The 230,686-nt window shown below is 65.2% G+C and carries 190 protein-coding genes, 3 tRNA genes and 3 pseudogenes (1 of these 196 only partly in view); 122 read left to right on the plus strand and 74 right to left on the minus strand.

Annotated elements, in window-relative coordinates; translation table 11 throughout:
• Together CHB86_RS03225 and CHB86_RS03230 are read right to left on the minus strand one after the other, a co-directional pair.
• Positions 1–356, minus strand: the 5' portion of a protein-coding gene (locus CHB86_RS03225) for a TRAP transporter small permease (protein WP_089231206.1). 184 nt of this gene lie to the left of the window's left edge; 356 of the gene's 540 nt are visible here — the first part of the coding sequence; the start codon lies at positions 354–356; the stop codon falls past the left edge of the window.
• A gap of 65 nt (positions 357–421) precedes the next feature.
• Positions 422–1,414, minus strand: coding sequence for a TRAP transporter substrate-binding protein (locus CHB86_RS03230; protein ID WP_089231208.1), 993 nt, complete (start codon positions 1,412–1,414; stop codon positions 422–424).
• Positions 1,415–1,838: 424 nt separating this feature from the next.
• Here CHB86_RS03230 and CHB86_RS03235 point away from each other — a divergent pair, with 424 nt between their 5' ends.
• The 14 genes from CHB86_RS03235 to CHB86_RS03300 all read left to right on the plus strand — a co-directional run bounded on the left by CHB86_RS03235 (position 1,839) and on the right by CHB86_RS03300 (position 17,565).
• A complete protein-coding gene (locus CHB86_RS03235) occupies positions 1,839–2,558 on the plus strand; it encodes a FadR/GntR family transcriptional regulator (RefSeq protein ID WP_089231210.1) in 720 nt (239 codons plus the stop codon).
• 311 nt (positions 2,559–2,869) lie between these two features.
• The gene (locus CHB86_RS03240) at positions 2,870–3,652 is read left to right on the plus strand and encodes a GntR family transcriptional regulator (protein WP_089231211.1); all 783 of its coding nucleotides are present in this window, start codon (positions 2,870–2,872) and stop codon (positions 3,650–3,652) included.
• 32 nt (positions 3,653–3,684) lie between these two features.
• Positions 3,685–4,779, plus strand: a complete 1,095-nt coding sequence (locus CHB86_RS03245; protein ID WP_089231213.1) for an ABC transporter ATP-binding protein — start codon at positions 3,685–3,687, stop codon at positions 4,777–4,779.
• Between the two features lie 13 nt (positions 4,780–4,792).
• Positions 4,793–5,794 (plus strand): ABC transporter permease, encoded by a 1,002-nt coding sequence (locus tag CHB86_RS03250; RefSeq protein ID WP_089231215.1) that lies wholly within the window; start codon positions 4,793–4,795, stop codon positions 5,792–5,794.
• 10 nt (positions 5,795–5,804) lie between these two features.
• A complete protein-coding gene (locus CHB86_RS03255) occupies positions 5,805–6,686 on the plus strand; it encodes a carbohydrate ABC transporter permease (protein ID WP_089231217.1) in 882 nt (293 codons plus the stop codon).
• Between the two features lie 32 nt (positions 6,687–6,718).
• Entirely contained in the window at positions 6,719–8,275 is a 1,557-nt protein-coding gene (locus tag CHB86_RS03260) for an extracellular solute-binding protein (protein ID WP_089231218.1), read from the plus strand.
• Between the two features lie 130 nt (positions 8,276–8,405).
• Positions 8,406–10,739 carry a DUF4962 domain-containing protein gene (locus CHB86_RS03265; RefSeq protein ID WP_089231219.1) on the plus strand — a complete coding sequence of 778 codons (2,334 nt, stop codon included), beginning with the start codon at positions 8,406–8,408 and terminating at the stop codon, positions 10,737–10,739.
• A 65-nt stretch (positions 10,740–10,804) separates the two neighbouring features.
• The gene (locus CHB86_RS03270) at positions 10,805–11,140 is read left to right on the plus strand and encodes a cupin domain-containing protein (RefSeq protein WP_089231221.1); all 336 of its coding nucleotides are present in this window, start codon (positions 10,805–10,807) and stop codon (positions 11,138–11,140) included.
• A 611-nt stretch (positions 11,141–11,751) separates the two neighbouring features.
• Positions 11,752–12,417 carry an ABC transporter permease gene (locus CHB86_RS03275; RefSeq protein ID WP_089231223.1) on the plus strand — a complete coding sequence of 222 codons (666 nt, stop codon included), beginning with the start codon at positions 11,752–11,754 and terminating at the stop codon, positions 12,415–12,417.
• 18 nt (positions 12,418–12,435) lie between these two features.
• A complete protein-coding gene (locus tag CHB86_RS03280; RefSeq protein ID WP_089231224.1) occupies positions 12,436–13,590 on the plus strand; it encodes an ABC transporter ATP-binding protein in 1,155 nt (384 codons plus the stop codon).
• Complete coding sequence (locus CHB86_RS03285) at positions 13,587–14,333, plus strand: ABC transporter permease (protein WP_089231226.1); 747 nt, start codon at positions 13,587–13,589, stop codon at positions 14,331–14,333. Before CHB86_RS03280 ends, CHB86_RS03285 begins: the two co-directional genes overlap by 4 nt.
• 44 nt (positions 14,334–14,377) lie before the next feature.
• Positions 14,378–15,262: a glycine betaine ABC transporter substrate-binding protein gene (locus tag CHB86_RS03290; RefSeq protein ID WP_089231228.1), complete on the plus strand. Its 885-nt coding sequence runs from the start codon at positions 14,378–14,380 to the stop codon at positions 15,260–15,262.
• 94 nt (positions 15,263–15,356) lie between these two features.
• On the plus strand, positions 15,357–16,205 hold the full coding sequence (locus CHB86_RS03295) for a nitrilase-related carbon-nitrogen hydrolase (RefSeq protein ID WP_089231230.1): 849 nt from the start codon (positions 15,357–15,359) through the stop codon (positions 16,203–16,205).
• A gap of 4 nt (positions 16,206–16,209) precedes the next feature.
• On the plus strand, positions 16,210–17,565 hold the full coding sequence (locus CHB86_RS03300; RefSeq protein WP_089231232.1) for an MmgE/PrpD family protein: 1,356 nt from the start codon (positions 16,210–16,212) through the stop codon (positions 17,563–17,565).
• A gap of 34 nt (positions 17,566–17,599) precedes the next feature.
• Here the strand turns inward: CHB86_RS03300 and CHB86_RS03305 are convergent, their stop codons facing one another.
• Positions 17,600–18,946 (minus strand): NAD(P)/FAD-dependent oxidoreductase, encoded by a 1,347-nt coding sequence (locus CHB86_RS03305; RefSeq protein ID WP_089231233.1) that lies wholly within the window; start codon positions 18,944–18,946, stop codon positions 17,600–17,602.
• A 299-nt stretch (positions 18,947–19,245) separates the two neighbouring features.
• Between CHB86_RS03305 and CHB86_RS03310 the strand changes: the two genes are divergently transcribed.
• The 3 genes from CHB86_RS03310 to CHB86_RS03320 all read left to right on the plus strand — a co-directional run bounded on the left by CHB86_RS03310 (position 19,246) and on the right by CHB86_RS03320 (position 22,726).
• Positions 19,246–20,493, plus strand: coding sequence for an aromatic ring-hydroxylating oxygenase subunit alpha (locus CHB86_RS03310; RefSeq protein WP_089231234.1), 1,248 nt, complete (start codon positions 19,246–19,248; stop codon positions 20,491–20,493).
• A 3-nt stretch (positions 20,494–20,496) separates the two neighbouring features.
• The gene (locus CHB86_RS03315; RefSeq protein WP_089231236.1) at positions 20,497–21,585 is read left to right on the plus strand and encodes an FAD-binding oxidoreductase; all 1,089 of its coding nucleotides are present in this window, start codon (positions 20,497–20,499) and stop codon (positions 21,583–21,585) included.
• Positions 21,586–21,709: 124 nt separating this feature from the next.
• A complete protein-coding gene (locus tag CHB86_RS03320) occupies positions 21,710–22,726 on the plus strand; it encodes a GlxA family transcriptional regulator (protein WP_089231238.1) in 1,017 nt (338 codons plus the stop codon).
• 15 nt (positions 22,727–22,741) lie between these two features.
• On the opposite strand, the gene CHB86_RS03325 is transcribed toward CHB86_RS03320, so the two are convergent.
• Entirely contained in the window at positions 22,742–23,683 is a 942-nt protein-coding gene (locus tag CHB86_RS03325; RefSeq protein WP_089231240.1) for a GlxA family transcriptional regulator, read from the minus strand.
• A gap of 94 nt (positions 23,684–23,777) precedes the next feature.
• On the opposite strand from CHB86_RS03325, the gene CHB86_RS03330 reads away from it, so the two are divergent.
• The 7 genes from CHB86_RS03330 to CHB86_RS03360 all read left to right on the plus strand — a co-directional run bounded on the left by CHB86_RS03330 (position 23,778) and on the right by CHB86_RS03360 (position 32,311).
• A complete protein-coding gene (locus CHB86_RS03330) occupies positions 23,778–25,028 on the plus strand; it encodes a sarcosine oxidase subunit beta family protein (RefSeq protein WP_089231242.1) in 1,251 nt (416 codons plus the stop codon).
• 9 nt (positions 25,029–25,037) lie between these two features.
• Positions 25,038–25,316 (plus strand): sarcosine oxidase subunit delta, encoded by a 279-nt coding sequence (locus tag CHB86_RS03335; RefSeq protein WP_089231244.1) that lies wholly within the window; start codon positions 25,038–25,040, stop codon positions 25,314–25,316.
• Positions 25,313–28,258, plus strand: coding sequence for a sarcosine oxidase subunit alpha family protein (locus CHB86_RS03340; RefSeq protein ID WP_089231246.1), 2,946 nt, complete (start codon positions 25,313–25,315; stop codon positions 28,256–28,258). Before CHB86_RS03335 ends, CHB86_RS03340 begins: the two co-directional genes overlap by 4 nt.
• Positions 28,251–28,814, plus strand: a complete 564-nt coding sequence (locus CHB86_RS03345) for a sarcosine oxidase subunit gamma (RefSeq protein WP_089231248.1) — start codon at positions 28,251–28,253, stop codon at positions 28,812–28,814. The genes CHB86_RS03340 and CHB86_RS03345 overlap by 8 nt, the downstream gene beginning before the upstream one ends.
• Positions 28,811–29,701 (plus strand): bifunctional methylenetetrahydrofolate dehydrogenase/methenyltetrahydrofolate cyclohydrolase FolD, encoded by an 891-nt coding sequence (gene folD / locus CHB86_RS03350; RefSeq protein WP_089231249.1) that lies wholly within the window; start codon positions 28,811–28,813, stop codon positions 29,699–29,701. The genes CHB86_RS03345 and folD overlap by 4 nt, the downstream gene beginning before the upstream one ends.
• 75 nt (positions 29,702–29,776) lie before the next feature.
• Positions 29,777–30,664: a formyltetrahydrofolate deformylase gene (purU, locus tag CHB86_RS03355; protein ID WP_089231251.1), complete on the plus strand. Its 888-nt coding sequence runs from the start codon at positions 29,777–29,779 to the stop codon at positions 30,662–30,664.
• Positions 30,665–31,045: 381 nt separating this feature from the next.
• A complete protein-coding gene (locus CHB86_RS03360; RefSeq protein ID WP_089231252.1) occupies positions 31,046–32,311 on the plus strand; it encodes a DEAD/DEAH box helicase in 1,266 nt (421 codons plus the stop codon).
• A gap of 69 nt (positions 32,312–32,380) precedes the next feature.
• Here the strand turns inward: CHB86_RS03360 and CHB86_RS03365 are convergent, their stop codons facing one another.
• The 9 genes from CHB86_RS03365 to CHB86_RS03405 all read right to left on the minus strand — a co-directional run bounded on the left by CHB86_RS03365 (position 32,381) and on the right by CHB86_RS03405 (position 42,299).
• On the minus strand, positions 32,381–32,629 hold the full coding sequence (locus CHB86_RS03365) for an acyl carrier protein (RefSeq protein ID WP_089231254.1): 249 nt from the start codon (positions 32,627–32,629) through the stop codon (positions 32,381–32,383).
• Positions 32,626–33,798 carry a dihydrolipoamide acetyltransferase family protein gene (locus CHB86_RS03370; RefSeq protein ID WP_089231255.1) on the minus strand — a complete coding sequence of 391 codons (1,173 nt, stop codon included), beginning with the start codon at positions 33,796–33,798 and terminating at the stop codon, positions 32,626–32,628. Before CHB86_RS03370 ends, CHB86_RS03365 begins: the two co-directional genes overlap by 4 nt.
• Positions 33,799–33,801: 3 nt before the next feature.
• Complete coding sequence (gene pdhA / locus CHB86_RS03375; protein ID WP_089231257.1) at positions 33,802–35,799, minus strand: pyruvate dehydrogenase (acetyl-transferring) E1 component subunit alpha; 1,998 nt, start codon at positions 35,797–35,799, stop codon at positions 33,802–33,804.
• On the minus strand, positions 35,796–37,538 hold the full coding sequence (gene acsA, locus CHB86_RS03380) for an acetate--CoA ligase (RefSeq protein ID WP_089231259.1): 1,743 nt from the start codon (positions 37,536–37,538) through the stop codon (positions 35,796–35,798). Before acsA ends, pdhA begins: the two co-directional genes overlap by 4 nt.
• A 108-nt stretch (positions 37,539–37,646) precedes the next feature.
• The gene (locus CHB86_RS03385; RefSeq protein WP_089231261.1) at positions 37,647–38,687 is read right to left on the minus strand and encodes an L-idonate 5-dehydrogenase; all 1,041 of its coding nucleotides are present in this window, start codon (positions 38,685–38,687) and stop codon (positions 37,647–37,649) included.
• 9 nt (positions 38,688–38,696) lie between these two features.
• On the minus strand, positions 38,697–39,974 hold the full coding sequence (locus tag CHB86_RS03390; protein WP_089231262.1) for a TRAP transporter large permease: 1,278 nt from the start codon (positions 39,972–39,974) through the stop codon (positions 38,697–38,699).
• A 4-nt stretch (positions 39,975–39,978) separates the two neighbouring features.
• Positions 39,979–40,485, minus strand: coding sequence for a TRAP transporter small permease (locus CHB86_RS03395; protein ID WP_176442750.1), 507 nt, complete (start codon positions 40,483–40,485; stop codon positions 39,979–39,981).
• 73 nt (positions 40,486–40,558) lie between these two features.
• A complete protein-coding gene (locus CHB86_RS03400; protein WP_089231264.1) occupies positions 40,559–41,536 on the minus strand; it encodes a TRAP transporter substrate-binding protein in 978 nt (325 codons plus the stop codon).
• Positions 41,537–41,573: 37 nt separating this feature from the next.
• Positions 41,574–42,299 (minus strand): GntR family transcriptional regulator, encoded by a 726-nt coding sequence (locus CHB86_RS03405; RefSeq protein ID WP_245837714.1) that lies wholly within the window; start codon positions 42,297–42,299, stop codon positions 41,574–41,576.
• 86 nt (positions 42,300–42,385) lie between these two features.
• On the opposite strand from CHB86_RS03405, the gene uxuA reads away from it, so the two are divergent.
• Both uxuA and CHB86_RS03415 read left to right on the plus strand, forming a co-directional pair.
• Positions 42,386–43,591, plus strand: a complete 1,206-nt coding sequence (gene uxuA, locus CHB86_RS03410; protein WP_089231265.1) for a mannonate dehydratase — start codon at positions 42,386–42,388, stop codon at positions 43,589–43,591.
• Between the two features lie 56 nt (positions 43,592–43,647).
• Positions 43,648–44,799 (plus strand): alpha-hydroxy acid oxidase, encoded by a 1,152-nt coding sequence (locus tag CHB86_RS03415; protein WP_089231267.1) that lies wholly within the window; start codon positions 43,648–43,650, stop codon positions 44,797–44,799.
• Between the two features lie 7 nt (positions 44,800–44,806).
• Here CHB86_RS03415 and htpX read toward each other — a convergent pair whose 3' ends face one another.
• Positions 44,807–45,718 (minus strand): zinc metalloprotease HtpX, encoded by a 912-nt coding sequence (htpX, locus tag CHB86_RS03420; RefSeq protein WP_089231269.1) that lies wholly within the window; start codon positions 45,716–45,718, stop codon positions 44,807–44,809.
• 180 nt (positions 45,719–45,898) lie between these two features.
• Between htpX and deoC the strand changes: the two genes are divergently transcribed.
• Together deoC and dusA are read left to right on the plus strand one after the other, a co-directional pair.
• A complete protein-coding gene (deoC, locus tag CHB86_RS03425; RefSeq protein ID WP_089231271.1) occupies positions 45,899–46,573 on the plus strand; it encodes a deoxyribose-phosphate aldolase in 675 nt (224 codons plus the stop codon).
• Positions 46,574–46,682: 109 nt separating this feature from the next.
• The gene (gene dusA / locus CHB86_RS03430; RefSeq protein WP_089231272.1) at positions 46,683–47,726 is read left to right on the plus strand and encodes a tRNA dihydrouridine(20/20a) synthase DusA; all 1,044 of its coding nucleotides are present in this window, start codon (positions 46,683–46,685) and stop codon (positions 47,724–47,726) included.
• A gap of 7 nt (positions 47,727–47,733) precedes the next feature.
• Here dusA and CHB86_RS03435 read toward each other — a convergent pair whose 3' ends face one another.
• From CHB86_RS03435 to ccmI, 3 genes are read right to left on the minus strand one after another with little or no spacing between them, the layout of a single operon-like run.
• Entirely contained in the window at positions 47,734–47,973 is a 240-nt protein-coding gene (locus CHB86_RS03435) for a DUF1289 domain-containing protein (RefSeq protein ID WP_089231273.1), read from the minus strand.
• A complete protein-coding gene (ruvX, locus tag CHB86_RS03440; protein ID WP_089231275.1) occupies positions 47,970–48,446 on the minus strand; it encodes a Holliday junction resolvase RuvX in 477 nt (158 codons plus the stop codon). The genes CHB86_RS03435 and ruvX overlap by 4 nt, the downstream gene beginning before the upstream one ends.
• Positions 48,447–48,451: 5 nt before the next feature.
• On the minus strand, positions 48,452–49,963 hold the full coding sequence (gene ccmI / locus CHB86_RS03445) for a c-type cytochrome biogenesis protein CcmI (protein ID WP_176442751.1): 1,512 nt from the start codon (positions 49,961–49,963) through the stop codon (positions 48,452–48,454).
• 259 nt (positions 49,964–50,222) lie between these two features.
• Between ccmI and CHB86_RS03450 the strand changes: the two genes are divergently transcribed.
• The 13 genes from CHB86_RS03450 to rarD all read left to right on the plus strand — a co-directional run bounded on the left by CHB86_RS03450 (position 50,223) and on the right by rarD (position 63,609).
• A complete protein-coding gene (locus CHB86_RS03450) occupies positions 50,223–51,470 on the plus strand; it encodes a sarcosine oxidase subunit beta family protein (protein WP_089231276.1) in 1,248 nt (415 codons plus the stop codon).
• A complete protein-coding gene (locus CHB86_RS03455; protein WP_089231278.1) occupies positions 51,470–51,799 on the plus strand; it encodes a TfoX/Sxy family protein in 330 nt (109 codons plus the stop codon). The genes CHB86_RS03450 and CHB86_RS03455 overlap by 1 nt, the downstream gene beginning before the upstream one ends.
• Before the next feature lie 4 nt (positions 51,800–51,803).
• Positions 51,804–52,127: a sarcosine oxidase subunit delta gene (locus tag CHB86_RS03460; RefSeq protein ID WP_089231280.1), complete on the plus strand. Its 324-nt coding sequence runs from the start codon at positions 51,804–51,806 to the stop codon at positions 52,125–52,127.
• Entirely contained in the window at positions 52,124–55,120 is a 2,997-nt protein-coding gene (locus CHB86_RS03465) for a sarcosine oxidase subunit alpha family protein (protein WP_089231616.1), read from the plus strand. The genes CHB86_RS03460 and CHB86_RS03465 overlap by 4 nt, the downstream gene beginning before the upstream one ends.
• On the plus strand, positions 55,113–55,679 hold the full coding sequence (locus CHB86_RS03470; RefSeq protein WP_089231282.1) for a sarcosine oxidase subunit gamma: 567 nt from the start codon (positions 55,113–55,115) through the stop codon (positions 55,677–55,679). The genes CHB86_RS03465 and CHB86_RS03470 overlap by 8 nt, the downstream gene beginning before the upstream one ends.
• 167 nt (positions 55,680–55,846) lie before the next feature.
• Positions 55,847–56,959, plus strand: a complete 1,113-nt coding sequence (locus tag CHB86_RS03475; RefSeq protein WP_141134812.1) for a tetratricopeptide repeat protein — start codon at positions 55,847–55,849, stop codon at positions 56,957–56,959.
• A 144-nt stretch (positions 56,960–57,103) separates the two neighbouring features.
• A complete protein-coding gene (locus tag CHB86_RS03480; RefSeq protein WP_089231286.1) occupies positions 57,104–58,465 on the plus strand; it encodes a GSCFA domain-containing protein in 1,362 nt (453 codons plus the stop codon).
• Between the two features lie 28 nt (positions 58,466–58,493).
• A complete protein-coding gene (locus tag CHB86_RS03485; RefSeq protein WP_176442752.1) occupies positions 58,494–60,239 on the plus strand; it encodes a hypothetical protein in 1,746 nt (581 codons plus the stop codon).
• Positions 60,211–60,984, plus strand: coding sequence for a class I SAM-dependent methyltransferase (locus tag CHB86_RS03490; protein WP_089231289.1), 774 nt, complete (start codon positions 60,211–60,213; stop codon positions 60,982–60,984). The genes CHB86_RS03485 and CHB86_RS03490 overlap by 29 nt, the downstream gene beginning before the upstream one ends.
• A gap of 153 nt (positions 60,985–61,137) precedes the next feature.
• Entirely contained in the window at positions 61,138–61,737 is a 600-nt protein-coding gene (locus CHB86_RS03495; protein WP_089231291.1) for a superoxide dismutase, read from the plus strand.
• A gap of 237 nt (positions 61,738–61,974) precedes the next feature.
• Positions 61,975–62,172: a hypothetical protein gene (locus CHB86_RS03500; RefSeq protein ID WP_089231617.1), complete on the plus strand. Its 198-nt coding sequence runs from the start codon at positions 61,975–61,977 to the stop codon at positions 62,170–62,172.
• Positions 62,172–62,627 carry a host attachment family protein gene (locus CHB86_RS03505; protein WP_089231292.1) on the plus strand — a complete coding sequence of 152 codons (456 nt, stop codon included), beginning with the start codon at positions 62,172–62,174 and terminating at the stop codon, positions 62,625–62,627. Before CHB86_RS03500 ends, CHB86_RS03505 begins: the two co-directional genes overlap by 1 nt.
• 73 nt (positions 62,628–62,700) lie before the next feature.
• Positions 62,701–63,609: an EamA family transporter RarD gene (gene rarD / locus CHB86_RS03510; protein ID WP_089231294.1), complete on the plus strand. Its 909-nt coding sequence runs from the start codon at positions 62,701–62,703 to the stop codon at positions 63,607–63,609.
• On the opposite strand, the gene CHB86_RS03515 is transcribed toward rarD, so the two are convergent.
• Positions 63,540–64,106 (minus strand): LOG family protein, encoded by a 567-nt coding sequence (locus tag CHB86_RS03515; RefSeq protein ID WP_089231296.1) that lies wholly within the window; start codon positions 64,104–64,106, stop codon positions 63,540–63,542. The genes rarD and CHB86_RS03515 overlap by 70 nt on opposite strands.
• Before the next feature lie 109 nt (positions 64,107–64,215).
• Between CHB86_RS03515 and CHB86_RS03520 the strand changes: the two genes are divergently transcribed.
• The gene (locus tag CHB86_RS03520; RefSeq protein WP_089231297.1) at positions 64,216–65,604 is read left to right on the plus strand and encodes a LysM peptidoglycan-binding domain-containing protein; all 1,389 of its coding nucleotides are present in this window, start codon (positions 64,216–64,218) and stop codon (positions 65,602–65,604) included.
• 3 nt (positions 65,605–65,607) lie between these two features.
• Here the strand turns inward: CHB86_RS03520 and CHB86_RS03525 are convergent, their stop codons facing one another.
• The 5 genes from CHB86_RS03525 to CHB86_RS03545 all read right to left on the minus strand — a co-directional run bounded on the left by CHB86_RS03525 (position 65,608) and on the right by CHB86_RS03545 (position 70,317).
• Positions 65,608–66,339: a DNA repair protein gene (locus CHB86_RS03525; RefSeq protein WP_245837715.1), complete on the minus strand. Its 732-nt coding sequence runs from the start codon at positions 66,337–66,339 to the stop codon at positions 65,608–65,610.
• Between the two features lie 311 nt (positions 66,340–66,650).
• Complete coding sequence (locus tag CHB86_RS03530; protein ID WP_089231299.1) at positions 66,651–67,397, minus strand: ABC transporter ATP-binding protein; 747 nt, start codon at positions 67,395–67,397, stop codon at positions 66,651–66,653.
• Positions 67,394–68,185 carry an MlaE family ABC transporter permease gene (locus tag CHB86_RS03535; RefSeq protein ID WP_089231301.1) on the minus strand — a complete coding sequence of 264 codons (792 nt, stop codon included), beginning with the start codon at positions 68,183–68,185 and terminating at the stop codon, positions 67,394–67,396. Before CHB86_RS03535 ends, CHB86_RS03530 begins: the two co-directional genes overlap by 4 nt.
• Complete coding sequence (gene alr / locus CHB86_RS03540) at positions 68,182–69,234, minus strand: alanine racemase (protein WP_089231303.1); 1,053 nt, start codon at positions 69,232–69,234, stop codon at positions 68,182–68,184. The genes CHB86_RS03535 and alr overlap by 4 nt, the downstream gene beginning before the upstream one ends.
• Positions 69,235–69,312: 78 nt before the next feature.
• Entirely contained in the window at positions 69,313–70,317 is a 1,005-nt protein-coding gene (locus CHB86_RS03545; protein ID WP_176442753.1) for a S1C family serine protease, read from the minus strand.
• Between the two features lie 424 nt (positions 70,318–70,741).
• Here CHB86_RS03545 and CHB86_RS03550 point away from each other — a divergent pair, with 424 nt between their 5' ends.
• Positions 70,742–71,197 (plus strand): GFA family protein, encoded by a 456-nt coding sequence (locus CHB86_RS03550; RefSeq protein WP_089231307.1) that lies wholly within the window; start codon positions 70,742–70,744, stop codon positions 71,195–71,197.
• Positions 71,198–71,209: 12 nt separating this feature from the next.
• Here CHB86_RS03550 and CHB86_RS03555 read toward each other — a convergent pair whose 3' ends face one another.
• From CHB86_RS03555 to pyrC, 4 genes are all read right to left on the minus strand, one after another.
• The gene (locus CHB86_RS03555; RefSeq protein WP_089231309.1) at positions 71,210–72,727 is read right to left on the minus strand and encodes a replicative DNA helicase; all 1,518 of its coding nucleotides are present in this window, start codon (positions 72,725–72,727) and stop codon (positions 71,210–71,212) included.
• A 262-nt stretch (positions 72,728–72,989) separates the two neighbouring features.
• Positions 72,990–73,664: an orotate phosphoribosyltransferase gene (locus CHB86_RS03560; protein WP_089231311.1), complete on the minus strand. Its 675-nt coding sequence runs from the start codon at positions 73,662–73,664 to the stop codon at positions 72,990–72,992.
• Between the two features lie 171 nt (positions 73,665–73,835).
• The gene (locus CHB86_RS03565) at positions 73,836–75,254 is read right to left on the minus strand and encodes a calcium-binding protein (protein WP_141134813.1); all 1,419 of its coding nucleotides are present in this window, start codon (positions 75,252–75,254) and stop codon (positions 73,836–73,838) included.
• 129 nt (positions 75,255–75,383) lie between these two features.
• Positions 75,384–76,427 (minus strand): dihydroorotase, encoded by a 1,044-nt coding sequence (gene pyrC / locus CHB86_RS03570; RefSeq protein ID WP_089231620.1) that lies wholly within the window; start codon positions 76,425–76,427, stop codon positions 75,384–75,386.
• A 187-nt stretch (positions 76,428–76,614) separates the two neighbouring features.
• On the opposite strand from pyrC, the gene CHB86_RS03575 reads away from it, so the two are divergent.
• The 13 genes from CHB86_RS03575 (at position 76,615) to ureG (ending at position 84,987) form a co-directional block, all read left to right on the plus strand.
• Positions 76,615–77,445: an urease accessory protein UreD gene (locus CHB86_RS03575; protein ID WP_089231315.1), complete on the plus strand. Its 831-nt coding sequence runs from the start codon at positions 76,615–76,617 to the stop codon at positions 77,443–77,445.
• Positions 77,446–77,453: 8 nt separating this feature from the next.
• On the plus strand, positions 77,454–77,756 hold the full coding sequence (locus CHB86_RS03580; RefSeq protein WP_089231317.1) for an urease subunit gamma: 303 nt from the start codon (positions 77,454–77,456) through the stop codon (positions 77,754–77,756).
• Between the two features lie 4 nt (positions 77,757–77,760).
• On the plus strand, positions 77,761–78,243 hold the full coding sequence (locus CHB86_RS03585; protein ID WP_089231319.1) for a hypothetical protein: 483 nt from the start codon (positions 77,761–77,763) through the stop codon (positions 78,241–78,243).
• Positions 78,240–78,545, plus strand: a complete 306-nt coding sequence (locus CHB86_RS03590) for an urease subunit beta (RefSeq protein ID WP_089231321.1) — start codon at positions 78,240–78,242, stop codon at positions 78,543–78,545. Before CHB86_RS03585 ends, CHB86_RS03590 begins: the two co-directional genes overlap by 4 nt.
• A gap of 64 nt (positions 78,546–78,609) precedes the next feature.
• Positions 78,610–79,431 carry a hypothetical protein gene (locus CHB86_RS03595; RefSeq protein WP_089231323.1) on the plus strand — a complete coding sequence of 274 codons (822 nt, stop codon included), beginning with the start codon at positions 78,610–78,612 and terminating at the stop codon, positions 79,429–79,431.
• A gap of 283 nt (positions 79,432–79,714) precedes the next feature.
• The gene (locus CHB86_RS03600) at positions 79,715–79,972 is read left to right on the plus strand and encodes a hypothetical protein (protein ID WP_089231325.1); all 258 of its coding nucleotides are present in this window, start codon (positions 79,715–79,717) and stop codon (positions 79,970–79,972) included.
• A gap of 21 nt (positions 79,973–79,993) precedes the next feature.
• The gene (gene ureC / locus CHB86_RS03605; RefSeq protein WP_089231327.1) at positions 79,994–81,703 is read left to right on the plus strand and encodes an urease subunit alpha; all 1,710 of its coding nucleotides are present in this window, start codon (positions 79,994–79,996) and stop codon (positions 81,701–81,703) included.
• Between the two features lie 145 nt (positions 81,704–81,848).
• Positions 81,849–82,070 (plus strand): YjiS-like domain-containing protein, encoded by a 222-nt coding sequence (locus tag CHB86_RS03610; protein WP_089231328.1) that lies wholly within the window; start codon positions 81,849–81,851, stop codon positions 82,068–82,070.
• A 141-nt stretch (positions 82,071–82,211) separates the two neighbouring features.
• Positions 82,212–82,433 (plus strand): hypothetical protein, encoded by a 222-nt coding sequence (locus CHB86_RS03615; RefSeq protein WP_089231330.1) that lies wholly within the window; start codon positions 82,212–82,214, stop codon positions 82,431–82,433.
• A gap of 44 nt (positions 82,434–82,477) precedes the next feature.
• Complete coding sequence (locus tag CHB86_RS03620) at positions 82,478–83,110, plus strand: hypothetical protein (protein WP_089231331.1); 633 nt, start codon at positions 82,478–82,480, stop codon at positions 83,108–83,110.
• A gap of 75 nt (positions 83,111–83,185) precedes the next feature.
• On the plus strand, positions 83,186–83,686 hold the full coding sequence (gene ureE / locus CHB86_RS03625; RefSeq protein WP_089231622.1) for an urease accessory protein UreE: 501 nt from the start codon (positions 83,186–83,188) through the stop codon (positions 83,684–83,686).
• The gene (locus CHB86_RS03630; RefSeq protein ID WP_089231333.1) at positions 83,679–84,317 is read left to right on the plus strand and encodes an urease accessory protein UreF; all 639 of its coding nucleotides are present in this window, start codon (positions 83,679–83,681) and stop codon (positions 84,315–84,317) included. The genes ureE and CHB86_RS03630 overlap by 8 nt, the downstream gene beginning before the upstream one ends.
• Before the next feature lie 58 nt (positions 84,318–84,375).
• Positions 84,376–84,987, plus strand: a complete 612-nt coding sequence (gene ureG / locus CHB86_RS03635; RefSeq protein ID WP_089231334.1) for an urease accessory protein UreG — start codon at positions 84,376–84,378, stop codon at positions 84,985–84,987.
• Positions 84,988–85,008: 21 nt separating this feature from the next.
• Here the strand turns inward: ureG and CHB86_RS03640 are convergent, their stop codons facing one another.
• Both CHB86_RS03640 and CHB86_RS03645 read right to left on the minus strand, forming a co-directional pair.
• Positions 85,009–85,917, minus strand: coding sequence for a phosphoadenosine phosphosulfate reductase (locus tag CHB86_RS03640; protein ID WP_141134814.1), 909 nt, complete (start codon positions 85,915–85,917; stop codon positions 85,009–85,011).
• Between the two features lie 94 nt (positions 85,918–86,011).
• Positions 86,012–86,596 carry a hypothetical protein gene (locus CHB86_RS03645; protein WP_089231338.1) on the minus strand — a complete coding sequence of 195 codons (585 nt, stop codon included), beginning with the start codon at positions 86,594–86,596 and terminating at the stop codon, positions 86,012–86,014.
• Positions 86,597–87,458: 862 nt separating this feature from the next.
• Between CHB86_RS03645 and rocF the strand changes: the two genes are divergently transcribed.
• A complete protein-coding gene (gene rocF, locus CHB86_RS03650; RefSeq protein WP_089231340.1) occupies positions 87,459–88,388 on the plus strand; it encodes an arginase in 930 nt (309 codons plus the stop codon).
• 76 nt (positions 88,389–88,464) lie between these two features.
• On the plus strand, positions 88,465–89,682 hold the full coding sequence (locus tag CHB86_RS03655) for an MFS transporter (protein WP_089231341.1): 1,218 nt from the start codon (positions 88,465–88,467) through the stop codon (positions 89,680–89,682).
• Between the two features lie 81 nt (positions 89,683–89,763).
• Here the strand turns inward: CHB86_RS03655 and infC are convergent, their stop codons facing one another.
• A complete protein-coding gene (infC, locus tag CHB86_RS03660; RefSeq protein ID WP_089231343.1) occupies positions 89,764–90,309 on the minus strand; it encodes a translation initiation factor IF-3 in 546 nt (181 codons plus the stop codon).
• 244 nt (positions 90,310–90,553) lie between these two features.
• On the opposite strand from infC, the gene CHB86_RS24515 reads away from it, so the two are divergent.
• Positions 90,554–91,078, plus strand: coding sequence for a hypothetical protein (locus CHB86_RS24515; protein WP_089231344.1), 525 nt, complete (start codon positions 90,554–90,556; stop codon positions 91,076–91,078).
• Positions 91,079–91,147: 69 nt separating this feature from the next.
• On the opposite strand, the gene CHB86_RS03670 is transcribed toward CHB86_RS24515, so the two are convergent.
• The 6 genes from CHB86_RS03670 to cysG form a co-directional block, all read right to left on the minus strand.
• On the minus strand, positions 91,148–91,999 hold the full coding sequence (locus CHB86_RS03670) for a ferredoxin--NADP reductase (RefSeq protein WP_089231624.1): 852 nt from the start codon (positions 91,997–91,999) through the stop codon (positions 91,148–91,150).
• A 71-nt stretch (positions 92,000–92,070) separates the two neighbouring features.
• Positions 92,071–92,484: a DUF934 domain-containing protein gene (locus CHB86_RS03675; RefSeq protein ID WP_089231346.1), complete on the minus strand. Its 414-nt coding sequence runs from the start codon at positions 92,482–92,484 to the stop codon at positions 92,071–92,073.
• Positions 92,485–92,500: 16 nt separating this feature from the next.
• Positions 92,501–93,238 carry a phosphoadenylyl-sulfate reductase gene (locus CHB86_RS03680; RefSeq protein ID WP_089231348.1) on the minus strand — a complete coding sequence of 246 codons (738 nt, stop codon included), beginning with the start codon at positions 93,236–93,238 and terminating at the stop codon, positions 92,501–92,503.
• Positions 93,228–94,892, minus strand: a complete 1,665-nt coding sequence (locus tag CHB86_RS03685) for a nitrite/sulfite reductase (protein WP_089231350.1) — start codon at positions 94,890–94,892, stop codon at positions 93,228–93,230. The genes CHB86_RS03680 and CHB86_RS03685 overlap by 11 nt, the downstream gene beginning before the upstream one ends.
• Before the next feature lie 75 nt (positions 94,893–94,967).
• Complete coding sequence (locus CHB86_RS03690; RefSeq protein ID WP_089231351.1) at positions 94,968–95,276, minus strand: DUF2849 domain-containing protein; 309 nt, start codon at positions 95,274–95,276, stop codon at positions 94,968–94,970.
• Positions 95,276–96,676: a siroheme synthase CysG gene (gene cysG / locus CHB86_RS03695; protein WP_089231353.1), complete on the minus strand. Its 1,401-nt coding sequence runs from the start codon at positions 96,674–96,676 to the stop codon at positions 95,276–95,278. Before cysG ends, CHB86_RS03690 begins: the two co-directional genes overlap by 1 nt.
• A gap of 143 nt (positions 96,677–96,819) precedes the next feature.
• Between cysG and CHB86_RS03700 the strand changes: the two genes are divergently transcribed.
• On the plus strand, positions 96,820–97,287 hold the full coding sequence (locus CHB86_RS03700) for an Lrp/AsnC family transcriptional regulator (protein ID WP_089231355.1): 468 nt from the start codon (positions 96,820–96,822) through the stop codon (positions 97,285–97,287).
• 82 nt (positions 97,288–97,369) lie between these two features.
• Here CHB86_RS03700 and CHB86_RS03705 read toward each other — a convergent pair whose 3' ends face one another.
• Complete coding sequence (locus CHB86_RS03705) at positions 97,370–98,551, minus strand: cytochrome P450 (RefSeq protein WP_089231626.1); 1,182 nt, start codon at positions 98,549–98,551, stop codon at positions 97,370–97,372.
• 125 nt (positions 98,552–98,676) lie between these two features.
• Here CHB86_RS03705 and CHB86_RS03710 point away from each other — a divergent pair, with 125 nt between their 5' ends.
• From CHB86_RS03710 to CHB86_RS03730, 5 genes are all read left to right on the plus strand, one after another.
• Positions 98,677–100,452: a sensor histidine kinase gene (locus CHB86_RS03710; protein ID WP_245837716.1), complete on the plus strand. Its 1,776-nt coding sequence runs from the start codon at positions 98,677–98,679 to the stop codon at positions 100,450–100,452.
• On the plus strand, positions 100,449–101,678 hold the full coding sequence (locus CHB86_RS03715; protein ID WP_089231359.1) for a sigma-54-dependent transcriptional regulator: 1,230 nt from the start codon (positions 100,449–100,451) through the stop codon (positions 101,676–101,678). The genes CHB86_RS03710 and CHB86_RS03715 overlap by 4 nt, the downstream gene beginning before the upstream one ends.
• Positions 101,679–102,000: 322 nt before the next feature.
• Positions 102,001–103,002: a TRAP transporter substrate-binding protein gene (locus CHB86_RS03720; RefSeq protein ID WP_089231360.1), complete on the plus strand. Its 1,002-nt coding sequence runs from the start codon at positions 102,001–102,003 to the stop codon at positions 103,000–103,002.
• A gap of 77 nt (positions 103,003–103,079) precedes the next feature.
• The gene (locus CHB86_RS03725) at positions 103,080–103,781 is read left to right on the plus strand and encodes a TRAP transporter small permease (RefSeq protein ID WP_089231362.1); all 702 of its coding nucleotides are present in this window, start codon (positions 103,080–103,082) and stop codon (positions 103,779–103,781) included.
• Between the two features lie 6 nt (positions 103,782–103,787).
• Positions 103,788–105,182: a TRAP transporter large permease gene (locus CHB86_RS03730; RefSeq protein WP_089231364.1), complete on the plus strand. Its 1,395-nt coding sequence runs from the start codon at positions 103,788–103,790 to the stop codon at positions 105,180–105,182.
• 94 nt (positions 105,183–105,276) lie between these two features.
• Here the strand turns inward: CHB86_RS03730 and CHB86_RS25185 are convergent, their stop codons facing one another.
• Positions 105,277–107,229, minus strand: coding sequence for a calcium-binding protein (locus tag CHB86_RS25185; protein WP_281251207.1), 1,953 nt, complete (start codon positions 107,227–107,229; stop codon positions 105,277–105,279).
• A gap of 203 nt (positions 107,230–107,432) precedes the next feature.
• Here CHB86_RS25185 and CHB86_RS03740 point away from each other — a divergent pair, with 203 nt between their 5' ends.
• Positions 107,433–108,464 (plus strand): Fe(3+) ABC transporter substrate-binding protein, encoded by a 1,032-nt coding sequence (locus CHB86_RS03740; RefSeq protein WP_089231365.1) that lies wholly within the window; start codon positions 107,433–107,435, stop codon positions 108,462–108,464.
• Positions 108,465–108,538: 74 nt separating this feature from the next.
• Here CHB86_RS03740 and CHB86_RS03745 read toward each other — a convergent pair whose 3' ends face one another.
• From CHB86_RS03745 to CHB86_RS03765, 5 genes are all read right to left on the minus strand, one after another.
• Entirely contained in the window at positions 108,539–110,227 is a 1,689-nt protein-coding gene (locus CHB86_RS03745; protein ID WP_089231367.1) for an ABC transporter permease, read from the minus strand.
• Positions 110,228–110,240: 13 nt separating this feature from the next.
• A complete protein-coding gene (tpiA, locus tag CHB86_RS03750) occupies positions 110,241–110,990 on the minus strand; it encodes a triose-phosphate isomerase (RefSeq protein WP_089231369.1) in 750 nt (249 codons plus the stop codon).
• Between the two features lie 104 nt (positions 110,991–111,094).
• Positions 111,095–111,943 (minus strand): LysR family transcriptional regulator, encoded by an 849-nt coding sequence (locus tag CHB86_RS03755; RefSeq protein ID WP_089231371.1) that lies wholly within the window; start codon positions 111,941–111,943, stop codon positions 111,095–111,097.
• A 285-nt stretch (positions 111,944–112,228) separates the two neighbouring features.
• Positions 112,229–112,600 carry a HesB/IscA family protein gene (locus CHB86_RS03760; RefSeq protein WP_089231373.1) on the minus strand — a complete coding sequence of 124 codons (372 nt, stop codon included), beginning with the start codon at positions 112,598–112,600 and terminating at the stop codon, positions 112,229–112,231.
• An 84-nt stretch (positions 112,601–112,684) separates the two neighbouring features.
• On the minus strand, positions 112,685–113,047 hold the full coding sequence (locus CHB86_RS03765) for an SUF system Fe-S cluster assembly protein (protein ID WP_089231375.1): 363 nt from the start codon (positions 113,045–113,047) through the stop codon (positions 112,685–112,687).
• A 191-nt stretch (positions 113,048–113,238) separates the two neighbouring features.
• On the opposite strand from CHB86_RS03765, the gene CHB86_RS03770 reads away from it, so the two are divergent.
• From CHB86_RS03770 to arsH, 6 genes are all read left to right on the plus strand, one after another.
• Entirely contained in the window at positions 113,239–114,816 is a 1,578-nt protein-coding gene (locus CHB86_RS03770) for a putative bifunctional diguanylate cyclase/phosphodiesterase (RefSeq protein ID WP_089231376.1), read from the plus strand.
• A 220-nt stretch (positions 114,817–115,036) separates the two neighbouring features.
• Positions 115,037–116,167 carry a tRNA guanosine(34) transglycosylase Tgt gene (tgt, locus tag CHB86_RS03775; protein ID WP_089231378.1) on the plus strand — a complete coding sequence of 377 codons (1,131 nt, stop codon included), beginning with the start codon at positions 115,037–115,039 and terminating at the stop codon, positions 116,165–116,167.
• Positions 116,168–116,585: 418 nt separating this feature from the next.
• Complete coding sequence (lon, locus tag CHB86_RS03780; RefSeq protein ID WP_089231379.1) at positions 116,586–119,003, plus strand: endopeptidase La; 2,418 nt, start codon at positions 116,586–116,588, stop codon at positions 119,001–119,003.
• 137 nt (positions 119,004–119,140) lie between these two features.
• Positions 119,141–119,473 (plus strand): HU family DNA-binding protein, encoded by a 333-nt coding sequence (locus CHB86_RS03785; RefSeq protein WP_089231381.1) that lies wholly within the window; start codon positions 119,141–119,143, stop codon positions 119,471–119,473.
• Between the two features lie 52 nt (positions 119,474–119,525).
• Positions 119,526–119,600: transfer RNA gene (locus tag CHB86_RS03790), tRNA-Val, on the plus strand.
• Positions 119,601–119,980: 380 nt separating this feature from the next.
• Positions 119,981–120,715 (plus strand): arsenical resistance protein ArsH, encoded by a 735-nt coding sequence (arsH, locus tag CHB86_RS03795; protein ID WP_089231383.1) that lies wholly within the window; start codon positions 119,981–119,983, stop codon positions 120,713–120,715.
• Positions 120,716–120,755: 40 nt separating this feature from the next.
• On the opposite strand, the gene CHB86_RS03800 is transcribed toward arsH, so the two are convergent.
• The 5 genes from CHB86_RS03800 to CHB86_RS03820 all read right to left on the minus strand — a co-directional run bounded on the left by CHB86_RS03800 (position 120,756) and on the right by CHB86_RS03820 (position 124,844).
• The gene (locus CHB86_RS03800; RefSeq protein WP_089231384.1) at positions 120,756–121,292 is read right to left on the minus strand and encodes a ricin-type beta-trefoil lectin domain protein; all 537 of its coding nucleotides are present in this window, start codon (positions 121,290–121,292) and stop codon (positions 120,756–120,758) included.
• A gap of 32 nt (positions 121,293–121,324) precedes the next feature.
• Positions 121,325–121,861, minus strand: coding sequence for a hypothetical protein (locus CHB86_RS03805; RefSeq protein ID WP_089231386.1), 537 nt, complete (start codon positions 121,859–121,861; stop codon positions 121,325–121,327).
• Between the two features lie 78 nt (positions 121,862–121,939).
• The gene (locus tag CHB86_RS03810; protein ID WP_176442754.1) at positions 121,940–123,175 is read right to left on the minus strand and encodes an Lcl C-terminal domain-containing protein; all 1,236 of its coding nucleotides are present in this window, start codon (positions 123,173–123,175) and stop codon (positions 121,940–121,942) included.
• A gap of 297 nt (positions 123,176–123,472) precedes the next feature.
• Positions 123,473–123,892 (minus strand): arsenate reductase family protein, encoded by a 420-nt coding sequence (locus tag CHB86_RS03815; protein ID WP_089231389.1) that lies wholly within the window; start codon positions 123,890–123,892, stop codon positions 123,473–123,475.
• A 211-nt stretch (positions 123,893–124,103) separates the two neighbouring features.
• On the minus strand, positions 124,104–124,844 hold the full coding sequence (locus CHB86_RS03820; RefSeq protein WP_089231391.1) for an SDR family oxidoreductase: 741 nt from the start codon (positions 124,842–124,844) through the stop codon (positions 124,104–124,106).
• A 113-nt stretch (positions 124,845–124,957) separates the two neighbouring features.
• Between CHB86_RS03820 and CHB86_RS03825 the strand changes: the two genes are divergently transcribed.
• A complete protein-coding gene (locus CHB86_RS03825) occupies positions 124,958–125,848 on the plus strand; it encodes a LysR family transcriptional regulator (protein ID WP_089231392.1) in 891 nt (296 codons plus the stop codon).
• A 563-nt stretch (positions 125,849–126,411) separates the two neighbouring features.
• Positions 126,412–129,012: a protein translocase subunit SecD gene (secD, locus tag CHB86_RS03835; protein ID WP_089231396.1), complete on the plus strand. Its 2,601-nt coding sequence runs from the start codon at positions 126,412–126,414 to the stop codon at positions 129,010–129,012.
• Positions 129,013–129,336: 324 nt separating this feature from the next.
• Here the strand turns inward: secD and CHB86_RS25340 are convergent, their stop codons facing one another.
• Entirely contained in the window at positions 129,337–129,657 is a 321-nt protein-coding gene (locus CHB86_RS25340; protein ID WP_176442755.1) for an integrase core domain-containing protein, read from the minus strand.
• A gap of 95 nt (positions 129,658–129,752) precedes the next feature.
• Between CHB86_RS25340 and CHB86_RS03845 the strand changes: the two genes are divergently transcribed.
• Positions 129,753–131,009, plus strand: a complete 1,257-nt coding sequence (locus CHB86_RS03845) for an IS110 family RNA-guided transposase (RefSeq protein ID WP_089231399.1) — start codon at positions 129,753–129,755, stop codon at positions 131,007–131,009.
• A gap of 206 nt (positions 131,010–131,215) precedes the next feature.
• Here CHB86_RS03845 and CHB86_RS03850 read toward each other — a convergent pair whose 3' ends face one another.
• Both CHB86_RS03850 and CHB86_RS25190 read right to left on the minus strand, forming a co-directional pair.
• A complete protein-coding gene (locus CHB86_RS03850; RefSeq protein ID WP_089231401.1) occupies positions 131,216–131,722 on the minus strand; it encodes an IS3 family transposase in 507 nt (168 codons plus the stop codon).
• Positions 131,723–131,796: 74 nt separating this feature from the next.
• A complete protein-coding gene (locus tag CHB86_RS25190) occupies positions 131,797–131,931 on the minus strand; it encodes a hypothetical protein (RefSeq protein ID WP_281251208.1) in 135 nt (44 codons plus the stop codon).
• An 89-nt stretch (positions 131,932–132,020) separates the two neighbouring features.
• Here CHB86_RS25190 and CHB86_RS03855 point away from each other — a divergent pair, with 89 nt between their 5' ends.
• Positions 132,021–133,037, plus strand: a complete 1,017-nt coding sequence (locus CHB86_RS03855; protein ID WP_089231402.1) for an IS110 family RNA-guided transposase — start codon at positions 132,021–132,023, stop codon at positions 133,035–133,037.
• A 183-nt stretch (positions 133,038–133,220) separates the two neighbouring features.
• Here CHB86_RS03855 and CHB86_RS03860 read toward each other — a convergent pair whose 3' ends face one another.
• Entirely contained in the window at positions 133,221–133,403 is a 183-nt protein-coding gene (locus CHB86_RS03860; RefSeq protein WP_089231404.1) for a transposase, read from the minus strand.
• A 53-nt stretch (positions 133,404–133,456) separates the two neighbouring features.
• Here CHB86_RS03860 and CHB86_RS03865 point away from each other — a divergent pair.
• Positions 133,457–135,208, plus strand: a pseudogene (locus CHB86_RS03865) (phage tail protein); the annotation flags it as partial.
• A 12-nt stretch (positions 135,209–135,220) separates the two neighbouring features.
• On the plus strand, positions 135,221–136,339 hold the full coding sequence (locus CHB86_RS03870; RefSeq protein ID WP_089231407.1) for a DUF2793 domain-containing protein: 1,119 nt from the start codon (positions 135,221–135,223) through the stop codon (positions 136,337–136,339).
• Between the two features lie 126 nt (positions 136,340–136,465).
• Here the strand turns inward: CHB86_RS03870 and CHB86_RS03875 are convergent, their stop codons facing one another.
• The gene (locus CHB86_RS03875; RefSeq protein ID WP_089231409.1) at positions 136,466–137,404 is read right to left on the minus strand and encodes an AraC family transcriptional regulator; all 939 of its coding nucleotides are present in this window, start codon (positions 137,402–137,404) and stop codon (positions 136,466–136,468) included.
• Between the two features lie 219 nt (positions 137,405–137,623).
• Between CHB86_RS03875 and CHB86_RS25010 the strand changes: the two genes are divergently transcribed.
• From CHB86_RS25010 to CHB86_RS03930, 11 genes are all read left to right on the plus strand, one after another.
• Positions 137,624–138,439, plus strand: a complete 816-nt coding sequence (locus CHB86_RS25010; RefSeq protein WP_245837718.1) for a transporter — start codon at positions 137,624–137,626, stop codon at positions 138,437–138,439.
• Between the two features lie 56 nt (positions 138,440–138,495).
• Complete coding sequence (locus tag CHB86_RS03885) at positions 138,496–140,043, plus strand: amidohydrolase family protein (protein ID WP_089231413.1); 1,548 nt, start codon at positions 138,496–138,498, stop codon at positions 140,041–140,043.
• 127 nt (positions 140,044–140,170) lie between these two features.
• Positions 140,171–141,751, plus strand: a complete 1,581-nt coding sequence (locus tag CHB86_RS03890; protein ID WP_217898254.1) for an amidohydrolase family protein — start codon at positions 140,171–140,173, stop codon at positions 141,749–141,751.
• Between the two features lie 22 nt (positions 141,752–141,773).
• Positions 141,774–142,544 carry a DUF3299 domain-containing protein gene (locus tag CHB86_RS03895; RefSeq protein WP_089231417.1) on the plus strand — a complete coding sequence of 257 codons (771 nt, stop codon included), beginning with the start codon at positions 141,774–141,776 and terminating at the stop codon, positions 142,542–142,544.
• A complete protein-coding gene (locus CHB86_RS03900) occupies positions 142,541–143,887 on the plus strand; it encodes a metal-dependent hydrolase family protein (protein ID WP_089231419.1) in 1,347 nt (448 codons plus the stop codon). Before CHB86_RS03895 ends, CHB86_RS03900 begins: the two co-directional genes overlap by 4 nt.
• A 138-nt stretch (positions 143,888–144,025) precedes the next feature.
• On the plus strand, positions 144,026–144,784 hold the full coding sequence (locus tag CHB86_RS03905; RefSeq protein WP_089231420.1) for a porin family protein: 759 nt from the start codon (positions 144,026–144,028) through the stop codon (positions 144,782–144,784).
• Positions 144,785–144,938: 154 nt separating this feature from the next.
• Positions 144,939–146,087: a BamA/TamA family outer membrane protein gene (locus CHB86_RS03910; protein WP_176442756.1), complete on the plus strand. Its 1,149-nt coding sequence runs from the start codon at positions 144,939–144,941 to the stop codon at positions 146,085–146,087.
• Between the two features lie 38 nt (positions 146,088–146,125).
• Complete coding sequence (locus CHB86_RS03915; protein WP_089231629.1) at positions 146,126–146,830, plus strand: ATP-binding cassette domain-containing protein; 705 nt, start codon at positions 146,126–146,128, stop codon at positions 146,828–146,830.
• Entirely contained in the window at positions 146,824–148,125 is a 1,302-nt protein-coding gene (locus CHB86_RS03920) for an ABC transporter permease (protein ID WP_089231423.1), read from the plus strand. The genes CHB86_RS03915 and CHB86_RS03920 overlap by 7 nt, the downstream gene beginning before the upstream one ends.
• Positions 148,126–148,143: 18 nt before the next feature.
• On the plus strand, positions 148,144–148,797 hold the full coding sequence (locus tag CHB86_RS03925; protein ID WP_176442757.1) for a DUF3299 domain-containing protein: 654 nt from the start codon (positions 148,144–148,146) through the stop codon (positions 148,795–148,797).
• 192 nt (positions 148,798–148,989) lie between these two features.
• On the plus strand, positions 148,990–150,744 hold the full coding sequence (locus tag CHB86_RS03930; RefSeq protein WP_176442758.1) for a mechanosensitive ion channel family protein: 1,755 nt from the start codon (positions 148,990–148,992) through the stop codon (positions 150,742–150,744).
• Positions 150,745–150,812: 68 nt separating this feature from the next.
• Here the strand turns inward: CHB86_RS03930 and CHB86_RS03935 are convergent.
• A pseudogene (locus CHB86_RS03935) lies at positions 150,813–151,163 on the minus strand (transposase); the annotation flags it as partial.
• A 39-nt stretch (positions 151,164–151,202) separates the two neighbouring features.
• Here CHB86_RS03935 and CHB86_RS03940 point away from each other — a divergent pair.
• On the plus strand, positions 151,203–152,189 hold the full coding sequence (locus CHB86_RS03940; protein WP_089231429.1) for a bile acid:sodium symporter family protein: 987 nt from the start codon (positions 151,203–151,205) through the stop codon (positions 152,187–152,189).
• Positions 152,190–152,615: 426 nt separating this feature from the next.
• Here CHB86_RS03940 and CHB86_RS24525 read toward each other — a convergent pair.
• Positions 152,616–152,733: transfer RNA gene (locus CHB86_RS24525), tRNA-Met, on the minus strand.
• A gap of 445 nt (positions 152,734–153,178) precedes the next feature.
• On the opposite strand from CHB86_RS24525, the gene CHB86_RS03950 reads away from it, so the two are divergent.
• The 3 genes from CHB86_RS03950 (at position 153,179) to CHB86_RS03960 (ending at position 154,896) form a co-directional block, all read left to right on the plus strand.
• Positions 153,179–153,460, plus strand: a complete 282-nt coding sequence (locus CHB86_RS03950) for a hypothetical protein (RefSeq protein WP_089231433.1) — start codon at positions 153,179–153,181, stop codon at positions 153,458–153,460.
• The gene (locus tag CHB86_RS03955) at positions 153,457–153,642 is read left to right on the plus strand and encodes a hypothetical protein (RefSeq protein ID WP_089231435.1); all 186 of its coding nucleotides are present in this window, start codon (positions 153,457–153,459) and stop codon (positions 153,640–153,642) included. The genes CHB86_RS03950 and CHB86_RS03955 overlap by 4 nt, the downstream gene beginning before the upstream one ends.
• A 165-nt stretch (positions 153,643–153,807) precedes the next feature.
• On the plus strand, positions 153,808–154,896 hold the full coding sequence (locus CHB86_RS03960) for a tyrosine-type recombinase/integrase (protein ID WP_089231437.1): 1,089 nt from the start codon (positions 153,808–153,810) through the stop codon (positions 154,894–154,896).
• Positions 154,897–154,972: 76 nt separating this feature from the next.
• Here CHB86_RS03960 and CHB86_RS03965 read toward each other — a convergent pair.
• The 4 genes from CHB86_RS03965 to CHB86_RS03985 form a co-directional block, all read right to left on the minus strand.
• Positions 154,973–155,048 (minus strand) — tRNA-Val (locus CHB86_RS03965).
• A 461-nt stretch (positions 155,049–155,509) separates the two neighbouring features.
• Positions 155,510–156,235 carry a helix-turn-helix transcriptional regulator gene (locus CHB86_RS03970; RefSeq protein ID WP_089231439.1) on the minus strand — a complete coding sequence of 242 codons (726 nt, stop codon included), beginning with the start codon at positions 156,233–156,235 and terminating at the stop codon, positions 155,510–155,512.
• Positions 156,236–156,246: 11 nt separating this feature from the next.
• A complete protein-coding gene (locus CHB86_RS03975) occupies positions 156,247–156,906 on the minus strand; it encodes a histidine phosphatase family protein (protein WP_176442759.1) in 660 nt (219 codons plus the stop codon).
• A gap of 1,099 nt (positions 156,907–158,005) precedes the next feature.
• Positions 158,006–158,323: a hypothetical protein gene (locus tag CHB86_RS03985; RefSeq protein ID WP_089231445.1), complete on the minus strand. Its 318-nt coding sequence runs from the start codon at positions 158,321–158,323 to the stop codon at positions 158,006–158,008.
• A gap of 97 nt (positions 158,324–158,420) precedes the next feature.
• On the opposite strand from CHB86_RS03985, the gene CHB86_RS03990 reads away from it, so the two are divergent.
• Both CHB86_RS03990 and CHB86_RS03995 read left to right on the plus strand, forming a co-directional pair.
• A complete protein-coding gene (locus CHB86_RS03990; RefSeq protein WP_089231447.1) occupies positions 158,421–169,832 on the plus strand; it encodes an Ig-like domain-containing protein in 11,412 nt (3,803 codons plus the stop codon).
• A gap of 43 nt (positions 169,833–169,875) precedes the next feature.
• Positions 169,876–173,790 carry an Ig-like domain-containing protein gene (locus tag CHB86_RS03995; protein ID WP_089231449.1) on the plus strand — a complete coding sequence of 1,305 codons (3,915 nt, stop codon included), beginning with the start codon at positions 169,876–169,878 and terminating at the stop codon, positions 173,788–173,790.
• A gap of 227 nt (positions 173,791–174,017) precedes the next feature.
• On the opposite strand, the gene CHB86_RS24855 is transcribed toward CHB86_RS03995, so the two are convergent.
• The 4 genes from CHB86_RS24855 to gabT all read right to left on the minus strand — a co-directional run bounded on the left by CHB86_RS24855 (position 174,018) and on the right by gabT (position 183,269).
• The gene (locus CHB86_RS24855) at positions 174,018–178,652 is read right to left on the minus strand and encodes a 5'-nucleotidase C-terminal domain-containing protein (protein WP_217898255.1); all 4,635 of its coding nucleotides are present in this window, start codon (positions 178,650–178,652) and stop codon (positions 174,018–174,020) included.
• A gap of 254 nt (positions 178,653–178,906) precedes the next feature.
• Positions 178,907–180,385: an NAD-dependent succinate-semialdehyde dehydrogenase gene (locus tag CHB86_RS04005; protein WP_089231451.1), complete on the minus strand. Its 1,479-nt coding sequence runs from the start codon at positions 180,383–180,385 to the stop codon at positions 178,907–178,909.
• A 45-nt stretch (positions 180,386–180,430) separates the two neighbouring features.
• On the minus strand, positions 180,431–181,759 hold the full coding sequence (locus CHB86_RS04010) for an aspartate aminotransferase family protein (protein WP_089231453.1): 1,329 nt from the start codon (positions 181,757–181,759) through the stop codon (positions 180,431–180,433).
• A gap of 118 nt (positions 181,760–181,877) precedes the next feature.
• A complete protein-coding gene (gene gabT / locus CHB86_RS04015; protein ID WP_089231455.1) occupies positions 181,878–183,269 on the minus strand; it encodes a 4-aminobutyrate--2-oxoglutarate transaminase in 1,392 nt (463 codons plus the stop codon).
• Between the two features lie 228 nt (positions 183,270–183,497).
• Between gabT and CHB86_RS04020 the strand changes: the two genes are divergently transcribed.
• From CHB86_RS04020 to CHB86_RS04055, 8 genes are all read left to right on the plus strand, one after another.
• On the plus strand, positions 183,498–184,067 hold the full coding sequence (locus CHB86_RS04020; protein WP_089231456.1) for a cupin domain-containing protein: 570 nt from the start codon (positions 183,498–183,500) through the stop codon (positions 184,065–184,067).
• Between the two features lie 162 nt (positions 184,068–184,229).
• On the plus strand, positions 184,230–185,192 hold the full coding sequence (locus CHB86_RS04025) for a TAXI family TRAP transporter solute-binding subunit (RefSeq protein WP_089231458.1): 963 nt from the start codon (positions 184,230–184,232) through the stop codon (positions 185,190–185,192).
• A gap of 128 nt (positions 185,193–185,320) precedes the next feature.
• Positions 185,321–188,080: a TRAP transporter permease gene (locus tag CHB86_RS04030; protein ID WP_089231459.1), complete on the plus strand. Its 2,760-nt coding sequence runs from the start codon at positions 185,321–185,323 to the stop codon at positions 188,078–188,080.
• Between the two features lie 14 nt (positions 188,081–188,094).
• Positions 188,095–188,520, plus strand: coding sequence for a universal stress protein (locus CHB86_RS04035; protein WP_089231461.1), 426 nt, complete (start codon positions 188,095–188,097; stop codon positions 188,518–188,520).
• Between the two features lie 88 nt (positions 188,521–188,608).
• Positions 188,609–189,577 (plus strand): carbon-nitrogen hydrolase family protein, encoded by a 969-nt coding sequence (locus CHB86_RS04040; RefSeq protein ID WP_089231463.1) that lies wholly within the window; start codon positions 188,609–188,611, stop codon positions 189,575–189,577.
• A 51-nt stretch (positions 189,578–189,628) separates the two neighbouring features.
• Positions 189,629–192,391 carry an aminotransferase class I/II-fold pyridoxal phosphate-dependent enzyme gene (locus CHB86_RS04045; RefSeq protein ID WP_089231465.1) on the plus strand — a complete coding sequence of 921 codons (2,763 nt, stop codon included), beginning with the start codon at positions 189,629–189,631 and terminating at the stop codon, positions 192,389–192,391.
• Positions 192,392–192,396: 5 nt separating this feature from the next.
• Positions 192,397–193,848, plus strand: a complete 1,452-nt coding sequence (locus CHB86_RS04050) for a biotin carboxylase (RefSeq protein WP_089231467.1) — start codon at positions 192,397–192,399, stop codon at positions 193,846–193,848.
• 103 nt (positions 193,849–193,951) lie between these two features.
• A complete protein-coding gene (locus CHB86_RS04055) occupies positions 193,952–194,938 on the plus strand; it encodes a C45 family autoproteolytic acyltransferase/hydrolase (RefSeq protein ID WP_089231469.1) in 987 nt (328 codons plus the stop codon).
• A gap of 41 nt (positions 194,939–194,979) precedes the next feature.
• On the opposite strand, the gene CHB86_RS04060 is transcribed toward CHB86_RS04055, so the two are convergent.
• From CHB86_RS04060 to CHB86_RS24120, 7 genes are all read right to left on the minus strand, one after another.
• The gene (locus tag CHB86_RS04060; RefSeq protein WP_217898256.1) at positions 194,980–195,924 is read right to left on the minus strand and encodes an ABC transporter permease; all 945 of its coding nucleotides are present in this window, start codon (positions 195,922–195,924) and stop codon (positions 194,980–194,982) included.
• Complete coding sequence (locus CHB86_RS04065; RefSeq protein ID WP_089231471.1) at positions 195,921–197,024, minus strand: ABC transporter permease; 1,104 nt, start codon at positions 197,022–197,024, stop codon at positions 195,921–195,923. Before CHB86_RS04065 ends, CHB86_RS04060 begins: the two co-directional genes overlap by 4 nt.
• Entirely contained in the window at positions 197,021–198,574 is a 1,554-nt protein-coding gene (locus CHB86_RS04070) for an ABC transporter ATP-binding protein (RefSeq protein ID WP_089231473.1), read from the minus strand. Before CHB86_RS04070 ends, CHB86_RS04065 begins: the two co-directional genes overlap by 4 nt.
• Positions 198,575–198,581: 7 nt before the next feature.
• Entirely contained in the window at positions 198,582–199,574 is a 993-nt protein-coding gene (locus CHB86_RS04075) for a BMP family protein (RefSeq protein ID WP_089231475.1), read from the minus strand.
• A gap of 40 nt (positions 199,575–199,614) precedes the next feature.
• Positions 199,615–201,504 carry an adenine deaminase gene (locus CHB86_RS04080; RefSeq protein WP_245837720.1) on the minus strand — a complete coding sequence of 630 codons (1,890 nt, stop codon included), beginning with the start codon at positions 201,502–201,504 and terminating at the stop codon, positions 199,615–199,617.
• A 1-nt stretch (position 201,505) separates the two neighbouring features.
• On the minus strand, positions 201,506–202,333 hold the full coding sequence (locus CHB86_RS04085) for a creatininase family protein (protein WP_245837721.1): 828 nt from the start codon (positions 202,331–202,333) through the stop codon (positions 201,506–201,508).
• Positions 202,334–202,473: 140 nt separating this feature from the next.
• Entirely contained in the window at positions 202,474–202,983 is a 510-nt protein-coding gene (locus CHB86_RS24120) for a hypothetical protein (RefSeq protein WP_141134819.1), read from the minus strand.
• A gap of 31 nt (positions 202,984–203,014) precedes the next feature.
• Here CHB86_RS24120 and CHB86_RS04090 point away from each other — a divergent pair, with 31 nt between their 5' ends.
• From CHB86_RS04090 to CHB86_RS04130, 10 genes are all read left to right on the plus strand, one after another.
• Positions 203,015–203,632, plus strand: coding sequence for a LysR family transcriptional regulator (locus CHB86_RS04090; protein WP_217898257.1), 618 nt, complete (start codon positions 203,015–203,017; stop codon positions 203,630–203,632).
• Entirely contained in the window at positions 203,626–203,913 is a 288-nt protein-coding gene (locus tag CHB86_RS25195; protein WP_217898258.1) for a LysR substrate-binding domain-containing protein, read from the plus strand. Before CHB86_RS04090 ends, CHB86_RS25195 begins: the two co-directional genes overlap by 7 nt.
• 104 nt (positions 203,914–204,017) lie before the next feature.
• Positions 204,018–205,163: a cyanuric acid amidohydrolase gene (atzD, locus tag CHB86_RS04095; RefSeq protein WP_089231481.1), complete on the plus strand. Its 1,146-nt coding sequence runs from the start codon at positions 204,018–204,020 to the stop codon at positions 205,161–205,163.
• Positions 205,160–206,371 (plus strand): Rossmann-fold NAD(P)-binding domain-containing protein, encoded by a 1,212-nt coding sequence (locus CHB86_RS04100; protein ID WP_089231483.1) that lies wholly within the window; start codon positions 205,160–205,162, stop codon positions 206,369–206,371. The genes atzD (CHB86_RS04095) and CHB86_RS04100 overlap by 4 nt, the downstream gene beginning before the upstream one ends.
• Positions 206,372–206,438: 67 nt before the next feature.
• Positions 206,439–207,425, plus strand: coding sequence for an ABC transporter substrate-binding protein (locus CHB86_RS04105; protein WP_217898259.1), 987 nt, complete (start codon positions 206,439–206,441; stop codon positions 207,423–207,425).
• Positions 207,426–207,442: 17 nt separating this feature from the next.
• The gene (locus CHB86_RS04110) at positions 207,443–208,309 is read left to right on the plus strand and encodes an ABC transporter ATP-binding protein (protein ID WP_089231636.1); all 867 of its coding nucleotides are present in this window, start codon (positions 207,443–207,445) and stop codon (positions 208,307–208,309) included.
• The gene (locus CHB86_RS04115) at positions 208,306–209,085 is read left to right on the plus strand and encodes an ABC transporter permease (protein ID WP_089231485.1); all 780 of its coding nucleotides are present in this window, start codon (positions 208,306–208,308) and stop codon (positions 209,083–209,085) included. Before CHB86_RS04110 ends, CHB86_RS04115 begins: the two co-directional genes overlap by 4 nt.
• 3 nt (positions 209,086–209,088) lie before the next feature.
• Positions 209,089–210,153: a cyanuric acid amidohydrolase gene (atzD, locus tag CHB86_RS04120; protein ID WP_245837722.1), complete on the plus strand. Its 1,065-nt coding sequence runs from the start codon at positions 209,089–209,091 to the stop codon at positions 210,151–210,153.
• Positions 210,154–210,156: 3 nt separating this feature from the next.
• A complete protein-coding gene (locus CHB86_RS04125; protein ID WP_089231487.1) occupies positions 210,157–211,485 on the plus strand; it encodes an amidase in 1,329 nt (442 codons plus the stop codon).
• Between the two features lie 30 nt (positions 211,486–211,515).
• Positions 211,516–212,523: a bile acid:sodium symporter family protein gene (locus CHB86_RS04130; protein WP_089231489.1), complete on the plus strand. Its 1,008-nt coding sequence runs from the start codon at positions 211,516–211,518 to the stop codon at positions 212,521–212,523.
• 504 nt (positions 212,524–213,027) lie between these two features.
• On the opposite strand, the gene CHB86_RS04135 is transcribed toward CHB86_RS04130, so the two are convergent.
• The 4 genes from CHB86_RS04135 to CHB86_RS04150 all read right to left on the minus strand — a co-directional run bounded on the left by CHB86_RS04135 (position 213,028) and on the right by CHB86_RS04150 (position 218,735).
• Positions 213,028–213,543, minus strand: a complete 516-nt coding sequence (locus tag CHB86_RS04135) for a hypothetical protein (protein WP_089231491.1) — start codon at positions 213,541–213,543, stop codon at positions 213,028–213,030.
• Positions 213,544–213,932: 389 nt separating this feature from the next.
• The gene (locus CHB86_RS04140) at positions 213,933–215,333 is read right to left on the minus strand and encodes a PepSY-associated TM helix domain-containing protein (RefSeq protein ID WP_089231493.1); all 1,401 of its coding nucleotides are present in this window, start codon (positions 215,331–215,333) and stop codon (positions 213,933–213,935) included.
• A gap of 38 nt (positions 215,334–215,371) precedes the next feature.
• A complete protein-coding gene (locus tag CHB86_RS04145; RefSeq protein ID WP_176442760.1) occupies positions 215,372–215,665 on the minus strand; it encodes a hypothetical protein in 294 nt (97 codons plus the stop codon).
• Between the two features lie 721 nt (positions 215,666–216,386).
• Positions 216,387–218,735, minus strand: coding sequence for an acetamidase/formamidase family protein (locus CHB86_RS04150; RefSeq protein WP_217898260.1), 2,349 nt, complete (start codon positions 218,733–218,735; stop codon positions 216,387–216,389).
• Here CHB86_RS04150 and CHB86_RS24865 point away from each other — a divergent pair.
• From CHB86_RS24865 to CHB86_RS04190, 9 genes and pseudogenes are all read left to right on the plus strand, one after another.
• Positions 218,721–219,092, plus strand: a complete 372-nt coding sequence (locus CHB86_RS24865; protein WP_141134820.1) for a hypothetical protein — start codon at positions 218,721–218,723, stop codon at positions 219,090–219,092. The two genes, CHB86_RS04150 and CHB86_RS24865, sit on opposite strands and share 15 nt — an antisense overlap.
• Positions 219,071–220,522 (plus strand): acetamidase/formamidase family protein, encoded by a 1,452-nt coding sequence (locus CHB86_RS04155; protein WP_089231497.1) that lies wholly within the window; start codon positions 219,071–219,073, stop codon positions 220,520–220,522. Before CHB86_RS24865 ends, CHB86_RS04155 begins: the two co-directional genes overlap by 22 nt.
• A gap of 164 nt (positions 220,523–220,686) precedes the next feature.
• Complete coding sequence (locus tag CHB86_RS04160; RefSeq protein WP_176442761.1) at positions 220,687–221,754, plus strand: LacI family DNA-binding transcriptional regulator; 1,068 nt, start codon at positions 220,687–220,689, stop codon at positions 221,752–221,754.
• A 158-nt stretch (positions 221,755–221,912) separates the two neighbouring features.
• Positions 221,913–223,040, plus strand: a pseudogene (locus CHB86_RS24875) (ABC transporter substrate-binding protein).
• Positions 223,041–223,050: 10 nt separating this feature from the next.
• Positions 223,051–223,956, plus strand: a complete 906-nt coding sequence (locus CHB86_RS04170; protein WP_089231501.1) for a carbohydrate ABC transporter permease — start codon at positions 223,051–223,053, stop codon at positions 223,954–223,956.
• Positions 223,953–224,795 carry a carbohydrate ABC transporter permease gene (locus CHB86_RS04175; RefSeq protein ID WP_089231502.1) on the plus strand — a complete coding sequence of 281 codons (843 nt, stop codon included), beginning with the start codon at positions 223,953–223,955 and terminating at the stop codon, positions 224,793–224,795. Before CHB86_RS04170 ends, CHB86_RS04175 begins: the two co-directional genes overlap by 4 nt.
• Positions 224,796–224,801: 6 nt before the next feature.
• Entirely contained in the window at positions 224,802–226,418 is a 1,617-nt protein-coding gene (locus tag CHB86_RS04180; RefSeq protein ID WP_089231503.1) for an FAD-dependent oxidoreductase, read from the plus strand.
• Between the two features lie 24 nt (positions 226,419–226,442).
• Positions 226,443–227,480, plus strand: a complete 1,038-nt coding sequence (locus tag CHB86_RS04185) for an ABC transporter ATP-binding protein (RefSeq protein ID WP_089231505.1) — start codon at positions 226,443–226,445, stop codon at positions 227,478–227,480.
• Between the two features lie 427 nt (positions 227,481–227,907).
• A complete protein-coding gene (locus CHB86_RS04190; protein WP_089231507.1) occupies positions 227,908–230,463 on the plus strand; it encodes a calcium-binding protein in 2,556 nt (851 codons plus the stop codon).
• The last annotated feature ends 223 nt before the right edge of the window (positions 230,464–230,686 follow it).

Below are 230,686 nucleotides of genomic sequence, written 5' to 3' on the forward strand. Positions count from 1 at the left end.
AGCACGATACCGCCGTAGAACATGACCGCGCCGAAACTGGCGAGGATGACGTCGATGACGAAACGCAGGATCCCGGCGACACGCGGGCCGAAAGCGTCGCGGAAGAGCGTCACGCCCAGATGGAACTGTTCATGAATGCCGACCGCGGCGCCGATGAAGGCGATGTAGGCAACCAGCAGGAGGCCGAGCTGTTCCACCCATGTCGGGGTGACGTTCATCACATATCGCCCCCAGACCAGCCATCCGAATGTGGAGACCAGGGTAAACAGAGCGACGGCACATAGGATGAGGCAGAGTTTGGAGAGGAGGTCGAGCCACTCCTCCACTCTGTGTACGAAGGAAAGGCTGTCTGACATGCCCCTTGCTTTCTTTGTTGGCTGGCGCCCCGGACCCTCCGGGACGCCGCGTTTTCAAGTTGATATTACTCGAAGTTCTGGAAAAGCTCGACGATTTCCGTCATCTCGGGGTTCGCCGCGAGGAACTTCTCGTAGACCGGAGCCATGGCTTCCTGGAACGGTCCCTTGTCCTCGATCATGTTCACCTGAACGCCGGCCGCTTTCACGGTTTCCAGCGATGCGGTCTCGCGCTCTTTCCAGAGTTCGCGCTGCAGCATGGTGGAGTTCTTGCCGGCGGTCTTGACGATCTCCTGCTGTTCCGGGGTCAGAGTGTCCCAGGTCTTCTTGGAGATGGCGAGCACTTCCGGAATGATCAGGTGCTCCGAGAAGGAGAAATACGGAGCAACTTCGTGGTGTGCCGTCGACTCGTAGGAGGGCGGGTTGTTCTCCGCGCCGTCCACGACGTTGGTCTTGATCGACTGGTACACTTCCGCGAAGGCCATCGGCGTGGCGTTGCCACCCAGAGCTGCGATCATGTCAACGAACAGGTCGTTGTTCATGACGCGGACCTTCATGCCTTCCATGTCGGCGGGCGTGTTGATCGGGCCCTTCGAGTTGTAGAAGGAGCGCGCGCCGGCGTCATAGTAGCCAAGTGCGATGAGGCCTTTCTTCTCAAGACCGGCAGACAGGGCTTCGCCCGGCGCGCCGTCCATGGCGCGGTGCATCTGGTCGATGCTCTTGAAGATGAAGGGCAGCGACACGACGTTGGCCTCGGGAACGGCCTGACCCATCGGGCCGAGGCTGAATTCACCGAAGTCGATGATGCCGAGCCGGGTCTGCTCGATGGCGTCCGGCTGCGAGCCGAGCACGCCCTGGTGAAACACCTTGCCCTTGATCTCGCCGTTGGTCTTCTCGGTGACTTCGGCCATGAAGGCTTCCATCCCGTGCGACACCGGGTAGTCCTCGACGTGGATATTCCAGCCGCGCCAGTCTTTTGCCTCTGCGGCAGGCGCTGCGACCACGACCGCGAACGCCAGTGCGCTCGCCAGGGCAGTCGCCCCAAAACCCTTGATTCCCATAAGTTCCTCCCTTGGGTTAACCGGATTGATGTTGGGCACATTACGCATATGACAAACTTTTACAACGTGGAAAGGTGCGACACATTGATATACCAGTTTAGACAGGTTTCAGCGGCGTTGCACCCGCACGGCGCTTGTCCAAGACAACTTGGAAGTATTAATTGAATCAATGGTTAAGGCGGAAATTTGCCTTTTTTGGATCGTGACGAGGAAGGCTTGAGGGGGCCGGTGGGTTCCGGCAGCCGCTCTTGAGCGGCCGGGCTTGCGCACCAGAAATTCGTGTCAACGGCGTTTTACAAATCTGAATTTGAAGACTACATCGGATGCAGTAGGGCGGCATCGGACGGGGTGTCTGCCCCACGGGACGTGCTGCCGTGTCGAGGGGGAATCACGGCGGCCGGCCGACTCGTGAAGGGGGAGAAGAATGAGCGAAGCGCCTGAAAATGGCTCGCCGCGTCCGGCGCGCACAGGGACCTTGTCGGATCATGTCTATGAGAAGATCGTCGCCGCGATCGCCGACGGAACCTATCCACTCGGCAGCAAGCTGCCCACCGAATACGCGATGTGCGACGAGTTCGGCGTGTCCCGCCCCGTGCTTCGTCAGGCCCTGCGCCAGCTGCGCGAGGACGACGTCATCCATTCCCGGCAGGGCTCCGGATCCTACGTCAAGCGGCGTCCGGACCATGCGATACTGACATTCGCGCCGGTCGGCTCGATCGCCGACATCCAGCGGACATTCGAATTCCGGGCCGCTATAGAGGGCGAGGCCGCCTATCTCGCGGCGGAGCGGCGGACGGCGAAGGATCTGGAGGAGATCCGCGATGCCGTGGCCGAGCTCGACCGCTGCATCCGGGAGAACGAGCTGGGCGTTGACGCGGACGAGGTCCTGCACTCCGCGATCTGCCAGGCCTCCGACAACCAGTACTTCGTCGCCGCGCGGCAATCGATGCGGGAGAACATCCTTGCCGGTATGAACCTCACCCGGAATCTGTCGCTCACCAAGACCCGCCAGCGGCTCGACCTCGTTCAGGCCGAGCATTACGCGATCCTCGACGCCATAGAGCGCCAGGACCGGGAGGGCGCCCGAAAGGCGATGCGGGCGCATGTCGAGAACGCCCGGCGGCGGGTCTTCGAGGGCGACTGAGTCGCGGGATCCGGTGTCGGCGCGGACGAAAATGCACGCCAGACATGCAAGTCGAATTGGTAAAATTGGTGCGACACTTCGTGCCAAGAATGCCAGATGCCGAAATTTCGATCATCGCTGCGGCAATGGCTATCATTCTGAAAAACATCCGGTAATCTGATTGTGATCGCGAGTGATGGGCACTTTCAAGGTGCCTGGAGCGACACTCTGGCATGTCAGATTTGTAAAATTTGTCTGGACATGTCCCCTGTCTGAGATGCTAGATCCTTCCAACGCCGCCACCAAACCAGGGGTGACGTTGGGAGGGAAGCATGGCGAAAATCGCAGTAGATCGGCTGAGAACGGTTTCTGAACTGCTTCTCGACATGCGTCTCTCTCCTGAGAAAAGCAAGGTTTCTCAGATATTTGATGCCATTCGGGCGCTCATTGTCGAGATCAAGCTGCTTCCAGGGCAGCAGATTTCGGAGCTTGAGGTGGCGGACGCTCTGGAGACCAGCAAGACGCCGGTGCGCGAGGCTCTGATACGTTTGGAAGATGCGGGACTTGTCAGAATTGTTCCAAAGAGCGGGACCTACGTGACACCGATCCGAATCGACCGCTACGTCGAGGCCTGCTTCATCCGGGTGAATTTGGAGATCGGCGCTGTGCGCAGGGCTGCCAGGAAATCCCACACCTCGGACGCCGATTTCTGTCGGGAGCTCGACGAGGGCATCGCGGAGCAGGAAGAAGTGATCGCACGCGACGATTACCGCCGCTTCTTCGAGCTCGACGAAGCCTTCCACAGGGCGCTCTACCAGCTTGCCGGCGTGCCGGGGGTGTGGTGGACGGTCAAGGGCGTCCAGGCCGACGTCGACCGTGTGCGCCATCTCAAGACCCTGCGGAACATCCGCAAGGGGCCCCAGATCATCGAACAGCACCGCGCCATCCGGGATGCGATCGCCGCCGGGTCTCCGGCCGACGCGGAAACGGCGCTGCTGGCCCATATCGGCGGGCTCGGCACCGAGATCGAGACGCTCTCGCGCCAGCCGGGCCTGCTCGAACATATCGAAATTCTCAACGCTGCTGTGAAGCGGCCTCACCTGCTCCGCGCCTAACGCGAGCAAAGAACTCCAGATCGGGAGGAATAATGTCCGGCGTGTTTCTTGAAGGGATCGTGAAGCGATACGGATCGCTTTCTGTGGTTCATGGGATCGATCTCGAGATCAAGCCTCGGGAATTCGTTGTCCTCGTCGGGCCTTCGGGCTGCGGCAAGTCCACGACACTGCGGATGATCGCGGGTCTGGAAGAAATCTCCGACGGCACGCTGCGCATCGGTGACCGTGTGATGAACAGGGTCGCACCGAAGGACCGCGACGTGGCGATGGTGTTCCAGAACTACGCGCTCTACCCGCACCTGAACGTGGCCGACAACATGGCCTTCGGTCTGCGGATCCGGAAGACGCCGAAGGACGAGATCGCCAAGTCGATCGAGGAAGTCGCCCAGATCCTCGGCCTGACCGAGTATCTCGAGCGCCGTCCCGCCGACCTCTCCGGCGGTCAGCGCCAGCGCGTCGCCATGGGCCGCGCCATCGTCCGCCATCCGGACGTGTTCCTGTTCGACGAGCCGCTCTCCAACCTCGACGCCAAGCTGCGTACCCAGATGCGGGCAGAGATCAAGCGTCTGCACAAGCGTCTGGGCGTCACCTCGATCTACGTGACCCACGACCAGGTCGAAGCCATGACCCTCGCCGACAGGATCGTCGTGATGGCCGATGGCCGGATCGAGCAGATCGGCACGCCGATGGACCTGTTCAACAACCCGGTCAACACCTTCGTTGCCGGCTTCATCGGCTCGCCGCCGATGAACCAGTTCTCCGCCGTCATCGAGGAAGGCCAGGGCGGCCTCGTGGCGCGTGCCAACGGCACCACCATTCCGCTCCCGGCCCTGGAAGAGCTGCGCGGCGCGGCCGGGCGTGACGTCGTCGTGGGCATCCGCCCCGAGCACGTCCACCTCGGCGCCGAGGAAGGGACGAGCGCGATCCCGATCGAACTCGACCTGATCGAGACCCTGGGCTCCGAGGCGCTTCTGCACACCCACGTCGGCAACGAGACCTTCGTCGCCAAGGTCGAGACCCATGGCGAGATCGGCCACCTGCAGGGTGTCAACGCGCTGCACGTCAAGCCGGAGAGGGTGAAGCTCTTCGACCGTGAAACCGGCCGTGCCATCGGCCGGGCAGCCTGAGGCGGGGGGAGACATGGCCAACATTAGCAACTCACCCTCTGACCGGAGCGACGGCGTGATTGCCGGCAGCGCTCCGTCAGTAGGGCCGACACGTCCCTTCGCCAAGCGGCTGGACCGCATCCAGATGCACCTTCGGCGGGAATGGCAGATCTACCTGATGCTCGCCCCGACCATCATCTGGTTCCTGCTCTTCCTGTATCGCCCGATGTACGGGCTGCAGATCGCCTTCAAGGATTATTCGGTGTTCCTCGGCTTCGAGGGCAGCCCCTGGGTCGGGTTCGAGCACTTCCAGACCCTGTTCCAGAGCGACCAGTTCCTGCGCGCCCTGAAGAACACGGTTATCATCTCTTCGCTGACGCTGGTATTCGGCTTCCCGATGCCGATCATCCTGGCGCTGATGTTCAACGAGATCCTGAACGAGACCTTCAAGCGGACGGCCCAGACCATCGTCTACCTGCCGCACTTCATCTCCTCGGTGATCATCGCGGGTATCATCATCACGGCGTTCTCGCCCTCCGCGGGTATCGTGAACACCGTCATCGGATGGTTCGGGGTGGAGCCGATCTACTTCCTGACGAAACCGGAATGGTTCAGGCCGATCTTCATCGGTGCGGGCATCTGGCAGGAGGCGGGCTTCCAGTCGATCGTCTTCCTTGCGGCAATCGCGGGCGTGAACCCCTCGCTCTACGAATCCGCCGTAGTCGATGGTGCCAACCGCTGGCAGATGATGTGGAAGATCACCATCCCCTGCATCATGCCGACGATCATCATCATGCTGATCATCCGCATCGGCAACCTGCTGGAAGTGGGCTTCGAGATGATCATCCTGCTCTACCAGCCGGCCACCTACCAGACCGCGGACGTGATCAACACCTTCATCTACCGTCAGGGCCTCATCGGCGGACAATACGACCTCGCCGCAGCGGCCGGTCTGTTCAACGCCGTGGTCGCCTTCACCCTGGTGATGACCGCGAACACGATCTCCAAACGCGTCTCCAAGACGTCGCTGTGGTGAGGCAAGTCCGATGAAAAACATGAACCTCTATTCGCGCGGCGACAAGATCTTCGTCTTCGCCAACATGGTGCTGATCGCGCTCTTCACGGTCGCCGCGCTGTACCCCTTCATCTACATTGCCGCGCTGTCCTTCAGCTCGGGATTTGCAGCCGCCGCCGGCAAGGTCGTGCTCACGCCGATCGAGCTGACCCTGGCCGCCTACGAGAGGGTGATGTCGGAGCCCGCGTTCTGGAACTCCTACAAGAACACCTTCATCTACACCTTCGGCGGCACGCTGACCTCGCTGCTGATCGTGATCCCGGGGGCCTATGCCCTGTCGCGGCCGCAGCTCTGGGGGCGTCGCTTCTGGAACCTGCTGGTGGCGTTCACGATGTGGTTCCACGCCGGCATGATCCCGTTCTTTCTGAACATGCGGGACCTGGGCCTGCTGGACAGCTACTTCGGCATCATCATCGGTTTCGCGGTCAACGCCTTCAACATCATCCTGCTGCGCAACTTCTTCGAGAGCATCCCGACGTCCTTCGAAGAGGCGGCCCGCATGGACGGTGCCAATGAATGGCAGGTGCTGTGGAAGGTGTTCGTCCCGCTGTCGAAGCCGGCCATCGCCACGATCACGCTGTTCTGCATCGTGGCCCGCTGGAACGGCTTCTTCTGGGCCATGGTGCTGCTGACCGACGAGGGCAAGATCCCGCTCCAGGTCTACCTGCGCCACACGATCGCGGAACTCAGCGACGACGAGGAATTCTCTTCGACCCTGCTGAGCGCACCCTACTCGGTGGAGACGGTCACGGCGGCGATCATCGTCTGTTCGATCATCCCCGTCCTGCTCATCTACCCCTGGGTTCAGAAGTACTTCAACAAGGGCATCCTGCTCGGAGGTGTGAAGGAATGAAGACGTCAATTATCGCATACAGGGAGGTATCCATGCGAATTCTGACACTCACTGCTGCCGTACTGGCGACAACGGCACTGACCGGCGTCACCCCGGCACTGGCCAACGATGATCTCAAGATCGTCGACGAGCCGCTGGAACTGACGGTCCACATCCACCATGTCCGCTCCACGGCCTATGACGAAAACTGGCCGGTGGAGAAGGTGGCCCAGGAGCTCACCAACGTCTATCTCAAGAACGCCACCGTCGGCTCGAACACGACCAACAGCGAAGAGGCCATGAACCTCCTTCTGGCCACCGGCAAGCTGCCCGACATCATCGGCAGCGCCCGGATCAAGGAAGCGGTCGACCAGTACGGTCCGCAGGGCGCCTTCCTGCCGCTCAACGAGCTGATCGAAGAGCACGCGCCGCACATCAAGGCGTTCTTCGACGAGAACCCGGACCTGATGAAGGCCGCCTCCTCCTCGGACGGCAACCTCTACTACATCCCCTACCTGCCGGACGGGAAGTATGGCCGCGGGTACTTCATCCGCTACGACTGGCTCGAAACTCTCGGGCTGGAAGTGCCGAACACCGTCGACGAGCTGTACGAAGTCCTGACCGCGTTCCGGACTCAGGACCCGAACGGCAACGGCGTCCAGGACGAGATCCCCTACTTCGCCCGCCAGTGGGAAGAACTGCCGCGTCTGGTGACACTCTGGGGCGGCCGGTCGTCGGGGTCCGACACCTACCACGACTTCTACGTCGAGGATGGCAAGATCCAGTATCCCTACATGGGAGAGGGCTACAAGGAAGGCATCAAGAACCTCGCCAAGTGGTACGAGGAAGGCCTGATCGACCCGGAAGTCTTCACCCGTGGTTCGTCCTCGCGTGAATACCTGTTGTCCGAGAACCTCGGCGGCATGACGCACGACTGGTTCGCCTCCACCGCCGGCTACAACGACTCGCTCGCCGACAAGATCCCCGGCTTCTCGTTCAAGGCGATGATTCCGCCGGAGAACGTGAATGGCGACCGGATCGCCGAGCACCGCCGGATTCTCGTGAAGCCGGACGGCTGGGCCATCGGCGGCACCAACAAGCACCCGGTCGAGACCATCAAGTATTTCGACTTCTACTTCTCGCCCGAAGGCCGCCGGCTGGTGAACTTCGGTGTCGAGGGTGAGCAATACACGATGGTCGACGGCAAGCCTCAGTTCACGGAAGAATTCCTGACCAATGGCCGCCCCGTGAACTCGCAGCTCTACGAGATCGGTGCGCAGCTTCAGGCGCGCGGCTACTACCAGGACTACGAGTACGAGAAGCAGTGGTCGAACCAGTACGCGCTTGAGGGCATCGAGCTCTACGAGCAGGGCGACTACCTGATCCCCGACTTCCTCGGCGTGGCGATGAACGCCGACGAGCAGCGGGTCTTCGACAAGTACTTCAGCCAGGCCCGGACCTACATGCTCGAGAAGCAGCAGGCCTGGATCCTCGGTGCCGCCGACGTGGAAGAAGAGTGGGATGCCTACATGTCCCAACTCGACCGCATGGGCATGAACGACGTGCTCGAAGTCATGCAGTCCGCCTACGACCGTCAGTACGGCGGCTGACCTGACACCTCCCGGCGCCGTCCGTCCGATCCCCGGACGGGCGGCGTCCCCAAGGCCGGCTCCGCCCGATACTCCGTGTCCCGGGCGGCGCCATTTATCCGTAACACCCGATATTCAAGGACGCCCGTCGATGCCTTCGACCGCCACAAAAGACGCCACCGCCTATCTCGATGAACCCAAGGCCGGTCGGCTGAACATCCAGTATGCGCCGTCCGGAGGCGAGGCGGTTGTCGAGAACCCGCCGCGCTTCATGTGGCTGCCCGTGGTCGAGGAAGGCGCCCGCTACGTCCTGCGCGTGTCGCAGGACCCCGCGTTTCCCAAGAAGGCCACGCAGTATTTCACCGATATTCCGCTGAACTTCCTGACCCCCGACGTCGTGTTCGAGCCGGGCGCCTACCATTGGGGCTATGCCGAGTGGGATGCCGAGTCCAAGGCCCCCTCGACCGTCTGGAGTTCCACCCGCAGTTTCGTGATCCCCGAGGGCCTGCCGCAGGTTCCGCTTCTCAAGCGTGACGGCCGCTACGCCAAGGCCGACATGGCGCACCCGCGCCTCTGGCTCGGGCCCAAGGATCTCGAGGAGTTCAAGAAGGCCGTGGCCAAGGATCCGGACAAGTGCACCTGGTCGACCTTCTACGAAAAGAGCGTCACGCCCTGGATCGACCGGCCGATCACCGAGGAGATCGCGCCCTATCCGAACAACCAGCGGACCCCGCCGGTCTGGCGCCAAGGGTATATCGACTGCCAGGAAGTACTCTACGCGATCCGTCACCTCGCCGTGGCCGGCAAGGTCCTGGACGACCAGGCGCTGCTGGACCGTGCCAAGGAATGGCTCCTGTCCGTTGCCGAATGGGACCCGAAGGGCACCACGTCGCGCTCCTACACCGACGAATGGGCCTACCGCATCGCCGATGCGCTCGCCTGGGGCTATGACTGGCTCCATGACCAGATGACCCAGGAGGAGCGCGACAAGGTCCGCGCCTCGCTGCTGGAGCGCACCCGCGATGTCGCCGAGCACGCGATCAAGCACGCCAACATCCACCTCTTCCCCTATGACAGCCACGCGGTGCGCTCGGTCTACGCGGTGCTGATCCCGTGCTGCATCGCCATGCTGGGCGAGGAGGAAGAGGCCCGGGAATGGCTCGACTACTGCATCGAGTTCCTTTTCACCGTCTACTCGCCCTGGGGCGACACCGATGGCGGCTGGGCCGAGGGGCCGCATTACTGGATGACCGCCATGGCCTACCTGGTGGACGGCGCCAACTACCTGAAGAACTTCAACGGCATCGACCTCTACAAGCGTCCGTTCTTCCAGAAGACCGGGGACTTTCCGCTCTACACCAAGCCGCCCACCACGCGCCGCGGCACTTTCGGCGACGATTCCACCATGGGCGACCTTGTCTGCCTCAAGGTCGGCTACAACCTGCGCCAATACGCGGGCGTGACCGGCAACGGCGCCTACCAGTGGTACTATGACGAGCTGAAGCGGAACGATCCGGGCACCGAGGGCATGTTCTACAACTACGGCTGGTGGGACCTGAACTTCGACGAGATGTGCTACCGCCACGATTACCCGATCGTGCAGGCCGAGCCGCCGGCGGACGATCAGCGCCTGCGCTGGTTCAAGGGCATCGGCTGGGCCGCGATCCAGCACCGGATGGGCAATCCCGACGAGCATATCAGCTTCGTCTTCAAGTCCTCCCCCTGGGGCTCGATCAGCCACAGCCACGGCGACCAGAACGCATTCTGCATGTCGGCCTTCGGCGAAGACCTGATGGTCAACTCGGGCTACTACATCGGTTTCAACACCTCGATGCACCGTCAGTGGCGGCGCCAGACGAAGTCGAAATGCGCCATCCTGATCAATGGCAAGGGCCAGTATGCCGACCGCGACAAGGTCCTGTCGATGCGCGCCACCGGCAAGGTCGAACAGGCCGAGCAGCGCGAGGACCATATCTATATCCGCGGCGATGCGACCGAGGCCTACAAGGTCCTGAGCCCGGAGGTCACGTTGGTCCGGCGCGAGGCCTACTTCGTGCATGACAGCTACTTCGTCATCGTCGACAGCATCGACGCCGAGGAACCGGTCAGCATCGACTGGCTCGCCCATGCCAACGGCCCCTTCGATGTCGGCTCCGACAGCTATCGCTACACCGGCGAGAAGGCGGGGTATTACGGCAAGTTCGTCTTCTCCGAAGGCGGAATGCCGAGCATCAGGCAGGTCGAGGGCTACGACGATGTCGACCCGGCCGAATACGAGGGCAAGCCGATCGGCTCGCGGATCGTCGCGACCTTCCCCAAGGCCAAGCGGCACCGCATCGCCACGCTGCTCGTGCCCTATCCCAAGGCCGCGCCGCGCCGGGTGTTCAACTTCATCGACGACCAGGGGTACGACGCGGACCTCTACTTCACCGATGCCGAGGAACGCAGCTTCAAGGTCGTCGTGCAGAAGCTGATGAAGGCCTGATTTTCGATTGCCGGCGCACTCGCGCGCCGGCAGATCATTCCCCCAATTGACCACGGAGAACACCGATGGACGTTACCAACTTCTGCTACGGCAAGGACCACGAACTCGAAGACCTGGGCGGCGGCATCAAGCGTCGCATGGCGATCTTCGCCGACAACGCGATGGTGGTTGAAGTGCATTTCGAGAAGGGCGCCGTGGCCGCGCTCCACAGCCACCCGCACGAGCAGATCTCCTATGTTCTTTCGGGCGTGTTCGAGTTCGAGATCGGCGACCAGAAGAAGGTCGTCCGGGCGGGCGACAGCACCTACAAGCAGCCCAACATGGTGCACGGCGCGACCTGCCTGGAAGAAGGCGTGCTGCTCGATTTCTTCACGCCGCACCGCGAAGACTTCGTGAAATAACCGCGGGCGCGGCCAGCGCCGCGGCTCCGACCGCCGAAAGACCCGCTCGCGGCAATGAAGCGGGCACCGGCAATCCCCGCAGCGCCCCTCCCTTGAGCGTTTGTGGGACAGTGCAGCAGAGCAGGCCGGGCCGTCCGAGAGGGCGGCCCGTGCCGTTTTTCCCGTGCCGTGTCGAGGCGTGCCAGGCGGACCATGATCTGCCCGAGACCGGGGTAGGGGCGTCCCCGACATGCCTCGCGAACCGTCGCGCCTGCGGCGGGACGGACCGGCGAGAGGGGTGCAGGCCGACCTCGGTCATTTCGAAAATTCAGCAACGGCGTGCCCCTTCCGAACGCGCCTGTCCACGACCACTCTTCCGGGGAATCCGCCGTGGCCTTGCCCTGCGGCCGGCTCACCGATGGGTGGTTGTCATGGCGCGGCAGCTTCTCTAAGAGCGCCAGCCCGCCACCGTGCGACTGCCGGTTCGATCCCCCGCCACGGCGCATGTCGAAAATTCGAAACTATTTGCCGCATGTTCAACACGCGAAACGGAAACGACTGAGCAACCTCCCCCAAAATGAACTGGATGCGGCACGTCGAACCGCACCGCCCGACCGACAAGGAGACGATTCTTGGAAACCCTGGTTTTCATCGGCCAGAATCTGGACGTGATCCTGGAGCGCACGCTTCAGCACCTGTCGATTGTCGGCGTGGCCATCGGCCTGGCGATCCTGACCGGCGTTCCGATCGGCATCCTCATCACGCTCAACCAGCGCGCCGCCGACATCGTCCTCTACATCGCGTCGATCATCGTGACGATCCCGTCGATCGCGCTCTTCGGTCTGATGATCCCCGTGCTGTCCCTGATCGGGCAGGGCGTCGGCTACCTGCCGGCCGTCATCGCCGTGCTGCTCTATTCGCAGCTGCCGATCATCCGGAACACCTACACCGCGATCTCGAACGTCGACCCCGCCCTGCGCGAGGCGGCGCGGGGTCTCGGCATGACCCCGATGCAGCGCCTGCGCCGCGTCGAGATCCCGCTGGCCATTCCCGTCGTGATGGCCGGCGTGCGGATCGCCGTGGTCATGAACATCGGGATCACGGCGATCGCGGCCTACATCGGCGCCGGCGGGCTCGGCGTCTACATCAGCCGCGGCATCTCCCAGTCCGACCCGCGCCAGCTCATCACCGGGGCGCTGATGGTCTCGCTGCTCGCCATCGTCAGCGACTACGCGCTGCTGGCACTCCAGAAACGTCTCACCCCGGCCTCCTCCTCCGGCGCCGGTGCTGGCCACTAACTCGATCCGGGAAGCACGATGATCAAACTCGAAAAACTCTCCAAGGTCTTCGAAACGCCCGGTGGCGGCTCGGTGATCGCTGCCGATCAGGTCTCGATGGAGGTGCCGGAAGGCGAGATCTGCGTCCTGCTGGGCCCGTCCGGCTGCGGCAAGACCACGACCCTCAAGATGATCAACGGCCTCATCCCCAAGACCAGCGGCAGCATCTGGGTCGCGGGTCGCGACACCGACACCGTGGATCCGGTCGAGCTGCGCCGATCCATCGGCTACGTCATCCAGCAGATCGGCCTGTTTCCGAACATGACGATCGAGGACAATATCTGCGTCGTGCCCGACCTGCTCGGCTGGGACCGCAAGAAGGCGCGCCGTCGGGCGGGCGAACTGCTCGAACTGGTGAACCTCGATCCGGCGATCTTTCTCAAGCGCTACCCCAAGGAGCTCTCCGGCGGGCAGCAGCAACGCGTCGGCGTCATCCGGGCCCTCGCGGCCGATCCGCCGGTGCTGCTGATGGACGAGCCCTTCGGCGCCATCGACCCCATCAACCGCGGGGTCATCCAGGACGAGTTCCTCAAGATGCAGAAGGAACTGCGCAAGACCATCGCCTTCGTGAGCCACGACATCGACGAGGCGATCAAGATGGGCGACCGGATCGCCATCTTCAAGGACGGGCACCTCGTCCAGTACGACAGCCCGGACGACCTGCTTGCGCGACCGAGGAACGACTTCATCGCCAGTTTCCTCGGCTCGGACCGTACCCTCAAGCGCCTGAGCCTGCTCAAGGTGTCGGACGTGATGCTCGGCGACCAGGTCCGCGTCACCGCGCAGGACGATGTCGCGAGGGCGCGCGACATGATGCAGGAAGCCGGGCACCGCAACATTGTCATGGTCGGTCCGCGCGGCCGGGCCCGCGGCTTCCTGCACCTCAACGACATCCGCGATGTCACCGGCCGCGTCGAAGAGCATTTCCAGGCCCTGCCGACAACGGTGAACGTCGACGACGATCTGCGCACCGCCGTGTCGCGGATGTTCCGCCACGACACAACCTGGCTGGCCTGCGTCGACGATGACGGCTTCTTCAAGGGGTTCGTCACGCAGCGGGCGATCTCGCACGCGCTCGGGGCCACCTACCGCGATGCGGCGCAGCCCGCCGAAGCCTTTGCGGAGGCACTATGATCCAGGGCGCCGTCATCAAGCAGGACCGCCTGCGCTCCAAGCTCGCGTTTGCCGTCGGCATCATTTTCGGCATCGGGCTCGTGGCGGGGGAGCAGGGCTACGTCGGGGATATCTGGCGGCTCTATTCCGAGGACATCACCTACCTCGTCGTGCAGCACGTCAAGCTGGTCGGGATCTCCTCCGGCCTCGCGATCCTGGTCGGCATCCCCGCCGGAATCCTGCTCAGCCGGGATTGGATGCAGCGCTATTCGGAGGCGATCCTGCAGGTGTTCAACATCGGCACCACGGTGCCGACGCTGGCGATCCTCGCCCTGTCGATCACCCTCCTCGGGATCGGCTTCACGCCGGCCGTGTTCGGCCTATGGGTGGCGACGCTCCTGCCGATCGTGCGCAACGTGTACCAGGGCCTGCGCGAGGTGCCGGCGCATCTCAAGGAAGCGGCCACCGGCATGGGCATGAGGCCGCTGCACATCCTGCGTGCGGTCGAACTGCCCAACGCGCTCTACGTGATGTTTGCCGGAATCCGCACGGCCGTTGCGATCAACGTCGGCACCGCGCCGCTGGCGTTCCTGATCGGCGGCAGCGGCCTGGGCGAGCTGATCTTCACCGGCATCGACCTCAACGACATGCAGATGCTGCTGGCCGGCGCAATCCCGACCGCGCTGCTGGCGATGCTGGCCGACTACCTGCTCGGCCGCGCGCAATACTGGCTGATCCCCCGCGGCGTGAACCCGCTGCGCTGACACAGGCGTTTCTCCTCCCACCCCAAACCCCAATGAGGTCCCTCATGTTCAATTCCCTCCGGAAGACCGCTGGCGCGGTCCTCGTATCGGCTGCCGTCATGGCGGGCGCCGCCCAGGCCGACCAGATCCGCGTCGGCGGCAAGAACTTCACCGAACAGCTCCTGATGACGGAGATCACGGTCCAGTACCTGGCCGCCAAGGGCTACGACACCAAGAAGCTCGAGGGCATGGGGACCGCGGTGGTCCGGTCCGCGATGGAGAACGGGCAGGTGGACATCTACTGGGAATACACCGGCACCTCGCTCATCACCTTCAACAAGATCGAAGAGTCGCTGAGCCCGGAAGAAACCTACGAGACCGTCCGCGATCTCGATGCCAAGGTCGGCATCACCTGGCTGAACCCGTCCGAGGCCAACAGCACCTACGCGATCGCCGTGCGGGCCTCCGACGACAAGGGACTCACCACGGTGTCCGACATGGCCGCGGCCTACAATGGCGGCAACGACCTGAGCTTCGGCGTCAACGCGGAATTCCCCAAGCGGCCGGACGGTCTGCCCGGTCTCCAGGACGCCTACGGCTTCAAGGCCGGCCGCGGCAACCTCGTGCCGATGCAGACCGGCCTGATCTATTCGGCGCTGAAGGAGGAAAAGCTCGACATCGGCCTCGTCTTCGCGCTCGACGGCCGTATCGCCGCCTTCGACTTCAAGGTACTCGAGGATGACCAGGGCTTCTTCCCGAACTACGCCCTGACGCCGAACATCCGCACCGAGGTGCTCGAGGCGAACCCGGAACTGGGCGAGCTCCTGAACGGCCTCTCCGCCATCTACACCGACGAGATCGTGCGTGACCTCTGCGCCCGCGTGGACGTGGACAAGATGACGGTGGAAGATGCGGCAGCGGCCTTCCTTGCTGAGCAGGGCCTCGTCTGACCTTGCGCCCGCCGGCTCCGGGCCGGCAATAACAGACGAGTGACGGCGCCGCCCCCGGCCAATCGGGGGCGGCCCAATTCCTGGAGATCCACAAATGCACCACCGCGACACGCTCCGTTGCGCCTGCGCGCAGATCGAGCACAAGCCGCACGATCCGGACGCGCTCTTCACCGCCCACATCGCGTCGCTCGAAGAAGCGCATGACCGGCAGGTGGATCTCGTGACCTTTCCCGAAACCTCGCTGACCGGCTATCCCCCCGGCGGCGGCGAGGTCCGCAAGATGGCCATATGGGCCGATGACCGCCGCCTTCTGGCCCTCGCCGCCAAGTGCCGCAACACCTACGCCGTCGTCGGCTTCGTGGAACACGGCCGCGGCGGACATTTCTACAATTCCATCGCCTGGCTGCACAAAGGCGAGGTCCTCAAGGTCTATCGCAAGATCAACCTGCCGACCTATGGCCGTCTGGACGAGGGCAAGTACTTCACCGCCGGCAAGCGCACGCAGACAATCGACATCGACCGGCACTGGATCTGCGGCGGCATGATCTGTGCCGACAGCTGGGATCCCGGCCAGCTCTATCTCTCGGCCATGCGCGAGAGCACGGTCCTTGCCCTTCCCATAGCTTCGACGAAGGAGGCCGTCGGCGGCGGTTTCTCGAACGAACAGGGTTGGGACATCGTCGCCCGCTACACGGCCATGATCTATGGTCTGCCGATCCTGCTCTGCAACTGGACCGGCCCGCATCTCGACATGAACTTCTGGGGCGGCTCGTCCGTCTACGGGCCCGACGGCCGCAAGCTCGCATCGGCATCCGGGGCGCCGGAGATGATCTGCGCCGACGTGCGGTTCGCCGACGTGGTTCACGCACGCCAGACCATGCCCACCGTCCGAACCCTCATGCCGCAGCTCCTGCTGCGCGAATTGCCCGGCCTGTTGGAGTAGCCAGATGTCCCCCGACGCAGACCTTCATCGTTTTCTCCTGGATCTGCGGTGGGATGACATACCGCGCCCGGCGCAGGACCGCGGCCGTCTCCTGCTGCTGGACCTGCTCGGCACCGCGATTGCCGGCACCGGCACCGCGTTGCATCAATCCGTGCTGCGCTATGCCCGGCGCAATCTCTCCGGCGGCCGCGCACGGGTGCTGTTCTCCGACGCGACCCTGTCTCCCGAGGGCGCGGCCCTTGTCGGCGGGATGACCATCGACGCGATTGATTCCCACGACGGGCATCGCCTGACCAAGGGGCACGTCGGCTGCGGCCTGCTTCCGGCCCTGCTGGCTGCCCTCGATGACAGCGGGCGCAGGATCGCCGGCACGGAGTTCCTGACGCTGCTTGCCGCCGGCTACGAGATCGGCAGCCGGGCCGGGATCGCGTTGCATGCGACCGTGCCGGACTATCATACGTCCGGCGCCTGGAGCGCCGTGAACTGCGCGGCGATCTCGGGGCACGTCATGGGCCTTGGGCCCGAGGCTTTCGCCCATGCGCTCGGCATCGCCGAATACCACGGCCCGCGCAGCCAGATGATGCGCGTGATCGCGCATCCGACCATGCTCAAGGACGGCTCGGGCTGGGGGGCTATGGCAGGCGTTTCGGCCGCGTATCTGGCGGCGGAAGGGTTCACCGGCGCGCCGGCCGTCACCGTCCTGGCCCCGGAGGTCGCACCGATCTGGAAGAGCCTCGGCCGCGACTGGGAAGTGATGAACCAGTACGTCAAGGGCTTCCCGGTCTGCCGCTGGGCGCAGCCGGCAGTGCAGGCCGCGCTCGACCTCGTGGAATCGCACGCCCCATCGGCAGACGAGATCGACGCGGTCGAGGTCCACAGCTTCGCCGAGGCCATCGCGCTCTGCCGTCGCGTGCCCGAGACCACCGAGGAGGCGCAATATGCCATCGGCTGGCCGTTGGCCGCCGCGCTGGTGCGGCGGCGGATCGGGGTGGCAGAGGTATCGGATGGCGCCTTCGAGGACGCCGCGCTGCGCGAGATGCTCGGGCGGATCCGCTATGTCGAGGATGCCGCCATGAACGCCCGCTTCCCGGCCGAACGGTTCGCCGTGCTGCGCCTGCGTCTCCGCTCCGGGGCGTGGATCGAGACTGGCTGGACCACCGCGAAGGGCGACCCGGAAACGGCCTTCGGCACAGCGGAGATGGTCGACAAGTTCTACCGCCTCGGCGGGGATGTCTGCTCGCGGGACCGGCTCGACCGAATCCACGGCGCGGTCATGGGCCTCGATGGCGGAACAGGATCCTTCGAGACCCTGCTCTCCGAAATGTTCGCGGCGCCCCGTCAGGGACGCCGCGCAGATTGAAGGGGAGGGGGCTTGCCCCCTCCGAGAGCCGGCCTCAGCTCCAGGGGTAGGGGCTGTTGGACACCGGGTGCAGCTTTCCTTCGGCGTAGCGCGAAAACCGGAAAGGCTCCAGCAGCGCGGAGGTCTCGCCGGTGATCTCCTTCGCAACCAGCTCTCCGACGCCGAGCATTTTGTAGCCGTGGTTGGAATCGGCGATGATGTAGCAGTTCTCGCGGAACACATCGAACACCGGGAAGCTGTCGGGCGTGAAGCAGCCGACGCCGCCGGAGGCTTCCTTGTGATACTTCGGCATGGTGCCCGAGAAACGGCCATTGCAATGCGCCAGCGCCGACACCCACATATGGGCGAATTCCGGCGACGAGACGAACTCCGGCGAGGCCGGTCCGTAGGGGTCGATCGCGACCTCGCTGGCGGGCTTGTCGATCGCGTAGGGCATGGCGCCGCCCTGAATGCCGCCGAAGTGCGGGTCGGGCTTGTAGTAGATGCCCCACATCTTGTCGGTGATCAGCGAGCCGTCGACATCGGAATAGAGCGGCGCATCGGTGTCGACATGGATCACCGGCGGCAGATCGCCCGCGTTGGTCCGGAAGCTCTCCGGATCGACGCGCAGCACGCCCTCCTCGAGCTGCCAGAACTTCCACATCGGGATGCCGTCGTGCAGCGTGCCGTCGGCGCCCTTGATCGAGACCGTCTCGGGCAGTTCGGCCATGCTCCAGAAGTCCCGCACCCAGGGGCCGGTGGCGACGACGAGATAATCGCAGGCGATCGGGCCCTTGTCGGTCTCAACGCCAGTGATCGCCGAGGAGGAGCCGTTGGCGCCCTTGAGCCCCTTGACCGTCACGCCGGTCAGGATGCGCACGCCTTCCTCTTCGGCCATCTTGGCGAGCGCGTAGATTGCCTTGGTGTTGTGGGCGTAGCCACCCTTCTTCTCGTGCAGGACAGAGGTGATGTTCTGCGCGCGCCAGTCGGAGAAAAGCTCCTTCATGTAGGCGTCGCAATCGTCGGTGCCCTCGATGAAGACCGACTCGTAGCCGATGCCCTGCTGCTCGCGGTAGATCTGGGCCACGTCCTCGTGCATCGACTCGGGCGAGATCTGCATGTAGCCGACCGGGTTGTAGCTCAGCGCCTTGGCGTTGGCTTCCCAGTGGCTGACCGAATGCGCCATCAGTTCGCGCATTGCGGGCTGGAAGTAGTTGTTGCGGACCACCCCGCAGGCGATGCCGGAGGCGCCCGCCGCGATACCGTCCTTGTCGACGATGACGATGTCTTTGCCGGAGCCTTTGCCTGAGGCCTTGAGCATCCGTGCCAGATGCGTCGCCGTCGACAGGCCGTGAATACCTGCCCCGATGATCAGATAGGGCACGTGGGTGGGAAGGGACATTTGGGGCTCCATTTGCGCGTGGCGGACAGGCCGCCGATCTGACCGGCAGGATGCGTCCAGCGAGTTCGGCGCTTTCGTGCTCTGTCGTCAATCTTTTTAGAAATCTCGCCATGCATGCGAATGCCGGCGAATCCGGCCGAAAGGCGCGGCATTGCCGCCTGGGCAGGCACGCGGTGAATGGACCTGCCAGGCCGATGGGGAAATCTCGCGCAAGATTGGCGCGGTATCGAAAATGCGACAGTGCCGCTTCGACGATAGTCTGTGGGATCGACTCGCGACCTACCTACCGGAGCCCCCGCATGACCAACCTCCCCGCCGTCAACAAGGTGCGCTCGGCCCTGGATGCCTGCCAGGACGGGTATTCCCTGCCGAGCGCATTTTACAACGACGAGGCGCTGTTCCAGGCCGATATCGAGGCCATCTTCTACAACGACTGGCTCTTCGCTGGCCCCGAATGCGAGATCCCGAACCCCGGCGACTACATCACGCTGACCGTGCACGAAGCCCCGATCATCGTCCTGCGCGACAACGAGGGCGAGATCCGCGCGTTTCACAACTCCTGCCGGCACCGCGGATCGCGTCTCTGCGACAAGGCGCGCGGTCACACCGGCCGCCTCGTCTGCCCGTACCACCAGTGGACCTACGAACTCTCGGGCAACCTGGTGTCGACGCGGTACATGGGCGAGAGCTTCGATGCGTCGAAGTTCCCGCTGAAACCCGTCCACGTGACTTCGATCGAAGGGCTGCTTTACATCTGCCTCGCGGACGCCCCGCCGGACATCGAACGCTTCCGTGCCGCCATCTCGCCCTATATCGCGCCGCACGACCCGCGCCGCACCAAGATCGTCCACGAGTCGGTGATCGTCGAGGAGGCGAACTGGAAGCTCGTGATCGAGAACAACCGCGAGTGCTATCACTGCGCGGGCAACCACCCTGAACTGCTGGTCTCGCTGGTGGAAATGGCCCTTCCCGAAGACGCGCGCTTCGGCGACGAGTTCCGCATCATGGAGCAGAAGGCCCGCGAATGGGATGCGCTCGGCCTGCCGCACAGGCCGGTGGACGGCGGCAACGAGTTCCGCTGCATCCGGCTGCCTTTCCGCGAGGGCGCCTATTCCATGACGCTCGACGGCAAGCCCGCCAGCAAGAAGCTGCTCGGCGAGCTGACGGAGGCGGACCTGGGCTCCGTCCGCGCATTCCGCGCGCCGAACAACTGGCATCACTTCCTGTCGGAAATGACCATCCATTTCCGCGTGTTGCCGCTTGGTCCCAACCGGACCGAAGTGCGCACCACCTGGTGCGTGCACGAGGATGCGGTCGAGGGCTGGGATTGCGAGGTCGAGCACCTCAGCCACGTCTGGGTGGAGACCAACGACCAGGACAAGCGACTGGCGGAGGAAAACCAGATCGGCACACGCTCGCCCGGATACCAGCCCGGTCCCTATTCGGAGGTCTCTGAATTCATGATTCTGAACTTCCTCGACTGGTACCGGGGCAAGCTCGAGGCCTGGATCGGCGCGCCGGCCTCCACCCTTGCCGCGGCGGAGTGACCAATGGCACTGGACGCATCGTTTTCGACCCTGCCATTCCCGAAGGCCGGCCTGCCTGCCCACCCGTCGCGCCAGCGCCTTCTTCGGCTCGTGGGGCGCAGGCAGGAGACTCCGGATGTAGTGACCTTCGACTTCGAGGTTCTGGACGATAGGCTGCGCCACCATCCCGGCCAGGCGATCGCGCTGGACCTTCCGATGGCAGGCGGCACGGCGACGCGGACCTTTACCCTGGCCTCGTCGGGGATCGACCCGCGGCGTGTGTCGGTCACGGTCAAGGCGGGCTCGCCCGGCAATGCCACCCGCTGGATGCACGAGACCCTGCATCCTGGCGCCGAGATCACCGCCCGCGGTCCTTTCGGCCGCTTCACCCTGGCTGCACATCCGGGAAAGCCGCTGCTGCTCGTGGGGGGCGGGTCGGGGTTCACGCCGATGATGTCGATGCTGCGCTGGCTCCACGCGCGTCGTGAAACGGCTGATGTCGCCGCGATCCAGGTCGCGCGCCGCGTCGAGGACCTGCTCTTCACCGAGGAACTGGGCCGGATCGCCGCCAACATGCCGAACCTGCGTCTCTTCGACGTCGTGACTGCGCCGGGCGCCGGCGAGGCATGGCGCGGCTATCGGGGTCGGCCGGACCGCGCCATGATCCGCGCCATGTTCCCAGACGTCGGGCGGCGCGTGGCCTTCTGTTGCGGCCCCGAGGGGTTCATGAGCCAGATGCGTCGCGTCCTGGGCGCCGAGGGGTTGGATGCGCGCCAGTTCCACACCGAAAGCTTCGGTACGGCGCCTGTCCGCATCGCCGAAGCCCCGGCCTCCGAAGACGCGGCGTGGGATGGCGTGGCGGTGAAGTATCGCGGCCAGATCCACGACCTGCCGCCCGACCAGCCGCTGAGCACCGCGCTCGCCGCAAGGGGGCAGCGCATTCCGACCGGGTGCGGCGAAGGGCAGTGCGGCACCTGCCGTCTGCGGTTGCTCGAGGGCGAGGTCGAGATGCAGCAGCAGGGCGGCCTCTCGGAACGCGAGGTCGAACAGGGCTACATCCTTGCCTGCTGTTCGCGGCCGAAGGGGCCGGTGACCCTCGCAGATCCCGCTTGATTTCCTGAGCCGCATCCGCCACGAGCCTGTCTTCCCGTGGCGGATACGTCTCCCCATCCTCCGCGCTCACCCACAAGACACGGCGTAACGCCGCGCCTGCAAAGTACGTAGGCTCGACCTGACCATGAACGACGACCAGGGCCAGTCCGAGGCGCAAGCCCCCGCGAACGCGCGCAAGCCGATACTCTTCGAGTTCGTGCTGCTCGACGCGTTCTCGATGCTGTCGGTCATCTCCGCGATCGAACCGCTGCGCGTGGCAAACCGGATCCTCGGCCGCGAGGTCTATGAGTGGCGGCTCGTCTCGGAGGACGGAGATTCCGTGCAGGCCTCGAACGGGATCGTCGCCCAGAGCGAAGGGCTCGTGGGCGAGGGCGGCCGGCCTGACTACACCTTCGTCTGTGCCGGCCTGAGCCTTGTGGCGCGTCACCCGACACGGCTCAGCGCGTTTCTCAACCGGCGTTTCGCGGCAGGTGTGACGCTGGGCGCGATCTCGATGGGCACGATCTTTCTCGCCCGCGCCGGCCTGCTCAGGAACCGGCGTTGCACGATCCACTGGGAGGGCCAGCCCGCCTTCAAGGAGGAATTCCCGGAGATCGACCTGACCCGTGCGATCTACGAGATAGACGGCAGCATCATGACCTGCGCCGGGGGCATGTCGTCCTTCGATCTCGTGATGGAACTGATCGCCCGCGACCACGACCAGCGGGTGCTGCGATCCATCGCCAACCAGCTGCAGCTCGACCGCATTCGGACGGGCGGCATGCTGCAATCCCCGGGCACCGAACACATCCCCGACACCACGCCGAAACAGCTCCGCCAAGCGATCAAGCTGCTTGGGGACAACATGGAACATCCGATGGCGCCTGCCGCCCTGGCCTCGTCCGTGGGGGCGAGCCGCCGGACGCTGGAGCGGCTCTTCATCAAGTACACCGGCATGACGCCGTCGAAATACTGCAAGATGCTGCGGCTCGAACGGTCGCGCGACCTCCTGCTGCACAGCAACATGCCAATCCTCGACGTGGCCGTGGCGACGGGCTTTCGCTCGGGCTCTTACTTCTCGTTCTGCTTCTCGGAATACTACGGCATCTCGCCCTCGTCGCTGCGGCAGGGCGTGGTGCGCGGCAAGGTTCCGGGGTCCTGACCCTACTGGCCGCGGTCAGGCGCCGCGCGTCGTGCGCGGCGTCTCGTCGAAGTGGCGCCGATAGGCGTCGGAAAATGCCGCCTGCGTGGCAAAGCCGGTCATCTGCGCGATCTCGCCAATGCTGATGCGGGATTTGCGCAACAGCCCCCGCGCCGTGTCCAGCCGGATCTCGCGGTAGGTCTGCATCACCGACTTGCCGAACGCCTCGGAAAACTGCCGCTGAAGCTGGCGCCCCGACAGGCCCACCAGCGGCGCGATCTGCTCGAGGTGGAGCGGGTCGGCCACGTGGGATTCCATCAGCTCCAGCGCCTCCACGACGGCGCGCGGCAGAGGACCATACCGCGCCTCGACGCTGGCCTGCTGCGGGGCATCGGCCACGCGGATCTCGGTCTGGATGAACCAGTCACTGATCTGGCGGGCGAAGCTCACCCCGTGCTCGGCGGAGATGATCGAGTGCATCATGTCGAGCGGGGCGGTGCCGCCCGCACAGGTGTAGCGGTCCCTGTCGATGACGTAGAGACGCCGTTCCAGGAAGAAGCGGTCCGAATAGGCGCGGAGTTCCTCGAGGTGGTGCCAATGCACCGTGAACCGGCGCGCTTCCATCAACCCGGCCCGCGCCAGGACCGCGGCGCCCCCCGAAATGCCGCCAAGCGGCACCCCGCGCCGGTCGAGCTGTCGCAACCAGGTGAACAGGGCCGGGTCGTGCACCCGCAGCGGGTCTCCCCCGGCCACCACGAAGACCATGTCGAAGGGCAGTGCCTGCGTCGCGATGGCCTCCGTCTCCATGACCGCCGGCAGCGAAGAGCGTACCGGCCCGCCCCGGACCGAAAGCGGCACGATCTCGTAGAGCGGCTCGTCGGAGAACAGGTTCGCGGCCCGCAGCGGCTCCATCGCGGCAGAGGTGCTCATCATTGCGAAGCCCTCGATCAGGAAGAACCCGATTCTGCGACGCGGCATACGTGACCCTTTTTCGAATGAAAACGTCTCGATTTCGAAAGATATGCCGGAAGGCCACGGGGTAGGACAAGGGGACAAACAACGGAGTCACACGATGGGTTTCTCGGGTTTCCGGGTCATCAAGGAGGCCCTGACAGGGCACAGGGGCTGGGGCGAGCTATGGCGCAACCTCGAGCCGAAACCGGAATACGACATCATCATCGTCGGTGGTGGCGGGCATGGGCTGGCGACGGCCTATTACCTGGCGAGCGTGTTCAAGACGTCGCGGGTCGCGGTGCTCGAAAAGGGGTGGCTCGGCTCGGGCAACATCGGTCGCAACACCACGATCATCCGTTCGAACTACCTGCTGCCGGGCAACCAGCCGTTCTACGAGTTCTCCATGAAACTCTGGGAGAATCTGGAGCAGGAGCTGAACTTCAACGCGATGGTCAGCCAGCGCACGATCATCAACCTGTTCCACAGCGACGGCCAGCGCGATGCCTACCGCCGTCGCGGCAACGCGATGCACCTGACCGGTGCCGGAGGCCGCCTGCTGTCGCAGGAGGAGCTGCGCGGCATCGCCCCGTTCCTCAACTTCGACAACGCCAGGTTCCCGATCAAGGGCGGGCTGATACAGGAACGCGCCGGCACCGCGCGGCACGACGGGGTCGCCTGGGGCTATGCCCGCGGCGCCGACCGTCGCGGCGTGGACCTGATCCAGAACTGCGAGGTAACCGGCTTCCGCATCGAGGCAGGCAAGGTCCTCGGCGTTGAGACCACCCGTGGTTTCATCGGCGCGAAGAAGGTCGGGGTGGCGGTCGCCGGCTCCTCCTCCCGTGTGATGGCCAAGGCGGGCATGCGCCTGCCGATCGAGAGCCACGTGCTACAGGCCTTCGTTTCGGAAGGGCTCAAGCCGACGATCCCGGGCGTCATCACCTTTGGTGCCGGGCATTTCTATGTCAGCCAGTCCGACAAGGGCGGGCTGGTCTTCGGCGGCGATATCGACGGCTACAATTCCTACGCGCAGCGGGGCAACCTGCCGGTGGTAGAGGACGTGATCGAGGGCGGCATGGCGCTTATGCCGATGCTCGGCCGGGCCCGGCTTCTGCGGAGCTGGGGCGGGATCATGGACATGTCGATGGACGGCTCCCCGATCATCGACCGGACCCACATCGACGGCCTCTATTTCAACGGCGGCTGGTGCTACGGCGGCTTCAAGGCGACCCCCGCCTCCGGCTATGCCTTCGCCCATCTCCTCGCGACCGATACGCCCCACGACACCGCGACGGCCTACCGGTTCGACCGTTTCGCCCGCGGCCACGTGGTCGATGAAAAGGGCGTCGGCGCCCAGCCCAACCTGCACTGAGATCCAGACATGCTGATCCCCCATCCCCTTCTGGGCCTGCGCGACGCGCAGGAATTCACCTACCTCGGCGACGCCAGCCTGATGGCCCGGCCGGATCCCGATCAACCGGACGCGGAGGCGGCCTTTGCCGACTACGTCTTTCTGCGTGACAACCCCGCCGGCGTGCACCGGGAGCTGTGGTTCCACGAACAGGGCGACCGCTCCTGGCTGGTAGTGACCCGCAACACGGTGACCCACGAGATCCTCGGCGCCGAACTTGCCACCGACGTGGCGCGGAGGGGCGCATGACCCGCATCCAAGGCGGCCTGATCGACCGCAACCGCCCCCTGAGTTTCCGGTTCGACGGCCGGTCCTACAGCGGCTTCGAAGGCGACACGCTCGCCTCGGCGCTGCTGGCCAACGGTGTCCGTCTGGTCGGGCGCAGCTTCAAGTATCATCGCCCGCGGGGCATCTTTTCCGCCGGTTCCGAGGAGCCCAATGCGCTCGTCGAGTTGCGCGAGGGCGCCCGCCGGGAGCCCAATACCCGCGCCACCGTGGTCGAGCTCTACGACGGCCTCGTCGCCGACAGCCAAAACCGCATCGGCTCGCTCGAGCACGACCTTCTGTCGGTCAACGACCTGTTTGCGCCGTTCTTCGCGGCGGGCTTCTACTACAAGACCTTCATGTGGCCGCGCGCCTTCTGGGAGAAGCTCTACGAACCGGCGATCCGTCGTGCGGCCGGGCTGGGGTCGCTGTCGATGCTGGCGGATCCCGACGCCTACGACCGCGGCTTCCAGCACCCGGACCTTCTGGTGATCGGCGGCGGCGCGGCCGGGCTCATGGCGGCCCTGACCACCGGGCGCGCCGGCGCATCGGTGCTGCTGGCCGACGAGGATTGCCGCCTCGGAGGTCGCCTCCTGGCCGAAGGCGGCGTGATCGACGACACGCCCGCCGCCGACTGGGTGGCCGGTGTCGTGGCGGAGCTCGAAAACCTGCCAAACGTCCGTATCCTGACGCGCACCACTGTGTTCGGTGCCTATGACCATGGCGTTTACGGTGCGGTGGAACGTGTCTCGGACCACCTGCCCGAGCCGGGCCGGAAGGTGCGCCAGACGCTATGGCGGATCAGCGCCCGGCACGCGATCCTGGCCACCGGCGCCACCGAGCGCCATATCCCCTTTGGCGACAATGACCGGCCGGGGATCATGCTGGCCGGGGCGATGCGCGCCTACGTCAACCGCTGGGCCGTGACGCCGCAGGCGCGGGCCGAGGACCCGGTCGCGATCTTCACCAACAACGACGACGGTCACCGCACGGCGCTGGCGCTTGCGGCCAGGGGCGTGCCTCTCGCCGGGGTGATCGACACCCGCTCGGGCGTGTCGAGCCTTGGCGAATACCGGACCTTCGCCGGCGCAACCGTCACCGGCACCAAGGGGCGCAAGGGGCTGTCCGCCATCGAACTGCGCCACGGCGGAACGTCGGAATGGCTGAACTGCGGCGCGCTCGGTGTCTCGGGCGGCTGGAACCCGAACGTCCACCTCGCCTCGCATCACCGTGGGCGTCCTCTCTGGAGTGACGAGAAGCTTGCCTTCGTTCCGGATGACAACGGCCCGCAGGGCCTGCTGGTGGCCGGGGCGGCGCGCGGCGAAGGCTCGACGGCCGAGGCCCTGGCCGACGGCGCCCGCGTGGCCCTGACCGCGCTCGAGGCCCTCGGCATCTCCGGCACCGCCCCCGCAATCCCCGTGGCGAGCGAAGAGCCGTCGGCCATCGAGGCGTTCTGGCACGTTCCCGCGAAGGGCCGCGCCTGGGTCGATTTCCAGAACGACGTGACCGTCAAGGATATCAAGCTCGCCCACCAGGAAAACATGCGGCCGGTGGAACACCTGAAGCGGTGGACGACCCTCGGCATGGCGACAGATCAAGGCAAGACAGCCAACGTCACCGCTCTTGCGGTGATGGCCGAGCTGACCGGCAAGACCATCCCCGAAACCGGAACGACGATCTTCCGTCCGCCCTATACACCCGTTTCCATGGGTGTTCTGGGTGGCGGCGACACCGGGCAGCGGTTCCGCCCCCGCCGCCTGACCCCGACGCACCCCTGGGCCGAGGCGCAGGGAGCCGTGTTCGTCGAGGTCGGGCCGTGGATGCGCGCCCAGTATTTCCCGCGCGCCGGCGAGACACACTGGCGGCAAACCGTCGACCGCGAGGCCCGCGCCGTGCGGGCGAGCGTCGGTGTCTGTGACGTGACCACGCTGGGCAAGATCGACGTACAGGGCCCGGATGCGGGCGAGTTCCTGAACCGGATCTACGCCAACTTGATGGGCACGCTGAAACCCGGCAAGGTCCGCTACGGCCTGATGCTGCGCGAGGACGGCATCGCCTACGACGACGGCACCTGCGCCTGCCTCGCCGAAGGCCATTACGTGGTGACCACCACAACGGCCAACGCGGGCCTCGTCTACCAGCGCATGGAATTCGCGCGGCAATGCCTCTGGCCCGAGCTGGATGTGACGCTGATCTCGACCACCGACGCCTGGGCGCAGATCGCGGTCGCAGGGCCGAAATCACGAGAGCTCCTGTCGCGCATCGTGGACGGGTTCGACATGTCGAACGACGCCTTCCCCTTCATGGGCTGTGCGGAGTTGACGGTCTGCGGCGGCTTGCGTGCGCGGTTGTTCCGGATCTCCTTCTCCGGCGAACTTGCCTACGAGATCGCCGTCCCGGCCCGCTACGGCAACGCGCTGATGGAGCGGTTGATGGACACCGGAAAGGATCTGGACGTCACCGCCTACGGCACCGAGGCGCTTGGCGTGCTGCGGATCGAGAAAGGTCACGCGACGGCCAACGAGATCAACGGCCAGACCACCGCGACCATGCTCGGCATGGACCGGATGGTCTCGCGCAAGAAGGACTCGATCGGCGCGATCATGTCCCGCCGGGAGGGCCTGTCGGGCGATGCCCGCCGCCTGGTCGGCTTCGTGCCCGTCGACGCCGGCGAGCCGGTCGTGGCGGGGTCGCACCTTGTCGCGCCGGGGGATCCGGTCGACATGGCGCATGATCAGGGCTGGATCACCTCCGCCTGCTACTCGCCCCATGTCGGCTCTTCCATCGGCCTCGGCTATCTCGTGAACGGCGACAGCCGGCTCGGCCAGGAATTCATCGCCGCCAACCCGCTCGAGGGCCAGTCCGTCCGCGTCAAAGCGGTCTCGGCCCATTTCGTCGACCCCGAAGGAGAGCGTCTTCGTGACTGACCTGACCCCCATCACCGCCCTCGGCGACAGCGTGCCGCGCGTTCACACTGCCGGTGGCTACACGCTTCGCGAAAACGCGGACCTTGCGCTCGCCTCCCTTGCCGTCGCCCGCGGCGTGGCCGCACCTGCACCCTTCGGCCTTGGCCTTCCGGATGCCGGCGGGCTTGCGGTGGGCGAGGGCGGCAGGAGCGCCTTCTGGACCGCGCCGGACCAGTGGATGATCGCCGCGGAGGGGATGGCCGAAACGGACTTCGCCGCATCGCTGCTTGCAGAGGTTCCGGGCGGGCGCGTCACCGAGCAGACCGACGGATGGACGGCCTTCGAGATCGCCTCCGAGGACGCGGCACAGATCGAGAGCCTGCTGGAACGGCTGGTCAACCTTCCCGCCGCGGCAACGGCGCCCGGGCGCGCGACCCGGACCGGACTGGAGCACATGAGCGTCTTCGTTCTGCGCCGGACCGACAGCCACGTGACGATCATCGGGATGCGCACGTTGGCGGCCAGCCTCTGGCATGCCCTGGAAACCGCGGTGGACCGCCTGGGAGGCACGCAATGAGCGCGACGATCATCGACGGAAAGGCCTTTGCGGCCGATGTGCGCGGGCGCGTGGCCGAGCAGGTGGGGCGCCTGAACGACGCGCATGGCATCACGCCCGGCCTCGCCGTGGTGCTCGTCGGCGAGGACCCTGCCAGCCAGGTCTACGTGCGCAACAAGGGGAAGCAGACGGTCGAGACGGGGATGAACTCCTACGAGCACAAGCTGCCCGCCGAGACCGGCGAGGCGGAGCTGCTGGCCCTGATCGAACGGCTCAATGCCGACCCGGAGGTTCACGGAATCCTCGTGCAGTTGCCCCTGCCGGATCACATGGACAGCGACCTCGTCATCAACGCGATCGACCCGGCAAAGGATGTCGACGGCTTTCACATTTCGAACGTCGGGCTGCTGGCGACGGGGCAGAAGGCCATGGTGCCCTGCACGCCGCTGGGGTGCCTGATGATGTTGCGGGCGCACCACGGAAACCTGTCGGGGCTGAATGCCGTGGTCGTGGGCCGGTCGAACATCGTCGGCAAGCCGATGGCGCAGCTTCTGCTGCGCGACAGCTGTACCGTGACCATCGCCCACAGCCGCACCCGCGATCTCGCCGAAGTCTGCCGGGGTGCGGACATCCTCGTTGCCGCCGTCGGGCGGCCCGAGATGATCCCGGGCGACTGGGTGAAGCCGGGCGCGACCGTGATCGACGTCGGCATCAACCGCATCGAACGCGATGGCAAACGCAAGCTCGTCGGGGACGTGGAGTTCGTTGGTGCGAACCGGATTGCAGGCGCGATCACCCCCGTGCCGGGCGGTGTCGGGCCGATGACCATCGCCTGCCTGCTCGCCAACACGCTGACCGCCTGTTGCAGGGCCAACGGCCTGCCGGAGCCCCAGGGTCTGACCGCCTGAGCCAGCCGCAAGAACAGAACCGGGACCGGCCGGCGCCTCGGGCGCCCCGGTCACGCACATCCAAAGGAGCCCAGAATGTCCACGAAGTATTGCCTCACCGTGACCTGTCCCACCCAACGCGGCATCGTCGCGGCGATCTCGACCTTCCTGTCGGAGCGCGGCTGCAACATCACCGACAGTTCGCAGTTCGACGACATGGAGACCGGCACCTTCTTCATGCGCGTGAGCTTCCTGTCGGAGACCGGCGCGGACGACGAGAAGCTGTCGAAGGAATTCGCCAACGTCGCCAAGCCGTTCGGCATGACCTACGCCGTCCATGACGAGAGCCGGAAGATGAAGGTCGTCATCATGGTCTCGCGCTTCGGCCATTGCCTGAACGACCTTCTGTACCGCTGGCGCATCGGCGCGCTTCCGATCGAGATCGTCGGCGTGATTTCCAACCACATGGATTACCAGAAGGTCGTCGTGAACCACGACATCCCGTTCCACTGCATCAAGGTCACCAAGGCCAACAAGCCCGAGGCCGAAGCCCGGCAGATGGAGATCGTTGAGGAGACGGGCGCGGAGTTGATCGTACTGGCGCGCTACATGCAGGTCCTGTCGGATGCGATGTGCCAGAAGATGTCTGGGCGGATCATCAACATCCACCATTCGTTCCTGCCGTCGTTCAAGGGCGCGAACCCTTACAAGCAGGCGTTCGAGCGCGGCGTGAAGCTGATCGGCGCGACGTCGCATTACGTGACGGCCGATCTCGACGAGGGGCCGATCATCGAGCAGGACATCGTCCGGATCACCCATGCGCAATCGGCTTCGGATTACGTCTCGCTGGGCCGCGACGTGGAAAGCCAGGTGCTGGCGCGGGCGATCCATGCCCATGCCCACCACCGTGTCTTCCTGAACGGCAACAAGACCGTGGTCTTCCCGGCGTCGCCGGGCTCCTATTCCTCCGAGCGGATGGGCTGACGGCCGACATCTCGGTCCACATCTCGCGGCGACGGAACCGGCGCCGCGTCGACCCGCGGCACGGGGTCACCGCGTCCGAGTGCCGTCCATACGGCGCGCGCGGCGATTTCCGCGGCGCGCATCGCCTCTTGACGTGCGCCGCGAAATACTCCATCTGCCGCGTGTCGCTGCGCTGCCGCGTGAGCAAGCCGTGCCCTGTGACAGGGCCCAACAGCGCACCTAGATCCAGTTCCCCATCACGCAGGGTTCCTGACGCAACGGCCAGACGCCGCGGGAAACGCCCGCACGTCCCGAGGCCCTGCGAACCCTCGCGCCGCTGTCTTGCGGCCATTCAATACCGCTGCGCCGGCATCGAAGCCGCGCGGCCATGAAGGATACGACGTGTTCGATTTCGATATGCTCGGCCTCGCGCCGGCACTGAACGATGCGCTCAAGCGCACCGGATTTACCCAACCGACCCCGATCCAGAACCAGGCGATCCCGCTGGCGATGGAAGGGCATGACATTCTCGGCCTCGCCCAGACCGGCACGGGCAAGACCCTCGCCTTCGGCCTGCCGCTGATCGACTACCTGCTCGCCAATCCCGGCAAGCCCGATCCCAAGACGGCCAAGGCCCTGATCCTCGCGCCGACCCGCGAACTGGTGAACCAGATCGCCGAGAGCCTGCGGGCGCTGACGACCGGCACCCGGGTCCATGTCGTCACCGTGGTCGGCGGCCAGTCGATCAATCGCCAGATCGGCCAGCTCGCGCGCGGGACGGATATCCTCGTCGCGACGCCCGGGCGGCTCATCGACCTGATGGACCGCCGGGCCGTCGAGCTCGGCTCGGTCCGCCACCTCGTGCTCGACGAGGCCGACCAGATGCTCGACCTCGGCTTCATCCATGCGCTGCGCAAGATCGCGCCGCGCCTCGGCACGCCGCGCCAGACCATGCTGTTCTCGGCCACGATGCCGAAGCAGATGGAAGAGCTGAGCCGCGCCTACCTGAACGACCCGCGCCGGGTGCAGGTGTCGCGTCCGGGCAAGGCCGCCGACAAGATCACCCAGTCGGTGCATTTCCTCGACAAGGGCGCCAAGCCCGGCAAGCTGCGGGAAATCCTGTCGCGGGACCTGGACGCGCTGACGCTTGTCTTCGCGCGTACCAAGCATGGCGCCGAGAAGCTGATGAAGGGGCTGGTGGCCGATGGCTACAACGCCGCCTCGATCCACGGCAACAAGAGCCAGGGCCAGCGCGACCGCGCGATCAAGGCGTTCCGCGCCGGTGAGATCAAGGTGCTCGTTGCTACCGATGTCGCGGCGCGCGGCATCGACATCCCCGGCGTGGCCTACGTGATCAACTACGACCTGCCCGAGGTGCCGGACAACTACGTCCACCGCATCGGCCGCACCGCGCGCGCCGGACGTGAGGGCGAGGCAATCGCATTCTGCGCCCCGGACGAGGCTGATCTGCTGCGCCAGATCCAGAAGCTGATGAAGATCGAGGTACCGGTCGCCAGCGGCTCCAGCCCGCTGAACGACGGCGCGGAGGGCGGTGGACGCCGCTCCGGCGCGCCGCGCGGCCGCGGCCGTGGCCAGGGCAAGCCCGCCAACAGCCAGAAACCCGCGGCAGCCAAACGCCGCCGTCCGCGCCGCCGCCGGGCAGCCTGACGCAGGTTTGAAATCGAGTGGGAGAGGGGCGCCAGCGGTGCCCCTTTTCATTTTGGCGCGGACCGTGGCCTATGCGGCCAGCTTGCCTACCAGGTAGTCGGCGGCGAGCGCCGGCGTGGCGATCCGGACGTAGTCGGCCTCCGGGATATCGATGCCCAGACGGGCGTGGAGCGCGGCGACGAGGTTCAGCACGTCCATGGAGTCGAGCTCCAGGTCGTCCTGGATGTGATCGTCGTCGCCGATCGCGCCAATCTCCAGGTCGGGGGCGACCTTGGTGAGCTCCTCGAGGAAGGCGGATTTCATCTGTTCCTGGGTCATAGGGCCTCCGGTGCTTGAAGCAATGCATCAACCTCGGCGAGGAACCTGTTGGCCTGCCGTCCATCGCTGACGCGGTGATCTGCCGAGAGCGTGAAGGTCACCACCTGCCGAGGTTCGATTTGTGCTGGCGCGCCATCGCCGCCGGTCACGATCCAGGGACGCAGCCGGGGCGCTCCGATGGCGAGCAGGGCGACCTGCGGCGGGAAGATGATCCCGGTCATCGCCTCGGCCCCCTTCTCGCCGAGGCTCGACACCGTGATCGTGCCGCTGGTCAGCTCCGAGGAGCGCAGGCGCATCGCCCGGGCCCTTGCCACGAGGTCCTTCATCGCGGCCATCAACTCGGGCAGCGGCAGCGTGTCGGCCTCCGGGATCGCCGGGGCGATCAGCCCGCCGCCGCGCAGCGCGACGGCCACCCCGAGATTGACTTGCGGGGCGGGAGCGAAGCCGTCCGCGCCGTAATGCCCGTTCATCTCCCTGACCTTGCCAGCAGCCAGCGCAGCGGCCTTCATGAAAAGCGCGCCGAGCAGGATCCGGTCGGTGGGGGCGGCGGTTGCATTGCGGGCGGAGAGCCAATCCGTCGCCTTCTGCACGTCCACCGTCTGGCTCAGCTGGAAATGCGGGATCTCGCGCTTGGAGCGCTGCATCGCCGCTGCGATGGCCTTGCGCATCTCGGCCATGGCATCGGCGGGCGCAGGCTTCGCTGGGGCCGGTTGCGCAGCGCCTTCGACGTCGCGCAGCGTGATCGCGCCTGCCGGGCCGCTGCCCGCGAGGGCGGACAGGTCGAGCCCGCGTTCGACTGCCAGCTTGCGCGCGGCGGGGGATGCGGCAGGCCCGGCCGACATCGGCGCGGGCGCGGCCGGTATGGGGGCGGCTTCGACAGGGCGCGGAGGCGGTTCTTCTGCCACGGGAGCCTCTGCTGGTGGAGGCGCCTCGCCGTCGGCGAGGATCGTCGCCATCGGGGCGCCGACTGGCAAGGTGGTGCCGAGCTCGGCGTCGAGCGAGCCGACGACGCCCTCCTCGAAGATCTCGACCTCGATGGCGCCCTTCTGGGTCTCCACCACGGCGACGATGTCGCCGCGATGCACCGCGTCTCCCGGCTTCACCAGCCATTCGACCAGCTTGCCGGCTTCCATGTCCGCGCCCAGCGAGGGCATCTGGAAAACACCCATGGCTCAACTCCGTCCCAGCGTGGCTTTCGCCGCCGCAACGATCTGCGGCACCTGCGGGATCGCCGCCTGTTCGAGGTGGGCGGGGTAGGGGATCGGCACCTCGGCCGAGCAGACCCGCCCGACCGGGGCGTCCATTTGCCAGAACGCCTGCTCGTGGATGCGAGCGGCGATCTCGGCCGAGAGCGAACCGCTCTTCCAGCCTTCGTCGACGATCACCGCCCGGCGGGTGCGGCCGACCGAAGCCATGATCGTGGCATCGTCCAGCGGACGCAGAACGCGCAGGTCGATCACCTCGGCGCCGATGCCTTCCTTCGCCAGTTCCTCGGCCGCCTCCAGCGTCTTGTAGAGCGAGCCGCCATAGGTGATCAGCGTCACGTCATCGCCCTGTCGCCTTACGGCGGCCTTCGAGATGTCGACCGGCCCGGCATTGGTGTCGAGCTGACCGGTCCGGTTGTAGAGCATGACGTTCTCGAAGATCAGCACCGGGTCCGGGTCTTCCAGCGCCGTCCAGAGCATGCCGCGGGCGTCCTCCAGTGTCGCCGGCGCCAGAACCTTGAGCCCCGGGATATGTGCGAACCAGCCTTCGAGGCTGTGCGAGTGCTGGGCTGCGAGTTGCTTGCCCGCCCCGGTCGCCATGCGGATCACCACCGGCACGCCGAACTGGCCGCCGGACATGTGCCGGACGGTGGCGGCGGTGTTGAGGATCTGGTCGAGCGCCAGAAGCGAGAAGTTGACCGTCATGACCTCGACGATGGGGCGCATTCCGGCTGCGGCCGCCCCGATGCCTGCGCCGGTAAAGCCGGACTCGCTGAGCGGCGTGTCGCGGATGCGATCCTCACCGAACTCGGCCATCAGCCCCTTGGAGACCGCGTAGCAGCCGCCATAGGCGCCGACGTCCTCGCCCATCAGGAACACCCGGTCGTCGCGCAGGAGCGCGTCGCGGATGCCCTGCTTGACCGCCTCGCGATAGGTTGTCTCCACCGTCTCTCCGGAAGGTGGGGTGGGCTCCGGGTCGGGCAAGGGTTCTGCCATCGTGTGCTTCAACAGGTCGGCTTCCGGCTCCCAGGTCCCGGCCTCGGCAAAGGCCACGGCCTCTGCGATCTCGTCATCGATCTCGCGTTCGATGCGGTCGACATCCTCCTGGTGCAGCAGCCCGTTCTTCAGCAACCAGCTCTGGAACTGGACGATTGGTCCGCGTTTGCGCCAGGTCTCGATCTCCTCCTTCGTGCGATAGAGCTGGGCGTCGAACATCGAATGCGGGCGGAACCGGTAGGTCTTGCACTCGAGGAACACCGGCTTGCCGGTTTCCCGGATGTGCCGGATCGCGGTCCGCGCCGCGGCCTCGACCGCCACCACGTCCATCCCGTCCACCACCCGGCTCTCCATGCCGTAGGCGGCGGCCTTTTCGTGGATGTCGGTATCGGAATCGTAGCGTCCGATCGCGGTGCCCATGGCGTAGCCGTTGTTCTCGCAGACGAAGAGCACCGGCAGCCCCCAGAGCGCGGCGAGGTTCATCGACTCGTGGAACTCGCCTTCCGCTGTCGCGCCGTCGCCGAAGAAGCAGGCGGTCACGTGGGTCTGGCCCCGCATGTGATCGGCCAACGCGATCCCGACCGCCAGCGGCAAGCCGCCGCCGACGATAGCGTTGCCGCCGTAGAAGTTCGTGGCGGCGTCGAAAATGTGCATGGAGCCGCCGCGCCCGCCCGAGGAGCCCTCGGCCTTGCCGTACATCTCGGCCATGACTTCGGTCATCGGCACCCCGCGCGCCAGCGCCTGCCCGTGCTCGCGGTAAGTGGCGACGATCTTGTCGTCCGTGCCCAGCACCGGGATCACCCCGGCGGCAATCGCTTCCTCGCCGTCATAGAGATGGAGGAAGCCGCGGATCTTTTCCTGCTGGTACAGCTCGGCGCATTTGTCCTCGAACTTCCGGATGCGGATCATGCCTGTCAGCAGCGACAGGACGTGCTCGCGCGTGAGATGCGGTTTGTCGATCACGGTCATGTCTCGTCAGTCTCCAGGGTTGAGATATCCCCCTCGGGCAGGCCCAGTTCGCGCGCCTTGAGCAGGCGGCGCATGATCTTGCCCGAACGGGTCTTGGGCAGGGTGTTGCGGAAGACGATCTCGCGCGGGGCGACGGCGGGCCCGAGTTTCTTGCGGGCATGGCCGCGGATCTCCCGCTCCAGTTCCTCGCCCGGGGTGAAGCCGGGGTTGAGGGTGACATAGGCCTTGATGACCTCGCCCGCGGTTTCGTCGGGCACGCCGATGACGCCGGCCTCGGCCACCGCCTCGTGCTCGATCAGCGCGCTCTCCACCTCGAACGGGCCGACCAGGTGGCCGGAGGACTTGATGAGGTCGTCGGCGCGGCCGACGAACCAGTAGTACCCGTCCTTGTCCCGCATCGCGAGATCGCCCGAGAGATACCAGCCATCGACGAAGCATTTGTCGTAACGCGCCTGCTCATGCAGGTAGGTGCGCATCATCGACGGCCAGCCGGGCCGGAGCGCCAGCTCGCCGATCTCGCCGTCGCCCAGCTCCTTCAGGCCGGTCTCCGTGCGCTCGACGATGCCGGCCTCGATGCCGGGCATCGGCTTGCCCATCGAGCCCGGCCGGACTTCCTGGGCGGCGAGGTTGGCGATCATGATGCCGCCGGTCTCGGTCTGCCACCAGTTGTCGTGGAACGGCCTGCCGAAGACCCGGTTGGACCAGACCACGGCTTCGGGGTTCAACGGTTCGCCGACGGAGGCCAGGAACCGCAGGCTCGAGAAGTCATAGGGCTTGGCGGCCGCGTCGCCCGCGCGCATCATCATGCGGATCGCGGTGGGCGCGGAATACCAGACCTCGACCTTCTCCCTCTGGATCGTCGAATACCAGCGGTCGAGGTCGAACTCCGCCTCGTCCACGATCATCGTCACCCGGTTCACCAGCGGCGAGATGATGCCGTAGGAGGTGCCGGTGACCCAGCCGGGATCGGCCGTGCACCAGTAGATCGTGCCGGGGGTCAGCTCCAGCGCGTAACGGCCGGACACGGCGTGGTAGAGCACGGCCTTGTGCACGTGAACCGCGCCCTTGGGCCGCCCTGTCGTGCCGGAGGTGAAGTGGATGAGCGCCGGATCTTCCGGCAGCGTGCGCGCGATCTCGAAATCGGGCGGTTCGGCCGCCATCGCGAGATCGAGGGCGACGCAGCCTTCTGGCGCCTCCTCGCCCACGATCAGTACCAGCTTGAGTGACGGGATCTCGTCGCGCCACTTGGCGATCTTGCGGCGGTAGAGCGTCTCGGTCGTCACCAGCGCCTTGGCCGCGCCGATTTCCATGCGGGTCCGGATCGGTTCCGGCCCGAAGGCCGAGAAAAGCGGCGTGAAGACCAGCCCGGCCTTGAGGGTCCCGAGCGCGGCGACGTAGAGGTCGGGCACCCGCCCCATCAGGGCAAACACGCTGTCGCCCCGCTCCAGCCCGTTCTCCATCAGCACGTTGGCGAAGCGCGCGGTGCGTTCGGCGAGTTCGGCATAGGTGATGTCGTGGTGGTGCTCGCTCTTGCCGAGCCAGCGGATCGCGACCTGGTCGCCGTGACCTTGCGCGACATGCCGGTCCACGGCTTCATGGGCGATGTTGAGATGGCCTCCGGGAAGCCCGTCGAGCATCTGCTCGGCCACTTCCCATGTGAACGTTTTGCGCGCCTCGTCCGGGTTGGGCAGAGACGCACCCCGAGTCCCTCCGGACTCCTTCCGGATTGCCCCAAACATGGTGGATTCCTCCCGGTGGAGATTGTCCCACCGGGCGCGGCATTCCGCCATGATTCACGTCAACGTGGACATGCCGGCGGCCCCGTGCGGCGCCGCCGGTGCGCAGGATCAGGCGAAGGCGAGCTGCACCTTGACCGAGGCGGTGCGGTCGCCGGCGATCTCGAAGGCCGCCAATGCGTCTTCCAGCGGGTAGGTCTGGGTGATGATCGGGCGCACATCCACGGCGCCCCGGTTGATCATCTCGACAGCCTCGGCGAATTCCGGGTGGAACCGGTGCGTCCCCTTCAGGGCGATCTCCTTGGAGACGATGAGGTTGAGCGGCACGGTCGTGTCGCCCGCCACGCCCACCTGCACCAGCGTGCCCAGCGGATGCAGTGTCTCGATGGCGGAGCGGATCGCCGGGGCTGCGGCGGTGCATTCGAAGCAGACGTCGAAATACCCCTTGTCGGCGGTGTAGTCGCCGAGCTGGTCACCGTCGCGGGCGACGTTGATCGTCCGGGTGGCGCCCATGCGGCGCGCGACCTCGAGCGGCACGTCCTGCAGGTCGGTCACCACGATCTCCGAGGCGCCGGCCTCGGCAGCGAGCGCGGTGCAGAGCGCGCCGATCGGGCCGGCGCCGGTGACCAGCACCTTGCGCCCCGCCAGGTCGCCCGCGAGCGAGCGGGCGTGCAGGCAGACCGACAGTGGCTCGGAACAGGCGGCCTCGCCGATGGAGACGCCCTCGGCCACCTTGAAGCACTGCCCGGCCTTGACCGCCACGCGGTCCCGGAACAGGCCGTTCTCATGCGGCATCCGCATTGCGGAGCCGAGGAAGCGCATGTTCAGGCAGTGGTTGGGCAGGCCCTGATCGCAATACTTGCAGTCGCCGCAGGGGTGGCTGGGGCTGATCGCGACGCGGTCGCCGACCGCCAGGCCGGTCACATCGGGGCCGAGCTCGACGATCGTTCCGGCGGCCTCGTGGCCGAGGATGATCGGCTCGCGCACCCGGATCGGGCCGAAGCCGCCATCCTGGTAATAGTGCAGGTCGGAGCCGCAGATTCCGCCGGCGCCGATGGCGACGAGGACGTATCCGGCTTCCGGCGCGGCGAGGGGCAGGGTTTCGACGTGAAGATCCTTCTGGCCGTGAAGACGGCAGACACGGGTTTCCATTTGGGACTCCTAGGGCATCAGGATGGACGGCAGCCAGGTGGCGAGCGGCGACCAGTAGGAAACCGCCAGCAGCACGAGGATGTTCGTCAGCAGGAATGGGGCGATGGCGCGCACCACGGGGGTGAGCTGCAGGTTGGCGATGCCGGCGCAGACGAAGAGGCACACGCCCACCGGCGGTGTCGTCAGGCCGATCATCAGGTTCAGCACCGCAAAGGTGGCGAAGTGGAGGGGCTCGATCCCAACGGCCTGCGCCAGCGACAGCAGCGGCACGAAGAGGATGATCAGCGCCGCGATCGTCTCCATGAACATGCCGACGAAGAGCAGCAGGATGTTGATGATCAGGATCACCAGAATCCGGTTGTCGGTCAGCGAGAGCACCCCGTCGGCGATGGCTTGCGGGATCCGCTCGGACACCAGGATCCAGCCAAAGACGTTGGCGAAGCCCACGAGCGACAGGATCGCGGCCGAAGAGATCGCGCTGTCCACCACGACCTTGGGAACCTCGCGGATCGGCAGCTCGCGGTAGACGAAGGCGCCGACGACAAAGGCATAGGCCGAGGCGACGATGGCGGTTTCGGTCGGGGTGGCGAGGCCGCTCAGCAGGCCGTAGATGATGAGCCCGGTCATCGCGAGCGCCCAGAACGCCGAGGCGAAGGAACGGCCGACCTCGCCGAAGCCTTCCCACTTCTGGCGCGGGAAGTTCTTGCGCACCGAGATGATGTAGCAGGTCACCATCATCGCCAGCCCCATCAGGATGCCGGGAATGGCGCCGGCCATGAACATCTTGCCGACCGAGATGCCTGAGAGCGCGCCGACGATGATCATCGGGACGGAAGGCGGGATGATCGGTCCGACGGTGGAGGAGGCGGCGGTGACGGCGGCGGAGAAATCGGCCGGGTAGCCGGCCTTCTTCATGCCCGGGATCATCACGCCCCCGATGGAGGCTGCGTCGGCCACTGCGGTGCCGGTGATGCCGCCGAAGAGCATGGAGGCGGCGATGTTGGTGAGGCCAAGCCCGCCACGGATCCAGCCGACGATGGCATTGGCGAAGCGGATGATGCGGTTGGTGATGCCGCCGCGGTTCATCAGGTTACCCGCGAGGATGAAGCCCGGGATCGACAGCAGCACGAAGACGTCCATGCCGGCATAGATCTTCTGCGGCATCACCACGAGCGGGATGCCGGCGAGCACGAGATAGATCAGCGAGGACAGCGCCAGCGTCACCGCGACGGGCACGCCGATGATCAGGCCGGTCACGAAGACGGCAAAGAGAACATAGACTTCCATGGGTTCAGTCCTCCTCGCGGGCCTTGAGTGGCAGCCCGTTGCTGCGGCCGGCGAGCATGTTGATCACGCGCAGCGCGGCAAAGAGGAAGAGCATTGCCAGCAGCAGGGTGACGGTAAAATGGATCAGGTCCATGCGGATGCCCATGGCCGGCGATGTCTGCATCTTGCCGATGGAGGTGAACTTCCACGCATGGGGGATGAGAATGAGCGCGACGGCAGCGGTGAGGATCGCGGAGACCAGGCGCAGCACCCATGGCAGCGGCTCGGGCAGGTTCTCGCAGATCACGTCCACGTTGACGAGGTCGCCGCTGCGGAACGAGAGGCCGACGCCGAAGGCGGCAAGGTAGAGCAGGGCGAAGCGGGTCATCTCTTCCGTCCAGACCGGCGAGGCGCCGGTCGTGCGGCCGATCACCTGGACCAGCACGACGACTATGAGAAGGGCGAAGGAAAGGCCGACACCGACCTTGCACAACGCGGAGACGAGGTTGGTCAACCGTTCCAGCGCGTTCATCGAATATTCCTGTGGGGCAGTGGGGAGGGGCCGGGGCGCCCGCAAGCGCCCCGGCCCGGTGCGTGAGTGGAGCTTATTCGTTGAACAGCGCTTCGACGTAGGGCTTCACCTCGTCGCTGACGTTGGCAAGCACGGCGTCCTTGGCCTTGGCGGCGAAGGCGGCGCCGTCGACCTCGACGAAGGTCACACCCTTTTCCTCGAGCCAGGCCTTGTCGGTGGCGAGGCTGTCGAGGAACAGGCCGCGCTCGTATTCCTGCGCGATCGCGGCGGCTTCCATGACGGCGGCCTTGTCGTCGTCAGAGAGCTTGCCCCAGGTCTGTTCGGCGATGGTCAGGTAGATCCAGGAGCGGACGTGCTCGGTCTCGTTCACGTGGCTCTGCACCTCGTTGAAGTTGGCCGAGCGGATCAGCGCCAGCGGGTTCTCCTGGGCGTCGATGGTGCCGTTCTGCAGCGAGGTGAAGACCTCGGAGAAGGCCATCGGCGTGGGCTGGGCGCCGAGCGCCTTCCAGACGTCGACAAAGAGCGGTACGTTCGGCACGCGCATCTTGAGGCCCTGCAGATCGTCCGGATGGGCGATCGGGCGGTTCGAGGTCAGGTCGCGCGGGCCGCGGGCGAAGAAGGCGATCGGACGGATCTGGGCCTTCTCGATGATCTGGGCCTCGATCGCGTCACCGACTTCACCGCCGGCGGTCGCATCCATGTGGTCGAGCGACTTGTAGGCATAGGGAACCGCAAGGAGGGCCGCCATCGGCGCCCAGTTCTGCAGGCTCTCGCCGGTGATCGTCATGTCCACGGTGCCGAGTTGCATGCCGTTGATCAGGTCGATCTCCTTGCCCAGCGATTCGTTGGGATAGACCTCGACCTCGATGCGGCCTTCGGTGAGGCGGGCAAGCTCTTCGCCGAACTTGACCGAGGCAAGGTGCCAGGGGTTTTCCTCGTTGGCCAGGTGGCCGAGCTTGAGCGTCATGTCGGCGGCGAAGGCCGCGCTCGACAGGACGGTCGATGCAAGGCCGGCGACCAGCAGGCTTCCGATGGTGGTCTTGAGAGTCATGGGGATCCTCCTCGTTGATGACTCGTGGATGGTTTTTTCACTCGGGTGGCGGCGCCCTGAAGGCATCGGGGTGCGCGCGAATGATGTCGGGCAGGTCGCTCAGGACCGCCCTGAGATGGATTCGGATCGCCCCCTCCGCGGCGGCGACGTCGCCGGCCTCGATGGCGTTCACGATGGTTTCGTGCTGTTCGATTAACCGGTCGAGCGGGAACACTTCGGCGCTGAGATAGCGCACCCGGTCCATCTGTGATTTCAGGCCGCTGACCAGCTTCCAGATCGAGGCCTTGCCGGCGCCGGCGGCCAGGGTCTCGTGAAAGATCTCGTCGGCGGCGATGAATTCCGCGGGGGCGTTGGCCGCAATCGCCTTCTGCTCCTCGATCTGGTGCCGCAGGCGGAGCACCAGTTCGCGGTCATGGGTCTCCGCCAGAAGCCGCACGATGTCGGCCTCGATGGCTTCCCGGACGAAACGGATGTCCAGCACCGCGTCGCAGTCGATCTTGCGCACGACGGTGCCGCGTTGCGGGCGGATCTCGATCAGCCCTTCCTCGGCGAGCTTGATGAAGGCCTCGCGCACCGGTTGGCGGCTGATCTCGTATTCCCGCGCGATCTCGGCCTCCGAGATCCGGGCGCCGGGCTTCAGATCGTTGCGCACCACGCGCTCCCTGAGAAGCGCGTGCAGCTGCGGGCCGATTGGTGCGGTCATGTCCAGTTGCATGTCGTGGCGTCCCTCGGAGTCGCTCCGGTCGATCTGTGTATCCTCCATACTTCCATACTAGTCAATGATTCCGATGGGTGGTATCAGGTCGTCGGGCAGAGTCGCTGCCGGGAAACCGAAGAGGGTCGGAAGATATGAGACAGACATGGCGGTGGTTCGGGCCGAAGGACCTTGTGTCGATCGACGACGTGCGGCAGGCCGGCGCAGAGGGGATCGTCTCGGCGCTGCATCACCTGCCCACCGGCTCGGTCTGGACCCCGGACGAGATCGAGGCCCGCAAGACGGTGATCGCCACCATGGCCGACGGATCGCCCTCGACGCTGACCTGGGACGTCGTCGAAAGCCTGCCGGTTTCCGAGGACATCAAGAAGCAGACGGGTGACTGGCGCGCGCACATCGAGAATTACCGCACCAGCATGCGCAACCTCGCGGCGGCCGGAATCGAGGTGATCTGCTACAACTTCATGCCGGTGCTGGACTGGACCCGCACGGACCTCGCCTACCGCCTGCCGACCGGCGCGACCTGCATGCGCTTCGACCTTGCCGATTTCGCGGCGTTCGATCTTCACATCCTGAAGCGGAAGGGTGCCGAAGCGGATTTCCCCGATGACGTGCGGGCCGAAGCGGCGGAGCGCTATGGCAAGATGGACGAGGCGCAGAAGGAGGCCCTGGCCCGCAATGTCGTCTTTGGGCTGCCGGGCTCGGCGGAATCGTTCACCCTCGACGACGTGCGCCGGCACCTCGACGAATACAGCGGGATCAGCGAGGACCGCCTCCGTTCCCACCTCTCGGCTTTCCTCGAAGAGGTTGCGCCGCTGGCACAGGAACTCGGACTGCGGCTCTGCTGTCACCCCGACGACCCGCCGTTCCCGCTGCTCGGCCTGCCGCGGATCATGTCGACCGAGGCGGACTACCGCTGGCTGGTGGACGCGGTGGACCTGCCCGCGAACGGCATCACGCTCTGCTCCGGTTCGCTCGGCGCGCGCGCCGACAACGACCTGCCCGGCATGATGGAGCGTTTGGGCGACCGCGTGCATTTCCTGCACCTGCGCAACGTCCGGCGCGAGAGTGAGGGCACGCCCTGCTCCTTCCACGAGGCCGAGCACCTGGGCGGCGGCACCGATATGGTCGCGCTCATCAAGGCCGCGCTGGCAGAGGAAGCAAAGCGCAAGGCCGCGGGCCGCGCCGATTGCTCGATCCCGTTCCGGCCCGACCATGGACAGGACATTCTCGACGACCAGAAGCGGAAGGCTCAGCCGGGCTATCCGGCGATTGGCCGCCTAAAAGGCCTGGCCGAGCTGAGAGGAATCGCCGCCGCAGTGTCTCACGCGGCGGAGTAACGCGTTCTGACTTCGCGCCGGCCTCGTCCGGCGCGAAATTCTTTTGAGGAGGTCCCATGTCGATCGAAACCCGTTACCCCTCCATCCCCTATCTCGCGGCCAGGGCCCGGCGGCGCGCGCCGTTTTTTGCCTGGGAATACCTCGCCAGCGGCACCGGTCACGAGGTGCTGGTGGACAAGAATCGCGCGGCGATGAACGCCGTCGAGATTGTGCCGCGGGTGCTCAAGGGGCGGTTCACGCCGGACCTCTCGACCGAGATATTCGGTCGCCGCTATACCGTGCCGTTCGGCGCGGGGCCGGTCGGGTTGTCGGGGCTTATGTGGCCGAAGACGGAGATCTACCTGGCGGAGACGGCGGCGCGGAAGGGGATGCCCTACGGGCTCAGCACCACCGCCAACGAGGCGCCCGAGGTCATCGGTCCGCTGGCCGACGGAAACGGCTGGTTCCAGCTCTACACCCCGGTCGATCCCGAGATCCGCGCCGACATGCTGAAACGCGCCGCCGATAGCGGCTTCTCGGTTCTGGTCATCACGGTCGACGTGCCCGTAGGCAGCCGGCGGGAGCGCCAGCTCGTGGCCGGCGTCTCGGTGCCGCCCAAGTTCACGCCGCAAAGCATCTTTCGCGCGGCCATGTGCCCGACATGGTCGATCGCCACCCTGCGCCACGGCATGCCGAAATTCCGGACGCTGGAGAAATACTTCACCACAAAGTCCTTCGCCGGGGCTGCGCGGCTGGTGGGGCAGGTCGTCGACGGGCGGCCGGACTGGGAAATGATCCGCCAGATGCGGGAGGTCTGGGACGGCCCATTGGTCATCAAGGGCATCCTGTCGGAAGAAGATGCGCGGATGGCTGTCGAGGTCGGGGCCGACGGGATCGTGGTGTCCAACCACGGCGGGCGGCAGTTCGACGCCGCCCCGGCCGCGATCACAGTGCTGCCGGGCATCGTCGAGGCCGTGGGCGGACGCATCAAGGTGATCTTCGACAGCGGCATCGAGAGCGGGCTCGATATCCTCCGGGCGCTCTGGCTCGGGGCGGATTTCTGCCTGCTGGGCCGGGCTTTCCTGTATGGAACCGCCGCGCTCGGAGCGCGCGGGGGCGACCACGTCTACGAAATCCTGAAGGCGGATCTCGAGACCAACATGGTCCAGTTCGGCGCGGCTTCGGTTCAGGAAATCCGCGCGGCAGTCGCCGAACGCAGGGCGGCCTGACGGCCGATCAGCCCCAGGGACCTGCGTCGTTGCTTCCGGAGGCGGGCCGGCGCGCCCGACTGGGCGCGCGGGATGCGCCGTGGCCCTGGCGCGCCATCTCGTGCAGCGCAGCGACCCGGTTTTCCGTGGCAGGGTGAGTGGCAAAGAGGTTATCACGCCGGTAGGCGTGCAGCGGGTTGATGATGAACATGTGCGCTGTGCCCGGATTGCGCTCCGCCGAGGCGTAGTCGATTCGCGAAGCGCCTGCCTGAATCCGTTCCAGCGCCGAGGCCAGCCACAGCGGATTGCCGCAGATCTCGGCCCCCGCTCGGTCGGCGGCATATTCCCGCGTCCGGGAGATCGCCATCTGCACCAGGCCGGCCGCCATTGGCGCCAGGAACATCATCGCCAACGTGCCGACGATTCCCGGTCCCTCGTCGCGGCGCCCGCCGAAGAACATCGCGAAATTGGCGAGCATGGTGATCGCACCGGCGAAGGTCGCCGTCACGGTCATGATCGCGGTGTCGTGGTTTCGGATATGGGCCAGCTCATGGGCAATGACCCCGGCCAGTTCCTCGCGCGACAGGCTGCGCATCAGCCCGGTTGTCACCGCCACCGCGGCGTTCTCCGGGTTTCGACCGGTGGCGAAGGCGTTGGGCTGCGGCGTGTCGATCAGGTAGATAGCGGGCACCGGCAGGTTGGCGTTCCGGGCAAGCTCTCCCACCATCACCGCAAGGCCGGACCGGTCGATCGGGCTCAACTCCTGCGCATTGTGCATCCGCAGAACCATCTTGTCCGAGTTCCACCAAGTGAAGGCGTTCATCGCCGCCGCTGCCAGCAGGGCAAACACCATGCCCCCGGTTCCGGCCAACAGGTAGCCGACGCCCATGAAAAGGGCGGTCATGGCAGCCATCAGCAGCGCTGTTCGGACATATCCCATCGGCGGCACTCCTGCGATCCGGATGCGGGAAGACGACCTCAGGGATATAGGCAGGCGCCCCGCGCGTTCAATCGGTTCCGGCGCGGGTGGCGCGCCGGAAGGCATTGCCGAGAACCGCCTGGATGTTAGACAGTCGGGCGAACCGATCACGCGCAGCCACGCCCAGCAGGGAGGCAAGACATGACCACGCCCGGAACCCGGCCCGCCCACGCCGATCTCGCGTCCTATATCGATCACACGCTGCTCAAGCCCGATGCGCGGCCGGAGGAGGTGGAGACGCTCTGCTCCGAGGCCGTGGAATTCGGCTTCAAGGCGGTGTGCGTGAACCCGATCTTCGTGCCGCTGGTCACCGCCTGCCTCAAGGGGAGCGCGGTGGATCCCTGCGCCGTCATCTGCTTCCCCTTCGGCGCCGATCCCACGCCGATCAAGGTGGCGGAGGCCGCCTGGGTGGTGGAACACGGTGCGCGCGAGGTCGACATGGTGATCCCGATCGGCCTGCTGAGATCCGGCGAGCACTCCGCGGTGCGCGACGACATCGCCGCCGTCAAGGAAGCCTGCGGCGACGCCCTGCTCAAGGTCATCATCGAGACCGCGCTTCTGACCGATGCCCAGAAGGAAACGGCCTGCCGCCTCTCGAAGGAAGCGGGCGCCGATTTCGTCAAGACCTCCACCGGCTTTGCCGGCGGCGGGGCAACGGTCGAGGACGTGGCGCTGATGCGCCGCGTGGTCGGGCCGGAGATGGGCGTGAAGGCCTCGGGCGGGGTGCGCACCACCGAGGACGCCCGGCGCATGATCGCCGCCGGCGCCACCCGGATCGGCGCGAGCTCCGGCATCGCCATCATCGGCGCGGCCTGAGCGCCGGCGGTTTCCCGCGTCCTCCGGCGCTTGCCGGGCGGAGGCTGGACCTGAGGCGCATTCGCGGGTAACCGATGCGTTTCCGAAGGTGCGGCTTGGCGTGAGGCAGATGGACGGCATCGAAAAGCGAACAGGGCAGGGCGCAGCGCCCGGACCGGCCGTGGCCGAAAGCGCCCGGCTGTCGGTCGCCCCGATGATCGACTGGACGGACCGTCACTGCCGGGCGTTCCACCGGGTCCTGTCGCGCCGCACGCTGCTCTACACCGAGATGATCACCGCGCCCGCACTGGTGCGCGGGCAGGCGCGGCATTTGCTGGATTTTGGCGAGACGGAGCATCCGGTTGCCGTCCAGCTCGGCGGCTCCGACCCGGCGGAACTGGCCGAGGCGACGGTCATGGCAACCGATGCGGGCTATGACGAGATCAACCTCAACGTCGGCTGCCCGTCGGACAGGGTGCAGTCCGGCTGTTTCGGTGCGGTGCTCATGGAGCGCCCGGCGCTCGTGGGAGACTGCGTTGCGGCGATGGGGCAGGCGACCCACCTGCCGGTGACTGTCAAATGCCGCATCGGTGTCGACGACCAGGTGCCGGAGGAGGTACTCCCGGCCTTTCTCGAGACGATCCGCGCGGCTGGCGTGCGCCGTGTGATCATCCATGCCCGCAAGGCCTGGCTGCAGGGGCTGTCACCCAAGGAAAACCGCGAGATCCCGCCGCTCGACTATCCGCTCGTCCATGCGATGAAGCGCGCCTTTCCCGACATGCACATCTCGATCAACGGCGGCATCGCCACGCTCGACGCGGCGCAGGAGCAGCTTGCGGCCGGGATCGACGGGGTGATGATCGGCCGCGCTGCCTACAACCAGCCGGCGCAGATCCTGCTGGAGGCAGACCGGCGCATCTTCGGCGAGGATTCGGAACCGCTCACCGCGCTGGAGGCGGTGGAGCAATTCCGGCCCTATATCGCGCGGCACCTGTCGGAAGGAGGGCGGCTGCATTCCGTTACCCGCCACATGCTCGGCCTGTTCTCGGGCCGCCCGGGGGCGCGCGGCTGGCGTCGGGTGTTGAGCGAGGGCGCCACCAGGCCCGGCGCCGGTCTGGAAGTTCTGGACGACGCGCTCGATCATGTGAGAACGCCCGCCGACACCGCGATCTGAACGGCGATCAGCTCTCCCGAGCGATCCGAGCAGCGCGGCCGCCCCGCCGCTGCGCAAGGCGCGGTGCGCGGTCGGGGAGCGCTGCCATGACGCCCCGTCGCGCCTCGGGGGACATCCGGGACCAGGCCGCGATCTCGTCCATGCTGCGATAGCAGCCGACGCAGAGCCGCTCCTGCGGATGAATCACGCAGACCTTCGTGCAGGGCGATTCGATCTCGTCCCTCTGCCAGGGGGCGTCGTCCTTCATCCTTCGAGCCTCAGGTTCCTCATCCGGTCCAGCGCTCCTTGCAGGATAAACCCGGCGGCCACATGGTCGATCACCTCTGCGCGACGTTTTCGGGACGTATCCGCCTCCAGCAGCGCCCGTTCCGCGGCCACCGTCGACAGCCGTTCGTCCCAGAAGGTCATCGGCAGCGGGGTCAGCTTCTCGAGGTTGCGGGCGAAGGCGCGTGTCGACTGGCAGCGCGGACCCTCGCTGCCGTCCATGTTGCGGGGCAGGCCGAGCACGATGCCGCCGACCTCGCGCGCGTTCAGCAGGGCGAGCAGCTTCTCCGCGTCGATCCCGAACTTCTTGCGCCGGATCGTCTCGGCCGGGGTCGCAGTGGAAAGCAACCGGTCGGAGATCGCCACCCCGATCGTAGCGGTGCCGAGGTCGAGCCCCGCCACCGCCCGGCCGGAGGGCAGGGCCGCGGCGAATTCCGTGATCTCTTCGAATACCAACCGGGTTACTCCGCCACGCCAGCGTCGACCGCCGCCTGGCGGATCAGCTCGAGTTCCTCGGGGCGTTCGGCAAAGACCTGCTGCGCCTCGCCCCAGATCGCCGCGGCGCGGTCGGTGTTGCCCAGAACCCCATGCGCCCGCACGAGTTGCGCCCAGTCCGACGCCGGTCCGCCCTCGGTGGCGAGCCGTTCGCCGAGCTGGTCGACCATGGCTTGAACCATCGCCTGACGGTCCTCGGGCTCCATCTCCGCCGCCGCGTCGATGTCTTCCTGGCTCGGGCCCCGCTCCTCGATCTCCACCCCGGCGTCGAGCGCCGCCTGCCGGATCGGCGCCAGCGCGGCCGGGTCGGCAAAGGCCTGTTGCGCCTCGGTCCAGATCGCGGTCGCCTGCTCGACATTGCCCATGACGCCATGGGCCCGGATCAGCCGCGCCCAGTCGGAGGGCGGGCCGCCCTCCTCGGCAAGGCGGGCGCCGAGTTGGTCGACCATGTTCTGGATGAATGCCTGCCGCTCCTCCGGGCTCATCTCGGCTGCCGCCGCCATGTCCTCGGCAGAGGGACCACCGGCTCCGCCCGGCAACGGGGCCGGAGCGGGCAGGCTGTACTTGATGCCGGCCATCGCCGCCACGCTCTCCAGCCTGGACCGGATCACCGGCACCCAGGGGTCGCTCGGACGGCTTTGCCTCAGAAGCGGCTCCCAGTACTGGAAGGCCTCGTCGGGGCGGCCGGTCTGCAGGTGCATCAGCCCCACGTAGTAGCGCGCGACCGGTTCATGCGGGTCGCGCTGCAGGGCGTTGCCAAGGGCCCAGTCGGCATCCGCCGAGACATTGCCGCCGGCGGCCTGGATCAGGAGCCCGGCATAGGTGAGGTAATCCTGTGCGGTCGCCATGTCGCCCTTCAGGTCCAGCAGTTTCCGCTGGGCGGCATGGGCGGCGGGGATGTTGCCGATATTGGCCTCGCTGCGCGCCAGAAGCGCCCAGCCTTCCACGTCCTCTGGCGTCTCGGAGACGGCATCGCGCAGTTTCTGGATCAGCTCGGCATATTCGTCGCCCACCGCGACGGGGGGCGTTGCCGGCATGGCGGCCTCGAACTCGGCCTGGCTCGGCCGGTTCTGGCGCTGCTCCTCGGCCATCGACAGCCGCTTGCTGAGCGGCAGGTCCTCGTATCCCGGCGCGCCGATCCGGTCGTAGAGATAGAATGTGCCGCCAATGACGACGAGACCGGCCACCGCCGCGGTTGCATAGCTCGCCCCGCGCGGCGCATGCGTCGCCTGCTCCGAGCCCGCACGGTCGGCGTCGAGGATCCTGCGCTTGATTTCGGTACGCAGGCGTTCGGCTTCCTCCTCGGTCACCACGCCGCGGGCGAGATCCTTCTCCACCGAGCGGAGCTGGTCGCGATAGATGCCGATGTCCTTGTCCTGCGGTTCGGCGTCGCCGGGCTCGCTCGGGCGCAGCATCGGCCAGCCGATCAGCAGGGCGGCGATGAGCGCGACGAGCGCGGAGATGATCCAGAATGTCATGCGTCCTCCCAGGGCGCCGATCACGAGATGTGCATTCCCCTCTACCCGGAACCGGAGGCAGGGCAAACCCCTCGGCGGCGGGGAGCGCGCAGGCGTCGCATCACAAGGTCGTTTCCGACCCTCAACATGCCGCAGTCTGGCGGATGGACATCCGCCGCGGCATGGAAAAGGATGGCACGCACCCGACGCCGTCGCGCGGCGACGCGCCGTCCGCCCCGACGGCCCGCCAGCGGCCGGGGCCAGAACGACGAGGACCGCCATGCGCCGATATTCCGCCTTTGCCATCGCCCGCGAAGCGCTGCGTCACCACCAGGGCTGGGAACGCGCCTGGCGCTCGCCCGAGCCCAAGAAGCGCTACAAGGTGATCGTGATCGGCGCCGGCGGCCACGGGCTGGCCACCGCCTATTACCTCGGCAAGAACCACGGCATTCGCGACATCGCGGTGCTGGACAAGGGCTGGCTCGGCGGCGGCAACACCGGGCGCAACACCACGATCATCCGCTCCAACTATCTGCAGGACCCGTCTGCGGCGATCTACGAAAAGGCCCGCAGCCTCTACGAAACCTTCAGTCTCGATCTGAACTACAACGGCATGTTCAGCCCGCGCGGCGTGCTGATGCTGGCGCAGACCCACCACGAGGTGCGCGGCTACCAGCGCACGGCCCATGCCAACGCGCTGCAAGGGGTCGAGACGGAGTTCGTCGGCCCCGAGCGGGTGAAGGAGATCGTGCCGATCATCAACATCGAGGGCCCGCGCTATCCCGTGCTCGGCGGGCTCTGGCAACCACGCGGCGGCACCGCCCGGCATGACGCCATCGCCTGGGGTTATGCCCGAGCCTGTTCCGGCATGGGCATGGACATCATCCAGAAATGCGCGGTCACCGGTGTCCGTTCCGAGGGCGGCAAGGTCACGGGCGTCACCACCACCCGCGGCGATATCGACTGCGAGAAGCTCGCTATCGTGGTTGCCGGCCATTCCGGCCATCTCGCCGATATGGCGGGCTTCCGGCTGCCCATCGAATCCGTGGCGCTCCAGGCGCTGGTCTCCGAGCCGATCAAGCCCTGCATGGATTGCGTGGTCATGGCCAACACCGTGCACGGCTACATGAGCCAGTCCGACAAGGGCGAGATGGTGATTGGTGGCGGCGCCGACGGCCACAACAACTACACCCAGCGGGGCTCGTTCTTGCATGTCGAGGAAACCGTCCGCGCCCTCGTCGAGACCTTCCCGATGATCTCGCGGCTCAAGATGCTGCGCCAGTGGGGCGGCATCGTCGACATGACCGGCGACCGCTCCCCGATCCTGTCCAAGACCCCGCTCGGCAATTGTTTCATCAACTGCGGCTGGGGGACCGGCGGGTTCAAGGCGATCCCCGGTTCCGGCTGGGCGATGGCGGAACTCGTTGCCAAGGGAGAGCCCGGCCCGCTCGCCGCCGAGTTCGGCCTCGACCGCTTCCGCGAAGGCCGCTTCATCGACGAAAGCGTCGCCGCGGGGGTCGCGCACTGATGGCCTTTTCGGAACTCAATGCCGAAACGATGCGCGAAGACCTCGGCTTCCAGCCGGGGCTCTCGGAGAAGCGCATGTTCGGCGGGATCGCGTTCATGCTCTACGGCAACATGGTCTGCGGCGTGATCGGCGACGGCGGGATGTTCCGCGTGGGCAAAGACCGCGAGACCGAGGCCATTGAACTGGGCGCGCAGCCGCTCTCCTTCACCGGGCGCAAGATGGGCGGGATGGTCGAACTCGACCACGGGTCCTTCGAAGACGACGGCCTGCGGCGGTCCCTCGTGGAAATGTCGCTGTTGAACGCTGCCAGCCTGCCGCCGAAAGGATGATGACATGCTGATCCTGACCTGCCCGTACTGCGGCATCCGTTGCGATGAAACCGAGCTTGCTCCGGGCGGCGAGGCGCATCTCAAGCGCTTTGGCCCCGGCTCCACGGACGAGGCATTCGAAGCCTACCTGTTCGAGCGCGAAAACCCGATGGGCGTGCATTTCGAGCGTTGGCGCCATGCCTATGGCTGCGGCAGGTGGTTCCTGGCGGCGCGCGACACGGTCACGCTCGAGGTCTTCGGTACCTACAAGGCACAAATGCCCGAGCCGCCGGAGGAGATCGTCGCCGCGATCCGGGCGCGACGGCCCGAATGGGAGGGCCGGGCATGAGCATGCGTCTGGAGCAGGGCGGCCGGCTGATCGACCGGGACGCGCCACTCGATTTCACCTTCGACACCAACCCGATGCGCGGCCTCCGGGGCGACACGCTGGCCTCGGCGCTGCTCGCGAATGGCCAGATGCTGGTGAACCGGTCTTACAAGTACCACCGGCCCCGCGGCATCCTCGCCAGTGGACCGGAGGAGCCCAATGCGCTCGTCGGGCTGGGGCAGGGCGCTCGGTTCGAACCCGACCAGCGCGCCACGACGACCGAATTGTTCGACGGGCTCTCCGCGATGAGCCAGAATGCCTGGCCCACGCTCGGCTTCGACATGATGGCGGTGAACGGCTGGTTCAGTGGCATGATGCCGGCGGGCTTCTACTACAAGACCTTCACCTGGCCGCAGAGCTTCTGGAAGCACGTCTACGAGCCGGTGATCCGCGAGGCCGCTGCCTCCGGCCTGCCGCCCAAGGAAGCCGACGCCGACCGCTACGAGCATTTCTACGCATTCGTCGATGTGCTGATCGTGGGCGGCGGGATCGCCGGATTGCAGGCGGCGCTCGAGGCGGGCCGCTCCGGCGCGCGCGTGCTCCTGCTCGAACAGACCCCGCACTGGGGCGGTCGGGCGCCGGTGGATGGCGTGGAAATCGGCGGCAAGCCGGCGGATGCCTGGATTGGCGAGACCCTCGCGACGCTGGAGGCAATGGACAACGTCACCCTGCGGAACCGTTGCATGGGCGTCGGCGTGTACGATCACGGCTTCGCACTCGGCTACGAGCGGCTGGCCGATCACACGCCCGGCGACGGGCAGCCGCGCCACCGGCTCTGGAAGATCCGGACCGGGCGCATCGTCACCGCGACGGGGGCAATCGAGCGGCCGCTGAGCTTTGCCGGCAACGATGTGCCGGGCGTCATGCTGGCCTCGGCCGTCCGCGACTATGTCGTGAACTATGGCGTCGCGCCGGGCCGCCGCACCGTGGTCGTGACCAATAACGACGATGCCTATCGCACCGCGCTGGCGCTCATCGATGCCGGGCTCGAGGTGCCTGTCATCATCGATCCGCGCGAACGCAACGACGGCCCGCTCGCCCGCGAATGCATGCGCCGCGGTGTCCAGGTCGAAACCGGCGCGGCGGTGATGAAGGTCAAGGGCAGCAAGCGCGTCGAGGGCGTGATGCTGTGCCGGGCCAACGGCACGGGCGGCGCCGGGGCCGTGCTCGACTGCGACAGCGTCGCCATGTCGGGCGGTTGGTCGCCGGTGGTGCACCTCTGGTCCCATTGCGGCGGCAAGCTGCTCTGGTCGGACGAGCACGCCCATTTCTATCCCGACGATGCCCGCGCTCCCACCGGCGCCGATGGCGCGGCCTTTGTCTCGACCGCTGGTGCGGCCTCGGGCTGCATGGCCTCCGGCGACGTGCTCAGGGACGCCGCCCGCAAGGGGGGCGCCGCTGTCGGCGCAGAGCCGGGTGAGGTTCCGCAGGCCAACGACATCGAGGAAGTGCCGATGCAGCCGGTCTGGGTCATGCCGACCAAGGCGCTGCCGGAACTTCGCTCCAAGATGTTCCTCGACTTCCAGAACGATGTGAAGGTCTCCGACGTGCAACTCGCGGCCCAGGAGGGCTACGAGAGCGTGGAGCTGACCAAGCGCTACACCACGCTCGGCATGGCGAACGACCAGGGAAAACTGAGCAACATCAACGGGCTTGCGATCCTTGCTCAGTCGCTGGGTGAGGAGATCCCGCAGGTCGGCACCACCACGTTCCGGCCGCCCTACCAGCCCATCTCCTTCGGGTCGATCGCGGGCGAGGCGCGCGGCGACATCTTCCAGCCGCTGCGCCGCACGCCGATGCACGATTGGCACGAGGCCAACGGCGCCTACATGGAGCCGGTCGGTCATTGGCGGCGGCCCTACTGCTATCCCAAGGCGGGCGAGAGCCACGCGGATGCCGTCGCGCGCGAGGTAACGGCGACCCGTACCTCGCTGGGGCTTCTGGATGCCTCGACCCTTGGCAAGATCCTCGTGAAGGGGCCGGATGCCGGGCGCTTCCTCGACATGCTCTACACCAACAAGATGTCGACGCTGAAACCGGGGCGCTGCCGCTACGGGCTCATGTGCAACGAGAACGGTTTCCTGATGGACGATGGCGTGGTGGCGCGGATCGACGAGGAGACCTTCCTCTGCCACACGACCTCCGGCGGTGCCGACCATATCCACGGCTGGATGGAGGACTGGCTGCAGTGCGAGTGGTGGGACTGGAAGGTCTATACCGCGAACCTGACGGAGCAATACGGTCAGATCGCCGTCGTCGGACCGAATGCGCGCAAGGTGCTCGAAAAGCTCGGCGGGCTCGATGTCTCGAAGGAGGCGCTGCCGTTCATGGCGTGGTCCGAGGGGGAGCTTGCGGGTATCCCGGTACGGGTGTTCCGGATCTCGTTCTCGGGCGAACTGAGCTACGAGATCGCGGTTCCCGCCGGACAGGCGCGCGCCCTCTGGGACAAGATCCTCGCGGCCGGCGGCAAGTTCGGCGTGACGCCCTACGGCACCGAAGCGCTGCACGTGATGCGAGCCGAGAAGGGCTTCATCATGATCGGCGATGAAACCGATGGCACGGTGATCCCGCAGGATCTCGGTCTCGACTGGGCGATCTCGAAGAAGAAGGACGACTACCTCGGCAAGCGTGCGCAGGAGCGGGCCCACATGGTTCGGCCGGATCGCTGGAAACTGGTGGGGCTGGAAACGCTCGACGGGTCTGTCCTGCCGGACGGGATCTACGCACTGGGCGAGGGCATGAATGCAAACGGGCAGCGGGTCACCATCGGACGGGTCACCTCGACCTACCATTCGCCGACGCTCGGGCGCGGCATCGCAATGGGGCTTGTCGAACACGGGCCGGACCGGATGGGCGAGGTGTTGAAATTCGGCAAGACCGACGGCGGCACGATCGAGGCCCGTATCGTGAGCCCGGTCTTTTACGATCCGGAAGGGGAGAAGCAGGATGTCTGACGCAGCACGTGTGACCGCCGTGGCGTCCGGCGCGCCCGCAGCACAGGTAGATTGTTTGCCGATCCAGGGCATGATCACGCTGCGCGGTCAGCCCACCGAGGTAGCGGAGGCGATCCGGGCCGCCACCGGCTGCGGACTGCCCGAGCAACGCGGGATCGTCTTCGAAGGAGAACGCGGGGTGGCGTGGATGTCGCCGGACGAGTGGCTCCTTCTGATGCCGCAGGAAATGGTTTCGGAATGCCTCGCCACTCTGGCGGGGGAGCTGTCCAGCAGCCATCATCTGGCCGTCGAGGTCTCGGATGCTCGCGCGATGTTTCGCATCTCCGGAACAGGCGCGCGCGAGGCGCTGGCCCGGGTTTGCCCGGTGGACCTGTCTCCCGCGACCTTCGCCGCCGGAGAAATCCGCCGGACCCGGCTGGCCCAGGTGCCGGCGGCCTTCTGGATCGGTGCAGACGGCGCGTTCCGGCTGGTCTGCTTCCGATCGGTCGCGCGCTACGCTCAGGACGTCCTGGAAAACGCCGCGAGTGGTGCGCCTGTCGGGTTCTTCCCCGAGGGCTGAACGCACCGCGTCGCGGCTCCGCGAGATGTGAGGCGACCGGCCAGCCGGTTTCCGTCACTATGGGGACGATACGTCCTCTCTCCCCGCATTGGCCATTAAATTAACGCAATTCGGGGCATATTCAGGGTGAAACTCCTCCCGAACCCGAGGAATCGCGGATGCTGGACATGACGGACGATGAGCAAATGGCTGGGCAACAGGGGCAGGGCACCTGCCTGTTCGAGGCTGCGGGGTTGCGGCTTCTGCACCGGCCGGCGCCGTCGGACCATGCCCTGGTGCTCTTCGAGGACGCGCCCGAGGCCGGGCGACTGCGCCCCGGCTGGCTGACCGGCCCGGGGGGCGAGGCGGTGGATCTCTACCGCGTCGTGCCGCAGCGGGCGGGGCTTTTCCCGGCCGACGAGATGCAGGCCCTCTGCGGAGTGCTTGCCGGCACCAACGCGCGCCCGGCAATTGCCATCGGCGCTGGCCTTGGTGGTCAGGCTGCCCTGCGCCACGGGCAGGCGGCAGGCTGTGCCATCGCGCTGGCCTTTTCGCCGATGGGCGTCGCGCCCGCCGGCCATCCGACTGTGGCTGACATTCCGGAGCAGGATATCGCGCCGCTGGCGATGGTCGCCTTCGATCCCAAGCGCCGGCCGGACGCGCTGCAGGCCGAGGCGCTGCGCCTGCTGGACGGCGTACATGTGCTGCCGCTGCCGCATATGGGCCATCGCACCGAGCGCACCCTGATCGGTGACCATGTCGCCCGAGAGGTATTTGCCGCCGCCCTGCGGGGCGATGCCGGCGAGGTTGCGCGCCTTCTGCGCCACAACCGCTCCCATGACGACGGGTTCCTGTCGAGTCTGTCGCTGGCCTGTTCGGAGCGCGGGCATTACCGCTGGGCCGCCGACATCGCGGAACAGGGCGACCCCGCCCGCCGGCACATGCCGGACCTCGCGATGGCGCGGGCTGAGGCGCAGGCCGGGCTCGGACGGCCGCTGGAGGCTGTCGAGACCCTCGAGGGGCTGGTCGTCTCCGCCCCGAGGAGTCCGCGCTACTGGGGCCTTCTGATCGACCGCTACGAGGCGATGGGCCAGGACGTGGCGGTTGCAGAACTGCTTGAACTTGCGCTCGCCTACACCGAGAATTTCAACTTCTGCGCGCGGCTGATCCGCAAGCTCTCCGGCATGAACGGTCCGGCCCGCGCGCAGGCCAGTGCGCTGGCCGACATGGCGCGGCAGCACTGGCCTGACCGTGGCGGGCAGATCGACCGTCTTGCCAAGGGGCTGGCGGGCATCGCCTGACACGGCTCTCCCGGCCTTCTGCAGGTGCCGGGCGGGGTGCTCCCGGCGCCAACGGGGCCGGCGCGAGGGAGCCACTTACGAGATACCACCGGCCCCGGTAACGAGTAGCGGCATGGCACGCGCCGCGCGGAAAGGCAGACAGAGATGTCGGACAAGTCACTCGAGCGGCGTTCCGCGATGGACGCCTACAAGCTGGCTTCGCAGAACCCCTTGCGCCGCTATCCCTCGCCCGAGAAGGACGGGGACAGGCTCTATCCGCTCGCGACGCCGGTCCTGACGCCGTCCTTCACGATGAGCCGCGAGGATACCGTTTTCACCATCGGCTCCTGTTTCGCGCGCAATGTCGAGGCGGCGCTGATCAATGCCGGCATCAACGTCACCAGCCGCGATTTCGACCTTGGCCCTATTGGCGAGAGCCTCGGTTTCGCGGGCAACTTCTTCAACAAGTACTCGATCCACTCCGTCATCAACGAACTCCGCTGGGCGATGGACCGCGAGAGCTTCCCCGGGGAGGAGATCCTCTATCCGTTGGGGAAAGGCGAGGAGAAGTTCTGCGACCTGCAGCTCGGTGCCGCCAAGCTGGAATTCCCCGTCGACGAGATCCTCGAATTCCGCCACCGATTTCTCGACGTGATGGCCCGCGCGGCGGAAGCCGACGTGGTGATCGTCACTCTGGGCTATGTCGAGGTATGGTACGACACCAAGCTCGGCATCTACCTGAACGTCGCCCCGCCGGCGCAGCTCGCCCGCAGGGACCCCGACAGGTTCGAGTTCCGGGTGCTCAGCTACGAGGAGGTGCTGGAGGGGCTGCGGGAGCTCTACCGGATCCTGAACCGCTACCGCACCAAGCCGCTGCGCATGCTGCTGACGGTCTCGCCGGTGCCGATGCTCTCCACCTTCCGCGACATGGATGTGCTGGTGGCCAACACCTATTCCAAGTCCGTCCAACGGGCCGCCATCGACGTGTTCATCGCCGAGACGGAGGGGGTGGACTACTTCCCGTCCTACGAGTTCGTGGTGCTGAGCGACCCTCGCGTCGCCTGGTCGCGCGGGGATTATCGCCATGTCTCCGCCGATCTCGTGGCGCGGATCATGCAGTCGGTCCTTGCCCGCTACGTTCCGGGCTCGGGGGAAGAGGCGCCGGAGGCGGGTGGCGGGATGACCGCCGAGGCGCTGGAGGCCTCGGTCCGCATGACCATGAAGCTCAAGGAATACGAGAGCGCCCTGGCGATGATGGCCCAGAACGAGGAGATCGTGGCATCAAGCGCCGTGCTTCAGCAATTGCGGGGCGTGGCGCTGAGTTCGCTGGACCGCTTCGAGGAGGCGTTCGACGCCATGGCGGCCTCGCATGCGCTGGCCCCCGGCAATGCCGCGCCGCTCGAGCGCCAGATCGCGTGGTGCCGCAAGCTCGACCGCAAGGAGGTCGCGCGCGAGTTGCTCAAGACCCATGTCGCGGCCTTCCCGGACCGGGCCGATTTCCGCGCGGGCCTGACCTGGCTCGACTGAGCGGGGGCGACATGACAGGATGGACGCCATGACCGCCTACGACCTGAGCACAATCGGCAAGACCGTCAAGCTGGTGGTCTGGGATCTCGACGAGACCTTCTGGTCCGGTACGCTCTCGGAAGGCGGGATCACGCCGCGGCCCGGAAACATCGCGCTGGTCCGGGAGCTGGCGGAGCGCGGCATCGTCTCCTCGATCTGCTCAAAGAACGATTTCGCGCAGGCGAAGGCGCAGCTTGAAGCCCTTGGCGTTTGGGAATATTTCGTCTTTCCGCACATCGACTGGACGCCGAAGGGGCAGGCCATTGCGGGGATGATCGCGGACATGGGCCTGCGCGACGAGAACGTGCTGTTCCTCGACGACAATCCCATGAACCTCGAGGAAGCGAAGTTCTTCAACGAGCGGATCATGTGCGTCGACGGCCGGCTCGATCTCGCGCCGCTGCGGGACCTGCCACAGCTTGCCGGCAAGGACGACCGCGGACTGAGCCGTCTGAAACAGTACAAGGTCGGCGAGGCCAAGCATCGCGAACGCACGCAGACCGCGCTGTCCAACGAGGATTTCCTGCGCCAATCCGATATACGGCTGCGCCATGTCTACGATATCGAGGCGCATTGGGAACGGGTGCTGGAACTGATCAACCGCACCAACCAGCTCAACTTCACCAAGAAGCGGGTCGAGACGCCGGAGGCGGAGGCCGAGCTGCGCGAGATGCTTCGGATGCCCGGCGCCCATGCCGCGCTGATCGAGGTCGCGGACCGGTTCGGCGATTACGGCATGGTGGGCTTCTACCTGATGGTCAAACGCTCTTCCGGCGCACGGCTCGAGCATTTCGCCTTTTCCTGCCGAACGCTCAACATGGGGATCGAGCAATATGTCTATGACCGGCTGGAGCGCCCGGCGCTGACGATCGCCCAGCCCGTCGCCAACGGGCTCGACCGTTTCGAGGCCGTGGACTGGGTGCGCGAGGATGCCGGCGGCGCGGCGGGAGCGGAGGCGCCGGACCGGCGGCTTTGCCTCGTGGGCGGGTGCGACCTGCTGCAGATGTCGTTCTACTGCGGCTCGAACCGGGACGAATTCGTCAACACGGTGCGAAACGGGATGGTCGTGCGCTACGACGACGTGGGCTTCATCTTGAACGACCGCTCCGACCCTTCAATCGAGCGCTTCCGCAGCCGGCTGGAGATGTGGAGCCATGCCGAGATGCTGGCCTTCGACGGGGCCCTGGCGGAGGCCGACGTGGTGATCCTCTCGCTCTACCAATCGGCGGCGGGGCAGAATTTCTTCACCTTCGGCGGCACGGAATTCGGCGGGCGGCACCTTGTGCATGTCCCGGCGCAGGCGATGCGCACGGTGCTCGCCGGTCCCAACGCGGCCTGGTTCGCCAAGAATTTCTACTACCGGCGCTACGGGCTGGAAGAGAAGCTGGCGCTGGTGCGGCAGGCCTGCGAGCGGGTGCTGTCGCAGGTGCGCCCCGGCACGCCCGTCGTGCTGATCGCGGCAAGCGAGGCGGGGGAGCGCTCCGAGCGCTCCCTTCCGGTCCGGCAGGCGTTCAATGCCCTTTGCCGGGAGGTGGCGACGTCGTGGGAGAGCGCGGTGCTCGCCGACCCGGCGGAGATCATGGCGCCCGAGGACGTGGTCGATGCCGACCATTTCACGCGGATCGGCTATTTCAAGCTCGCGCAGTTCATCAACGAGACCGCGGCGGCGTTCTCTGGTTCGGATCAAACGGTAAAGGACGTTCGGGATGCGCAGGATCTTCAACAGGCTGTATGACGAAGACCCCTATCTCGACGCCCCGCTGGCGGATGTCGAGGTCGACATGCAGGGGTGGGGATCCACCCATTTCTTCTTTCGCGGCATCATCGAACACCTAAAACCTTCGCTGATTGTCGAGGTCGGCAGCTGGAAAGGGCGCTCGGCGCTGCACATGGCCGACCTCTGCAAGGCCGCGGGCATCAAGAATCTCGAGATCTGCTGTGTCGACACCTGGCTCGGCACTTCGGGTATCTGGGCGCGCAAGGGGCAGGTGGAGGAAGAGCTCAAGCTGAAGAACGGCTGGCCGATGCTCTACTTCACCTTCATGAAGAACGTGGTCGAGGCCGGCCATCAGGACGTGATAACGCCGCTGCCCTTGCCCTCGGACATGGGCGCGCAGGTGCTGAAGCGTATCCGCGCACGCCCGGACCTGATCTACATCGACGCCGCGCACGATTATGACAACTGCCTGCGGGACCTGCGGAACTATTTCGAGCTGCTGGACGACAACGGCATCCTGCTCGGCGACGATTACGAGACCATCGACGGCGTGACCGAGGCCGCGCAGGAATTTGCCCGCGAGAAGGAACTGATCCTGGTGGGCACGCGCAGCAAGTTCGTGCTGTCGAAGAACGTCGAGCACGTGCATGCCATGCAAGCGCTGCTGGCCGAGATCGATGCGCGCCGCGCGCGGGTGGCCGAGGCCAAGGCGCGTGCCGCAGAGGAAGCATCTGCGGGCGAGGCGGACGGCGAAGAGGCCTGACACCCGCAGGACGCGCCGCACCGGTCCCGGCCGTGCCCGTCGCACTGGCCGAAGCTCGATCCGTTGCCCCATTTCCCGGCAGACGCCTTGACGCGACGCCGGAGGCTGGTCACATACACCGCATAGGAAACGCTGCTAGCGAAGGATAATTCCATGGCTTTCGAACTCCCCGATCTTCCCTACGCCCACGATGCACTCGCCGCGAAGGGCATGAGCCAGGAGACCCTCGAGTATCACCACGACCTGCACCACAAGGCCTATGTCGACAACGGCAACAAGCTGATCGCCGGCACCGAGTGGGAGGGCAAGACCCTCGAAGAGATCATCGTCGGCACCTACGACAAGGGCGCCGTCGCGCAGAACGGAATCTTCAACAACATCTCGCAGCTCTGGAACCACAACCAGTTCTGGGAAATGATGGGCCCCGGCGATACCGGCATGCCCGGTGAGCTGGAAAAGGCCCTCGTCGAGAGCTTCGGCTCGGTCGACGAGTTCAAGTCCCAGTTCTCCGCCGCCGGCGCCGGCCAGTTCGGCTCGGGCTGGGCCTGGCTGGTCAAGGACACCGACGGCTCGCTGAAGGTCACCAAGACCGAGAACGGCGTGAACCCGCTCTGCTTCGGCCAGACCGCGCTGCTGGGCTGCGACGTGTGGGAGCATTCCTACTACATTGACTTCCGCAACAAGCGCCCGGCCTACCTGACCAACTTCCTCGACAACCTGGTCAACTGGGAGAACGTCGCCAGCCGTATGTAATCGGTCGACGCGACGCGGATTTCCGCTGGGCCTGCCGGGAGAGATCCCGGCGGGCCTTTTCTTTTTGAACCGTGCCGTTTCGGTCGCGCCAGCACGTGGCACCCGGCGCGACGCCCCTCCAGAAAGCCCTGCCGCACGGCTGTCGAGGGTGGTATAATCGTTGTGCGGGTGCCTTCGGAGAGGGGAACCTTGCAAGGCACTGTGCGTTCTTTCTTCAAGGAGAAGAAGGAGACCAACATGCCTGAACGCGTCAGATCCAGCGACGGAACCCGGGAAACCGACCAGGTCCTTGGCGACAAGAGCCAGGTCGCCCAGCAGGGGCGCGCCGGTGGCAACCTGCAGCGCAAGATCGGCACCCGTGACGAGCTGAAACGCAGCGAGGAGCGCCCTGGCGGCGCGACCCGCGTCACCAAGGCAGACGAGGAGGAAAGCTGATGAAACGTTTGACAGCAGGGACCTGGGTGCTGGTGGCCGATGGCGAAAAGGCGCTGTTTCTGCGCAATGACCTCGATGCCATCAACCCCGATCTGAATGTCCACCAGGAACGCAAGCAGGAGAACCCATCGGACCGCGAGCAATCGGCCAACCGTCCCGGACGCAAGGCCGACACCGGCCCGGGGCAGCGCTCCGCGATGGACGACACCGACTGGCACGAACTGGCCAAGGAGCGTTTTGCCGATGAACTGGCCGAAATGCTCTACAAGCGCGTCCATGCCGGGGAGATCGAGCGTGTCGTGATCGTCGCGCCGCCCAAGGTGCTCGGCGAGATGCGGCAGAAGATGCATTCGGAGGTGGCAAAGGCGGTGGTCGCGGAGATCCCGAAGACCTTGACCAACCACCCGATCGACCGCATCGAGAGCCTCGTGAAGGCGGAACTGGAAGAGGCGTGATACCGGCGTTTGGCGCTTGACCTTGAAGGCGCGGCGGCGTCAGGTCCCGGAGTATCAACCGAGGGCCTGACGCATGACGGACGCGCACAACGGAATTCTGGCGATGATCGGCGCCTGCGTGATCTGGGGCCTCTCGCCGTTGCTGTTCAAGGCGCTCGGACATGTGGCACCGCTGGAAATCCTGGCGCACCGGACGATCTGGGCCTTCGTGTTTTTCTGTGCGGTTCTGGCGGTTCAAGGCCGGCTTCGGCTCATGCCGCAACTCATCGGGGGCGCGCCGGGCAGGGTCCTGTTTGCGGCGTTGATGATCTCGCTCAACTGGCTGGTCTATATCTGGGCGGTGCAGATCGGCCGGACCATGCAGGCGAGCCTCGGCTATTACATTTTCCCTCTCGTAACCGTCCTGCTCGGCGCCGTGGTGTTCGGCGAACGGCTGGGGCGGGTGCAGTGGCTGTCGGTTGGCCTCGCGGCGTCGGCCGTCTGTGTCCTGAGCTTCGGCTTCGGCGTGGTGCCGCTGGTCTCGCTGGTACTCGCCGTGACCTTCGGGCTCTACGGCACGCTGAAGAAGGGGCTGGACGCCGGCCCGGTCGTATCGGTCACCGCCGAGGTGGCGATGCTTCTGCCGCTTGCCCTGGGCTGGCTGGCCTGGCTCTACCGTGACGCCGGGGGCTTTCCGCATTCGTTGGGGACGGCCGGACTGTTCTTCCTGTCCGGCTCTCTCTTCACGGCGATTCCGCTGATGCTGTTCTCCTACGCCACGCGGCGGGTCCGCCTCGTCACGGTCGGGCTGGTGCAGTACCTCAACCCGACGCTGCAGTTCCTCTGCGCAACGCTGGTCTTCGCCGAGCCCTTCACGGGCTGGCACGCGGCGGCGTTCGGTCTGATCTGGATCGCGCTGGCGCTCTATTCCGGTCAGGCGGTGATGGAGGAGCGGGCGTCGCGCAGGCGTGCCATGAGCGTCGGCACGTCCGGAACCGTCTGAACGAAATCCAGCAGCGTCCGTTCGGCAAAGCCCTGATCGACGACATGCTGCATGAGTGCGTTGAGCGGAGCCCAGTAGCCATTGGTGTCCAGCAGGATCAGCGGTTTGGCATGAAGCCCGAGCTGGGCCCAGGTCAGCGTCTCGAAGAACTCGTCCAGCGAGCCGGCACCGCCGGGCAGAACGACGATGGCGTCGGCGTTCATGAACATGACCTTCTTTCGCTCGTGCATGGTCTCGGTGACGATGAAGGTCGTCAGGTCGCGCTTGCCGACCTCGCGGTCGAACAGGTGGACCGGGATCACCCCGAAGGTCTCGGCGCCGCCCGCCTGGGCGCTGCGGGCAACGCGCCCCATCAGGCCGATATCGCCCGCGCCGTAGACGAGCCGCCAGCCTTCGGCCGCGATTTCGGCACCGAGGCTTTCGGCGACTGCCGCATATTCGGGATCAATTCCGTCCCTGGAGCCGCAATAGACGCAGATTGAGAACGTTTGTGGCATTGCAGCAAGACCTTGGGGCTACATGGTTTTGACCCGTGATAGCTGTCTTGCTATTCTCTCTCAACCCGCTCAAAGGCGGGTGTGGTACAGTATTTCGGGATTTTGTTCGATGGTTGACAAGGGGGCGCCCAAGAAGGCGGACGGCAAGTTTGCCGTTGGGGCCGTCGCAGCAGCGGCGGTGGCCGGTGGGGTTGTGCTGTGGATGATGCAAGCGCCACAGGACGCTGAGACCGGCCCGGGCAATGACACCGCGACCGCCACGATGTCCCAACCGGCGGATCCCTCGGACAGCGACACGACGCAGAACAACACCCAAGCCGCAGCGTCGGAGCCCGATGCGGAGGCGGATGCCGGGCAGGGCGCCGAGACAGCGGCTGTGGACGCACCGTCTGGTGATGCCACTGACGCAGGCGCGCCTGCCGGCGTTCCCGGACCGCGCTTCGATCACGTCCGGGTCGACAAGGACGGCCGCGCGGTGGTCTCCGGCACGGCTCCCGGCGGCTTCGAGGTCTCGGTCGAGGTTGATGGCGCGAACGTCCAGACCCTGAAAACCGATCGCTCCGGGCAATTCGCTGCGCTTCTGAGCCTGCCGATCAGCGATGCGGCGCAGGTCGTGAACCTCGTGGCCCGCAATGCCGAGGGCGTTGAGCTGCGTTCCGAGGACAGCGTGATCCTGGCTCCACGCATGGAGGTCGGGCCCGAGATCGTTGCCGCGCTGGGGAACGGGGCGGCCACGACGAACGAGACCTCGCCTTCCGAAAGTGGCAGCGCGACCGGCGAGACCGAGCTCGCCGCCCTCGATCTGTCGGGCGCGCCCGCGAGTGGCGACGGGGAGGGGGCGTCGAGCCCCGCGGTGACGAGCGTCGACGAGACGGCGCAGGACACGCCCTACAGCGAGGCGATGGCGCCCACCGTGCTGTTGGCCAGCCGGACCGGCGTGGAGCTCCTGCAGCCTGCCAACGCCATTCCGGAGCGTCTGCGCGACCGGGTCGTGATCGACGTCATCAGCTATTCCGACGACGGCAGCGTTTCGCTCGAAGGCCGGGCCGCGGCCAGCGGCGACCGACAGGACGGCGTGCAGGCCTACCTGAACAACCGGCCCGTGCAATCGGCCGATGTGAAGCCTGACGGCCGCTGGCACATGGGACTCGCGCAGGTCACGCCCGGCGTCTACACCCTGCGGATCGATCAGGTCGCTCCCGGCGGCAAGGTCGTCGCGCGGTTCGAGACCCCGTTCAAGCGGGAAGATCCGGCGGAACTCGCCCGGCTCGTGCCGCAGCTTGGCGCGACCGGGGCCGTGGGCGCGTCGGTCATCACGGTGCAGCCTGGCTATACGCTCTGGGGCATCGCGAACGACCGGTATGGCAACGGGCTGGATTACGTGCAGATCTTCGACGCCAACAAGAGCCAGATCCGCGACCCGGACCTGATCTATCCCGGACAGATCTTCGAACTTCCCGACATGGAAGACGCGCCGGCCGAGGCCGCCGCGGACTAGCGCTCAGGGCGTGAGCTTGCCGCCGGACTTGGGCGCGCTGGCCTGATCCAGTTGCACGACGTTGGGCTTGTCGGAGACGATACTCTCCTCCAACGCCATGCGGTCGATCCGCTCGACCGGCTTGCGGAGCCCAAGCACGGGGAGGAGCTCCTCCAGATCCCGTTCGAGCTGCGCCAGTTGCGTCTGGCGCACGGCCTCGTCGACGTTGAGCCTCTGGGTCCAGCGCTTGATCTCGTCCAGCGTGGTGCGGGCAAGGCTGAGCTGCTCCTCGAAGCGCTCGGCCTCCTCCTGGCGTTGGCGCAGGAAGGTGCGCGCCCGTTCGATCCGTTCGCTGGAGTAGATCTCGGCCAGTTCCCGAGAGGTCTCGCTCATCTGGGCCGCGACCTCGAGCACTCCCGGTTCCAGCTTGCGCAGGTCGGGATGGTTGCGCAGGAAGATCAGCCGCTCCCGAACGCTGTCGAATTCCGAGGACAGGGTAAATGCGCCCTCGCGATCCGCGGCATGAACCGCGTGATAGGCGCGGGCGACATCCTCCATGCGGATTCGGAAGTCGCGGTGGCTCGTCTCCAGCCGCTGCATCCGAACGTCCGACGGAAGGAAGAAGCACAGCCCGAGCGCGAGCGCGGTCACGCCGATCTGCACGGCCATGCCAGCCTTGGGCAGGGGCGTGTCGCCGAAAACGGCCGGGAATTCCAGCCAGGGAAGCAGCCCGACGGCCGAAAGGGCGGTGAGCACGGTCAAACCCGCTGCGAGAAGAACGATGAGAGAGAGCGAGAGCGTCCGGCAAAGAGAAGCCATGCGCCCAAGGGCGGTAGAATCGGAATTCGTCACGGTGCAACCCTTTCGGCTACGATTATTAATTTTGTCTCAATCGGACCCGGCGACGGAACCAGCACTGCCCGGCCCGATGGGATCTGGTTCAAGCGTAGCACAGAAAGCGGATGATTCGCGAAATTTCGGGCGATATTCGTGGTTTGGTCCGCGAAGCTCGTGCAAAATTTCCGGAGTGCGGCGAAACTGTCGCCATATCAGGCGGCGTCCCGCGTTCAGCGGACCGCTTCGATGGGGCCCTCGGCACGGCCGTTTATGAACTGTTGGACATAGGGATCGTCACAGCCGTCCATCTCGGCCACCGGGCCAACCCACTGGATGACGCCATCGTGGAGCATCGCCACATCGTCGGCGATGGCGCGGACGCTGCTCATGTCGTGGGTGATGGTGATCGCGGTTGCGCCCATCTCGACGACGATCTCGCGGATCAGGTCGTTGATTACCCCGGCCATGATCGGATCGAGGCCGGTGGTAGGCTCGTCGAAAAAGATGATCTCGGGCTCCGCGGCGATGGCCCGGGCAAGTCCCACGCGCTTCTGCATCCCGCCCGAGAGTTCGGCGGGATAGAGATCCGCGGTCTCCGCCTTCAGGCCGACGCGGCGCAGCTTCTCGATGGCGATCTCGCGGGCCTCGGCCTTGGGGCGCTTTTGCTCGCCGCGCAGGAGGCGGAAGGCGACGTTCTGCCAGACCGTGAGGCTGTCGAACAGCGCCGCCCCCTGGAAGAGCATGCCGAAACGCGCGAGAAAGGCGTCGCGATCGCCTCGGTCGACGGGCTGGCCGTCGATCAGGATGCGTCCGGCGTCGGGTTTGACGAGGCCGAGGATGCACTTGATGGTCACAGACTTGCCGGTGCCCGAGCCGCCGATGATGACCATGGACTCGCCCTTGGGCACGGTCAGCGTCACGCCGCGCAGCACCTTCTTCTCGCCAAAGGCCTTGTGAACGTCCTGAAGCTCGATCATCCGGAAAAGAACACCTCGGTCAGCAGGTAGTTCGAGCCGAGGATCAGCACGGAGCTGGCCACCACGGCCAGTTTCGTGGCCTTGCCCACGCCCTGCGCGCCGCGCCCGGAATTCATCCCGTAGAAGCAGCCCATCAGCGCGACGATGAAGCCGAACACGGCCCCCTTGGCGATGCCGGAGGCCACGTCGGCGGCCTCGAGGAAGTCGATGGTGTTCTTGAGGTAAGCGGCGGAGTTGAAGTCGAGCCGGTTCACGCCGACCAGCCAGCCACCCATGATGCCGATGGAATCGCCGACCGCGACCAGCACCGGCACGGTCAGCGTGGCGGCGAGCACCCGCGGCACGGCGAGGTACTTGATCGGGTTGGTGGAGAGGGTGACCAGCGCATCGATCTGCTCGGTGACCTTCATCGTGCCGATCTCGGCGGCGATGGAGGAGGCCACGCGCGCCGCGACCATCAGCCCGCCCAGCACCGGACCCAGCTCGCGCACCATGCCGATGGCGACGATCGAAGGCACGGCGGCCTCGGCGGAGAAACGGGAGGAACCGTCGTAGATCTGCAGCGCCAGCGCGCCGCCGGTGAAGAGCGCGGTCAGCCCGACCACGGGCAGGGAATACCACCCGATGGTCATGATCGCGTGGCCGAACTCGCGAAGGTAGAAGGGCGGGCGCACGAGGTGGCCGAGCACCTGCAGGGCAAAGATCGCCATGCGTCCGACGCTCGCGAGGCCGGCCAGAACCGGCCGGCCGATGGCGGCAAGGGGACGCCGGAGCAGGGCGGCGCTCACGACAGGCTGCCCCCGATGCTGCTGCGTCTGTAGCGGGCGCCCAGCGAGGTCAGGACCTCGTAGCCGATGGTGCCGGCGGCATCGGCGAGGTCATCGACAGTCTGTTCCGGGCAGAGGATGTCGAGGCTCCCCGGCACGTAGCCGAGGGCTGTGATGTCGACGGTGATCAGGTCCATGGAGACCCGGCCGACCAGCGGGCAGGCCACGCCATCGGCATAGAGAGCGCCGGCGTTGGAGAGGCTGCGCAGCAAGCCGTCGGCATAGCCGCCGGACACGGTGGCGATCAGGCGCTCTTCGGGCGCCGTCCAGGTGGCGTTGTAGCCCACGGCCTCGCCCGGCGTGACCGTCCGGGCCTGGACCACGGGCAGCGCCAGTCGGGCAACCGGACGCGCGTCGGTAAAGGGGCGGCCGCCGTAGAGGCCGATGCCGGGGCGGGTCACGTCGAAATGGTAGTCGGGGCCGAGCAGGATGCCGCCGGTGGCCGAGAGCGAGCGCGGCACGCCGGTCTCGTCGGTCATCTCGCGGAAGACGCGGAGCTGGTCGGCGTTTTGCGGGCTCTCGGGCTCGTCGGCGCTGGCCAGGTGACTCATTATCAGCGCCGGCCCCTGGCCGAGCGCCAGGGGCGCCACGGCGGCCCATTCGGCGGGCTCGAGCCCCAGGCGATTCATGCCGGTGTCGAGCTGGATGCCGAAGGCCGCGCCGGGAAGCGCCTCGAAATGGCGGGTCAGCTGTTCGATCGAATTCAGCATCGGGATCAGGTCCAGATCGCCGATCATGTCCGTGTCCCCGGCCATGTGGCCGGAAAAGACGTGAATGCGGGGCTCGCGGCCGAGCACCTCGCGGACCGCCGCGCCCTCTTCGGCGGTGGCCACGAAGAATCGCCGCACGCCGATGCGTGCAAGCGCCATCGCGACCCGCGCGACACCGAGCCCGTAGCCGTCGGCCTTGACCACGGCACCCGTTTCAGTGCCGGGAGCCGACATTTCGTTCAGGGCCCGCCAGTTGGAGACGAGCGCGTCGAGATCGATCGAGAGTGTTCCAGTCGCCATGGCACCGGTTCTGACATTCCGGCTTGCGAGGTCAAGCGGAAAGGAGAGGGTATCCCGAACCAGCCCTGTCGGAAGCGGTCAGCGGGGGCCCGGCCAGAGGTCGGCCGGGTGGGCGGGGCGCTCGGGCAGCGTGGCCACGGTCTCGTGGATCTCGCCGTCACGCCAGTAGGTGACGCTCACGCTGTCGCCGACCTCGAGCGAGCGGACGATGTCCAGCGCGAGGTCGAGAGACGTCACGGCCTCGCCGTCCACCTCGAGGATGATGTCGCCGCCCAGCACCATCTCCGCGTTGCCCCACAGGACCGGAAAGTAGCCGCCCCTGAGGCCGGCAACATCGGCCGCCGAGCCGGGCTCGACCGTCTCCACGAGGAACCCGGTTTCCGGAGGCGGCGGGGTCCGCGGCATCATGCGGGCAAGCAGCGGAGACATCATCTGCCCGTAGAGCCCGTGCCAGGCGCGCGTGACCTTTCCCGAGTCCATCAGTTCCACAACCAGATCCTTCACCGTGTTCACCGGCAGGGCGTAGCCGATGTTCTCGGCCTGCGGATGGTTGCTCCTCAACGTGATGAGGCCGACGAGGCGGCCGCAGCTGTCGAACAGCCCACCGCCCGAGGAACCGGGGCTGATGGCGGCGTCGGTCTGGATGTACTGGGTTGTCCAGGAGATCGTGTTCAGCGGGATCTTAATGTCCAGCGCCGAGATGATGCCGGAGGACATCGACTGCCTGAGACCGAGCGGGAACGCGATGGCGTGCACCATCTGGCCGACCTTCAGGTCCGGGTAGGAGGCGAGATCGAATTCGTACTCGTATGGCATGAAATCCTCCAGCTCGAGGATTGCCACGTCGAGCGCCGGATCCATGGCGAATACCTCGGCCGAGAGGACGCCAGAACCGTAGTTCACCAGGATCATCTCGCTGCCATGGACAACGTGGTAGTTCGTGATCACGTACAACTCGCCAAGCACGACGCCGGAACCCGTCCCGGCGCGGACGCGTGCCGCCACACGGTGCGGATCGACGCCGAAGCTGACGACCTGGACGATGCTGGTTGAAAGGGTGTCGTAGATCTCCGGCGGCGTCATCGCGCAGTCCGGCTCCGACGCCGCAAGGGGTGGGGCAGGGATCAGGTTCACCAAGGATGCGAGCGCGATCGCGCATGCGAGATCTCTTGAAACGCTGCCAAACATGACGGCCTCCCTTAACTTCCCCTTGGGAATCCTCTCGCGGGTCGCTCGGCCCGTCCATGATCTGGGTCACGCGGGACGCTGTGTCTCGGCGGTGGGAGTCGGTTGGGAAGGTCGCCGCTGAAGTCGGTCGAGGCCGAAAGTCCGGCGGAGAGAAGCCGCGCCCTCGGGCGGCGCTGCCGCCGTCGGGCGCGGCTCCTGGCGCGCGTGGGACTGTAAAGAGAGGATCCTGCGGGGGGCTTGCGGAAATGGCGGGACTTCGGGCTGCGGCACCGGTAAGTGCCGATCAGGTCTTTGCCAAATCTCGCCCAGGGAGGTCACGATGCCCGAAATGACATTGCCGATGCAGGGCCGCTGCCGGTGCGGCTACCTGACAATCGAGATCACGGCGCCGCCGCTGATGACCGCAGCCTGCCATTGCAAGGGGTGCCAGAGGATGAGCGGCAGCGCCTATTCGCTGACCGCGATGATCCCGGCGCAGGGTTTCCGCGTCGTGGCAGGCGAGCCGGTGAGGGGCGGTATCCGGGGGCCGCAACTGGACCACTACTGCTGTCCGGAGTGCATGAGCTGGGTCTTCACCCGGATCACAGGGGGGGACGCCTTCGTCAATGTCCGCCCGACGATGTTCGACGATGCGAACTGGGCCGAGCCATTCATCGAGACCATGACGTCCGAGAGGCTGCCCTGGGCCACGACGACGGCACGGCACAGCTACAAGGCGTTCCCGCCGGAGGCGGAGTTCGCGGACCTGATGGCGGCTTTCGCAGCCAGCCGGTGAGGGCCGTCGGGCTCAATAGCCCGACTCGCCCTCCTGCCAGGGCTGCGCGAGGTCGCTGAAGCGGGTGAATTCGCCCTCGAAGGCGAGCGGCACATCGCCGATCGGGCCGTGACGCTGCTTGCCGATGATGACCTCGGCCTTGCCGTGCAGCGAGGCCATTTCCTCCTGCCAGGCCGCCATGGCTTCGAGGTTGCTGTCGGCGGGCTTCTCGCGTTCCTTGTAGTACTCGCCGCGGTAGACGAACATCACGACGTCCGCGTCCTGCTCGATCGAGCCGGACTCCCGGAGGTCGCTCAGCTGGGGCCGCTTGTCGTCCCGGCTTTCCACCTGGCGAGAGAGCTGGGAGAGCGCCACCACCGGCACCTCCAGTTCCTTGGCGATCGCCTTGAGGCCCTGGGTGATCTCCGAGACCTCGTTCACCCGGCTGTCCTTGGCCGTGGCCGGGCGCACAAGCTGAAGGTAGTCGACGAAGAGCGCGTCGAGCCCGTGGGTCCGCTTGAGCCGTCGGGCGCGGGCGGCCAGCTGGCTGATCGGCAGGGCCGGGGTGTCGTCAATGAAGAGCGGGCAGGCCTCCAGCTCCTTGGCGGCATCGACGAAGCGGCGGAATTCCTCTTCGGTCATGTCGCCGCGCCGGATCTTGTGGCTGGGAATGCGCGAGGCTTCGGAGAGGATCCGCGAGGCCAGCTGTTCGGCGGACATCTCCAGCGAATAGAAACCGACGACGCCGCCGTTCACCGTGCCTTCCGAGCCATCCGGCCGCGCGCCGCGGCGATAGGCCTTGGCGATGTTGAAGGCGATGTTACAGGCCAGCGAGGTCTTGCCCATCGAGGGGCGGCCGGCGAGGATCAGCAAGTCCGAGGGGTGCAGGCCGCCGAGCTTCTTGTCGAGGTCGCGCAGCCCGGTGGAAATACCGGCCAGCCCGCCCTCGCGCTGATAGGCGGCGTGGGCGACCTCGATGGCATCGGTGATCGCGCGCAGAAAGCTCTGGAAGCCGGTCTCCGACTTGCCCTGTTCGCCCAGCTTGTAGAGCGCCTGTTCGGCCTCGACGATCTGCTCCTTGGGTTCGGAGGCGATATCGACATTGCCCGCCTTGGACGTGATGTCCTTGCCGAGGGCGATCAGCTCGCGCCGGATCGCGAGGTCGTAGATGATCTGCGCGTAATCCCGCGCGGCAAAACTGGAGATCGCGCCGCCGGCGAGCTTGGCAAGATAGGAGGGACCGCCCAGCTCCTTCAGGCCAGGGTGATCCTCGAGAAAGGCTTTCAGCGTGACCGGGGTGGCCTGCATGTTCTTGGCGATCCGGGCGCTCGCGACCTCGTAGATCCGCGCGTGGACCGGGTCGAAGAAATGCTTCTCGGAGATGACGGACGCGACCCTGTCGTAAATATCGTTGTTCGTCAGGATCGCGCCCAGCAGCTGCTGCTCGGCCTCGATATTGTGGGGAAGCGTGTCTTCCACCGCTGCACTGCCCGTCTCTGCCCGTGCTGCCAATTCCGCCGGGTCTGCCCTCACGCCCGTCAATTCGTTCATTGCTCTGCCCGCTGTTTGTTGTCCGCCCTCATACCGACAGGCCTGCTCCACGGTCAAAATGTATATCTCTGTGGAGAACCTGTGAGCGACAATTCCCTACCGCATCTTGAGTTCGGCCGGCCTCATCCGTCAAGATTCTGTAGTGCTGATCGGCAAGGCTGCGCCGGGCTGCGTCACAGAGGCCCGTCGCCGGCATACCGTTGTGCTCTGTTTTGCCCCGACAGAGCCCCGCTGCGGCTGGTCTCGAAGCGAATCGCCGGGATCAGCGCCGGGCGGCCTGCCAGGCGCGGGGATCGGCCAGAAAGGCCTCGACCTCGGTCAGCGTGGCGGCGTCAAAAGCCTCGCGCCGACGCGCCTCCGCCAGCACGTCGTGCCAGGTGCAGAGGTGGTGCAGCGCAACGCCGTGGTCGCCGAGGGTCTTCGTGGTGTCGGGAAAGATTCCGTAATAGAAGATCACCGCGGTATGGGCGCAGGAGGCGCCGGTTTCCCGGATCGCGTCCACGAAGCTCAGCTTCGAGCCGCCGTCGGTGGTGAGATCTTCGACCAGCAACACGCGGTCCGTCTCGCCCATGACGCCCTCGATGCGGGCGTTGCGGCCATAGCCCTTGGGCTTCTTGCGCACATAGGTCATAGGCAGGCCCATCCGCTCGGCCACCAGCGCGGCAAAGGGGATGCCCGCCGTCTCGCCGCCGGCAATGTTCGTGAAGGCCTCGAAACCCGCGTCGCGCATGACCTTGGCGGTCAGGAAATCCATCAGCGTGGAGCGGATGCGCGGGTAGGAGATCAGCTTGCGGCAGTCGATGTAGGTGGGCGAGGGCAGGCCCGAGGCGAGGGTGAACGGCTCGCGCGCGTTGAAATGCACCGCCCCGATCTCCAGAAGCATCCCGGCGGAGATGCGGGCCATGGTCGCGTCGTCGGGGTGCGTGGTGGGGATCATCGGTGCCGTCCTCTTCTTCTGTCCGAGAAATGTCCCCGCCGGAGGCACGAAGACTTATGTCCCGCCGGAGATTTCATGCCTCCGGCGGGGGTACTTGAGCCAAGAAGAAATGGCTAGGGCTTTCGTCCGCAACCGCCCATGCCGGTCTGTCGAGGGCCCGGCATGGGGCGATCAGAACAGGAAGTCTGCCGCGTCCAGGTCGGCGAACTTGACGTCAAGCAGGGTCAGCACGTCGCCGTTGCCGGCGTCGATCACCACGTCGCCGCTGTCGCGGGACATGTGGTTCTGCTTGAGGTCGCGAAAGCCCTTGATCGAGGAGACGTCGGAGAGGTCGATCACTTCCGCATCGTCGTTGGCGTCGAAGTCGCGGACCACGTCCTTGTCGAAACCGTCGGCGAAGACGAACTTGTCGCTTGCGTTGCCGCCGGTGAGCTTGTCGTTGCCCTGGCCGCCGACGATCGTGTCGCGTCCACCGGCACCCAGGATCGTGTCGGCGCCGTTCTCGCCTTCGAGTGTATCGTTGCCGCCGTTGCCAAGGAGCCGGTCCTTGCCGTCGCCGCCCAGGACATGGTCCTTGCCCCCGGCGCCGCGGATCGTGTCGTTGCCGCCGTTTCCGCGGAAGGTGTTGTCGCCGTTGTTGCCGATGAGTGTGTCGCCGGACTCGCTGCCGTAGGCGTTCTCGATGCTCACCAGCGTGTCGGTGTCACCGAAGCCGTCGGTCGCGGTGCCCTTCGCGAGGTTCACGGACACGCCGGCGGTGCCGCCGTAGTTGGCATCCTTTTCGTAGCGCGCGACGTCCATGCCGCCGCCGCCCTTGATCAGGTCGTCGCCCTCTAGGCCGCGGAAGGCGTTGTCATTGCCGTCGCCGATCATCGTGTCGTCGAACATCGAGCCGCGGACCATTTCGAAGTTCAGCACCTTGTCGGTGTTGCCCCAGCCATCGGTCGCGGTCTGCTTGGCGAGGTTGACGCTGATCGCGGCCGGATCGAACGTGTAGTGGAGCTGGTCGTAATCCGCGCCTCCGTTGAACGTGTCGTTGCCCTTCGAGCTGTAGATCTCGTCCTCGCCGGCGCCGCCCTTGAGCGTGTCCTTGCGGCTCGTGCCGTAGAGCTCGTCGACTTCGCTGATATCGACATCGGCGAACTCGCTGAGGAGGATCCGCTGGTTGGGGGCGAAATCGCCGGTGGCCTTGCTGAAACCGTCGATGCTGTCTCCGAAGGAGTCGAACTGTTTCAGGGTGGAGAAATCAGGCAGGTCGGCGCCGCCGAGCACGATGAAGTAATCGGTGTTCGTGTCGTTGTCGCCCTCGATCGAGATGTTCAGGATCGTGGTCTTCTTGCCGTTCCAGCTGATGGTTCCGATGTAATCGTCCCCGACCAAGCCGGCGATGTTCTGGCCATTCGCGGTCACCGAATAGAGATTGTCGCTGATCGAGACCTTGGGAAGGTCGTCCTTCGACGTCTCCTTGACGGAATAGCTGATGTAGGAATTGTCCGGCCCGACGATCTGGAATTCGACGTTCGGGGTGAAGGAAGTGGCGTTGTCGCCGTCGTAAGTGGCGGAAAAGCCGGTCAACGTGTAGGTTGTCATGCTGCGCGTTACCTTGTCTGTCTGAAGGTGATCGTGAACCAATTGAGCGAGTGTGTGCGGATAGGCGGATTTTGCGGCAGAATTGCGGAAATTCGCCGCCCATCAAGGCTCTAGCTTCTTTACTTAACGTCAGCTGCGCTCAACGTGCCACGCGATCGGCCTGCCGGGATCGAAGACAACGACCGGGCCTTCACCGGTCTCCAGCGGCGCGGGGATGTCGAGCGCGTTTCCCTTGCGCAGGGTGATCCGGGTCTCGTTGGCGGGAAGGCCATAGAAGGCGGGGCCGTTGAGCGATGCGAACGCCTCGAGCCGGTCGAGCGCGCCAGCATCGTCGAACACCTGCGCTAGGCAGGGCATCGTCACCGACGCGGAAAACACGCCGGCGCAGCCGCAGGCGCATTCCTTGTTGGCCTGCGTGTGCGGGGCGGAGTCGGTGCCCAGGAAGACGCGATCGAAGCCGGAGGTGGCCAGTTCCACGAGCGCCTCGCGGTGGCTCTCGCGCTTGGCGACCGGCAGGCAGTAATAGTGCGGCTTGATCCCGCCCACGAGGATGTGGTTGCGGTTGATCATCAGGTGGTGGGTGGTGATCGTGGCGCCCAGCGTGCTGTCGCCGGCCTTCATATAGGCGCAGGCATCGGCGGTGGTGATGTGCTCCATGATCACTTTCAGGCCGGGGGTGCGGCGGCGGATTGGGTCGAGCACCTCGTCGATGAACACGGCCTCGCGGTCGAAGATGTCGATCTCGGGGCGGGTGACCTCGCCATGCACGCAGAGCGGCACGCCGGCCTCGGCCATCGCCTCGAACACATGCTGGACCTTGTCCATGTCGCGCACGCCGGAGGCGGAGTTGGTCGTCGCCCCGGCGGGGTAGAGCTTCACGGCCGTAATCAGCCCCGAAGCGTGGGCGGCCACGACGTCGGCCGGGTCCGTCGCCTCGGTGAGGTAGAGCGTCATCAGCGGCGTGAAATCCGCGCCCTCCGGCAGCGCCGCGAGAATGCGTTCGCGATAGGCGCGCGCATCGTCCGAGGTGATGACCGGCGGCACCAGGTTCGGCATGATGATCGCGCGGGCGAAGTCGCGGGCGGTTTCGGGCAGGACAGCCTTGAGCATTGCGCCATCGCGCAGGTGCAGGTGCCAGTCATCGGGGCGGCGGAGCGTGAGGGTCTGGGTCATGTCGAATGCGGCATAGCGCAGCCGCCCTCGCGGCGCCAGTGCGAGCGATGCCCACCACCGCGCCAGCAGGTTGCCTAGAGGATAGGCAATGAGCGGAAATATGTGCATCTGCATGCTTCGCACCCTTTATGCCGCGTTGCAGCATGGGTGCCGCTGCGGTAGGGTCCGGCAACGAAACGGAGTACCGATGTTCGATATCGCACCTGGCCGGACAGACCTTCAGCGCGCCCGCGGACGCGCGGCTGTCGCGTTCGGCTGCCGCGCGGGCCGGACCCGGTTGAGCGGGCTGCACCAGTCGGGCTGCGCCAAGGCGATGCTCCCAAAGGTGCCGGGCGCGCCGGAGGCGGTGTTCCTGAACACGGCAGGCGGGCTGACCGGCGGAGATCGGCTGGAATACGTCGTCGATCTCGCTGAGGGCGCAGAGGTCCGTGCGACGACACAGACCGCGGAGCGCGCCTATGCCTCGGCGGGCGGTGTGGCGCAGGTGCGTTGCCGGCTCGCGGCGGGGCAGGGAAGCGTGCTCGACTGGCTGCCGCAGGAAACGATCCTGTTCGATAAATGCGCACTGGAACGCGAGACGGTCGTGGAACTGGAAGGCGACGCGCGCCTGTTGCTGTGCGAGACACTTGTCTTCGGCCGGGCCGCTATGGGCGAGGCGGTGCACCAGTTGCATCTGAGCGACCGCCGGGAGATCCGCCGCGACGGTCGGCCCGTACTGATCGATGCGGTACGGATGGACGCGGCGGCGATGGCGCGCAGCGGCGGCGCGGCGATGCTGGGAGAGGCGCGGGCCGTCTCGATGGTTGCGCTGGTGGAACCGGGTGCCGAAGATGCGCTCGGGCCGATCCGCAGCCTGATGCAAGGCGCGGGGCCTGAGCTCGTGGCAGAAGCCTCGGCCTGGGACGGGCGCTGCGTGATCCGCCTGATGGCGCGCGACCTGTGGCCATTGCGCCGCATGCTTGTGCAGCTGTTGACACATATCCGGGGCACGGTGCCACCGCGCGTCTGGCAGAACTGAGGAATACGATGAACCTGACCCCAAGAGAGAAGGACAAGCTGCTGGTGAGCCTTGCCGCCATGGTGGCGCGCAACCGGCTGGAGCGCGGCGTGAAGCTGAACCATCCCGAGGCGATTGCGCTGATCACCGATTTCGTCGTCGAGGGCGCGCGCGACGGCAAACCGGTCTCGGAACTCATGGAGACCGGCGCCGGCGTGGTGAGGGCCGACCAATGCATGGACGGGATCGCCGAGATGATCCACGAGGTGCAGGTGGAGGCGACGTTCCCAGATGGCACCAAGCTGGTGACCGTGCACCACCCGATCCGCTAGGCCGATGGTCGCAAGCTTCGTCCTCTCGCTGCTGGCCGGGTTCCTGACCTCCCGGGCCGAGCCGCTTCTGGTGGCGGTGATCCGTCGCTTGGGCGGTGGGGACGTTGTGCTGGCGGGGGTGGATCTGCGGGTGCTTGGCTTCGGGCTGATGCTGCTGATCGCGGCCACGCTCGTCGCCCTGCTCGGGGCGGACAGTTCTGCGTGGCTCGCGGTGTCCGGTGGCCTTCTCGGCTATTTCGGACGTGATCTCTACGCCTTCGCCCGCGACCCGCACGGGGCGGCCGGCGCCGCCGAGGACAATTGGGATGGCGAGCTTGCCCAGCCGGGCGAGCGCCGGACCCCGGTGGATGCTGCGTCCGGCGGACCGGACGCCGTGGATGCAAGGGACGACGAGGCCGCTGCGGAAATCACACTGCGCGCGGTGAAGGAAGCAATGGAAGCCGAGCCTTCGCAAGAGGGCGACGAGCACAAGGAGACCGACCGATGATCCCCGGAGAAGTGATGCCCGCCGAGGGCGAGATCACCCTCAACGAGGGCAGCGAGGCCATCACCCTGATGGTGGCCAATACCGGCGACCGGCCCGTGCAGGTCGGCAGCCACTATCATTTCGCCGAGACCAACTCGGCACTGGATTTCGACCGCGAGGCCGCGCGCGGCATGCGGCTCGATATCGCCGCCGGAACGGCGGTGCGTTTCGAACCCGGTCAGCGTCGCGAAGTGACGCTGGTGCCCTTTGGCGGCGCCCGCCGGGTGTTCGGATTCAATCAGGCCGTTATGGGAGACCTCTGACGAGGAGCGGCCAGTCCCGCGGGCGGGGGCCCCTGGGACATGAAAGCAAGGAGTTTACGGAAAGATGATCCAGTTCATGACCCCCATAGATTATTGGCGCACCTCCATGGCCCTGTTCAGCCGCACGGCGGAACTGCAGGTCGAGATGATGCGCATGTCCTTCGGGATGGCCGACGGGCTTACCCGCAGCATCGGCATGCCGGCCACGACGATGATGCAGATGATGCAGCCCACCGGCCTGTCGGTGAAGAAGGCCAGCGACGCTGCCGAGAAGGCCGCCGATGCACCGCGTCCGGCTCCTGCGCGCCCGGCGGCAGGTGTCGCGCGCCTGCGCCCGGTCGAGACCCCGACTGAGGCGCCCAAGCCGGCGACGCGCAAGGCACCGGTGCGCAAGACGACGCGCAAGGCGGCCGCTCCGGCCGCGACGAAGCCTGCACCCGCCAAGGCGCCTGCAAAGGCGAAGGCCGAGGCTCCGGCCGCGGCGAAGCCGGCGGCTCCCGAGGCGGCCAGCACGCCGGCCGCGACCACCTCGACGCCGGCGCCGAAGCCCCGGACCACCCGCCGCCGTGCGCCGGCGAAGCCCGCGACACCGGAGAACCTGACCGCGCCGGAGGCCAAGACCGCCGCAAAGCCGACGACGCGCCGCAAGCCGGCCGCCAAGAGCACCCGGTCGACCGCCAAGAAGGCCGCCGAGGCGCCGAAGACCGCCGCCCCGGCGCCCGCTGCCGCTGCTCCGGCGCCGAAAGCCGCCACCGAATCACTGGCAAAGGCCGCCGCGCCGGCTCCGTCCGCCCCGAAACCGGACGCCACAGCGGCGTCTCCGGCGGCAAATTCGACTGGGAATTCAGCCCCTTCGGCGGCGAAGTCCGAAAAGGATGGCGCGTGATCGCTAACGAATGGCGCTCCCCCCTTGCGCCCACGGGCGCAGGGGTTACCTTGATTGGCAACCGTACGTTGCCAGAAAGCGCCCCTCATGCGTCTGCTGTCACTGATCGACCGTCTTCTAGGATTGCTGGCCCCCGCGCCGCAGCCAATCCCGATCCCCGTGAAGGATCCGAAGGGGCCTCGCCGCTGACAACGGCGCCGAGCGGTGGCCACTCGTGAGGCCTTTCGCTCCCTCATCTGCCGACCTTTCCCGCGAGCTGCTCGACATGGGAATGGAAGCGGCCATGATCGCCATCGAAGCTCATTTGGTGGTGTCCTACCGGACAAGCCAGTTCTGCGGTCTCAGACCGATGGACGGGGCGGAAGTCCGACGCATGTTTTCCGAAAAACCGCCAGCCTTCGCCGCCGCCGCTTTGGCCGCAAGCTACCTGGCCTTCTCCGGGCAGCGCCCGGACCGGATCTTCGCCGCAGCGCTTCGCCCGCTGCGCGGCGAGACCAACCGCAACTCCCGCCGTCTCGGCGGCGAAATCCTCCCCAGTTGATCTGACCGAAAGGGACCCGTCATGCCCGCCCGCATCACCCGAGCCGCCTATGCCGACATGTATGGCCCGACCACCGGAGACAGGGTGCGCCTTGCCGATACGGATCTTGTGATCGAGGTTGAGAAAGATCTCACAACCTACGGGGAAGAGGTCAAATTCGGTGGTGGCAAGGTGATCCGTGACGGCATGGGCCAATCGCAGGCGACGCGGGCCGATGGTGCCGTGGACACGGTGATCACCAACGCGTTGATCCTCGACGTTACCGGGATCTACAAGGCCGATGTCGGGCTCAGGGACGGGCGGATCGCCAAGATCGGCAAGGCCGGCAACCCGGACACCCAGAGCGGCGTCGACATCATCGTCGGTCCGGGGACGGAGGCGATCGCGGGCGAGGGCAAGATCCTGACGGCGGGGGCCTTCGACAGCCACATCCACTTCATCTGCCCGCAGCAGATCGACGACGCGCTGCATTCCGGCGTGACCACGATGCTCGGCGGCGGCACCGGCCCCGCCCACGGCACGCTGGCCACCACCTGCACCCCGGGCCCCTGGCACATCGGACGGATGCTGCAGGCGCTCGACGCCTTCCCGATGAACTTCGGGCTCTCCGGCAAGGGCAACGCCAGCCAGCCGGCGGCGCTGGTCGAGATGGTCTCGGCCGGGGCCTGTGCGATGAAGCTGCACGAGGATTGGGGCACAACGCCGGGCGCCATCGACTGCTGCCTGAGCGTCGCCGACGATATGGACGTGCAGGTGATGATTCACACCGACACGCTGAACGAGAGCGGATTCGTCGAGAATACCGTCGCCGCGATCAAGGGCCGCACGATCCACGCCTTCCACACCGAGGGCGCGGGCGGCGGCCATGCGCCGGACATCATCAAGGTGGTGGGCGAGGCGAACGTGATCCCGTCCTCGACCAACCCGACCCGGCCCTACACCGTCAACACGCTGGAAGAGCATCTCGACATGCTCATGGTCTGCCACCACCTCGACAAGGCGATCCCCGAGGACGTCGCCTTTGCCGAGAGCCGGATCCGCAAGGAGACCATCGCGGCGGAAGACATCCTGCACGACATGGGCGCGTTTTCGATCATCGCCAGCGACAGCCAGGCGATGGGCCGCGTGGGCGAGGTGATCATCCGCACCTGGCAGACCGCGCACAAGATGAAGGTCCAGCGCGGGCGGCTGGCCGAAGAGACCGGCAACAACGACAACGTGCGGGTCAAGCGCTACGTCGCCAAGTACACGATCAACCCGGCCATCACCCACGGCATGTCCGCCCACATCGGCTCGATCGAGGTGGGCAAGCGGGCCGACCTGGTTCTCTGGTCGCCGGCCTTCTTCGGTGTTAAGCCGGAGATGGTTCTGCTCGGCGGGTCCATCGCGGTGGCCCAGATGGGCGACCCGAACGCCTCCATCCCGACGCCGCAGCCGGTATACACCCGGCCGATGTTCGGCGCCTACGGTCGCTCGGTGGAGCGCTCGGCCATCACCTTCGTTTCCGCTGCCGCGCAGTCCGACGGCATCGGCGCCGCGCTCGGGCTCGCCAAGGACACGCTTGCGGTGGGCGACACGCGTGGCATCGGCAAGGCCGACATGGTGATGAACGACGCCCGGCCGAGCATCGAGGTGAACCCGGAGACCTACGAGGTGCGCGCCGACGGTGAGCTGCTCACCTGTGAGCCGGCGAGCGAACTGCCGATGGCGCAGCGGTATTTCCTGTTCTGAAGGCACACTGCGGGCGCGCTTTGCGCTCGCAGCATTCGTTATGCACGTGCAGCATGATGGGTATGATCGGCGTGAGGTGGCGAAACCGGTGTTAGCGCTCTAGATATGGGTCAGGGAGGGTGACCGATAGTCAGGAGTCTGGTTCATGTCCGATCTTTCCAGCGTCAACGGTAGCGTTTCTTCCAGTGTTTTTGACGTCGTCCGCGATGTCTTCGGTCGCATCATCGACGCCTTCGGTGCCGTTGAAACCGGTGTGCGGCGGCGGAATGCGTATCTCGAGCTGAGCCAGATGTCAGATGAAGAACTGGCGGATCGCGGTCTGACCCGTGTGGATATCGTCAGCTACGTCTTCGACAAGGTTCACTGAGGGCGCGAACGCCCCCCGGTCGCGGCTTACTGGAGCCATGCCACTTGTGCATGGCCGTCATCCGGCTGTGGCAATGGCATTCATGCTGCACCTGCAGTATCCAGCGCGCCGAAACCTACAGAGATCCATCAGGTCAATCCCATGTCCGTCACGACCTCCGACGAAAACCGCATCTCCCTCCTGGAGGTGCTCACCGCGCCGATCGACGGCGCGCTTGCGCTGTTCAGCCCTTCCTGCCGCCACAGCCGGCGGATGAAACGTATCGACTTCCTGAACGGGCTGTCCAACGAGCAACTCGCTCAGCGCGGACTGCGCCGCAGCGACATCGTGCGCCACGTCTATCGCACCGCGCACAAAGGCTGACCTCGCCTTCGCCGGTGCCGCGTGATAGCCTTTGCTTCATGCGAATGACCGGCTTTTCCAAGTTTCTCACCTTCGGCCTCACGGCGGCGATGACGCTGTCCACGGCCCATGCGGGCGCGCCTCAGTGTCCGACCCGCGATGCGCTCGAACGCGGACGCTCGGCCTACGTGGCCTATCCCGACGGGTCCGTCGTGGCGTTGCGTTTGCTGGGGGACGGCAAGGTCCAGGAGACCACCCGGTTCGATGACCACGTGGGCGAGTTCCGCATGGTCTCTCTCGGCGGCGTCTTCATCGCCGACGAGGTCGACCTGAGCGGCGAGCGGGTGGAAGAGAGCAGCCGGATCACGACGTCCTATCCGGCCGATCTGGCCAAGCGCCTGCCGCTTCGCCCGGAGCAGGAATTCACCCTCGTCGCCGAGAACAGCTTTGCCGACGGCACGCCGCCGGAGCAGGAGCTGGTCGAGGTGCGCACCGGCGATGAATCCGAGATCGAGATCGCAGGGTGCCGGTTCCGGGCCTTTCCCGTGCTGCTGACCTACCGATGGGGCGACGACCATTTCACCTCGATGATGACCCATCTGCCCGGTCTCGGGTTGTCTCTGGAACTTGCGCGCGTTGATCCCGCGGCCGAGCCGGAGCCCTTCGCGCCGGTCCTTTTCAGCCTCGAACGCCCCTGAGCCCCCCTTTTACTGCTGCACCGCAGCGGCTAGGCTGCGGCGATGGTGCGGCAGGGTCGCGAAAAGGGGATGGGAATGGCGGATCTCGGACGGGCGCATTCTGTGGAACGTGGCGGTGGCGCCGGGGCGACGGATCTCGTGCGACTGGACTACGAGGGCCGGTTTCTCCGCCGGCGTCGCCTGCAGACCGATGCCGGCAATTCCGTCGTGGTCGACCTGCCCGACACGACCTCGCTGGAGGATGGCGATGCGCTGCTGCTGGAAAGCGGTGCGAAGCTCGCTGTGGTGGCCGCCGAGGAGCCGCTGCTGGCGGTGACCGGCGAGAACCTGCCGCGGCTGGCCTGGCATATCGGCAATCGCCATACACCCTGCCGGATCGAGGCGGATCGGCTGCTGATCCGGGAAGATCATGTGCTCGCCGCGATGCTGCGGCAGCTCGGCGCGACGGTGGAGCAGCTGCATGCGCCATTCTCCCCTGAGGGCGGTGCCTATGGCCACGGCCGGACCATGGGGCACGACCACGGGCATTCCCATGACCACGGCCATGAGCACGGACACCCCCACAGCCATGAGTGACGCCGACCTGCTGACCCTGACCCAGTGGCTGTCACCGGCCTTTCCGGTCGGTGCCTATGCCTATTCGCATGGCCTCGAAGCGGCGATCGCGGACGGAGAGGTGACCTCGGCCGAGGTTCTGGAGGGTTGGCTGGCGGATGTGCTGCGCTTCGGGGCAGGGCGCTCGGACGCCATTCTCCTGGTCCATGCGATGCGCAGCGAGGCGGCATTCGACGAGCTTGCCGGGTTGGCCGAAGCGCTGGCCGCATCGGCGGAACGTCACCGCGAAACGATAGAGCAGGGCGCGGCCTTCACGCGCGCGGTCAACGCGCTGACCGGTGCGGAGCGCCCGCCCGTGGCGCTGCCGGTCGCGGTGGGCGCTGCGGCGGCAGGCTTGACGCTTCCGCCGGAGCGGGTGGCCGCGCTCTACCTGCACGCTTTCGCCTCCAACCTCGTTTCGGCCGCCGTCCGGTTCATTCCGCTGGGCCAGACCGAAGGGCAGGCGGTGCTGGGCGCGCTGCATCCGCTGATCGCGGAACTCGCCGACGAGGCCGCAAGGGCACCGCTGACCGAGATCGGCACGGCGAGCTTCGGGGCCGATCTCGCGGCGATGCGCCACGAGCGGCAGGACGTGCGCCTTTTCAAGACCTGACAGAGATGCGGTCCGGGCGTTTTCCCGCGTCAGACCCCGCACCAGACAAGGAGATCCCATGCCCAGCCCCCACGGCCCCCTTCGCGTCGGTATCGGCGGCCCCGTCGGCGCCGGAAAGACGACGCTGACCGAACAGCTCTGCCGCGCGCTCGGTGAGCGCTACTCCATGGCCGTCGTGACCAACGACATCTACACGCGCGAGGATGCCGAATACCTGATGCGAGCGCAGGTCCTGCCGCTGGATCGGATCCGCGGCGTCGAGACCGGCGGCTGCCCGCACACGGCGATCCGCGAGGATGCCTCGATCAACCTCGCGGCCATCGACACGCTGGTGAAGGACATTCCCGACCTGGACCTTGTGCTGGTCGAGTCCGGTGGCGACAACCTCGCCGCGACCTTCAGCCCGGAGCTCGCCGACCTGACGCTCTATGTGATCGACACCGCCGCCGGGCAGGACATTCCGCGCAAGAAGGGGCCGGGACTGACGCGGTCTGACCTGCTGATCGTCAACAAGACCGATCTCGCCCCCCATGTCGGCGTCGATGCCGCCCGGCTCGAAGCGGACACGGCGGCGGCCCGCAATGGCAGGCCCTATGTCATGGCATCGCTGCGCGCGGGCCGCGGTGTGGACGAGGTAGCGGAGTTCATCATTCGCGAGGGCGGGTTGTGAGGCCGGAAGGGCGCCAGCGGGTCAGCCGTTGACGGCCCCGGCGGTCTGCTCCTGCCCGGCAAGCTGGCGTTCTGCCGCCCGCGCCCAGCGGGCGCGCAGCTTCGGGTGGTTGACGGTATCGATATGCCGCTCCACCCGTCGCAGGTACGGCTTGTGCGAGAACCGCGCCTGGTAAAGCTCCCGGTAGAGCGACGGCTCCAGCGTGCCCTTTCCCGCCGCGCGCAGCAGCGGCAGCAAGACACCCATCTGCAGCATGTCCTTCTCCGGCGTCTTGCCGAGCCAGGGACAATCGAGCCGCATCAGGTCCGGCCGGTCGAACAGGGTCGCGTGCATCGCGTCTTCCGCCACATGAGGATCGTGCAGCAGCACCACCTCTTCGGCCGCCTCGAGCATCTCGGGGGCATAGCCGTAGCGGTCGGTGAAATCCGTGCGCCGAAGCGCGGGATACCGGCGGTCCCACGGGGTGAGCCGTGGGTCGAGCGTCGCCAGCGGCCGCACGAGGAAGGCGGTGGCGCCGGGGGCCACGACCGAATAGGTGGCGGCGGCATATCCGCAAGGCCCGGCGCCGTAGAAGATCACGCGTTCGAAAGCGTCGAAGAAGCCCTCGTCGACCAACTCGTCAAAGAAGGCGTAAACCGCCTCCGAGCGGAAGAAGGTTTCGCCGTCGCTGTACAGGCACAGGTGCGACCATCCCTCGCGGCCGGCCACGCCGAGCCCGAAAGGCAGGTGCGGCGCGGGGCCGTCCCGGAAGCTCTCGATGGTCTCGAAGGTCACGACTAGGATATCGTCGTCCTCGGTGAACAACGCCCCGTGGTACGCGTCCAGTCGGCGGTGGTAGCCATGATCCGCGCCATGCCGGTCCAGCCGTGCATGAACGTCGCCTCGCGCCGATGGAGAAAGGCTCTGCGGATTACTGGTACCTTGGGTCATCGTGACGGGGGTCTTTCTGGGATCATGCACGAGTATACTGTCGATGACCATTCGAGCCAAACTTGGGCCGAATTGGGAAGAGGCCTTGGGGATCTCAGGGCATTGCGGCGGTGCCGGCGGCCTGATGCCATCTGGAGAGGAAGGTAACCACGTTTCCGCAGGATTGTCGCGGAAAATAGGTCAATCCGCCGAAGGTCGCGAGGTCGAAGACCTGTGCGATTTCCGGCCGCGTTTCCGGCAGGCGAAGCACAAGTGCGCGGAGCCCGTCCATCTTCCCGAGGTCCGGCAATGCGGCGGCGGGACCGCGTGCGAGGTCGCTGATAATCAGGGTCGGCTGGAAATCCGCCGGCGCCGCGACGTGGCACGTGGCGCGGATCAGGCGGTTTTCTGAAAGAACTTCAGACAGGTAGGCGAGGCGATCGGTCTCCCGTTCGACAATTGCAAGATGACGCAATCCCAAGCGGAGGCCGAGCAGCACCGGGATCAGCCCGGAGCCGCCGCCGAGGACGAGCGCGCGGTCCGAGGGCCGAGCCACGCTCATGGCCGTCTTGATCAGGGTGTCTGTGGCGCCGCCTTCCTCGAGCTCCGACAGTTCCCCCGGAGACAGGATCGCGTCTGCCCCCGGGAAACGGAGCGCGCCATCCGCAATGAGCGTTTTGGTGGATGTGTCATCTGGCATTTTCCATTTCCCTTCGCCGGCCGGAACGAAATAGCAGACGTCCGCGCGTTAGGGAATTCGGAGCCGCCGGCCTCTCCTTCGACGCGAATCGAGGGGCAATTGGCTTGAACGTTGCTCATGAATTGGGGGAGGCGAAGGGTCGCAGAAAACTGCGGATCGGGGCGTTGAATTTGCTGGCCAAGTGCATGTGTTTTGTGCTGTGTTCCCTCCAGCGAACACGTAAAAGTGTTTCGAAAGACAATTCAGGCGGTCTTGGATCCGCAAAATTACAATTTGTGTTTGAATTTGTAATTATTTGGCCAGTCCGACGGACGTGTTGCCAAAATCGGGGTAAGTGAATTGGATCGGGTTCAGGTGGTGGATTTCGGAGTTTCCGAAATTGCGACCACGCGCGAGCCAGTCGGGTGGGAGACCCGATACGAGATTCGAGGGCCTGACCGGCTCCTCTCCGGTTCCCGGGCAACGGTGCAGTTGCCGCGGATCAGCCGGACGGAACGACTGGTCAGGACCACGCACCGAGGTCCAGGGAGGGGACATCCGGCCGGGGAGGCGATGGTGACATCGCTTTTCCGGCCGACGCGCGACTGGGGCGGCGAAATCTCCCGCAGTCAACGCACTGGCCGATGATCGATCATCCTTTTCCCGGCCGCCTGGCGCGAATACGCCTTAACGAAGACCGCCTACATCGTCCGCGGCGCGAGCTATACCTTGGGCCGGAGCTGCAGCGGCCCGATTCAGGCCGGGTTCCGTGACAAGGCAGGCCCAGGTTGCCGGAAATCCCCCGCTGGCCTAGAAAAGGGAACGAAGCGAACGCCCCCGTAGCCACGCGCTCGGCGCGAGGAGGGGCAGACAGGATCATGCCATGAACAGGATCGTTCTGCTGGGAGCACCGGTGGAAGAGGGCAGCGGTCGGCGCGGCTGCCGGATGGGGCCGGATGCCTATCGGACAGCCGGTTTGCAGGAGGACCTGTCGGGGCTGGGCTTCGAGGTCGAAGACCTCGGCAATGCCACCTGCGAGCCCGCGCCCGATGCGGTGGCGCCAAATTCCCGGCTGGTCGAACTTGAGCGCGTCGCGGGCTGGACGCGGGCGCTGCACGGATGGGCACGCGATCTCGGCCAGCGCGACGCTTTCCCGATCTATCTCGGTGGCGATCACAGCCTGTCGCTGGGCACGGTCACCGGGCAGGCTGCGGCGGCGGAAGCCCTTGGCCGGCCGCTCTTCGTGCTCTGGCTCGACGCGCATTCCGATTTCAACACCTTCGAGACGACCGAAACCGGCCACCTGCACGGGGTGCCGCTGGCCTATGCCTGCGGGCTTCCGGGGTTCGATGCGCTGCTCGGCCGCCCCGTCCCGTCAGTGGTCGATCCGGCGAATGTGTGCATCCTCGGGCTGCGGTCGGTCGACAAGGCGGAGCGCGTGCTGCTGCGGCGTTCCGGCGCCGAGGCGCATGACATGCGCGCCATCGACGAGGCAGGGATCGCACGCCTGCTGGAGCCGTTCCTCGAGACGGTGGCCGGTGCGGGCGGGCTGCTTCACGTCAGTCTCGACGTCGACTTTCTCGATCCGGGGATCGCTCCGGCGGTCGGCACCACGGTGCCAGGCGGGGCGACCTTCCGGGAGGCGCATCTCGTCATGGAGATGCTGCACGACAGTCGCCTTGTCTCCTCGCTCGACCTGGTGGAGCTGAACCCATTCCTGGACGACCGCGGCCAGACGGCGCGGCTCATGGTGGACCTGACCGCCAGCCTGTTTGGCCGGCAGGTGCTGGACCGGCCGACGCGCGGCCATTGAAAGCCTTGGCGCAAGGCGACTCCGCGAGGCCTTCGCGGCGTGCTAGGCTGGTCCAATCCACCTTCGGGGAACGGGCATGACCACCAGCCAGAAACAACATCTCCGCGCGCCTCGCGAGCGCTGGCTGATCCTCGGCGCCTCGGCGATCATCCTTGCGGTGACGATGGGGCAATTGGTGAACGGCCTGTCGGTTTATTTCGTGCCGCTGGAGGTCTCGCAGGGCTGGAGCCGGGCGGAGATCGCGCTGATCAACACCTCGGGTCTGATCGGCCTCGCCCTGGGATCGCTGGTGATGGGCTTTGCGGCGGAGCGGTTCGGCATCCGACCGGTCGCACTGTTCGGCGTCATCGCGACCGGGGTGGCCACCATCCTCGCCTCCCGGGCCGAAGAGCTCTGGCAGATGTACGCCCTTTTCCTGCTGGCCGGTGCGCTCGGTGGCGGGGCGTTGTCGGCGCCGCTGATGGCGCTGGTGGGCAACTGGTTCGTGGTCGGTGCGGGGCTGGCAATCGGCATCGCGTCCGCCGGACAGGCGCTCGGGCAAGGCGGGATGCCGCTTGCGGGTGCATTCCTGATCGAGGCTCTCGGCTGGCGGGATGCGCTCGCCGTTCAGGGGCTCTTTACCCTCGTCGCCCTCGTGCCACTGGCGCTTCTGCTGCGCGACCCGCCAGAGACCGGGAACGGCGCTGTCCTGTCGGATCAGACCCCATCGGGCCTGCCGAACGGGCTGATCACCGCCTGGCTCTCGCTCGCGGTGCTGTTCTGCTGCACCTGCATGGCCGTGCCGCTCATGCACTTGGTGCCGCTGATCCAGGGCTGCGGCTTCCCGGCGCCTGAGGCGAGCGGGGTCCTCTTCTCGATGCTGATGGTCGCGATCCTCGGGCGGGTTGCCTTTGGCCGGCTTGCGGACATGATCGGGGCGGTCCCGGCCTACCTCGTAGCATCGGGTTGGCAGACCACTCTGGTGTTCGGCTTCACGCTGCTGGGGCGGCTCGATTCGTTCTACGTCTACGCGGCGATCTACGGGTTCGGATATGCCGGGGTGATGACGACGCTTCTGGTCACGGTGCGCAACCTGAGCGCCCCGGCTCGTCGGGCCTCGTCGCTCGGCATCGTCATTGCGTTTGCCTATCTCGGCCATGGGCTGGGCGGCTGGCAGGGCGGGCTCTTCTACGACGCCACGGGCGCCTATTCCTGGACCTTCGCCAATGCCGCCTTCGCGGGGATCGCGAACCTGGTGATCGTCGGCGCGCTGTGGCTGACGATCAACCGGCGCCCGCGCCCGACGCCTGCCTGACGCGGCAACCGTCGCCCCGGAATGAAAAACCCCCGCAGAAGCGGGGGATCATCAGGTCGTCTTGGTCGTATGGGCGGCCGCTCACTTGGCGAGCGGACCGATCATCATGACCATCTGGCGGCCTTCCATCTTGGGCATGTTCTCGACCTTGCCCAGTTCCTTGATGTCTTCGGCGACACGTTCCAGCAGGTCGCGGCCAAGGTTCTGGTGCGCCATCTCGCGGCCGCGGAAGCGCAGCGTGACCTTCACCTTGTCGCCATTCTCCAGGAAGCGGACGACGTTGCGCATCTTGACGTCGTAGTCATGCGTGTCGGTGTTGGGGCGGAATTTCACCTCCTTCACCTCGATCGTCTTCTGCTTCTTGCGGGCTTCGGACTCGCGCTTCTGGGTCTCGTATTTGTACTTGCCGAAATCCATGATCTTGCAGACCGGCGGAGTGGCGTTCGGCGAGATCTCAACGAGGTCGAGACCGACCTGCTCGGCGAGTTCCATCGCCCGGGCAGGGGTGACCACGCCGACGTTCTGGCCTTCGGGGCCGATTAGCCGGATTTCGGGGGCCCGAATACGGTCGTTTACGCGGGGGCCGGTGTCGCGCGTTGGCGGCGCGTTGTGAGGTCTGCGGGCTATGACGTATGTCCTTTTGTCATTGCGGGAAAAGTGGCGGGAAAATAACGACCTTGTGGCCGTGTTTCAAGGGAATTGCAGGTGTTTTGCGGAACTGAAGCCGGATGCGCCGGACATGCAACGTCGCGCGCCGGTCATGTTGTCCTGCCAGGCTGGGCGAAGGCCCGCCTATTCCGCGGCGCCCCGCTGTGCAAACGCAATTTGAACCCCATCTAGTGGTAATACATGCATGGGAGGGAGCTTCACCATGAACAAGACAGTCGGAATTATCCTGGCCGCGGTCGTCGTGGTCCTCGCGATCTGGTACCTGATGGGGTCCGGACAGGAACCGCCCGCGGAGGCGGAGCCGCCGGCGGCCAGCGAATCCTCACTTCCCGCCGAGACCGGGGATGTCGCCGCCGAGGCCGAAACGGAAGCCGAGTCCGCCATCGAATCGGCCGCCGAGGCGATGGGCGAGGCGGCAGATGCGCTGAAGGATGCGGCTGCCGACATGGAAGCCAGCACCGAGGAGATGATCGCCGGGCTGAGCGCCGCGCTCACGTCGGCGACCGCCGAGGTCAGCGGCGACCTTCAGTCGGCGCTGGACGGCATCGACACCTCCGCGCTGTCGGTCGAGAATTTCAACTACGACAACATCGTCGCGAAGATCGAAGCCTCGAACCTGTCCGAGGAGAACAAGCAGACGATCATCGCCACGCTCGACAAGGCGCGCCAGTCTCCGGAGGCGCTGCAGGCCGCGCTGGAATCGTTCCGCACTGCGATGGAGCAGTAACCGCACAACGAAAACGGCCGCCCGTGGAATGGGGCGGCCGTTCTCGGTTGGCGTGCCGAGCCACAGCGGTCAGTCGACGAATGCCTTCTCGACCACGTATTCCTTGGGCTCCGAGTTGGCCCCCTCGCGCAGCCCGTATTCCTCGAGCAGTTCCTTGATCTCGAGGTTGAAGGCGAGGTTGCCGCAGACCATCGCGCGGTCGGTTTCCGGCGCGATCGGGGCCACGTCGAGATCCCTGAACACTTCGCCGGAGCGCATCAGGTCGGTGATCCGGCCCATCTTGGGGCTCTCCTCGCGGGTGGTGGTCGGGTAGTAGCGCAGCTTCTTGTGGAAGTCCTCGCCCATCAGCTCGGCCAGCAGCTCGTCCTTGCGGATGTTCTCGATCAGATGGGCGCCATAGGCCAGCTCGCCGACCTCGCGGCAGGTGTGGGTGATGATGACCTCGTCGTAATCCTCGTAGGTCTGCGGCTCGCGCAGCAGCGAAGCGAAGGGCGCGAAGCCGGTGCCGGTGGCGAAGAACCACAACCGCTTGCCGGGCAGCAGGGCGTCATGGACCAGGGTCCCGACCGGCTTGGGGCGCAGGATGATCTCGTCGCCCACCTGGATGTTTTGCAGCTTCGATGTCAGCGGGCCGTCCTGCACCTTGATCGAGTAGAACTCCAGTTCCTCGTCCCAGGAGGGGGAGGCGATGGAATAGGCGCGCAGGATCGGCTTCTGCTTGCCCGTCTTCGGGTCCGGGTCGCCCATCAGGCCGATCATGACGAACTCACCGGACCGGAAACGCAGCGACTGCGGCCGGGTGCAGCGGAAGCTGAACAGACGGTCCGTCCAGTGCTGGACGAAGGTCACTGTCTGCGCGTCGGGCAGGGTGGGAACGGCCTTGATCGGTTGGGCGTCGGTCACGGGGCTTTGCTCGGTCATGTTCATGCTGCCGGGGCCGTGGCCCCGTCCTGTTCCTATATTCGAAGTGTGGATTTACCGAAAGGGGCCGGTCAGCCGGCGAGCCGCGACCGATAGTCGTGGTCCTGCCAGTTGGCGCGGGCGCGCCACTGAGGCTCGGGCTGGCGGGTGGCGAGGGCGTCGTCGATCTCGACCTCGTCGAACCCGGAACGCCGCGCCATCGCATATTGATCCGCCAGCACGTGGCCCTTTGCCCGTAGCCGCCCGGCATAGCCCATGCGCCGCAGGGCGCGGGCGATGGAAAAGCCGCGGCCGTCTGCGAAGCTGGGGAAGTCCACGCGGATCAGCGGGATGTCGTCCAGCCGGCCCGCGAGGGTGCGCGGGTCGGTGTCGGAAGTCAGGTCGAGCGCCGGGGCGGGCCCGTTGGCCGGCAGGGTCTCGGGCGTGACGAAGTCGGCGGAATGGCTGTCGGGGCCGAAGCCCGCGTCGGTGACGATAACGGTCATGGTCTCGGTCCTCGTGTCAGGCGGCATTGGTGCGGACGATCTTGCCGTCCACGAAATGGATGCCGCATTCGTCCTTGTCCTGGCCGCGCCAGCGGCCCGCGCGCGGGTCTTCGCCCTCGGCCACCGGAGAGGTGCAGGGGGCGCATCCGATCGACGGGTAGCCCTTGGTCACCAGCGGGTGGCGCGGCAGCTTGTGGGCGCGGATGTAATCGGCGATCTGCCCGGCGGTCCAATCGGCCAGCGGATTGATCTTGAGCCGGTTTCCCGCCTCCTCGACCAGCGGCAGCGCCGCACGGTTGCCGTTCTGGAACCGCTTGCGCCCGGTGATCCAGCTGTCGAACCCCGCGAGCGCCTCGTCCAATGGCCGGGTCTTGCGCAGGTCGCAGCAGGCATCGGTGTCACGCATATGCAGCGTGTTGGCCGGGTCTTCCTGCGCGAGGTTCATCGCCCGGGCGCGGATCACCCGTACGCCGGTCAGGCCGAGCTTGTCGGCGACCTCGCGTTGGTAATCCAGCGTTTCGGGAAACAGCATCTGGGTGTCGATGAACAGCAGCGGCGTCGCCGGGGCGACCTGGCTCAGCATATGCAGCAGCACCACCGAATCCGCCCCGAAGGAGGAAACCATCGCCACCTCGCCGGTCAGCGGATGGTCGAGTGCGGCGCCCAGCTGCTCGGGGCCGGTCAGCCCTTCGAGATCGGCGATGATCCGGCTTGCCCGGTCGACGGGCGCAGAAGAGATCGATTCACGCGGCATCTTTCCGTTTCTCCGGTCCATAAAGCGCCTCCTTGAAAGGCGCGGCGCCCAGGCGCCGATAGGTTTCGAGAAAGCCTTCGCCCTCGTCGGTGCGGTGTTCGAGATAGGCCAGCATCAGCCGTTCCACCGCCGGGACGATCTCGTCATAGGCAAAGCCGGGGCCCGCCCGCTCGCCGATCGCGGCGGTCTCGGTGGCGTCGCCGCCGAGCGTGATCTGGTAGTTCTCCACCCCGGCCCGGTCGAGCCCGAGGATGCCGATGTGACCCACGTGGTGGTGGCCGCAGGCGTTGATGCAGCCGGAGATCTTGATCTGCAGCGGGCCGACCTCGTGCTCGATCCTGAGCGTGTCGATCCGTTCGGCCAGTTGGGTCGCGACGGGGATCGAGCGGGCGGTGGCCAGCGCGCAGTAATCCATGCCGGGGCAGGCGATGATGTCTGAGGCGAGCCCGACGTTGGCAGTGGCGAGCCCGGCGCGTTTCAGCTCGGCGTGCACCGTGGCGAGATCGGCCTTGCGGACATGCGGCAGGATCACGTTCTGCTGGTGCGAGATCCGCAGTTCGTCGTGGCCATAGCGCTCGGCCAGGTCGGCCAGCACACGCATCTGCTCCGCGGTGGCATCGCCCGGCGTCTGCCCATGCGCCTTGAGCGACACGGTGACGATCGCGTAGTCGGGGTGCTTGTGGTCGGCTAGGTTGGTGTCGGCCCAAGCGCGGAACACCGGGTCCGCCTTGGCCTCTTCCAGTGCCTCGGCGCCACCGGCGACGAAGTCGGGCGTGACGAAACGCTCGCGGATGCGGGCGATCACGCGCTCGTCCACGCCTTCGAAATCGGCGCGTGTCTGGACGAAGGCTTCCTCCACCTCGTCGCGGATGGTTTCGAGGCCGGCCTCGTGGACGGTGATCTTGATCCGCGCCTTGTACTTGTTGTCCCGCCGGCCGTAGCGGTTGTAGACGTGGACGATCGCTTCCAGGTAGGGCAGCAACTCGCCCTCGGGCAGGAAGTCGCGGATCACCTTGCCGATCATCGGCGTCCGGCCGAGGCCGCCGCCCACGATCACCTCGAAGCCCGGTTCCCCGTCGCGCTCCACCATTCGAAGCCCGATGTCATGGGCGCGGGTGACGGCGCGGTCGTTGGGCGAGCCGGTGATGGCGATCTTGAACTTGCGGGGCAGGAACTGGAACTCGGGGTGGTCGGTCGACCACTGGCGGATGAGTTCCGCATAGGGGCGCGGGTCGGCGATCTCGTCGGCCGCGGCGCCGGCGAAATGGTCCGAGGTCACGTTGCGGATCGTGTTGCCGGAGGTCTGGATGGCGTGCATCCCGACCTCTGCCAGCGAGTCCAGCATGTCCGGCACGTCGGGAAGCTTGGGCCAGTTGTACTGGATGTTCTGTCGCGTGGTGAAATGGCCGTAGCCCTTGTCCCACTTCTCCGCCAGCTCGGCCAGCTTGCGCATCTTGACGGAATCGAGCGAGCCATAGGGGATGGCGACGCGGAGCATGTAGGCGTGCAGCTGCAGGTAGAGGCCGTTCATCAGCCGAAGCGGCTTGAACTCGTCCTCGGTCAGCGAGCCGTCGATGCGGCGCTCCACCTGGGCGCGGAACTGGGCGTTGCGCTCGGCGAGAAAGGCGGCGTCGAAGTCGTCGTAGCGGTACATGGGACTCTCCGGTCTCGAAATTCAACTAACCTGAAATATTCATTCAGGAAAGCTGAAAGTCATATTCAATTTCTGTCACTGATGCCCTGCGGCAACCTGCTTGCCGTGGGCGTAGTTCGAGGGGCCGCGCGAGCGGAACGCCTCGCGGAAGTGCACCGGCTCCGGCCCATTCGGGCCCGCCTTGGCATCGGCCAGGTAGGCGCCGACGATGCGGTTCTGCTGGCGCTCGGCGTCCAGCAGCCGGATCGTGGCATGGGCTTCGTCTTCCAGGAGCTCGGCCTCGGAATGGCTGCGGGACCAGCGGTCGTCTGCGGTCAGGTAGACGACATCGCCTTCGATCAGGTCGTTCGCGGTCACGATCTTGGGGGAGAACGGGCGGGGCATCAGGCGTGTTCCTTCAGCAGGGTTGCGGTACGGGGCAGGGCGGCGCGGGCATCGCGCGGGGCGAGACCGAACATCAGGACGGCCGGGCCGGTCAGCTCGGCGGCGCCGAGGTCCTCCGACAGGGTCGCGAGGCGGCTGGCGACGACCCGGCTTTCGGGGCGCGAGGCGTTCTCGACGATGGTCACCGGGGTGTCCGAGGCAGCGCCATGCATCAGCAGGCGGCCCTGCAGGAAGCGCGCGGCGCGCTTGCCCATGTAGATGGCGGCGACCGCACCCGGGCGGGCGAGAGTGGCCCAGTCCTGCTCGGCAAAGCCCTTGACGTCATGGCCGGTCAGCAGCCGCATGTCGGAGTTCCGGCCGCGCGCGGTCAGGCTCTGGCCGATCTGGGCTGCGGCTGCGGAGGCAGCGGTGATGCCGGGCACGATGGTGTAGGCGATGCCCGTGGCGTCGACGGCATCGAGTTCCTCGTCAAGACGGCCGAAGACGGTGGCATCGCCGGACTTGAGCCGGACGACCTGAGCGCCGGTGGCGGCATGTTCCACCAGAAGGGCGTCGATCTCGGCCTGCGGGGTGGACGGGCCGAACCCCTCCTTGCCGACGGCGATCACGGTGGCCTCGCGGCGGGCGAGCTCGAGGATCGGTGCGGGCACCAGCCGGTCGTGGATCACCACGTCGGCCTCGTCGAGGGCGCGGCGGGCCTTGAGGGTCAGCAGGTCCGGATCGCCCGGGCCGGCGCCGACGAAGTGCACATGGCCGGGCCGGGCCTCGGCGGCGAGATGCGCGGCGAGTTCCGTCTCCAGCGCGCTCTGGATCGCATCCTCGCCTTCGACCGCGGCACGGGGGCCGGAGCGGAAGTAGAAGGCGGACCAGAAGTCGCGGCGCGGACGGCCGTGCGGCAGCGCCTCGGCCCTGGCGCGGAACGTCTTGCCGATGCGGGCAAGCAGGCCCAGCCCCTGGGGCAGGCGCTCCTCAAGGTCGCGCTTGATGGCGCGGGCCAGAACCGGCGCCGCACCCTCGGTGCCGATTGCAACGGTGACAGGATCGCGGTCAACGATGGCCGGGGTGATGAAATCGCTCGCCTCGAGATTGTCGACCACGTTCAGCGGAACCCCGGCGGCGCGCGCGAGGCTGCCGAGCCTGGCGTCCGCCGCATCATCCTCGTAGGCGGCATAGGCGAGCGCTGCGCCGAGCAGGTCGCAGGCGCCGGGGATTGCGCGGTGCAGGGTAAGCAGACCGTCGTTGGCCCAGGCGAGGATCTCCGGCGCGGGATCCTCGGCGAAGACATGCAGGTCGGCCTCGGTCTTGAGCAGCAGGCGAAGCTTGGCCAGTGCGGCCGCACCGCCGCCCGCGAGGACGATCCGCCGTCCGGCGGTGTCGACGAAGATCGGGAAGTGCTGCATCGGGACTCTCCTGAGGCGTGTTTCTGCACCGCAATATAGAATTTTGTCCTGTGTTCTCGCCAGATATTGCGGAAAAGAAGAACATATGTTCTGCCTTGCTCAGGGAGGTCACGTCTATTTCCCGGATATAGGAGCAAACCTGAATGGCTGTCCGTCTCGATGCCACCGATCGGAAAATCCTTGCGGAGCTGCAGCGCGACGCAGACCAGTCACTGGACGAAATCGCGCGCAATGTGGGCTCATCGAAGACCCCGGTCTGGAATCGCATCCGAAAGCTGCGCGAGGCCGGGGTGATCCGGCGCTCGACGGTGCTGCTCGACCCGGAAGCGCTTGGTCTGGAAGCCTGTTTCTTCGTGCTGATCCGCACCAGCGAGCACGAGGCGGATTGGCAGAAACGCTTTCTGGAGGCGCTGCAGGCGCGTCCGGAAGTGCTCGAGGCGCACCGGCTGGCTGGCGATATCGACTACATCCTCAAGGTGCAGGTACCCAACGCCCGGGCCTATGACACGTTCTATCAGGCGCTGATCTCGGAGGTGCGCATCCATAACGTGACCGCGCTGCTCTCGATGGAGGAGATCAAGTCCACCACGGCGCTCCCGCTGGGGGCGTAGGGCTCCCGCCGGTCTTCGGCGCCTTGCGGCGCCTCATCCCGTTGGGCGTGGCACCTGCGGTGGGCTGGCACGGTGTGGTGGATCAACAGGTGAGCATGAGCCGTTCGAGGCCGTGGAAATGGTAGATGTCGGCGTAACGCGGAGAGTTCGCGATCTGCAGCTCCCGGCAGGCGGCGAAGAGGATCGGCAAGGTGCGGGAAAGTTCGAGCCGGGCGAGGGGCGCGCCGATGCAGAAATGCAGCCCCGCGCCGAAGCTCGCGTTGGTGACGATGGGGCGGGCGGGGTCGAACCTGTCGGACTCGGGAAAGACCGTGGCGTCGCGATTTGCCGAGGCGAGAAGGCAGGCCACCTGTTCGCCGCGCCGGAATCGGTGGCCGAACATCTCGACCTCTTCGTAGGCATAGCGGGTGAACAAGTGCAGCGGCGGGTCGTGGCGCAGCACTTCCTCAACCAGGGTGGGCAGCAAGGCCGGATCGCGGGCGGCTGACCCGAGGCCGCGCTCCACGATCGCCTTCACGCCGTTGCCGATGCTGTGGACGGTCGCCTCGTGACCGGCGTTGAGCAGCAGGATGACGGTCGAGACAAGCTCGTCGGCGCTGAGCCGGTCGCCGTCGGCTTCCGCGGAGATCAGCCGGCTCAGCAGATCGTCGCGCAGCGCTGTGCGCCGATTGCCGATAACCTCCTCGAGATAGGCGCGGAACGCGAGGGTCGCGGCGACGGCCGCGTCTTCGGTCTCCCGGGTGCGGCTGGCCTGGTACATGCCGACCATCGCGTTGGACCATGCCAGCAGGTCCGATGTCCGGTCCTCCGGCACGCCGAGAAGTCGCGCGATGACGGTGACGGGCAGCGGGCGGGCCAGGGCGTCGAGCAGGTCGAACGGGCCCTCGGGAAAGGCCGAGACCAGACGGGTGGCAAGGGTGTCGATGTCGGGCGCCATCGCCTCGATCCGGGCGGTGGTGAACGCGCGCACGACCAGCCCGCGCAGCCGTGTGTGCCGTGGCGGCTCGAGCTCCAACATCGAATGCGCTTCCACCGCATAGAACGGGGCCAGCCGTTCCGGCACCGGCTGGGCCAGCTCCGGCGGGATTTCGCGCCCGAAACGCCGGTCCCGGAGGATGGCGTTGACGGCCCTGTGGGTGGTGGCCGCGACCATGCCGTATTCTTCCCAGAACACCAGGTCGCCGCTGGCGCGGGCGCAGGCGTAGAACCGGTAAGGGTCCTGCACGAAGGCGGGGTCGGTCGGGGATTGGGACAATCGATCCATGGTCCCGTGGTGGCCGTTCGGGGCGTTCGGCGCAAGGGGCGGCTTCAAGGCCGTGCGCGCCGCGGTGACTTTTCATCCCCATGCCGGGCGCTTAGGCTGGCGGGCGGAGGATGAGGCGAGGGATCATGTCGCGCGCAAAGGCGATGCTGCTCTACCTGATGGCACTGGCGGCGGTTGCCGGCGGCGTCTGGTGGTTTGCGCTGACCTCCGACCTGCGTGCGCTTTCCGAGCGCGGGCAGGCCGACCTTTCGCTCGCCAGCGACCGGATGGTGGGGCAACTGCAAAGGTTCCGTGAGCTGGCCGTCTTGCTCTCCGACCATCCGGAGCTGACTGCCCTGCTCGACGGGCGCGGAAACGCGGCGAGCGCGTCCGGGGTGCTGCAGCGCACGGCGGACAGGACGGGGTCGTCCGAGATCCTGGCCGTTTCTGCGAGCGGGCGGGTTCTGGCATCCTCGAAGGCGCGCAGCGGGACGCTTGGCGCATCCACATACCTCCGCCGCGCGCTTTCGGACGGGGCGCTCGGGACCTATCACGCGGTCGACCCGGAAACCGGGGAGCGGGCCGTGACCTTCGCGGCCCCGGTCTTTGCGCCGTCTGGGCCGGTTGCAGGTGCGGTGATCGTGCGGGCGAACGTCTCGGCGGTCGAGGCGGAATGGCGGGGGGATGCCATGACCGTCGCCTTCACCGACTCCTACGGCGTGGTCTTCTCCTCGAACCGGAGCGAGCTGCTGTTCGGGCTGCGCGGGGAGCCGTCGCCCGAGGTGGCGGAGCGTTACCGGGGGATCGACCTCGTGCGATTCCCGGACGTGCGGGAGCTGCACATCGCGGGTCTCGAGCTGTGGTCGCTCGATGCGGGGCGCTACCTGCCACGGATCGCGCTGCACCTGACGCGGCCGCTGCCTGTCATCGGGATGACCGGCGAGGCGCTGGTCGACGTGGCGCCCTCGCTGCAGCTGGCGAGCTGGCAGGCGCTGGTGGTGCTGGCGCTGGGGCTAATGGTCGGCGCGCTGGTCATGATCCTCGCAGACCGGCGGCGCACGCTGGCCGAGCGCCTGGAGCTGGAAGCCGGCGCGAACGCGGTTCTGGAGCGGCGTGTCCGGGAGCGGACGGCCGAATTGTCGGCGACCAACGCGGCGCTCCGGCGCCAGGTGGAGGAGCGCAAGGCGGCGGAGGCGGCGCTGAAACGGGCGCAGGCCGATCTGGTCCAGGCCGGCAAGCTGAGCGCCCTGGGGCAGATGTCCGCCGGGATCAGCCACGAGCTGAACCAGCCGCTCATGGCGATCTCGTCTTTCGCCGAGAACAGCACCGCCTTTTTGGAGCGCGGAAGGCCCGAGAAGGCGGCGGAGAACCTCGGCAAGATCTCGGAGCTGGCGCGGCGGATGGGGCGGATCATCCGCAACCTGCGCGCCTTTGCGCGGCAGGAGGTGGGCGAGGTGCGCGCGGTGGACCTCGTTGCGGTGGTCGAGGCGGTGCTGGAGCTTGGAGGCGGCCGGCTGCGGCGCGACGAGGTCGTGCTGGACTGGGAGCGGCCGAAGCTGCCGGTGCTGGCCATGGGCGGCGAGGTGCGGCTGCAGCAGGTGGTGATGAACCTGGTCAGCAACGCGGTCGATGCGATGGAGGGCCGCCCGGAAAAGCGGCTGACGATCCGGGTCGAGCCGGGCAATCCGGTGCGGCTGCGCGTGGCCGACACCGGTTGCGGCATCGACGCGCCGGACCGGATCTTCGATCCGTTCTACTCGACCAAGGAGGTCGGCCATTCGGAAGGCATGGGGCTCGGTCTCTCGATCTCCTACGGGATCGTGCAGAGCTTCGGCGGCGTGATCCGCGGCAGCAATCGCCCGGGCGGCGGCGCCGAGTTCGTGGTCGAACTGTCGCCCTTCCGGGACGAGGTGGCAGCATGACGCGACAGGTCCTTCTGGTCGATGACGACGCATCGGTGCGCGAGGCGCTCGGGCAGACGCTCGAACTCGCCGATCTCGAGCCGATCCTGGCCGGCAGCTATATCGTCGCCAAGGACCATGTCGCCCGCGAGTTTGAAGGCGTCGTGGTGACCGACATCCGGATGCCCGGCAAGGACGGTTTCGCGCTGCTCGACTTCGTGCGCTCGGTCGATCCGGACCTGCCGGTCATCCTGCTCACGGGCGAGGGCGACGTGCCGATGGCGGTGCGGGCGATCTCGAACGGGGCGTTCGATTTCCTTGAAAAACCTTGCGCGCCCAAGGTGTTCCTCTCCGTTGTTCGGAGGGCGCTCACGGCGCGGGACCTGGTGCTCGAAAACCGGCGCCTGAAGCGGGAACTGGCGGCAGGGGACGCTGCGGCGCGACTGCTGCGGGGGACTTCGGCGCAGTCGGAGGAGTTGCGGCGGCGCGTTCGGCTTGTCGGGCGTGCGGGGGCCGAGGTGTTGGTCTCCGGGCCGCCGGGCTCGGGCACGTCCAAGGTGGCCGAGGTCATCCACCTCGTCTCTTCCGCTTCCCAGCATCCCTTCGTCAAACGCTCGGCGGCCGCGCTCACACCGGACGGACTCGCCGAGGCAGTGGCGGCGGCCGGGGCGGGCACGCTGTTCCTCGACGAGGTCTCCGCGCTCGATCCCTCGGCGCAGCTCACGCTGCTCGACTGGCTCGACAGCGGCGGCGAGGCGCGGGTGATCGCCGGGACCTATCGCGACCTGCAGGCGCTCGTCGACGCCGGCCGGTTCTCGGCCGACCTGGCGATGCGGCTGGAAGTGCTGCGGGTCGACATTCCACCGCTGGACGAGCGCAAGGAGGACATCGGCCCGCTGTTTCGCCACTACGTCGCGCTGGCTTGCGAACAGGCGGCGCTGCCGGAGCCGGACATCACGCCCGACGTCGTTGCCCGGCTGATGGCGCAGGACTGGCCCGGCAACGCGCGCAGCCTGATGAACGCCGCGATGCGGTTCGCCATGGGGCTCACCGACCCGGCGCCCGAGCAGGAGATGGGGCTGAACGACCAGCTCGCACAGGTGGAGCGGACGCTTTTGGTGGCGGCACTTGAGCGAGCCGGGGGCCGCGCGGTGCAGGCCGCGGAGATGCTCAAACTGCCGCGCAAGACCTTTTACGACAAGCTCGCCCGCCACGGGCTACGGGCGGAAGATTACCGGCACGACTGACCGGGAGCTCATCGGTCCCCTGTCGATTCGCCCGCGTCGTGACTTGCTGGACTCCGTGCCCGGCAGCATGTCGCTCAAAGTGTGCGGAAATCCGCACAAGCCCCCGGGTTCCTGTGTGGTCATCCGCACAGATGGCGCGCTCGCTTCGGCGGATCATCTCAGGATATCTGAATATTCTTTTGATATTTAGGGATTTAACCGGGTTCTGGCGGCTTGCGTAAAAACCTGTTGGAGCAAGCGTCGGGAGCCTGTCTTCTCTCCTGCAAGGTCTGTCGAGGAGCAGACCGTACACAATTCAGATATGTCTTGGGAGGACATCCGAATGAAGTACATCACTGCTGCGGTCAGCGCGCTGGCCGTCACCCTGAGTGCTGGCGCCGCGCTTGCGGCCTGCGATGAGGGCGAGATCGTCATCAAGTTCAGCCACGTCACCAACACCGACAAGCACCCCAAGGGCATCGCCGCCTCGCTGCTGCAGGAGCGCGTCAACGAGGAGATGAACGGCAAGGCCTGCATGGAGGTCTTTCCGAACTCGACCCTCTACAACGACGACCAGGTCCTCGAGGCGATGCTGCAGGGCGACGTCCAGCTGGCCGCGCCGTCGCTTTCGAAGTTCGAGAAGTTCACCAAGCAGTTCCGCATCTTCGACCTGCCGTTCATGTTCAAGAACATGGAAGCCGTCGATGCGTTCCAGAGCTCGAACGCCGGCCAGGCCATGCTCGGTTCGATGGAGCGCCGCGGGCTGAAGGGCCTCGGCTTCTGGCACAACGGCCTCAAGCAGTTCTCGGCCAACAAGCCGCTCGTCATGCCCGATGACGCCAAGGGCCTGAAGTTCCGCGTGCAGCCCTCCGACGTGCTGGTCGCCCAGATGGAAGCGCTCGGCGCGAGCCCGCAGCCGATGGCCTTCTCCGAGGTGTACGGCGCGCTGCAGACCGGCGTTGTCGACGGGCAGGAGAACACCTGGTCGAACATCTACGGCCAGAAGTTCTTCGAGGTACAGGACGGCATCACCGAGACCAACCATGGCGTTCTCGACTACATGGTCGTGACCTCGATCGATTGGTGGGAAAGCCTCGACGAGGACGTTCGCACCCAGCTCGCCACGATCTTCGACGAGGTGACCGCCGAACGTAACGCCGCCATCGCGCAGGTCGATGCCGACAACCGCCAGGCGATCCTCGATGCCGGGGCCGAGATCCGCGAGCTGACCGAAGAGCAGCGCGCCGCATGGGTCGAGGCGATGAAGCCGGTCTGGGATCAGTTCGAAGGTGACGTGGGCACCGAGAACATCGAGGCCGCCCAGTCCATCAACATGTCCATGTAAGGCAATCCGGCGGGCCGGCGGCGGGGAGGGCGCGTCTCTCCCGGTCGCCGGCCCGTCATCGTGCCAGGGGAGGGGCCATGAGCACCCATTCGCGACATCAACCCGAGACGATGCTCGGCGAGGCGATTGCCCGCTTCGAGGAAGTCGTCATCGCCGTGCTGCTTGGCGCAATGGTCGTGCTGACCTTCGTCAACGTCGTGCTGCGCTATGTCTTCAACGACAGTCTGATCTGGGGCCTCGAGGTGGTTCTGGTGCTCTTCGCCTGGCTGGTCCTGTTCGGCATCTCGCATGCCTTCCGCATCAATGCCCATCTCGGCGTGGACGCGGTGGTCAACATCGTGCCGCCGAAGACCAAGCGCGTCATGGGCATCATCTCCGCGCTGTGCTGCGTTGCCTACGCGGCGCTGCTGATGAAGGGCGCCTGGGATTACTACGCCCCGTTCGCCGGGCTCGACGCGACCACGGGGCGCTGGTTCCCGACCGGCTTCGCCGACAGCCGTGACCAGGCCTGGTACGAAACCGATCAGATCCCGATGCTGGACTGGCTCCGCTGGCTGGAACCCCTGGTCAACCAGGGCGAGAGCTACGAGAAGCTGCCGCGGCTGGTGGTCTACCTGATCCTGCCCGTCGGCTGCCTGCTGCTGCTGCTGCGGGTGATCGAGGCCACGGTGGGCATCATCACCGGCAAGCATGACGTGCTGATCGTCAGTCACGAGGCCGAGGATCAGGTCGACGACCTGAGCGGCACCCACCACGACGACCCCTACTACAAGGACTGACGCCCCATGGAAATCGTGCTCCTGTTCGTCATGGTGGTGGCGCTGCTGCTGATCGGCGTGCCGATCGCCGTCAGCCTCGGCCTCAGCTCCATCCTCTTCCTGCTGGTCAATTCCGACAGTTCGCTCGGTTCGGTGGCGCAGTCGCTCTACCAGGCGATGGCCGGCCACTACACGCTGCTGGCGATCCCGTTCTTCATCCTGGCCTCCAGTTTCATGTCGACCGGCGGCGTCGCCAAGCGGATCATCCGCTTCGCCATCGCCTGCGTCGGGCACCTGCCGGGCGGCCTCGCCATCGCCGGCGTCTTTGCCTGCATGATCTTTGCCGCGCTCTCCGGCTCCTCGCCCGCGACCGTGGTGGCCATCGGTTCCATCGTCATCGCGGCGATGCAGAAGGTCGGCTATTCCAAGGACTTCGCCGCCGGGGTGATCTGTAACGCCGGCACGCTCGGCATCCTGATCCCGCCCTCGATCGTCATGGTCGTCTACGCCTCCGCCACCGATGTCTCGGTTGGCCGCATGTTCCTTGCGGGCGTGATCCCGGGCCTGATGGCCGGTGGCATGCTGATGATCACGATTTACGGCATCGCCAAGATCAAGAACCTGCCCAGGGGAGACTGGCTCGGCTGGAGCGAGATCGGCGCCTCGTTCCGTGATGCCTTCTGGGGGCTGATGCTGATCGTGATCATCATGGTCGGGATCTACGGCGTGCCCTTCGTGACCCCGGCGCTCTTCACGCCAACCGAGGCCGCGGCCGTGGCGTCCGTCTATGCCTTTATCGTGGCGAGCTTCGTCTACCGCGACATGGGGCCTCTCTCGACTCCGGACGGGCAGCAGAACATCCCGCTTATCAAGCGACCCTATGCGCTGGTCACTGCCTTCTTCCACCGGGACACGATCGCGACGCTCTACGACGCCGGCAAGCTGACCGTGACGCTGATGTTCATCATCGCCAACGCGCTGATCCTGAAACACGTCCTGACCGACGAGCAGGTGCCGCAGACCATCGCGGAGGCGCTTCTGTCGGCCGGCTTCGGCAAGGTCATGTTCCTCGTCATGGTCAACGTGATCCTGCTGATCGGCGGCCAGTTCATGGAGCCGTCGGGCCTGCTCGTGATCGTGGCGCCGCTGGTCTTCCCGATCGCCATCGAGCTTGGCGTGGATCCGATCCACCTCGGCATCATCATGGTGGTGAACATGGAGATCGGCATGATCACGCCACCGGTGGGACTCAACCTCTTCGTGACCTCGGGCGTCGCGGGGATGCCGATGATGCGGGTGGTGAAGGCCGCGCTGCCCTTCCTGGCCGTGCTCTTCGTCTTCCTCATCGTGGTCACCTACGTGCCATGGATCTCGACCTACCTGCCCAACACGATCATGGGGCCGGAGATCATCACCAACTGATCGGTCGCTGCCTGCAGGGGTTTGGGCGTGGAGCCGAAAGAAAGCGGCCGCCGGGAGGGATCCCGGCGGCCGTCTTCGTTCCCTGGTGACACACTCACGCGATGTCGTCGAGCGTGAGCCCTTCAAGCAGCAGCGAGTTCTCTGCCCAGCTGATCAGAACACCGCCGGCCTTCGCCACCTCGGTGACCGTCGCCTTGGTCTTGATGGTGTAGCTGTCGCTCTCCGGATCGAAATCGGTGATCACGTCGTCGCCGGTCGCACCGGCGAAGATGAACGTATCGCGACCGCCGCCGCCGATCAGAACATCGTTGCCGCCGTTGCCGTAGAGCTTGTCGTTGCCCGCGCCGCCATTCAGCGTGTCGTCGCCCGCGCCGCCAACCAGCCGGTCGCCCGCACCTCCGCCCGCGATCCTGTCGTCGCCGGAATCGCCCTTGAGCGTGTCGGCGCCGGCGGAGCCGTTGAGCGTGTCCCGGCCCTTGCCGCCGCGCAGGGTGTCTGCGCCGCCTCCGCCGACGAGCCGGTCGTTGCCGTCGCCGCCGTCGAGCGTGTCGTTGCCGGTCTGGCCGAAGACCTTGTCATTCCCGGCCTCGCCGAGGAGGGTGTCGTTGTCGCCGCCGCCGCGCAGTGTGTCGTCGCCGTCACCGCCAAGAACCCTGTCCGCGCCAGAGCCGGCATCGACCACATCCTTGCCGCCGAGGGCGCGCACCACATCGTCGCCTCCCCGGGCGGTGATCTCGTCCGCGCCGGCGCTGCCTTTCAGCGTGTCGTCCTTTGCGGTTCCGTAGATCTGCTTCGGGCCAACGGGCTGTGACTTGCCCGCATCGGCGGTGACCTCGAAGAGCCGGTACTGCAGCTGGTCGACGGTGCCGATCGCGCTCTGGTCCACGTAGCTGACCCAGACCTTGCCATCGGCCGTCTCTGTCATGTCGTGCAGGTACTGGACGCCGGCGCTGTTGCTGTTGAGAAACCGGGCCGGGCCGGCGACGGTGCCATCGCCGTTGAAGGCCTGTGCCTTGATGCCGACGCTGTCGGTGCCGACATCCGCCTCGTTCTGCGTCCAGGCCACGATGAAGCCGCCGTTCGACAGGCCGAGAATGTTGAAATCGTTGCGGACGCTGTCGGCGCCGTTGGGCACGTCGATCTCGACCGCCTTCACCAGACGGGCCGCCTTGTCATAGGTCTCGACACGGAGGTTGTTCGAACCGGTCGCGGGATACTGCTTCCAGACAAGTGCGAAGCCGCCGTTCTTCAGCGCCGCCACCTCCGGATGGTCGCGGCGGGTGCCGGTCTCGTCTAGATCGACCTCGTAGCGGCCCTTGCCGGTCCCGGAAATGCCGGTCGGCGCATCGTTCAGACCGGCGCCACTGATCCAGAGATTGACGGGGTAGCTGTCGTCGTTGACCGCGACGAAATTGCCGTTGGACAGTTCGGCGATCCCGGGAAGGAAGACGAAGCCGTCCGTGGTGATCTCGACCTCCTTGCCGACGCGCCCACCCTGGGCGTCGAACCGCTGGGCAAAGGCGCCTTCGTTGGGGCCGCCATCCGTCCAGATCGCCAGGAATCCGCCGTCCCTGGTGGCGATGACGTTGCCACTGGTGTTGTCGTCGTCGTAGTTGGAGCCGCCGGTCACGGTGTGCGGATCGTCCCGGGTCACGATGATCTCCTTGCCGCGCGGCGAGCCGTTGGCATTGAAGATCCGGGCATGGATGTCGGTGTCGTTGTGGCCCTGTCCCAGCGGGGCGTAGCTGACCCAGCTCATGACGAAGCCGCCGTCCTTCAGCGCGGTGATTTCCGGACTGCCCTGGATCCCCGCCGTCGTCATGTTGACCAGTTTCACCGCGCCCGATGGCTTGCCGCCGGCCGAATAGAGCTGAACGAAAATGGCTCCGTCGGTGTCGGTGAAGCCGCCGGCCGGAAAGACCAGGGTCTGCGCCCATGCGACGGCAACCTTGCCGTTTTTCAATCCTGCGGAAACGGGGGTGATACCGTCGAAGATGGCGTCGACGGATCCGAGGTCCTTTGACGGACCAAGAGGTTTGATTGTCATGATGTCACTTGTAAAGTAATTGAATTTGATGGTTTTTCCAACCGGCGGCACGGTTTCACGGTGGTCGAAACGGGTCAAGGGTTTTGGTGGGCCGGTGGATCGGCACATGTGCCCCGGTGCCGCGCCGCATCAGTTTCGAGTTGACGAAATCGAAAAACCGATAGAAACACTCGGATAATGAAACGCGCAACCCGGGAGACCCCATGTCGTATTCGATTCCGCGCTCAATCGCTCTGCCGCTCGCCGCGGCCCTGCTGACGGGCACGGCGCTGGCAGCAGCCGCCGAAGGCGAGCTCAACATCTATTCCTCGCGCCACTACGACACAGACGACCGGCTCTATTCCGATTTCGAAGAAGCCGAAGGCGTCACGATCAACCGTATCGAGGGCAATGCCGACGAGCTGGTGGCCCGGATGCAGGCCGAGGGGATCAACAGCCCCGCCGACGTGCTCATCACCGTCGACACCTCGCGCCTCTACCGCGCCAAGCAGGCCGGCGTTCTGCAGTCGGTCGACAGCGATATCCTTGAAGAGCGCATCCCCGCCCACCTGCAGGATGCCGACAACCAGTGGTTCGGCTTCTCGCAGCGCAGCCGGATCATCTTCTACGACAAGGAGAATGTCGCCGAGCCGCCGCAGACCTACGCCGAGCTTGCCGATCCGAAGTACAAGGGCATGATCTGCATCCGCTCCTCGAGCAACGAGTACAACCAGACGCTTCTCGCCTCGATCGTGACCCACGAGGGCGAAGAAGCCGCCCGCGCCTGGGCTGAAGGCGTGGTGGCCAACATGGCCCGCGACCCGCAGGGCGGCGACACCGACCAGCTCCGTGGGCTGGTGTCGGGCGAGTGCGATATTTCGGTCTCGAACACCTACTATTTCGCGCGGGCCATCCGGACCGAGGTCGAGGGCGTCAGCGCTTCGCTCGACAGCATCGGCTGGGTCTTCCCGGATCAGGACGGCAACGGCGCGCACATGAACCTCTCCGGCGCCGGGGTCGCGGCCCATGCGCCGAACCGCGAGAATGCGGTGAAGTTCCTCGAGTACCTGTCGAGCGACTCGGCGCAGGCTTACTTCTCGGCCGGCAACGACGAGTTCCCCTCGGTCGAGACCGCGGAGCTCGCTCCCTCGGTGGCCCAGCTCGGCGAGTTCAAGGCAGACGACGTGAGCCTGTCGGACGTGGCCGAGAACATCGCCACGGCGCAGAAGATCTTCAACGAGGTCGGCTGGAAGTGATCATCGCCGGGCCCCGGTGAGGGCCCGGGATCATCTCAGGGATACGGCGCGGGGCAGGTTGCCTCGCGCCGTTTTCATTCCGCCGGGGTCGCTGCGGTGCCGAAAACCCGGGAGCGTTTCGCCCCGAGCGACCGGCAGACCAGGATCACCGGCAGCAGGCCCACGGCGACGATGGCGAGGCTCGGCACCGCAGCGCCGTCCAGCCGCTCGTCGGAGGCCAGCCGGTGCGCCTGCACCGCCAGCGTGTCGAAGTTGAACGGCCGCATGATCAGCGTGGCCGGCAGCTCCTTCATCACGTCGACGAAGACGATCAGCAGCGCGGTCAGCACCGAGGGGCGCAGCACCGGCACGTGGATCCGCTGCAGCATCGCGGTCGGCCGGGTGCCGAGGGTGCGGGCGACGGCGTCGATGTTAGGGTGGATGGTGCCGAGCCCGCTGTCGTAGGTGTTGAGCGCGGCGGCCATGAAGCGGACCATGTAGGCGCAAACCAGCAGCCAGATCGAGCCGGTGAAGAGCAGGCCGGTGGAGAGCCCGAAGGTCGCGCGCATCCAGGCGTCGAGCGCGTTGTCGAAGGCGGCGAAGGGCACCAGCAGGCCCACTGCGATCACGCCCCCCGGCACGGCGTAGCCGATGCGGGCGAGGTGGCTCGCGCCGGAGGAGGCGGGCCCGGGCCAGAGGCGCATGCGAAAGCCCACGAGAACCGCCCCGATCACGGTCAGCACCGAGGCGGTGCCGGCCAGGACGATGGTGTTCCGGATGTAGCCGACATAGCGCGGCGACATCAGCGACTGCCCGCTGCCGATCCCCATGGACAGAAGCAGCGCCACCGGCAGGATGAACCCCAGGAGCACGGGAACCGCGCAGAGCAGGGTCGCGCCCCATTTCGCCGGCCCGGCGAGTTGGGTCGGGGGCAGGCGCTCGAAACGTTTGCCCGCGCCGTGATGGCGGGCCGCGCCGCGCTGCATCCGTTCCAGGATGGCCAGCAGCAGCGCAAAGCCGAGCAGGCAGAGCGCCAGTTGCGCCGCCGCGGCCCGGTCGGCCATGGTGAACCAGCTCGTGTAGATGCCGGTGGCAAACGTCTGCACGGCGAAATAGGAGGTCGTGCCGTAGTCCGCGATGGTCTCCATCACTGCCAGCAACACGCCGCCGGCAATCGCCGGGCGCGCCATCGGCAGGCTCACGCGCAGAAAGGCCGTCCACGGGCCGCGGCCGAGCGCGCGGGCGGCGAGAAAGGCGGTGGCGCTCTGCTGCAGGAAGGCCGCGCGGGCCAGCAAGTAGACGTAGGGGTAGAGCACGAGGATCAGCATCACCGCCGCGCCTGTGACCGAGCGCACCTCGGGGAACCAGTAGTCGCGCGGGCCCCAGCCGGTGACGTCGCGCAGCAGGGTCTGCACCGGGCCCGGGTGGTCGAGGAAATGTGTGTAGGCATAGCCCATCACGTAGGCCGGGAAAGCCAGCGGCAGGGCCAGCGCGATCTCGAAAAAGCGCGCTCCCGGAAAGCGGGTCATGGTGACCAGCCAGGCCGCGCCAGTGCCGATGGCCGCGGTCCCGAGCGCCACGATCACCACAAGCTGCAAGGTGGTGGCAGTGTAGGTCCAGAGAACCGTCTCGGCGAGGTGCCGCAGCGTGTCGGTGGAGCCGAGCAAGGCGGCAACCGCTACCGCAACCATCGGCAGCAGGCACATCAGACCTATGAACAGCGCCCCTCCGCGCAGGAGGCCGGTCGCGAAACGGTCGGCGAGATCGGAAGGGCGCAGGCTCATGCGAGCGTTTTTATCAGGCTTTCTGAAGCGCGTCGATGATGGCTCCGAAATCGGCCGCCTTCAGCGAAGCCCCACCGACAAGCGCGCCGTCGACATTGGCCACGGCAAAGATCTCGGACGCATTCGACGGTTTCACGGAGCCACCGTAGAGCAGCGACACGGCATTCCCGATCTCGGCGCCGAACCGTTCGACCAGCCGGGCGCGCATGAAGTCGTGGACTTCGGCGATCTGCTCGATGGTCGGGATTCGGCCGGTGCCGATGGCCCAGACGGGCTCGTAGGCCACGACGAGGTTCTGGCCGGTCACGGCTTCGGGGATCGAGCCGGCAAGCTGGGTGCCCACGAGATCCAGCGTCTCGCCCGCATCGCGCTGCTCCAGCGTCTCGCCGACGCAGACCACGGCGATCAGCCCGGCGCCGGTGGCGGCCATCGTCTTGGCGTTGACGATCTCGTCGGTTTCGCCGTGATCGGTGCGGCGCTCGGAATGGCCGAGGATCACGTAGGTACCGCCTGCGTCCTTGATCATCTCGGCAGAGATGTCGCCGGTGTGGGCGCCACTGGCGTTCATGTGGCAATCCTGCGCCCCGGTGGCGATTGCGCTGCCCTCGGCGCGGGTGCTCAGCCGGTCCAGCAGGGTGGCGGGCGGGCAGATCAGCACCTTGCAGCCGGGCGCGGGAAAGGCCGCGATCATCGCGTCGATCTCGGCCAACGAGGCCTCGGTGCCGTTCATCTTCCAGTTACCGGCGGCCAGTTTCTGCGCCATGGGTCGTCCCTCCGTCTGAGCTTGTGGGTCGGCAGCCAATTTGCAGCGGTGCGCTGCGGGGTCAAGGTCCGCTCGCCGCGGCTCTTTGGTACACCCTCCACGCCTTACTCGGGCAGGGGGCGCAGGGAGGCATCCGTCAACAGCTCCGTCAGCGCGTTCAGCGCCGCGCGGACGGGCGGGTCGTGGCGCGCCTCGTGGTGGGTGACCAGCCATTCGTCATGCGAGAGCTCTTCGATCTTGGGGGAGACGCGTTGCAGCCCCAGAACGGCGTCGCCGGCAAAGCAGGGCAGGACGACACGTCCGATTCCCTCGAGGGCAAGGTCCACCGCCACGCGGGTGTCACTGGCGAGCATGACCACCCGGTCCGCCCGGTTCGCCTGCACCCAGAGGGCCGTCGGGGTCGAGGCCCGGTCCGGTGCGAGCGCGATATACCCGGTCACGTCCGGCGAGACGCCGTATTCCGCATTCTCGATCCGGGCCGTCCGGCGCCCGGCCAGCCAGTCCTGGGTGGGCCGCTTGTTGCGGATACCGATGTCGGCCTGCCGGCGGGCGAGGTCGAGGGGTAGGTTGGAGGCGAGAAGGTCCGGCGCCCAGCTTGCTTCCTCCGACCAGATGCGGCGAATGTTTCGGGCCACGAACCACGACGTCCAGGTCCCGGCTGTGATCCGCACCCGTGCGACGCTCCGGCCTTCGCTGCGCCACCGGTCGATCCCGGCCGCGGCCGATCTGAGAGGGATCGCCCGCTCGACCAGTTCCCGTCCCTCGCTGGTCAGCGCATAGCCGCTGGGGCCGCGCAGAAACAGGCGCCGGCCCAGGGCCTGTTCGAGCTTGGTCATCCTGCGGCCCATAGTCGGCACGCTGATTCCGGTCTGGGCGGAGGCTGCCGAAAGCGAGCCGGTTTCAGCCACCTTCAGGAACAGGGCGAGATCATCAAGAGGCAGCGCGTTTTTCATTTTTGAAAACCTACCTGCAATCTGCGGCGCTGTCACGATTGCCATGTGGCTGCTTTATTGAGGGCAGTCATTTAAAACTGAAAGGACAAGAGATGCGTCTGCGTCCCCTTTACGATTTCGAGAGCGACCTGATCTGGCTTGCCTCCCGCCCGAAATCCGAAGCCGAACTGATTGAGGCCCGGGTGCGGAGCCACGAACGCTGGAGCCGCCGCCGCAGGATGCTGCGGTTGCGTGCGGCGGTGTTCGGACGGTCGTCGGAAGGTCGGGCCGAAGCAGGCCGGCCTGTCAGCCAGAGGTCTGGTCGGTCAGGCTCTCGTCGAACTTGATCGACTCGCCGCAGCCGCAGGATTCGGTCACGTTGGGGTTGCGGAATTTGAAGCCCGCTTCCAGAAGCGAGATCTCGTAATCTATCTCGGTCCCGAACAGGAACATCTGCGCCATCGGGGCGATCATCACCCGCGCGCCGTCCTGTTCGACGACCTCGTCGAGCGGGTCCACCGTGTCGGCGAACTCCATGGTGTACTCCATTCCCGCACAGCCGCCCTTCTTGACGCCGAGGCGCAGGCCGGACTTGCCGTCACGCTCCATGAGCTTGACGATGTGGGCCGCGGCACGCGGTGTCAGGGTCACGGCCTGCTTGCCGGGAATGGAAAACATCCTGTCGATCCTCTTGTTCCGGGTCCGATGTAGGAGCCCGGTCTGTCCGGCTCAAGGGCGCGGCTGCGCCCGAAGCCGGTCGGCTCACATGAAACCCAACTCCAGCCGCGCCTCGTCGGACATCATTTCCATGCCCCAGGGCGGATCCCAGGTAAGGTCCACATCCACCTGCTTGACGCCGGGCAGGGGTTCGATCGCCTCGGCCACCCAGCCGGGCATATCGCCCGCCACCGGGCAGCCCGGCGCGGTGAGCGTCATGGTCACACGGACTTCCGCTTCCGGGTTGATCTCGATCGTGTAGACCAGTCCGAGGTCGTAGATGTTCACCGGGATTTCCGGATCGTAGACCGTGCGGCAGGCTTCCACGATGCTGTCGTAGAGCGGATGATCTGTGGTGGAAGGCCGGATTGTCGGTTCCCCTTCCATCGGGTTGCTTTGGGCGTGCATCTGATAACCGTGTCCTCGAGGGATACTCGATGGTTTATATAAGAAATGTTTCAGGCGGGGTCCAGTGTGGCACGGTGGCGGCCCGGATACCGAACCGATCAAATTGCGCGGGCTTTCCGTTCGAGCCTTAACCGGCTGGCCATCCTTTCCCTTCCAGATCAGGCGGCGAAACGAAAAGAGATGCTGCCGCAATGCCTTCCAAACTTGAATACCTGCTGCTCGTTGCCCTGTTTCCTGCGAGTTGGATCCTCGGGGCGCAATTCGACCTGTTCGAGGGCCTCGTGGACTACATTCGCCTGCACGAGGAAATGGAACTGGACGAGCTCATCAGCGCGGTTCTGGTGCTGGGGCTCCTGCTGCCGGCCCTCCTCGGCATCTGGAACCGTCGGTTGCGCCGGCACCTTCGCAGCCGTCAACTGGCCGAACAGAGGGCGCAGCACATCTCCCGCCACGATGCGCTGACCGGGCTTTATAACCGTCGGGTGATGAACGACGCGCTTCGGGAGCGGATCGCGAAGGCCCGGCGCGGTGGTGCGGCGCCGGCGATCCTCCTCATGGATCTGGATCGCTTCAAGCCGGTCAACGATCTGCGTGGCCACGACGTTGGAGATCTCATTCTCAGGGAAGTTGCGAGGCGGGTGAAGGCTTGCTGCGGCGAGGATGAACTGCCGATACGGCTTGGCGGAGACGAGTTCGCCATTCTCGCCGCCGGGACCGAAGAACTTGGCGGTGCCGGCGGGCTGCCGCGGCGCATTCTCGCTGCCATGGAGCGGAAGTTCATCATTGGCGATTCGGAGTTGAGTATCGGCGCCAGCCTCGGCGTCGCGATCTGGCGTGAGGGGCTCGATGCGCCATTGTTGCTGCGCCATGCCGACCAGGCGATGTATCGCGCGAAGAAGGAGGGCCGCGGCCGGATCTCCTATTTCGACGACGCCCTGGGGGAGCGGCTGCGGGAATTGGCCGAACTGGAGGCCGAACTGACGGCCGCGATAGAACGGGAAGAGATCGAGCCCTACTTCCAGCCGATCGTCCAGATCGCGGACCGCAAGCTCGTGGGCTTCGAGGTCCTGGCGCGATGGCACCACGACCGCCTCGGCAACGTGCCGCCGGATCGCTTCATCCAGCTTGCCGAAGAGACCGGCCAGATCGCGGCGATCAGCTGGCAGATCCTCCGAAAAGCCTGCATCGCCGCCCGCGACTGGGATCCGTCACTGACCATCGCCTTCAACCTGTCGGCGAAGCAGTTCCGCGATGCGGACCTGTCGCCGCGGATCGAGGCCATCCTGCGGGAGACGGGCTTTCCGGCGGAGCGGCTGGAGATCGAGATCACAGAGACCGCGATCATCGACGACATAGACCGCGCCCACGAGGTGATCGATCAACTCCGCTGGCAGGGGATCCAGATCTCGCTGGACGATTTCGGGACCGGCTTCTCCAGCCTGGCCACGCTCTCCCGGCTGCCGTTCGACCGGCTGAAGATCGACAGCAGCTTTGTCACCACGGTGTCCCAGGACCGTCAGAAGGCGAAGATCGTTGCGGGCATCATCTCTCTCGCAGGATCGCTCGACCTGAGCGTGACCGCCGAAGGGATCGAGACCGAGGACACTCTGGAGATGCTGGCGGGGCTGCAATGCCCGCTGGGGCAGGGATATCTCTTTGACCGTCCCATGCCGCGCGACAAGGTGGACGACTTGCTGTCGCATGGCGTGACCTGGACCGGCGAGATGACCCATGGCACGCAGCGAACGGTTCTGTCCGGAATCGCGTGATCTTGCGGAGGGTGGAGCCTTGGCAGGCAGGACTGGAGGGGTTCTGCAAGTCCGGGCCGCGCGAGATGGCAGCCCCTTCTATACCCTCGGGCGTTGCGACCTTCTCATCTGTCCAAGCTGCGAGTCGCCGCTCCGCCTGACTTGCCACCCGGAAGCGGAGGCGGGGCCGAACGGATCGGCGGGAATTGCATCGGTCGTGGCGTTCTGAGAAGGAGAGCCCATGACCGAAAGATTCTCCTTCAGCCTGCATGCCACGGACGGACGGGCGCGCACCGGCACGATCTCGACCCCGCGCGGCGAGATCCGGACGCCGGCCTTCATGCCGGTGGGAACGGCCGCCACGGTGAAGGCAATGCTGCCCGAGAGCGTGCGCGCGACCGGCGCCGACGTGCTGCTGGGCAACACCTATCACCTGATGCTGCGCCCCACGGCGGAGCGGATCGCCCGCCTGGGCGGCCTTCATGCCTTCATGAACTGGGAGCGCCCGATCCTCACCGATTCAGGCGGGTTCCAGGTGATGAGCCTGGCCGAATTGCGGAAGCTCACCGAGGAGGGGGTGACCTTCCGGAGCCATATCGACGGCTCCCGGCACATGCTGACGCCCGAGCGCAGCATGGAGATCCAGCAGCTGCTCGGCTCCGACATCGTGATGTGTTTCGACGAATGCCCCGCACTGCCGGCCGAACATGACCGCATCGCCGAGAGCATGCGGCTTTCGATGCGGTGGGCCCAGCGGTCCCGCGATGCATTCGGCGACAGGCCTGGCCACGCGCTCTTCGGCATCCAGCAGGGCGGTGACAAGGAGGATCTGCGCGGCGAAAGCGCCGAGGCGCTGCGTGCCATCGGGTTCGATGGCTATGCGGTCGGCGGTCTCGCCGTGGGCGAGGGGCAGGAGGTCATGTTCCGGGTGCTCGACTACGCCCCGGACATGCTTCCCGAGGACAAGCCGCGCTACCTGATGGGCGTGGGCAAGCCCGACGACATCGTGGGCGCGGTCAAGCGCGGTATCGACATGATGGATTGCGTGTTGCCGTCGCGGTCCGGACGAACCGGCCAGGCCTTCACCCGCCGCGGCGTCGTCAATATCAAGAACGCCCGCCACCAGGAAGATCCCAGGCCGCTGGACGAACACTGCAGCTGTCCCGCCTGCCGCAGCTATTCCCGCGCCTACCTGCACCACGTTTTTCGCTCGCAGGAGATCATCTCGTCGATGCTGCTGACCTGGCATAACCTGCACTATTTCCAGGAGCTGATGCAGGGCATGCGCGACGCCATCGCGGCCGGGCGTTTCGCCGACTGGGAGACGGACTTCCACGCGCAGCGCGCGGAGGGAGACATCGAGGCGCTCTGAGGGGGAGGCCTGGAGCAGATTGCCTCGAGCCGTCCAGAATGCGGGGCAGGGCGCGCGCCCGCGCTCGAAGACTCACCTCTCGCAGACGTGATCCGGATGCCCGGCGCGCGTGCGTTCCGGGCGCGAAGTGATCTCCATTCGGGCGGCACGGGAAGCGGTGTTGCGCCGCTGGCCGTTTCGCCGTGCGCTGATTGAACCGTGCCTTTCCATTGGCTTGCCGGATCGGCCGGGCAATCCGGGAAAGCACGGGGCAATGTCGGCTTGCCGACGCCGGAGGAGACAGGCACATTGGTCCGGATTCAGGGGTCTGGTTGAAACGGGCGGTCTGCGAGCCCACCTGTAGACACCGAGACCGGAGAGGGCCGTGGTTGCCGCGAAGCGGGGCCGGTGCCTTCTTGCCAAGAACAGGAAAACGAGCATGCTTGAGCCTCTCAGCCAATCCTATCCCGTGCTGCCACTGCGCGACATCGTGGTCTTTCCCCACATGATCGTGCCCCTCTTCGTGGGCCGGGACAAATCCGTCCGCGCGCTGGAAGAGGTGATGCAGGACGACAAGCAGATCCTTCTGGCCAGCCAGATGGACGCCTCCGACGATGATCCGTCTTCGGACGGGATCTACCAGGCGGGCGTTCTGGCCAATGTGCTGCAACTCCTCAAACTGCCCGACGGCACCGTGAAGGTGCTGGTGGAGGGCATTCGCCGCGTCCGGATCGAGGAATACCTCGAGAACGACGATTATTTCGAAGCCCGCGCCGTGTCGCTCGAGGAAGTGCCTGGTGACGCCGACACCGTGGCAGCGCTGGTTCGCTCGGTCGGCGAGGAATTCGAACGCTATTCCAAGATCAAGAAGAACATCCCCGAGGAAGCGCTTGCTGCAGTGGCGGAGACCCGCGAGGCCGCCAAGCTGGCCGACCTCGTGTCGGGGCACCTGGGAGTGGAAGTGGGCCAGAAGCAGGAGCTTCTGGAGACCCTGTCCGTCGCCGAGCGCCTCGAGAAGGTCTATGGCCTGATGCAGGGCGAGATGTCGGTTCTTCAGGTCGAGAAAAAGATCAAGACCCGCGTGAAGTCCCAGATGGAGCGGACGCAGCGCGAGTATTACCTGAACGAACAGATGAAGGCGATCCAGCGCGAGCTGGGCGACGGCGAGGACGGCTCCAACGAGATCGCGGAGCTGGAAGAGAAGATCGCCGAGACCAAGCTCAGCAAGGAAGCGCGCGAGAAGGCCGAGGGCGAGCTGAAGAAGCTCAAGAACATGTCCCCGATGTCGGCCGAGGCGACGGTGGTGCGCAACTACCTCGACTGGATGCTGTCGATCCCGTGGGGCACCAAGAGCCGGGTCAAGAAGGACCTTGGTCGCGCCCAGGCCGTGCTCGACAACGACCATTACAGCCTCGAGAAGGTGAAGGAACGGATCGTGGAGTACCTGGCCGTGCAGCAGCGCAGCCAGAAGCTCAAGGGCCCGATCCTCTGCCTGGTCGGCCCTCCGGGCGTCGGCAAGACCTCGCTCGGCAAATCGGTGGCCAAGGCCACGGGCCGGGAGTTCATCCGTATCTCGCTTGGCGGCGTGCGCGACGAGAGCGAGATCCGCGGCCACCGCCGGACCTACATCGGCTCCATGCCGGGCAAGATCATCCAGGCGCTGAAGAAGGCAAAGACCACGAACCCGCTCATCCTGCTCGACGAGATCGACAAGATGGGGCAGGACTTCCGTGGCGATCCTGCCTCGGCGATGCTGGAAGTGCTCGATCCGGAGCAGAACGGTACTTTCGTCGACCATTACATGGAGGTCGAGTACGACCTGTCGAACGTGATGTTCCTGACCACGGCGAACTCCTACAACATGCCCGGTCCGCTGCTGGACCGGATGGAGATCATCCCGCTGGCGGGCTACACCGAGGACGAGAAGCACGAGATCGCGCGGCGGCACCTGATCGGCAAGCAGATGAAGAACCACGGCCTCAAGGCCAAGGAATTCGAGCTGACCGACGAGGCGCTGACGGAGATCATCCGGACCTATACCCGCGAGGCGGGGGTACGGAACCTCGAGCGCGAGATCGCCAAGCTCTGCCGGAAGGCGATCACCAAGATCGTCAAGAAGGAAGTCGACAAGGTGGTCGTGCGGCCCGAGGACCTCGAGGAGTTCCTGGGCGTGAAGCGGTTCCGTTATGGTCTGGCCGAGAAGGAAGACCAGGTGGGAGTCGTGACCGGCCTTGCCTGGACCTCCGTGGGCGGCGACCTGCTGTCGATCGAGGCGCTGAAACTGCCCGGCAAAGGGCGGATGAAGACCACCGGCAAGCTCGGCGACGTGATGAAGGAGTCGATCGACGCGGCGAACAGCTTCGTTCGTTCCATCGCGCCGGAGATCGGGGTGAAGCCGCCGAAGTTCGACACGATCGACATCCACGTCCACGTTCCGGAGGGCGCGACGCCCAAGGATGGCCCCTCGGCGGGTGTGGCGATGGTCACCTCGATCGTTTCGGTGCTCACCAAGATCCCGGTCCGCAAGGACATCGCGATGACAGGCGAGGTCACCCTGCGTGGCAACGTGCTGGCAATTGGCGGTCTCAAGGAGAAACTTCTCGCGGCCCTGCGCGGCGGCATCAAGACGGTGCTGATCCCGGAGGAGAACGAGAAGGATCTGCCGGAGATCCCCGACAACGTGAAGGAAGGGCTCGAGATCATTCCCGTGGCGCATGTGCGTGACGTGCTGAAACAGGCCCTGGTGCGGATGCCGGAGCCCATCGAATGGGACGAGGCCGCCGAGGAAGAGGCCGCGGCCGCCCGTGCCGCCGCTGCCGAAGCCGCCAAGGCCGAAGCGGCCCGCACGGCCCACTGAGCCGACCCGCCTGACAGACCTGAGAGGCGCCCCCATCGGGCGCCTCTTTGCGTTCTGAAATCTGCCCGGGACCGAGAGAGTTCGCTTGGTGCGGCCCCGATCCGCTGCTAGTCAGTGGCAGACAATGGAGGTCTCCGATGGCAGCTCAAGCTTCCGATTCTACCAATTCCAAACCGGCCGCCGACAAGGCGCAGAAAGGCTCCGCCGATGTGCGAAAGCCTGACCTCGTCGACCGCGTCGTCGCTGCGACCGGCGCCAAGAAGGCCGACGTGCGCTCGGTTGTCGATGCGACACTGGCCGAGCTGGGCAAGGCCCTGGCAAAGAACGACACGCTGCACCTTCCGCCGCTGGGGCGGGTGAAGGTTCAGAAGCGCAAGTCTGTCGACGGTGGCGAGGTCCTGCAACTGCGCGTTCGCCAGGTTGCAGAAGGCGCCGCGAAGCCGAAGCGGAGCAAGGAAAAGCCGGAATAACCGACGCCCCCTCTTGCAGACCGGACGGACGGGCGGTAAGAGGCGCGTCACCGGGTGATTAGCTCAGTGGTAGAGCGCTTCGTTCACATCGAAGATGTCGGGGGTTCAAATCCCTCATCACCCACCATTTCCCTTTTGTGACGATGAAGAACGGCCCCTCGGTCCGGGGCTTGCAGCCGTTGTCTCGCCAGAGCGGGCTATGCTGGCAAGAATGTAACCGTGCCGGGGATCCGGATGCGCGCTCGCTCGGATCGCGATTCCCGATGATGTACCCCGCAAACCCTCGCAGGGGGAGCAACAGCCCCATACGCTGGCTGCGTGGTGTAGGCCAGATGGCCATCGTACCCCCCCGAGCCGCGATCATCCCCGCCGTGTTGCATTCGCCGGTGCCATGCTTGAAACGGGGCCCCGAGACCGCGGGCGCCAGGTTCGACAGCGCATTTGTCGCCGTAGCCTTGCGGGGCCGCAAGGGAGGGGGAACCATGGAAACCTTCAAGGGACATCGTTTTGTCTGACCGAGAAACCGACACCACCACCCCGCAGATCGACGAGGCAAGCTTTGCTGCAATCGACCGGGAGACGCTGTTCGCTCCGCCCGTCTATGCCCATCCGCCCCGTATCCTGATCCTCTACGGATCGCTCCGGGAACGGTCGTTCAGCCGGCTGTCGGCCGAGGAAGCCGGTCGCATCCTGACGCGCCTGGGGGCGGAGGTGCGGTTCTATCATCCGTCGGGGCTTCCTCTCGTCGATGACGATGCCGACAGCAGCCACCCGAAGGTCCGCGAACTGCGCGACCTGGTCGCCTGGTGCGAGGGCATGGTCTGGTCGAGCCCGGAGCGTCACGGCGCCATGACGGGCCTGATGAAGACCCAGATCGACTGGATTCCGCTGTCCGAGGGCGCCGTGCGCCCCACGCAGGGCAAGACACTTGCGGTCATGCAGGTCTCCGGCGGCTCGCAGAGCTTCAACGCGGTGAACCAGATGCGGATTCTCGGGCGCTGGATGCGGTTGCTGACCATTCCCAACCAATCCTCTATTCCCAAGGCGTTCCAGGAGTTCGACGAGACCGGGCGGATGCGCCCGTCGCCGCTCTACGACCGCATCGTCGACGTAATGGAGGAGCTGATGAAGTTCACCCTGCTGACGCGCGGTCGGGCGGATTACCTGGTGGACCGCTACTCCGAACGCAAGGAGACGGCCAAGGCGCTCATGGCGCGGGTCAACCTGTCCAAGGCCACCTGACGCCCCGAACGTAAGCGACGGGGCGTCAGGCGGATCGCGCTCACTCGGCGGAACTGCGCACAGACCATGTCTGGTAGGCGCCCTGGCCTTCGTCGCAGGGCTGTAGCGACAGCGCCTTGATCTGGTTGGCATCGCTGCGACCGCCGCGGGTGTCTTCGCCGAGGGTAAAGCACATCTCCGGCGCGGAGGCCGGCATGATCGTGCCGTCACCGGAGAAGGCGAAGGTTTGCGCGTCGCCGCCGTCGCAGGCCGCAAGGTCGATCCCTGTACCGGCTTCGGTCGACGACACCTCGGCGCAGACATCGAACTCCGGCATGTAGAGCACGCCCTCGGCGAACCGGTCGGTGTCAAAGGTCTGGTCGACGCCAAGCTCGCCGCCGGGGCTGTAGCAGGTGTGCCCCTGAAGCCCGTCGTCGGGATTGGCGGCCGCGCCCTGCGCACGCGCGATGTCGAGGCAATACCCGTTCTGGGTGTTGTCCAGCAGGTCAGCGAGGAAGATCTCGACATTCTCCGCCTGGGCGGTGCCGGCCGTCAGAAGCATGGCGGTGAATGCGGCAAGCGTTACTTGTCTGAGCATGGGGAAGTCCTTTTGTTCGATTTGTGCTGGCGTCAGTCGTCGGACGACCGCGCGCGCCAGGTCTGGAATGCCGCGAGATCGTCGCTGCAGGGCTCAAGGGTGAGCGACTTGATCTGGTGCCGCGAGGTGCCGCCCCGGCCAAGGCGCGTTTCCGCTCCGGCCGTGTAGCACATGCCGGGAGCGTCGACCGGTGAAAGCTTGCCCTCAGCGGTCAGGGCGATCTTCTGGGCGGCGCTGTCGTTACAGGTGGCGAGGCCCAGCTCGGCGCCCGCGTCGAGACCGGCGGCCGTGGCACAGACGTCGAACTCAGGCATGTAGAGCACATTTTCGGCCAAGCGCTCTGACGCGAAGATCTGATCGACACCGAGAGCGCCCTGGTAGCTGTAGCAGGTGTGGGACTGGAGCCCGCCGTCGATGGCGGCCTGTTCCTGCGGGCCCGAGATGTCCAGGCAATAGCTGTTCAGGTCGCCATCGAGGTCGTCGACGAGGGTGATCTCGACCTGTTCCGCATGGACCGGTGACAGCAGGCAGAGCAGGATGGCGGTGATGGACAAGGAGCGAATGAGCATCGGATTGGTATGTTCCTTCGGGCGTTTCATTGTGACTGCGCGGGTTGCGCGGGGCAAAGGGATTTACGTTGTCGGTGATCAGCGAACGCAGCGCACGAGGTTGTCGGGCCGGTCGACATCGCAGGCATTGACGGAACACAGATCCTCCTCGGAAAGTTCCTGCCCGTTCAGCGTCTTGATCGAGGAGCGTTGGGCGCCCGCGCCGTGCCAGTCGGTGTAGTCGGTCTGATCGCCGGCCTTGCTGAGGGCCTTGCCGAAGGCGATCACGTTGGCGTGGCTCTTGATGTCGCCAAAGGTCGTGCTGGTCCAGTAGTCGAGCGTCTCGGATTCCTGCGTGATCCCGAAGACCGATGTGTCGATTGCCGGGAAGCCGGTGCGATTGTAATCGACGATGCTCTGCAATTCCTTGGAATTCGGAAGGTACCAGTCGTCGTGGCCGGCCAGTTCCAGCGCCTCGCAATAGGCGAGCGCCTCGGCCCATTCACGGCGCGTGCCGTCATCGTCCTGCTGCCACATCCGGCCGGTCGCGTCGTCTGTCACCGTTCCGTCGCCATTGTCGACGAAGGCGTTGACACCATAGACGTTCTCTTCACCGGCAACGCATCGCACGTAGTTCCCTGGCGCCTTGCCGTCGGCGGGGCCATTGGCCAGCCCGCTGCTCGCCGCTTCCGCGCCGGTGTAGAAATCGAGGCCGGTGCCGTAGGATTTGATATGGCCATCGGCAAAGTTGAATCCGAACGCGCCCTGGTTCCGGCCGTTCATCACGGGGCCCTTCACGTAGAGCGTGCTGCTCCAGTACTGACCGGCAAAGATCATCTGGCCGTCCGGGTACTCGAAATCGAACATTTCGGTATCGATGTAGGGCGTCGGCGTGCCGTCCTCGGGCTTCAGCAATTCGCCGCGAAAATCGGCCAGCGCGTAGAGTTCCTTGATCGACGGCACGCGCCAGTCGCTCCGGCCGGCGAGGTCCAGCGCGTCGCAATAGGCGAGGGCGTCGGCATATTGGAGGCGGTCTGTCTGCGGCGTCTTCTGCCAAAGCAGCCCGGTGTTGGTGTCCAGAACCGTGCCATCGCCCTTGTCCGTGTAGGAGGCCGGGAGTCGCGGATGCTGTGCGTCCTGGCCGAAGAGGGGCTCGCCTTCCGACGGGCAGGCGATCGACGCGCCTGTCAGGTCGAAACATGTGTCCTGCATCGTGTCGACGAGGGGGTAGGTCACCTGCTGGGACAGGCCCGCCGAAGCCGAAAGGACGATCATCGCGGGCAGGAGAGAGGCGAGATACGGGGGCGAGGATTTCTTGCGGGTTTCAGGCGTCATGGGTCGGGTCCGGTTTGACTGCATGTGATGACGTGCCACGTACAGGCTTGGGATGCCGCGGTCGTCCGAGCCGCTGTTCGCGAACGTCACAGGCCTTTTCGCCGATGTCCGAGTGGAGCGGCGAGAGGGGAAAGTGTCTGAAATTCAGTTGCTTGTGCGCGCCGCTGAATCGAAACGTCCCGCTACGATGCGTATGGGTGCGAACGGTGGATCTGACGTGGCCGCTCCGTGGAACCGGACACAGACGAGGGGATATCATTCTCATCCGAGTGCCAGGGCGCGATACAGGCGCGGAGGTCAGATCACCCGGTGGCCCATCGCATCGAGGATCATCTGGCCGTCTTCCTTGTAGACGGGTCCTTCCGGCCAGCGGTCGAGAAGGTCCAACACGAACTCAGAAGGACGGCACAGGCGGACGCCTTTGGGCGTGCAAACGAGGGGGCGGTTCACCAGCACCGGGTGCTCGAGCATCGCGTCCAGAAGCCTCTCTCCCGGTACGGACGGGTCGAGTAACCCCAACGCCTCCGCCGGGCTCTTCGTGATCCTGAGCGCCGCTCGCGGCGACAGGTCCGCGGCGGCGAACAGCCCGAGGAGTTGCGGACGGGTCCAGCCGGTCTCGAGATAGGGAATGACGTGCGGCTCGTATCCGGCGGCCCTGACCAACGCGAGAACGTTTCGAGACGTGCCGCAGTCAGGGTTGTGGTGAATAACGATCATCTGCCTGTCGGTCCCGGGCGTGTCTGGTGTCGTCACGGCGCCTGCTTCGTTGAGCGGTCCGCCCGTTCCCGCCATTTCGCGTGCGGGCACAGGCGCCCGGCTCGGCAGCGCGCGCTTCGATGATACCTATTCCGAAAGCTGCACCCTTTTGTGACATGCCTAACTTCTCTGGGAACCGTCCGTGAAAGCCCGCCACGTGTCACACCGCAGTTCAGACCATGCCGCCGTTCGCGCGCAGGGTCTGGCCATTGATCCAGCCGCCGTCGGGCCCCGCCAGAAAGGCGACGGTGTTTGCTATATCTTCCGGTTGGCCGAGCCGCTCGAGCGGATTGGCCTTCGACAGCGCCTCGATCTGCGCCTCCGTCTTGCCGTCAAGAAACAGCGCGGTGGCCGTCGGTCCCGGAGCCACGGCGTTCACCGTGATATTGCGCCCCCTTAGCTCTCGGGAAAGGATGTCGCCCATGACCTCGATGGCGGCCTTGGTCGCGGCATAGATCCCGTAGCCGGGCAGTTTCGCCCCGACCACGGAGGTCGACAGGTTGATGATGCGGCCGCCGTCGGGCATCCGCCGGGCCGCTTCGCGCAGCGTGTTGAACGTGCCCCTGAGGTTGATGTCGATCATCCGGTCGAACATCTCGTCACCGCTCGCGGCGAGTGGCGCAAGCTGCATGACACCGGCGGAATTCACCAGCACAGCGGGACTGCCGAACGCCCCCTCGGCCGCATCGAAGAGCCGCGCCACCTGTGCGGGGTCGGAAACATCGGCCTGCACGCAAATGGCGCGCCCGCCTTCGCTGTGGACCTGTTCGGCCACGCCCTCCGCGGCCGCGCGGTTCCCGGCATAGTTCAGGACGACCGCGAATCCTTCTGCTGCGAGCCGTGTCGCAATGGCGGCACCGATCCCGCGCGAGGCACCGGTGACAAGGGCGGTCTTTGTGGCTTCAGCGGTCATGGGTGGTCTCCTTCGTTCAAGCTCCGATCCAAGCGTCTTCGGGAGACCTAGCTGCCTTGCCCCTTTCGGTTAATTGGCGTCTTTTCGGCAAGAGAATCCGGTGGGGCCGAACAATGGACAGATTCGACGAGATGCGCGTCTTCATCCGCGTCGTGGAGACACGGAGCTTCCGGCGCAGCGCGGAAAGCCTCGGCTTGCCGCCCTCGACCGTTTCGGACGTCATCAAGCGGATGGAGGCGCGGCTGAACATACGGCTGCTCGACCGCACGACCCGCGTGGTCGCACCCACGCTCGATGGGGAAGCATGGTATCGCCGATGCCTCGACATCGTGGACCGGGTGGAGGACGCAGAAGCCGCCTTTTCCGACGATGTGGTCCGGGGTCGGTTGCGGGTGGATGTTCATGGCACGCTTGCCCGGCATTTTCTGCTGCCGGGACTGCCGGAGTTCCTGGCGCGGCATCCCGATCTGGAGCTCGTGCTGTCGGAGGGCGACCGGCTGGTGGATCTCATCCGGGAGGGCGTGGATTGCGTGGTACGGGTCGGCACACCGGACGACAGCGATCTGATCCAGCGCCGTCTGTGCAGCCTGGGCGAAGCCGTCGTCGGATCGCCGGGCTATTTCGAGCGGCAAGGCGTGCCGCAGACGCCGGAGGATCTCGACGGGCACCGGTGCGTTGCCTTCCTGTCTTCGCGGACCGGAACGCCCATGGACCTGAGCTTTGCGTCCGGCGGTGCCGAGATCACACGGCCCTTGCCGGCGACTCTGGTAGTGACTGGTGCGGAAACCATGCTCGATGCCGCGCGGCGCGGTCTCGGCCTGATCCAGGCGCCACGCTACCACCTGGAGGCGGACCTCGCCGCTGGCCGGCTTGTCGAAGTCCTGTCCGGTTTCGCCCCGGACCCCACGCCGGTCCTGGCGCTCTATCCCCGCGACCGGCAGCTATCGCCGCGGTTGCGCGTGTTCCTCGACTGGCTTTCGACCCGTTTCTCGCCAGCAGGCTGAGCCTCCTGATCTCCCGCAGTCGGCATCTTTCGGCGCCAGCGATTGACAACGCGACCGCCAAACGCCACTTGCCGATGATGCGCATTCGCTCCCACATTCCGCTGCTTTGGGCCAGGACCTGTTTGGTCCTGCTACTTCTGGGTGCGGGTATCTGGGGCGAGAGTGTCCGCCCGCCGCTTTCGCCGGCTGCCTTCGCTTCCGAGCGGGTTGAGCAGACGATCGGGCAACTGGCGGGGCTCCCGGCAGAGGACTGCCTGCAGTCGCTGAGGTCGGAGCACGTGGTGCCTCCGGGCAGGGAAAGCGCGGAAGGGGCACCGGTGGCCGCATCGGAACTCGCCCAGCTACCGGACGAGCATTTCGAATACCTGGCCGCGCCGAGGGCGCCACCGGCCGGCCCGCAAAAGGTCTCGCGGGCCCATCGCAGCCGCGGACCTCCCATCGACATGATCTGATCGCGCCTTTGACCGCCTCCGCTCGGAGGCCGTCGGCGCATGCACTCCCAAAGATACAAAGCAACCGACAGGAACGATCGGCCGTGTGGCCGGTTCCGTCGTGGAGAGATCATGAAACGACCTACACTTCTGAAACGCATCGGCGTTTGGGGCATCTGCCTGCTGTGCCTGTGGCTCGCCCTGCCCAATGCCTTCTACGCGCGTGTCGACGCGCAGAACCAGTCCTCCGCCGCCGAGCACGCCGTGGAGGCAAGCTGGCCCGGCTGGATGCCGTCCTCGCTCATCAACCTCGGGCTCGATCTGCGTGGCGGTGCGCACCTTCTGGCCGAGGTGGACGTGCTCGGCGCGATCGACCAGCGCCTTGCTGCCCTGTGGCCCTCGCTGCGCGATGCCCTGCGCGAGGAAGGGGGCAGCTCGGTCCAGATCAGGCGGATTGATGCGCCTTCCGGTGAAATGCGCATCGCGCTCACACCGGCGGACTTCTCCGAGCGGGCAGCCGAGATCGCGGCAGGTTTCGCTTCGAGTGTCGTGACGCCGGCTGGCCTGGCGGCGCAGGATCTGGACGTGGCGCTCGAGGAGGGCGTGCTGGTGCTGCGCTACTCCGATGCCGGCACGCAGGCGCTGACCGACCAGCTGGTCTCCCAGAGCCTTGAAACCATTCGCCGCCGGATCGACGAGGCAGGAACCCGCGAGCCGACCATCCTGCGGCAGGGCGAGGACCGGATCGTGATCGAGGTGCCGGGCTTCTCCGACGCCGAGGCTCTCAAGGGCCTGATCGGGACCACCGCGCAGCTGTCGTTTCACGAGGTCCTGCCGCGTGGGAGCCAGGACGACGATAGTGCCCTCACCTTGCCCTTGGCCGGGGAGGCCGGGGTGACCTACCAGCTCGATCCGAAGCCGGTGGTGTCGGGCGATCACCTGACGGATTCGCAGGCGAGTTTCGATCAGAACGGGCGCCCGGCGGTCTCCTTCCGCTTCGACACGGCCGGCGCGCGTGCCTTCGGTGATTTCACCGCCGCCAATATCGGCAGCCCCTTCGCCATCGTGCTGGATGGAGAGATCCTGTCGGCGCCGGTCATCCAGGACCATATCCCGGGCGGCAGCGGGATCATCACCGGGCAGTTTACCATCGATGAAAGCACACAGCTGGCGACGCTGCTGCGCTCCGGCTCCTTGCCGGCAAAGCTGACTTTCCTTGAGGAAAAGACGGTTGGCCCCGAGCTTGGCAGTGACAGCATTGCTGCGGGCCTGAATGCCGGGCTGATCGGGCTTGCGGCCGTCAGCGCGCTGATGCTGGTCTGCTACGGCGGTCTGGGCCTGGCGGCCGTCGCTGCGCTGGCCATCAACATGGCGATCCTGATGGCCGTCCTCTCCGTCGTCGGAGCGACGCTGACCCTGCCGGGGATTGCGGGGATCGTCTTGACGCTCGGCATGGCGGTGGATGCCAACGTGCTGATCTTCGAGCGCATCCGCGAGGAGGTGCGCAGCGAGCGGAACCTGTGGCGGGCGGTCGGGCGCGGGTTCGACAATGCCTTTTCCTCGATCCTCGACGCGAACCTCACCGGCCTGCTGACCGCCGGGCTGATGTTCTGGCTCGGCGCCGGCCCGGTGCGCGGCTTCGCGATCACCCTGGGGCTGGGCATCCTGACCTCGATGTTCACCGCGCTTGTGGTCACGAAGCTCATCCTGCAGAGCTGGCTGGAATGGCGTCGCCCCTCCCGCCTGCCGCTGAACGGGCTGTTCCGCTTTCTCGACCGGCAGCCGGTGATCGATTTCTTCCGCCTGCAATGGGTGACCTTCGGCGCCTCCGCCACCGCCATGCTGGCCTCGATCCTGCTCATCGCCACGCTCGGCCTCAACCTCGGCATCGACTTCACCGGCGGAACCAGCCTGCGGATCGAGACGCCACATGTGCTGCAACTGGAGGAGTACCGGGGCGCGCTGAGCGACCTCGGGTTCGCCGACGTGGCGGTGTCCGAGGTCTTCGGCTCGGGCGGGGCGGACGCGGCCCATGTCGCCAACCTCCGCATCGCCGCCGAGAGCGACGGGGCATCGGGCGGTGCCGCATTGTCGTCGGAGCAGGTGCAGGATGTGCGCACGGCGCTGTTGCAGGTGGACCCGGACATGAGCTTCACCGCGAGCGAAAGCATAGGCGGCAAGGTCTCTCCGGAGCTGGTCAATGCCGCGATGATGGCGATCGCGGGCGGGGTGCTCTCGATCCTCGCCTATGTCTGGATGCGCTTCGAATGGCAGTTCGCCGTCGGTGCGGTCGTGGCTCTCGTGCACGACATCCTGCTGACGCTCGGGTTGTTCGCCCTTCTGGGGTTGAAGATCGACCTGGCCTTCGTGGCGGCGCTGTTGACCATCCTCGGGTATTCGATCAACGACACGGTCGTTGTCTTCGACCGGGTGCGCGAGAACCTCAGGCGCCATGTCTCGATGCCCCTGCGGGACCTGCTGAACCTTTCGGCCAGCGAAACGCTGAGCCGGACCGTGCTGACGTCGGCGACCACGCTGATCGCCCTGTTGGCGCTGTTGCTGTTCGGCGGGGACGTCATCCGGAGCTTTGCGCTGGCGATCACCTTCGGGATCGTGGTCGGCACCTATTCGACAATCTACGTGGCCAAGAACATCGTCCTGTTCCTCGGCGTCGACCGAAGACTGCCGGAGGCCCGGAAGCCCGTCGGCCGGTTCGATCACATCGAAGCGTAAGACCTTGCGCTCTGTCCGTGTTCCCAGTCGGCACGGGCAGGGCGCCCCGTCGGCGTCCAGCGAAGAATTTCGAGCGGGGCAGACTCGCGCGCACTGCCCTGGCCCGTCACGACGTTTCAGGTCATGGAAAGCCGTGGCCCGGGGGCAAGGCTCTGAGATGGAGGGCTTTCCGGGGGCGGTGGTGGGTGATGAGAGACTGCCATGTTTCCGAAATTTGGAAGTAAAATCAGTACTTCGGTGTCCCGCGCGCCGCGCAATGCCGCGTTATGCGGATCAATGACTTAGTGGGCAGGGTGTCCCACGGATTTCTGTCCAGCCCCATTCCTATGGGCCAATTCTGAGTAGAGTTTCGGGGACCGGTGGCCTCATTTTGAGCGCTTGATGCGGGCGGATGTGGTTGTACTCCCTGAGCCAGCAGTTGATAGCGATCTGGGCCTGTCTGGTGGTCGAGAACCACTCAGCATTCAGGACCTCGCGGCGGAGGGTGCCGTTGAACCGCTCGTTGTATCCATTCTCCCAGGGCGATCCCGGATAGATCCGGATGGGTTTCACTCCGACCTTCTCAAGCCAGGCCTGCGTAGCTTCGGCGGCGAACTCGGGACCGTAGCACCTCGGGAAGAATGGCTGCCGAGAGGTTATGGCCACGCGCGCAGCCCTCAGATAGCGCAGCGTGTGGCCATAACCGGGTCTCAGGTCTCAACAGTGGTTTTGCATGAACCACACCGCTGAGGAGACCGGCTATGACCGCCACCGATACTACCGCCTCGACCTTGATGGTCGCCATCGACATTTCCAAGCATCGCCATGAAGTGTTGATCGGCGCCCCCGGCAAAAAGCGCCGTCGCCGACTGACGATCACGAACGCGCTGGACGACTTTCAGCGCTTGGCCACGGCGCTTTCCAGCTACGATCTACCGGTGCGGATCGGGTTTGAGGCGACCGGCAACTACCATCGGCCGTTGGCGCACCACCTCGGCCAGGCCGGGTTCGATCTGAAGCTCGTCTCTTCCGTCGGTCTGGCCCGGACGCGTGAAGCCCTGCACAACAGCTGGGACAAGAACGATCCCAAGGACGCCCAGGTCATCCTGCACATGCTCGAGATCGGGGCTGTTCAGTTCTTCCATGATCCGCTTGTAACCGGCACTGCCGACATCCAGGAACTGTCGAAGACGCACGAGATCGTCTCGCGTTCGAAGACCGAGCTGTGGCATCGCATCCTGACCCACTACCTGCCGCTCTACTTTCCCGAGGCCGAACGCTTTCACCGCAGCTCGCGCACCGACTGGTTCCTGGCCTTCCTGGAGAAGTATCCGTCACCACACATGATCTCTGCCATGAGCTGCGAGGCCTTCATCGCCGATGCCTGGCAGGTAGTCGGCCGCAAGGTGTCCAAAGAACGCTTGCTTTCAGATATTTACGCCACGGCGGTTGGCTCCGTGGGATTGCCCGTCCACCCGGACTCCGATGCCGTTCGCATGTTCCGCCTCGTGCTGGCCGAAGGGCGCAGTCTGGTTCGACAGCGCGACGAGATCGAGGCGCGGGCCGTCGAGCTTCTCTCCGATCACCCGGACTACCAGCTCCTGACCACCGTCCCGGGGATCGGCCCGATAAACGCTCTGACCATTCTCGCCGAAGCCGGTGATCTGCGCCGGTTCCGGCACCACCGACAGTTTCTGAAGTTCTGCGGCATGGATCTCGCCACCGTGCAGTCCGGAATGTTCCGCGGCCAGAGCAGGATATCCAAATACGGCAACGCCCGGCTCCGCCGAACCTTCTGGATGGCCGGCCAGGTCGCGGTTCTCAAACGCACCAACAGCTTCCGCGACAAGTTCGAACGCTACATCGCGCGGGATCGACACAACGCCCATCTGCGTCGCAAGGCCTACACCGCAATCGCTGCCAAGATGGCGCGCACCGTACACGCCGTGGTCAAACACGGCGAACCCTATCGCCCCTTCTTCGAGGGGGTGAGCCCAGGCGGAAGGACCCTTGTCTGATAAGAGCCGTGGAGGCAGCTCGCTGACCTCGTAGATAATGTTCAGGTCTTCCGCTTGGGATTTTGGATCTCGTCTTAAGGACGGTGAGGGCCGCCTCTGCGCGTACCCTGTGTTTGCTATGGGAGAGACCGCTTCTTGACGGCGGAGACCGCCTGGGCAACCATATCAGGGCATTCGGGACACCGGATGCCCCATGACCTGCTGACCTAAACAGCTAATTTTTCCCGATATAGGACGTTGTCGCTTCGGACGAACTCGGGCTTTCCGTGCCGCAGGAACAGGCCGTAGAGGACCTCAAGCACGTCCTCTGATCTCATCCGTGTCCTGACCTCCACCGCGAGCGCCTGGCGGGTGTATTCATCCAGCACGGTCAGCATCTTGTAGCTGCGCCCGTTGCTGAGCTTGTCGTGAACGAAATCGACGCTCCAGACGTGGTTCGGATGCGTCGGTCGCAGCCGGATGATCGAACTGTCCTTGTGGTAGAGCCGTCGTTTCTGCTTTTGGCGCTGAGGGAGTTGCAACCCTTCCTCGCCCCACAGGCGCTCGATCTTCTTGTGGTTCACGCGCCAGCCCTCGATCCGCAGCAACTCGGTCACCTTGCGGTAGCCGTAGCGACCATAGCTCTTTGCCAGGCGGATCATGGCCAGCCGCAGGGCGTCATCGTTCTTCTCGACGGCGTGGTACTGCATCGAGCTGCGGGCAAGGCCGATCACCTCGCAGGTTCGCCGCTCCGACGTGGCGAGCTTCTGGCGGGTGTGAATGACGGCCTGACGAAGCTGGCTCGTCGTCAGGCCCTGGGCTTTAGGAAATTCAGGCTTTCCTTGAGAATGAGCTTGTCGAGTTCCAGCTCTGCCACGATCTTCTTCAGTCGGGCATTTTCCTTCTCAAGGCCGCGCAACTCCGAAAGTTGCGACTTGCACATCCCGCCGAACCGACGACGCCAGTTGATGGGATGGACGGCTCTCCCGCCCCCGGCACAGGATCGGGTTGCTGAAGACACAGGAGGGAAGAATGACCATCACGACCATCGGAATTGATCTTGCCAAGAACGTATTCGAGCTTTGTGGGCTGGATGATAGCGGGGAAATAAAGCTACGCCGACGTGTGCGGAGGGAGACACTTCTTCGGGCTGTCGCAGAGGTCCCGGCCTGTGTGATTGGTATCGAGGCTTGCACCGGCGCATTTTATTGGCAGCGCCAGTTCGAGGCGCTTGGCCATGAGGTCCGGATCATCGCGCCGCAGCACGTCAAGCCTTTTGGTCGGCGGCAGAAGAATGACCGCAACGATGCCGAGGCCATCGCGATTGCAGTCGTCCAGCCCCGCATGCGGTTCGTGCCGAAGAAAAGTGTCGCCCAGCAGGATGTGCAGACCCTGCATCGGGCGCGGCGGCGCATGGTCAATCACCGAACCGCATTGGTCAGTCAGATGCGTGGCATTTTGCTTGATCGTGGGATCGCCTTCGGGCAGTCGATCACGCGGGCTCGCGCCATGATCTCTCGGATCATCGAAGACGAGAGCAATGAGCTCACGAAGCTTTGCCGCGAGACCCTGTCATCCCTCCTGGCATTGATGGCCGAGATCGACATGCGGGTCCGGGAGTTCGACAGACGCATCGACCAAGTCTACCGGGAGAGTGAGGCCTGTCGCCGGGTGGGGAAGATACGTGGTGTAGGGCCGAAGACTGCCACTGCCGTCGTTGCCGCGATCGGGGATGGCCGCGACTTCGACAACGGTCGACACATGGCTGCCTGGCTGGGACTGGTCCCGCGCCAGCATTCCAGCGGAAACCGAACAGTCCTGATGGGGATCAGCAAACGTGGCGACCAGCATCTGCGAACTCTGCTGGTCCATGGCGCCCGCGCGGTCGTTCGAACTGCAGTCGGCAAGACGGATCGGTTCAGCCAATGGGTGAATGAGCTCCGGGAGCGCCGCGGGACGAACCGCGCCATCGTGGCCGTCGCCAACAAGAATGCGCGCATCATCTGGGCACTGCTGGCCAAGAATGAGGAATACCGTCCCGCAACCTGACGCGGAACGGTTCAAGGTGCAGGCGAGAGAGGAAATGACCCGACCGGACGGTCCCGGTGCATGGAGACCCTGGCTTTTATAAAGGCCTTTGAGGCCGACCATTTGTTGAGGGCCATGCTTCGCGGATTACCCATTTGGGCGCGCCGACATCGACCGGCGACGCCGGATAGATGTCAGCACCCGTCATCGATCGGAGGCCGCCTCGAAAAGCTTGCATAGGGAGAGCCGTCCATAGATGTAATAGGTCGCATCGCTGACACCGACTGCACGACACGCCGCCCGAACGTCGTTTCCCTCCGCCAGCTTCAGTTCGATCTCGCGCAACAGCTTCAGGATGTCTTCGTCCGAATAACGCTTCCGAGCCATCTCCTGTCCCCCTTCCTCGGCCAAATTAGTGGCCCAGTTTTAGGGGGCAATGACAACCCTATCCGTTCTTTCCCGAACTGACCGATGTCTGGAGCGATGGCGAGAACTGGCGGCTGGGGCACTGGCTCACCGGCCGGCTCGGCTCCGCGTCGCTGGCCGCGCTGGTGCGCGATCTCTGCCTCCGGGCCGGGCTGACCGCCGATCAGATCGATGTCTCCGGTCTCTGGGGCGCCGTCGAGGGCTATGCCGTCACCGGGATCGAAGCGCCGCGCAATGCGTTGACCACGCTGGGACGGCATTTCGGCTTCGATGCGGTGGAGAGCGAAGGTGTCATCCGGTTCTTCATGCGGGGCCGTGCCGCGGTGGCGACGCTGACCCTCGACGATCTGGTGGCCGCGGAGAGCGGCGAGCCGATCGAACTGACCCGCGCCCAGGAGACGGAACTGCCGCAGGCGCTCAAATGGAGCGTGACGCGGGCAGATGAGGATTATGACGCGGTGGTGGTCGAGGCGCGTCGCATCACTGTGGAGTCCTCGCGGATCAGCAGCGAGTCCTTCCCCATGGCGGTGCCGGCAGAGGAGGCGGAACGGCGTTGCCGGCGCGCGCTGATGGAGGCATGGGTCGGACGGGAGACGGCGAGCTTCCGGCTCCCGCCCTCCCGGCTCGCGCTGGATCCGACAGATGTGATCTGGCTCGATCATGACGGCAGGCTCACCGAATACCGCCTGACCTCCGTCGCTGATGGCGAGGCGCGCAATGTCGAGGTGATCCGGCAGGATCGCGCCACCGCGACCCTCGCACCAGGCACGCCGCGAAGATCGACCCCGGAAGTGCCGGTGGTGTTCGGCGAGCCGGAGGTCGCCCTGCTCGATCTGCCGCAGATCTCCGAGGATGTCGCCCCGCATCGGCCGCTCGTCGCCGCTTTCTCTGCGCCATGGCCGGGCGAGATCGCGGTCTGGCGTTCCGCATCCGGGGATGGCTTCGAATGGCTGACCGGCGTCACGTTTCCCGCGCAGATGGGCGTTCTGGTGTCCGATCTCTGGTCCGGCCCGGTGTCGCGTTTCGACCATGGCAATGAGCTGATCGTGGACCTGAGGTCCGGCACGCTCGGCTCGGTCACCGACCTCGCTCTCTTTGCCGGGGCGAATGCCTTTGCCGTAGAGTCCGCGGCCGGCGTCTGGGAGATCGTCCAGGCGGGCACGGCGGAGCTTCTGGCGGAAGGGCGGTACCGACTCACGCGGCTGCTGCGCGGCCAACGCGGCACCGAACATGCCATCGGCAATCCGGCACCGGCCGGGGCGCGGGTGGCCGTGCTGGATACGAGCCTCGCGGCCCTGCCGGTCTCGGAGGCGGAACTGGGCATCGCCTGGAACTGGCGTGTCGGCCCGGCGAGCCATCCCGTTTCCGGCGACACCTACGTGGCGGAGAGCTTCACGCCCACCGGCGCTGGGCTGCGGCCGTTCTCTGTCGCGCATGTCGAGCAGCCCTGGCGCACGCCGAGGACACCCGGCGATCTGACCATCCTCTGGGTGCGGCGATCGCGGGCACTCTCGGCCGACAACTGGACCGCGCTCGAGGTTCCGATGTCCGAGCAGATAGAAGCCTACGAGGTGGAGATCCGCGACGGGGCGAGCGTGAAACGGACCCTGTCGGCCAACACCACCAGTGCCCTCTACACCGCCGCACAGCAGACCGCCGATTGGGGGGCGTTGCTCGGGCCGGGCGACAGCCTCGCCATCCGCATCTACCAGCTTTCCGCCCTGGTGGGCCGGGGAGCGCCCAAGACTGAAACGCTCTATTTCTAGAAGGCTCAGCCCATGTCCGATGCCACCACGAACCTCCTGCTGCCCTATCTGCTGGCCAGCCAGGCACAGAAACACGTCACCCTGAACGAGTCCCTCCGGCTGCTCGACGGGCTGGTGCATCTCTCCGTGCGCGGCACGGCCAGAACCGAACCGCCCTCCGATCCTGCAGACGGTGACCGCTTTCTGATTGCGTCAGGTGCGAGCGGAGAGTGGTCCGGATGGGACGGCAGTATCGCCTATTGTGTCGATGGTGTGTGGTTACGTCTGGCGCCACGGCCGGGCTGGCGGGTGTGGATTGAGGAGTTCGACGGATCAGCAAACTCTCCGGGGGAGAGTTTGCCCGGAGAACGGGTGCTGCTGGTCTGGGATGGCGCGGCCTGGGTGAGCATCCTGCCCACCGCGCTGCAGAACCTCTCCCTGCTTGGGATCGGCACCGAGGCGGACACGTCCAATCCCTTCTCGGCGAAACTGAACGCGGCACTCTGGACGGCGCTGGGCGCGGCCGAGGGCGGGACCGGTGATCTCTACTACACCATGAACAAGGAAGCCTCCGGCGACGATTTGGGGCTCACCCTCCAGACGGGCTATGTGACGAAGGCACTGCTCGGTCTCCTTGGCTCCGATGATTTCCGGCTCGCGGTCTCGGACGATGGCAGCACCTTCTTCGACGCGTTCAGTGTCGATCGGCTCAGCGGCATCGTCGATCAGCCGCGCCTTCCCCGCTTCAAGGGCTACACCAACTACGACAACTACGTCGGCGTCGACACCTGGACAAAACTTGCAATCAACAACACCGACTACAACGACCAGTCCGCCTTCGACGCGACCAACAACTATTTCGTTGCGCCGGCGGATGGCACGTATCTCTTCGGTGCCACGCTCTTGTTCAAGACGAATGGCAGCACATCCTCCCGGATGCGTGGGCGGCTGATGCGGAACGGCTCGACCGAGATCAGGGGCTCCTTCGGCGAGATCTCCGGCGCTCATGTCTCCGAAGCGACCGCGCTCTGGCTCCAGACCATGGTGGCGCTCAGCGCAGGCGATACTGTCGAGCTTCAGGCGTATTTCCGGGCGGCGGATGGGTATTTCTCAGCGGATCACACGTCGTTCTGGGGCACGAAGATCGGGTGACTATCCGGGAACATATGGCATCCCACCAACAATCGAAACAGAACACAAGTATCTAGCAAATCTATCTTTCAGGCCGTCTGATGCGCCCATTTTGATCGGAAAGAATCTGACGGGAACCTTTTTTGGTCAGCGAGCCATCGTCTCGCTCGGCAGCTCACCAAACATGGAACGATAGGCTCGGGCAAACTGGCCGCTGCTCAGGAAACCATGTTTGATGGCGATGTCCTTTACGGACTGTCCCACTCGTTCTGACTTGAGCAAAAATTCCCGGCTGTAGGTCAGACGCGTTCGGTACAGGTAATCTCCGGGCGAGACGCCCTGGACCTCGGAGAATGCCTGATGCAGCCGTGACTTGTTGACACCCGCGGCCTGGCACAGATCTGCAATTGATAAATTGGCATGGCCGGCCTGCCGGATCGCGTCCATTGCGTCTCTGACGATCTTCAAGTCACTGCGGTTTGCGACCAGGTGGCATGTATCTAGATCATCCATTTGGATCATCCAGTCTGCAATGGCAGATACCATGTCAGTTTCAATCGTACGCGGCATGCTCTGAAAATGATCTCCCGACGCGGAAACAGGTGAAGCCGCAATCGCCTTTGACAGGATTGAAATCAACTGTCGCCGGTGCTTTGCAGGGACGTCCATCTTTTTTTGTGAAGGTGCGCGTATCTGGTATTCTCCTCCGGTCAGAGCGGCCGCCGCGCTGGCCAAAACCGACCGGCGCACTCCGACGGTCACGGCATCCCGTTGCTCCGTGACGGTGTCATATTCCTGAGTGCCATCGAGCTGGAACACGCTGTTCGGCTTGGCGGCCATGCCATTAAGAAGATAGTCGCCTGCCCATGAAATCGGGACGAGAAAGCCAACCCATTGCGGCTCGGGCACCATGGTCCAGATCGACCGCGCGCCCGTCTTGAAGCGGACAATGAAACTTTCGCGCCCTCGGACGTCGATGCTGGAAAGACCGAGGTCACCGGGCTCCAACTGAACGAGCACGGACTCCTCCACTGGGAGCCGTGACAAGTAGTCGTAGAAAGGTGTCCGATCTTTCCAATCGACCATGTCTCATCCTGCAAGCGCACGTTCTCGTAACAATAGCATGTTCCGGATGATTTGCACCTTGGTTTGATGCCCTGCCCAAGGCGACTGGATGATTTGCACCTCGATTCCTGTTCGTGGCCCACCGTTGCTCTGACATCCTTTGATAATTCCCTCCGCGCGGAGGTAGCCAGAGAAAGACACAAGACTTGTCAACCAATTAAGCTTCAGTGGGAAACCATCATGCATCGATCGAAACGCCTAGAGACGAAGCTCGCATCGCGCTTGATGACGTCTTGCTTTTTTGCAATGTCTTCGTCTTTGGCCTTCGCGGATGCGGATCTCGCCAAGCAGCTTTCGAACCCCGTGGCGAGCTTGATTAGCGTCCCGTTCCAGTTCAACTACGACGACGGCATCGGCCAGAACGACACCTCGCGCCGGACGCTGCTGATCGAGCCGGTCTTTCCGTTCGACATCGGAGAGAACTGGAACCTCATTTCGCGGACGATCATTCCCCTTGTCGACATCGAGGCTCCGGCGCCGGGGCTCGACGACATTTCGGGGCTGGGAGACATCCAGCAGTCCCTTTTCTTCTCCCCCAAGCAGCCTGTTGGCGGGTGGATCCTTGGCTTCGGTCCGATCGCCCTCTTGCCAACGGCAACCGACGACGCGCTTTCCAGCAAGCAGTTTGGCCTTGGTCCGACCGCCGTTGCGCTTCGGCAGGCAAACGGCTGGACGTTCGGCGGGCTGGTCAACCACATCTGGGGCATCAACGAACCGGATGATCGCGAGCAATACAACACGACCTTCGTGCAGCCCTTCCTGACCTATACGACGCCGGATGCGTGGACCTTCTCGTTGAACACGGAATCCACCTACGACTGGAACGCCGAAGAATGGAGTGTTCCGGTCAATGCCGGCGTCAGCAAGCTCGTAACCTTTGGCAAGCAACCAATCAGCTTCCAGCTCGCAGGCCGGCGCTATCTCGATGTCGATGGAAACGAGAACGGTCCCGATTGGGGGGCGCGTTTCAACGTGACTTTCCTTTTCCCGAAATAGACCGGCGGAGACACCTCCGGCGATCCTTAAAAACCCGTTAGTGGAGACTTTTCAGAATGCGCAAGAATTCCACCGCTCTCCTGCTTCTCGCGTCCCTTGCCTTTCCCACTGGGGCCTATGCACAGTCCTTTGACCTTGTCATCGCGGGCGGTCGGGTGATGGACCCCGAAACCGGCTTCGATGCCGTTGCCAACGTTGGCATCAACAATGGCTTCATCACCGAGATCACCGACCAGGAACTCGAAGGCGCGCGGGTGATCGACGCCACCGGCCACGTGGTCGCCCCCGGTTTCATCGACTACCACTCACATGCTCAGTCCGAGTTCGGGCACAAGCTCTATGTTCGGGATGGCGTGACCACGCCGCTGGACCTGGAGGTGGGCGCGTTCCCGGTCAAGAACTTCTATGAATATTGGGACGGAAAGTCCTTCGTGAACTACGGGACCAACGTTGCGCATGTCGGCGCGCGTGTGGCGGTGCTCGACGGGCAGGAACCGGACGGACGTGTTCTCTACAGTCCGGCCCTCGGGGCAGCCATGCAGGACGGAGCGAAGTTCAAGACGAAGACCTTCGATCCGCTTGATGAGGGCGCGATCATCGAGGCGATCGAAACGGAGCTGAAGCAAGGTGGGATCGGAATTGCCTATCCCATCGGGTACTACACCGTGGTTGGCAGCCCGGAACTCATGGGCGTTACCAGCTTGGCTGCCAAATACGATGTGCCAATCACCACGCATGTCCGGTATCTGGCCCAAATCCCGCCCAGCGGCTTCATGGGCATCACGGAGATGCTGACCATTGCGCGCGAGAACAACGTGCCGATGCTGATCCACCATGTGCAGAGCAACTGTCTTGGTCTGACAAAGCAATGCCTTGACCTGATCGACTCGGCCCGGGCCAACGGCCAGAAGGTGGTTGGCGAGTTCTACCCCTATCAATATGCCGGCACCTATGTGGATGCCGATTACAATGCGCCGGGTTTCGAAGAGCGGATGGGCATTCAGGCTTCGGACTACAAGCTGGCGGCGACGGGCGAACCGCTGACGAACGAGGAATTCGATCGTCTGCGCAAGGAAGCGCCCGGAACCGATCTGCTGATGTACACCATGAAGCAGGAATACATCGACGAAGCCTTCGCCCGGCCGGGCGTGATCGTCGGATCGGACGGGATGCCGTGGATCATCACTGACGATGACGGGAACAAGCTTGGCTTTACCGCAACGTTCGACACGCCCTACGGCAAGGCGAACGGACACGCCCGCGGCGCAGGAACCCACGCGAAGATCCTGCGCATGGTGCGTGAGGAAGGGACGGTCTCGTTGATGGATGCCATCTCCAAGATGAGCTACGAGCCGGCCTTGTTCCTTGAAGACCATGTGCCCCAAATGAAGATCCGCGGGCGCGTTCAGGAGGGCTCGGCCGCCGACATCACGATCTTCGATCCCGAGACGGTGACCGATAACTCGACCCCCAAGATCGGCGAGAACTCTCTGCCCTCTACCGGCATTCCCTATGTCGTCGTGAATGGACAGGTCGTGGTGGACGACTCGGTCGTGCAGAACATTCCAGCGGGAGTTGCCATCCGGAATGCGCTCGCAAACTGAAAAAGTTGACTGAAACACCTTCTCCCTGGTCGAGCATTGGCTTGGCCGGGGATCCCGCGTTTTTCGACAGGGAGAAAAGATCTTGGTTAAACAAAGCTCAGCAACCGCGCTTGCAACTCTTCTTGCTTTGTCCGTCTCTTCAACGGCCATTGCACAGGACTACGATCTCGTCATCACCGGCGGACGGGTCATGGACCCGGAGACGCTCTACGACGACATTGCCAATGTCGGGATCACCGACGGACGTATCGTCGAGATCTCGAAGGACACTCTGACTGGCGCGGACGAGATCGACGCCACGGGCCACGTCGTCGCGCCCGGCTTCATCGATACTCATTTCCACTGGCAGGCACCGATCGGCTACAGGTTCGGGCTGCACGACGGGCTGACCAGCAGCATGGACCTGGAGATGGGCTGCGCTGCAAACCTCATCCCGGAATGGTATGCCGCGCGCGAAGGCGTTACGCAGGCCAACTACGGATGCGCGGCGAGCCACGAGATCGCGCGTTCTATCGCCATCGACGGGGCCAGCGGAGACAACCTGCTGCGCGGCCCGATTGCTGTTCTGGAAACCCGCAAGCAATCCGGCTGGAGCCAGACCAAGGCAGATTATGACACTGGCAACGAGATTCTGCGCATCCTCGACAAGGGCTTGCAGGACGGCGCGGTCGGGATCGGCAGCACGCTGGGCTACATGCGCAACAGTGTTACCTCGCGCGAGATGTTCGAGGTTCAGAAGGTCGCCGCCCGCTACGGCCGGCACACCGGCGTCCACACGCGTTTCACCCCGGACAATGCAACCAACGAGAATGTGGGCGCGCAGGAGGCTTTGGCCAACGGTCTCGCGCTCGACGCGCCGGTTTCGATCCTGCACTTCAACAATCCCGGCTACCGTTTGACGCATGAATTGCTGACACGTCTTTCCGAACAGGGTCACAACGTCTGGGGCGAGGTCTATCCCTACTCGGCTGGGGCGACCACGGTGAACGCGGTCTTCATGCAGCCTGAAAACTGGGTAGACAGGCTTGGCCACAAATACGAGGACACGGTTCAGGACCCCATCACCGGTGACTTCTACACGACGGCGTCTTTTGAACAGGCCCTGCAGGACGACCCGACCCGCGAAATCATCCTCTTCAAGATGCCTGAGGAGGACTCGGTGCGCTGGCTGACGCTGCGCGGCACGACGATGGCAAGCGACGCAATGGCCGGAACACCGATTTTCGGCCCTTGGGACACGCCGGCCGACCAGATTGGTAACACCCATCCGCGCACTTCGGGCGCGCGCGCCAAGGCGATCCGGCTGGCCCGCGAGAACGACATCCCGCTGATGCAGATCATGTCGATCCTCAGCTACAACGCCGCCAAACACCTGGGTGACACCGGGCTAAAGGCCATGCAGGAACGTGGTCGGCTGCAGGAAGGGATGGTCGCCGATATCGTCGTGTTCGACCCTGAAACGGTGACGGACAACTCGACCTATTCCGAAGGGCTGGTGCCGTCCACCGGGTTCAAGGCGGTTGTCGTCAACGGTACCGTCGCGGTGCGGGACGACGAGTTGCTCAGCGTCTTTCCGGGCCAGCCGATACGCTTCGAGCCCGAGGCCGCGCCGCGCTTCGAGCCGGTGAGCGAGGAGGCTTGGAACCTCGAGTTTTCCACCGGAATGCCCGACATCGCCCCCGGCCTGCCGCCCGAGGGCGGCAATTGAGCCGCCGCGGGGAAATAAACGGATGCGTGTGATCTTCGCGACAGCCTTCGCCATCCCCATGGGGATGGCCATGCTTGCCGCGGAGCCGGCCAGGATCGATTTCGACGATCTGGCGGACCCTGCGGCCCGCGCCTTCGTCGACCCCTATCTGGAGATGGGGCCGGAGCGAATGAACGAGCTCAGGACAGTCGTCCGGCTCGGCGCGCGGCTCGCAGAGACAGACCTGTCCCCGGAGGACAGGCAGCGCCTCGAAGCGCGCCGCTCGGACGCCGAAGCGGCGCTCGCCGTTTCTGGCTTCGATATCGCGGCGCTTCTGGCGCAGCGCTGGACCGTCGCCCAAAAACGCAGGGAGGCGCAGATCGCCACGAACCCATTGCTCGAAGGCGCCGCAGTGCGCCTCGAAGGGTACCTGATCCCGGCCGGAACTGGCCCGGACGGCAGGGGGATCGGTTATCTCGTGCCGGTGGTCGGGATGTGCAGCCATATCCCCGCGCCGCCGCCCAACGAACTGGTACGGCTGTACTTCGAGCCAGATAGTGGCACGGGTTCGATCTACCTGCCCGTCAGCGTGACCGGAACGCTCCGCGCCGAGGCGAGCGACGAGACGATCCATCTTCTCGATGGAATGGTGCGCATGCAGAGCCTTTGGCGGCTGGACACGGATACCCTCGCTGCCGAAGGGCCCGTTCCCAAGGCCCGTAATACGATTGTCGCTCAAGATCCCCTCGAAGCCCTCCCGGCGGAAGCAATCGGTCAAACGCATTCATCAAGCATAGGAGCAAGAAAGAAATGAAACTATGGAACGGAACTGCGTCCCTGGTTGCTGTTGCGGCCATCTTTTCCGGCGCAGCCCAAGCACAGGAAGACACCTCTGACGGACCGATCCTGTTCACCAACGTTGACGTTTTCGACGGCGTCAACGAAGCCCTCATTGAGGACGTCAACGTCGTCGTCACCGACAACGTGATCACTCAGATATCGTCCGAAGATCTTTCGGTTGCCGGCGGCATGGTGATCGATGGTGAGGGCCACACGCTGATGCCCGGACTGATCGACTCGCACACGCATCTTATGTTTTCCGGGATCACGTTTCCCGAGGTCCTCTTCCAGCGACCGGGCTACGGGATGATCCAGGGCGTTGTAATCGCAGAACAAACGCTGATGAACGGCGTTACGACTGTTCGTGATATGGCTGGAGACGTGTTTGACCTGAAGCGGGCAATCGATGAAGGCACAGTCCCCGGTCCGCGGGTCTATCCCTCCGGTGCCATGATTTCTCAGACCAGCGGGCATGCCGATTTCCGGCTCCCCGTCGAACCCAATCCAACCATAACCGGTACGATGACGGTCCCTGGGCAGAAGGGCGCCGGATTGGTCGTCGACGGTGTGCCGCTCATGCTCGCCGCAACGCGTGAACAGCTTCGCCTTGGCGCCTCACAGATCAAACTCGCGATCAGCGGTTCGGTCAGCGGCATCAACGATCCGCTCGACACGACGCAGTTTACCTTGGAGGAAATCGAAGCGGCGGTGGCGGCCGCAGAGAATTGGGGCACCTACGTTACCGTACATGGCTACTCGACCCGCGCCGTCAACCAGGCCATCGATGGCGGGATCAAGTCGGTTGAGCATGGCCAGCTTCTCGACGAAGCCACGTTACAGCGCATGTCGGACGAAGGGGTCTGGCTCAGCATCCAGCCATTCACATTGTGCAATGAGCCCGGGCTGACCCCGGAGCAGAACGCCAAGCAAGCAATCGTCTGCGAAGGAACCGGCAAGGTCTACGAGGCAATCAAATCCTTGCCCGACCTCAAAGTTGTGCACGGAACCGACATCTTCATCAGCCCCGGAAAAGGCATCGGTGTCAGTGAAGAAGTAGAGCAATTGGAGCGCCTTCTGGACTGGTTCACACCCTATGAAATCCTGAAGATGACCACCGGCAATGCGACGGAATTGCTGCAACTGTCCGGGCCGCGCAATCCGTATCCCGGCGTTATCGGACGGGTCGAATTGGACGCGCTGGCCGATCTCCTGCTCGTCGAAGGTAACCCGTTGGAAAGCCTCGATCCGGTTACTGACCGCAACAACATCAAGATCATCATGAAGGACGGCGTGATTTACAAGAACACGCTGAACTAAGCCTCTGGCGGGCGACGAGCAGACAGGTTTTGTCCGTCGCCTGCCCACCAAATCCTGTCACTGGCTGCAAGTACCGCGTGATGTTTGCCACATGCCGGGCGCAGGCAGGCCGACGAGACATATTGAAAGGAACGGATCATGAGTTTCTACACTACGCGTCGTGCTTCGGCGCTTGCAGCCATCGCGTTGATGGCCGCGCCGGTGAGCGCGTCGGCGCAGGACGCGATGTCGGACAGCTGGCAATGGGGCGCCGAGCTCTATTTCTGGGGCGCTTCTCTTGGCGGGGAAACGACGACCGGCACCGATATCGACATGGGGATCGACAAGATCATCGAAGATCTGAATTTCGGCCTCATGGGAACAGTTGCGGCGCAGAAGGGCAAATGGACTGTCTTCGGCGATTTGATCTATTTGGATGTCGAGGAACAAGGCGACACCACTGTAGACGTCTTGGGCATGAATGTGGATATCGATGGCAAGGTCGATCTTCGCGGTGTCATCAGCACTTTAGGCGCCGGTTATCGGGTCTATGAAGGAGCGGGAACTCAACTCGATATCACCGGCGGGCTTCGTTACCTCTGGCTCGACTCTACGATAGAACTCAGCGCGGCTGGTCTGAACGTGAAGGAAGAAGACTCGGGCACCAACATCGATGGGGTCGTCGGTTTCCGAGGCCAATCGGACATCAATGAGAACTGGTACCTTTCCTACTACGGCGATGTCGGAACGGGTGAGAGCGATCTGACCTGGCAGGCCGCCGCAGCGATCAACTATCGTTTCCAGAATTTCGATGTCGCCTTGGGCTATCGGTACCTTGACTGGGAGTTTGACGACTTCGGCCCCTTCGACGACCTGAATCTCTCGGGCGCCTTCCTTGGGGCGAAGTTCCGGTTCTGACACATTACGGTAGCTGGCGCTTTCGCATCGGCAGCGACGCTGGAAGCGCCACCGCTTCCTGACCTTTGATTTTGAGCAAAGGTCAGGAAGAAAATATTCGAACAAACAAGGATCGACCGGAATGGGAGCGGATTGCACTTGGACTGCGTACAGGATGCGGAACGGCCTTGCCGCCTTCGCGGCATTCTGTGTGGGCGCAGCCGGACCAGGATCCGCCATTGCAGCTGACGCAGCCTTGAGGCCGGCGACGAAGACCGCGGGAGCCGTCGTCGATTCCGATTTCGGATTTCGAGCGGGGTCAACTATTCTCGCTCCGATCCCGTTCACAAACGATGTCATCGGTTCTGGCCTCACCCTTGGTGCCGGGTATCTCTTCACCTTGCCTGGTTCGAGACCCTCTGGCTTGGGTCTTGGCTACATGCAGACTTCGAACGGAACAGTCGGCTACGGCCTCGGTGGAATCGTCAATTTCGCTGATGGCAGGTGGACACTCGGAGCCGCCGCCGTTGATGGCGACATCAACTACGACCTTCCAGTCGTGTTACCTTTTTTTGGTGAGCAAGACATTTCACTCACCCAGTCGGTAACAGGAGGCGGTGTCCAACTTGGCTATAATTTCACACCGCAATTCGAGGCCTCGGCAACACTTGCGTATGTGGATACGGTTATCAAGCTTGACAGCGATCTCATCGATGAACTTCCGGACTTCCTGCAGCCCGATCTTGATATCGAACTTGGTCGCCTGACCTTCGATCTAAAGTACGACACAAGGGACGATACGTTCTATCCGACGTCGGGTGTTGTCGGTTCTGCGGCGATCACCTTTGCAGAAGAAATCGACTCCGTCTTCAATGATCGATTTCAACTCGATGACCGCTCGTACATGAAAAACGTCTTCTCACTATCCGGCTACCGCTCGGTGGGAGAGAACGGCATCCTTGCCGGGAAGGCCGTGTTGTGCGGCACTTCCGACGACGCACCTTTTTTCGACACCTGCGGCGTTGGCTTCGTCGATGGTGCAAGGGGGTTCTCGGCGCTGAGTTATCTCGAGGATTACTCCGCCTCTGCGCAGGTTGAATTCCGCGGCCGATTGTCCCAGCGAATTGGTTACGTGGCCTTTGCCGATGTAGGCGGTGGAGGAGACAGCATTCGAGACATCTCCACTGACAATGGCGGCTACGCCGGCGGCCTTGGTGTCAGATTTCGCCTTTCGCAGCAATTCGCACTGGATTACTCGGCGGATTACGCCATCAACAATGACGGAGACGGGTTCCTCTATCTATATCTGGGACAGCGCTTCTGATGTCGCCGGAAATCGGACTCCGGCATAGGGGAGAGTTGATGGCAGTGATCGACAGTGGCGCGAAAGTCCTGAACGTCACCAAGCTTGAGTACGCCTGGAAAAAGGGAGATGTGCCTGTTCTGCGGATCGACGCGCTTGGCCTCGCGAAAGGGGAACGCGTGTTCCTCCGTGGTCCAAGCGGATCAGGAAAGTCGACGCTACTAGCAGCGATTGCCGGCGTCGTCGATATACCGACGGGCAGCATCTCTGTTGCCGGAACTGACGTCGGACAGCTCAGGGGCGGTGCAAGGGATCGGTTTCGAGTTAATCACATCGGATTGATCTTCCAGATGTTCAACCTGATCCCATGGCAATCGGCATTGGAAAACGTGCTGATGCCGTGCCGCTTTTCTCGACGCCGTCGTGAGCGGGCGGGCGCAGATCCGAAGCTATCCGCTCTGCGATTGCTCGACGAACTCGGACTATCAGACCCGGCCCTGGTTTCCGCGCCAGCCATGTCATTGAGTGTTGGCCAGCAGCAGAGGGTTGCGGCAGCACGCGCGCTCATCGGGGCCCCTGAACTTATCCTGGCAGACGAACCAACGTCAGCGCTCGATGAAGGTGCAAAGGCTTCCTTTCTGGACCTGTTGAAGCGAGAATGTGAATCGGTGGGCTCCGCACTTCTCTTTGTCAGCCATGATCGATCCCTTGAGCGGGGCTTCGATAGGGTGTTGGAGATTACGGAGGTCAACAAAGCATGGTGACCTCGCTTTCCTTGGCTGTTGGAAGCCTATGGAACCGGCGTTTTGTGGCGGCGCTCACCGTTCTTGCGATCGCGCTCAGTGTATTTCTGGTGATCGGCGTCGAGCGTTTGCGTGTTTCCGCGAAGGAGAGTTTCGCAAACTCGGCTTCGGGCATCGATCTGATTGTGGCATCGCGCGGCAATCCGGTGCAGGTCCTCATGGCGACGGTCTTTGGGGTGGGTTCGACTGGACCGGGCATCGACTGGGACAGCTACGAGATGGTCGAGGCCCTGCCGCAAGTGGCGTGGGCGGTTCCGATTGCGATGGGCGACAACCACCGCGGCTATCCGGTTGTAGGCACTACGCCAGAATATTTTGAGCATTTCAGACATAGCAACGGAAGACCACTCGCTTTCACATCAGGTCATTCCTTCTCGGAAGAAGACGGCGCTGTTATCGGAGCAGAGATCGCCACGCGCTTCGGCTATGAGATTGGCACGACTGTCGTCAATGCACATGGCGCGGGCGAGGTAGCCTTCGACCTGCACGACGAGGCCCCCTTTGTCGTCAGGGGAATTCTAATGCCGACGGGCACGGCCGTGGATCGCATGGTTTTCGTGTCGCTGGAGGGGTTCGACCAACTGCACGCCGAAAAAACCAAAAGTGTCGATCCGTTCGCGCAGGAAACAAGCGCCAATGCCGATCCCGTCGAGGACGCGACAGACAGCGTTGAGGCCGACCATCACGATCACGCCCATGAACCTGACAAGATCAACGCAATCTATGTCGGGTTGGCCGATCGCGGCGCGGTCCTTTCCATCCAAAGAGCCATTTCGGAATACGCCGCTGAACCTCTCAGCGCAGTGCTTCCAGCCATGGCGTTGATTGAACTATGGTCGATCACCGGCGCAGCAGAGCGGGCCATTGTGTTGATGGCATCGGCTGTTGCTTTGGCTGGCATCGTGGCGATGGTCGTCATGCTTTCGGCCTCGTTGGAGGTGCGCCGACGCGAATTTGCGATCCTGCGCTCCGTTGGAGCCACGCCCTTGCGCATCTTCTCTCTCATCGTTCTCGAAGCGGGGCTCGTGACGGTGGCGGGCCTGCTACTGGGATTAGTTTTGCTCGGAGCTCTGACTGCAATCTTGGAGCCGGTGCTACTTAGCCGGTTTGGGCTCCAGGTCGACGCAAGTGCATCTCTGTTGCGTGAAGGCTGGTTGTTGCTTGCAATCTTGATGGCCGGACTGGCCGCCAGCTTTGTTCCCGCCATCCGGGTCTATCGAATGACATTGGCCGATGGTCTATCCTTCAGGCTTTAACCCATGGGAGACGTGTCCATGAATATAGTTCCACGTGCTATTTCAGTTAGCATTCTCGCAATCCTTGTCAGTGCGTCGACGAGCCTCGGAGCAGCACTTCAGATCGGTTGGGACGACCTCGCACCTCCACCAGCAACGTACGAAAATCCCTTCGCGGACCTTACAAATGAGCAACTTGATGACCTGAGAACCGTTCTTCGCGCGCAATCCTTCACGGAGAAAGAACTCCCGAATGAATTGCAGACAAGCGCCGAAGCTGCCCGCCTGCGCCTGGAGGAACAGGACCTGGACATTGATTGGCTGTTCGAACAGCGCCAAATGATCATGGAGAAGCGACGTGATGAGGCGGTTTCGACGCGCCCGGATATGATCGGATCGGAAATCCGGATGCCAGGCTATCTGCTTCCGCTCGATCTTGAAGATGGTCGCGCTGTCGAATTCCTTCTTGTTCCCACAGTGGGGGCTTGCATCCATACGCCACCGCCGCCGGCGAACCAGATGGTGCATGTCCGCTATCCCGCGGGGGTCGAGGTTGCGGGCCTTTACACGCCGATCTGGATCAGCGGTACACTTTCGTCGAACCTGTCGGAACAGACCGTCCGGTATTCCGACGGCGAGGCCCGGATCGAGGTCAGCTACGCGATGAATGCTGATCTTGTCGAACCATTCTGATGCGCCATTCTCGACAGGGTGCCCGAAGATGATACCGCGATGTCGCGATTAGTTCGTGTTCTGGTTCTGGGACTGGCGGTTATCGGCCTGATTGCGGCTGTGACGGCTACCCTATCTGTGTCTACACTGGATAGCGCTCGGTCATTCGAAGCGGATCTACCGGCTGTGCGAACAGAGTCTCCAAAGCAAACCTTGGCGACATTCTCCACTCTAAAGGCGTTGTTGGAAGAATCGTTGGAGCGGTACCAGAGCGCACGCACGGGCGAGGAATTCGATCGTATCGTTTCCCTTACCGATGAACTCACCTCCCTCATAGATCTGACTGACCAACCAGACGCCGTCAAAAGGCGCAATGGCTTGCTGACAGCTATGGTACTTCTGGACGTCTGGGACATTATCCCGCCAGTAGATCTCGATACATTACCAGACAAATCTGCCATGATCGGCGATGGGCTTGGGACATACGTTGTTCCGGACACGCCCATTCGCCTGTCGCGTATCGATGAAGGTGAGCGCGTCGGCGAGTTTTTGTTCGACGAAACAACGATACGAACCGCTCCCCGGTTTCTGGCCGGACTGGACAGCGAAACGACCGCTGAAACTGGAGTGAACTGGAGAGCCGAACTCGAGCAATTCGCCGGGCCGTGGTTACCTGCCACGTGGGTCGGGTCGATCCCTCCATCATTCCAGAAGGATATCTGGGGCACGCCGCTTTGGAAGGTTGTCCTCTCGGTGGTGGCAGGCTTCCTTCTGTTCGTGGTCGCGGCGCTTGTCAGCGCTGCGCTACCCGTTGCGCGGCGTGGCAACCTGTTGCCCCCGATGTCCAAGCTGGTCTATTGCGCGTCGATCCTGCCAGTCCTTGTACTCTTTCACTACCTCCTGACCCGCCAGATCAACGTCACCGGCAGGTTCGCCGATGGGGCGAACGCATTGTTGGCTGTCATATGGTTTGGAACGCTTGCGGCCATTTTCTGGAATGCAATCCTGGCCGGCGCGGCGGCAATCTGGTCTTCGCGAACTGGTTCTGGTGATGATGCGGGGGACAGTCTTGGTCAAATGGTCGCCCATCTGATCGCTCTCATTGGTGCGGTGTGGATCATCGCCTATGGCTTGCAATCCCTCGGATTTCCCGCGCTAAGCGTATTGGCAGGGCTCGGCATTGGCGGATTGGCAGGTGCCTTGGCAATTCGACCGACACTAGAGAACCTGATCGGTGGCTTTGTGCTATATATCGACAAACCGATCCGGGTCGGAGACTGGTGCGAGTTTGGGCCTTACAGTGGGATTGTCGAAAAGATCGGTGTCCGTTCCACCAATGTACGCGCTATGGATCGCACCATAATCTCGATTCCGAACGCTCAATTCGTAAATATGGAGCTGATCAATTGGGCTCGATGCGATCAGATGCTGATCAATCCCACGATCGGTCTGATATATAGTACAAGTTCGGATCAGCTGCGGTATGTACTGGCTGAGGCGCGCAGAATGGCAATCGCCCATCCCAGGATCGACAGTGATACCGTCCGGATCCGATTTGCGGGCTATGGCGAATCTTCTTTGAACATCGATGTCAGAGTCTACGCGCAGGTGACGGAATGGAACGAGTTCTTTGCCGTACGGGAGGACTTCCTGCTTCGCTTGAAGGATATTGTGGAGAGCGCCGGCACATCCTTCGCTTTCCCGTCTCGCACTCTCTATGTCGCTCGAGATACTCCACGAGATCCCCAGAAAACCTCCCATGCGGAAGATACAGTCGACAAGTGGCGACGAAGTAAGGAGTTTCCGTTTCCGATGTTCTCTAAGGCAGAACGCGACAAGGTCGACAACAGCTTGCGGTACCCTCCGTACGGTTCACCCGACAGCATCTTGGACGGAGCCGAAATGGCTTCAGGAAGCGAACCACTTTCGACACAGTCTGGAAAGCCTACGCCTGAAACTGGCGACTAGCGCGACGCAAGAATAGCGTTGTTGCGCAACTCGCGCTTGAGGCGTGACTGCCCCTTACCCCGCTGACGTCATGCCACGCGGATGATCTCGGCGGTGCCGAGGGCGTTGAAGCGGTTCATAAGGGCGATGCGGATATGGATCTCGGCGGTCTGGCGGTCGGGGTCTCTTGCCATGATGCGCTCGCCGAAGGCTTTCAGGCATCGCATCCGCGCCTCGATGCGGCTTCGGGCGTGATATCCCGTCCAGCGTTTCCAGAAGGCCCTGCCGTAATATCGCGTCGCGCGCAGGGTTTCGTTTCGGGCGCGTGCCGCCGGGCAGTCATCCTTCCATAGCCGCCCGTTCTTGCGGATCGGAATGATCGGAATGGCCTGCCGTTCGATGATGGCCTTGTGGCAGCGGCGCGTGTCGTAGGCGCCGTCGTCAGACTTGTGCAAAAACGCCCGCAAGAATAGAAAGATATGTTCAAGCGGCGAACATCTCGGGATGAGACCGACGCACTCAAAACAGTTGGAAATGGATTTTTAGATTATGAAAAGATTATATTCTTCGAAACGCCCTGCCGTTTTCGCTTCCTAGCGCCGATGAACGCGACAGTTGACCTTATTCTGCCGGCATCGCTTGCATTCATTATGTTCGCTCTCGGTGTCGGACTGAAAATAAGTGATTTCGTTCGAGTTGTTGCGCAACCGAAAGCCGTCCTTGTCGGCTTGCTTTGCCAAATAGTTCTTCTGCCGGTTGTAGCATTAGTGATCGTATTGTCTTGGCCGTTGGAACCAGAGATTGCCATCGGGATCATTGTAGTGTCCGCAGCACCGGGAGGTCCAACCTCAAACCTTTTTACTCGTTTGGCGAGGGGTGATGTCGCGTTGTCGGTGACATTGACTGCTGTCTCTAGCCTGCTTTGTGTTCTGACAGTGCCTCCGCTGGTGTTTCTCGCTAGCGAGATGATTCTCAGTGAGGCGACAGAGGGGAACCTCGAACTCGGTCCGCTGGCAATTCGCTTGTTTCTGATGGTCACTCTTCCCGTGCTGGCAGGCATGGCGGTTCGCATGGTATCAAATACTTTTGCGCTTCGTGCACAACGGATCTTGCTGGTTGTTTCCGCATTAGCGTTTGCGTTGGTACTTGCCTTGGCAATCTACCAGACATGGGAATTGTTACCCGACTACATGCAAGTAAGCGGACTCGTCACAGCCGTTTTTTTGCTAGCAATGATGGCGATATCCTTCGCCGTCGCCACGGCTGCCTGTCTGAATAGAAAACAGCAAATTACAATCACGATAGAGTCAGGACTGCAAAACGCCACTCTGGCCATCGCAACTGCGGCGGTTCTGTTCGGGACCGGAAGAGAGATGATACCCGCCATTACATACGGCCTGATTGCATACGTGCCGATATTCGCAATTGTTATGTTCAGTCGGAACCGGCCAACCGGCAGCAACTAATGCAAAAGAGAATAGCTATCCTAATCCTCTAGATTTCACATCATTTAAGCTCGCTCTTCCGTCGGAAGCGGACTCTGGACGCATCTGTTCGACGTTTGGAATTCAGCTCTAAACGACCAGCTGCGGCCGATCACGTCGCGGTCGATGCACCCCTTCATCACGGAGACCCGCGCCCTTTGAAGTCTGCTTCGAGTTGAGCCGGCCAGATCTGAGAAGTTTAGAGTGCCCTGCATCCAACAGTTGTTTGCAAGGGAGCAAGTGAGCCAGGGCCGAGCAAACTACGCTACATGGGATCGCCTCCGGCTCCGATTCTCTGTTCCGTCCAGAGGACTCGTCAAACGTTGAGGTGGTGTTGATGTAAAACGCGACATCAAAAACTTGATCGGCCGAAGCCGACTTCAAGTCTTTGATATCGTGTGGGATTTTTGGTTGCGGGGGTAGGATTTTAACCTACGACCTTCAGGTTATGAGCCAAGCGAGCTCTATTTTTTGCCGGAATAAGCGTCAATTGGTGACGTGCGGATCGCCATTCTCGACGCCCGCGTGGTGGTACTGGAAGGCGTGCCCAAGATGCTCGACCGGGAACCCGGCATCACCGTTACGGAGCACGTCTAGCAGGATCGGCGCCTCAAGAAGTTCTTACCCAATGTGGATGGCATCGTACAGGAGGGCAACGAGGCAAGCCTTCTGACCATGCTCGACCTGATGAAGGCGAGGCAGGATGCCGAGGAAGGCGCCGGCGCGTTCGATCATAGCGTGAAGAAGGGCCTGTTGATCCTGTCCAAGCGGAAGGAAGACATGTTGCAGGACGATTTGGCGTTCCGGCAAAGCCCGCCTTTGGCCCGGCGCCAGTCAAGTTCCCTGCCGGTGGGGTTCACCGGTGACGAGGGCCCGGTCGCCATACCGCGACACGCAATTGCTCGAGCCCTTCCATCCCCCAGCCCCCGGGCGTGCGCCACTCGGCCCGGGGGAAACATTGGAGAACGACGATGCCCTACGTTGAGGTCTGGGTCGATGAATGCGACGGGACGTGTGGTCGCGCGACCCAGCAAGAGAAGACCATTCGCGAAACAATCCAGATGCTTCGCGACGGGCAGGTTGACGACGCGATCCGTAAGCTCGGGCTCGCCATCGATGACAAGGCCGAGAAGCGGGAGGTCGCCAAGGAGAACGAGCTTCGCGGCCTCTACCATCTGTGGCTTGCGGAGCCGATCCCGCGGCCCGAGTTCTTCTCCTTCGCTCACAGCAAGCGGCAGGCTACCGCAGCATGAGCGCGAACCTCGATCCCATCGCGGCGCTTAGGCGTGACGCCGAATTGATCGACCGGGCTGTCGAGGATGCGAAGAGATTCGGCGCCGGATGGCTGATGGTCGACAGGAACGGCATCCTTCGGTGCGTGGATCCGGTGAAGGTCATCACAGTCGGCGCCAGGCCGAGCGACAAGGACAGGTGAGAGCATGGCAAACCGCCCCGCACTCGTGTCCATAGCCGACCTCCGCCGCGCAATGAAAGTTGGGGCAGAGTTCGGTATGGCTGTTATGGTGCGCCCAGACGGAACGGTGATAATCTCTCCGGTTCCAGAGGACGCGCCACGGCAGAACGAAGGGGCTGCGCTCGAATGGTGAAGGTGGATTACCCAGGGTTGCTCAAGGAAATCCTGCCATCCGGCAATGTCCGGTGGCGCGTCCGTGTCGCCGGAGACAAGCGCCGACGAGTAGCCTTGCCGTGCGGGCCAGATGATCCGCGCTTTCTGGATGCCTACCTAGCCGCCAGGGCGGGGCAGGGGGCGCAGGCCGAGGAAGAGGCGGTTGTCGCTCGCGAAAACTCGGTCGGTTGGCTTTGGGGCCGGTTCGACACGCACATGAGCGCCCTGGTGCGCGCTGGCGCATTGAAGGCACCGACGCAGAAGCAGCGTCGACACCTGATCGGTCGATTCCTCGCCCATCCGCACAAGTCCGCGACCGTGGCGGATTTCCACATGAACGTTCCCGAGCATGTCGTCATGGCATTCCTCGACACGTTGCTCGAAACGCCCGGCGCCCGGAAGAACACGCTCAATGCGATCCGCGCGATGTATCGCTTTGCCGATGAGCGGGCCATTCTGCGGCCCAGCCCCGTCGCGGCGATCCGCGCCTCTTACACATCGCAGGGCGGGGCAACGCCATGGTCGCTCGATGACCTTCGGAAATTCCGCCAACGGCATCCGCCCGGGACTGCCGCTCACATCGCCCTGACGCTCTTCATGTTCACCGCCTGCCGGGTCTCCGACGCGATCGTGCTCGGCACCACGAACGAGACGGAGGAAGACGGCGTGACGTGGCTTTCGTGGAAGCCGATCAAGTCCAGCGGTGGCGAAGTGTCCATTCCGATGATGCCGCCTTTGCTGCGGGCCGTGCGCGGCCGCACGGTGCAGCATGTCACCGGCACCTACATCCTCAGTTCTCACGGGCGCCCGTTTCGCTCGACCGACAGCTTCCGCAACCGCTTCAAGAAGTGGTGCGTCGAGGCGGGCTTGCCGGATCGCAGCCCGCACGGCATTCGAAAGGCTGCGGGGCACCTTCTGGCCCATGAGGGCGCGACCCAATACGAGATCATGTCCATCCACGGACACGCCAATGCGGCGACCTCGGAAATCTACACGCGGGACGTTGAGCGTCGGCGCCTGGCGCGGGCCGCAGCGGCGCGGCTCTCCGGGCTCGACTGGTAAAGGTGTCCCACGCCGAGTTCGAAGGGTGTCCCACGGCGCTCCGGGGCGTTGAAATCAGGGACATTTATGGAGGCGGTGGTGGGTGATGAGAGACTCGAACTCCCGACATCTTCGGTGTAAACGAAGCGCTCTACCAACTGAGCTAATCACCCGACGTCCGGCCTGATACCGCGACGCGCTGGCACTGTGCAAGGCCGATTCCTGATGACGGCAAGCAGCCGGCATGCCGCACCCATCCGAAGAAGGGTGGGCGGCAGGTCATCCCCATGAACCCGCCGCCCGATGCGCGCCGTGGCACGCAACCAGTTGCACGTGAGTGGTGCCGTCTTCGGACGCCCCTCTCTTTGAGGAGAGGTCGCCGTCATCCGGTGGCTGAAACGAGAAAGGCCACCAGGCACTGAACAGACGCGACTGCCAGCACCCCGGAACGGGAAACTCGGGAGTCCTCGGTCCCGGATCCTTCCCGGTGCCGCACACCCTCAGTTCGGCGCGGTGCTGAGCCTTGTCTGCAGTGACCCGGATATAGGCGACCGGGGCGCACGGATTCAGTCCCGTAGTCGCGTGACAAATTGGGAAAGCGCTCGCCGAACGGTTTGGTGCGTCGCGCCGCCCGTCAGGCCACGGCCTGCACGAGGCCGGCGCCCAGCCCCTTGACCGCCGCCGTCGTGCGGTCGTTCACGCCAAGCTTGCGGAAGATCCGTCGAACATGGGTGTCGACGGTATGAACCGAGATCCCGAGGATATCTGCGATCACCGAGTTGGACTTGCCCCGCGCGATCCATTCCAGCACCTCCAGCTCGCGGGCAGTCATGCCGAGCGGGGTCTGCGGGGTGGTCGAGACCATGTTGCAATAGCAGAGATGCGCGGCCTGCGCGACAAGCTGCAACTCGCGCAATGCGTCCGGCGACAGCCTGGGCGCACCCTCGGGAAAGCCGAGGTTCACGGTGCCGTTCCGGCAATCCGGGCCGAAGAGCTGCAGAATGACGCCGTCGCCGGACACTTCCTCGCGCAGGATGTCGAGAATTCTCAGCGCCTCCTCGGACAGTTCCGCCATCCTTTCGGTATCGGACCAGTAGAAGGGTTCGGTGGTGGCCAGGGCGATCAGAGCGATCGGGTTGTTGCGAAACAGCTCTTCCTCGATGAAGCGGGTCGCGAGGCGTTCGGGGAAACCGTCGTGGTAGATCGTCGGTTCCAGCTCGCTCTCGTAATCCGACAGGAAGTGACGATAGCTGACGCGTGTGGCGCCGCGTTCGTGGAAGAAGTCGAGTGTCGTCTTCCAGAGCGCATCGGTATCGGGGGCCTCGCGAAGACGGACGATGAATTCCTCGCAACTGACCATCGACACCCCTTTCAAATGCGACTCCGTGGCCCCGACGGCAACCCGGTTTCGAGTCGGTCCTGACGCCCTTGGGCGACACGGTAAACCACGCCCTGGCAATCTTCCAAACCCGACATTGCCGAGACGTCGATGCCAAGCAGCGCCCCACGCAGGAATTGCGAGGTCACGCCATGGGTGATCACGATTGCCGGCTCACGCCGTTCCGACAGGAACTCCGCGATACGCGCCTGCATCTGCGCCACCGTCTCGCCGCCGGGTGCGGAGAATTTCCACAGGAACGGGTGAGAGTCGTCGGCGAGCTCCGGCCTGTCGGCGAGGATCTCTTCGCGCGTGAGGCCCTGCCATGCGCCCATGCCGATCTCCCCGAGGCGGGCGTCCACCACTGGCACCCGCCCCGGCAAGGCAAGTGCCGCCGTCGCCATTGCACGGCCGCTCGGGCTGCACAGGAGAGGAAGCCGGTCCGCCCCCGCGGCCCGCAGGATCTCGCCCTGGCGCTCCGCCTGTTCCCGACCGAGGTCGGTCAGCGGCGAGTCCAGCCGCCCCTGCATCCGTCCTGCAAGGTTCCAGTGGGTCTCGCCGTGGCGCAGGATATAGAGCTCCGGCATCACCTCGGTGGCAGGGCGGCCACTGTCGGGGGAGTGCTGGCTGCTGGGGGAAACGAACTCGACCATCTGCCAGTTATCACCACGTCGCGCCCGCTGTTGCAATCGGTCTGGCCACGTGTGCTGACGCTCGTCGGAGCGAACCCAGAGGGCGTTGGACGCGGGCTCGCCGCCGGTTGGGGACTCACGACGCACCTGAGAGCCGTGGTGTTGGAATTCACGATGTGAAAGGCGCGCCATTTCTTGCGACCTGGTTCGTGCCCATTGTCGTCACGAGAGTGAGGATCTGCGCCTGCATCCTGTGAACCATTTCGGTCTCTCGGGCTTGCTTAGGCGTGAGATTGGCGGATTTCGTGCAGTCGAAACGGGCCAGATCCTGCGCGTGGATCAAAAGGAATTGGCGTCCCGGCAGCGGAATGAAGCGTGTTTCGGAGTAATCCTCGGTAGTGATTCTCATCCGATTCGGTAGGGAGATTTCCGGAAATGGGCTTCTGTGGATGATTTGAATCAAATGAGAAAGTTGTTTTTGCCTGTCGGGGCAGGTGATTCCGGCGTCTTCATTCTATGGAGGTCGCACCCGACCCTGCAGTCTGGAAGATTGGCGAACGACCAGACATTCGAAGATGTTGATCTGTTTTTTGCTTGGCTGATAAGTGCATGAAAAATTCTGAAAAATAACTGAGCCTGCTCAAGAACTGAGCGCAGACTGCGGGCGTCTCCCGTGGATTCCTGTCGCGATGCTGCATCTGCACGCGGTCTGGTTGGCGCGAAAGTTCAATTGCCGCCAAACCTTACTGTTTCCGAACGGGATACAAACTGTTCGCAATCTGTGCGATTATTAACCATTTGGTATATGGCACGGTTAACCCGTTGGGGCGATTGGCCTGTCAGGGTTCCTCGCTTCCATGGGTGGGGTTGAATGTGAGTGCTGGTTTTCGGCCTTTTCGCATTTTCTCCAGGGTAAATGAATTTAAGGGGGCGCCCTGTAAGCGGGGCGTCTGGAGGACTGTATTTAGTACCGCTTGTGGGTATCCGCAGGGTGTGGATGGGGGATTTGTTTATGAGTCTTGGAGGACATTCTGTCTGCTGTTGCGCAAGTTCGCTCGAAACGGCAGAGACCATTTCTGGCACGAGTGTTGGTGTTGCATTTTTCGGGTGTTTTGAGGGTTTAGGTAAAGCCAATCCGAGAATACCCTTCGATCCAGGAATTGACGATGAGTTTCGTGACCTGCGCTGCCGCGAATCCAGCGAGCGCAGTCGGCCAGGGAAAACGAGCGTTCACCCGGAACCGTTCCGTCCAAAACGATACGATGCGGCCATTGCGGGAACGCCGGCGGATGTTCGTTTCGGGCATCTCATGCTGCGCCACCGCCGCCCGCTCCGCTGCTTCGCGGTCTTCCAGGCCTCGACGACTGGCCCCGGGGAATATCCAGAGCGGCCGCGGCGTCGGAACACGCGCGGGCAGCGAGGGCTGGCTGACCGGCATCTCCGAAGGTTCTGATTCTAGCCCCTTCGTTTCCTGAACGAATTCTCCAGCAAGCAAGTCAACCGGACTACGATTCATTTCGGAGTAGGACACAGTTATGGCCATTACTCAGACGTTTTCGCAAACCACGCTGACCGGAACCAACCTCACCAACCCGACGTCGTTGCAGATCGGTCCGGATGGACGGCTTTATGTCTCCCAACAGAACGGGATCATCAAGGTCTACGATCTCACCAAGTCCGGAGACACCTGGGTGGCCTCGAATGAAGAGACGATCACCCTCATCAACGAGATCCCGAACCACGATGATGATGGCGACCTGAACACGAGCGTGACCAACCGCCAGGTCACAGGGATTGTGGTCGAGGGAACCGCGGAGAACCCGATCCTGTACGTGAGTTCGAGCGATCCGCGGATCGGGGCAGGGGGGAGCGGGAACGACTCGAACCTCGACACGAACTCGGGGATCATCTCGCGTCTGACATGGAATGGCACTTCGTGGGACAAGGTCGATCTGGTGATCGGCCTTCCGCGGTCTGAAGAGAACCATTCGACCAACGGCATGGACATCCGCCTCGAACAGGTGGAGGTCGCGCCGGGCGTCTTCGAGACGCACGAGATCATGTACGTCATGTCGGGCGGCCATGACAACAAGGGCGCCCCGTCCAACAATTTCGCTTACACGCCAGAGTATTACTACTCGGCCGCGATGCTGCGGATCGATCTGACGCAACTCGCGGAAATGGAACAGGAACTGCAGGCAAACGGCGGGCTGAACGGCGGAACTGCCTATGTGGATGAATACGTTTACGCCCTTCCGACATTGGACGACCCGACCCGCACCAACGTGACAGCCGTTACGGGTGATGGCGCGATCGACAGCGCGTCCGGCACCACGGGTGCGGCCGATCAGGAAGCCGGCGACACGTTTGGCGGCAACGACGGGCGGAACCAGGCGAAATACGATCCGGACGGGCCCGTGCAGGTCTATTCGCCGGGCTATCGGAATGCCTACGACGTGGTGATCACTGAAGCCGGGAACCTCTACACCTTCGACAACGGTCCGAACAACGGCTGGGGCGGGGACCCCGTGGCATCCGACGGCACCGAGGTGACCAGCGACACCCAGGTCGCGACGAACCAGCCCAATCTCACCGACAATACGAACGACTCCGACCCGGACAACCTCCACATCGTTCAGGAAGGCACCTATGGGGGCCATCCGAACCCGACCCGTGCCTCGGGCGCGGCGGCCGGCCTCTGGTCCGGCCAGGGGGGCGGGCTCAGCGAAGACGTCCAACTTACGCCCACGAGCGATCCGTCGAACGACCCCAACACGGTCTGGGACGATCTGCCCGAGGATTGGGACACGATCACCGGCGGCATCACCAACCCGATCGAGGGCGTCTACTACGGGGGCGACAGCAATCCCGGCCCGAAGGACGAGTCCCTCCTGTCGATCGGCTCCTCGACCAATGGCATCACAGAGTACACCGCCGACAACATCGGTGACGGTGGGCCCGGCACCGAATACCTGGCGACCGTCTCCTTCAACGGCAACCTGACGCTGATCGAGGTCGCGACGGACGGCACGGCCGCAGGGTCTACCGTCACTGACACCGAGACGATCAGCGTCGGCGGCACGCCGCTCGACGTCACCGCCCTGGACAACGGCGGGATTCCGGGCAGCGGCGGCACAGGGGCAGGGGCCATGTTTGTCGCGCAGATCGGTGCCGACAACATCATCGTGCTGGAGCCCGGCGATCCGCCGGGTATCGATCTCGATGCCGACAACGATGGCGTCCTGGACAAGAACGATCCCCTGCAGTTCGACCCGGACAACGGCACGCAGACCATCCTTCAGGGGGGGGAGACGCTGTTCTGGGACTTCAACCCGGCAGCGGGCAACAATCCCGGGCCGAGCGGCGAATACAACATCGGCATGAACGGCTGGATGATCGACGGGTCGGGCGAAATCAACCCGGACGTGCTGATCGACGACCCGAGCGCGGACCTGCTGACCGATCTGAACAACACGATCCGTGGCGGTGCTCCGGGCGTCGTGCAGATCAAGCAGGTGGACGACGGGGATGCCTACCAGGGCAACAATACGCAGAACGACGCCTTGCAGGGGGGCTTCACACCTGCCGCGGATGTGGGGACGTTCACCATTCGAGTGCCGATCTTCAATCCCTATTCCAGCGTGGGGCTCGATCAGAATTTCGGAGCGGTCGGGTTCGCGCTCGGTGACGGATCGCAGCAGAACTACTTGAAGGTGATGGCCGGAGTCGGCGGCGGCGTTCCCCGCTTGCAGGTCTACTACGAAGAAGGCGACGCGGGCGTTGTGGACATATCCGTCAATGGCTCTACGGATGCCGACTTCAACAATGCCGCGACGAATGCCTCGGGCAATTCGCTCTTCGAGCTCTATCTGACGGTCGATCTGACCCAAGGCACACCGACGGCGCAGGCCTATTACAACTACGAACTCACGCCGGGCGGCGGCATGGTCCTGGCCCAGCCCAAGGCAATCGGCGGTCCGATCACGCTGCAGGGCGAGGTTCTGAAGGCCGTGACCGGTCAGAAGACCATCCAGGACGAGAGCGGGAACGATCTGCCGTCCTCGGCCATCGTCACGTTGCTGGCGACGTCCTTCGGGGCCGAAACGCCTTTCGAGGCGAATTTCGTCGACATGGAGATCACGTCGACCGCACAGGCCATCGCACCCGTTGCGCAGGATGACGAGTTCACGGCCACGCCGGACCAGCCGGTCGTTATCGATGTCGCGGACCTTCTGGCCAACGACAGCGATGCGAACGCCACGGACACGCTCACGGTGACGGGTGTGTCGAACGCGCAGAACGGCTCTGTCGTTCTGGATGACAACGGCACCGCTGGCGACGCCACTGACGACCTTGTAATCTTCACTCCGAATGCCGGCTTCGAAGGCGACGCGACGTTCGAGTACACGGTTTCCGACGGCACCGGCCTGAACGATACCGCGATGGTCACCATTGCGTTGGCCAACCAGGTGCTGCTGTACCGGATCAATGCCGAAGCCGAGACGATTTCTGCGCTGCCCGGGTCTCCGCTAGACCCGAACGGTGAGGTCGACTGGGTCGGAATCGGCGGCACTGGGGCCGCGACTGTCGGCGGCGCGTCCGTCAACACAGGCACGATCAGCACGCAGAATACCTCCGGCCGCGCGACGACAGGTCCCTACGCGGTGCCCGACTACGTGCCGCAGGCGTTGTTCGAAAAGGAACGCTACGACCCGTCCAGCGGTGCCGAGATGGAGTGGGATTTTTCCGCGCCCACTCAGGGCACATATACGGTCAACCTCTTCATGGGGAATGGATACGGCGGGACCAGCCAACCCGGCGAAAGGGTCTTCGACATCTTCATCGAGGGACAACTCGTCGAGGACGACCTGGACCTGTCTGCCACGCTTGGTCACCAGGTCGGCGGGATGTTCACCTACGAGGTGCTCGTGACAGACGGCAACCTCGACATAGACTTCGGGCATGTTGTCGAGAACCCGCTCGTCAACGGTATCGAGATCTACGGCCCGGCATCTGGTGCGCCGGTCGACACGACCGCGCCCCTGATCGCTGAGATCGACGTGCAGCCCTTGAGCACGCAGGCCGGAAACGACCAGCCGATCTCCGTTTTCGTGACCTTCACCGACAACGAAGGCGTCGATACGGACACGATCCTCGGTACCACCTTGTCGGTCAGCGGCGGCCCGATCGGCAGCGATCCGACCACCGTGATCATCACGGGTGCCGATGGGGACCCGTCCATCGTTGCCGAGTACATCGTCGATGCACCCGACGGCGGCTGGCCCGCCAACACCCCCTACACATTCGAAGTGTCTGGCGTCACGGACGAAGCCGGCAACGCGGTCGTCGCAGCGGCGGAGGGGTATACCTTTGCCGCACCGGTCGAGCCGGGCGATGTGGTCTACAGGGTGAACGCCGGCGGCGCTCAGATTGCGGCCGGAGACGGCGGCCCGGCGTGGTCGGAGGACCAGTCCGCGAGCACTGCCAACGGCTCTGCCAACACGGGGACGCCGTCCCAGTACCTCGATCTGACGGCCCCCGCGCAGGACACCACCTATGGAGCGGCCTTCACCGGGGCGAACAACACCACCTTGCCCGACGCCATCTTCTCGACGGAGCGTTACAGCGAGGTCGCCAATCCCGACAACATGTCGTGGGATTTCGTCGTCGCGGACGGCGACTACATCGTCAATCTCTACTTCGCCGAGGTCTGGACCGGAGCGCAGAGCGCCGGCGCCCGGGTCTTTGACATCAATATCGAGAACATGTTGGTAGAAGACGATTTCGATATCACGGCCGTCTTCGGCTGGAACACGGCTGACGTGCGTTCCTATGAAGTCACGGTTGCAGACGGGGTTCTCGATATCGATTTCCTGAAGGGGTCTGCCAACAACCCAAAGATCAGCGCGATCGAGATCGTCGCGGCGTCGGACGCGACACCGGTGGACAGTTTCAACGGCACCCCGGCTACGGGTGACGATTTCTCCAACGACAACCAGAACCCGGACGACGTCACGCTGAACCTTGGCGCGAACACGCTCGTGTCCAGTGCCGAGAACTCGGACTCCGACTTCATCACCTTCGAGGTCCAGGCCGGCCAGCAACTGACCGCTATCAACCTGCTCGACTTCGTGAACGAAGGCTCCAACGCGGTGTTCCTCGGCATCCAGCAGGGCGGCACGATGCCGAGCCAGTCGGACATCGAGAACGGCAGTGCAACGCTCGACGGCGGGCTCGTCTTCAACGAGACGCAGGTCGGCAACGACATCCTTCCGCTCCTGGCCTCGAACACGGTCGAGGGCGCCGGCCAGCCGACCAACGGGTTGTCGCTGCCACTGGGGCCGGGCGTCTACACGCTCTGGTTCAACCAGAACCAGGACCTGACGGTCAGCACGCTGGAGCTGGTGACCGAGGAAATCCCGGCCTCCACGGCCGCGGCAGAGATCCTCGTCGATACCACCGGCATCAACGGCTCCACCTACGGGAACCAATCGTTCAACATCTCCAACACCGGCGACGTCGCCATCACGAAAGTGACCTTCGATCTTTCCTCGGCGATCCTGCCGGAGGTCGTGTTCGATCCGAACGGCACCGCCGGCGACGGCACCGCCAAGGGCTTCACGCCCGACGGCGGCAGCGAAGTGACGACCGGCGTCACCGACCACAGCTTCACGGGCGCCTATGAAGGCGGATTCTACGGCCTCGAGATCGACTTCAGCGATTTCCAGAATGGCGAGACGCTGACCTTCGGGCTCGACGTCGACCCGATCAGCATCAAGGGCGCCGCGTCGCCGGGGCCGAATGCGTCCGGCTCGGTGTCGGGCTTCGAGCTGATCGGAAGCACCGTGACCGTGGAATTCGCGGACGGCACCTCCGTCACCAGCAACCTGTTCGATGCCGGAAACGAGGCGGACGCCGTTGCGGTGGTCACCGCCGGTGCGCCCGAAGCGCCAACGATCGGCCTGCTCAACGGCGCGAGCCCCTCGACGGTCAACAGCGCGAACCAGACCATCGTGATCCTCGGAACGCCGAACGCCGAGGTGACGTTGCTTCAGGTCGAGGCCGGCATGTTCATCGACGGGATCGATGGTCCGAACGCACCGGACGGCTACGATGTGGACCCCTACGAGGCGAACAGCGCCATCAGCCGCACGGTGTTCACCGGAACGCTGGATTCCAATGGCCAGCTCGCCGTGCCGGTCACGCTGCTGGACAGCGATGACGAGGGCGGGCTGAACCACTTCGTCGCCGTGGTGAATGGCGCGGACGGTAAGACCAGCCAGACCAGCAACAAGATCGTGGTCGAGTTCGACGCCTCCGCCACAGGGCCGGGCGGGTCCTACCTGCCGAACGCGCAGGGCAACTTCATCTTCGAGGCCGAGGATGGCCTGAACAACGGGCCCGGCGGTTTCGAGATCAAGGATGCGTCTCAACTGGAGGCCGGCCACGCCCAGCCGTCCAACGACTACATCGAGACCTCAACCAATCATTTCGGCAACAACGCAGGCAACGGCGAGACGCTGACCTACAAGTTCACGCCGGAAACCGACGGCTTCATCCGGATCAACCTGATCTCGAGCTATCAGGGGGCCGATGCGACGGAGGAAAACGACGCCTGGACCAAGATCCAGCTCGACGGTGTGGACATCCCCGCGCTGGACCGCTCCGTGCCGCTCGTCAGCAACAACGGCTTCTACAAGACCTACCAGAGTGGCCAGGCCTCGACGGACTGGAAACTCGCCAACAAGAACGTCGACAACAACGGTCAGCCGATCGTCATTCCGGTCGAAGGCGGCAAGACCTACGACTTCCTGCTGTCCGAGCGTTCCGCAGGGTTCGAGATCGACAAGATCGCGCTCGAGTTCTTCGAGACCGACCCCGGCAACACCAGCTTTGGCGGCTTCGCGAACCTGAACGGCCAGGAACTGTCCGAACTGGCCCTGCCCGGGGCCGAGATCTCGGGCCGCGTCTTTGCGGACGCGAACGACAACAACGTCGACGACAGCGAGCCCGGAGTTGCCGGCGTCACCGTCGAGCTGCTCGACAGCGCCGGTTCTGTCGTCGCGACGGCAGTGTCCACCGACAACGGCGGCTACGTCTTCGCGAACCTTGCGGACGGGACCTACTCGGTCCGCTTCCCGACCGATCTGAATGGCGACCCGCTGGTCCTGGCCAACCAGGGCGGTGACGATACCGCCGACAGCGACGCGGACCCGTCGAACAACGGGGAAACCCAGCAGGTTACCGTGGTGGCAGGCGACGTCGTCTCCGATGTCGATGCCGGCTATGACCGGGAGATCGTGCTGGTCGGCGCGGCGACGCTCGAGGTCACCGTGAACTCCGACAACGTTCAGTCCTCGAACTACGGCAACAATTCCTTCGTGCTGACCAATGTCGGCGACAAGGATATCGCCAAGGTCGAGATCGACGTCACGAACGCGATCTTCACCGATGCGGTCTTCGACCCGTTCGGCGAGGCGGGCGATACTGTCGCGAAACACCTCACGATCAACACAACTGGCGGCACCGGCGTGGATGCACCGGACCTCGGAACCAGCAGTGCGCCGGGTTCGAGCTATCTCGGTGCGGGCGGCATTCTGGGCTTCGAAGGGGTGCAGCTGACCTTCGACCCGAATTCCAGCGGTGGCTTCAACAGCGGGGAATCCGTCGGTTTCGCGGTCGACATGGACCCGAATTCCATCGCCGGCGCGACAAAATCCACGCTCGACAGCGGTGCGAGCCCGGCTTGGGATATCGGGGGCATCTCCGGGGCCGAGCTGATCGGCTCGACCTTCACCGTGACCTTCACGGATGGCAGCACGGCGACAGGCTATCTGAGCGGCGCGGGCAACCAGGCCGGCTCCAAGGGCCTCGCGAGCCAGGACTCGCCCGACTTGTCTCCGACCCTGACCGTCAACGGCCTCGTGCCGGGCGGCGTGGGCACATACCAGGACGGCGGCCCGAGCATCATCATCGATGGCCCGGCCGGCGAGACGGTGCGCGTGGTCGTCGCCAAGGGCATCATCCAGCCCGTCAACAACAACTTCCCCGATGATCCGAGCAATCCCAACGAGTATCACGACCAGCTCGATGCGCAGCTCGCAGCATTGGCGGCATCGGACTTCCCGGCCAACAACGCCGCCGAGTTCCTGACCGTGGACGTCGTTCTGACCGGAACGCCGCAGGACATCTCCGGCCTGTTCGACTTCTCCCAGGTTACCCAGGGGCAGCAACTGGCGGTGGACGAGAGCACGCTCCCGCTCGGGATCGTCGCGGCGGTCATCGACCCGACCAACAACGACCTGCCGAAAGGCCCGGTGACCGACTCCATCTACCTGACGCACAGCGTCAATGCCGATCCGGTCGCGCAGGACGACGCCTTCAGCGTGGACGAGAACGCGGCGATCGTGGGTGGCGATGTCTTTGCCGACAACGGCAACGGCCCGGACAGCGACGCCAACCTGACCGATGTGCTCACCGTGTCGGAGGTCAACGGCGTGCCCGGCGATGTCGGGGTCCAGGTCACGCTTCCGTCGGGAGCGCTGCTGACGCTGAACGGCGACGGCACGTTCGACTATGATCCGAATGGCATCGACGTGCCGGCAGGCGAGATTGCGACGGATACGTTCACCTACACCATCTCGGATGGCAATGGCGGCGTCGACACGGCGACGGCAACCATCTCGATCAACGGCGTGGTGAACCCGCTCGACATCGACGATGACGGCATCCTGAACACCGACGATCCCTTTGCCTACGACGGCAGCAACGGACTCGACCGGGTGCTGGTGGCCGGCGGGTCGTTCACCCAGGATTTCAACACGCCGACCGATCATCCGTTCGACGCCGATGGCGGTTTCACCGGCATTCTCGTGAACCAGGCCTTCGACTACGGGAACCCCACGGATCCGGCTGCGGACCCCTATGGCAACCGGACCAACGAGGCGGACGTGTCGATCTCCGGAGGGACGTTGAACGTCCTGTCCACGGAAACCGACGCATTCTCCACCGGCACGGGCACCAACAACACGCTGGCCGATGGCTATCAGTCGGCTGTCGATGTCAGCGGCCTGACCACGTTCGAAGTGCACGCAAGGGCGAGCAGCGCCGATTGGTTGGCCTCGACCTCGCAGAATGGCTACTCCCAGTTCGGGATCACCCTTGGCGCGGGCGGGACGGATGACTTCGTCAAGCTGGTGATCAGTGACCGGGGCAACGGGGCGCCCGCCATCCAGATCGCGAACAACCAGTCGCTTGCCGTCGGAGAGCAGAATTACTCCGTCAACGCTGCGAACGGCCCGTCGGTCGACCTGTCTCTGGTCGGCGATATCGAATTCCGCCTGATCGTCGACAAATCGGCAGGTGCGAACGGCCAGGTAATCGGCCAGGTGGACTTCCTTGCGGCATCCGACGGTTCGCTGCTTACCTCCTTCACGTCCCCACCGGTGGATATCCTCGCGAACAGCTCGCTTCTGGATGCCATGGCCAACGACAACCCGCTCACCGGCGGCGAGGGGACGGGCGGGCTCGCCTACGGCATCTTCGTCTCCGACTGGAGCGGTTCCGGCGCCGCCAACCGTATCACGGCGAACTACGACTTCCTGACGATCCGGGCCCTCGACGATGTCATCGCGACGATCTCTGTCGACGATCCGACCCTGGTCGAGGATGGTGACACGGGCGAGACCACGCTCAGCTTCACCCTCAGCTCGGATGCGCCGATCAGCGGCGATGCGGATGTCTCCTTCATACTGACGGGGACCACCGCCTCGGCGCCGGACAGCCCGGCCACGGTGACCTTCGTCAATGGTGTCGCGTCCATCGATGTGACCGTCGCCAACGACGACATGGCGGATGCGGACGACCTCATCGGCATCGAACTCACGGCCATCGCGCCGTCGACGGGCTCGGCCATCACCGCAACGCTGCAGCTTGGCGACACGATCGGCTTCGGCACAGTGGCCGAGGACGATGCGGCGCCCATGGGAGGCGACGACACCGCGAACACGCCGCTGGATCAGGCCCTTACCATCGCTGCCGCGGATCTGTTGTCGAACGACACGGATGCGGATGACACCGGTGCAGGCGCCCTGACAATCACCGGCGTCGGGACCGATGGCGCGGACGGTGGCACGGCCAACGGCGGCACCGTCGCGATCGACACCAATGGCGACGTGGTCTACACGCCGGCGGCGGGCTTCAGCGGGGAAGACACGTTCTCCTACGTGGTCAGCGACCCGGGCGGAAATACCGGAACCGCCACCGTCACCGTCTATGTGACCAACGTCGTCATCGACGCGACGATCCAGGTTTCGGGCGAGACGACCTACGGGACCAATTCGTTCGACATCGCCCTGTCGTCGGCGACCTCGGAAGGGGTCACGATCAAGTCGATCGAGTTCGACATCGGCACGGCGACCATGTCCTATGGTCTGGATCTCTCCGGCTCCAGCCCGTTCCTGGGCGCCGCCTGGGATCCGACCGGCAGCGCAGGCGACGCCGGCGCGCAGGGCCTGCAGTTCAACGACAACGTCGTCGGGCTGGTGGACCAGAACGGCGCCATTCTGCCTGCCACCGGATCGCCGGGCTTCACCGGAACAACGGGCATCTATCCCTTCGCTGACCAGCTTGCGGGCCCGATCGGTCCGGGCGGCTATCGGACGATGATACTGAACTTCGACAACTTCGATGTGGGCGAGGCCTTCGACTTCGGCATGGATATCGATCCGCAGTCGATCCAGGGCGCGTCCGGGACCGGCGAGGCCGGGGCCGTCTCCGGCGGCGAGATCGCCGGGACGACGATCACCGTGACCTTCGATGACGGTTTCGGAAACGACATCGTCCTCACGCGGCAACTCGAACTGACCGGGCTCAACACCTCGCAAGCGACCTTCTCGAACGCCCAGGCGGTCTCCGCTCCGACTCTCGAAGTGGTTGGCGCGACCGATACGGCGCGCCGGGTCGAGACCTCGTCGGTCAACCATACGGTCGAGGTCAGCGGAGTGGTGCCGGGGGCGACGGTGGAGCTCTACCTCGTCGATGCGTCCGGCTACGAGAAGCACGGTGCGAACGGCTCGGCCACGCTCCCCTCGGATCTGTTCCATGGCAACGACATGGATGTGGCCCCGACAATCCTGTCTGCCGTCGCCGACGGCTCCGGGGTGGCGACCTTCGACATCACCCTGAACGAGACGGACAACGGCGCAGCGCCCGCGACGGTGGATGGCCTGTTCTTCCTGTCGGCCGGCGTCGTGGACGGGCAGGGGAACCTGCTTAGCGCCCTGGCGGAACCGGCGGAGCTCAAGCTGGTGGAGGCCGCCAACCAGGCGCCCGAGATCACCTCGCTCGATGCTTTCCTCTTCACAGAAGGTCAGGCCGGAGCCGTCTTCACGGCGATGGCCACCGACCCGGAGAACGATCCGATCACCTTCGATCTGGGAGGTGCCGACGCCAGCCGGTTCTTCATCGACGCAACGACCGGGGAAGTGACGCTTGTCGATGCGCCGGTCTTCACCATCGCCGACGAAGACATCGCGACGGTGGAGGACGTGGTGCAGACCCTGAACATCTCGGTGATCGCGTCGGACGGGCAGGACCAGACCGTGCAGGACGTGACGGTCGAGTTCCTGAAGGACAGCGACGGCGACACCGTCGCCGACCTGAACGACAACGCGATCCTCGTCGCCAACACCGACCAGGCCGATAGCAACCAGGACGGCTACGGAGACGTGCTGGATGCGGATATCAACGGGGATGGCTTCGTCAGCATCCTGGATTTCTCGATCCTGTCGACGGCCTTCAACACGCAGCTTGGGGATCCGGGCTACGACGATCGTGCCGACCTGAACTACGACCTGGCGATCACCCTGACCGACTTCTCCGCGCTGTCGGCGCAGTTCAACACCGTCCTGCCCCAGCTGTCCTCGGTGGATCTGATCGAGATCTGACTTCGCGTCGATCGTAACCTGTTACCTTTTTGGAGCTTCCCAGATGGCCCGTATTATCATTGATCTCGACATTCTGGCCCCCGGCGTTCAGTCGGTCGCCGAGCTTGAAGTCGGCGACACCTTTGAAGTGCAGATCCTGCTCGAGGCCGACGCAAACGAGCAATACGACGGCGCCGAGTTCCACATCGGCTACGATCCTTCGGTTCTGTCGGCGACGAGTGTCGTGAGCGAGGCCAGTGCCGAGCTTCCGATCGCCCTCATCCCGGCGTCTTTCGACAACACCTCGGGAGAGATCGATTTTTCCCGGGGCACTTTTTCGGCTGCGCCAAGTGGTGACCTCGTTCTGGCGACCTTTACTTTCGAAGTGGTCGGCGAGGGATCGACAGATCTTGCCTTCAGTGACTCCTTTCCATTCTCCGACGTGACATTCGGAGGCGTCTCCATCCTCGACGGCACGGATGGGGCCAGCGTGTCTGTAGGGGGCGAAAACACCCCGCCGGTGGCCAGCGACGACACGGCGAGCACGTCCGAGGACACGGCGGTGACGGTGTCGGTGCTCGACAACGACGGCGACGCGGATGGCGATGCGGTGGTGGTGACCGGGGCGTCGGATCCGGCGAACGGCTCGGTCGAGGTCAACTCGGACGGCACGATCACCTACACGCCGGACGCCGAGTTCAACGGCACCGACAGCTTCACCTACGACGTCTCGGACGGCAACGGCGGCACCGACACCGCCAAGGTCGAGGTGACTGTGAACGCGGTGGACGACGCGCCGGTCGCGTCCGACGACACCGGTTTCTCGACGCCGTTCAACACGGCGCTGACGATCAACGCGGCGGACCTCCTCGTCAATGACGACGACGGCGATCCGGAGCTGACCCAGGCGCTCGGCGTGACCGGTGTCGGGTCGGCCTCGGGCGGCACGGTGGGGCTCGACAACGGCGTCATCACCTTCACACCGACGCCCAGCAGCACCGGGGCAGCGAGCTTCGAATACACGATGACCGACGGGTCGGGCCAGAGCGCAACGGCGACGGTCTCGGTCAGCGTCGGCGCGAACACCCCGCCGGTGGCCAGCGACGACACGGCGAGCACGTCCGAGGACACGGCGGTGACGGTGTCGGTGCTCGACAACGACGGCGACGCGGACGGCGATGCGGTGGTGGTGACCGGGGCGTCGGATCCGGCAAACGGGTCGGTCGAGGTCAACTCGGACGGCACGATCACCTACACGCCGGACGCCGAGTTCAACGGCACCGACAGCTTCACCTACGACGTCTCGGACGGCAACGGCGGCACCGACACCGCCACGGTCGAGGTGACGGTGAACGGCACGGCGCGCATGGTTCTGGACACCGACACCTCGGCCGCCGGCGTGCAATCGGTCGCGGACCTGGCCGTGGGGGACGGCTTCGAGGTGCTGGTGCTGCTCGAGACCGGGGCGGGCCAGCAATACGACGCCGCCGAATTCCACCTCGACTTCGACCCCAGCGTTCTCGCTGCGACCGGCATCACGGTGCTGAGCGGCGCCGAGCTGCCGCTGGAGCTGGTTCCGGACGCCTTCGACAACACCGCCGGCACGGTCGACTTCGTGCGCGGCACGGTGTCGAACTTCCCGTCCGGCTCGCTCGCGCTGGCGACGATCAGCTTCGACGTGGTGGGCGCAGGCTCGACGGACCTCGCCTTCAGCGACGCCTTCCCGCGCGAGACCGGCGTGACCTTCGCCGGGTCCAGCATCCTCGAGGGCACGGAGGGCGCGACCGTCAACGCGACCGCGCAGAACACCCCGCCAGTGGCCAGCGACGACACGGCGAGCACGTCGGAGGACACGGCGGTGACGGTGTCGGTGCTCGACAACGACGGCGACGCGGATGGCGATGCGGTTGTGGTGACGAAGATCGCCGGTGTCGATGCGATCGTCGACGCGGCCATCTTGCTTTCCAGCGGCGCGACGGCGACGCTCCGGTCCGACGGCACGATCAGCTACGATCCCAATGGGGCGTTCGATGGCTTGAATGCCGGGCAGACCGGGGCGGACAGCTTCAGTTACGTCATCGCGGATGCGCAAGGCGCCGAGGCGAGCGCTCAGGTCGACGTCAGCATCAACGGCAAGGATGAGACGCCCGGCGGTGACGGCATCGGGCTGTGGCTGTTCGAGGACGGGTCGCCCGGGAAGGACGAGACAGCGCAGGACAACACGGCGCTGTTCCGCAACGGGGCCTTCGTGTCCGGCGGCGCGGCGCAGTTCGACGGGGCGAACGACTATGTCGAGATCCCCGACCTGCCGCTCTACGACCTCGAGGAGGGCAGCATCGCGATCACCCTGACCGTCGCCGACCTGAACGGCCTGTCCGGCCTCTTCTCTCGGGACAGCTCGGGCTACGACGGCGGCGGCCATGTGAGCGCCTGGGTCGACAGCGGCGGCGCGGTGCTGGTGCGCCACCAGACGACGTCGACCTCCTATACGGTCGAGACGGCCGCCGGCGTGGTCTCGGAGGGCGAGCAGATCTCGCTGGTCTACCGGTTCAGCGACGCGGGCGGCATGGAGCTGCTCCAGGACGACGGCCTCGGCAACCTGACGCTCCTCGCGCAGAACGCCAGTGCCGACGTGAGCCTCGCCGGCAACGACGAGCCCTGGGTCGTCGGCGCGGCGCAATCCCGTTCCGGAGACGGCATCGCCGACAGGATCGAGGACTTCCTCGAAGGCTCCATCGACCGCTTCGAGATCTATACCGGGGCGCCGCCCTCGGTCGATCCGAACCTTCCGCCGACCGCGGCGCCCGACAGCGCCACGACGCAGGAGGACACCGCGCTCACGAACATCGCCGTGCTGGGCAACGATGGCGACGCCGACGGCGACCTGCCGCTCGTCCTGGCCGGTGTGGTGCAGCCGGCGAACGGCACGGTGACGCAGAATGCGGACGGGACGCTGAACTACACGCCCGACGCCGATTTCTTCGGCACCGACGTGGTGCTCTACACGGTCCGCGATGCCCGCGGCGCGACCTCGCAGGGCGTTCTGACCATCGAGGTCAGCCCGGTCGACGATCCGGCCATCGCCAACGATGACAGCGGTGCGACGCTGGTGAACACGCCCGTCGCGATCTCGGTCCTGGCGAACGATGTCGATGTCGACGGCCCCGCGCCGAGCATCGCAAGCTTCGACGCGACCTCCGCCAACGGCGGGACGATCACCAGCGCCGGCGGGGTGCTGACCTACACCCCCGCGGCGGGGTTCGAGGGGGCGGACAGCTTCGGCTACACCCTCGCAGGCGGCGACAGCGCGGTGGTGACGGTCAACGTGTCGGACGTGCCGCAGCCGGAACCCGGCATCGGGCTGTGGCTGTTCGAGGACGGGTCGCCCGGGAAGGACGAGACAGTGCAGGACAACACGGCGCTGTTCCGCAACGGGGCCTTCGTGTCCGGCGGCGCGGCGCAGTTCGACGGGGCGAACGACTATGTCGAGATCCCCGACCTGCCGCTCTACGACCTCGAGGAGGGCAGCATCGCGATCACCCTGACCGTCGCCGACCTGAACGGCCTGTCCGGTCTCTTCTCGCGGGACAGCTCGGGCTACGACGGCGGCGGCCATGTGAGCGCCTGGGTCGACAGCGGCGGCGCTGTGCTGGTGCGCCACCAGACGACGTCGACCTCCTATACGGTCGAGACGGCCGCCGGCGTGGTCTCGGAGGGCGAGCAGATCTCGCTGGTCTACCGCTTCAGCGACGCGGGCGGCATGGAGCTGCTCCAGGACGACGGCCTCGGCAACCTGACGCTCCTCGCCCAGAACGCCGGCGCCGACGTGAGCCTCGCCGGCAACGACGAGCCCTGGGTCGTCGGCGCGGCGCAATCCCGCTCCGGAGACGGCGTCGCCGACAGGATCGAGGACTTCCTCGAAGGCTCCATCGACCGCTTCGAGATCTATACCGGGGCGGACGATTTCATCTTCGTCTGACCTGTCCAGGGATATGCCGGGCCAGCCTTTCGCAGGCTGGCCCGCGTTCCATTCCACGTCGGATCGCACGCCGGGCAGGGTGTCAGCGGGCAAACCAGGCAAGGTGGCAGGGAGCATGACGCCACGGCTGCCGCTGTTTCCGGTGCCGCGCCCTGCGGCGGGCCGGGATAGGAAAGGCCCCGCCGGCGTGAAGCCGGCGGGGCCGGATCGTTCCGCTATCCGTCCTGTCAGGCGATCAGGAAAGTGTCGGACATGAGGAAGTCGTCGATGGCGGCATCGAGGTCGGCGCCGGTCTGGTAAGCGAGGTTGACGATGCGAGTGTCGAGGTCCGGCCCGGTGTCGGCCACGTCGTAGGCGGTGTCCGCAGTGGCGTGGGTGTCGAGCAGGTATTCGGCGAAGGCATCCTGTTCGGTGCCGTCGTAAGCGAAGGTCGCATCGCCGCTCAGAACCTCGTCGTCCAGCCCGTCTCCATCCGTATCGGCGAGCGCGAGCTCGATCCAATCGGTGGGGAAGGGGTAGCCGTCGCCGCCGGTGGCGAGGAACCCGAGGGTGACCACGCCGTATTCCGCATCCGCATTGACTACGACCCCGTCATTGACGAGCACCGCGCGGACATTGCCGCTCTCGTCGACGAAGGCTGCATCCTCGATCCGGGCGCCGGAGGGCGCGTCGGGGTCGAAGCTGAGCTGCAGGCCGGCGAGTTGCGGGAAGCGGCCGTTGACGTCCGGCAGCGCGGCCAGGCCGTGTTCCAGAACCGTCACGATCTCCGTCGCGGTCAGCGAGCCGACCACCAGGTCGTTGTTGAAGGACAGCGAGGTCTGGATGTCGTTCTGGCTGATGCCGCCGGCGGGCTTGGCGACGTTGCCGTCGCCGTCCAGGATCTCCTCGTTCGGCAGACGTTCGAACTCGGTGCCGCCCGCGGGGACCACGGTCTGGCCGATGGAGGCGCGAATGCCGCCGCCGTTCTTGAGCGAGAGCCAGACATCGACGCTGTCCTGCATCTCGTTTGCATAGGCGAGGTTCGCATCCGCCGTGAGATCGCCGAGATTGGTCTCCTGCGTCCGCACCCCGTCGGGATCGTCCGAGGCGAAGGTGCCCGAGCGATTGCCGTTCAGGAAGACGTTGGAGATGCCGAAGACGTTGCTTTCCGTCGCGAGGATCTGATCCTGGATCGCGTCCGCGATGGCCTGGACCTCGGGGTCGACGAGGTCTTCGGCGTTCAGATCGGCCACACCCTGCGCGTCGGTCGCATAGGCGCCCGAGATCTCCGGGTCGTAGGTCTCCGGGATGATGTTGCCATCGGCATCGAAGTCGACGACCAGCCGGCCGACATATTTGTAGCTGCCGTCGGTGTTGACCACCGCGGTGGTTGTGCCGCCGGCGTTCTCGATGAAGATCGGATATTCGCCCTGCGCGCTGTCGCCGTCGCGCAGTCGGTCGGTTTCGTCGAGGAGGCGGGTGTTCGACCCGCCGGCGACGATCACGTCCACGTCCGTCAGGCGCGCGGCGAGTTCCTGCTTGATCGAAAGCTGCTGCATGTGGGCGAGCAGGATGACCTTGTTCATCTCCGGGTTCGCATCGAGCAGGGCGTCGACCTCGGCCTGGATCTCGGAGGCCAGGGCATCCAGTTCGGCGGCGGTCGGGATGGTGTCGGCCCAGAAGGGAGCGATGCCGACGTCACCGGGCGAGGAGATGCGGGCGAGCGTGGGCGTCGTCGCGCCGACGATGCCGAAGAGCTCTCCGCCTTCCTCGATCACCGTCGAGGAGGTGACGGCGTTGGCGACCGGAGACAGCCCTCCCGCGACCATCAACGACGCCATGTTGGCGTCGGTCGAGAAGTCGAGATTGGCCGAAAGGTAAGGGAAGGCGGCACCGGTGAAGTCCATCCCTTCCAGGCTGGAGCCCACCAGCGCGGAAAAATCGCCCGCGGCATCGCCCGAGATCAGCCCGGCGAGCTGTGCCGTGCCGAAATCGAACTCGTGGTTGCCGAATGCGATGGCCTGCACGCCCAGCTCGTTCTGGATCTGCATGTCCGCGATGCCGGCAGTGCCGAAGACCGCCGCCGAGGCCTGGTAGAAGAGGCCCGGGATGAAGGCGTCGCCCGAGGACAGTGTCAGGGTGCCGTCGGCGCCCACGTCCTCGCCCCGCAGGGCGTTGAGAACAGCCGACAGGCGCGGCGCATCCTCGACGGCCGCAGCGCCGGCTTCCTGGTCGGCGAAATGCAGCAGGCTGAGGGTGAAGTCCGGCGTCGGGTTGGTGACGCCGACTTCGGCCAGCTCGCTCTCGTAGGTGCCGTCGGAGACGCGGTAGGTGAAGTTCAGCTCGCTCACAGGCTTGGTCGCCTTGACGAGGATCGTGCCGTCGTCCTGCAGCTTGACGATGCCGACCTTCTTGCCGTCTTCCTCGATGAAGAAGGTCGGTTTCTTTCCGATGTCCTGACCGTTGATCTCGGAGATGAAGAGCGCCTTGCCGGTCGGGGCATAATCGTTGGCGAGCAGGTCGAAGGCGTGGAACTTGTGGAAGTTCTCGGCCACAACGCGAAGCGTGTCATCTTCGGCCACCGGGGCGAAGTTGATCCGGGCCACGATCGGGTCATGGTCGGAGGCGCGCGTGTCGGTGGCGGCGAACTCGGCGTTGACGTGGACGTTGTCCACCTCGGTCACCTTCGCCAGCCCGTTGTCGACCATGATGTGGTCGAGCGACTGGCTGTTGCCCTCGAAAATATAGCTGTAGCGCTCGTCCTCGGGCAGGAAGTTCGTCAGGTTGGTCAGTCCGGCGTCGGCGATGATCTCGGTCGGCGAAACGAACTCGAACTCGTTGAAATCGCCGAGCACGACCACCTGCGCCTCATCGCCGAGGCTTTCGATGTAATCGGCAATGAACTGTGCCTGCTGCTTGCGCTGGTCGACGGAGCCGTTGATCGCGGGGTCTTCCTGCGCGTCGGCGGTGTCGAAGGGCTGGGTCGTCCCCATGATCGGCGCGGAGCCGCTCTTGGAGGAGAGGTGCACGTTGATGACCGTGAGGACCGGGCCATCCGTTGCGCCACCGCCGATGAACTGGAACTCCGCCACAAGCGGGATCCGCCCTTCGAAGAACGAGTACTCGTCGCCATCCCCGTCGACCAGCGTGCGCACGGACCCCTCGACGAGGCTGACGCGAGTCGTGTCGTAGAGGAAGGCGTTGCGGATGTCGCCGCCCGGCTGGCCACCGACCGGTCGGATGGTGTCGCCGTTGCCGTCGATATAGGTCGTCGGCACGTCGGGGGTGTCGATGAAGGCATATTGCGGGCCGCCGGCAGCGGCGATTGCGTCGATCAGCGCCTGGAGCGTGCCGTCGGCAGAGGAGATGTCGCTGATGATCGAGCCATCGGAGTTCTGGATCTCCTGCAGGCCGATGATGTCCGGGCTGCCGAGGTTCTCCACGATCTGCGCCGCGATGGCATCGAAGCGCCCGTCGGCCACGTCGGTGTCGCCGTCGGCATCGTTCGGGTCGAGGTTGAGCACGTTGTAGGTGGCGATGGTCAGACCGCTGTCGGTTCGGGTCAGGCTGGTGGTCTCGCCCGTCAGACCGCCAGAGACGATCTGTGAGGTGAAGTCCACGGTCGGGATCAGCTCGTAATTGCCGAAGGCGAAGCTGAGAACGCCAGTCACGTCACCGAGCCGGTCGCCGACATTCACCTCCGGGAAGTCGAAGTTGAAGATGCCGGAATCCTCGTCGATCTGGATCCGCTCGGGGTTGAAGTCGCCTTCCGAGATGTTCAGCGTGCCGCGTTCGGACAGGATCGGGTAACTGCCGGTGGCGGTCGGCACGACGCCGTAGATCTCGCCGAAGTAGCTGGTGCCGGAGGTCGCGACGAGGTCCTGCGCGGTGATCAGCATGCCCTCGAGGCTCTCGAAGAAGGCGAGAGCGTCGGCGATGGAGGTCGCGGGAACGACCCGGCCGTCGGTGCCGCCGAGCAGCACCGCCTCGGGAAGCGCGACGCCGGTGGCAAGCACGGAGATTTCCTGCACGTCGACCAGTTCGGTCGTCGGCTGGTTGCCGCTGCTGGCCCCGCCGGGCACGTATTCGGTGACGCTGGCCACGATCTCGATCTCGTCGCCGACGCTGAGGCCGTGGGAGAAATCAAAGACGTAGATCGCGTCCGAGGTGGCATCGTCGCCGTCGCCGACCGCGGATTGCAGGTAGTAGCCGTTGGCGGACACGGCGGTGACGATGCCGGTGGTGCGCACAACCTCGCCATCGTAGTCCGAAGTCAGGCCGGAGCCCTGGATCTCGGAGATGGTCAGCTCCGTCGCCTCGATCTCTTCCTCGCCCGTGGCGCCGCTGTTGCGCGGGGCGTCGCTCGACGGATCGATGTTGAAATCGGCAAAGCGGAAGTCGGCGGCCGTGCTGCCCTCGCCGTCGACGAGGCGTATGAAGCCCGCTGGCAGGAAGGAGCCATCCGGCCCGATGACCGGCGCGCCGAAGAAGAAGCTGTCGCTCGCCCCACCATCCGTCACGGCGACTGCGTCGACAACAACTTCACCGCCGGTGACGCTGCCGCCCGCGAGAGAGGAGGTCTGGACAAGCGCGATGGTGTAGCTGGAATTCTCGATGGCGTTCTGTGCGATCTCGTAGTCCGGGGTGACGCCGTAGGCGCCGGCAACGAGGTTGTTGCCAAGCAGGAAGAAGCCGGTGTCCCCGATCACGGCCGAGGCATCGAGGTCCAGGCGGAAGTCGATGGTGCCGTTGGAGCTGCCGGCGTCGCTTTCGACGACGATCAGGCTGAGGCCCTCCAGGCTCTCGCCCGGCGTTCCGAATATCTCGATAAACTCGGCATCCGCTCCGGTCGTGCTGCCCACAACCCTGTTCAACTTAACCATTTTTGTTTTGCCCCCACAGCAATACCTCACGACCATCGCGGGCGGAAAATGTGCGGGGGACAATCCTCAGGGAAGGTAACGCCCGGATGTCGGTGATCTGACAGTTTTGGGAAACCGGGGCTCGCCACTTGTGGGGCGTGCCAGCAGTTGGATCCCATCGCGTCTGACTGGAGAAGGCGGTTGGCAGGGCGCCATAGGTCGCGTGGCAGGGCGGCGCGGGGCGCCGCCCTGCCAGGTTGTCGTTCACAAGGGCGTCAGACCGAGGTGCAGATGTATTTCATCTCGAGGAATTCCTCGGTCCCGTGGTGGCTGCCCTCGCGGCCGAGACCGGATTGCTTCACCCCGCCGAAGGGGGCGACCTCGGTCGAGATCAGGCCGGTGTTGACGCCCACCATCCCGTATTCCAGCGCCTCGGACACCTTGGTCACGCGGCTCAGGTCGCGGGCGTAGAAATATGCGGCGAGGCCGAAGATCGTGTCGTTCGCCAGCTCGATCACCTCTTCGACCGTCTCGAAGCGGAAGAGCGGGGCGAGGGGGCCGAAGGTCTCTTCCTGGGCAAAAGCCATGTCCTTGCTTGCCCCGGTGACGATGGTCGGCTGGAAGAAGGTCCCGCCAAGCGCGTGACGGGCGCCGCCGGTGATGACCTTGCCGCCCTTCGACACCGCGTCGGCGATATGCTCCTCGACCTTCTCGACCGCGGCCTCGTTGATCAGCGGGCCGAGTTGGGAGCCTTCGGCGAGCCCGTCTCCCACCTGCATCTTCTCCACCGCAGCGGCGAGTTTCTCGGCAAAGGCGTCATAGACGCCGGCCTGCACGTAGAGCCGGTTGGCGCAGACGCAGGTCTGGCCGTTGTTGCGGTATTTCGAGATCATCGCCCCCTCGACGGCGGCATCGAGGTCGGCGTCGTCGAAGACGATGAAGGGCGCGTTGCCGCCGAGCTCCATCGAGCATTTCATCACCTGGTCGGCGGCCTGCTTGAGCAGGATGCGCCCGACCTCCGTGGAACCGGTGAAGGTGAGCTTGCGGACCTTCGGGTTCTCGCAGAACTCCTTGCCGATGTCGGAGGAGCGGGACGAGGGGATCACCGAGAAGACGCCCGCGGGGATGCCGGCGCGGTCCGCCAGCACGCCGAGCGCGAGGGCCGAGAGCGGCGTTTCGGCCGCGGGGCGGGAGACAAAGGCGCAGCCGGCGGCGAGCGCCGGCCCGGCCTTGCGGGTGATCATCGCGTTGGGGAAGTTCCAGGGCGTGATGGAGGCGGCCACGCCGATCGGCTGGCGGATCACGGTGATCCGTTTGTCGCGCTGGTGGCCGGGGATGGTCTCGCCGTAGATCCGCTTGGCCTCTTCGGCAAACCATTCGACGAAGGATGCGCCATAGAGGATCTCGCCGCGGGCCTCGGCATGGGGCTTGCCCTGTTCCACGGTCAAAATCGTGGCGAGGTCGTCGGCGTGTTCGACCATCAGGTCGTACCAGCGGCGCAGTACGGCGGCGCGTTCCTTGCCTGTCCAGCTCGCCCAGTCCTTCTGCGCGGAATATGCGGCATCGATCGCGCGAGCGGTCTCCGCGCGGGTCAGGTCGGCCACGCGGGCGATGACGTTCCCGTTGACGGGGTTGGTCACCTCGAAGGTGGCGCCGTTGTCGGCGTCGGCCCAGTTGCCGGCGAGATAGGCCTTCGTCGCGAGCAGCTCGGGATCCTTAAGCAGGCCCTTCAGTTCGGTCGGTGTGTCGAGCATGGGAACTCCCTTGGTGTCAGTGCGTTGCTTGGGCCGGCCGCCGTGTCAGGCCGCCGCGAGCGCCTTCGAGATAGCGCCGTCCAGCTTGTCGACCAGCTCGTCGAGCTGGGTGTCCTCGATAATGAAGGGAGGAGCGAGCAGCACGTGGTCGCCTTGCCGGCCGTCGATGGTGCCCGACATCGGATAGCAGATCAGCCCGGCCTCGAAGGCCGCTTTCTTGATCTTGCCGGCCAGGCCCTTCGAGGGATCGAACGGCGCCTTGGTTTCGCGGTCCTCGACAAGTTCGATGCCGCGGAACAACCCGCGCCCGCGCAGGTCGCCCACATGGGCATGCTGTCCGAACCGGTCGGCCAGCCTGGCGGCCAGCGCCTCGCCCTGCGTCTTCACCCGCGGCAGCAGGTCCCGGCCAAGGATCGCGCCCACCACGGCCCGCCCGGCGGCTGCGGCCGCGGGATGGCCCATGTAGGTGTGTCCGTGCTGGAAAAAGCCCGAACCGTTGATCAGCGCGTCGTAGATCTCGGAGGAGCAGAGCATCGCGCCGATCGGCTGGTAGCCGGCGCCGAGGCCCTTGGCGATGCAGGCGATGTCAGGCGCGACGCCGTCCTGTTCGCATGCAAAGAGCGTGCCGGTGCGGCCCATGCCGCACATCACCTCATCGAGGATCAGCAGCACGCCGTAGCGGTCGCAGATCTCGCGGATGCGCTTGAAATAGCCCGGGGCAGGGGTGAGGGCGCCGGCGGTCGCACCGACCACGGGCTCTGCCATGAAGGCCATGACCGTTTCGGGGCCGACCCGCAGGAGTTCGGCTTCCAACGCGTCGGCGGCGCGGCGGCCGTATTCCTCGGCGCTCTCGCCGGGCTGGCGCAGGCGGTATTCGTAGCACGGGTCGATATGGCTCATGTCGAGCAGCAGCGGCCCGAACTGCGCCCGGCGCCACTCGTTGCCCCCTGCGCTCAGCGCGCCGATGGTGTTGCCGTGGTAGCTTTGCTTGCGGGCGATAACGCGGCCGCGCTGCGGCTCGCCCTTTTCGACCCAGTACTGCCGTGCGAGCTTGATCGCGGCTTCTGTGGCCTCGGAGCCGCCGGACACCAGGTAGACCCGGTCCAGCCCGGCCGGCGCATTCGCGATCAGGATGTCGGCCAGATCCTCGGCCGGTTTCGAGGTGAAGAAGCCGGTGTGGGCAAAAGCGAGCTGGTCGAGCTGGCCCTTGACCGCCTCGATGACCTCCCGGTCGCCATGCCCGAGGCAGGAGACCGCCGCGCCGCCCGAGGCGTCGAGATACTGCTTGCCGGTCTCGTCGATCAGGTAACAGCCCTGTCCGGAGACGGCCATCGGCGGGAGCTGGCGGGTGTGGCGGGGAAAAATGTGGGACATGGGTCACCTTCCTGGCTGGGCCTGACTGCGGTCTGCGCAATCGTGCAACCAAGTCTAGCACCCGTTGCGCGGCCCGGGAAATCCGGCGCGGGACGGTCCCGCGCCGGTCCTGATCGAGTTACTCGGCCGCGATGGCCGCCGCAAGCGCGGCTTCGAAGATCGCCATGCCTTCGTCGATGATCGCGTCGGAGGCGGTCAGCGGCACCATGATTCGAATCGCGTTGCCGTCCATGCCGCAGGACAGCAGGATCAGGCCCCGCTCCAGGGCGCCGGAGACCACCGCCTTGGTCAGCGCCGCATCGGGCGTGGCATTGTCGAAATCGGTCACGAACTCCACTGCCAGCATCGCGCCGAGGCCGCGGATGTCCCACATCCGGTAGGGGGCGACGCGGGCGCCCATGTCCGCGAATCGGGCACGCAGGGTCTCGCCAAGGGCGGTGGAGCGGGCAAGCAGCCCCTCGGTCTCGATCGCCTCGATGGCCGCGAGCGCGGCGGCGCAGGCGACCGGGTTGCCGCCGTAGGTGCCGCCCAGCCCCCCGGGCTCGAGCGCATCCATCACTTCGGCGCGGCCGACGACGCCGGCCAGCGGGTAGCCGCCGGCGAGGCTCTTGGCGACCGTCATCAGGTCCGGCGCGACGCCGGAATGCTCGACGGCAAACCAGGTGCCGGTGCGGCCGAAGCCCGCCTGAATCTCGTCGGAAATCAGCAGGATGCCGTGCCGGTCGCAGATCGCGCGCAGCGCCTGCCACAGCTCGGCCGGAACCGGGTGATAGCCGCCTTCGCCGAGGACCGGCTCGAGGATGATCGCGGCCACGCGGTCGGGCTGTGCATCGGTCTTGAACAGCATCTCGAGCGCACGGATCGAATCCTCCACCGTGATCTGCTCGCGCACGCTCGGAAAGGGCACGCGGAAGATGTCGGCGGGGAAGGGGCCGACGTCCTTCTTGTAGGGCGAGACCTTGCCGGTCAGTCCGAGCGTCAGAAGGGTGCGGCCGTGGTAGCCCGCGGTGAAGGCGATGACGCCGGGGCGGCCGGTGGCTGCGCGGGCGATCTTGACCGCGTTCTCAACGGCTTCCGCTCCGGTCGTGACCAGCAGCGTCTTCTTGGCGAAGTCGCCGGGGGCGAGCGCGTTCAGCTTCTCCGACAGCGCGACATAGGATTCGTAGGGAACGACCTGGAAGGAGGTGTGGGTGAACCGGTCCTCCTGCGCCTTGGCGGCGGCGACGACTTTCGGGTGACGGTGGCCGGTGTTCAGCACCGCGATGCCGCCGGCGAAGTCGATGTAGCGCCTGCCTTCCACATCCCAAAGCTCGGCATTCTCGGCGCGGTCCGCGAACACCGGCGCAGCCGAGGCGACACCGCGCGCGACAGCCGCCTGGCGTCGCTTCAGCAGGTCGGCATTCGAAGCGCCGCCGTCAACGGTTTGCGTTTTGGCGGCGCTCGCCCGGGGCGCCTTGCCCGTCGGTTTGGCGGCAGCCTTTTTCTTTCCCTTCACCGTCGTGGCGGTCATCGGTCGCCCTCCTCTTGAGGTCATGAATGATAAATATTCTTATTGTGCGCTTATTTTTATTGTCAATCTGAATCCGGGCCGCTGTGAGCCCGTCTGGTCGCGCTCTATCCATCAATCTCTTAAAGCTTATTTATGCCAATGGCTTATGGATCTTCTCTAGAATTCCCTTGACCGGCGGCGCCTTCTGCCGCTTAATTTTTCGAACGCACGATGAGTGAGGTGGGCTAGGTGGACGTTGGCGGCAGATTGAAGGAGGTGCGCGAGCAGCGCGGTCTTTCGCAGCGCGAACTGGCCGCCCGTGCCGGGCTGACCAACGGCGCGATTTCCTTGATGGAGCAGAACAAGTCCAGCCCGTCGGTGGCGTCGCTCAAGCGGTTGCTGGATGCCGTGCCGATGACGCTGTCGGAGTTCTTCCAGGAGGTCGAATCCTCGCCCACGCCGAAGCACTTCTACACGCGGGACGATTTCGTCGAGCTTTCGCCACAGGACGTCGGACTCGGGGCCGCGGCAGCGCGGGTGTCGTTGCGGCAACTTGGGGATGCATCGCGGCACGCGCTGCAACTTCTGCACGAAACCTACCCGCCCGGCTCGGACACCGGGCCGGAGTTCCTGACCCATGACGGCGAAGAGGCGGGAATCGTGGTCGAGGGGCTGATCGAGGTGACGGTCGGCGATGAAGTTCGTGTTCTAAACCCCGGTGATGGCTACCTTTTCGACAGCCGGTTGCCCCACCGGTTCCGAAATGCCTTCTCGGCGCCGTGCATCGTCATAAGCGCTTGCACGCCGCCGAGTTTCTGACGATTGGTCGCCCGTTCCGTGTGCGGAACGCGGCGTGAAGATGTCGCAGATGCGATACCTGTTGCCACACAAGATCAACCTGTTAGCGTTGGTTGGTGAACAGGACTCGCGTTAAACATTGAGAGTCCGTCGCATGAGACGGTCACAATCAGGGAGAAAGAAATGACCTCATTTCGCACCATTGCGGTCGCTGCTGGGATTGCGGTCGCCGCAACGGGCGCTGCGGCGCAGGAGCGTTTCATCACGATCGGCACCGGCGGACAGACCGGCGTGTACTTCGTGGTGGGGCAGTCGATCTGCCGCCTCGTGAACCGCGGCACCGCCGAGCACAATCTGAAGTGCACCGCGCCGTCCACCGGCGGTTCGATTGCCAACATCAACGCCATCTCGGCCGGCGACATGGACATGGGCGTGGCCCAGTCCGACTGGCAGTACCATGCCTACAACGGCAGCTCGGAATTCGAGGGCAAGCAGGTCGACAAGCTGCGGGCCGTGTTCTCGGTCCATGGCGAGCCCTTCACCGTGGTTGCTCGTGCCGACAGCGGCGCGGCCACCTTCGACGACCTCTTCGGCAAGCGGGTCAACGTCGGCAACCCCGGCTCCGGCCAGCGCGCCACCATGGATGTCGTGCTGAACGCCATGGGCAAGTCTTCCTCTGACTTCGCCCTCGCCTCCGAGCTCAAGCCGGCCGAACAATCGGCGGCCCTCGGCGACAACAAGGTCGACGCGATCATCTACACCGTCGGCCACCCGAACGGCTCCATCCAGGAAGCCACCTCGACGGTGGATGCGGTGATCCTGCCGGTGACGGGCGAGGCGATCGACAAGCTGGTCGCCGACAACCCCTACTACGCCAAGGCCACCATTCCCGGCGGCATGTACAAGGGCACCGACAACGACGTGGACACCTTCGGCGTCAAGGCGACCTTCGTGACCTCCGCCGATGTGCCGGATGACGTTGTCTATACCGTCGTGAAGGCCGTGTTCGACAACTTCGACCGGTTCAAGGGCCTCCATCCGGCCTTTGCGAACCTGCAGGAAGCCGACATGATCGCCGACGGCCTCAGCGCCCCGCTGCATCCGGGCGCTGAGCAATACTATCGCGAGCGCGGCTGGATCCAGTAACGCGCCGGAAGTAACGCGATCCGGGCGGCCCTGCCATACGGGCAGGGCCGCTTCGGGCCGCACAACCCAACATCGGCCTGCATGAGGCGACCAATCGCGCCGGCGGCCGGGCGAACGGGGGCACGCCCATGAGCGACGACAAGCAATTCGAGGCAGCGGCTGTCGAACAGGCAGCGGCGGGTCATGCCGGCCTCAGCCAGAGCGAACTCGACGAACTCGTCGCGTCCTCTGACACAGGTGGCAGATCGCCTTCCGCACCCATTGCGCGCCTGATCATGGTGACGGCGATCGTCTGGTCGCTGTTCCAGCTCTGGATCGCGAGCCCTATCCCCTTCATGATCGGCTTCGGCGTCTTCAACGACACCGAGGCGCGCTCCATCCACCTCGCCTTTGCCCTGTTCCTTGCCTATGCCGCCTATCCTGCGGCCCGCACGCCCGTGCAGCTTGCCCTCGCCGTGGGCGTTCCGGCGCTGTTGTCGGTGCTGTTCATGTACGGCGCCAAGGAAGGCACGTCTGTCTGGTGGGTGCCTCTGGTCGGACTGGGCGTGATCGCCGCGATCCTCCTCGGCTCGCCCAAGGACCGGGTGCCGCCCTGGGAATGGGCGCTCGCCATCGCCGGCGCGGTCTCGTCGCTCTATCTCTACTTTGCCTATGATGCCATCGCTCAGCGGGTCGGTGCACCGATCCTGCCCGACTTCGTGATCGCGGTGATCGGCCTTCTGATCCTTCTTGAGGCGACCCGCCGTGCCCTCGGGCCGGCGCTGATGATCGTCTCGACGGTCTTCCTCGTCTACACCTTCCTCGGCCCGCTGATGCCCAGCATCATCGCGCACAAGGGCAACAACCTCTCCGAGGTGGTGAACCATCAGTGGATCACCACCGAAGGCGTTTTCGGCATCGCGCTCGGCGTGTCGACCTCCTTCGTCTTCCTCTTCGTGCTGTTCGGCTCGCTGCTCGACAAGGCCGGGGCCGGCAACTACTTCATCCAGGTGGCCTTCTCGCTGATGGGCCACATGCGGGGCGGACCCGCCAAGGCGGCGGTCGTCTCCTCGGCGATGACCGGCCTGATCTCCGGCTCTTCCATCGCCAACGTGGTCACCACCGGCACCTTCACCATTCCGCTGATGAAGCGCGTTGGCTTCTCCGCCGAGAAGGCGGGCGCGGTCGAGGTGGCATCCTCGGTGAACGGTCAGATCATGCCCCCGGTCATGGGCGCTGCGGCGTTCCTGATGGTCGAATACGTGGGCATCCCCTATTTCGACGTGGTCAAGCACGCCTTCGTGCCCGCCGTGATCTCCTACATCGCGCTGGTCTACATCGTGCATCTCGAGGCGATGAAGGCCAACATGCAGGGGCTGCCGCGCGCCTACGAGCCCAAGCCGCTCGTCGCCTGGCTGATCTCGCTTGCCTTCACCATCGCGGCGATCTGCGCGCTGTCTTTCGCCGTCTACTTCACGATGGGCTGGATCCGGCCTGTCTTCGGGGCCGCGGCGGGATACGTGATCTTCGGCATGCTGTCCGTGGTCTATGTCGGGCTCCTCTACATCTCCTGTCGCGAGGAGCGGCTCAAGCTGGAGGACCCGAACGCGCCGGTATCGAAACTGCCGCTGCCGGGGCCGACCATCCGCGCCGGTCTGCACTTCCTGCTGCCGGTGGTGGTGCTGGTCTGGGCCCTGATGGTGGACCGCCTGAGCCCGGGCCTCTCGGCCTTCTGGGCGGCCTCGTTCATGATCTTCATCCTGCTCACCCAGCGTCCGATCGAAGCGATCTTCCGCGGCGAGGGGAACCTCGGCGGCGCGCTTCGCAATGGTGTCCGCGAACTGATCGAGGGGCTGGAAGCCGGCGCACGCAACATGATCGGCATCGGCATCGCCACGGCGACCGCCGGCATCATCGTGGGTGCGGTCAGCCAGACCGGTGTCGGTTCGGCGCTGGCGGACGTGGTCGAGGTGCTCTCGGGCGGCAACATCATGGCGATCCTGCTGCTCACCGCGATCCTCAGCCTGATCCTCGGCATGGGCCTGCCGACCACGGCGAACTACATCGTCGTCTCGGCGCTGCTGGCGCCGGTGATCGTGACGCTCGGTCAGCAGAACGGGCTGATCGTGCCGCTGATCGCCGTGCACCTCTTCGTCTTCTACTTCGGCATCATGGCCGACGTGACGCCGCCGGTGGGCCTCGCCTCCTTTGCGGCTGCGGCGGTCTCGGGGGGCGATCCGATCCGAACCGGTGTCGTGGCGTTCTTCTACTCGCTGCGGACGGCGGCGCTGCCCTTCCTCTTCATCTTCAACACCGATCTCCTGCTGATCAATGTCGGGTGGGTGCAGGGCATTTTCGTCTTCATAACGGCGACGATAGCTATGCTGCTCTTCGCGGCAGCAACGCAGGGGTGGTTCCTGACCCGGAACCGGTTCTACGAAACCATCGCGTTGCTGCTGGTGGCCTTCACCTTCTTCCGTCCTGGCTTCTGGATGGACATGGTGGTGCCGCCCTTCGAGACGCTGCCGCCGGCGCAGCTCGAACAGGCGATGGAGGGCACCGAGGCGGGCAATGACCTGCGGCTCACCGTGAACGGGCTGAACTCGGTCGGCGATCCGGTGACCTTCACCGCGCTCGTGCCGGTGCCGGAAGGGGAGACCGGCGCGGACAAGCTGCTGGCCTCGGGGATCGAGGCGGTCGAGCGGGACGGCAAGGTCATCATCGACAACGTCGCCTTCGACAGCCCCGCCCAGAAGGCCGGCCTCGACTGGGACCAGGAGATCGTGGAGGTCCTGGCGCCGAGCGCGCAGCCGTCCAAGTACCTGATGTACCTGCCGGCGCTCCTGCTTCTGGCCGGGATCATCATGCTTCAGCGGCGTCGTGCGACGCCGCTTCCGGCAACCGCCTGACGGGAGGGAACGCGATGTTTGCCAACGTACTTCTGCCGATCGACCTCAACCACCCGGCGTCCTGGACCAAGGCGCTGCCGATGGCGGTGAAACTCTGCGGTTCGGAGGGCACGTTGCATGTGTTGGGCATCGTGCACGACCTGGGATCGGCGATGATCTCGTCCTTCCTGCCCGCGGATTTCGAGAAACGGGCGCTGCAGCAGATGAAGGAGCAACTCGACACCTTCTGTGACGAGAACGTTCCGGAGGGAACCAGCGTGGTCGTGCATGTCGAGCATGGCCATGTGCCGGAACACCTGCTGCATGCGGCAAAGCAGGTGGGCGCCGATCTGATCGTGATGGCGTCCCACCCGCCGGACGACCTGCAGACGATGCTTGTCGGTTCCAACGCCGAGAAGGTCGTCCGCCATGCCTCCATCCCCGTGATGGTGGTGCGGTGACAGCACGATCCACGACCTTTTGGCCCTCGGGCCGGATCAAGAGTTCTCTCGGGGAGGAGACGAACTTCCAACTGGAGAAATCACGAATATGACGCCTTTCGCCATTGCCGGGGTGCAGATGCATGTCGCGGCACTGCACTCCAACGTGGAGGCCATGCGCCACCGGATCGAGATCCTGATGGCGCGCTTTCCCTGGACGCAGATGGTTCTGTTTTCCGAGCTCGCGCCCTATGGCCCGCTCGACCGCTACGCGCAGCCCTTCCCCAACGAGGCGCTGGAGATCTTCCAGGAGGACGCCCGCCGCTACAAGATCTGGCTCATTCCAGGCTCGATGTTCGAGAAGCGCGAGGACGGCCGGATCTACAACACGTCCGTCGTGATCAACCCCGAGGGGGAGATCGTGGCCAAGTATTCCAAGATGTTTCCGTTCCGGCCCTACGAGGCGGGGGTCGCGGCCGGCACCGAGTTCTGCGTGTTCGACGTGCCGGACGTCGGCCGGTTCGGCCTGTCGATCTGCTATGACATCTGGTTCCCGGAAACCACGCGGCAGCTCACCAGCCAGGGGGTCGAGGTGCTGCTGCACCCCGTCTTGACCGGCACCACCGACCGGGACGCCGAGATCGCAATCGCACGTGCGACCGCCGCGCAGTTCCAGTGCTATGTCTTCGACGTGAACGGCCTCGCGGCCGGCGGGGTCGGGCGCTCGCTCGTGGTAGACCCGGCGGCAACCGTGCTGCACCAGTCGGCCGGGCAGGAGGACATGTTCCCGATCGAGGTCGATCTCGACCAGGTCCGGCGCCAGCGCGAGACCGGCCTGAAGGGTCTTGGCCAGGTGCTCAAGAGCTTCCGGGACCGCGATGCGGAGTTCACCGTCTATGACCGCGACAGCGGGGCCGATGCCTATCTCAAGACGCTGGGGCCGTTGGCGACGCCGGGGCAGGGGTCTGCAGCGGGGCTGAAGTCCACCGATCCGCGCACCGCATTGGGCTATCTGGAAAAGGCCGAAACGCCGCCGAAGAACTTTTCCGTCTTCCATGGCAAGACGGGATCGGACTGACCGCGAACGGGTTCCGTCACGTGGCGCCATGACAACCAGGGAGGGGTTACCATGAACGCGCAGACCGGGGAGCAGAAGCTCCCCACCATTCGGGACTATTTCAGCGCCACTCAGCTGCGGGCCGACAGATGGAGCGCGCTGCGCGAAGCCTGCGAAGGGATGGAACGCCACGGGGTGAGCAGCAGGCAGGGCAAGAAGCTGCGCGCTGCCGCGTTGGATCTGATGGAAGCGCTGGCCCCGATCGAAACCTACTGGGCGTTTCCTGGCGCCGCGGTCTTCGAGAACCTGCGGCGTCTTCTGGCGCAGGAGAACATCGAGGATCTCTCGGTGTCGGTCCGCCGGATCGCCCGGGCCCTGACATCGGGCGCCTACCGGCGGCGTACCGTTCCGCTGAATTCCTCCGAGATCGACAACGAGGACTACGAGGACGAGGCCGCGCTGTCGCCCGAAGCCCGCGCCCTCGGCAGGCCCTACTTCGAGGTTCTGATCGTCGACGATGTTGCCGAGCAGCATGAACGCTTCCTGCGCTCCAGCCTGCAACGCATGCGGCGCAGCGAGGATCCGTTCATCTACGAGCCGGTGGTCGTTCCCTCTCTGGAGGACGCTCTGCTGGGGATCCTGTTCAACCACAATGTCCAGGCGGTGGTCATCCGCCCCGGCATCAGTCTGAAGTCCAAGAACAAGCTGCCCATCCTCGACGAATACGTGTCGCACCTGGGGCAGGACGAGGAAGTGGATTCGTTGGCGCCGAGCGAATTCGGGCCGGAAGCCTGCCGGCTGATCGCCAAGATCCGCCCCGAGCTCGACGCCTATCTGGTCACCGACCGTTCGGTTGAGGACATCGCCGGGCTGGATCTGGGCCGCTGCCGCAGGGTGTTCTACAATCAGGAGGACTTCCTGGAGCTTCATCTGAACATCCTTCGGGGCGTGACCGCGCGGTACAAGACACCGTTCTTCACCGCCCTAAAGGAATACTCCAAGCAGCCGACCGGCGTGTTCCATGCGATGCCGATCAGCCGCGGCAAGTCGATCACCCGGTCGCATTGGATCCAGGACATGGGCGCCTTCTATGGCCCCAACATCTTCCTGGCCGAGACATCCGCAACGTCGGGCGGGCTCGACAGCCTGCTGGAGCCCCGAGGGCCGATCAAGGAAGCGCAGGACATGGCGGCCCGGGCCTTCGGCTCCAAGCAGACCTTCTTTGCGACCAATGGCACCTCTACCTGCAACAAGATCGTGGTGCAGGCGCTGGTCAAGCCGGGCGACATCGTGCTGATCGACCGCGACTGCCACAAGTCGCATCACTACGGCATGGTGCTGGCAGGGGCCCGCGTGGTCTACATGGACAGTTATCCGCTCCATGAGTACTCGATGTATGGCGCGGTGCCGATCCGCGAGATCAAGCACCAGCTGTTGCAGCTCAAGGCGGAGGGCAAGCTCGACCGGGTGCGCATGGTTCTTCTGACCAACTGCACCTTCGACGGGCTGGTCTACAACGTCCAGCGCGTGATGGAGGAATGCCTCGCCATCAAGAAGGACCTGATCTTCCTGTGGGACGAGGCCTGGTTCGCATTTGCGCGCTTCGGACCGAGCTATCGTCTGCGGACGGCCATGCGAGTGGCCAACACGCTGCGGAGGACTCTCAAGACCGAGGAAACCGCGGCGGCCTGGGATGCCCAGCAGAAGCAGCTCAAGGACGCCGACGACGAAACCATCCTGAACACGCGGCTCGTGCCACCGCCGGACGCGCGCGTCCGGGTCTATGCCACGCAGTCGACGCACAAGACCCTGACATCCCTGCGTCAGGGCTCGATGATCCATGTCAACGATCAGGACTTCAAGGGAGAGGTCGAGGAGGGCTTTCACGAGGCCTACATGACCCATACTTCGACCTCGCCGAACTATCAGATCATCGCTTCGCTCGATGTCGGGCGCCGGCAGGTGGAACTCGAGGGCTACGAATTCGTCCAGCGGCAGGTCGAGAGCGCGATGGCGATCCGCCGCGCGGTGACCACCCATCCGCTGCTGAAGAAGTACTTCAAGCTGCTGACGCCAAGCGACATGATCCCGGAAGAGTACCGGGAAAGCGGAATCGAGAGCTACTACGACCCCGAACAGGGCTGGCTGGATACCTGGGAAATCTGGTCCACGGATGAGTTCGTGCTCGATCCGACACGCGTCACGCTCGCCGTGGGCGGGACAGGCTGGGACGGCGACACGTTCAAGACCAAGATCCTGATGGACAAGTACGGGATCCAGATCAACAAGACCTCGCGTAATACGGTCCTGTTCATGACCAACATCGGAACGACCCGTTCGTCGGTCGCCTACCTGATCGAAGTTCTGGTCGAGATCGCGAACGAGCTCGACGACCTGCTCGACGATGCCTCAAGGATGGAGCGCAGGTCGTTCGACAACCGGGTTGCGGCGCTGGTCGAACATGTGCCGCCACTGCCGGACTTCAGCCGCTTTCACGATGCGTTCCGGGATGCCGGCGAGACGCCAGAAGGCGACATCCGCTCGGCGTTCTTCCTCTCCTACACCGAGGAGAACTGCGACTACCTGCCGCTCGACGACCGGCTGATGGAGCGGCTCAACGCAGGCGAGGAGCTGGTCTCGGCCAGCTTCGTGATCCCCTATCCGCCCGGCTTCCCGATCCTGGTGCCGGGGCAGGTGATCAGCCCCGAGATCCTAGCCTTCATGCGGGCGCTCGACGTCTCGGAGATCCACGGGTTCCGGGCCGACCTCGGCCTTCGCGTATTCACCAAGGACGCGCTCGCGTCCCTCAAGTCCAGAGACTCGGAAGGGAGCTAGACCAGATGCCCAAGAAGACGCTGAAGAACATCTCGGAGATCCGTCGATACTTCCACACCAATTCGGACCCGATCTATTTCGTCTCGGCCACCAACTTCAACCTGCTCGGGCTGGACGAATGGGTGAAGAATTTCAAGTACATCTGCTACATGGATTGCTTCGACGGCCGGCACCCGAACGTGCTGGTCCCCTCCGAGGTGCCGCATGACGAGTTCCAGTCCATCGAGGACATCAACAACTACCTGCTGCAGCACAAGGAGGTCGTCGACTACGTCAAGGCGCGCGGCGGCAAGCCCAAGTTCGTTTTCCTGATGTTCGACGAGAAGACCGAGAAGCTGGTCAAGGAACTGGGCGGCGAGGTCTGGTTCCCGAAGGCGCGGCTCCGGACGCACATGGACAACAAGATCGAGACCGTACGGGTCGGCAACAAGGCCGGTGTGCCCTCCGTGCCGAACACACTGTCCAAGGTGAAAAGCTACGACCACCTGATGACGCTCTGCGAGAAAGCCGGGCTGGGCAACGACCTGGTTCTGCAATCGGCCTTCGGCGATTCCGGCCACACCACCTTCTTCATCAAGACCGAGGCGGATTTCCGCAAGCATGAGCACGAGATCGTCGGCCAGGGCGAGATCAAGATCATGAAGCGGATCGACTGCCGGGGCTCGGCGATCGAGGCCTGCGCCACCAACCAGGGCACCATCGTCGGCCCGCTGATGACCGAACTGGTCGGCTTCAAGGAACTGACGCCCTATCGCGGCGGCTGGTGCGGCAACGAGATCTTCTCGACCGCCTTCTCGCCCAAGCAGCGCCAGAAGGCCCGAGACCTGACCTTCCAGTTCGGCGAGCAGCTGCGCAAGGAGGGGTATCGCGGCTATTTCGAGCTCGACTTCCTGATCGACAAGAAGAGCGACGACATCTGGCTGGGCGAGTTGAACCCGCGCATCACCGGCGCCTCGTCGATGACCAACCACGCGGCCTTTGCCCATGCCGACGCGCCGCTGTTCCTGTTCCACCTGCTGGAGTTCTCGAAAAAGCCGTTCGACCTCGACGTGGACGAGCTGAACGCCCGCTGGGCGGACCCGGACATGATCGACAGCTGGTCGCAGATGGTCATCAAACACACCGAGGACAGCGTCGACATCATCACCCGCGCCCCGGAATCCGGCATCTATCGCATGATGCCCGACGGGCGGGTGGTGTTCGACCGGTTCGACTATCACCGGCGCGCGGTCGAGAGCGAGGACGAGGCCTTCTTCCTTCGGATCTCCAACATCGGCGACTACCGCTACGAGGGGGCGGACCTCGGGATTCTCGTCACACGCGGGCGCTCCATGACCAAAGGTTTCAAGCTGACGGAAAAGTCGAAGCGCTGGATCGACGGGATCAAGAACGCCTATTCCGCCCGGCCGCTGCCCTCGGCGCAGGCCTACGAGGACCCGGCGTTCAAGATCATGTAGGCGGCGCGCGGTTGCTGAGGTAGCGCGACGCGCCGGGGGAGTGCGTCGCGCAGAGCGCCCGTTATCGGCTTGCGCCATTGCCGGATTGGGATCATCAGGAGGTATGACGGTTCATTTTCGTGCCATCGAGGAGGAGCTGCCGGGCCCGAAATGGGCGGCGCTGTTTTCCGAGTTCTGGCCAGCCTACAAGACCTGGTGGTCCCGCGAGGGCCTCACCACGCGACCGACCTACAGCGAGAGCCGTGCCGCCATCCGGCGCAGCATGCCGGAGATTCTCGACCTCTACGACGAGCTGTGCGAGGCCGCCGGCGGCGGCGACTTGCAGGCGCGGTTCCTCAGCTTCTTTTGCCCGCCCCGCTACCTCTCGGGCTGCAGCCAGGCAATCTGGCCCGGCGACACGCCACTCCTGGTGCGCAACTACGACTACGACCCCAGGGCTTTTGATGCGGTTCTGCTCAAGACGGGCTGGCAGGGACGCGGGGTCATCGGCACGTCGGACGGGCTGTTCGGACTGGTGGATGGCATGAACGATGCCGGGCTCGCGGTGTCGCTGACCTTTGGGGGGCGCCGTGCGATCGGCGAGGGGTTCGGGGTCCCTCTCATCCTGCGCTACATTCTCCAGACCTGCACGACGGCGGAAGAAGCCTGCGAGGTGCTGCGGCGCGTCCCTTGCCACATGAGCTACAACGTCACCGTGATCGATGCGGACCGGCAGTTCATGACCGCCTATCTCGCCCCTGACCGGCCCACGATGGTGGCCCATGTGCCGGTTGCCACCAATCACCAGGAGCGCGTCGAATGGGCGAGCCATGCCCGCCTGACGGCGACGGTGGAGCGCGAGCGGTTCCTGCTGCAGCGGCTGTCTCTGCACCCGGAAACCGAGGAACGCTTCCTGCACCATTTCCTTCAGCCGCCGCTCTATTCGACGGCCTTCGGATCCGGTTTCGGCACGCTTTACACCGCCGCCTACTGGCCGCGCGAGGGCACGATGCGGCTCCTCTGGCCGCACCACACCCTGCGGGCGAGCTTCGACGCGTTCACCGAAGGGGTGGTGTCGATCTCCTATCCCTTCGCGGACAGCTACATCTGAGCGGCGAAGGTCGGTTTCCCGTCCAACACCCTGTGCCGGTTTTAGCGGATCCCGGTTCGCGGTAGGGGCTGCCCGAGTGAGGCCGGCGCGCCGCTTCGCGAGGCGAACCCGGCCAGCACGACGAGGGTCAGCGCATAGGGCAGAACGATCAGCGCCTGCAGCGGCACGCCCGTCGGCATGAGCTGGGCACGCAACTGGAGCGCCTCGGCGGCGCCGAATAGAAGCGAGGCGGCGACGATCCCCACCGGGTGCCGCCGTCCGAGGATCAGGATCGCGAGCGCGATGTATCCCCGCCCGGCCGTCATGTTGTCCAGAAACAGCCCCGTGGCGCTTATCGACAGGAACGCCCCGCCAAGGCCCGCCAGCACGCCACTGGCCATGACGGCGAGGTAGCGGGTCCGGATGACGTAGAGGCCCAGCGTTGTCGCCGCGACCGGGTGCTCGCCGACGGCCGAGACGGTCAGGCCGATGGTCGATCGGCACAGCACGACCCAGGACAGCAGCACAAGGCCGAGGGCCGCGTAGGTCAGTATGTCGTGGCTGAAGAGCAGCGGCCCGAGCACGGGGATATCGGCGAGCGGACCGAAGTCCAGCGGCTTGAAGGGCGTGATCCGCGGCGTCTCTGCGCCAGCCCGGAACGCCAGCCGGAACAGGAAGGCCGTGGTGCCGGCGACCAACAGGTTGATGGCAATGCCCACAACGACCTGGTTGGCCCGCAAGGTGATCGCGAAACAGCCGAGCAGCAGCCCGACGAGCCCGCCCACGACCATCGCCGCGGCCAGCCCGACGCTCAGCTGGCCGGACAGAAAGGTGAGCATGAACCCGGCGAAGCAGCCGGCCAGCATCATGCCCTCGAGCCCGACGTTGAGCACGCCGGAGCGTTCGGCAAAGACCCCGCCGAGGGCCGCGAGCAGGATCGGCATGCTCAGGCGCACACTTGCCGAGAGGAACCCGGCGAAAACGGGATCGGTCAGGATCGACATCATCGTTGGGTCTCCGGGGCGGTGCGCCGGCGCAGGAGATGGCCGATCGCGGTGAAGAGCGCGCCCTGTCCGATCAGGAACAGCACCACCAGCGCCTGGATCATGGCGATGAGCGCCCCGGGCACGCCGAGCGCGCTTTCCATGGTCGAGGAGCCGATCTGCAGTGCGGCGAAGAGCGTTGCGGCCATCAGGACACCCAATGGGCTGGTGCGACCCAGCAGCGCCACGATGATCGCGGTATAGCCGAAGCCGGGGGACAGGTTCTCGATCATGCGGCGGTGCACGCCGGCGACCTCGGAAAAGCCGGCGAGCCCGGAGAGCGCGCCGCAGAGGACGAAGGCGAGCAAGGTTACGCCGGTCACGTTGATCCCCGCGCTGCGCGCCGCCCGCGGGTTGTGCCCGACCGACCGCAGACGGAAGCCGCCCACCGACAGCCAGAGCCAGACCTGCGCCGCGACCGTGACGAGGATCACGAGCAGGATACCGGCATGGAGCCGCGTCGTCGGAACGAGGATCGGCAGTCGCAGCTCGCGCGCAAGGCGCTCGGTCTGGGCCAATGGCGAGCCGGGCGCTTGCAGGGGGCCGTGCAGGAGGTAGCTGACGAAGTGGATGGCGACGTAGTTGAGCATGATCGTGGTGATCAGCTCATCGGCTCCGAAGCGGAGCTTCAGCACACCGGCGATCGAGGACCAGAAGGCGCCGGCCAGCATGGCGGCTGCAGCCATTGCCGGCAGCACGATGGCTGACGGTGCCCCTGCAAGCTGAACGCCGACAAAGGCCGTGGCGATGCCGCCGATGAAGATCTGTCCTTCCGCGCCGACGTTGAACACGCCCGCCCGGAAGGACAGGGCAATGCCGATACCGGCGAGCGCCAGCGGCACCGTCCGGATCGCGGTTTCGGCGAGCCCGTTGGTGCTGCCCAGAGAGGCCTGGAACAGCACGGCGCAGGCCTCGATGGGGTTCACGCCCATCGACAGGATCAGCAACGCGCCGACGCCGAACGCCAGCGCCAGCGCGACGAGGCCCGACAGGGCGTTCTGCGCGACCAGCCGCTCGCGCAGAAAGGCGAGGGCGTCCGCGCCGGGGGCGGTGCGGACGGTCATGCGGCGCGCCCCGCCATCATGAGGCCGAGCGCGGCGATGTCGTAGTCGGGGCCCGTCTGCTCGCCGATGATCATGCCGCGATACATGACGACGATCCGGTCGCAGAGCGCCACCAACTCGTCCATCTCGGCAGAGATCAGCATGATGGCTGCTCCTCCGGACCTGCTGTCCAGGAGGCGGCCATGGACAAAGGCGGTGGCGCCGAAATCCAGCCCTCGTGCGGGCTGCACCGCGACGATCAGCTTGGGGTCCCGCGTCAGCGCGCGCCCCATCACGAGCTTCTGCTGGTTGCCGCCGGACAGGGAGCCGACGGGTTGGCGAATGTCGCCGGGTCGGACGTCGTAATCCTGCACCAATTCCCGCGCGAACTCGGCGATGTGCCTGCCGCGCCGCAGCCCGGCGCGGGCGAATCTGCGCCATCCGGCCATCTCGATGACGGCGTTGTCGGCGACCGACATGTCCGGCACCAGGGCCGTGCGGTGCCGATCCTCCGGAACATGGGCGACGCCGCGGGCGATCCGGACAGCGGGGGAGGCTCCGGTCATGTCCGCGCCGTCCAACTCGATGCTCCCGTCGCTCAGACGCTGAAGGCCCACCACGACCTCGGCCAGCTCGCTCTGCCCGTTGCCGTCGACCCCGGCGACGCCGAGGATCTCGGATCGGCCGATCTCGAGGTCGATCCCATCGAGCTGGCGAAGCCCGCGTTCGTCCGTGAGACCCGCGCCGCGCAGACGCAGGACGGTGCCCGTCTCGCCGCGCGGGGTGGTGTTGCGCCGGGGCCGGGAAGTCACCGCGCCGACCATCAGGCGCGCGATCTCGCCTTCTGATGTCTCGGCGGTGGTGAGGCAGCCGGCAACCTTGCCGCGCCGCAGGACCGTGATCCGGTCCGTCACGGCCATCACCTCGTGCAGCTTGTGGCTGATGAAGATGATCGCAGTGCCTTCCTCTGCGAGAGAGCGCACCACCGCGAAGAGCCGGAGGCTTTCCTGCGGCGAGAGCACCGCGGTCGGCTCGTCGAGGATTAGCACACGCGCGCCGCGGTGGAGCGCCTTGAGGATCTCCACCCGCTGCTGCCCGGCGACCGTCAGGCTGCCGACGCGGGCGGAGGCATCGACCTGCAGGTCGTGCCGGCGCCCGAGCGCATCGACCTCCCGCGCCACCCGGTCGAAATCGGGAAAGAACACCCGGCCGCCGGCGCGTTCGCGCGGCAGGCCGAGCGACATGTTCTCGGCCACGGTCATCGTCTCGATCAGCATGAAATGCTGGTGGACCATGCCGATCCCGAGGTCCTGCGCGGTTTGCGGATCGCGGATGACAACTGGCTGGCCATTCAGCCGGATGGCGCCCGCATCGGGCTGGAGCAGACCGGACAGTGCCCGCATCAGCGTCGTCTTGCCGGCTCCGTTCTCGCCGAGCAGCGCATGGATCTCGCCGGGCCGGACCTCGAGGTCCACGGCGTCGTTGGCCACCACCTTGCCGAAGGCGATGCGGATGCCGGACATGCTGACCGCAGGCGGCTGCACGTTCGTAGGGGGCAGGGTGGCGGCCATGCCGGGCCTACTCGACCGGGCTGGTGTCGAGCGGCACCTCGAAGCTGCCGTCCTTGATCGCGGCAATCTTGGCCTCGACCGCTTCCATCACCGCTGGGTCCACGCGGCTTTCCAGCCCGTGGAACGGGGCCAGCCCGACCGAGCCGGAAGCAACGCCGTAGGACCAGTTCTCGCTGGTCCAGGTCTCGTCCATGACCGCCTGCCCGACGGCGGTGACCAGTGGTCCGAGATCCCAGGTCACGCTGGTCAGCACGGTTTCCTCGCCGAGGAAGTTCTGATCGGTCATCGCGCCGAGTGCCAGGACACCCTTTTCCGCCGCCCCGTCGATCACGCCCACGCCCTGTGCGCTGAGCACGTCCGCGCCCTGTTCGATCTGGGCGATCGTGGCCTCCTTGGCCTTGGGCGGATCGAACCAGCTTCCGATGAAGGTGTGCAGAACGGTGACTTCAGGGCTGACCTCTCCGGCACCGGCGGTGTAGGCGTGCAGGTTGGCGAGCATGTTCGGAGCCGGCATGCCGCCGACCCAGCCGATGGTGCCGGTCTCGGACGCGCCCGCCGCCAGCATCCCAGCGAGGTAAGCGCCCTGGTAGTCGGGGTTGGAATAGGTGCCGAGGTTGTCGCTCAGCTCCGAGGCGGTGCCGGCCATGAAGATCGTCTCGGGGAAGCTCTCGGCGGCATTGAGCGCGGCGTCCCCGAAGGAGAAGCTGTGCGCGAACACGAGGCCATAGCCGCGGGAGGCGAAGTCCCGCAGCAGCCGCTCGGCATCGGCATCCGTGACGTTCTCGGCATAGGCCACGTCGACCCCGAGCGCCTCGCCGGCCAATTTCAACCCGTTGTAACCGACGGAGTTCCAGTCGTTGTCGGTGATCGGGCCGGGCAGGATCATGGCGATCTTCAGCGGTTCGCCATCCGCTTGGGCGTGGGAGGCTGCCGGGAGCAGCAGGGGGGCTGCAAGCATTGCGGCGCGAAGGATCGCGCGGCGGGTCGTGAGGGCGGGCATGGGGATGTCTCCTGTTCGAGGGGGCGGGAAGTTGCGGCTGTCACCAGACGATGGGGTGCGTCTCGCCCGTCCGGACGTTGACGAACCCCGATGGATTGTCGTCGCTCGGCGCGACGAGGACCCACCGCCACGGGGCGCAGGTCAGGGTCGCGAAGGCGAGGCGCTCGGGGAAGCCCGGCTGCCAGCGGGGAGAAGAGGTGGGCTCCCACATCCAGTCCACCTTGGCGGCCTCTGCGTAGAGATGCTCCATCTCGCGGGCCAGGTCGCCGGCCGGGCGGCAGGTCATCAGACCGCCGATCTCGTAGTGAACGGTTGCGACGAGCTGCCCCTCGCGCACCAGCGCCCAGCCGCCCTGCATGTCTCGCAAGGTATTGACCGCGCGGGCCATTGCCGCGTCGCAGGAACCGACCGCCCAGATATTGTGCTGGTCGTGGGCCATGGTGCAGGCGAGCGCCGTGCCGGGGGTCGAAGGGCCGGTGCCACGCCAGAACATCCGGGCGACCCGGCCGGTGTCGAGGTGCCGGTCGATGACGGAGAATTTCGTCACGGTCTGCGCGGTCTCGCGTTGCACGATCCCGTCCTGGACGGGAAGCGAAACGGTGAGGAAGTCATCCTCCCAGTGAAACGGCCGGAGCACCGCGGCCGTCACGCTGGCGCGGCCGTCCGGGGCCATGATCTCGAAATCCGCCGCTGTCAGTTCCCGCGGCAGCCGCACGGAGGCGCGCGCCCGTTCCGGCCGTTCGATCCGGGGGACCCCCAGCAGGTATTCCTTACCGTGCGACACCTGCCGGCCATCGGCCCAGACCTCGGCGATCGAGATCGTCTCGACATCATCGAGAAGAACAAGGTCGGCATAGCGCCCCGGCGCGATCGCTCCGACCCAAGGCGTGAGCCGCATGTGCCGGGCCGGGTTCAGCGTCACCATCTGGATCGCCGTCTCGGGGCGCAGCCCCGCCTTGATCGCCAGGCGGACATTGTGATCGGTGGCACCGATGGCCAGCGTGTCCTGCGCCGCGCGGTCGTCGGTGCAGATTGCGAGGTGGCTCCAGTCCGCCAGCCCCATCTCCAGAAGCCCGGCCACCATGTCGGGCAGGGAATGCGGGCGCAGTTCCACGAAGAGGCCGCGGGTGAGCTTGTCCATCACCTCCTCGGCTGTCCAAGCCTCGTGATCCGAGGCCATGCCGGCGGCGGCGAAGGCGGAGATCTCGGTGATGTCCCGCATCCCGGCGGCGTGGCCTTCGACGACCCCACGGGCCGCGAAGGTCGCCCCGATCATGCCCCACAGCCGGTCGTGGCTCGGGTTGGACGCATCCCAGACCGCGGGCCAGTCCATCACCTCGTCGAGCCCGGCAACCTGCGGTGTCGCCATGAAATCCGCCTGCTCCCGCGCGCCATAGTAGCCGCCGCCGCCCTCGTAGGCCGTCGGCGGCACGGCGGAGCCGGGCAGGGGGAAGATCTTGGCAGGCATTCCCGCGCGCCGGTGCGCCAGCCAGAAGTCGAGGTTCCCGGGGCCGTCGACGTTGGAATATTCGTGGCTTGCTTCGCAGGTCCAGGTGCAGCCGTGGGGCAGCACGAGCGCGGCTTCCCACTCCGGGGTGAGGTGCGAGGATTCGATATGCTTGTGAACCTCGCCGAACCCCGGAACGGCGGCGAGATCGGGCCGCTCCATCAGCCGCTCGGCTGTGCCGTTCCAACCGCCGGCCGGCCCTGTCCAGGCGATGCGGCGGCCGCTGATGACGATGTCGCGGTCGCACAGCCACAGACCGGAGTGCACATCCAGCATGCGGCCCACGCGCAGGATCAGGTCCGCCGGCTTCTTGCCAAGCGCGACCAGCGTCAGGGCCTGCCGGAGCCGGACCTCGTCCCAGGCGTCGGGCAGCAGGTCGTCGGGGAGCGGCGATCCGGCCATGTCGTTTCTCGGGTCAGTCATCTTAGCCCTGCGTTGTCGTGAGGCCGTGGCGGGTGAGGAACGCGTCGATCAATGGCACGGCCGCATCGGCGATGCCGTGGATCAACATGCGCCCCTTTTCAGCAGTCGCGGCCCGCGGATCGCCGAACACGCCGCTTTCGGAGATCTCGCGCAGCTGAAAGGGTTCCTGTCCGAAGGTCGGCGGAAAGTCCGGGTATTCCGGCGTTGCCCTGTCCATTTGGACGGCTTCGGGCCGCAGGGCCAGCATCATCGACGTCTCGACCTCGTCGGCGTGATAGAAGCCGGGGCCCGCGGGCTTGCTGGTGCAGATCTTGCCCGCCAGCGGTTCTAGCCCGGGATAGTCCAGGTGGAGGACGGGCAGTCCCTCGGAGAGCAGCGTGCGCGCGGCAAGCGCGATCGGCCCGCTGTTCCCGAAATGCCCGTTCAGGGTGATGAGCGCCGGTATGCCCATGCCTATCAGGCCCCGCCCGATATCCTGGATCATCGCGCGCAGGGTTTCCGGGCTGATCGACAGAGTCCCCGGAAAAGCCTCGCTGGACCATGTTTCGCCGTACCCGCAGGCCGGCAGCAGGAACGCGCCGGTCCGTTCGGCAATCGCCCGCGCGACTCCCTCGGCAAGGTCGCGGTCGACCGTCAGCGGGAGGTGCGCGCCATGCTGCTCGATCGCCCCCACCGGGAGGATCGCGGGAATGTTCCGCGAAAGATCTCCTGCAACGTCCGGCCAGCTCAACGCGGCAAAGTCGCGGATCATGCGGTTTTGCTCCGATTCAATGGATGTCCTTTCCCGAAGGATGCCTGCTCGAAAGGTTGAGGCGCGCTGTTTTCCCAACGCTGCCCCTGGGAGGAAATTTTCCCTGCATTGTGAGGGGTGCTTGGGTGATTGTTCTGTTCTGCGGTGCTCCGGAGGTACTGCCCGGAGCGCGTCCGCCGCGCAAGCGGGCAGGGTGTCAGCTTCGGGGAGCCCACCCGTCAGCCTTGAGTTGAGTGCCGGAACTCTGGGCAACTGGCGTGAAGTTTGGGCATTCGGCGGAAATTCTTGCGATCGTGCAGGGCGTGCTCGTCGTGAAACAGCGCGATGAGTCGGCGGATATGGCGCGTGGCTTGCCCTGCCTCGAGCCGGTTCGGCGGGCCATAGCGCGCGGGCAGCGAGGCGCTTCCGGCTGTTGGAAGGTGATCGGAAGACCTCGTTTTCAAGTAAGTCGCTCCCAGGAAATGCCTGCCGGTCTCGCAGATTTTTAAATGATTGTAGAGAGATGCGGCGCTCACCGCGTCGCCTGGCTCTGGAAGCGCTTTGCGCCGGGTGGAAGGGCGCTTGTCATATGCCCTGTATGACCATTCGGCGTGTCCCGGCCTCGTTGGCGCAAGGGAGCGTTGCACATCGGCCTCACGATGTTGAGCGTGGCCGTTGGAAAGGCCGGCATCGGGCTTCGTCGGGCCCGACTGGCCTTTCGTCGCTGCGCACGCGTAGATCGTAGGCACTCTGCCCTCCATACGGGAGTTGTTGCCTGACATGTTTCGCCCGCCCCGGGACTACGTTTATCTGGATGCGGTCGCCTCGGCCGGGTCCATCCGCAAGGCCGCAGCGCGCCTGCATGTGGCCTCCACATCGCTCAACCGGAAGATCCTCGAGATCGAGGGCGAGTTGGGCATGCCGCTGTTCGAGCGTTTGCCGCGCGGGGTGCGCCTGACCGCTGCGGGCGAGGTGATCCTCACCGCGATCCGGCGCAATATCGGAGACGTGGAAACGGCGAATGCCCAGATCCGGCAGCTGCGCGGGCTGGTGCGGGGCAACGTGTCCATCGCCGTCGCCCATTCCGTCGCCAACGATTTCATCCAGGGGGCGATCACCAGCTTCCAGGAGCATCACCCCGGCGTCCATTTCAAGATGATCGTCGGCGCCACCAGCGATCTCGTGCGCTCGCTCATGCGGGACGAGACCGACCTGCTGCTGGCGCATGATCCCGCCCCGAACAAGGAGCTGGAGGAGATCGCCTCTGTGGCGCAACCGCTGTTTGCGATGATGCGGCCCGATCATCCTCTGGCGCAACGGACCAAGCTTCGCCTGACCGACTGCCAGCCCTATCTGCTGGCCCGGGGCCGCAATCCTTCGGTGGGCGGACATTGCTGAACGAGGTCATTGCCAGGCAGCGGCTGTCGCTGAACGTGGTGCTGGAAGCCAACACCATGAGCGCGCTGAAGGCCTATGCCCGCCGGACCGACGCGATCTGCTTTCAGTTCGAGGTCGGCACCCGGGAGGAGGTGGCGTCGGGCGAGCTTGTCGCTATCCCGCTGGTCGATCCCGAATTGCGCAGCGGGCGGCTGATCTTTGCGGCGCGCAAAGATCGCAACCTGCCCCTGCCGGCGATGAGCTTCATCGAAACGGTCAAGCAGGCGCTGTCCCAGATCTGATCGGAACGCCACCCGAGCGCACACATTTTGCTCTCACCCATGGATAGATTTGGTTCTATCCGCAGCGCAGCATTTTTGGCCATGTGAAGGCGACGCAAAGAGATATGAGGGCAGACGTGCAGGCCAAGGTGTTCAGATTGTCGATGGCGCATCCGGGGGATCTCTCGGCGCTCGCCGCTTTGCTGGACGATGGCACGATCCGCGCCGCCGAAATCGTCGCGGTCATCGGAAAGACCGAGGGAAACGGCGGTGTGAACGATTTCACGCGAGGATATTTCACCGACAGCCTGATGTCGCTGCTGGCCCGTCACCTGAACCGGCCGCCCGAGGAAATCGCCCGGACCGTCCCCTGCATCCTGTCGGGCGGCACCGAGGGGGTGCTGTCTCCGCATTACGTCGTTCTTTGCCGCAGTGCGGAATCCCTGGCTCCGAGCGAGAGCGTGGCTGCACTGGCCATCGGGGCGGCCTGTTCCGGGGACACGCCGTTCGAAACGGTCGGGACCGCGGATCATACGCGCGCGGTGGCGCAGAGCGTGCGGGCGGCGATGGCGGATGCGGGGATCGACGATCCGGCCGATCTGCACTTCGTTCAGGTCAAGGCGCCGTGCCTGACCTCGGACCGGATCGCTGCCCTGCAGGCGGCCGGGCTGACGTCCCCGGCGCCAAATGCCGGCGTCTCCATGGCCCGCGCACGGGCGGCGGGGGCCATGGGCGTTGCGCTGGCCACAGGCGAGATCGACGAGAGCGAACTGGACGACCGGGAGTTCCTGAAGAACTTCGATCGGTTCAGCTCCCGCGCGAGCATTTCCTCCGGCGTAGAGGTGCTCTGCAACGAGGTGGTCGTGCTGGGCATGAGTCCGGCATGGAACGGCCCGCTGCGGATTTCCCACCGCGTGATGGCCGACGCCATCGACATCGCGGCCGTGCGCGGGGTGTTCTCGGACCTTGGATTCTCCGGTGCGCTGCAGGTGGGGGCGCAGGAGCGCGACCGGCTGAGGGCCATGTTCGTGAAATGCGAGCCTGACCAGTCCGGGCAGATCCACGGCGCCCGGCACACGATGCTGAACGACACGGATATCGACCCCCAGCGGCACATCCGCGGCGCGGTCGGCGGCTTGGTCGCCGGGGTGGCCGGCGACACGCGGATTTTTGTCTCGGGCGGCGCGGAGCATCAGGGGCCGTTCGGCGGCGGTCTGATCGCCGTGATCGCGGAGGCGGCCGAGGCATGCAAGGAAGGACAGGCTCAATGAAGATCGCGATCATCGGCGCCGGCGTCGCCGGCAGCATCATGGCGCGCGGGCTGGCGCAGGTGCCGGGCATCGAGGTGCATTGCCTGGAACGGATCGCTCCCGGCGAACATGCCGAGGCGGGCACCGGGCTGAACATCGGGCCGAATGCGGTGCAGGCTTTGCAGGCGACCGATCCGGACCTGGCGCGTTCGGTGTCGGAGGTGTCGTTTCCCTGGTCGGGATGGCGGGCCTCGACGATGGGCGGCCGCGAACTGTTCGACATCAAGCTGAAGAGCATCGCGCCTGTGGATGGCTGGCGCCTTCGATGGTCGGAGCTCTACCGGGTTCTGCGCGATGCTGCGGGCGACCGCATCCGCTATGGCTGCAGCATCGACGCGATTACCGACAAAACCGACGGCACCGGGCGGCTGGACATCGCCTTCACCGAGGCGGGATCGGCAAAGACCCTGACCGACGTCGATCTGCTGATCGCGGCCGATGGCCGGTTCTCCCAGGTGCGCAGCCGGTTCCGTGGGCCGGTCAACGCGCGCCAGGTCGGCGTGGCGATCTTTCGGCTGATCGCGCCCAACACGACGGGCGGCCTGATCGATGATTACGAACAATGGTTCAATGGGCCGAACCGCCTGCTCGGCTACCGGGTGCCGGATGACAGCATCTACATGTCGGGCACGTTCCCGATCCCGGTCGGTAGCGAGATCCCGGAAGAGATGAAGACCCGGGAGGCTCTGCGCCGCAGCTTTACCCCGGCCGATGGCAAGCTCAGCGCCCAGGGGGAATGGCTTGTCGATCTGGTGACCGACGAGAGCGTCGAGCTGCATTGGGCGCGGCTGCAGGAAAGCCCGCTCTGCCTGCGCGAGGACGGGGCCAACGTTCTCTATCTCGGCGACAGTTCCAACGGCATGGTGCCGACCCTGGGGCAGGGAGCCACGCAGGCGATGGAAAGCGCCTGCGCAGCGCTCGCCATCATCCGCGATCTGGCCGAGGCCGGCCAGTACGACCCGGCGCTCTGGCTCGAAGCGATCGTCCGCGCGCGCCATGACAGGTTGCGCTTCGTGATGGATTTCTCGCTGGAGGCCAGCGACACGCTGCTGGCCGGTTCGGACCCGGTTGCCGGGTCGCTGAAGAAGCTCGAGGCGCCGTTCCAGCGGAAATTGTCTCTGCTCTACAACGACTTCGCAGTTCCGGGTGGCGTTCTGGAATCCGCATGACCAGCCGCCCGATCACGCCACTCACAGAAACGACAGCCATAGAAACACGCCAACAGGAGACCTCTCAATGAGCGATATGCTTCGCCGGAAATTCCTCTCGACCCTGGGCCAGATCGGCCTCGGCATCGCGCTGTCCAGCAGCGTCGCCGTTTCCGCCTCCGCCGCCGACAAGGTGAAGATCGGCGTCTTCGTCGCCAGTTCCGCGCTGCCCTACTACGTCGCCGCGGAGCGCGGCTATTTCGAAGAGGTCGATCTCGAGGTCGAGCCGGTATTCATCGGCACCCATCCCCTGATCGTGCAGGCGATGGTCAGTGGCGACATCGACGCGGTTTCGAACCTCGTTTCGCTCGAAGGTGCAAACATCAACGCGCTGCGCCCCGACACGATGCAGTTCATCGCGCTCTACGGCCAGAACAGCGAGTACGTGATGGAGCAATTCGTGGTGAAGCCCGACAGCACCGCGACCAGCATCGCCGATCTGAAGGGGGCGAACCTGTTCTCGGCGCCCGGACCGGCCAACCTCGGCGCGGCCAAGGCAAGCCTGCTCGCCTCGGGGCTCGGCGAGGACGAGTTCCGGATCCAGGAGCAGGGCATGGGCAACCATATCGGCGCGATGCAGAGCGGCAATTTCGACGGCGGCTACACGCTCGAGGCGCTGGCCTCGATCATGGTCGATCTCGGGATCGCCAAGCGGCTTGAGACCGGTGTGATCGCCAAGTACCTCATGAAGGACGAGACCGCGGAGGCCTATGCGGCCGGTGCGGCGGTGTCGGGCAAACTGATCGCGGACCGTCCGGACGTTGCCAAGCGGTTCGCTGCGGCCTGGGCGAAGGCGGTGAAGGATGCCAACGACGATCCCTCGGCCCGGTCGCTGCTGGCCGAGATGAAGGTTCCGGAGAACCTGACCGAAACCGTTCCGCTGGCGCATTTCAGCATGGTTTCCGACCTCAGCGAAGCCGAGCTTGGCGAGTTCCAGAGCTTCGTCGATATCGGTGTCGATCTCGGTGTCGTGGCCGAGAAGATCGATGTCGCCGACATCACGGAGGCGATGTGAGCTTGCCGAGGCCGATCATGTCCCCGGACGATAGCGCGCTGCGTCTGGTCTCTGCGGGAAACCCCGCGGAGGCTGGCGACCATGCGGACACCGGTGACCATGCCGAGCGCTTCCGCTGGTTCGCGCCGGGCACCCACATCACCATTCGCGGATTGACCAAGACCTTCGGGGACACGGTTCTCTACGAGGATTTCGATCTCGACCTGCCGCGCGGCAAGGTGGTGTCGATCTTCGGCCCGAACGGATGCGGGAAGAGCACGCTGATCAACATGATCTCCGGGATCATGGACTATGATGCCGGCACGATCCTGTTCGACGGCAAGACCGCACGCGAGACCAAGATCGGCTATGTCTTCCAGAACTACCGGGAGGCGGGCTTTCCCTGGCTCCGGGCGATCGACAACATTCGCTACCCGCTGAAGTTCCTGCGCCTGACCAAGGCCGAACAGGACGCGCGGATCGAGAAGCTGCTGGCCAGCTTCAATGTCTCCATCGATCTCAACCGCTACCCCTACGAACTGTCGGGTGGCCAGCAGCAGCTCGTGTCGATCATGCGCGCCCTGGTTATCGACCCCGAGGTGCTGTTCCTCGACGAGCCGTTCTCGGCGCTGGATTACGAGATGACGCTGTTCCTGCGCGACAAGCTTCAGGCGGTTCTGACCGAGATGCAGGTGACGTCGCTGCTGGTGTCGCACGATCTCGACGAGGCGGTCGAACTGGCTGACGAGGTCCTGCTGCTCACCCGCAAGCCGACCTCGGTTGCCGCGCGCATCCCCTTCGACGCGCCGCGCCCGCGCAATGCGGAAACCACGGTGACACCGGAGTTCATAGACGTGAAGACGCGGTCGCTCGAGATCTTCCAGCGGGAGGTGCGCAAGCCATGATCCAGAAACTGCGAGACAGGCTGCCGGCGATGGGCTGGCTGCAACCGGTGCTCGGGGCGCTCGCGCTCGTCGCGGTCTGGGCCTTCGTCAACCTGGTGGAGATGGTCGACCCGGTGCTGCTGCCGTCGCCGAAGCAATCCTGGGCGGCCTTCGTCGAAGGCATGACCGAGGGCACGCTCGGGCACGATTTTCTGCGCACGATCATCCGAACCATGAGCGCCTTTGCCGTGGCGACGGTCATCGCGGTGCCGATGGGTGTGGCCCTGGGCTCGTCGAGCCGGCTCTACCGGTCCGTCGAGTTCCTGATCGATTTCTTCCGCTCGACGCCGGCCTCGGCGATGTTCCCGCTGTTCCTCGTGTTTTTCGGGATCGGCGAAGAGGCCAAGATCGCCGTCGCGGCCTTCGGCGCGGCGCTGATCATCCTGTTCAACACCGCCTACGGCGTAATGAACGCGCGACAGCTTCGCCAGCTGGCGGCGCAGGTGATGGGCGCGTCGCGGGCCCGTATCCTGTGGGACGTGACGGTCTGGGAATCCCTGCCGCAGACCTTCATCGGCCTGCGCTCCGGCGTATCGATGGCGCTGGTCATCGTCATCGTGGCCGAGATGTTCATCGGCTCGACCGACGGGTTGGGCAAACGGATCATCGACGCCCAGATGATCTTCAACATGCCGGACATGTATGCCTCCATCTTCGCGGCAGGCGCCCTGGGCTACCTGATGAACCTGCTCTTCACCCTGCTGGAGACGCGCTTCGTGCACTGGGGAGGAAAGTAGGACATGCCCATGAAAATCGGCGTTCACAAGCTCGCCATGGCGTCCCCGGCCGACACCGCCGAGCTGCGCGCACAGTTGGAGAGCGGCGCGATCGATCCGCGGTCGGTCGTCGCCGTCATCGGCAAGACCGAGGGCAACGGGGGTGCGAACGATTTCACCCGCGCCCTCGCCACCATGTGTTTCGCGCAGGTCCTGGCCGAGGCCAGGGGGGAGGCGGTGGCGGAGGTCGAGGCTGCCGTCGCCTTTGTCTGGTCGGGCGGCACCGAGGGCGTGCTGTCCCCCCACGCCACGGTCTTCACCCGGCAGGAGGATCAGGACGAACCGGCCGGCGGAGGGCGCCTTGCCCTCGGGCTGGCGATGTCTCCGGACCTCGCCCCCGAGGACATCGGCCGCATGGCCCATGTGGAGATGGTGCGCGCGGCCACCGAGCGGGCGATGGCGGATGCAGGGATCTGCGATCCGGCGGATGTCCATTACGTTCAGGTCAAGGGGCCTTTGCTGACGCCGGCCCGGATTGCCGATGCCGGGGGGCGCGGCGCCGCTCTGGTGACTCAGGATCCGAACGGGTCGAAGCCCTACGCCCGCGGAGCGATGGCGTTGGGCGTGGCGCTGGCATTGGGGGAGGTCAAGGCCGAGAACGTCGATGACGGCGCGATTGCGCGGCGGCTTGAACTCTACTCCTCCGTGGCCTCGACCTCTGCCGGCGGCGAGCTGACGAAATGCGAGGTGCTCCTGTTCGGCAACTCGGCTGCGGCGGTCGGAGAGTTCCGGATCGGCCACGCGGTGCTGGCCGACGCGATCGACGCCTCTGCCGTGAAAGCGGCGATTTCCGACGCCGGTGGCGCGCCGGTTGCCGTCTTTGCCAAGGCCGAGGCCGCCGCAACCCTGCGAGGCCGGCGGACGACCATGCTGTCGGATGCCGACATCCACTACGAACGCCATGCCCGCGCCGCGGTCGGCGGGGTGATCGCTTCGGTGACCGGCGATCCGGCGATCTTCGTCTCCGGTGGGACGGAGCATCAATGCACGCCCGGCGCTGCCCCGATCGCCGTCATTGCAAGGGTCTGAGACATGGCGGAGCTTTGGGAACTGTCGGCGCATGATCTGGTCACGGGCTACGCAGCCGGAGAGTTCACGCCGCTCGATGCGCTGGAAAGCGTTCTGGCGCGATGCGATGCGGTCAACCCGGTCATCAATGCGGTGATCGCGCGGGACGACGCGCGTTCCCGCGAGATGGCGCGGGACAGTGCGGCTCGCTGGCAGGCCGGGGCGCGCCTGTCAGCGCTCGACGGGGTGCCGATCAGCGTGAAGGACAACCTGCTCGTGGCCGGGCTGCCGGCGACCTGGGGTACCCCTGGGCTGCGGGATCACGTGCCCACGCGGGATGAATGCCCGGTGGCGCGACTGCGCGCGGGCGGGGCGGTGCTGTTCGCCAAGACCAACGTGCCGGAGCTGACCGTGCAGGGCTACACCGACAACCGGCTGTTTGGCGCGACGGGCTTGCCCTTTGCCCCGGACCTGACGCCGGGCGGGTCCAGCGGCGGTGCGGCGGCTGCGGTCGCGGCGGGCATCGGGCCTCTGGCCCTCTGCACGGACGGCGGCGGCTCGATCCGGCGCCCCGCGGCACATGCCGGCCTCTATGGCTTCAAGCCGGGTGCCGGCCGGGTGCCGCGCGGCGAAGGGTTCCCCGCGATCCTCGGGGCGTTCGAGGTCGTGGGCCCGATCGGCCGCGACATGCGCGACATCGACACGATGTCCCGGTGGCTGGCCGGGTCGGCAGACCCGGTGAAAGAGGCCGGGCCCGCCCGCGTGCTCCATGCTCGCCGCTTTTCCGGACAGCCGGTGGACCAGGAGATCCAGCAACTCTGCGACCGGGCGGCCGACCGTGTTCGCGCGCTTGGGCACGAGGTGGTGTCGGTAGAGAGCTTCGACGCCACCGCCGCAATCGACCGGATCTGGCCGGTGATCAGCTGCGCCGGGGTGGCGTGGCTGCGCCAGAACGATCCCCGGCTGGCCGACGGGTTCGGTCCGGCGGTGACGGCGATGGCCGACGCGGGGCAGGGCATGAGCGCCACCGACTACGCCGGAGCCCTCGTCGGTATCGAGGAACTGCGGCTGGCCTATCGCGAGGCCATGGCCGGGTATGACATGCTGATGACCCCGGCGATTGCGGCGCTGTCCTGGCCCAAGGCGCAAAGCCACCCCGAAGAGATCGACGGGCAACCGGTCGGCCCGCGCGGGCACGCGGTCTTCACCGCCTTCGCAAACGCGCTCGGTCTGCCCGGCCTGACCCTGCCCGCGGGCTGGTCGGAGGCCGGGCTGGCCTGCGGCATCCAGCTCGTCGGGGAGCCGGGCGCGGATGAAAGCCTGTTGCAGATCGGTCTGCAATGGGCCAACTGAGCGCCGAAGCGACCGGACATCGGAACTGACATGCATCTGCTGAAACGGATCGGCCTGGACACGTTCATGCTGTTGCTGATCGGCGCGGTCGGTCTGGGCGTGCTGCTGCCGGCGCATGGCGCGGTGGCCGCCGGTCTGAAGCACGTGACCTACTGGGCGGTGTCGCTGCTTTTCTTTCTCTACGGCGCCAAGCTCGATCCTGGCGCGGTGCGGGCCGGGCTCGCCAACTGGCGGCTGCAGGGGCTGACGTTCGCTGCCACCTATATCCTGTTCCCGCTGGTGGGACTGGCATTTGCGACGCTGGCCGACCCGATACTGGGCGCGACAATCGCGTTCGGCCTGCTGTTCCTGTCGCTGCTTCCTTCGACGGTGCAATCCTCGGTCGCCTTCACCGCGATCTCCGGTGGCAATGTACCGGGCGCCATCTGCGCCGCCTCGGTCTCCAACATGGTCGGCGTCGTGGTGACCCCGGCCCTGGTGGCGCTGCTCATGCAACAGGGCGACGGCGGGGTTCGAATGGATTCGGTGGTGCGGATCGGTACGCAGATCCTGCTGCCCTTCGTCATCGGTCAGGTCTTGCGGCCATGGCTCTGGTCGGTGGTGGCGCGTCACAAGAGACTGACCGGCATGGTGGATCGGGGTTCTATCCTCCTGATCGTCTATTCCGCGTTCAGCGCCGGTACCGTGTCCGGGCTCTGGCAAACCGTCCCGGGCTCGAGCCTCCTGATGCTCGTGTGTTTCGTGCTGGCCTTTCTCGCCGTCATCATGGGGTTGATGCATGGCTTCGGGCGGTTGTTCGGGCTGAGCCGGCCCGACCGGGCGGTGCTGTTCTACTGCGGCTCGACCAAGAGCCTCGCCACCGGCCTGCCCATCGCCTCGACCCTCTTCCCCGCCGATCAGGTGGGGGCGATCGTGCTGCCGATCATGATCTACCACATGGTTCAGTTGCTGATTTGCGCGGTCATCGCGCAGAGATCTGCGCGGACACCGTCTCTCGCCCCGGGAAGTTCGGGTTCGGACAAGACCAGCAAGGGATGAGCGTCGCAGCGCCGCAGATGTCGGACCGACACTGACATTTGCTGCAGCGTCGGTCTGCTCCAACTCGGTGAAGCTGCGAAACGGGATTTCCCACCTTTGACTGGACGAGAGAGGAAGTCCCAGGAAGCGGAAACGGTTCACTGAGGAACGATCATCGTTCTGCCGAAGAAGAGCGAGGCCGGGACGAAACGGTCGCTGCCTGCGCCACGGATCAGCACGGCCATGTTCTACATCTGGGGGAGGGGGGACGGCGGCAGCGATGCGTCCGAGAGCCGGTGCTCCCGCTCTCTGCGGCTGAACGCCATGCTCCGCCGAGGGGGGGGGAACTCCAGGCAGATGTGCCGGCTCCACATCGCCGACGGCCTCCAGCTCTGAACGTTGAAGCGCCAAAAGCTGGCACTCCGCGTCGGCGCCTGAGACACCTGCGGTCTATGCGCTGCCGCTCAGGCAACGAACCCAACCGGAAGATCCTGAATCGTCCGGGCCTTTGCCACGGGGGAAAAGTCAGGAGAAGGAAGCGGGCACGTATGCCCCGATCCCGTGCAGGAAAAGATCGATCTCCAACGCCAGTCCTGCCTCGAACTCATTGAGTTCGGGGCCGCTCCACCGGTGCTCCTCGAGCCGAGCAAGAAAGCTTTGGCGCGTCAGGTCGTCTTGTTGGTCCAGCTGCAGCGTCTCGGCGGCGCGCAGCAGGTCGATGCGCTTGTGGACTTCGCACATGCCTGAAAAAGCTTCCATCATCAGTCGAATGAGGCGGGGATCCTGCCTCCAGGATCGACCTGCGAAAACCTCCTGAACGACACGGTTTCCGGCGCCGAGGCAATCATACGCGACGCACCCCGCAAAGCCGTCTTGCTTCAGCCTGTCATGGATCGAGCAATCGTGTCCCGAGAGGTTTCGGCATGGCTCTCCCGGATTCTTGTCGAACGCGAAATCCTTGCTCTTGTCGAAGGCCAGAACGACACAGCAAAGAGCTGCGCATTTCGAACAATCCGTCTTGAGATGGTCGGTTTGAGACATTGTGGATATCGGCTTTCGATGGTCCGCCCGAGGCGGGTCTTTGGATCGCCGTATCCCGCGAAACATCGGCCAAATGCAAGCTTCGGCCTTGACGCCCGGCTCTTGAGCCACAGGCGCGCCAGGCTGCGGTCGCCTGTCCGGACAGGTTGGCGGCCTGCAGGAAGCGGCCGACGCCCAGGCCAAGCCCGAACGACCGTTGCTGGCCACTTCAGCCGGTTCCCGTTTTACCCGGAAGCGCACAGGCTCGCGGCTGCAGCTGCACCTCGATGTGCCTGAACGACGGACAGCGGTCGCCGGCTGCGAACGACGCATCTCAGGCGCCCTAGGGTGCCCTCTGCGGCAACCCGATGCTGGATACGGCGACGCAGCGCGCCGCCGTATCCATACCCCTACGACAGGATGCGCCGGAGCACCGGCACGGCCCGCAAAAGCGTCAGATCGAGCAGCACAACCACGGCAATGGAAATGCCTGCCATCGGGAACAGGACGCCAAGCAGGACCACGAGCGCCGCCGCGCCTTTCCAGAGCGGCACGTCCCGCGGCATCGGTGGTGCGGCGAGGCGGCCGGCACGGGCAGGGCGGCGTTTCCACCACATGACGAGCCCCGTGAGCGAGATCACGAGCACGGACAGGCAGACGATAGTGTTCAGAACCAGGTTCCAGACCCCCATATCGCCTTCGTGGAAGGCGATCCCCCAGGCCATCGCCTTGGCATAGGCGGAATAGTCGCTGTACCGCACGTCGGCGAGCACATTGCCGGTGTATTGATCGATGTGGAGGGTGCGGTCGGCGGCCGGGTTGGGGCCGTCGTTCGACATGCTGTCATGGCTGATCGTCCAGACGCCGGTTTCGTCCTGCGGCAAGCTGATCTGGAATCGCCCTGCAAAGCCGAGGGTCCGGGCGAATTCCGCGATACTGTCGACCGTGACGGTATCCGCGATCGCATCGGTTCCGGCCAGCGAACCCGACGACGGCATCGGCGTCTGTTCGAGGGTCCAGGGAACCTCGTGCGATCCTTCATGGTTCATTTCGGCATGGGTCGCATCCGACAGCGGCGCGCCCCATTTCTCTGCCGGGAAGGTGTTCCAGGCTTGGACAATGCGCTCGCCCCAGATTCCTGCCCAGCTCAGCCCGGACAGAAGGAAGAGCATCAGGATCAATGAAACCCAGGTTCCGAGCGCCCCGTGCAGGGACTTCCAAAAGCTGCGTCCCCTTGCGTCCAGTTGCGGGACCAGCGCATTCCGCCAGCCGGAGCCGTTCCGGGGCCAGTTCAGGTACAGGCCGGTCGCGATCAGCACCACTGCCAGGCTTGCCGCGATCTCGATCATCCTGTCGCCGAGTGTTCCGAGCAGCAGCGTGCCGTGCACGTCGTTCGCGAAGTCGTACCAACCTGCTCGCCATGGGAAGCTGTGCAGGACGTCTCCCGTGTAGGGATCGAGGGCGACGCCGGTCGTCCCGTTCGCGTTCTCAACCGAGAAGACGGCCACGCGGTCCTTGGCGAGGGGCTCGATGTACTGCACCGCACGGCCGCCCGGCACCGCGGTCTCCGCGGCTTGCTGAAGCGTGCTGACAGCCATTGTGGTATCGCCGGGCGGCACTGCCATTCGCTCCGCAGCAAGGCCCGCGCCCCAGGAAATCCAGAGCATTGTCAGCCCTGTCATCGCGAGCATGAGCAGGAAAGGGATGACGTAGAGCCCAGCATAGAAGTGCCAGCGCCAGGCGACGAGATAGTATTTGCTTGCGGCACGCGTGTCCGCTGGAGCGTTCGCTCCATGGGTGATGTCGGTCATTGGGTCCTCGACGGATTCTGGAATTTCGGATCGAAAGGTCAGAGGACGGACGGGGGACCCGTTGACGGAGGTAGGCCGGTTTCCTGGGCGGCCGTCAGGACAAAGGGGGCCGCCGGCAGGTGCGCGGCGGTCGATGAGCCTGTGATTGCCAGGGCCGAGACGGGCAGGACGAGGGTCGTCACGACCGCGCCCTTGGCCCAGGAGCACGGGTTGGAACGGTCATCGGAGTCCTTGTGGACCGGCTTGCCCGTCAGCGGGTCCATCACCATCTCGAGCGGTCCGTCGCCCGTACAGATCACGAGCACCGGCCCGTCGGCGGAACCCGTTGGCATGACGGTTGCCGCAATGAGAGAATGCACCAGAAACGGCGCAATCAGCGCCCACATCGCCAAGACGTGCAAGAAGCGTTTCAGGTTGGCTCGCATTTCCGACGCAATAGTGAAGACCTACGTAATCCGTCAACTACTGTCGTCCCGCCCGAGCAGTTGTCCGCCTCAGGACCAACGGGCGTTGCGCAAGGCTCTCGGAACGTTGCGTTGCGCCACGTGAGGTGAGCGATGTAGCTGTCTGATACTGTTTGAAAAAGCAGGGTCCAGGGAATGACCTGAAGTTGCATGTGCTTGGCGTATGGCTCGACGCAGCTCTCCCGTCGGCAGGAAACCGGCGTCTTCTGAAAACACACAAAAAGGTACATTCTGTCTGCTCATCGTGGCGCAGGCACACGGCAAATAACGGAAATGCCCCTTGCCGACCGGTGCTCTGGCGGGAAGTCGTGGGGGCTCCTTTGCTCGCGGCAGTCGTCCGAAGGTGTCGGCTATGCTGCCGGAGGAGCTCCCCAAGGGGCGAGGCGCGGATTGCTCTTCACTGACGTTTTGCGCGCGCCCGTTGAACGCCTGTCAAGGCCGCCCGTACCGTTCAGGCGTGGCATCGGATCCCCCCTTGCACATGAAAAGGCGGGCTTCGCTGTGGGCAACCCGGTCAATCTCGTTGTCGATTGCTGCCCGGAGTCGCAGCCAGCTCTGACTGGTCGCAGGATTGGCGCGGTCAAGCTTTTCAAGGAGTTCCCGAAGTTTCGGAGGGGCTGAAAAGCGACCGCCGGATCGTCACATGAACCCCGAAATTCCCATCCGCGACCTGCGTGACGCTGAAATCCGCCGCGACGGACAGCAGGGCGTGCGCGTCGTCCTCGGTTAGGTCATAAACGTCCATCAGGAAGCGACGCCCCTGGCGGAAGGCATTGCGCAGCGCATGGTCCACCGAGGAACGCGTGTAGACATCGGTCTGGGCGCTGCGCCCCAGGTCCCGTAGGTGGTTCTCGAAGCTGAAGCTCTGGATCACCCATTCGTCGGAAGTCTCTATGATCGGGGCCGACAGCCCGCGCACTTGCGCAGGCATGTCCGTCCCGGCCTTGTGCAGCCTCAGCCGGACCGTTCCCGTCAGGGACATCTCGAGGCCGGTTCCGTTGATCTCGCCATCTCCCTGGCTGAAATGACCGTCGCCAATCGACAGCAATGCACCTTCGACCGCGACGGGCAAGTAGATTCGGGAACCCGGCCCGGCGCGCCAGTTGTCGACATTGCCGCCGAAGTATCCCGGCGGGATCGAATCCACGATGTTCGCCTCGCGCGGCGCGACGCCGACGAAACCGAAGTGCGGACGCGCCGGCACGACGATCCCCGGGAGCGTTTGGCGGTGCTCGACCGAACCGTGGTCGACCGGGAGACCGGGATAGTCCATCGTCCGATGCTCGATGCCGAAGGGATCGGTTTGCGGTGTCCAGTCGTATTGATAGAGCGCGCGCGCCTCGTCGGGGCGTTCGAGATCCACCTCGAAGATCGTCACCGTCTCGTGCGGCGATGTCCCTTGCAGCGGGTCGTTGTACTGATACCCCCACCATGCGGAGGCATTTGAGCCAAATGCCTTACCCTTGAAAAGCGGATTGCCGGACGGGCGCGGCGCGATCTCGATGATCTCGACCTCGAGGATGTCGCCTGGTTCGGCGCCGTTCACATGGATCGGCCCGGTACAAATGTGCACCCCGAACCCTTCGCCCGCGCCGCGCCCGAAGATCGAGGCATCCATCGGCCCCGCGCCTCGCCGGTCCACCGCCTTGGCGTCACGGGTCCAGCGAAAGACGCTTTCCGCCCCGGGGTCGCCTTCGATGAACCTGGCATAGTCATCGCCGCCATGTTGGGTAAGGGTCTCGACCCGGACAACCGAGCCGGACGGCACGTAGAGAACAGGCGGGATGGACCGGCTGAAATGGCCCCAGTGCACGGTGTCAGCCCGCGCCGGAAGCACGAAATCGGCGGAGTTGTCGTTGCCCAACGCCGGTCCGGGAAGGCCGCCTACGAGATCGGCCGGTTCTCGAGCGGGCTGCCGTGTTCTGTTGGCCCGGTCCGGGTGGGACACCTCGCCAGGGTTTCCCCGAAAAGCATAGGGCAACGGCGCGTGGCGGTTGTCCTCACGCATTTCGCGCGGCGAGATGCCAAAGGCGTCGCGGAAAGAGCGGCTGAAATGCGAGGCGCTGGCAAACCCCCAGCGATGCGCGATCTGCGCGATGCTGACGGCGTTCTGGCTGATGTCGAGCAGATCCGCGCGGCTGCGCAGGAGCCGCTTCTGGCGGATGTATCGCGTGAAGCTGTCTCCATGCAGTTCGAACAGCCGCTGCACGTAGCGTGGTGACAGCCCCGCCATGGCGGAGACGTCGGCGAGGGACAAATCCGGCATCGCAAGCCGGGTATCGATCGCCGCCGCGACACGACGGAAGTGCGCCACCTGCACCGGCGTCATCGATCCGTCGTCGCAATCCGTCTCGCGGACGATGGCGCTGCAGATGGCGTCGAGCAGTGTTCCCTCGCTCGCCGCAAGGTCCTGTTGGGTGAGCGTGTCGAACTGCGCACCGAGGACGGACAGCATGGACCGCGCCATGTCGGCGGCCACGGAACTGCCCAGCACCAGCGGCCGGCCTGGCCGGTGCCGGCCAAGCCGGGTGGAAACGGACTCGTGCGGAAACTCCAGCAGGATTGCCCGGGCATCGCCGGTCCACCGCAGGAACCATTCGGTGCCCTGGTCGAACACCGCGAGATCGTTCTGGGCGAAATACTGCACGTGCCCTTCGGACGACAGCACGCCACGACTGCGAAGTGTCAGGATCGCCAGCAGCGGAGCGGGTCGGGAGCGGGGGGGACTGGCGTGAATTTCCTGCGCCGGGCCTGTCAGGCGTCCCAGCCGCATTCCGCTCGCAAGCTTCCTGACGCCCAACACGCCGGTCAGGGCGGCGTTGTCGCCCGATGCGGCGCTCAGCCCCAACTCGGCCAGCCCTGTACGCCAGGCGTCGGCGCGCGACGCCTCCGGCAGCGTGGAAAGATCCAGATGATCCGGTCCGTGAGCCATATCCATCCCAGAAATGCTAACTTCACCCCAGGCCCGATCCGCCTCGAATTCGCGTTGCAAACGACAATTCCCGCCAGTGTGCCGCATTATTATGCGTCTGTGCCGGCGATCGCTTTGCAGCACGTGCACAAACTATTGCCCGGATACGCAACCGTCAGCGGTCTCGCTGATGCCCGGAGCCGCGCAAAGCCCGCCAAGCGCCTGTCGGCGCGGTGTTTTTCTCTCGTCGTGCCGCTCTTTGAGCGACTGGCGACGATGAGGCCCGCGCGCTTGCCAAAGCGGCGAGGCCGCATCCAACTGAAGATGCCGGCACCCGAACATTGGCAACAGGAGAAACGATCATGTGTCGTGGAGACGACGTGAACTGCCCTGATTTCGAGGCGCATTTCCGACAGTTCAAGGAAGAGATCAATCCCGGCCGGCGCGGTTTTCTCGGGGCCGGTCTGATGGGCGCCGGGACACTGGCCGCGGCCGGAGCCACGGGCGGGCTGTCGCTGGTAACGCCGGCGCTGGCGCAGACGAGTGCCGGAAACGGCCCGTCGACACCCTCCTATCACTACCTTCCTGCGAATTCCGATACCGTCCATTGGGGCTATTTCAGCAAGACGCTGAAGCCACAGGTGGAGGTCGACAGCGGCGACATCGTGACCATCGAGACGCTGACCCATCACGCCGGCGACGACCTCGAGCGGATGGTTCAGGGCGATGAAGGCGCGGAGAGCGTCTACCTCTGGACCAAGGACAAGAAAGGGGTCGACCGCCGCGGTGCGGGATCCACCGATCCGTCCGTCTACAAGATCGGCTCCGGGGACGGGCAGGGCGTGCATATCCTGACAGGTCCGGTCTACGTGCGTGGTGCCGAGCCCGGCGATGTGCTCGAGGTCCGTATCCTCGACTGCGCACCGCGTCCCTGCGCCAACCCGGAGTTCACCGGCAAGAGCTTTGGCTCCAATGCGGCCGCGTGGTGGGGCTACCATTACAACGACATGCTGGGGGGGGCGAAACGAGAGGTCATCACGATCTACGAGGTCGATGCAACCGGCGACAAGAATTGGGCCGAGGCGGTCTACAACTTCAAATGGGTGCCTCAGACCGATCCTTTCGGCGTGACGCATCCGACCATCGACTACCCCGGCGTGCCGGTAGACCATTCGCTGACCAGCCGGAACTACGACGTTCTGAAAGGCATCCGCATTCCGATCCGCCCCCACTTCGGCACGCTCGGCGTGGCTCCGGCCGAGGCTGAGTACGTCGACTCCGTTCCGCCCAGCTACACCGGCGGCAATGTCGACAACTGGCGCATCGGCAAGGGTGCGACCATGTACTACCCGGTGGCCGTGGATGGCGCCCTGCTTTCGGTCGGCGACCCGCATGCGTCGCAGGGCGACAGCGAACTCTGCGGCACCGCGATCGAATGCTCGCTGACGGGCACGTTCCAGCTGATCCTGCACAAGAAGGCAAACCTTGCTGGGACGCCGCTGGAGGAAATGGATCACCCGATGCTGGAAACCCAGACCGAATGGCTGGTGCACGGTTTCTCGATGCCGAACTACCTCGACGCGCTGGGCGCGACCGCACACGCGGACATCTACGGCAAGTCGTCCATAGATGACGCGATGCGGGATGCCTTCCGCAAGATGCGGAAGTTCCTGATGACGACGAAAGGCCTGAGCGAGGACGAGGCGCATTCGCTCATGTCGGTCGGCGTCGACTTCGGGATCACGCAGGTCGTCGACGGCAACTGGGGGGTCCACGCGATCGTCAGGAAAGACCTCTTCTCCGGCCGCGCCTGAACCCGCAAAGTGCAGCCTCCGTGCGGAACGGCAGTTCCGCACGGTCCTTCGTCAGGTTGCCAGGTCCAGTTGCCACTCTCCGAATGCCCGTCATGTCGCGCAAAAGCGACATGTTGCTTTCTCCAAGCCCGCATGATAAAGCGCTTAATCAGCGGGGGCACAGGATGCCGAGTCACACAACGAACAGGAAACGTCGGGTCACGCAGGCAGACGTCGCGCGTCGGGCCGGCGTTTCGACGGCGGTTGTCTCGGCCATCCTGAATCCCAACAGCGCCACCGGAGTGCGCGTCAGCCCGGAAACGGCGGAACGTGTGCGGGAAGTCGTTCGAGAGTTGGGCTACACGCCGAACCCGATCGCCCAATCCCTCGCTCGCGGAAAGCGCAACATCCTCGGCGTGTTCACCTACGAACCGGTGTTTCCATCCGAACGGGGAAACTTCTTCTACCCGATGCTGCGCGGGATCGAGATGCAGGTGTCCGGTGCGGGCTATGACCTGCTGCTGTTCACCTCGGTACAGACCGAGGGTCAGCCGAGAAAGATCTTTGCCGGTGGGTCGAACCGCCTCGGTGTGGCCGATGGCGCGATCCTGCTCGGCCAGGAGCCTGACCCCAGCGAGATGGAGCGACTGGCCGACGAAGGGTTTCCCTTCGTGACGGTGGGGCGGCGGCACTCAAGCCGCGTCGAGCTGAACTGGGCCGCAGCTGGCTATGCCGATGCGACCGCCGAGATCGTCCTGCTTGGCCACGAGAAGGGTCATCGGCGCATCGCCTTCGTCGGCAGCGCCACAATCCGGGAACAGCAACTTGACCGGGAAGAGGGATTTCGCTCCGCGATGCAAGGGTTGGGGCTCGACGAGGGGCCCGAATGGTGCTGGCACCTGGATCCGGACAAGCTCGACGCAGCCTGGTTGCAGAGCTTGCTTGCCAACGGCGTCACGCTTGTCCTCGCAGAGACGCTCGAGCACGCGGAGCGCATCGAGAAACTGCTCGGTTCGAGGGGCATGTCCGTCCCGGACGATCTGTCCATGGCGGTCCTCGGGACGCCGCTGGAGGACACCAGGCGCATTACGCGGTGGACCCGGTTCGAGGTTCCACGCGAAGAGATGGGCCGGGAGGCCGTCCGCCTCCTGCTGGCTCAACTCGACGGGAGGGTCACTGGCGCGGCACAGACGACGCTGCCCTGCAGTTTCATTCCCGGCGAAACCCTGCGACGGGTCGCGCCCGCCCACTGACACCCTATTCCAGAGGAGGAGAAATCATGGAATTGCAGGCCAACTTGATAAAGCGCTTAATCGGGGCTGGCGCCGTTGCCGCCGGTTTGTGCGGCAGCACGGCTCTCGCGGAGGAGCTTCGGTTCACTGTCTGGACCGGCAGCGACGCGCACCTGGCGATGCTGGACGGGATTGCGGCCAGCTTCACCGAAAGGCACCCGGATGTGACGGTTCGGTTCGAGACGGTTCCTTTCGCCGACTACGTGCAGAAAATCACCCTGCAACTGGCTGGCGGCAATCCACCGGATCTCGGTTGGCTGCTGGAAAATTCCGCTCCAACATTCGTCGATGCGGGCGTGCTTGCCGACGTGTCGGAGACGCTGAAGGGCACCGAAGGGTACGATTTCGATGACCTGTCCCAGGCGGCGATGGGGCTGTGGCAGTCTGGAGACGCCGTCTATGGCGTGCCGTTCTCGACCTCTCCCTTCATCGTCTACTACAATGCCTAGCTTTATGACGCGGCCGGGCTGGAGCATCCGGACGTGCTGGCTGCCAGGGGCGAATGGACCTGGGAGCGGTTGAAGCAGGATGCCGCGGCGCTGGCCGACGCCGAGGCCGGCGTCTGGGGCTTCCAGAGCGTGGACGGGCAGGGCTATGGCGGCCGGGTCATTCACACTCTGATCCCGATTGTCCGCTCCTACGGTGGCGATGCATGGAGCGACGGCGCTTGCGGATTGTCGAGCGACGAGGCCGTCGAAGCGATCACGCTCTACCACGACATGATCTTCAAGGATCTCTCCGCCGTGCCTCCGGGCGAGCAGGGCGATTTCTTTACCGGGAATGCCGCGCTGACCGTCACGCAGCTCAGCCGCGTCTCCAAGCTGGAGGACGCCGCGTTCGACTGGGGTGTCGCTCCGCTGCCTTCCGGTCCGGCCGGTGCCGCCTCTGTCATCGGGCAGGCCGCTGTCGTGGCCTTTGCCCAGGGCAAGCAGCGGGAACTTGCGGCCGAGTTCCTGGCCCATATGACCAGTGCCGAGAACGTCGCCGTCATGGCAGAATTCTTCCCGCCGGCGCGCACGTCCGTCCTCGAGGGCGAGGCGTTCCTGTCGAGCAACGACGCGGTGACGCCGGACCAGATGAAGATCGTGGCCGATGGCATTGCCAATGGCTCGGTCGCGCCGGGGCACGTCGCCTATCCGCAGATCGAAGCCGCCATGCGGCCGAAGTTCGATGCGCTGTGGAAGCCTGATGCCGATGTCAAAGCGGTGCTCGACGACGTCTGCGCGGCGATCGAACCGCTGCTCTGAGGCCCGGACAATGAAGGACACAGCCATCCGGCCACCGCTCACCTTGCGCGCGCGAGAAGCGCTTGTCGGGTGGCTGTTCGTCAGCCCGATCACCATCGGCTTCCTGATCTTCTTTGTCGGGCCGTTGGTGGCGGTGCTGGGCTACTCGCTGACGGAATGGAACCTGCTCACGCAGCAATCGACCTTCGTGGGCATGAACAATTACGTCGACGCGCTCAGCCGGAACCCGGAGTTCTGGACCGTGCTGCGCAACTCGCTGGTCTTTGCCGCCGGCCTGGTGCCGCTCAACATGGTCCTGGCGTTGACACTCGCCGTGGCCCTTTCGCGCCCCTTCAGGGGCGTCGTGATCTTTCGCACGATCTTCTTTGCGCCTGTGGTGACGGCGGCGGTCGCCTGGGCGATCGTCTGGACCTTCCTGCTGCAGGGCGAGAGCGGCGCGGTGAACCAGATGCTCGCGCTGATCGGCATCGACGGGCCGAACTGGCTGCGCCATCCCGACTGGGCGATGTTCGCGGTGATCGTCACCCGCGTGTTCAAGACCGTCGGTCTGAACATGATCCTCTACATCGCCGCCCTGCAATCCATCCCGCGGGACTACGAGGAAGCGGCGCGACTGGAGGGGGCGTCGGGGTGGCAGGTGTTTCGCATGATCACCTGGCCGCTGCTGGCGCCCACGACACTCGTGATCATGGTGATTACCGTCGTGGGCTCGCTGAAGGTCTTCGATCATATCTACCTGATGACCGAGGGGGGGCCGGAGAACGGAACGCTGGTGCTGGCCTTCTACATCTACGAGCAGGCGTTCGAGTTCTTCCATGTCGGCTATGCCGCGGCTCTGGCGGTGATCCTCTTCCTGCTGATCGTGCTCCTCACGATCACACAGGTCATTCTGAAGCAGCGCGGGGGGGCCAGATGACCCGTTTCCAGTCACCTTTCGTACGCGTCTGCTGGTACCTCTCGCTCGCGATCCTCGCCGTGCCGTTCGTCTTTCCCTTCCTGTGGATGCTTTCGGGGGCGGTGAAATCGCAGACGGAGATCTTCGCGCCGACGCTCACCCTGTTGCCGGAAACATGGCATTGGGAGAACTACGCCGAGGTCTTCTCCTATCAGCCCTTCGCACGGCAATACTTCAACTCGCTCTACATCGCCTGCGTGGTGACGGCGGGAACGCTCTTCATCTCCTCGCTGGCAGGCTACGCTCTCGCCCGTATCCGCTTTGCGGGCAGCGGCCTGCTTCTGCTCCTCCTGATCTCGGCCCTGATGATGCCGGAGGAGGTGACGATCATCCCCAACTTCTTCCTGATGAAGTGGCTGGGCCTGATGAACACCCATATGCCGCTGATCCTGCTGCCGATGTTCGGCAGCCAGGGCGTCATGGCGACCTTCCTGATGCGGCAGTACTTCACCGCGCTCCCCCCGGAACTGGAGGAGGCCGCGCGGATGGACGGCCTTTCCCGCTTCGGCATCTTCTGGAAGGTGGCGCTGCCGCTCTCGCGCCCGGCGCTCGCCGCGGTGGGCATCATCACCTTCCTGTTCTCCTGGAACCTCTTCCTGGAGCCGCTTGTCTTCCTGAGCGATATCGAGCTCTTCACCCTGCCGCTCGCGCTCTCCAACTTCACCGACGCCTATGGACTGCCGCTCTGGCACCTGCAGATGGCGGCAACCAGCCTGGCCGTCGTGCCGATCCTGGTCGTCTACATCGCCGCACAGCGTCAGATCGTCGAAAGCTTCGCCCTCTCGGGCGTTAAGGGATAGCACACCATGAAAGACCTGAACGCAGACATTATCATCATCGGCGGCGGCCTTGGGGGCGTCTCGGCGGCCCTGGCCGCGCTCAGGATGGGCCGCAGCGTGATCCTGACCGAGGAATACAAGTGGCTCGGCGGGCAGTTGACCACACAGGCGGTGCCGCCGGACGAGAACCCCTGGATCGAGAAGGCCGGCTCCACCGCGAGTTACCGGCAGCTCCGCGAGGGTATCCGGAACTACTACCGGCGCCACTATCCGCTTACGGACACGGCGCGCGGGCTGGCGCTTCTCAATCCCGGCAGCGGCAACGTCAGCCCTCTGACGGCGGAGCCGCGCGTCGGTGTCGCGGTGATCGAGGAGATGCTCGCACCCTGGCATGGAACCGAGCGCCTCACGGTGCTGCTGAACACGCGGCCGATCGCAGTCGAGCAAACCGGTGATCGCTTCAACGCCGTCGAGGTCGAGAGTCGGGAATTTGGCCCGCTTGTCCTGCACGGCCGCTACATCATCGATGCGACCGAACTGGGCGACCTGCTCGACCTTGGCGCGATGGAACACGTGATCGGGGCAGAAGCACAGTCGGAGACCGGCGAGCCCTCGGCCCTCGCCAAGGCGAACCCGATGGACCAGCAGGCCGTGAGCTGGTGTTTCGCCATGTCCTATCACCCGGACGAGGATCACACGATCGACCGGCCGGTCGACTACGACAAGTGGCGCGATTACAAGCTCGATTTCTGGCCCGACCGGCAGGTGTCCTTCACGGGTCCGGACCCGGTGACCCTGGAACCGGACACCCGCCCGCTTTTCGCCGGTGACAGCGATGCCGAGGGGGTCGAGGACAACTGGCACTATCGGCGCATCCTGCGACGCCGAAACCATGCGGTAGGGCATTTTCCCTCCGATGTGTGCCTCGTGAACTGGCCGCAGATCGACTATTGCGAAGGGCCGATTGTCGGCATCTCCCCGGAGGAGGCCAAACGCCACCTCGAAGGCGCCCGCCAGCTGTCGCTCTCGATGCTCTACTGGATGCAGACCGAAGCCCCCCGCCACGACGGCGGCACCGGCTATCGCGGTTTGCGGCCGGCCGGCGAGGTCATGGGGACGCTCGATGGCCTGACGGTCGCGCCCTACATCCGGGAAAGCCGCCGGATCAAGGCGCTGTTCACCGTGACCGAGAACCACGTGGGCGTGGATGCCCGCGAGGGGCTGGTCGGGGCCGAGAATTTCGCCGACAGCGTCGGGGTCGGCAGTTATCGCATCGACCTGCACCCCTCCACCGCGCCGCGCAACTACGTGGACATCGCCAACTGGCCTTTCCAGATCCCGCTCGGCGCGCTGATTCCGGAGCGGGTGGAGAACCTGCTGCCGGCCTGCAAGAACATCGGGTCGACCCATATCACCAACGGCTGCTACCGCCTGCATCCGGTGGAATGGAACATCGGCGAGGCCGTCGGCGCACTGGCCGCCTATTGCCTCGACACCGGCGAGACACCGCGCGGGGTGCGCGAGACGCCGGAACATCTCTCGGCCTACCAGGATCTGTTGCGCCAGCGGTTCGCGATCCCCCTCGAATGGCCGCGGCACATCTATCGCACTGCGCGGCTGGAACTCTTCGGGCGGGCCGACTGATGGGGCTGGGGAAGGAGACGAAACATGGCTGACCTGACCCTCACCGGCGTCTGCAAGTCCTTCGGCAAGCTGGAGGTGATCCGCAACGTGGACCTGCAAATCGAGGACGGCGAGTTCGTCGTCTTCGTCGGCCCGTCCGGCTGTGGCAAGTCCACCCTGCTGCGCTGCATCTCCGGTCTGGAGGACATCACCGGTGGCACGTTGACGATCGGCGGAGAGCGCATGAACGACGTGCCCGCCGCGAAGCGCGGCGTGGCGATGGTTTTTCAATCCTACGCGCTCTATCCGCACCTGCGGGTGCGGGAAAACATGGGCTTCGGCCTGAAGGTCCGCAAGGTGGCCAAGCCCGAGATCGAGCGGCGCGTCGACGAGGCAGCGAGGACCCTCAAGCTCGACAGCCTGCTGGACCGCTTCCCGCGAGAACTGTCCGGCGGGCAGCGCCAGCGGGTCGCCATCGGTCGGGCGATCGTCGGGAATCCGGAGGTCTTCCTTTTCGACGAGCCGCTCTCCAATCTCGACGCCGAGTTGCGGGTCCACATGCGCGCCGAGATCTCGGGCCTGCACAAGCGCCTCGGCAACACGATGATCTACGTCACCCACGACCAAATCGAGGCGATGACGCTGGCCGACAAGATCGTTGTCCTTCGGGATGGCATGGTCGAGCAGATCGGCTCCCCGCGAGATCTCTATTACCGGCCGGTGAATACTTTCGTGGCGCAGTTCATTGGCAGCCCGAAGATGAACCTGTTCGATGCCTCCGGGCTTCCGGCGAACATTCTAGACACCGCCCGCCCGGCACCCCGGGCCGCCCGGGCCGGATTGCGACCGGAGGACATCCGGGTCCTGCCGTCGGCTGACGGACCGGTGACCGGTCGGGTCGTGAACAACGAATACACGGGGGCCGGATCCCTCCTGCATCTCGATCTCGAAGGATTGGGGCAGTGCCTGGCGATCTACAGTGGCGGAGACGCACCCGATGAAGGTGCGCATGTCTCCGTCGAATTCGACCGAAGCCGGCTCTACTGGTTCGACGAGCAGGAGAGAAACGTCGCAATCGGATAGGTGGAAGGCGATCCGATTCGCCGTTCGCCGATACGGTGCCCGCAGTCTCAATTCCATGACCGGGATGGCAAGAGTCGTACAACGGCTGGAGCGAAGGGATCGAGCCCTGTGCGACGGTTCGGCAGGGCAGGCGATCAACAATCCTCTGCGACGCAAGGCGCCAACGGCCGGCATCGCCTCTCGCGGCGTAATCGCCCGCTCTCCCACAATTTCCGATTGTTTGACTTAATTCGGCCCCACTCCTCCCGTTCTGGTAGCGCCATGAAAGTAAACGAAAAGTAGCAAGGGTGGATGCGGCTCAGGTCGAGCGGAAGCTCGCTGGGCCGTGTTTGGGGTCATCCGCAAATTTCATGTCCAACCGCGCGCCGGCCTCCTCCGGCGCGCCTGAACGAATGCGCTGATTTCGCGCAACGGAGAACGAGTCATAATGGAACTTGAGAAAATCGGCACTGAATTCCTCGTCAACACCGAGACGTATAGCGATCAATACAAGCCCACGATCACCGGGCTCTCCGGCGGCGGCTTCGTTGTCTCGTGGTACTCCTACGACAGTCAGCAGGACACATCCAGTTCCGGGATCAAGGCGCAGATCTATGATGCCGAGGGCGTGAAACAGGGCGGCGAATTCCTCGTCAATACCGAGACGAACCTCTATCAAGAAGTGCCCACGATCACCGGGCTTTCCGGTGGCGGCTTCGTTGTCTCGTGGGCGTCCTACGACGGTCAGCAGGACGGCTCCGGTTACGGGATCAAGGCACAGATCTATGATGCCGAGGGCGAGACACAGGGCGCGGAATTCCTCGTCAACACCGAGACGTATAACACTCAATACTCCCCCGCGATCACCGAGCTTTCCGGAGGCGGCTTCGTTGTCTCCTGGTTCTCCGCCGACGGTCAGCAGGACACATCCAGCTACGGGATCAAGGCGCAGATCTTTGATGCCGAGGGTGTCAAACAAGGCGGCGAATTCCTCGTCAATACCGAGACGATCAGCGATCAATACAACCCCACGATCACCGAGCTTTCCGGCGGCGGCTTCGTTGTCTCCTGGCGCTCCGCCGACGGTCAGCAGGACAGCTCCGGCTACGGGATCAAGGCGCAGATCTTTGATGCCGAGGGTGTAAAACAGGGTGGCGAATTCCTCGTCAATACAGAGACGTATGGCGATCAATCCTCCCCCGCGATCACGGGGCTTTCCGGTGGCGGCTTCGTTGTCTCGTGGCACTCCTCCGACGGTCAGCAGGACAGCTCCGGCTACGGGATCAAGGCGCAGATCTTTGATGCCGAGGGTGTGAAACAGGGTGGCGAGTTCCTCGTCAACATCGAGACGTTTGACGGCCAATACCATCCCACGATCACCGGGCTTTCCGGCGGCGGCTTTGTTGTCTCGTGGTACAGTTACGACGGTCAGCAGGACGGCTCCGGTTCCGCGATCAAGGCGCAGATCTTTGACGCCGAGGGTGTGAAACAGGGTGAGGAATTCCTCGTCAACGTCGAGACGAACAATTACCAGGTCTTCCCCGCGATCACGGAGATTGGCGACGGCGACTTCGTGATCGCCTGGGCGTCCGCCGACGGCCAGCAGGACACCTCGGGCTACGGGATCAAGGCGCAGATCTTCTCGGTCGACATCAACAGCGATCCCACCGGCGAGGTCACCCTGACCGGCACCCCGGCCCAGGGCGAGACCCTGACCGCCGACACGTCGGATCTTGGCGATGCCGACGGGCTGGGCGAGTTTGACTACCAGTGGCTGCGCGACGGGGACGAGATCGACGGCGCCACCGGCAAGACCTACGAGCTGACCCAGGCCGACGTGGACGGCGAGATCTCGGTCGAGGTCTCCTGGGTCGATGGCAAGGGCACCGAGGAGAGCGTCGCCAGCGCGCCGACGACGGCGGTCGCCAACGACAACGACGACCCCACCGGCGAGGTCGCCCTGACCGGCGCCACGACCGTCGGTGAGACGCTCACCGCGGATACCTCTGCCCTCGCCGATGCCGATGGGCTGGGCAAGTTCGCCTACCTGTGGCTCCGCGACGGCCGCGCGATCGACGGTGCAACCGGCACGGCCCACGAGCTGACCGCGGAGGATGCGCGGGCGAAGATCAGCGTGGAGGTCTCCTGGATCGACGGCTACGGCGTGGAGGAAACCGTTACCAGCGCCGCGAGCGCGACGGTTCTTTTCGGCGACCTGGTCCTGATCGGCACCGACGACGCCGAAACCCTGCGGGGCTATGACGGCGCGGACCTGCTCGTGGGCAAGGCCGGCGACGACACCCTGATCGGCGGCGCGGGCGACGACAGGTTCTGGGCCGGTGACGGGGCGGACGAACTGCTGGGCTGGACCGGGGACGATTTCCTGCACGGCGGTGCCGGTGGCGACACGCTTGAGGGCAATGCCGGAAACGACAGCCTGCGAGGCGCTGCCGGAACCGACACGCTCCATGGCGGCGCGGGCGCCGACGATCTCAAGGGCGGTGCTGACGACGACGTCCTCAAGGGCGGCAGCGGCGACGACAGGCTCTGGGGCGGCGCCGGTATGGACGTGCTCGAGGGCGGAGCTGGCATGGACCAGCTCGGCGGCGGCCATGGCGCCGACGTTCTGAAAGGCGGCGCCGGGACCGACGCGTTGCAGGGCAACGGCGGGAGTGACACGCTTATGGGCCACGCCGGGGACGATGTGCTCGACGGCGGCAACGGACAGGACGTCCTCGTCGGCGGGCTCGGCAACGACACGCTGACCGGCGGCAACGGCGCGGACGCGTTCGTCTTCAGTGGCGACGCCGGGACCGACACGATCACCGACTTCGAGGCCGGGCGTGACGTCATCGCGATCCTCGATGGAGCCAGGACGCTGAACGACCTCGCCTTCACCCAGTCCGGCGACGACACCCTCGTCCGCTTCGCGGCGACCGAGATCCTGGTGGAGAACATCACGGTCGAGACGCTCCAGGACGCCGACCTGTTCCAGCTCGGCTGATGCCCAACCACGCCCGGGGGACAGACCGTCCCCCGGGCGCAAGGGCCATTGCAGTGCTTGACGCCCGTTTCCTTCCGTTCACCACCCCGCCCATGAGCGGCGTCTTCTCCGATTGAGCGCTTGGTTCAAGCCTGTTTTCCTTTCCCGGTCGGGGCGTTCATCGCGCATTCGGGTCGCGAGCCTCGTGTCGCATCCGCCACTTTCGGCAACCTCCACAGACCTC

The organism is Tropicimonas sediminicola (assembly GCF_900188335.1).
In the GTDB taxonomy this organism is placed as follows: domain Bacteria; phylum Pseudomonadota; class Alphaproteobacteria; order Rhodobacterales; family Rhodobacteraceae; genus Tropicimonas; species Tropicimonas sediminicola.

Excerpts from the sequence above, each read along its gene's own strand:
- CHB86_RS03230 (WP_089231208.1), bottom strand. The coding sequence starts at position 1,414 with ATGGGAATCAAGGGTTTTGGGGCGACTGCCCTGGCGAGCGCACTGGCG.
- CHB86_RS03235 (WP_089231210.1), top strand. The coding sequence starts at position 1,839 with ATGAGCGAAGCGCCTGAAAATGGCTCGCCGCGTCCGGCGCGCACAGGG.
- CHB86_RS03240 (WP_089231211.1), top strand. The coding sequence starts at position 2,870 with ATGGCGAAAATCGCAGTAGATCGGCTGAGAACGGTTTCTGAACTGCTT.
- CHB86_RS03245 (WP_089231213.1), top strand. The coding sequence starts at position 3,685 with ATGTCCGGCGTGTTTCTTGAAGGGATCGTGAAGCGATACGGATCGCTT.
- CHB86_RS03250 (WP_089231215.1), top strand. The coding sequence starts at position 4,793 with ATGGCCAACATTAGCAACTCACCCTCTGACCGGAGCGACGGCGTGATT.
- CHB86_RS03255 (WP_089231217.1), top strand. The coding sequence starts at position 5,805 with ATGAAAAACATGAACCTCTATTCGCGCGGCGACAAGATCTTCGTCTTC.
- CHB86_RS03260 (WP_089231218.1), top strand. The coding sequence starts at position 6,719 with ATGCGAATTCTGACACTCACTGCTGCCGTACTGGCGACAACGGCACTG.
- CHB86_RS03265 (WP_089231219.1), top strand. The coding sequence starts at position 8,406 with ATGCCTTCGACCGCCACAAAAGACGCCACCGCCTATCTCGATGAACCC.
- CHB86_RS03270 (WP_089231221.1), top strand. The coding sequence starts at position 10,805 with ATGGACGTTACCAACTTCTGCTACGGCAAGGACCACGAACTCGAAGAC.
- CHB86_RS03280 (WP_089231224.1), top strand. The coding sequence starts at position 12,436 with ATGATCAAACTCGAAAAACTCTCCAAGGTCTTCGAAACGCCCGGTGGC.
- CHB86_RS03285 (WP_089231226.1), top strand. The coding sequence starts at position 13,587 with ATGATCCAGGGCGCCGTCATCAAGCAGGACCGCCTGCGCTCCAAGCTC.
- CHB86_RS03290 (WP_089231228.1), top strand. The coding sequence starts at position 14,378 with ATGTTCAATTCCCTCCGGAAGACCGCTGGCGCGGTCCTCGTATCGGCT.
- CHB86_RS03295 (WP_089231230.1), top strand. The coding sequence starts at position 15,357 with ATGCACCACCGCGACACGCTCCGTTGCGCCTGCGCGCAGATCGAGCAC.
- CHB86_RS03300 (WP_089231232.1), top strand. The coding sequence starts at position 16,210 with ATGTCCCCCGACGCAGACCTTCATCGTTTTCTCCTGGATCTGCGGTGG.
- CHB86_RS03305 (WP_089231233.1), bottom strand. The coding sequence starts at position 18,946 with ATGTCCCTTCCCACCCACGTGCCCTATCTGATCATCGGGGCAGGTATT.
- CHB86_RS03310 (WP_089231234.1), top strand. The coding sequence starts at position 19,246 with ATGACCAACCTCCCCGCCGTCAACAAGGTGCGCTCGGCCCTGGATGCC.
- CHB86_RS03315 (WP_089231236.1), top strand. The coding sequence starts at position 20,497 with ATGGCACTGGACGCATCGTTTTCGACCCTGCCATTCCCGAAGGCCGGC.
- CHB86_RS03320 (WP_089231238.1), top strand. The coding sequence starts at position 21,710 with ATGAACGACGACCAGGGCCAGTCCGAGGCGCAAGCCCCCGCGAACGCG.
- CHB86_RS03325 (WP_089231240.1), bottom strand. The coding sequence starts at position 23,683 with ATGCCGCGTCGCAGAATCGGGTTCTTCCTGATCGAGGGCTTCGCAATG.
- CHB86_RS03330 (WP_089231242.1), top strand. The coding sequence starts at position 23,778 with ATGGGTTTCTCGGGTTTCCGGGTCATCAAGGAGGCCCTGACAGGGCAC.
- CHB86_RS03335 (WP_089231244.1), top strand. The coding sequence starts at position 25,038 with ATGCTGATCCCCCATCCCCTTCTGGGCCTGCGCGACGCGCAGGAATTC.
- CHB86_RS03340 (WP_089231246.1), top strand. The coding sequence starts at position 25,313 with ATGACCCGCATCCAAGGCGGCCTGATCGACCGCAACCGCCCCCTGAGT.
- folD (WP_089231249.1), top strand. The coding sequence starts at position 28,811 with ATGAGCGCGACGATCATCGACGGAAAGGCCTTTGCGGCCGATGTGCGC.
- purU (WP_089231251.1), top strand. The coding sequence starts at position 29,777 with ATGTCCACGAAGTATTGCCTCACCGTGACCTGTCCCACCCAACGCGGC.
- CHB86_RS03365 (WP_089231254.1), bottom strand. The coding sequence starts at position 32,629 with ATGACCCAGGAACAGATGAAATCCGCCTTCCTCGAGGAGCTCACCAAG.
- CHB86_RS03370 (WP_089231255.1), bottom strand. The coding sequence starts at position 33,798 with ATGGGTGTTTTCCAGATGCCCTCGCTGGGCGCGGACATGGAAGCCGGC.
- pdhA (WP_089231257.1), bottom strand. The coding sequence starts at position 35,799 with ATGACCGTGATCGACAAACCGCATCTCACGCGCGAGCACGTCCTGTCG.
- acsA (WP_089231259.1), bottom strand. The coding sequence starts at position 37,538 with ATGTTTGGGGCAATCCGGAAGGAGTCCGGAGGGACTCGGGGTGCGTCT.
- CHB86_RS03385 (WP_089231261.1), bottom strand. The coding sequence starts at position 38,687 with ATGGAAACCCGTGTCTGCCGTCTTCACGGCCAGAAGGATCTTCACGTC.
- CHB86_RS03390 (WP_089231262.1), bottom strand. The coding sequence starts at position 39,974 with ATGGAAGTCTATGTTCTCTTTGCCGTCTTCGTGACCGGCCTGATCATC.
- CHB86_RS03395 (WP_176442750.1), bottom strand. The coding sequence starts at position 40,485 with ATGAACGCGCTGGAACGGTTGACCAACCTCGTCTCCGCGTTGTGCAAG.
- CHB86_RS03400 (WP_089231264.1), bottom strand. The coding sequence starts at position 41,536 with ATGACTCTCAAGACCACCATCGGAAGCCTGCTGGTCGCCGGCCTTGCA.
- CHB86_RS03405 (WP_245837714.1), bottom strand. The coding sequence starts at position 42,299 with ATGGAGGATACACAGATCGACCGGAGCGACTCCGAGGGACGCCACGAC.
- uxuA (WP_089231265.1), top strand. The coding sequence starts at position 42,386 with ATGAGACAGACATGGCGGTGGTTCGGGCCGAAGGACCTTGTGTCGATC.
- CHB86_RS03415 (WP_089231267.1), top strand. The coding sequence starts at position 43,648 with ATGTCGATCGAAACCCGTTACCCCTCCATCCCCTATCTCGCGGCCAGG.
- htpX (WP_089231269.1), bottom strand. The coding sequence starts at position 45,718 with ATGGGATATGTCCGAACAGCGCTGCTGATGGCTGCCATGACCGCCCTT.
- deoC (WP_089231271.1), top strand. The coding sequence starts at position 45,899 with ATGACCACGCCCGGAACCCGGCCCGCCCACGCCGATCTCGCGTCCTAT.
- dusA (WP_089231272.1), top strand. The coding sequence starts at position 46,683 with ATGGACGGCATCGAAAAGCGAACAGGGCAGGGCGCAGCGCCCGGACCG.
- CHB86_RS03435 (WP_089231273.1), bottom strand. The coding sequence starts at position 47,973 with ATGAAGGACGACGCCCCCTGGCAGAGGGACGAGATCGAATCGCCCTGC.
- ccmI (WP_176442751.1), bottom strand. The coding sequence starts at position 49,963 with ATGACATTCTGGATCATCTCCGCGCTCGTCGCGCTCATCGCCGCCCTG.
- CHB86_RS03450 (WP_089231276.1), top strand. The coding sequence starts at position 50,223 with ATGCGCCGATATTCCGCCTTTGCCATCGCCCGCGAAGCGCTGCGTCAC.
- CHB86_RS03455 (WP_089231278.1), top strand. The coding sequence starts at position 51,470 with ATGGCCTTTTCGGAACTCAATGCCGAAACGATGCGCGAAGACCTCGGC.
- CHB86_RS03460 (WP_089231280.1), top strand. The coding sequence starts at position 51,804 with ATGCTGATCCTGACCTGCCCGTACTGCGGCATCCGTTGCGATGAAACC.
- CHB86_RS03465 (WP_089231616.1), top strand. The coding sequence starts at position 52,124 with ATGAGCATGCGTCTGGAGCAGGGCGGCCGGCTGATCGACCGGGACGCG.
- CHB86_RS03470 (WP_089231282.1), top strand. The coding sequence starts at position 55,113 with ATGTCTGACGCAGCACGTGTGACCGCCGTGGCGTCCGGCGCGCCCGCA.
- CHB86_RS03475 (WP_141134812.1), top strand. The coding sequence starts at position 55,847 with ATGACGGACGATGAGCAAATGGCTGGGCAACAGGGGCAGGGCACCTGC.
- CHB86_RS03480 (WP_089231286.1), top strand. The coding sequence starts at position 57,104 with ATGTCGGACAAGTCACTCGAGCGGCGTTCCGCGATGGACGCCTACAAG.
- CHB86_RS03485 (WP_176442752.1), top strand. The coding sequence starts at position 58,494 with ATGACCGCCTACGACCTGAGCACAATCGGCAAGACCGTCAAGCTGGTG.
- CHB86_RS03490 (WP_089231289.1), top strand. The coding sequence starts at position 60,211 with ATGCGCAGGATCTTCAACAGGCTGTATGACGAAGACCCCTATCTCGAC.
- CHB86_RS03495 (WP_089231291.1), top strand. The coding sequence starts at position 61,138 with ATGGCTTTCGAACTCCCCGATCTTCCCTACGCCCACGATGCACTCGCC.
- CHB86_RS03500 (WP_089231617.1), top strand. The coding sequence starts at position 61,975 with ATGCCTGAACGCGTCAGATCCAGCGACGGAACCCGGGAAACCGACCAG.
- CHB86_RS03505 (WP_089231292.1), top strand. The coding sequence starts at position 62,172 with ATGAAACGTTTGACAGCAGGGACCTGGGTGCTGGTGGCCGATGGCGAA.
- rarD (WP_089231294.1), top strand. The coding sequence starts at position 62,701 with ATGACGGACGCGCACAACGGAATTCTGGCGATGATCGGCGCCTGCGTG.
- CHB86_RS03515 (WP_089231296.1), bottom strand. The coding sequence starts at position 64,106 with ATGCCACAAACGTTCTCAATCTGCGTCTATTGCGGCTCCAGGGACGGA.
- CHB86_RS03520 (WP_089231297.1), top strand. The coding sequence starts at position 64,216 with ATGGTTGACAAGGGGGCGCCCAAGAAGGCGGACGGCAAGTTTGCCGTT.
- CHB86_RS03530 (WP_089231299.1), bottom strand. The coding sequence starts at position 67,397 with ATGATCGAGCTTCAGGACGTTCACAAGGCCTTTGGCGAGAAGAAGGTG.
- alr (WP_089231303.1), bottom strand. The coding sequence starts at position 69,234 with ATGGCGACTGGAACACTCTCGATCGATCTCGACGCGCTCGTCTCCAAC.
- CHB86_RS03545 (WP_176442753.1), bottom strand. The coding sequence starts at position 70,317 with ATGACGCCGCCGGAGATCTACGACACCCTTTCAACCAGCATCGTCCAG.
- CHB86_RS03550 (WP_089231307.1), top strand. The coding sequence starts at position 70,742 with ATGCCCGAAATGACATTGCCGATGCAGGGCCGCTGCCGGTGCGGCTAC.
- CHB86_RS03555 (WP_089231309.1), bottom strand. The coding sequence starts at position 72,727 with ATGAACGAATTGACGGGCGTGAGGGCAGACCCGGCGGAATTGGCAGCA.
- CHB86_RS03560 (WP_089231311.1), bottom strand. The coding sequence starts at position 73,664 with ATGATCCCCACCACGCACCCCGACGACGCGACCATGGCCCGCATCTCC.
- CHB86_RS03565 (WP_141134813.1), bottom strand. The coding sequence starts at position 75,254 with ATGACAACCTACACGTTGACCGGCTTTTCCGCCACTTACGACGGCGAC.
- pyrC (WP_089231620.1), bottom strand. The coding sequence starts at position 76,427 with ATGACCCAGACCCTCACGCTCCGCCGCCCCGATGACTGGCACCTGCAC.
- CHB86_RS03575 (WP_089231315.1), top strand. The coding sequence starts at position 76,615 with ATGTTCGATATCGCACCTGGCCGGACAGACCTTCAGCGCGCCCGCGGA.
- CHB86_RS03580 (WP_089231317.1), top strand. The coding sequence starts at position 77,454 with ATGAACCTGACCCCAAGAGAGAAGGACAAGCTGCTGGTGAGCCTTGCC.
- CHB86_RS03585 (WP_089231319.1), top strand. The coding sequence starts at position 77,761 with ATGGTCGCAAGCTTCGTCCTCTCGCTGCTGGCCGGGTTCCTGACCTCC.
- CHB86_RS03590 (WP_089231321.1), top strand. The coding sequence starts at position 78,240 with ATGATCCCCGGAGAAGTGATGCCCGCCGAGGGCGAGATCACCCTCAAC.
- CHB86_RS03595 (WP_089231323.1), top strand. The coding sequence starts at position 78,610 with ATGATCCAGTTCATGACCCCCATAGATTATTGGCGCACCTCCATGGCC.
- CHB86_RS03600 (WP_089231325.1), top strand. The coding sequence starts at position 79,715 with ATGATCGCCATCGAAGCTCATTTGGTGGTGTCCTACCGGACAAGCCAG.
- ureC (WP_089231327.1), top strand. The coding sequence starts at position 79,994 with ATGCCCGCCCGCATCACCCGAGCCGCCTATGCCGACATGTATGGCCCG.
- CHB86_RS03610 (WP_089231328.1), top strand. The coding sequence starts at position 81,849 with ATGTCCGATCTTTCCAGCGTCAACGGTAGCGTTTCTTCCAGTGTTTTT.
- CHB86_RS03615 (WP_089231330.1), top strand. The coding sequence starts at position 82,212 with ATGTCCGTCACGACCTCCGACGAAAACCGCATCTCCCTCCTGGAGGTG.
- CHB86_RS03620 (WP_089231331.1), top strand. The coding sequence starts at position 82,478 with ATGACCGGCTTTTCCAAGTTTCTCACCTTCGGCCTCACGGCGGCGATG.
- ureE (WP_089231622.1), top strand. The coding sequence starts at position 83,186 with ATGGCGGATCTCGGACGGGCGCATTCTGTGGAACGTGGCGGTGGCGCC.
- CHB86_RS03630 (WP_089231333.1), top strand. The coding sequence starts at position 83,679 with ATGAGTGACGCCGACCTGCTGACCCTGACCCAGTGGCTGTCACCGGCC.
- ureG (WP_089231334.1), top strand. The coding sequence starts at position 84,376 with ATGCCCAGCCCCCACGGCCCCCTTCGCGTCGGTATCGGCGGCCCCGTC.
- CHB86_RS03640 (WP_141134814.1), bottom strand. The coding sequence starts at position 85,917 with ATGACCCAAGGTACCAGTAATCCGCAGAGCCTTTCTCCATCGGCGCGA.
- CHB86_RS03645 (WP_089231338.1), bottom strand. The coding sequence starts at position 86,596 with ATGCCAGATGACACATCCACCAAAACGCTCATTGCGGATGGCGCGCTC.
- rocF (WP_089231340.1), top strand. The coding sequence starts at position 87,459 with ATGAACAGGATCGTTCTGCTGGGAGCACCGGTGGAAGAGGGCAGCGGT.
- CHB86_RS03655 (WP_089231341.1), top strand. The coding sequence starts at position 88,465 with ATGACCACCAGCCAGAAACAACATCTCCGCGCGCCTCGCGAGCGCTGG.
- CHB86_RS24515 (WP_089231344.1), top strand. The coding sequence starts at position 90,554 with ATGAACAAGACAGTCGGAATTATCCTGGCCGCGGTCGTCGTGGTCCTC.
- CHB86_RS03670 (WP_089231624.1), bottom strand. The coding sequence starts at position 91,999 with ATGACCGAGCAAAGCCCCGTGACCGACGCCCAACCGATCAAGGCCGTT.
- CHB86_RS03675 (WP_089231346.1), bottom strand. The coding sequence starts at position 92,484 with ATGACCGTTATCGTCACCGACGCGGGCTTCGGCCCCGACAGCCATTCC.
- CHB86_RS03680 (WP_089231348.1), bottom strand. The coding sequence starts at position 93,238 with ATGCCGCGTGAATCGATCTCTTCTGCGCCCGTCGACCGGGCAAGCCGG.
- CHB86_RS03685 (WP_089231350.1), bottom strand. The coding sequence starts at position 94,892 with ATGTACCGCTACGACGACTTCGACGCCGCCTTTCTCGCCGAGCGCAAC.
- CHB86_RS03690 (WP_089231351.1), bottom strand. The coding sequence starts at position 95,276 with ATGCCCCGCCCGTTCTCCCCCAAGATCGTGACCGCGAACGACCTGATC.
- cysG (WP_089231353.1), bottom strand. The coding sequence starts at position 96,676 with ATGCAGCACTTCCCGATCTTCGTCGACACCGCCGGACGGCGGATCGTC.
- CHB86_RS03700 (WP_089231355.1), top strand. The coding sequence starts at position 96,820 with ATGGCTGTCCGTCTCGATGCCACCGATCGGAAAATCCTTGCGGAGCTG.
- CHB86_RS03705 (WP_089231626.1), bottom strand. The coding sequence starts at position 98,551 with ATGGATCGATTGTCCCAATCCCCGACCGACCCCGCCTTCGTGCAGGAC.
- CHB86_RS03710 (WP_245837716.1), top strand. The coding sequence starts at position 98,677 with ATGTCGCGCGCAAAGGCGATGCTGCTCTACCTGATGGCACTGGCGGCG.
- CHB86_RS03715 (WP_089231359.1), top strand. The coding sequence starts at position 100,449 with ATGACGCGACAGGTCCTTCTGGTCGATGACGACGCATCGGTGCGCGAG.
- CHB86_RS03720 (WP_089231360.1), top strand. The coding sequence starts at position 102,001 with ATGAAGTACATCACTGCTGCGGTCAGCGCGCTGGCCGTCACCCTGAGT.
- CHB86_RS03725 (WP_089231362.1), top strand. The coding sequence starts at position 103,080 with ATGAGCACCCATTCGCGACATCAACCCGAGACGATGCTCGGCGAGGCG.
- CHB86_RS03730 (WP_089231364.1), top strand. The coding sequence starts at position 103,788 with ATGGAAATCGTGCTCCTGTTCGTCATGGTGGTGGCGCTGCTGCTGATC.
- CHB86_RS25185 (WP_281251207.1), bottom strand. The coding sequence starts at position 107,229 with ATGACAATCAAACCTCTTGGTCCGTCAAAGGACCTCGGATCCGTCGAC.
- CHB86_RS03740 (WP_089231365.1), top strand. The coding sequence starts at position 107,433 with ATGTCGTATTCGATTCCGCGCTCAATCGCTCTGCCGCTCGCCGCGGCC.
- CHB86_RS03745 (WP_089231367.1), bottom strand. The coding sequence starts at position 110,227 with ATGAGCCTGCGCCCTTCCGATCTCGCCGACCGTTTCGCGACCGGCCTC.
- tpiA (WP_089231369.1), bottom strand. The coding sequence starts at position 110,990 with ATGGCGCAGAAACTGGCCGCCGGTAACTGGAAGATGAACGGCACCGAG.
- CHB86_RS03755 (WP_089231371.1), bottom strand. The coding sequence starts at position 111,943 with ATGAAAAACGCGCTGCCTCTTGATGATCTCGCCCTGTTCCTGAAGGTG.
- CHB86_RS03760 (WP_089231373.1), bottom strand. The coding sequence starts at position 112,600 with ATGTTTTCCATTCCCGGCAAGCAGGCCGTGACCCTGACACCGCGTGCC.
- CHB86_RS03765 (WP_089231375.1), bottom strand. The coding sequence starts at position 113,047 with ATGCACGCCCAAAGCAACCCGATGGAAGGGGAACCGACAATCCGGCCT.
- CHB86_RS03770 (WP_089231376.1), top strand. The coding sequence starts at position 113,239 with ATGCCTTCCAAACTTGAATACCTGCTGCTCGTTGCCCTGTTTCCTGCG.
- tgt (WP_089231378.1), top strand. The coding sequence starts at position 115,037 with ATGACCGAAAGATTCTCCTTCAGCCTGCATGCCACGGACGGACGGGCG.
- lon (WP_089231379.1), top strand. The coding sequence starts at position 116,586 with ATGCTTGAGCCTCTCAGCCAATCCTATCCCGTGCTGCCACTGCGCGAC.
- CHB86_RS03785 (WP_089231381.1), top strand. The coding sequence starts at position 119,141 with ATGGCAGCTCAAGCTTCCGATTCTACCAATTCCAAACCGGCCGCCGAC.
- CHB86_RS03800 (WP_089231384.1), bottom strand. The coding sequence starts at position 121,292 with ATGCTCAGACAAGTAACGCTTGCCGCATTCACCGCCATGCTTCTGACG.
- CHB86_RS03805 (WP_089231386.1), bottom strand. The coding sequence starts at position 121,861 with ATGCTCATTCGCTCCTTGTCCATCACCGCCATCCTGCTCTGCCTGCTG.
- CHB86_RS03810 (WP_176442754.1), bottom strand. The coding sequence starts at position 123,175 with ATGACGCCTGAAACCCGCAAGAAATCCTCGCCCCCGTATCTCGCCTCT.
- CHB86_RS03815 (WP_089231389.1), bottom strand. The coding sequence starts at position 123,892 with ATGATCGTTATTCACCACAACCCTGACTGCGGCACGTCTCGAAACGTT.
- CHB86_RS03820 (WP_089231391.1), bottom strand. The coding sequence starts at position 124,844 with ATGACCGCTGAAGCCACAAAGACCGCCCTTGTCACCGGTGCCTCGCGC.
- CHB86_RS03825 (WP_089231392.1), top strand. The coding sequence starts at position 124,958 with ATGGACAGATTCGACGAGATGCGCGTCTTCATCCGCGTCGTGGAGACA.
- secD (WP_089231396.1), top strand. The coding sequence starts at position 126,412 with ATGAAACGACCTACACTTCTGAAACGCATCGGCGTTTGGGGCATCTGC.
- CHB86_RS03845 (WP_089231399.1), top strand. The coding sequence starts at position 129,753 with ATGACCGCCACCGATACTACCGCCTCGACCTTGATGGTCGCCATCGAC.
- CHB86_RS25190 (WP_281251208.1), bottom strand. The coding sequence starts at position 131,931 with ATGTGCAAGTCGCAACTTTCGGAGTTGCGCGGCCTTGAGAAGGAAAAT.
- CHB86_RS03855 (WP_089231402.1), top strand. The coding sequence starts at position 132,021 with ATGACCATCACGACCATCGGAATTGATCTTGCCAAGAACGTATTCGAG.
- CHB86_RS03860 (WP_089231404.1), bottom strand. The coding sequence starts at position 133,403 with ATGGCTCGGAAGCGTTATTCGGACGAAGACATCCTGAAGCTGTTGCGC.
- CHB86_RS03870 (WP_089231407.1), top strand. The coding sequence starts at position 135,221 with ATGTCCGATGCCACCACGAACCTCCTGCTGCCCTATCTGCTGGCCAGC.
- CHB86_RS03875 (WP_089231409.1), bottom strand. The coding sequence starts at position 137,404 with ATGGTCGATTGGAAAGATCGGACACCTTTCTACGACTACTTGTCACGG.
- CHB86_RS25010 (WP_245837718.1), top strand. The coding sequence starts at position 137,624 with ATGCATCGATCGAAACGCCTAGAGACGAAGCTCGCATCGCGCTTGATG.
- CHB86_RS03885 (WP_089231413.1), top strand. The coding sequence starts at position 138,496 with ATGCGCAAGAATTCCACCGCTCTCCTGCTTCTCGCGTCCCTTGCCTTT.
- CHB86_RS03895 (WP_089231417.1), top strand. The coding sequence starts at position 141,774 with ATGCGTGTGATCTTCGCGACAGCCTTCGCCATCCCCATGGGGATGGCC.
- CHB86_RS03900 (WP_089231419.1), top strand. The coding sequence starts at position 142,541 with ATGAAACTATGGAACGGAACTGCGTCCCTGGTTGCTGTTGCGGCCATC.
- CHB86_RS03905 (WP_089231420.1), top strand. The coding sequence starts at position 144,026 with ATGAGTTTCTACACTACGCGTCGTGCTTCGGCGCTTGCAGCCATCGCG.
- CHB86_RS03910 (WP_176442756.1), top strand. The coding sequence starts at position 144,939 with ATGCGGAACGGCCTTGCCGCCTTCGCGGCATTCTGTGTGGGCGCAGCC.
- CHB86_RS03915 (WP_089231629.1), top strand. The coding sequence starts at position 146,126 with ATGGCAGTGATCGACAGTGGCGCGAAAGTCCTGAACGTCACCAAGCTT.
- CHB86_RS03920 (WP_089231423.1), top strand. The coding sequence starts at position 146,824 with ATGGTGACCTCGCTTTCCTTGGCTGTTGGAAGCCTATGGAACCGGCGT.
- CHB86_RS03925 (WP_176442757.1), top strand. The coding sequence starts at position 148,144 with ATGAATATAGTTCCACGTGCTATTTCAGTTAGCATTCTCGCAATCCTT.
- CHB86_RS03940 (WP_089231429.1), top strand. The coding sequence starts at position 151,203 with ATGTTCAAGCGGCGAACATCTCGGGATGAGACCGACGCACTCAAAACA.
- CHB86_RS03950 (WP_089231433.1), top strand. The coding sequence starts at position 153,179 with ATGCCCTACGTTGAGGTCTGGGTCGATGAATGCGACGGGACGTGTGGT.
- CHB86_RS03955 (WP_089231435.1), top strand. The coding sequence starts at position 153,457 with ATGAGCGCGAACCTCGATCCCATCGCGGCGCTTAGGCGTGACGCCGAA.
- CHB86_RS03960 (WP_089231437.1), top strand. The coding sequence starts at position 153,808 with ATGGTGAAGGTGGATTACCCAGGGTTGCTCAAGGAAATCCTGCCATCC.
- CHB86_RS03970 (WP_089231439.1), bottom strand. The coding sequence starts at position 156,235 with ATGGTCAGTTGCGAGGAATTCATCGTCCGTCTTCGCGAGGCCCCCGAT.
- CHB86_RS03975 (WP_176442759.1), bottom strand. The coding sequence starts at position 156,906 with ATGGTCGAGTTCGTTTCCCCCAGCAGCCAGCACTCCCCCGACAGTGGC.
- CHB86_RS03985 (WP_089231445.1), bottom strand. The coding sequence starts at position 158,323 with ATGCCGGTCAGCCAGCCCTCGCTGCCCGCGCGTGTTCCGACGCCGCGG.
- CHB86_RS03990 (WP_089231447.1), top strand. The coding sequence starts at position 158,421 with ATGGCCATTACTCAGACGTTTTCGCAAACCACGCTGACCGGAACCAAC.
- CHB86_RS03995 (WP_089231449.1), top strand. The coding sequence starts at position 169,876 with ATGGCCCGTATTATCATTGATCTCGACATTCTGGCCCCCGGCGTTCAG.
- CHB86_RS24855 (WP_217898255.1), bottom strand. The coding sequence starts at position 178,652 with ATGGTTAAGTTGAACAGGGTTGTGGGCAGCACGACCGGAGCGGATGCC.
- CHB86_RS04005 (WP_089231451.1), bottom strand. The coding sequence starts at position 180,385 with ATGCTCGACACACCGACCGAACTGAAGGGCCTGCTTAAGGATCCCGAG.
- CHB86_RS04010 (WP_089231453.1), bottom strand. The coding sequence starts at position 181,759 with ATGTCCCACATTTTTCCCCGCCACACCCGCCAGCTCCCGCCGATGGCC.
- gabT (WP_089231455.1), bottom strand. The coding sequence starts at position 183,269 with ATGACCGCCACGACGGTGAAGGGAAAGAAAAAGGCTGCCGCCAAACCG.
- CHB86_RS04025 (WP_089231458.1), top strand. The coding sequence starts at position 184,230 with ATGACCTCATTTCGCACCATTGCGGTCGCTGCTGGGATTGCGGTCGCC.
- CHB86_RS04030 (WP_089231459.1), top strand. The coding sequence starts at position 185,321 with ATGAGCGACGACAAGCAATTCGAGGCAGCGGCTGTCGAACAGGCAGCG.
- CHB86_RS04035 (WP_089231461.1), top strand. The coding sequence starts at position 188,095 with ATGTTTGCCAACGTACTTCTGCCGATCGACCTCAACCACCCGGCGTCC.
- CHB86_RS04040 (WP_089231463.1), top strand. The coding sequence starts at position 188,609 with ATGACGCCTTTCGCCATTGCCGGGGTGCAGATGCATGTCGCGGCACTG.
- CHB86_RS04045 (WP_089231465.1), top strand. The coding sequence starts at position 189,629 with ATGAACGCGCAGACCGGGGAGCAGAAGCTCCCCACCATTCGGGACTAT.
- CHB86_RS04050 (WP_089231467.1), top strand. The coding sequence starts at position 192,397 with ATGCCCAAGAAGACGCTGAAGAACATCTCGGAGATCCGTCGATACTTC.
- CHB86_RS04055 (WP_089231469.1), top strand. The coding sequence starts at position 193,952 with ATGACGGTTCATTTTCGTGCCATCGAGGAGGAGCTGCCGGGCCCGAAA.
- CHB86_RS04060 (WP_217898256.1), bottom strand. The coding sequence starts at position 195,924 with ATGATGTCGATCCTGACCGATCCCGTTTTCGCCGGGTTCCTCTCGGCA.
- CHB86_RS04065 (WP_089231471.1), bottom strand. The coding sequence starts at position 197,024 with ATGACCGTCCGCACCGCCCCCGGCGCGGACGCCCTCGCCTTTCTGCGC.
- CHB86_RS04070 (WP_089231473.1), bottom strand. The coding sequence starts at position 198,574 with ATGGCCGCCACCCTGCCCCCTACGAACGTGCAGCCGCCTGCGGTCAGC.
- CHB86_RS04075 (WP_089231475.1), bottom strand. The coding sequence starts at position 199,574 with ATGCCCGCCCTCACGACCCGCCGCGCGATCCTTCGCGCCGCAATGCTT.
- CHB86_RS04080 (WP_245837720.1), bottom strand. The coding sequence starts at position 201,504 with ATGACTGACCCGAGAAACGACATGGCCGGATCGCCGCTCCCCGACGAC.
- CHB86_RS04090 (WP_217898257.1), top strand. The coding sequence starts at position 203,015 with ATGTTTCGCCCGCCCCGGGACTACGTTTATCTGGATGCGGTCGCCTCG.
- atzD (WP_089231481.1), top strand. The coding sequence starts at position 204,018 with ATGAGGGCAGACGTGCAGGCCAAGGTGTTCAGATTGTCGATGGCGCAT.
- CHB86_RS04100 (WP_089231483.1), top strand. The coding sequence starts at position 205,160 with ATGAAGATCGCGATCATCGGCGCCGGCGTCGCCGGCAGCATCATGGCG.
- CHB86_RS04105 (WP_217898259.1), top strand. The coding sequence starts at position 206,439 with ATGAGCGATATGCTTCGCCGGAAATTCCTCTCGACCCTGGGCCAGATC.
- CHB86_RS04110 (WP_089231636.1), top strand. The coding sequence starts at position 207,443 with ATGTCCCCGGACGATAGCGCGCTGCGTCTGGTCTCTGCGGGAAACCCC.
- CHB86_RS04115 (WP_089231485.1), top strand. The coding sequence starts at position 208,306 with ATGATCCAGAAACTGCGAGACAGGCTGCCGGCGATGGGCTGGCTGCAA.
- atzD (WP_245837722.1), top strand. The coding sequence starts at position 209,089 with ATGCCCATGAAAATCGGCGTTCACAAGCTCGCCATGGCGTCCCCGGCC.
- CHB86_RS04125 (WP_089231487.1), top strand. The coding sequence starts at position 210,157 with ATGGCGGAGCTTTGGGAACTGTCGGCGCATGATCTGGTCACGGGCTAC.
- CHB86_RS04130 (WP_089231489.1), top strand. The coding sequence starts at position 211,516 with ATGCATCTGCTGAAACGGATCGGCCTGGACACGTTCATGCTGTTGCTG.
- CHB86_RS04135 (WP_089231491.1), bottom strand. The coding sequence starts at position 213,543 with ATGTCTCAAACCGACCATCTCAAGACGGATTGTTCGAAATGCGCAGCT.
- CHB86_RS04140 (WP_089231493.1), bottom strand. The coding sequence starts at position 215,333 with ATGACCGACATCACCCATGGAGCGAACGCTCCAGCGGACACGCGTGCC.
- CHB86_RS04145 (WP_176442760.1), bottom strand. The coding sequence starts at position 215,665 with ATGCCAACGGGTTCCGCCGACGGGCCGGTGCTCGTGATCTGTACGGGC.
- CHB86_RS04150 (WP_217898260.1), bottom strand. The coding sequence starts at position 218,735 with ATGGATATGGCTCACGGACCGGATCATCTGGATCTTTCCACGCTGCCG.
- CHB86_RS04155 (WP_089231497.1), top strand. The coding sequence starts at position 219,071 with ATGTGTCGTGGAGACGACGTGAACTGCCCTGATTTCGAGGCGCATTTC.
- CHB86_RS04160 (WP_176442761.1), top strand. The coding sequence starts at position 220,687 with ATGCCGAGTCACACAACGAACAGGAAACGTCGGGTCACGCAGGCAGAC.
- CHB86_RS04170 (WP_089231501.1), top strand. The coding sequence starts at position 223,051 with ATGAAGGACACAGCCATCCGGCCACCGCTCACCTTGCGCGCGCGAGAA.
- CHB86_RS04175 (WP_089231502.1), top strand. The coding sequence starts at position 223,953 with ATGACCCGTTTCCAGTCACCTTTCGTACGCGTCTGCTGGTACCTCTCG.
- CHB86_RS04180 (WP_089231503.1), top strand. The coding sequence starts at position 224,802 with ATGAAAGACCTGAACGCAGACATTATCATCATCGGCGGCGGCCTTGGG.
- CHB86_RS04185 (WP_089231505.1), top strand. The coding sequence starts at position 226,443 with ATGGCTGACCTGACCCTCACCGGCGTCTGCAAGTCCTTCGGCAAGCTG.
- CHB86_RS04190 (WP_089231507.1), top strand. The coding sequence starts at position 227,908 with ATGGAACTTGAGAAAATCGGCACTGAATTCCTCGTCAACACCGAGACG.